224 protein-coding genes, 6 tRNA genes and 1 pseudogene (2 of these 231 only partly in view) are annotated in these 227,425 nt (G+C 73.5%); 100 read left to right on the forward strand and 131 right to left on the reverse strand.

Annotated features, from left to right (window positions below):
• From RHODO2019_RS15550 to RHODO2019_RS15560, 3 genes are all read left to right on the forward strand, one after another.
• Positions 1-1,103 carry the 3' portion of a M20 metallopeptidase family protein gene (locus RHODO2019_RS15550; RefSeq protein WP_265382632.1) on the forward strand. It extends 97 nt beyond the left edge of the window, so 1,103 of the gene's 1,200 nt are visible here — the last part of the coding sequence; its start codon lies beyond the left edge, outside the window; the stop codon is at positions 1,101-1,103.
• The gene (locus tag RHODO2019_RS15555) at positions 1,100-2,011 is read left to right on the forward strand and encodes a prephenate dehydrogenase (protein WP_265382633.1); all 912 of its coding nucleotides are present in this window, start codon (positions 1,100-1,102) and stop codon (positions 2,009-2,011) included. The genes RHODO2019_RS15550 and RHODO2019_RS15555 overlap by 4 nt, the downstream gene beginning before the upstream one ends.
• 171 nt (positions 2,012-2,182) lie before the next feature.
• A complete protein-coding gene (locus tag RHODO2019_RS15560; RefSeq protein ID WP_265382634.1) occupies positions 2,183-3,508 on the forward strand; it encodes an amidase in 1,326 nt (441 codons plus the stop codon).
• Between the two features lie 26 nt (positions 3,509-3,534).
• On the opposite strand, the gene RHODO2019_RS15565 is transcribed toward RHODO2019_RS15560, so the two are convergent.
• The 5 genes from RHODO2019_RS15565 to RHODO2019_RS15585 all read right to left on the reverse strand — a co-directional run bounded on the left by RHODO2019_RS15565 (position 3,535) and on the right by RHODO2019_RS15585 (position 7,007).
• The gene (locus RHODO2019_RS15565; protein WP_265384817.1) at positions 3,535-4,050 is read right to left on the reverse strand and encodes a putative glycolipid-binding domain-containing protein; all 516 of its coding nucleotides are present in this window, start codon (positions 4,048-4,050) and stop codon (positions 3,535-3,537) included.
• A 202-nt stretch (positions 4,051-4,252) separates the two neighbouring features.
• Positions 4,253-4,328 (reverse strand) — tRNA-Arg (locus RHODO2019_RS15570).
• 34 nt (positions 4,329-4,362) lie between these two features.
• Positions 4,363-4,453 (reverse strand) — tRNA-Ser (locus RHODO2019_RS15575).
• A 92-nt stretch (positions 4,454-4,545) separates the two neighbouring features.
• Entirely contained in the window at positions 4,546-6,294 is a 1,749-nt protein-coding gene (locus RHODO2019_RS15580) for a phosphatidylglycerol lysyltransferase domain-containing protein (RefSeq protein ID WP_265382635.1), read from the reverse strand.
• Positions 6,291-7,007, reverse strand: coding sequence for a dienelactone hydrolase family protein (locus RHODO2019_RS15585; RefSeq protein ID WP_265382636.1), 717 nt, complete (start codon positions 7,005-7,007; stop codon positions 6,291-6,293). Before RHODO2019_RS15585 ends, RHODO2019_RS15580 begins: the two co-directional genes overlap by 4 nt.
• A 108-nt stretch (positions 7,008-7,115) precedes the next feature.
• On the opposite strand from RHODO2019_RS15585, the gene hisC reads away from it, so the two are divergent.
• The gene (gene hisC, locus RHODO2019_RS15590; RefSeq protein WP_265382637.1) at positions 7,116-8,156 is read left to right on the forward strand and encodes a histidinol-phosphate transaminase; all 1,041 of its coding nucleotides are present in this window, start codon (positions 7,116-7,118) and stop codon (positions 8,154-8,156) included.
• A 53-nt stretch (positions 8,157-8,209) separates the two neighbouring features.
• On the opposite strand, the gene RHODO2019_RS15595 is transcribed toward hisC, so the two are convergent.
• The 3 genes from RHODO2019_RS15595 to RHODO2019_RS15605 form a co-directional block, all read right to left on the reverse strand.
• Positions 8,210-8,294, reverse strand: a tRNA-Ser gene (locus RHODO2019_RS15595).
• A gap of 63 nt (positions 8,295-8,357) precedes the next feature.
• Positions 8,358-8,864: a MarR family winged helix-turn-helix transcriptional regulator gene (locus RHODO2019_RS15600; protein WP_265382638.1), complete on the reverse strand. Its 507-nt coding sequence runs from the start codon at positions 8,862-8,864 to the stop codon at positions 8,358-8,360.
• 43 nt (positions 8,865-8,907) lie between these two features.
• Positions 8,908-10,095: an alpha-hydroxy-acid oxidizing protein gene (locus RHODO2019_RS15605; RefSeq protein ID WP_265382639.1), complete on the reverse strand. Its 1,188-nt coding sequence runs from the start codon at positions 10,093-10,095 to the stop codon at positions 8,908-8,910.
• Between the two features lie 53 nt (positions 10,096-10,148).
• Between RHODO2019_RS15605 and ypfJ the strand changes: the two genes are divergently transcribed.
• Positions 10,149-11,063 carry a KPN_02809 family neutral zinc metallopeptidase gene (gene ypfJ / locus RHODO2019_RS15610; RefSeq protein ID WP_265382640.1) on the forward strand — a complete coding sequence of 305 codons (915 nt, stop codon included), beginning with the start codon at positions 10,149-10,151 and terminating at the stop codon, positions 11,061-11,063.
• Between the two features lie 15 nt (positions 11,064-11,078).
• Here ypfJ and RHODO2019_RS15615 read toward each other — a convergent pair whose 3' ends face one another.
• Positions 11,079-11,339: a hypothetical protein gene (locus tag RHODO2019_RS15615; RefSeq protein ID WP_265382641.1), complete on the reverse strand. Its 261-nt coding sequence runs from the start codon at positions 11,337-11,339 to the stop codon at positions 11,079-11,081.
• 272 nt (positions 11,340-11,611) lie between these two features.
• Between RHODO2019_RS15615 and RHODO2019_RS15620 the strand changes: the two genes are divergently transcribed.
• The 3 genes from RHODO2019_RS15620 (at position 11,612) to RHODO2019_RS15630 (ending at position 13,694) form a co-directional block, all read left to right on the forward strand.
• Positions 11,612-11,746, forward strand: a complete 135-nt coding sequence (locus RHODO2019_RS15620) for a hypothetical protein (protein ID WP_265382642.1) — start codon at positions 11,612-11,614, stop codon at positions 11,744-11,746.
• Between the two features lie 375 nt (positions 11,747-12,121).
• A complete protein-coding gene (locus RHODO2019_RS15625) occupies positions 12,122-12,727 on the forward strand; it encodes a helix-turn-helix domain-containing protein (RefSeq protein WP_265382643.1) in 606 nt (201 codons plus the stop codon).
• Positions 12,705-13,694 (forward strand): NAD(P)H-quinone oxidoreductase, encoded by a 990-nt coding sequence (locus tag RHODO2019_RS15630; protein WP_265382644.1) that lies wholly within the window; start codon positions 12,705-12,707, stop codon positions 13,692-13,694. Before RHODO2019_RS15625 ends, RHODO2019_RS15630 begins: the two co-directional genes overlap by 23 nt.
• Positions 13,695-13,707: 13 nt before the next feature.
• Here the strand turns inward: RHODO2019_RS15630 and RHODO2019_RS15635 are convergent, their stop codons facing one another.
• On the reverse strand, positions 13,708-14,907 hold the full coding sequence (locus tag RHODO2019_RS15635; protein ID WP_265382645.1) for a cysteine desulfurase-like protein: 1,200 nt from the start codon (positions 14,905-14,907) through the stop codon (positions 13,708-13,710).
• A 102-nt stretch (positions 14,908-15,009) separates the two neighbouring features.
• On the opposite strand from RHODO2019_RS15635, the gene RHODO2019_RS15640 reads away from it, so the two are divergent.
• The 5 genes from RHODO2019_RS15640 (at position 15,010) to glfT1 (ending at position 19,055) form a co-directional block, all read left to right on the forward strand.
• Positions 15,010-15,486, forward strand: coding sequence for a bacterial proteasome activator family protein (locus tag RHODO2019_RS15640; protein WP_265382646.1), 477 nt, complete (start codon positions 15,010-15,012; stop codon positions 15,484-15,486).
• Positions 15,487-15,552: 66 nt separating this feature from the next.
• Positions 15,553-16,422, forward strand: coding sequence for a glucose-1-phosphate thymidylyltransferase RfbA (rfbA, locus tag RHODO2019_RS15645; RefSeq protein ID WP_265382647.1), 870 nt, complete (start codon positions 15,553-15,555; stop codon positions 16,420-16,422).
• Positions 16,423-16,476: 54 nt separating this feature from the next.
• On the forward strand, positions 16,477-17,349 hold the full coding sequence (wzm, locus tag RHODO2019_RS15650; RefSeq protein ID WP_265382648.1) for a galactan export ABC transporter permease subunit Wzm/RfbD: 873 nt from the start codon (positions 16,477-16,479) through the stop codon (positions 17,347-17,349).
• A gap of 6 nt (positions 17,350-17,355) precedes the next feature.
• Positions 17,356-18,150: a galactan export ABC transporter ATP-binding subunit Wzt/RfbE gene (wzt, locus tag RHODO2019_RS15655; RefSeq protein WP_265382649.1), complete on the forward strand. Its 795-nt coding sequence runs from the start codon at positions 17,356-17,358 to the stop codon at positions 18,148-18,150.
• Positions 18,151-18,194: 44 nt separating this feature from the next.
• Complete coding sequence (gene glfT1 / locus RHODO2019_RS15660) at positions 18,195-19,055, forward strand: galactofuranosyltransferase GlfT1 (RefSeq protein ID WP_265384818.1); 861 nt, start codon at positions 18,195-18,197, stop codon at positions 19,053-19,055.
• Positions 19,056-19,163: 108 nt separating this feature from the next.
• Here glfT1 and RHODO2019_RS15665 read toward each other — a convergent pair whose 3' ends face one another.
• Both RHODO2019_RS15665 and RHODO2019_RS15670 read right to left on the reverse strand, forming a co-directional pair.
• Complete coding sequence (locus tag RHODO2019_RS15665) at positions 19,164-19,997, reverse strand: glycosyltransferase family 2 protein (RefSeq protein WP_265382650.1); 834 nt, start codon at positions 19,995-19,997, stop codon at positions 19,164-19,166.
• Complete coding sequence (locus RHODO2019_RS15670) at positions 19,994-20,557, reverse strand: GtrA family protein (protein WP_265382651.1); 564 nt, start codon at positions 20,555-20,557, stop codon at positions 19,994-19,996. Before RHODO2019_RS15670 ends, RHODO2019_RS15665 begins: the two co-directional genes overlap by 4 nt.
• 315 nt (positions 20,558-20,872) lie before the next feature.
• Here RHODO2019_RS15670 and RHODO2019_RS15675 point away from each other — a divergent pair, with 315 nt between their 5' ends.
• The gene (locus tag RHODO2019_RS15675; RefSeq protein ID WP_265382652.1) at positions 20,873-23,053 is read left to right on the forward strand and encodes a hypothetical protein; all 2,181 of its coding nucleotides are present in this window, start codon (positions 20,873-20,875) and stop codon (positions 23,051-23,053) included.
• A gap of 29 nt (positions 23,054-23,082) precedes the next feature.
• Here RHODO2019_RS15675 and RHODO2019_RS15680 read toward each other — a convergent pair whose 3' ends face one another.
• The gene (locus RHODO2019_RS15680; protein ID WP_265382653.1) at positions 23,083-24,021 is read right to left on the reverse strand and encodes an NAD-dependent epimerase/dehydratase family protein; all 939 of its coding nucleotides are present in this window, start codon (positions 24,019-24,021) and stop codon (positions 23,083-23,085) included.
• On the reverse strand, positions 24,018-25,058 hold the full coding sequence (locus RHODO2019_RS15685; RefSeq protein ID WP_265384819.1) for a glycosyltransferase: 1,041 nt from the start codon (positions 25,056-25,058) through the stop codon (positions 24,018-24,020). The genes RHODO2019_RS15680 and RHODO2019_RS15685 overlap by 4 nt, the downstream gene beginning before the upstream one ends.
• Positions 25,059-25,224: 166 nt before the next feature.
• Between RHODO2019_RS15685 and RHODO2019_RS15690 the strand changes: the two genes are divergently transcribed.
• The 3 genes from RHODO2019_RS15690 to RHODO2019_RS15700 all read left to right on the forward strand — a co-directional run bounded on the left by RHODO2019_RS15690 (position 25,225) and on the right by RHODO2019_RS15700 (position 29,031).
• Positions 25,225-25,824 carry a hypothetical protein gene (locus RHODO2019_RS15690; RefSeq protein ID WP_265382654.1) on the forward strand — a complete coding sequence of 200 codons (600 nt, stop codon included), beginning with the start codon at positions 25,225-25,227 and terminating at the stop codon, positions 25,822-25,824.
• Positions 25,821-28,139, forward strand: a complete 2,319-nt coding sequence (locus RHODO2019_RS15695) for a hypothetical protein (protein ID WP_265382655.1) — start codon at positions 25,821-25,823, stop codon at positions 28,137-28,139. The genes RHODO2019_RS15690 and RHODO2019_RS15695 overlap by 4 nt, the downstream gene beginning before the upstream one ends.
• 133 nt (positions 28,140-28,272) lie before the next feature.
• Positions 28,273-29,031, forward strand: a complete 759-nt coding sequence (locus RHODO2019_RS15700) for a class I SAM-dependent methyltransferase (protein ID WP_265382656.1) — start codon at positions 28,273-28,275, stop codon at positions 29,029-29,031.
• A 6-nt stretch (positions 29,032-29,037) separates the two neighbouring features.
• Here the strand turns inward: RHODO2019_RS15700 and RHODO2019_RS15705 are convergent, their stop codons facing one another.
• The gene (locus tag RHODO2019_RS15705; RefSeq protein ID WP_265382657.1) at positions 29,038-29,427 is read right to left on the reverse strand and encodes a GtrA family protein; all 390 of its coding nucleotides are present in this window, start codon (positions 29,425-29,427) and stop codon (positions 29,038-29,040) included.
• A 158-nt stretch (positions 29,428-29,585) separates the two neighbouring features.
• Positions 29,586-31,559, reverse strand: coding sequence for a DUF6541 family protein (locus RHODO2019_RS15710; protein ID WP_265382658.1), 1,974 nt, complete (start codon positions 31,557-31,559; stop codon positions 29,586-29,588).
• A 340-nt stretch (positions 31,560-31,899) separates the two neighbouring features.
• Between RHODO2019_RS15710 and RHODO2019_RS15715 the strand changes: the two genes are divergently transcribed.
• From RHODO2019_RS15715 to RHODO2019_RS15725, 3 genes are read left to right on the forward strand one after another with little or no spacing between them, the layout of a single operon-like run.
• Positions 31,900-32,871, forward strand: a complete 972-nt coding sequence (locus RHODO2019_RS15715; RefSeq protein ID WP_265382659.1) for a CAP domain-containing protein — start codon at positions 31,900-31,902, stop codon at positions 32,869-32,871.
• Positions 32,872-32,924: 53 nt separating this feature from the next.
• Positions 32,925-34,121, forward strand: a complete 1,197-nt coding sequence (glf, locus tag RHODO2019_RS15720; RefSeq protein ID WP_265382660.1) for a UDP-galactopyranose mutase — start codon at positions 32,925-32,927, stop codon at positions 34,119-34,121.
• Positions 34,122-34,127: 6 nt separating this feature from the next.
• The gene (locus tag RHODO2019_RS15725) at positions 34,128-35,948 is read left to right on the forward strand and encodes a glycosyltransferase (RefSeq protein WP_265382661.1); all 1,821 of its coding nucleotides are present in this window, start codon (positions 34,128-34,130) and stop codon (positions 35,946-35,948) included.
• Between the two features lie 15 nt (positions 35,949-35,963).
• On the opposite strand, the gene RHODO2019_RS15730 is transcribed toward RHODO2019_RS15725, so the two are convergent.
• Entirely contained in the window at positions 35,964-36,800 is an 837-nt protein-coding gene (locus tag RHODO2019_RS15730; protein WP_265382662.1) for a class I SAM-dependent methyltransferase, read from the reverse strand.
• 107 nt (positions 36,801-36,907) lie between these two features.
• Positions 36,908-37,732, reverse strand: a complete 825-nt coding sequence (locus tag RHODO2019_RS15735) for an HAD family hydrolase (protein ID WP_435532132.1) — start codon at positions 37,730-37,732, stop codon at positions 36,908-36,910.
• Between the two features lie 23 nt (positions 37,733-37,755).
• Here RHODO2019_RS15735 and RHODO2019_RS15740 point away from each other — a divergent pair, with 23 nt between their 5' ends.
• The gene (locus RHODO2019_RS15740; RefSeq protein WP_265382664.1) at positions 37,756-38,613 is read left to right on the forward strand and encodes an LLM class flavin-dependent oxidoreductase; all 858 of its coding nucleotides are present in this window, start codon (positions 37,756-37,758) and stop codon (positions 38,611-38,613) included.
• 90 nt (positions 38,614-38,703) lie between these two features.
• Here the strand turns inward: RHODO2019_RS15740 and RHODO2019_RS15745 are convergent, their stop codons facing one another.
• Positions 38,704-39,474, reverse strand: coding sequence for a lysophospholipid acyltransferase family protein (locus RHODO2019_RS15745; RefSeq protein WP_265382665.1), 771 nt, complete (start codon positions 39,472-39,474; stop codon positions 38,704-38,706).
• Positions 39,475-39,558: 84 nt separating this feature from the next.
• Between RHODO2019_RS15745 and RHODO2019_RS15750 the strand changes: the two genes are divergently transcribed.
• Positions 39,559-41,115 (forward strand): MBL fold metallo-hydrolase, encoded by a 1,557-nt coding sequence (locus tag RHODO2019_RS15750; RefSeq protein ID WP_265382666.1) that lies wholly within the window; start codon positions 39,559-39,561, stop codon positions 41,113-41,115.
• A gap of 11 nt (positions 41,116-41,126) precedes the next feature.
• On the opposite strand, the gene RHODO2019_RS15755 is transcribed toward RHODO2019_RS15750, so the two are convergent.
• From RHODO2019_RS15755 to RHODO2019_RS15795, 9 genes are all read right to left on the reverse strand, one after another.
• The gene (locus tag RHODO2019_RS15755; protein ID WP_265382667.1) at positions 41,127-42,143 is read right to left on the reverse strand and encodes a D-alanine--D-alanine ligase family protein; all 1,017 of its coding nucleotides are present in this window, start codon (positions 42,141-42,143) and stop codon (positions 41,127-41,129) included.
• A complete protein-coding gene (locus RHODO2019_RS15760) occupies positions 42,143-43,447 on the reverse strand; it encodes an ATP-grasp domain-containing protein (protein ID WP_265382668.1) in 1,305 nt (434 codons plus the stop codon). Before RHODO2019_RS15760 ends, RHODO2019_RS15755 begins: the two co-directional genes overlap by 1 nt.
• Positions 43,448-43,449: 2 nt before the next feature.
• Positions 43,450-44,253: an O-methyltransferase gene (locus RHODO2019_RS15765; protein WP_265382669.1), complete on the reverse strand. Its 804-nt coding sequence runs from the start codon at positions 44,251-44,253 to the stop codon at positions 43,450-43,452.
• Positions 44,250-45,479, reverse strand: coding sequence for a sedoheptulose 7-phosphate cyclase (locus RHODO2019_RS15770; protein ID WP_265382670.1), 1,230 nt, complete (start codon positions 45,477-45,479; stop codon positions 44,250-44,252). Before RHODO2019_RS15770 ends, RHODO2019_RS15765 begins: the two co-directional genes overlap by 4 nt.
• 42 nt (positions 45,480-45,521) lie before the next feature.
• Positions 45,522-46,181 (reverse strand): HAD family hydrolase, encoded by a 660-nt coding sequence (locus tag RHODO2019_RS15775; RefSeq protein WP_265382671.1) that lies wholly within the window; start codon positions 46,179-46,181, stop codon positions 45,522-45,524.
• Between the two features lie 221 nt (positions 46,182-46,402).
• The gene (locus RHODO2019_RS15780; protein WP_265382672.1) at positions 46,403-47,197 is read right to left on the reverse strand and encodes a TauD/TfdA dioxygenase family protein; all 795 of its coding nucleotides are present in this window, start codon (positions 47,195-47,197) and stop codon (positions 46,403-46,405) included.
• A 224-nt stretch (positions 47,198-47,421) separates the two neighbouring features.
• Positions 47,422-47,745, reverse strand: coding sequence for a DUF4190 domain-containing protein (locus RHODO2019_RS15785; protein ID WP_265382673.1), 324 nt, complete (start codon positions 47,743-47,745; stop codon positions 47,422-47,424).
• Positions 47,746-48,072: 327 nt separating this feature from the next.
• On the reverse strand, positions 48,073-48,852 hold the full coding sequence (locus tag RHODO2019_RS15790; protein WP_265382674.1) for an SGNH hydrolase domain-containing protein: 780 nt from the start codon (positions 48,850-48,852) through the stop codon (positions 48,073-48,075).
• The gene (locus RHODO2019_RS15795) at positions 48,810-50,153 is read right to left on the reverse strand and encodes an acyltransferase family protein (RefSeq protein ID WP_265382675.1); all 1,344 of its coding nucleotides are present in this window, start codon (positions 50,151-50,153) and stop codon (positions 48,810-48,812) included. The genes RHODO2019_RS15790 and RHODO2019_RS15795 overlap by 43 nt, the downstream gene beginning before the upstream one ends.
• A 272-nt stretch (positions 50,154-50,425) precedes the next feature.
• Between RHODO2019_RS15795 and RHODO2019_RS15800 the strand changes: the two genes are divergently transcribed.
• Positions 50,426-51,703, forward strand: a complete 1,278-nt coding sequence (locus RHODO2019_RS15800) for an IS1380 family transposase (RefSeq protein ID WP_265382676.1) — start codon at positions 50,426-50,428, stop codon at positions 51,701-51,703.
• A gap of 196 nt (positions 51,704-51,899) precedes the next feature.
• On the opposite strand, the gene RHODO2019_RS15805 is transcribed toward RHODO2019_RS15800, so the two are convergent.
• The 7 genes from RHODO2019_RS15805 to RHODO2019_RS15835 all read right to left on the reverse strand — a co-directional run bounded on the left by RHODO2019_RS15805 (position 51,900) and on the right by RHODO2019_RS15835 (position 60,220).
• Positions 51,900-52,310 (reverse strand): DUF2304 domain-containing protein, encoded by a 411-nt coding sequence (locus RHODO2019_RS15805; protein ID WP_265382677.1) that lies wholly within the window; start codon positions 52,308-52,310, stop codon positions 51,900-51,902.
• Entirely contained in the window at positions 52,307-53,062 is a 756-nt protein-coding gene (locus RHODO2019_RS15810) for a glycosyltransferase family 2 protein (protein WP_265382678.1), read from the reverse strand. Before RHODO2019_RS15810 ends, RHODO2019_RS15805 begins: the two co-directional genes overlap by 4 nt.
• A 49-nt stretch (positions 53,063-53,111) precedes the next feature.
• Positions 53,112-54,686, reverse strand: a complete 1,575-nt coding sequence (locus RHODO2019_RS15815; RefSeq protein ID WP_265382679.1) for a DUF2142 domain-containing protein — start codon at positions 54,684-54,686, stop codon at positions 53,112-53,114.
• Between the two features lie 121 nt (positions 54,687-54,807).
• Entirely contained in the window at positions 54,808-56,112 is a 1,305-nt protein-coding gene (serS, locus tag RHODO2019_RS15820) for a serine--tRNA ligase (RefSeq protein ID WP_265382680.1), read from the reverse strand.
• A 146-nt stretch (positions 56,113-56,258) separates the two neighbouring features.
• A complete protein-coding gene (locus RHODO2019_RS15825) occupies positions 56,259-57,548 on the reverse strand; it encodes a class I adenylate-forming enzyme family protein (protein ID WP_265382681.1) in 1,290 nt (429 codons plus the stop codon).
• A complete protein-coding gene (locus tag RHODO2019_RS15830; protein ID WP_265382682.1) occupies positions 57,545-58,291 on the reverse strand; it encodes a dienelactone hydrolase family protein in 747 nt (248 codons plus the stop codon). Before RHODO2019_RS15830 ends, RHODO2019_RS15825 begins: the two co-directional genes overlap by 4 nt.
• Positions 58,292-58,366: 75 nt before the next feature.
• Entirely contained in the window at positions 58,367-60,220 is a 1,854-nt protein-coding gene (locus RHODO2019_RS15835) for a glycoside hydrolase family 15 protein (RefSeq protein WP_265382683.1), read from the reverse strand.
• Positions 60,221-60,291: 71 nt separating this feature from the next.
• Here RHODO2019_RS15835 and RHODO2019_RS15840 point away from each other — a divergent pair, with 71 nt between their 5' ends.
• On the forward strand, positions 60,292-61,386 hold the full coding sequence (locus tag RHODO2019_RS15840; RefSeq protein ID WP_265382684.1) for a septum formation family protein: 1,095 nt from the start codon (positions 60,292-60,294) through the stop codon (positions 61,384-61,386).
• Positions 61,387-61,391: 5 nt separating this feature from the next.
• On the forward strand, positions 61,392-61,742 hold the full coding sequence (locus RHODO2019_RS15845) for a metallopeptidase family protein (protein ID WP_265382685.1): 351 nt from the start codon (positions 61,392-61,394) through the stop codon (positions 61,740-61,742).
• A gap of 75 nt (positions 61,743-61,817) precedes the next feature.
• Here the strand turns inward: RHODO2019_RS15845 and RHODO2019_RS19435 are convergent, their stop codons facing one another.
• The 3 genes from RHODO2019_RS19435 to pheA are packed head-to-tail and all read right to left on the reverse strand — an operon-like array spanning position 61,818 to position 63,087.
• Positions 61,818-62,021, reverse strand: a complete 204-nt coding sequence (locus tag RHODO2019_RS19435) for a hypothetical protein (protein ID WP_435532133.1) — start codon at positions 62,019-62,021, stop codon at positions 61,818-61,820.
• Positions 62,018-62,194 (reverse strand): histidine phosphatase family protein, encoded by a 177-nt coding sequence (locus tag RHODO2019_RS19440; RefSeq protein ID WP_435532134.1) that lies wholly within the window; start codon positions 62,192-62,194, stop codon positions 62,018-62,020. Before RHODO2019_RS19440 ends, RHODO2019_RS19435 begins: the two co-directional genes overlap by 4 nt.
• Positions 62,191-63,087, reverse strand: coding sequence for a prephenate dehydratase (gene pheA / locus RHODO2019_RS15855; protein ID WP_265382686.1), 897 nt, complete (start codon positions 63,085-63,087; stop codon positions 62,191-62,193). The genes RHODO2019_RS19440 and pheA overlap by 4 nt, the downstream gene beginning before the upstream one ends.
• 147 nt (positions 63,088-63,234) lie before the next feature.
• Here pheA and RHODO2019_RS15860 point away from each other — a divergent pair, with 147 nt between their 5' ends.
• Together RHODO2019_RS15860 and RHODO2019_RS15865 are read left to right on the forward strand one after the other, a co-directional pair.
• Positions 63,235-63,837: a TMEM165/GDT1 family protein gene (locus tag RHODO2019_RS15860; RefSeq protein WP_265382687.1), complete on the forward strand. Its 603-nt coding sequence runs from the start codon at positions 63,235-63,237 to the stop codon at positions 63,835-63,837.
• 90 nt (positions 63,838-63,927) lie between these two features.
• Entirely contained in the window at positions 63,928-65,052 is a 1,125-nt protein-coding gene (locus tag RHODO2019_RS15865; RefSeq protein ID WP_265382688.1) for an NDMA-dependent alcohol dehydrogenase, read from the forward strand.
• Positions 65,053-65,142: 90 nt separating this feature from the next.
• Here the strand turns inward: RHODO2019_RS15865 and RHODO2019_RS15870 are convergent, their stop codons facing one another.
• Positions 65,143-65,535 (reverse strand): hypothetical protein, encoded by a 393-nt coding sequence (locus tag RHODO2019_RS15870; RefSeq protein WP_265382689.1) that lies wholly within the window; start codon positions 65,533-65,535, stop codon positions 65,143-65,145.
• Positions 65,536-65,581: 46 nt separating this feature from the next.
• Here RHODO2019_RS15870 and RHODO2019_RS15875 point away from each other — a divergent pair, with 46 nt between their 5' ends.
• From RHODO2019_RS15875 to RHODO2019_RS15890, 4 genes are all read left to right on the forward strand, one after another.
• Entirely contained in the window at positions 65,582-66,382 is an 801-nt protein-coding gene (locus tag RHODO2019_RS15875) for a CPBP family intramembrane glutamic endopeptidase (protein ID WP_435532236.1), read from the forward strand.
• Positions 66,383-66,459: 77 nt separating this feature from the next.
• Positions 66,460-67,656 carry an arginine deiminase gene (arcA, locus tag RHODO2019_RS15880; RefSeq protein ID WP_265382691.1) on the forward strand — a complete coding sequence of 399 codons (1,197 nt, stop codon included), beginning with the start codon at positions 66,460-66,462 and terminating at the stop codon, positions 67,654-67,656.
• 372 nt (positions 67,657-68,028) lie between these two features.
• Complete coding sequence (locus RHODO2019_RS15885) at positions 68,029-69,000, forward strand: LCP family protein (protein WP_265382692.1); 972 nt, start codon at positions 68,029-68,031, stop codon at positions 68,998-69,000.
• Positions 69,001-69,041: 41 nt separating this feature from the next.
• The gene (locus RHODO2019_RS15890) at positions 69,042-69,602 is read left to right on the forward strand and encodes a ferritin (RefSeq protein WP_265382693.1); all 561 of its coding nucleotides are present in this window, start codon (positions 69,042-69,044) and stop codon (positions 69,600-69,602) included.
• 25 nt (positions 69,603-69,627) lie between these two features.
• Here the strand turns inward: RHODO2019_RS15890 and RHODO2019_RS15895 are convergent, their stop codons facing one another.
• From RHODO2019_RS15895 to RHODO2019_RS15955, 13 genes are all read right to left on the reverse strand, one after another.
• Positions 69,628-70,530 (reverse strand): DUF5926 family protein, encoded by a 903-nt coding sequence (locus RHODO2019_RS15895; protein ID WP_265382694.1) that lies wholly within the window; start codon positions 70,528-70,530, stop codon positions 69,628-69,630.
• 11 nt (positions 70,531-70,541) lie between these two features.
• On the reverse strand, positions 70,542-71,354 hold the full coding sequence (locus tag RHODO2019_RS15900; RefSeq protein ID WP_265382695.1) for a glycerophosphodiester phosphodiesterase family protein: 813 nt from the start codon (positions 71,352-71,354) through the stop codon (positions 70,542-70,544).
• A complete protein-coding gene (locus tag RHODO2019_RS15905; protein ID WP_265382696.1) occupies positions 71,351-72,055 on the reverse strand; it encodes a DUF4328 domain-containing protein in 705 nt (234 codons plus the stop codon). The genes RHODO2019_RS15900 and RHODO2019_RS15905 overlap by 4 nt, the downstream gene beginning before the upstream one ends.
• A 242-nt stretch (positions 72,056-72,297) precedes the next feature.
• The gene (locus RHODO2019_RS15910) at positions 72,298-72,636 is read right to left on the reverse strand and encodes a rhodanese-like domain-containing protein (RefSeq protein WP_265382697.1); all 339 of its coding nucleotides are present in this window, start codon (positions 72,634-72,636) and stop codon (positions 72,298-72,300) included.
• A 121-nt stretch (positions 72,637-72,757) separates the two neighbouring features.
• Entirely contained in the window at positions 72,758-74,383 is a 1,626-nt protein-coding gene (locus tag RHODO2019_RS15915; RefSeq protein ID WP_265382698.1) for a monocarboxylic acid transporter, read from the reverse strand.
• Positions 74,380-74,742, reverse strand: a complete 363-nt coding sequence (locus RHODO2019_RS15920; RefSeq protein ID WP_265382699.1) for a DUF485 domain-containing protein — start codon at positions 74,740-74,742, stop codon at positions 74,380-74,382. The genes RHODO2019_RS15915 and RHODO2019_RS15920 overlap by 4 nt, the downstream gene beginning before the upstream one ends.
• Positions 74,743-75,197: 455 nt before the next feature.
• Positions 75,198-76,058: a type IV toxin-antitoxin system AbiEi family antitoxin domain-containing protein gene (locus RHODO2019_RS15925; RefSeq protein WP_265382700.1), complete on the reverse strand. Its 861-nt coding sequence runs from the start codon at positions 76,056-76,058 to the stop codon at positions 75,198-75,200.
• 369 nt (positions 76,059-76,427) lie between these two features.
• Positions 76,428-78,137, reverse strand: coding sequence for a sodium/solute symporter (locus RHODO2019_RS15930; RefSeq protein WP_265382701.1), 1,710 nt, complete (start codon positions 78,135-78,137; stop codon positions 76,428-76,430).
• A 30-nt stretch (positions 78,138-78,167) separates the two neighbouring features.
• Complete coding sequence (locus RHODO2019_RS15935; protein WP_435532135.1) at positions 78,168-78,542, reverse strand: hypothetical protein; 375 nt, start codon at positions 78,540-78,542, stop codon at positions 78,168-78,170.
• On the reverse strand, positions 78,539-79,351 hold the full coding sequence (locus RHODO2019_RS15940; RefSeq protein ID WP_265382702.1) for a LytR/AlgR family response regulator transcription factor: 813 nt from the start codon (positions 79,349-79,351) through the stop codon (positions 78,539-78,541). The genes RHODO2019_RS15935 and RHODO2019_RS15940 overlap by 4 nt, the downstream gene beginning before the upstream one ends.
• 171 nt (positions 79,352-79,522) lie before the next feature.
• A complete protein-coding gene (locus RHODO2019_RS15945; protein ID WP_265382703.1) occupies positions 79,523-80,068 on the reverse strand; it encodes an ESX secretion-associated protein EspG in 546 nt (181 codons plus the stop codon).
• The gene (locus RHODO2019_RS15950; protein ID WP_265382704.1) at positions 80,065-80,202 is read right to left on the reverse strand and encodes a hypothetical protein; all 138 of its coding nucleotides are present in this window, start codon (positions 80,200-80,202) and stop codon (positions 80,065-80,067) included. The genes RHODO2019_RS15945 and RHODO2019_RS15950 overlap by 4 nt, the downstream gene beginning before the upstream one ends.
• A gap of 94 nt (positions 80,203-80,296) precedes the next feature.
• Complete coding sequence (locus RHODO2019_RS15955) at positions 80,297-81,151, reverse strand: S49 family peptidase (protein WP_265382705.1); 855 nt, start codon at positions 81,149-81,151, stop codon at positions 80,297-80,299.
• 91 nt (positions 81,152-81,242) lie between these two features.
• Here RHODO2019_RS15955 and RHODO2019_RS15960 point away from each other — a divergent pair, with 91 nt between their 5' ends.
• Positions 81,243-81,464, forward strand: coding sequence for a hypothetical protein (locus tag RHODO2019_RS15960; protein WP_265382706.1), 222 nt, complete (start codon positions 81,243-81,245; stop codon positions 81,462-81,464).
• Between the two features lie 18 nt (positions 81,465-81,482).
• Here RHODO2019_RS15960 and RHODO2019_RS15965 read toward each other — a convergent pair whose 3' ends face one another.
• Genes RHODO2019_RS15965 through msrA form a run of 5 tightly spaced genes read right to left on the reverse strand, consistent with a single transcriptional unit; the run spans position 81,483 to position 85,172 of the window.
• Positions 81,483-82,682 (reverse strand): sensor histidine kinase, encoded by a 1,200-nt coding sequence (locus RHODO2019_RS15965; protein WP_435532136.1) that lies wholly within the window; start codon positions 82,680-82,682, stop codon positions 81,483-81,485.
• 14 nt (positions 82,683-82,696) lie between these two features.
• Positions 82,697-83,050 carry a hypothetical protein gene (locus RHODO2019_RS15970; RefSeq protein WP_265382707.1) on the reverse strand — a complete coding sequence of 118 codons (354 nt, stop codon included), beginning with the start codon at positions 83,048-83,050 and terminating at the stop codon, positions 82,697-82,699.
• A gap of 48 nt (positions 83,051-83,098) precedes the next feature.
• Positions 83,099-83,977: a DNA-formamidopyrimidine glycosylase family protein gene (locus tag RHODO2019_RS15975; RefSeq protein WP_265382708.1), complete on the reverse strand. Its 879-nt coding sequence runs from the start codon at positions 83,975-83,977 to the stop codon at positions 83,099-83,101.
• An 18-nt stretch (positions 83,978-83,995) separates the two neighbouring features.
• A complete protein-coding gene (locus tag RHODO2019_RS15980; protein ID WP_265382709.1) occupies positions 83,996-84,436 on the reverse strand; it encodes a hypothetical protein in 441 nt (146 codons plus the stop codon).
• A 7-nt stretch (positions 84,437-84,443) separates the two neighbouring features.
• Complete coding sequence (gene msrA, locus RHODO2019_RS15985) at positions 84,444-85,172, reverse strand: peptide-methionine (S)-S-oxide reductase MsrA (protein ID WP_265382710.1); 729 nt, start codon at positions 85,170-85,172, stop codon at positions 84,444-84,446.
• A gap of 114 nt (positions 85,173-85,286) precedes the next feature.
• Between msrA and RHODO2019_RS15990 the strand changes: the two genes are divergently transcribed.
• From RHODO2019_RS15990 to RHODO2019_RS16015, 6 genes are all read left to right on the forward strand, one after another.
• Positions 85,287-86,282, forward strand: a complete 996-nt coding sequence (locus RHODO2019_RS15990; RefSeq protein WP_265382711.1) for a hypothetical protein — start codon at positions 85,287-85,289, stop codon at positions 86,280-86,282.
• A 273-nt stretch (positions 86,283-86,555) separates the two neighbouring features.
• Positions 86,556-87,245, forward strand: coding sequence for an alpha/beta hydrolase (locus RHODO2019_RS15995; protein ID WP_265382712.1), 690 nt, complete (start codon positions 86,556-86,558; stop codon positions 87,243-87,245).
• A 130-nt stretch (positions 87,246-87,375) separates the two neighbouring features.
• On the forward strand, positions 87,376-88,662 hold the full coding sequence (locus tag RHODO2019_RS16000; RefSeq protein WP_354005543.1) for an NAD(P)/FAD-dependent oxidoreductase: 1,287 nt from the start codon (positions 87,376-87,378) through the stop codon (positions 88,660-88,662).
• On the forward strand, positions 88,659-89,510 hold the full coding sequence (locus RHODO2019_RS16005; protein ID WP_265382714.1) for a DUF1365 domain-containing protein: 852 nt from the start codon (positions 88,659-88,661) through the stop codon (positions 89,508-89,510). The genes RHODO2019_RS16000 and RHODO2019_RS16005 overlap by 4 nt, the downstream gene beginning before the upstream one ends.
• Positions 89,510-90,820 (forward strand): SAM-dependent methyltransferase, encoded by a 1,311-nt coding sequence (locus RHODO2019_RS16010; protein ID WP_265382715.1) that lies wholly within the window; start codon positions 89,510-89,512, stop codon positions 90,818-90,820. The genes RHODO2019_RS16005 and RHODO2019_RS16010 overlap by 1 nt, the downstream gene beginning before the upstream one ends.
• Positions 90,821-90,828: 8 nt before the next feature.
• Positions 90,829-91,902 carry a YncE family protein gene (locus tag RHODO2019_RS16015; RefSeq protein ID WP_265382716.1) on the forward strand — a complete coding sequence of 358 codons (1,074 nt, stop codon included), beginning with the start codon at positions 90,829-90,831 and terminating at the stop codon, positions 91,900-91,902.
• Between the two features lie 39 nt (positions 91,903-91,941).
• On the opposite strand, the gene RHODO2019_RS16020 is transcribed toward RHODO2019_RS16015, so the two are convergent.
• Together RHODO2019_RS16020 and RHODO2019_RS16025 are read right to left on the reverse strand one after the other, a co-directional pair.
• Complete coding sequence (locus tag RHODO2019_RS16020) at positions 91,942-92,943, reverse strand: acetamidase/formamidase family protein (RefSeq protein WP_265382717.1); 1,002 nt, start codon at positions 92,941-92,943, stop codon at positions 91,942-91,944.
• Positions 92,940-93,722: a PIG-L family deacetylase gene (locus RHODO2019_RS16025; RefSeq protein ID WP_265382718.1), complete on the reverse strand. Its 783-nt coding sequence runs from the start codon at positions 93,720-93,722 to the stop codon at positions 92,940-92,942. The genes RHODO2019_RS16020 and RHODO2019_RS16025 overlap by 4 nt, the downstream gene beginning before the upstream one ends.
• A 130-nt stretch (positions 93,723-93,852) precedes the next feature.
• Here RHODO2019_RS16025 and RHODO2019_RS16030 point away from each other — a divergent pair, with 130 nt between their 5' ends.
• Both RHODO2019_RS16030 and RHODO2019_RS16035 read left to right on the forward strand, forming a co-directional pair.
• Complete coding sequence (locus RHODO2019_RS16030) at positions 93,853-95,337, forward strand: MFS transporter (protein ID WP_354005544.1); 1,485 nt, start codon at positions 93,853-93,855, stop codon at positions 95,335-95,337.
• A 29-nt stretch (positions 95,338-95,366) separates the two neighbouring features.
• Positions 95,367-95,729 carry a hypothetical protein gene (locus tag RHODO2019_RS16035; protein ID WP_265382719.1) on the forward strand — a complete coding sequence of 121 codons (363 nt, stop codon included), beginning with the start codon at positions 95,367-95,369 and terminating at the stop codon, positions 95,727-95,729.
• A gap of 16 nt (positions 95,730-95,745) precedes the next feature.
• On the opposite strand, the gene RHODO2019_RS19385 is transcribed toward RHODO2019_RS16035, so the two are convergent.
• The 3 genes from RHODO2019_RS19385 to RHODO2019_RS16050 all read right to left on the reverse strand — a co-directional run bounded on the left by RHODO2019_RS19385 (position 95,746) and on the right by RHODO2019_RS16050 (position 99,757).
• Entirely contained in the window at positions 95,746-97,110 is a 1,365-nt protein-coding gene (locus RHODO2019_RS19385) for a M23 family metallopeptidase (protein ID WP_354005545.1), read from the reverse strand.
• Positions 97,111-97,325: 215 nt separating this feature from the next.
• Positions 97,326-97,937 (reverse strand): SMP-30/gluconolactonase/LRE family protein, encoded by a 612-nt coding sequence (locus RHODO2019_RS16045; protein WP_265382720.1) that lies wholly within the window; start codon positions 97,935-97,937, stop codon positions 97,326-97,328.
• Positions 97,938-97,966: 29 nt separating this feature from the next.
• A complete protein-coding gene (locus tag RHODO2019_RS16050; RefSeq protein WP_265382721.1) occupies positions 97,967-99,757 on the reverse strand; it encodes a gamma-glutamyltransferase family protein in 1,791 nt (596 codons plus the stop codon).
• A 100-nt stretch (positions 99,758-99,857) separates the two neighbouring features.
• Between RHODO2019_RS16050 and RHODO2019_RS16055 the strand changes: the two genes are divergently transcribed.
• Positions 99,858-100,826: an aldo/keto reductase gene (locus tag RHODO2019_RS16055; RefSeq protein ID WP_265382722.1), complete on the forward strand. Its 969-nt coding sequence runs from the start codon at positions 99,858-99,860 to the stop codon at positions 100,824-100,826.
• On the opposite strand, the gene RHODO2019_RS19390 is transcribed toward RHODO2019_RS16055, so the two are convergent.
• Together RHODO2019_RS19390 and RHODO2019_RS16060 are read right to left on the reverse strand one after the other, a co-directional pair.
• Positions 100,823-101,026 (reverse strand): RGCVC family protein, encoded by a 204-nt coding sequence (locus RHODO2019_RS19390; RefSeq protein WP_354005546.1) that lies wholly within the window; start codon positions 101,024-101,026, stop codon positions 100,823-100,825. The two genes, RHODO2019_RS16055 and RHODO2019_RS19390, sit on opposite strands and share 4 nt — an antisense overlap.
• 120 nt (positions 101,027-101,146) lie before the next feature.
• On the reverse strand, positions 101,147-101,620 hold the full coding sequence (locus RHODO2019_RS16060; RefSeq protein WP_265382723.1) for an SRPBCC family protein: 474 nt from the start codon (positions 101,618-101,620) through the stop codon (positions 101,147-101,149).
• A 29-nt stretch (positions 101,621-101,649) separates the two neighbouring features.
• Between RHODO2019_RS16060 and RHODO2019_RS16065 the strand changes: the two genes are divergently transcribed.
• Entirely contained in the window at positions 101,650-102,318 is a 669-nt protein-coding gene (locus RHODO2019_RS16065; RefSeq protein WP_265382724.1) for an HAD-IA family hydrolase, read from the forward strand.
• Positions 102,319-102,431: 113 nt separating this feature from the next.
• Positions 102,432-103,196, forward strand: coding sequence for an SDR family NAD(P)-dependent oxidoreductase (locus RHODO2019_RS16070; protein ID WP_265382725.1), 765 nt, complete (start codon positions 102,432-102,434; stop codon positions 103,194-103,196).
• A 44-nt stretch (positions 103,197-103,240) separates the two neighbouring features.
• Here the strand turns inward: RHODO2019_RS16070 and RHODO2019_RS16075 are convergent, their stop codons facing one another.
• Positions 103,241-104,326, reverse strand: coding sequence for a DUF475 domain-containing protein (locus RHODO2019_RS16075; RefSeq protein ID WP_265382726.1), 1,086 nt, complete (start codon positions 104,324-104,326; stop codon positions 103,241-103,243).
• Between the two features lie 103 nt (positions 104,327-104,429).
• Positions 104,430-105,683, reverse strand: coding sequence for a hypothetical protein (locus RHODO2019_RS16080; protein ID WP_265382727.1), 1,254 nt, complete (start codon positions 105,681-105,683; stop codon positions 104,430-104,432).
• Between the two features lie 97 nt (positions 105,684-105,780).
• Between RHODO2019_RS16080 and RHODO2019_RS16085 the strand changes: the two genes are divergently transcribed.
• Positions 105,781-106,239, forward strand: a complete 459-nt coding sequence (locus tag RHODO2019_RS16085; protein WP_265382728.1) for a VOC family protein — start codon at positions 105,781-105,783, stop codon at positions 106,237-106,239.
• A 70-nt stretch (positions 106,240-106,309) separates the two neighbouring features.
• On the opposite strand, the gene RHODO2019_RS16090 is transcribed toward RHODO2019_RS16085, so the two are convergent.
• From RHODO2019_RS16090 to RHODO2019_RS16120, 7 genes are all read right to left on the reverse strand, one after another.
• Positions 106,310-106,513: a hypothetical protein gene (locus RHODO2019_RS16090; RefSeq protein ID WP_265382729.1), complete on the reverse strand. Its 204-nt coding sequence runs from the start codon at positions 106,511-106,513 to the stop codon at positions 106,310-106,312.
• A gap of 2 nt (positions 106,514-106,515) precedes the next feature.
• Positions 106,516-107,724 carry a GGDEF domain-containing protein gene (locus RHODO2019_RS16095; RefSeq protein ID WP_265382730.1) on the reverse strand — a complete coding sequence of 403 codons (1,209 nt, stop codon included), beginning with the start codon at positions 107,722-107,724 and terminating at the stop codon, positions 106,516-106,518.
• 97 nt (positions 107,725-107,821) lie between these two features.
• A complete protein-coding gene (locus RHODO2019_RS16100) occupies positions 107,822-108,649 on the reverse strand; it encodes an HAD family hydrolase (RefSeq protein WP_265382731.1) in 828 nt (275 codons plus the stop codon).
• Entirely contained in the window at positions 108,646-109,791 is a 1,146-nt protein-coding gene (locus RHODO2019_RS16105; protein ID WP_354005606.1) for a cysteine protease StiP family protein, read from the reverse strand. Before RHODO2019_RS16105 ends, RHODO2019_RS16100 begins: the two co-directional genes overlap by 4 nt.
• A 32-nt stretch (positions 109,792-109,823) precedes the next feature.
• On the reverse strand, positions 109,824-111,284 hold the full coding sequence (locus RHODO2019_RS16110; protein ID WP_435532137.1) for a phosphoribosyltransferase family protein: 1,461 nt from the start codon (positions 111,282-111,284) through the stop codon (positions 109,824-109,826).
• Positions 111,281-112,453, reverse strand: a complete 1,173-nt coding sequence (locus RHODO2019_RS16115; RefSeq protein WP_265382733.1) for an HpcH/HpaI aldolase/citrate lyase family protein — start codon at positions 112,451-112,453, stop codon at positions 111,281-111,283. The genes RHODO2019_RS16110 and RHODO2019_RS16115 overlap by 4 nt, the downstream gene beginning before the upstream one ends.
• A 251-nt stretch (positions 112,454-112,704) precedes the next feature.
• Positions 112,705-113,739, reverse strand: coding sequence for a LacI family DNA-binding transcriptional regulator (locus RHODO2019_RS16120; protein WP_265382734.1), 1,035 nt, complete (start codon positions 113,737-113,739; stop codon positions 112,705-112,707).
• A gap of 144 nt (positions 113,740-113,883) precedes the next feature.
• On the opposite strand from RHODO2019_RS16120, the gene RHODO2019_RS16125 reads away from it, so the two are divergent.
• The 7 genes from RHODO2019_RS16125 (at position 113,884) to RHODO2019_RS16155 (ending at position 119,656) form a co-directional block, all read left to right on the forward strand.
• Positions 113,884-115,116, forward strand: coding sequence for an MFS transporter (locus RHODO2019_RS16125; protein ID WP_265382735.1), 1,233 nt, complete (start codon positions 113,884-113,886; stop codon positions 115,114-115,116).
• A 229-nt stretch (positions 115,117-115,345) separates the two neighbouring features.
• A complete protein-coding gene (locus tag RHODO2019_RS16130) occupies positions 115,346-115,669 on the forward strand; it encodes a hypothetical protein (RefSeq protein ID WP_265382736.1) in 324 nt (107 codons plus the stop codon).
• Between the two features lie 31 nt (positions 115,670-115,700).
• Entirely contained in the window at positions 115,701-116,591 is an 891-nt protein-coding gene (locus RHODO2019_RS16135; RefSeq protein ID WP_265382737.1) for a mechanosensitive ion channel family protein, read from the forward strand.
• A complete protein-coding gene (locus tag RHODO2019_RS16140) occupies positions 116,591-116,992 on the forward strand; it encodes an Rv3103c transmembrane domain-containing protein (RefSeq protein ID WP_265382738.1) in 402 nt (133 codons plus the stop codon). The genes RHODO2019_RS16135 and RHODO2019_RS16140 overlap by 1 nt, the downstream gene beginning before the upstream one ends.
• A gap of 39 nt (positions 116,993-117,031) precedes the next feature.
• Positions 117,032-117,775 carry a TerD family protein gene (locus RHODO2019_RS16145; protein ID WP_265382739.1) on the forward strand — a complete coding sequence of 248 codons (744 nt, stop codon included), beginning with the start codon at positions 117,032-117,034 and terminating at the stop codon, positions 117,773-117,775.
• A 103-nt stretch (positions 117,776-117,878) separates the two neighbouring features.
• On the forward strand, positions 117,879-118,136 hold the full coding sequence (locus RHODO2019_RS16150; RefSeq protein WP_265382740.1) for a DUF6458 family protein: 258 nt from the start codon (positions 117,879-117,881) through the stop codon (positions 118,134-118,136).
• An 86-nt stretch (positions 118,137-118,222) separates the two neighbouring features.
• A complete protein-coding gene (locus tag RHODO2019_RS16155; protein ID WP_265382741.1) occupies positions 118,223-119,656 on the forward strand; it encodes a VWA domain-containing protein in 1,434 nt (477 codons plus the stop codon).
• Positions 119,657-119,662: 6 nt separating this feature from the next.
• On the opposite strand, the gene RHODO2019_RS16160 is transcribed toward RHODO2019_RS16155, so the two are convergent.
• Genes RHODO2019_RS16160 through RHODO2019_RS16170 form a run of 3 tightly spaced genes read right to left on the reverse strand, consistent with a single transcriptional unit; the run spans position 119,663 to position 122,530 of the window.
• Positions 119,663-120,562, reverse strand: a complete 900-nt coding sequence (locus RHODO2019_RS16160) for an ABC transporter permease (RefSeq protein ID WP_265382742.1) — start codon at positions 120,560-120,562, stop codon at positions 119,663-119,665.
• On the reverse strand, positions 120,549-121,460 hold the full coding sequence (locus RHODO2019_RS16165) for an ABC transporter ATP-binding protein (protein WP_265382743.1): 912 nt from the start codon (positions 121,458-121,460) through the stop codon (positions 120,549-120,551). Before RHODO2019_RS16165 ends, RHODO2019_RS16160 begins: the two co-directional genes overlap by 14 nt.
• Before the next feature lie 26 nt (positions 121,461-121,486).
• Positions 121,487-122,530, reverse strand: coding sequence for a LolA family protein (locus RHODO2019_RS16170; RefSeq protein WP_265382744.1), 1,044 nt, complete (start codon positions 122,528-122,530; stop codon positions 121,487-121,489).
• A 114-nt stretch (positions 122,531-122,644) separates the two neighbouring features.
• On the opposite strand from RHODO2019_RS16170, the gene RHODO2019_RS16175 reads away from it, so the two are divergent.
• Complete coding sequence (locus tag RHODO2019_RS16175) at positions 122,645-124,108, forward strand: amino acid permease (RefSeq protein ID WP_265382745.1); 1,464 nt, start codon at positions 122,645-122,647, stop codon at positions 124,106-124,108.
• 79 nt (positions 124,109-124,187) lie between these two features.
• Entirely contained in the window at positions 124,188-125,561 is a 1,374-nt protein-coding gene (locus RHODO2019_RS16180) for a uracil-xanthine permease family protein (protein ID WP_265384824.1), read from the forward strand.
• Positions 125,562-125,584: 23 nt separating this feature from the next.
• On the opposite strand, the gene RHODO2019_RS16185 is transcribed toward RHODO2019_RS16180, so the two are convergent.
• From RHODO2019_RS16185 to RHODO2019_RS16210, 6 genes are all read right to left on the reverse strand, one after another.
• Positions 125,585-126,328: an AIM24 family protein gene (locus RHODO2019_RS16185; protein WP_265382746.1), complete on the reverse strand. Its 744-nt coding sequence runs from the start codon at positions 126,326-126,328 to the stop codon at positions 125,585-125,587.
• A gap of 10 nt (positions 126,329-126,338) precedes the next feature.
• A complete protein-coding gene (locus RHODO2019_RS16190; protein ID WP_265382747.1) occupies positions 126,339-127,037 on the reverse strand; it encodes an AIM24 family protein in 699 nt (232 codons plus the stop codon).
• A gap of 24 nt (positions 127,038-127,061) precedes the next feature.
• Entirely contained in the window at positions 127,062-127,604 is a 543-nt protein-coding gene (locus tag RHODO2019_RS16195) for an AIM24 family protein (protein ID WP_354005607.1), read from the reverse strand.
• Between the two features lie 182 nt (positions 127,605-127,786).
• On the reverse strand, positions 127,787-128,974 hold the full coding sequence (locus RHODO2019_RS16200) for a glycoside hydrolase family 3 N-terminal domain-containing protein (protein ID WP_265382749.1): 1,188 nt from the start codon (positions 128,972-128,974) through the stop codon (positions 127,787-127,789).
• Positions 128,975-129,054: 80 nt separating this feature from the next.
• On the reverse strand, positions 129,055-129,636 hold the full coding sequence (locus tag RHODO2019_RS16205) for a TerD family protein (RefSeq protein ID WP_265382750.1): 582 nt from the start codon (positions 129,634-129,636) through the stop codon (positions 129,055-129,057).
• Positions 129,637-129,852: 216 nt separating this feature from the next.
• A complete protein-coding gene (locus tag RHODO2019_RS16210) occupies positions 129,853-131,475 on the reverse strand; it encodes a TM0106 family RecB-like putative nuclease (RefSeq protein ID WP_265382751.1) in 1,623 nt (540 codons plus the stop codon).
• A 74-nt stretch (positions 131,476-131,549) separates the two neighbouring features.
• Between RHODO2019_RS16210 and RHODO2019_RS16215 the strand changes: the two genes are divergently transcribed.
• The 3 genes from RHODO2019_RS16215 (at position 131,550) to RHODO2019_RS16225 (ending at position 133,724) form a co-directional block, all read left to right on the forward strand.
• Complete coding sequence (locus RHODO2019_RS16215) at positions 131,550-132,224, forward strand: DUF6474 family protein (protein WP_265382752.1); 675 nt, start codon at positions 131,550-131,552, stop codon at positions 132,222-132,224.
• An 11-nt stretch (positions 132,225-132,235) separates the two neighbouring features.
• Positions 132,236-133,045, forward strand: coding sequence for a GAF and ANTAR domain-containing protein (locus RHODO2019_RS16220; protein ID WP_265382753.1), 810 nt, complete (start codon positions 132,236-132,238; stop codon positions 133,043-133,045).
• Between the two features lie 136 nt (positions 133,046-133,181).
• Positions 133,182-133,724 (forward strand): copper resistance CopC family protein, encoded by a 543-nt coding sequence (locus RHODO2019_RS16225; RefSeq protein WP_265384825.1) that lies wholly within the window; start codon positions 133,182-133,184, stop codon positions 133,722-133,724.
• Positions 133,725-133,753: 29 nt separating this feature from the next.
• Here the strand turns inward: RHODO2019_RS16225 and RHODO2019_RS16230 are convergent, their stop codons facing one another.
• Together RHODO2019_RS16230 and RHODO2019_RS16235 are read right to left on the reverse strand one after the other, a co-directional pair.
• Positions 133,754-134,200 (reverse strand): SRPBCC family protein, encoded by a 447-nt coding sequence (locus RHODO2019_RS16230; protein WP_265382754.1) that lies wholly within the window; start codon positions 134,198-134,200, stop codon positions 133,754-133,756.
• Positions 134,201-134,225: 25 nt separating this feature from the next.
• On the reverse strand, positions 134,226-134,888 hold the full coding sequence (locus tag RHODO2019_RS16235; protein WP_265382755.1) for an SDR family oxidoreductase: 663 nt from the start codon (positions 134,886-134,888) through the stop codon (positions 134,226-134,228).
• Positions 134,889-134,989: 101 nt separating this feature from the next.
• Here RHODO2019_RS16235 and RHODO2019_RS16240 point away from each other — a divergent pair, with 101 nt between their 5' ends.
• From RHODO2019_RS16240 to RHODO2019_RS16250, 3 genes are all read left to right on the forward strand, one after another.
• Positions 134,990-135,970, forward strand: coding sequence for an NAD-dependent epimerase/dehydratase family protein (locus RHODO2019_RS16240; protein WP_265382756.1), 981 nt, complete (start codon positions 134,990-134,992; stop codon positions 135,968-135,970).
• A 48-nt stretch (positions 135,971-136,018) separates the two neighbouring features.
• A complete protein-coding gene (locus RHODO2019_RS16245) occupies positions 136,019-136,684 on the forward strand; it encodes a maleylpyruvate isomerase family mycothiol-dependent enzyme (protein ID WP_265382757.1) in 666 nt (221 codons plus the stop codon).
• A gap of 70 nt (positions 136,685-136,754) precedes the next feature.
• Complete coding sequence (locus RHODO2019_RS16250) at positions 136,755-137,039, forward strand: hypothetical protein (RefSeq protein ID WP_265382758.1); 285 nt, start codon at positions 136,755-136,757, stop codon at positions 137,037-137,039.
• Positions 137,040-137,073: 34 nt separating this feature from the next.
• On the opposite strand, the gene RHODO2019_RS16255 is transcribed toward RHODO2019_RS16250, so the two are convergent.
• The 5 genes from RHODO2019_RS16255 to RHODO2019_RS16275 all read right to left on the reverse strand — a co-directional run bounded on the left by RHODO2019_RS16255 (position 137,074) and on the right by RHODO2019_RS16275 (position 140,771).
• Positions 137,074-137,775, reverse strand: a complete 702-nt coding sequence (locus tag RHODO2019_RS16255) for a TetR family transcriptional regulator (protein ID WP_265382759.1) — start codon at positions 137,773-137,775, stop codon at positions 137,074-137,076.
• A gap of 25 nt (positions 137,776-137,800) precedes the next feature.
• Positions 137,801-138,934: a hypothetical protein gene (locus RHODO2019_RS16260; RefSeq protein WP_265382760.1), complete on the reverse strand. Its 1,134-nt coding sequence runs from the start codon at positions 138,932-138,934 to the stop codon at positions 137,801-137,803.
• Positions 138,931-139,911 (reverse strand): WXG100 family type VII secretion target, encoded by a 981-nt coding sequence (locus RHODO2019_RS16265; RefSeq protein ID WP_265382761.1) that lies wholly within the window; start codon positions 139,909-139,911, stop codon positions 138,931-138,933. The genes RHODO2019_RS16260 and RHODO2019_RS16265 overlap by 4 nt, the downstream gene beginning before the upstream one ends.
• Positions 139,908-140,258, reverse strand: coding sequence for a type VII secretion target (locus RHODO2019_RS16270; RefSeq protein ID WP_265382762.1), 351 nt, complete (start codon positions 140,256-140,258; stop codon positions 139,908-139,910). Before RHODO2019_RS16270 ends, RHODO2019_RS16265 begins: the two co-directional genes overlap by 4 nt.
• 75 nt (positions 140,259-140,333) lie before the next feature.
• On the reverse strand, positions 140,334-140,771 hold the full coding sequence (locus tag RHODO2019_RS16275) for a YbaB/EbfC family nucleoid-associated protein (RefSeq protein ID WP_265382763.1): 438 nt from the start codon (positions 140,769-140,771) through the stop codon (positions 140,334-140,336).
• A 121-nt stretch (positions 140,772-140,892) separates the two neighbouring features.
• On the opposite strand from RHODO2019_RS16275, the gene RHODO2019_RS16280 reads away from it, so the two are divergent.
• Positions 140,893-141,669 carry an enoyl-CoA hydratase/isomerase family protein gene (locus RHODO2019_RS16280; protein WP_265382764.1) on the forward strand — a complete coding sequence of 259 codons (777 nt, stop codon included), beginning with the start codon at positions 140,893-140,895 and terminating at the stop codon, positions 141,667-141,669.
• Here RHODO2019_RS16280 and paaI read toward each other — a convergent pair.
• Entirely contained in the window at positions 141,654-142,040 is a 387-nt protein-coding gene (gene paaI, locus RHODO2019_RS16285; protein WP_265384826.1) for a hydroxyphenylacetyl-CoA thioesterase PaaI, read from the reverse strand. The two genes, RHODO2019_RS16280 and paaI, sit on opposite strands and share 16 nt — an antisense overlap.
• Positions 142,041-142,054: 14 nt before the next feature.
• Positions 142,055-142,282, reverse strand: coding sequence for an RNA-binding S4 domain-containing protein (locus RHODO2019_RS16290; protein ID WP_265382765.1), 228 nt, complete (start codon positions 142,280-142,282; stop codon positions 142,055-142,057).
• 45 nt (positions 142,283-142,327) lie between these two features.
• On the opposite strand from RHODO2019_RS16290, the gene RHODO2019_RS16295 reads away from it, so the two are divergent.
• From RHODO2019_RS16295 to RHODO2019_RS16300, 3 genes and pseudogenes are all read left to right on the forward strand, one after another.
• Complete coding sequence (locus RHODO2019_RS16295) at positions 142,328-143,770, forward strand: glucose-6-phosphate dehydrogenase (RefSeq protein WP_435532138.1); 1,443 nt, start codon at positions 142,328-142,330, stop codon at positions 143,768-143,770.
• A 116-nt stretch (positions 143,771-143,886) separates the two neighbouring features.
• Positions 143,887-144,114, forward strand: a pseudogene (locus tag RHODO2019_RS19395) (hypothetical protein); the annotation flags it as partial.
• A 61-nt stretch (positions 144,115-144,175) separates the two neighbouring features.
• Positions 144,176-144,499, forward strand: a complete 324-nt coding sequence (locus RHODO2019_RS16300) for a hypothetical protein (protein WP_265382766.1) — start codon at positions 144,176-144,178, stop codon at positions 144,497-144,499.
• 59 nt (positions 144,500-144,558) lie between these two features.
• Here RHODO2019_RS16300 and RHODO2019_RS16305 read toward each other — a convergent pair.
• Positions 144,559-144,643, reverse strand: a tRNA-Leu gene (locus tag RHODO2019_RS16305).
• Positions 144,644-144,793: 150 nt separating this feature from the next.
• On the opposite strand from RHODO2019_RS16305, the gene RHODO2019_RS16310 reads away from it, so the two are divergent.
• The 7 genes from RHODO2019_RS16310 (at position 144,794) to pknB (ending at position 154,537) form a co-directional block, all read left to right on the forward strand.
• Positions 144,794-146,116 carry an FHA domain-containing protein gene (locus RHODO2019_RS16310; RefSeq protein WP_435532139.1) on the forward strand — a complete coding sequence of 441 codons (1,323 nt, stop codon included), beginning with the start codon at positions 144,794-144,796 and terminating at the stop codon, positions 146,114-146,116.
• A 117-nt stretch (positions 146,117-146,233) separates the two neighbouring features.
• Positions 146,234-146,701 (forward strand): FHA domain-containing protein FhaB/FipA, encoded by a 468-nt coding sequence (locus RHODO2019_RS16315; RefSeq protein WP_265382767.1) that lies wholly within the window; start codon positions 146,234-146,236, stop codon positions 146,699-146,701.
• Complete coding sequence (locus tag RHODO2019_RS16320) at positions 146,698-148,170, forward strand: PP2C family protein-serine/threonine phosphatase (protein WP_265382768.1); 1,473 nt, start codon at positions 146,698-146,700, stop codon at positions 148,168-148,170. Before RHODO2019_RS16315 ends, RHODO2019_RS16320 begins: the two co-directional genes overlap by 4 nt.
• On the forward strand, positions 148,170-149,636 hold the full coding sequence (locus tag RHODO2019_RS16325; RefSeq protein ID WP_265382769.1) for an FtsW/RodA/SpoVE family cell cycle protein: 1,467 nt from the start codon (positions 148,170-148,172) through the stop codon (positions 149,634-149,636). Before RHODO2019_RS16320 ends, RHODO2019_RS16325 begins: the two co-directional genes overlap by 1 nt.
• A 10-nt stretch (positions 149,637-149,646) precedes the next feature.
• Entirely contained in the window at positions 149,647-151,122 is a 1,476-nt protein-coding gene (locus RHODO2019_RS16330; protein WP_265382770.1) for a peptidoglycan D,D-transpeptidase FtsI family protein, read from the forward strand.
• Positions 151,122-152,537 carry a serine/threonine-protein kinase gene (locus tag RHODO2019_RS16335; protein WP_290428877.1) on the forward strand — a complete coding sequence of 472 codons (1,416 nt, stop codon included), beginning with the start codon at positions 151,122-151,124 and terminating at the stop codon, positions 152,535-152,537. The genes RHODO2019_RS16330 and RHODO2019_RS16335 overlap by 1 nt, the downstream gene beginning before the upstream one ends.
• On the forward strand, positions 152,534-154,537 hold the full coding sequence (gene pknB / locus RHODO2019_RS16340; protein ID WP_290428878.1) for a Stk1 family PASTA domain-containing Ser/Thr kinase: 2,004 nt from the start codon (positions 152,534-152,536) through the stop codon (positions 154,535-154,537). The genes RHODO2019_RS16335 and pknB overlap by 4 nt, the downstream gene beginning before the upstream one ends.
• Positions 154,538-154,549: 12 nt before the next feature.
• Here the strand turns inward: pknB and RHODO2019_RS16345 are convergent, their stop codons facing one another.
• Genes RHODO2019_RS16345 through RHODO2019_RS16360 form a run of 4 tightly spaced genes read right to left on the reverse strand, consistent with a single transcriptional unit; the run spans position 154,550 to position 157,015 of the window.
• Positions 154,550-155,209 carry an aminodeoxychorismate/anthranilate synthase component II gene (locus RHODO2019_RS16345; protein ID WP_265382771.1) on the reverse strand — a complete coding sequence of 220 codons (660 nt, stop codon included), beginning with the start codon at positions 155,207-155,209 and terminating at the stop codon, positions 154,550-154,552.
• A 36-nt stretch (positions 155,210-155,245) separates the two neighbouring features.
• Positions 155,246-155,407, reverse strand: a complete 162-nt coding sequence (locus RHODO2019_RS16350; protein ID WP_265382772.1) for a hypothetical protein — start codon at positions 155,405-155,407, stop codon at positions 155,246-155,248.
• Between the two features lies 1 nt (position 155,408).
• Positions 155,409-156,308, reverse strand: coding sequence for a class E sortase (locus RHODO2019_RS16355; protein ID WP_265382773.1), 900 nt, complete (start codon positions 156,306-156,308; stop codon positions 155,409-155,411).
• Complete coding sequence (locus RHODO2019_RS16360; RefSeq protein ID WP_265382774.1) at positions 156,305-157,015, reverse strand: DUF881 domain-containing protein; 711 nt, start codon at positions 157,013-157,015, stop codon at positions 156,305-156,307. The genes RHODO2019_RS16355 and RHODO2019_RS16360 overlap by 4 nt, the downstream gene beginning before the upstream one ends.
• Positions 157,016-157,176: 161 nt before the next feature.
• Between RHODO2019_RS16360 and crgA the strand changes: the two genes are divergently transcribed.
• Positions 157,177-157,440 carry a cell division protein CrgA gene (gene crgA / locus RHODO2019_RS16365; protein ID WP_265382775.1) on the forward strand — a complete coding sequence of 88 codons (264 nt, stop codon included), beginning with the start codon at positions 157,177-157,179 and terminating at the stop codon, positions 157,438-157,440.
• Positions 157,441-157,566: 126 nt separating this feature from the next.
• Positions 157,567-158,010, forward strand: a complete 444-nt coding sequence (locus RHODO2019_RS16370; protein WP_265382776.1) for a PH domain-containing protein — start codon at positions 157,567-157,569, stop codon at positions 158,008-158,010.
• 20 nt (positions 158,011-158,030) lie between these two features.
• Here RHODO2019_RS16370 and RHODO2019_RS16375 read toward each other — a convergent pair whose 3' ends face one another.
• Entirely contained in the window at positions 158,031-158,990 is a 960-nt protein-coding gene (locus RHODO2019_RS16375; RefSeq protein WP_354005547.1) for a rhomboid family intramembrane serine protease, read from the reverse strand.
• 31 nt (positions 158,991-159,021) lie between these two features.
• Positions 159,022-159,573 (reverse strand): peptidylprolyl isomerase, encoded by a 552-nt coding sequence (locus RHODO2019_RS16380; protein WP_265382777.1) that lies wholly within the window; start codon positions 159,571-159,573, stop codon positions 159,022-159,024.
• 135 nt (positions 159,574-159,708) lie between these two features.
• Between RHODO2019_RS16380 and RHODO2019_RS16385 the strand changes: the two genes are divergently transcribed.
• Entirely contained in the window at positions 159,709-160,224 is a 516-nt protein-coding gene (locus tag RHODO2019_RS16385; protein WP_265382778.1) for a hypothetical protein, read from the forward strand.
• On the opposite strand, the gene RHODO2019_RS16390 is transcribed toward RHODO2019_RS16385, so the two are convergent.
• From RHODO2019_RS16390 to dnaA, 12 genes are all read right to left on the reverse strand, one after another.
• Positions 160,205-160,786 (reverse strand): DUF2020 domain-containing protein, encoded by a 582-nt coding sequence (locus RHODO2019_RS16390; protein WP_265382779.1) that lies wholly within the window; start codon positions 160,784-160,786, stop codon positions 160,205-160,207. The two genes, RHODO2019_RS16385 and RHODO2019_RS16390, sit on opposite strands and share 20 nt — an antisense overlap.
• A 110-nt stretch (positions 160,787-160,896) precedes the next feature.
• Positions 160,897-160,969, reverse strand: a tRNA-Ala gene (locus RHODO2019_RS16395).
• Positions 160,970-160,981: 12 nt separating this feature from the next.
• Entirely contained in the window at positions 160,982-161,125 is a 144-nt protein-coding gene (locus RHODO2019_RS16400) for a DLW-39 family protein (protein ID WP_265382780.1), read from the reverse strand.
• A 33-nt stretch (positions 161,126-161,158) separates the two neighbouring features.
• A tRNA-Ile gene (locus RHODO2019_RS16405) sits at positions 161,159-161,232 on the reverse strand.
• Positions 161,233-161,295: 63 nt separating this feature from the next.
• The gene (locus tag RHODO2019_RS16410) at positions 161,296-162,072 is read right to left on the reverse strand and encodes a DUF3566 domain-containing protein (protein WP_265382781.1); all 777 of its coding nucleotides are present in this window, start codon (positions 162,070-162,072) and stop codon (positions 161,296-161,298) included.
• Entirely contained in the window at positions 162,069-164,651 is a 2,583-nt protein-coding gene (gene gyrA, locus RHODO2019_RS16415) for a DNA gyrase subunit A (RefSeq protein WP_265382782.1), read from the reverse strand. The genes RHODO2019_RS16410 and gyrA overlap by 4 nt, the downstream gene beginning before the upstream one ends.
• A 74-nt stretch (positions 164,652-164,725) precedes the next feature.
• Positions 164,726-166,693: a DNA topoisomerase (ATP-hydrolyzing) subunit B gene (gene gyrB / locus RHODO2019_RS16420; protein WP_265382783.1), complete on the reverse strand. Its 1,968-nt coding sequence runs from the start codon at positions 166,691-166,693 to the stop codon at positions 164,726-164,728.
• Positions 166,694-166,922: 229 nt separating this feature from the next.
• The gene (locus tag RHODO2019_RS16425) at positions 166,923-167,483 is read right to left on the reverse strand and encodes a DciA family protein (protein WP_265382784.1); all 561 of its coding nucleotides are present in this window, start codon (positions 167,481-167,483) and stop codon (positions 166,923-166,925) included.
• Between the two features lie 139 nt (positions 167,484-167,622).
• Complete coding sequence (gene recF / locus RHODO2019_RS16430) at positions 167,623-168,810, reverse strand: DNA replication/repair protein RecF (protein ID WP_265382785.1); 1,188 nt, start codon at positions 168,808-168,810, stop codon at positions 167,623-167,625.
• A 5-nt stretch (positions 168,811-168,815) separates the two neighbouring features.
• A complete protein-coding gene (gene gnd, locus RHODO2019_RS16435) occupies positions 168,816-169,727 on the reverse strand; it encodes a phosphogluconate dehydrogenase (NAD(+)-dependent, decarboxylating) (protein ID WP_265382786.1) in 912 nt (303 codons plus the stop codon).
• 62 nt (positions 169,728-169,789) lie between these two features.
• Positions 169,790-170,983: a DNA polymerase III subunit beta gene (dnaN, locus tag RHODO2019_RS16440; protein ID WP_265382787.1), complete on the reverse strand. Its 1,194-nt coding sequence runs from the start codon at positions 170,981-170,983 to the stop codon at positions 169,790-169,792.
• Between the two features lie 638 nt (positions 170,984-171,621).
• The gene (dnaA, locus tag RHODO2019_RS16445) at positions 171,622-173,136 is read right to left on the reverse strand and encodes a chromosomal replication initiator protein DnaA (protein ID WP_265382788.1); all 1,515 of its coding nucleotides are present in this window, start codon (positions 173,134-173,136) and stop codon (positions 171,622-171,624) included.
• A 527-nt stretch (positions 173,137-173,663) separates the two neighbouring features.
• Between dnaA and rpmH the strand changes: the two genes are divergently transcribed.
• The 9 genes from rpmH to RHODO2019_RS16490 all read left to right on the forward strand — a co-directional run bounded on the left by rpmH (position 173,664) and on the right by RHODO2019_RS16490 (position 180,211).
• Positions 173,664-173,807 (forward strand): 50S ribosomal protein L34, encoded by a 144-nt coding sequence (gene rpmH, locus RHODO2019_RS16450; RefSeq protein ID WP_127784541.1) that lies wholly within the window; start codon positions 173,664-173,666, stop codon positions 173,805-173,807.
• Between the two features lie 10 nt (positions 173,808-173,817).
• Positions 173,818-174,243 (forward strand): ribonuclease P protein component, encoded by a 426-nt coding sequence (rnpA, locus tag RHODO2019_RS16455; RefSeq protein WP_265382789.1) that lies wholly within the window; start codon positions 173,818-173,820, stop codon positions 174,241-174,243.
• A complete protein-coding gene (gene yidD / locus RHODO2019_RS16460) occupies positions 174,240-174,512 on the forward strand; it encodes a membrane protein insertion efficiency factor YidD (RefSeq protein WP_265382790.1) in 273 nt (90 codons plus the stop codon). The genes rnpA and yidD overlap by 4 nt, the downstream gene beginning before the upstream one ends.
• Positions 174,513-174,516: 4 nt before the next feature.
• Positions 174,517-175,668, forward strand: coding sequence for a membrane protein insertase YidC (gene yidC / locus RHODO2019_RS16465; protein WP_265382791.1), 1,152 nt, complete (start codon positions 174,517-174,519; stop codon positions 175,666-175,668).
• A 9-nt stretch (positions 175,669-175,677) separates the two neighbouring features.
• Complete coding sequence (locus tag RHODO2019_RS16470; protein WP_435532140.1) at positions 175,678-176,340, forward strand: Jag family protein; 663 nt, start codon at positions 175,678-175,680, stop codon at positions 176,338-176,340.
• A 248-nt stretch (positions 176,341-176,588) separates the two neighbouring features.
• Positions 176,589-177,242 carry a 16S rRNA (guanine(527)-N(7))-methyltransferase RsmG gene (gene rsmG, locus RHODO2019_RS16475; RefSeq protein WP_265382793.1) on the forward strand — a complete coding sequence of 218 codons (654 nt, stop codon included), beginning with the start codon at positions 176,589-176,591 and terminating at the stop codon, positions 177,240-177,242.
• A 124-nt stretch (positions 177,243-177,366) separates the two neighbouring features.
• On the forward strand, positions 177,367-178,293 hold the full coding sequence (locus RHODO2019_RS16480; protein ID WP_265384831.1) for a ParA family protein: 927 nt from the start codon (positions 177,367-177,369) through the stop codon (positions 178,291-178,293).
• Entirely contained in the window at positions 178,290-179,258 is a 969-nt protein-coding gene (locus RHODO2019_RS16485; protein ID WP_265382794.1) for a ParB/RepB/Spo0J family partition protein, read from the forward strand. The genes RHODO2019_RS16480 and RHODO2019_RS16485 overlap by 4 nt, the downstream gene beginning before the upstream one ends.
• Before the next feature lie 284 nt (positions 179,259-179,542).
• Positions 179,543-180,211, forward strand: coding sequence for a GNAT family N-acetyltransferase (locus RHODO2019_RS16490; protein WP_435532141.1), 669 nt, complete (start codon positions 179,543-179,545; stop codon positions 180,209-180,211).
• 13 nt (positions 180,212-180,224) lie between these two features.
• On the opposite strand, the gene RHODO2019_RS16495 is transcribed toward RHODO2019_RS16490, so the two are convergent.
• From RHODO2019_RS16495 to RHODO2019_RS16530, 8 genes are all read right to left on the reverse strand, one after another.
• A complete protein-coding gene (locus RHODO2019_RS16495) occupies positions 180,225-181,370 on the reverse strand; it encodes an N-acetylmuramoyl-L-alanine amidase (RefSeq protein WP_265382796.1) in 1,146 nt (381 codons plus the stop codon).
• 173 nt (positions 181,371-181,543) lie between these two features.
• On the reverse strand, positions 181,544-181,867 hold the full coding sequence (gene trxA / locus RHODO2019_RS16500) for a thioredoxin (protein WP_265382797.1): 324 nt from the start codon (positions 181,865-181,867) through the stop codon (positions 181,544-181,546).
• 68 nt (positions 181,868-181,935) lie between these two features.
• A complete protein-coding gene (gene trxB, locus RHODO2019_RS16505) occupies positions 181,936-182,949 on the reverse strand; it encodes a thioredoxin-disulfide reductase (RefSeq protein ID WP_265382798.1) in 1,014 nt (337 codons plus the stop codon).
• A gap of 86 nt (positions 182,950-183,035) precedes the next feature.
• On the reverse strand, positions 183,036-183,824 hold the full coding sequence (locus tag RHODO2019_RS16510) for an RsmA family anti-sigma factor (protein WP_265382799.1): 789 nt from the start codon (positions 183,822-183,824) through the stop codon (positions 183,036-183,038).
• The gene (gene sigM, locus RHODO2019_RS16515; RefSeq protein ID WP_265382800.1) at positions 183,821-184,501 is read right to left on the reverse strand and encodes an RNA polymerase sigma factor SigM; all 681 of its coding nucleotides are present in this window, start codon (positions 184,499-184,501) and stop codon (positions 183,821-183,823) included. The genes RHODO2019_RS16510 and sigM overlap by 4 nt, the downstream gene beginning before the upstream one ends.
• Positions 184,502-184,547: 46 nt before the next feature.
• Positions 184,548-188,228, reverse strand: a complete 3,681-nt coding sequence (locus RHODO2019_RS16520; protein WP_265382801.1) for a murein biosynthesis integral membrane protein MurJ — start codon at positions 188,226-188,228, stop codon at positions 184,548-184,550.
• Positions 188,225-190,528 carry a DUF6049 family protein gene (locus tag RHODO2019_RS16525; protein WP_265382802.1) on the reverse strand — a complete coding sequence of 768 codons (2,304 nt, stop codon included), beginning with the start codon at positions 190,526-190,528 and terminating at the stop codon, positions 188,225-188,227. The genes RHODO2019_RS16520 and RHODO2019_RS16525 overlap by 4 nt, the downstream gene beginning before the upstream one ends.
• Positions 190,525-191,199: an NUDIX hydrolase gene (locus RHODO2019_RS16530; protein WP_290428879.1), complete on the reverse strand. Its 675-nt coding sequence runs from the start codon at positions 191,197-191,199 to the stop codon at positions 190,525-190,527. The genes RHODO2019_RS16525 and RHODO2019_RS16530 overlap by 4 nt, the downstream gene beginning before the upstream one ends.
• A 208-nt stretch (positions 191,200-191,407) precedes the next feature.
• Here RHODO2019_RS16530 and RHODO2019_RS16535 point away from each other — a divergent pair, with 208 nt between their 5' ends.
• From RHODO2019_RS16535 to RHODO2019_RS16550, 4 genes are all read left to right on the forward strand, one after another.
• On the forward strand, positions 191,408-191,557 hold the full coding sequence (locus tag RHODO2019_RS16535) for a hypothetical protein (RefSeq protein ID WP_265382803.1): 150 nt from the start codon (positions 191,408-191,410) through the stop codon (positions 191,555-191,557).
• A gap of 31 nt (positions 191,558-191,588) precedes the next feature.
• Positions 191,589-193,061 (forward strand): CCA tRNA nucleotidyltransferase, encoded by a 1,473-nt coding sequence (locus RHODO2019_RS16540; protein ID WP_265382804.1) that lies wholly within the window; start codon positions 191,589-191,591, stop codon positions 193,059-193,061.
• 189 nt (positions 193,062-193,250) lie between these two features.
• A complete protein-coding gene (locus tag RHODO2019_RS16545) occupies positions 193,251-193,898 on the forward strand; it encodes a hypothetical protein (protein WP_265382805.1) in 648 nt (215 codons plus the stop codon).
• 313 nt (positions 193,899-194,211) lie between these two features.
• Entirely contained in the window at positions 194,212-195,753 is a 1,542-nt protein-coding gene (locus tag RHODO2019_RS16550) for a malate:quinone oxidoreductase (protein WP_265382806.1), read from the forward strand.
• Positions 195,754-195,814: 61 nt separating this feature from the next.
• Here RHODO2019_RS16550 and RHODO2019_RS16555 read toward each other — a convergent pair whose 3' ends face one another.
• The 3 genes from RHODO2019_RS16555 to gad form a co-directional block, all read right to left on the reverse strand.
• Positions 195,815-196,729, reverse strand: coding sequence for an alpha/beta hydrolase (locus RHODO2019_RS16555; RefSeq protein ID WP_265382807.1), 915 nt, complete (start codon positions 196,727-196,729; stop codon positions 195,815-195,817).
• A gap of 144 nt (positions 196,730-196,873) precedes the next feature.
• The gene (locus tag RHODO2019_RS16560) at positions 196,874-198,172 is read right to left on the reverse strand and encodes an MFS transporter (protein WP_435532237.1); all 1,299 of its coding nucleotides are present in this window, start codon (positions 198,170-198,172) and stop codon (positions 196,874-196,876) included.
• Between the two features lie 32 nt (positions 198,173-198,204).
• The gene (gene gad / locus RHODO2019_RS16565) at positions 198,205-199,569 is read right to left on the reverse strand and encodes a glutamate decarboxylase (RefSeq protein ID WP_265382809.1); all 1,365 of its coding nucleotides are present in this window, start codon (positions 199,567-199,569) and stop codon (positions 198,205-198,207) included.
• A gap of 53 nt (positions 199,570-199,622) precedes the next feature.
• On the opposite strand from gad, the gene RHODO2019_RS16570 reads away from it, so the two are divergent.
• The 3 genes from RHODO2019_RS16570 (at position 199,623) to RHODO2019_RS16580 (ending at position 202,769) form a co-directional block, all read left to right on the forward strand.
• Positions 199,623-200,201 carry a YqgE/AlgH family protein gene (locus RHODO2019_RS16570; protein WP_265382810.1) on the forward strand — a complete coding sequence of 193 codons (579 nt, stop codon included), beginning with the start codon at positions 199,623-199,625 and terminating at the stop codon, positions 200,199-200,201.
• Between the two features lie 139 nt (positions 200,202-200,340).
• Positions 200,341-201,708, forward strand: a complete 1,368-nt coding sequence (locus RHODO2019_RS16575; RefSeq protein WP_265382811.1) for a DUF6421 family protein — start codon at positions 200,341-200,343, stop codon at positions 201,706-201,708.
• On the forward strand, positions 201,705-202,769 hold the full coding sequence (locus tag RHODO2019_RS16580; protein WP_265382812.1) for a threonine aldolase family protein: 1,065 nt from the start codon (positions 201,705-201,707) through the stop codon (positions 202,767-202,769). The genes RHODO2019_RS16575 and RHODO2019_RS16580 overlap by 4 nt, the downstream gene beginning before the upstream one ends.
• Positions 202,770-203,279: 510 nt before the next feature.
• Here RHODO2019_RS16580 and RHODO2019_RS16585 read toward each other — a convergent pair.
• Complete coding sequence (locus tag RHODO2019_RS16585; protein ID WP_265382813.1) at positions 203,280-203,753, reverse strand: group I truncated hemoglobin; 474 nt, start codon at positions 203,751-203,753, stop codon at positions 203,280-203,282.
• Positions 203,754-203,963: 210 nt separating this feature from the next.
• Positions 203,964-204,860: an NAD(P)-dependent oxidoreductase gene (locus tag RHODO2019_RS16590; RefSeq protein WP_265382814.1), complete on the reverse strand. Its 897-nt coding sequence runs from the start codon at positions 204,858-204,860 to the stop codon at positions 203,964-203,966.
• Between the two features lie 51 nt (positions 204,861-204,911).
• Between RHODO2019_RS16590 and RHODO2019_RS16595 the strand changes: the two genes are divergently transcribed.
• Positions 204,912-205,391, forward strand: coding sequence for a DUF427 domain-containing protein (locus RHODO2019_RS16595; RefSeq protein WP_265382815.1), 480 nt, complete (start codon positions 204,912-204,914; stop codon positions 205,389-205,391).
• A gap of 1 nt (position 205,392) precedes the next feature.
• Here the strand turns inward: RHODO2019_RS16595 and RHODO2019_RS16600 are convergent, their stop codons facing one another.
• Positions 205,393-205,797, reverse strand: a complete 405-nt coding sequence (locus RHODO2019_RS16600; RefSeq protein ID WP_265382816.1) for an SdpI family protein — start codon at positions 205,795-205,797, stop codon at positions 205,393-205,395.
• Between the two features lie 175 nt (positions 205,798-205,972).
• On the opposite strand from RHODO2019_RS16600, the gene leuS reads away from it, so the two are divergent.
• The gene (gene leuS, locus RHODO2019_RS16605; protein ID WP_265382817.1) at positions 205,973-208,819 is read left to right on the forward strand and encodes a leucine--tRNA ligase; all 2,847 of its coding nucleotides are present in this window, start codon (positions 205,973-205,975) and stop codon (positions 208,817-208,819) included.
• Between the two features lie 57 nt (positions 208,820-208,876).
• Here the strand turns inward: leuS and RHODO2019_RS16610 are convergent, their stop codons facing one another.
• A complete protein-coding gene (locus tag RHODO2019_RS16610; RefSeq protein ID WP_265382818.1) occupies positions 208,877-209,554 on the reverse strand; it encodes an SDR family oxidoreductase in 678 nt (225 codons plus the stop codon).
• Positions 209,555-209,775: 221 nt separating this feature from the next.
• On the opposite strand from RHODO2019_RS16610, the gene RHODO2019_RS16615 reads away from it, so the two are divergent.
• The gene (locus RHODO2019_RS16615) at positions 209,776-211,776 is read left to right on the forward strand and encodes a S53 family peptidase (RefSeq protein WP_265382819.1); all 2,001 of its coding nucleotides are present in this window, start codon (positions 209,776-209,778) and stop codon (positions 211,774-211,776) included.
• Positions 211,777-211,839: 63 nt separating this feature from the next.
• Here the strand turns inward: RHODO2019_RS16615 and RHODO2019_RS16620 are convergent, their stop codons facing one another.
• Entirely contained in the window at positions 211,840-213,174 is a 1,335-nt protein-coding gene (locus tag RHODO2019_RS16620) for a serine hydrolase domain-containing protein (protein WP_265382820.1), read from the reverse strand.
• 92 nt (positions 213,175-213,266) lie between these two features.
• Between RHODO2019_RS16620 and RHODO2019_RS16625 the strand changes: the two genes are divergently transcribed.
• Positions 213,267-214,061: an alpha/beta fold hydrolase gene (locus tag RHODO2019_RS16625; RefSeq protein ID WP_265382821.1), complete on the forward strand. Its 795-nt coding sequence runs from the start codon at positions 213,267-213,269 to the stop codon at positions 214,059-214,061.
• An 18-nt stretch (positions 214,062-214,079) separates the two neighbouring features.
• Here the strand turns inward: RHODO2019_RS16625 and RHODO2019_RS16630 are convergent, their stop codons facing one another.
• The 3 genes from RHODO2019_RS16630 to RHODO2019_RS16640 form a co-directional block, all read right to left on the reverse strand.
• Positions 214,080-215,582 carry a CoA-acylating methylmalonate-semialdehyde dehydrogenase gene (locus RHODO2019_RS16630; RefSeq protein ID WP_265382822.1) on the reverse strand — a complete coding sequence of 501 codons (1,503 nt, stop codon included), beginning with the start codon at positions 215,580-215,582 and terminating at the stop codon, positions 214,080-214,082.
• Positions 215,583-215,831: 249 nt separating this feature from the next.
• Entirely contained in the window at positions 215,832-216,914 is a 1,083-nt protein-coding gene (locus RHODO2019_RS16635) for an inositol-3-phosphate synthase (RefSeq protein WP_265382823.1), read from the reverse strand.
• Positions 216,915-216,937: 23 nt separating this feature from the next.
• On the reverse strand, positions 216,938-217,540 hold the full coding sequence (locus RHODO2019_RS16640; RefSeq protein WP_265382824.1) for a PadR family transcriptional regulator: 603 nt from the start codon (positions 217,538-217,540) through the stop codon (positions 216,938-216,940).
• 223 nt (positions 217,541-217,763) lie between these two features.
• Here RHODO2019_RS16640 and RHODO2019_RS16645 point away from each other — a divergent pair, with 223 nt between their 5' ends.
• From RHODO2019_RS16645 to RHODO2019_RS16655, 3 genes are read left to right on the forward strand one after another with little or no spacing between them, the layout of a single operon-like run.
• Positions 217,764-218,171 (forward strand): DUF5318 family protein, encoded by a 408-nt coding sequence (locus RHODO2019_RS16645; RefSeq protein WP_265384833.1) that lies wholly within the window; start codon positions 217,764-217,766, stop codon positions 218,169-218,171.
• A gap of 52 nt (positions 218,172-218,223) precedes the next feature.
• Positions 218,224-220,545, forward strand: a complete 2,322-nt coding sequence (locus RHODO2019_RS16650) for a transglycosylase domain-containing protein (RefSeq protein ID WP_265382825.1) — start codon at positions 218,224-218,226, stop codon at positions 220,543-220,545.
• Between the two features lie 37 nt (positions 220,546-220,582).
• The gene (locus tag RHODO2019_RS16655) at positions 220,583-222,217 is read left to right on the forward strand and encodes a glycosyltransferase family 87 protein (protein ID WP_265382826.1); all 1,635 of its coding nucleotides are present in this window, start codon (positions 220,583-220,585) and stop codon (positions 222,215-222,217) included.
• On the opposite strand, the gene RHODO2019_RS16660 is transcribed toward RHODO2019_RS16655, so the two are convergent.
• Entirely contained in the window at positions 222,198-223,586 is a 1,389-nt protein-coding gene (locus RHODO2019_RS16660) for a hypothetical protein (protein ID WP_435532142.1), read from the reverse strand. The two genes, RHODO2019_RS16655 and RHODO2019_RS16660, sit on opposite strands and share 20 nt — an antisense overlap.
• Before the next feature lie 8 nt (positions 223,587-223,594).
• Complete coding sequence (locus RHODO2019_RS16665; protein ID WP_265382828.1) at positions 223,595-224,365, reverse strand: deoxyribonuclease IV; 771 nt, start codon at positions 224,363-224,365, stop codon at positions 223,595-223,597.
• A gap of 167 nt (positions 224,366-224,532) precedes the next feature.
• Between RHODO2019_RS16665 and RHODO2019_RS16670 the strand changes: the two genes are divergently transcribed.
• The 4 genes from RHODO2019_RS16670 to RHODO2019_RS16685 form a co-directional block, all read left to right on the forward strand.
• The gene (locus tag RHODO2019_RS16670) at positions 224,533-225,531 is read left to right on the forward strand and encodes a hypothetical protein (RefSeq protein WP_265382829.1); all 999 of its coding nucleotides are present in this window, start codon (positions 224,533-224,535) and stop codon (positions 225,529-225,531) included.
• 64 nt (positions 225,532-225,595) lie between these two features.
• A complete protein-coding gene (locus tag RHODO2019_RS16675) occupies positions 225,596-226,561 on the forward strand; it encodes a hypothetical protein (RefSeq protein ID WP_265382830.1) in 966 nt (321 codons plus the stop codon).
• Between the two features lie 152 nt (positions 226,562-226,713).
• The gene (rpsF, locus tag RHODO2019_RS16680; RefSeq protein ID WP_265382831.1) at positions 226,714-227,001 is read left to right on the forward strand and encodes a 30S ribosomal protein S6; all 288 of its coding nucleotides are present in this window, start codon (positions 226,714-226,716) and stop codon (positions 226,999-227,001) included.
• Positions 227,002-227,041: 40 nt separating this feature from the next.
• Positions 227,042-227,425, forward strand: partial view of a single-stranded DNA-binding protein gene (locus RHODO2019_RS16685; RefSeq protein WP_265382832.1) — the 5' portion only. The gene runs 180 nt beyond the window's last position; 384 of the gene's 564 nt are visible here — the first part of the coding sequence; its start codon is at positions 227,042-227,044; its stop codon lies beyond the right edge, outside the window.

Consider the following 227,425-nt stretch of genomic DNA (forward strand, 5'->3'; position numbering starts at 1 on the left):
TCCTGCCGCGGACCCAGGCCGCGGTGCTGGCCGAGCTCGCTGACGTCCCCGGGCTCGAGGTCAGCACCGGGCGCAGCTGCTCGTCGGTGGTCGGGGTGCTGACGGGCGCACGGCCGGGACCCACGGTGCTGCTGCGCGGGGACATGGACGCGCTGCCCCTGCCGGAGGACACCGGCCTGCCCTTCGCCTCCGAGGTCGCCGGCTCCATGCACGCCTGCGGGCACGACGCGCACGTCGCGATGCTGGCGAGCGCGGCGCGGCTGCTCAGCGCCCGGCGCGACGAGCTCGCCGGACGGGTGGTGCTGATGTTCCAGCCCGGCGAGGAGGGCCACCACGGGGCGCGGACCATGATCGACGACGGGGTGCTCGACATCGCGGGGCGACCGGTCTCGGCCCTGGCCCTGCACGTCTCGGCCACCGTGGCGTGCGGCCAGGTGCAGGTGCGGCCGGGCCCGATGATGGCCAGCACGGACACCCTGCGGGTGACGGTCACCGGTCGCGGCGGGCACGCGAGCGCACCCGACCAGGCGTTGGACCCGGTTTCGGCCGCCGCCGCCACCATCGGCGCTCTGGCGACGATGGTGGGCCGGCGGATCAGCGTGTTCGACCCCGCGGTGGTGACCGTGGCGCACCTGTGGGCCGGGACGACGCACAACATCATCCCGGAGACCGCCCACCTCGAGGGCACCCTGCGCTGCCTGTCGGAGGACACCCGTGCGCTGCTCCGCGAGGAGGTCCGGCGGGTGTGTCTGCACACCGCGGCCGCCCACGGCTGCACCGCCGAGGTAGTGCTGGAGCCCGGCTACCCGGTGACGGTGAACGACCCGCGCGTGGTCGCGACGGTGCAGGCGCTCGCGAGGTCGCTGCTCGGCGCGGGCAGCGCGCCGCCGATGGAGAACCCGGTCATGGGCGCCGAGGACTTCGCCTACGTGCTGGCTCAGGTGCCCGGAGCGATGGCCTTCCTGGGCGCCAGCCCGCCGGGGGTGGACCCGGCGCACGCCGCGGCCAACCACAGCAACCGGGTGGTGTTCGACGAGGACGTGCTCGCCTCCGGCGTCGCCCTGCTCGCGGGCTTCGCGCTGGGCGAGCTGGCGCCGAGGTGAGCAGCCGGGTGTGCGTGCTGGGCACGGGTCTGATCGGCGGATCCGTCCTGCGGGCGGCCACCGCGGCCGGGTGGATCGGCTGGGGCTGGAACCGCACCCCCGTCGACGCCCAGGGCTTCGACGTGACGACGGACCTGGCCGCGGTGCTGGCCCGCGCCGCCACCGAGGACGCGCTCGTGGTGCTGGCCGTGCCGGTCACGGCCCTGGACGAGGTGCTGCGCGCCGTGGCCGAGCACGCCCCGGGGTGCGCGCTGACCGACGTGGTGAGCGTGAAGGCGCCGGTGGCGGGTGCGGTGGCGCGGCACGGGCTGGCGGCGCGGTTCGTCGGCGGGCACCCCATGGCCGGCACCTCCGAGTCGGGCTGGGACGCCGGGAGCGCGAGCCTGTTCGCCGGAGCCGCCTGGGTGGTGGCCGCCGACGACGGGCTCGACCCGGACACGTGGCTCCGGGTGGCGCGGCTCGCCCTGGACTGCGGCGCGCACGTGGTGCCGGCCGCGGCGGCCGAGCACGACGCCGCGGTGGCCCGGATCAGCCACCTGCCGCACCTGCTGGCCGCCGTGCTCGCCAGCGTCGGCGCCGAGGGCGGGGCGCTCGCCCTGGGTCTGGGCGCCGGCTCGTTCCGCGACGGCACCCGGGTGGCCGGCACTCGTCCCGAGCTCACCCGCGCGATGCTGGAGGCCAACCGGGCGGGTCTGCAGGAGGCTCTCGACGACGCGCTGGGCCGCCTGGGGGCCGCACGGGGAGCGCTCGCCTCGACGGGCACGGTGGCCGCGACGGTCGAGGACGGGCACGACGCCCGGCGGCTGTTCACCGAGCACGAGCGCTTCGACATCACCGACGTGGACCCGACCGACCTGCGGGCGCTGCGCGAGGCCGGGCGCGCGGGCGGGGTGCTGCGGGCCCTCTGACGCCCTGGTTCGCGCTTCTCCACCCCTCCGATTCGCGTTGTGCGCGCACAACGCACCAAGACCCCTCCCGGAACGACGTTGTGCGCGCACAACGCACCAAGACCCGCCCCGGAACCCCGGCCCGGGTGCTGCGCACGCTGGGCTGACCGGCGCGCACGGCAGGATGGGCCCATGGATCTGCGCGAGCTCGCCTTGGACCTGCGCTCCGGCGCCCTCACCCCGACGGAGCACGTCGAGCAGGCCCTGGCTGCGGTGGATGCCCTCGCCGGCACCCCGCACGCCAACCTGGTGGTGGGCCGGGACGATGCCCGAGCACGCACGGATGCACGCAGAGCAGAGCAGGAGATCGCCGCTGGTCGGTGGCTCGGCCCCCTGCACGGGGTGGCCGTGGCGGTGAAGGACAACATCGACGTCGAGGGCCTGCCCACCCGAGCCGGCAGCGGCATCTACGCCGAGGTCACCCCCGCCACCGCCGACGCCGAGGTGGTCGCCCGGCTGCGGGCCGCCGGCGCCGTCGTCGTCGCCAAGACCCACCTGCACGAGCTCGCCTACGGGCCCACCGGCGCCGTCAGCGTCGACGGTCCCGCCGTGCACCCGCACGACCCCACCCGGATCACCGGCGGCAGCTCCTCGGGCTCGGCCGCGCTCGTCGCGCTGGGGATCGTCGCGCTGGCCCTGGGCACCGACACCGGGTGCAGCGTGCGGACCCCGGCGGCGCTGTGCGGGGTGGTGGGGCTCAAGCCGACCCTGGGCGCGCTGCCGACCACCGGCACGGTGCCGCTGTCCACGACGCTCGACCACGTGGGGCTGCTCGCCTCCGACGTGCACGGCGCCTCGGTGGCCTGGGACGTGCTGGCCCGCGGCGCCGAGGGTACCGGCGGTGGCATCCAGCAGCCCGGGGTGCAGGGGCTGCGCATCGGCCTGCCGACGGGAAACCTGTTCCGCGTGCTGGACCCGGCGATCACCGCTGCCGTGGCGCGCGCGGCCCAGGCCCTGCAGCGGGCGGGCGCCGAGCTCGTGGAGGTGGAGCTGCCGCACGTCGAGGAGCTCAGCGCGACCTACCCGGTCATCGTCGGGGCCGAGGCGCACGCCACCCACGCCCGTGCCCTCGCGCAGCGCCCGGAGGACTTCCAGCCGCTGACGCGGGAGCGCCTGTCCGCCCAGTCGGGGACCAGCGCGCTCGACTACCTCATGGCGCTGCGGACCCGCGACCGGCTGCGGGCGCAGTCGCTGCACACGCTGCGGCGCACGTTCGGCCTGGACGCCCTGCTGCTGGCCACCACCCCGCTGCGGGCCACCCCGCTCGGCGAGGACACCCACGGTGGTGAGGACGTGCGTGCCGCGCTGCTGCGCCTGTGCATCCCGTTCAGCGTGCTCGGCGTCCCGGCGGTGAGCGTGCCCGCGCCCGGCGTCGAGGGCCTGCCCGTCGGGCTGCAGGTGGCAGGGATCAAGCTCGAGGAGCGCGGGGTGCTCCGGGTGGCCTCGGCGATCGCCTGACACCGGACCGCCCCGATCGCGAGGGCTCAGACCCGGACCGCGAGCCCCGGGTAGTCCAGCACGAAACCGTCCTCGTCGACCTCGAGGACCGCGCTGCCCAGCGGGGTGACGACCGAGATCACCCCCGCGCGCGCCGTGTAGTGGTGCACCTCGCCGCTGACGGTGAGCTCCGGCAGCGTCACGTAGACCACCGGCACGGTGATCTCCGCGTCCGCCGCGAGCAGCCCGAGCCGACGCACCACCAGCGTGTTGAACAGCGGGCTGAGCACCACGTCGACGTCGAGCGCACCGTCGAACTCCGCACGCTGCGGACCATGGCCGTGGTCGACCAGCCAGAACCCCTCGGCGTTGCGGGTGAGGGAGACCTGGCGCTCGCCCGCGGCCACCACGCTGCGCATGCTGAGCCGACGGGTGATCCCGTCACCGTCGAGCAGCAGGTCGTAGGACGCGCTGAACGCCGGGTGCTCGGGGCAGTCGCCGCCGACCACCCGCCCCGCCGCCTTGAGCCCGCGCTCGGTGACCTGGAGGCGGGCGGACTCCATCCGCGGCGCGCCGTGGGCCCGCCACGTCAGCACGGCCGGCCAGCGCGGGACGACGTCGTCGGGAGCGGTCACGGTCGTCACCGTAGGGGATCACCGTCATCGGCACAGTCCGCCGAACGGGCCCCGGCGACCGACCCAGGCGGACGGTGCGCCCCCGCACGCGAGACGGCAGGCCCGGACCGTGTGGTCCGGGCCTGCCGTGTGGTGCGCCCGAAGGGACTCGAACCCCTAACCTCCTGATCCGTAGTCAGGTGCTCTATCCGTTGAGCTACGGGCGCATGTTCAGTTGTGCCGGTGCGAGCACCGACCGAGCGGAGGCTCCGGGATTCGAACCCGGGATGGGGTTTAAGCCCCAAACCGCATTAGCAGTGCGGCGCCATAGACCAGACTAGGCGAAGCCTCCCGGGCTGTGGAGCACGACCCGAAAGCCGCAGAGCATGGCCTCGCAGCCACCGGCGAAAGGCTACACGGCCCGGTCTCCGTGCTCCAAAACGGTTACCGCCGCAGCAGTCTGAGCAGGGCCGGGGGGCGTCCGCCGAAGCCCTCGGCCTCGGCGGCGGCGAGCGCGACGCGGGGCAGCTCCCGGGCCGAGGAGTACACGAGGTAGCGCGGCACCCAGCGGGGCGCGAACTTCGCATTGAACCGGTACAGGCTCTCGATCTGCCACCAACGGGAGCCCGCGCGCAGCAACCACGCCCACCCCTTGGCCACCGGTCCCGCCCCGATCTTCTCCCCCCGCTCCAGGGCGGCCCGGAACACCGCGAAGTTCAGCGACACCCGCCGCACCCCGCCGGCCGCCGCGGTCCGCACGACCCCGACGATGAGCAGCTCGTTCACCCCGTTGTCGGACTCGCGGTCGCGCAGCATCGCGTCGAGCGAGAGGCCGTCGACCCCCCACGGCACGAAGTGCAGCAGCCCCCGCACCACCGGGCCGTCGTCGGTGGCCTGCGTGGCGGTGGCCAGGACGCACTCCGGATCCACCCCGAGCCGGCCCAGGGCCATGGAGAAGCCCCGCTCGGTCTCGGTGCCCCGCCAGCGCCGGGCGAGCTCCTGCAGCGTGACGAGCTCCTCGGCCGGGATGGCGGACACCCGACGCACGTCCACCGAGTACCCGGCCCGCTCGAGCTTGCCCACGGCCTGCCGCACGCCGCGCATGGCCCGCCCGTCGAGGGTGAAGGACTCGATGTCGACCACGGCCTCGTCGCCCAGCTCGAGCGCTCCCAGCCCGTGGCGCGACCACATCCGTGCGCCGGCCTCGGAGCACCCCAGCACCGCGGGCGACCAGCCGTTGGTCGCGCACCGGGCGAGGAACACCTCCGCCGCCCCGGGCCACGCCTCCGGGTCGCCGACCGGGTCGCCGGAGGCGAGCGCCACGCCGGCGATGGGCCGGTAGGCGACAGCGGCCTTGCCGGAGGGTGAGAACACCGCTGACTTGTCGCCGCGCAGGGCGAAGTAGCCCAGCGAGTCGGTGTCCTGGTGGCCGTCGAGCAGCGCGCGCAGGCCGAGCTCGTCGGTCGAGGTGAGGGCCCCGGGCGGCTCCTGCGTGCGCAGCAGGAAGTACAGGACGGCGCCCAGCGCGCTGAGCCCGAAGCCCAGCCCGGCCCCGGCCACCACGTCGTCGACCAGGTCCATCCGGAACCGCACGGGCCCCGCGATCCCGACGAGGGCCAGGCCCGCGTGCTGCACCCGCTCCCACAGCGTGGGCGAACCCAGCTGGGCGCGGCCGCTGAGCACCAGCACCGCCATCTCGAGCAGGAAGCCCAGCAGCAGCAGGCGCAGCCCGGTTCCCACGGCGAACGTGCGACCGGAGGGATCGGGGCGCGCGGTGAACCGCGTCCGGGTGGCGAGCAGCGCCACGAGCAGCGCCACCGCGGCCACCAGCCCGAGAACCCCCCGCGGGTGCACGGCGTGCGACACCACGAGCACCGCGGCCAGCAGCGTCGAGGTCCACCAGGCGTTGCGCTTGCGGCGCCGCAGGCCCGTCGCGAGCAGCAGCAGGGCGACCCCGGTGACGAGGGTGAGGGTGACGGCGATGGCCGTCACCTGCTCGGGCAGGCTCAACCAGTCGGTCAGCGGCTCCTGGACCCGGTCGCGAGCGCGGCCCACCGGCAGCAGCACCGAGACCACGGCGAGCAGCCCGGCCACGCGGGCCACGAGGGTCACCACGGACACCGCGCGCTCACCGTCGGGCACCCAGCGCGCGACCCGACCGAGGGCAGGGCCGACGTGGGTGCGCTCCTTCATCGGAGGTGGCTGTCGAACCACCCGAGCACCCGGGCGAGCGCATCGGTGGTGGAGGACTCGCTCCCCTCCGCCTCGAGCGCACCCTCGCCGACCCGGTGGCCGACCCCCGGGTAGGTCACGACGTCGGTGGCCACGTCGGAGGTGGCCGCGGCACGACGCAGCGCCTCGACGTGCTCGCTCGGGATGGCCGGATCGGCCTCGCCGTAGAGCCCGAGCCAGGGGCAGCCCAGGTCAGGGGCCACGTCGAGCAGCGCGGGCAGCCCGGCCGAGAGCGGCTCGCGGATGCCGGCCGCCGACACGCTGACCGCCGCCCCCAGGCTCCGGCTCGCCGCCACGACGAGGGCCGCGGTACCCCCGGTGTCGAAGCCGAAGACGCCCACCCGGTCGGCGCTGACGCCGCGGCGGGCGAGCCACGCCATGGCGGCGTCGCAGTCGGCGAGCACCGTGTCGCCGGTCAGGCTCGCCACCTGGGCGTCCGCGTCGTCCTGCTCGACGTCGGGCTCACCGGTCTCGCGGTGGTAGAGGTGCGGAGCGACGGCCAACCACCCGTCCTCGGCCAGCGTCCCGACCAGGCGCAGCACCAGCTCGGTGACCCCGCGGGCCTCGTGCAGCACCACGATCCCGCCCCGCGGCACGCCGTCGGCCTCGGCCACGGTCAGCGGCACCCCGTTCTCCGTCACGTCGTCGGTCGCTGCCACCTCGGTTCCCGCCATGCCCCGAGTGTGGCACCGGGGCCCGGGGTCCGACCACCGACCCGACGATCCCGGGCGGGCGGATCGGCACCGGGCACGACGGCCGGGACCGGGCTCTACCCTGCTGGGGTGACCGCGCGCACCCGCCCCGATCTCGACCTCCTGCCCGCCTACGTCCCGGGGCGCTCGACCCCCGGTGCGGTCAAGCTGGCCAGCAACGAGGTGGCCGACGGTCCGCTGCCCAGCGTGGTCGCCGCGATCACGGCCGCCGCCGCGGGGATCAACCGCTACCCCGACACGGGTTCGACGGTGCTGGCCACCGCGCTCGCGGCCCGGCTCGCGGTCGACGCGGCGCAGGTGGTCGTGGGCAACGGCTCGGTCAGCGTCTGCCAGCAGCTGGTCCAGGCCACCTGCGCGGACGGTGACGAGGTCGTGTTCGCGTGGCGGTCCTTCGAGGCCTACCCGATCCTCGTGCGCGTGGTGGGCGCGGTCCCGGTGACCGTCCCCCTGACGGCCGAGCACGGCCACGACCTGCCCGCCATGCTCGCCGCGATCACCCCGCGCACCCGCCTGGTGTTCGTGTGCAACCCCAACAACCCCACCGGGACGGTCGTCCGCCGCGCCGAGCTCGAGCGCTTCCTCGACGCCGTGCCGCCGGAGGTCCTGGTGGTGCTGGACGAGGCGTACACCGAGTTCGTCCGCGACCCCGAGGTGCCCGACGGCGTCGAGCTGGCCCGCGGACGCGCCAACGTGGCCGTGCTGCGGACGTTCTCCAAGGCCTACGGGCTCGCCGGGCTCCGGGTGGGCTACACGGTCGCCCCGGTCGCGGTGGCCACGGCCGTGCGCAAGGTCGGCGTCCCGTTCGGGGTCAGCGGCATCGCCCAGGCCGCGGCCGTCGCCTCCCTCGACGCGGCCGACGAGCTGATGGTCCGGTGCGCTGAGCTCGTGCTCGAGCGGGAGCGGGTCCGCGACGCGCTCGTCTCGGCCGGGTACGAGGTGCCGGTGAGCGAGGCGAACTTCGTCTGGCTGCCGGTCGGCGACGGCGCCCTCGCCCTCGCCCAGCGCTGCGCGGACGCCGGGGTGCTGGTGCGCGCCTTCGCCGGCGACGGGGTGCGGGTGTCCACCGGCACCCCCGCCGAGAACGACGCGTTCCTCGCCGCCGCCACCTGAGCAGGTTCACCCGTGACCGGGATGGGTGCGGAGCTCAGCGCCGTCCTGACCTGCGGAAGCGGAGGGATTTGAACCCCCGGACCCTTGCGGGTCTCTCGCTTTCAAGGCGAGTGCATTGGGCCGCTCTGCCACGCTTCCAGCGTCGCCGGACAGCGGTGCGCGCCCGGGACCCCGGCAGCCTACCGGCCGGGGCCGCGGGCCTCAGGCGCCGCTCAGCGCGGAGTCGATGCGGGTGAAGATCGTCGCGAGCAGCTCCTGCTCGGTGCGGTCGAGGTGGTCCACCAGGTGCGTGCGGACCCCGGCGACGTGCGTGGGGGCCACCACCGCAAGCAGCTCGCGCCCGGCCGGGGTGAGCACCGCCAGCACGCCGCGCCCGTCGGAGGGGCACTCCTCGCGCCGGACCACGCCCTGCTTCTCCAGCCGTCGCACCTGGTGGGTGAGTCGGCTCCGGGAGGACACGATGCCGTCGGCCAGCTCGCTCATCCGCAGCGCCCCGCGCTCGGACTCCGAGAGCAGCACGAGGATGCGGTAGTCGTCGATGCTGACCCCGTGCGCCTCGGTCAGCTCCCGGTTGAGCACCTCGGTCAGGCGCTGGCTGCCGTTGATGAACGCCCGCCAGGCCCGCGCCTCGGAGGCGTCGAGCCACGGGGCCGTCGCCGGATCGGGTTCCCGAGCCTTCTCGGGGGTCGTCACGGCACCTGTCGACATGGTCGAAGACTAAGCCAGCTCGACGCGCCGGGCAGCGAGGTGCTCAACCCCGCACGGAGAGCACGGAGCGGTCCACCTCGGCCACCGACGCGAGTCCGGCCATCGCCATGGTCAGGTCGAGGTCGGCGAGCAGGCAGCGCAGGGCGTGCACGACCCCGGCCCGCCCGGCGAGCCCGAGCCCGTACACCCACGGACGGCCGAGCAGCACGGCCTCGGCGCCGAGCGCGAGCGCGACGACCACGTCGGCTCCGCAGCGCACCCCCGAGTCCAGCAGCACCGTGGCCCCCCGGCTGCTGTCCCGGCCGATCGCGGCGACCACGCCGGGCAGTGCGTCCAGGGCCGCCACCGCACCGTCCACCTGCCGCCCGCCGTGGTTGCTCACCACCACCCCGTCGGCTCCGGCGTCGACGACGGCCCGGGCGTCGTCTGGGTGCAGCACGCCCTTGACCAGCACCGGGAGGCTCGTCCACTCCTTGAGCCGAGCGATGTCGGCCGGGCGCACGGTGTGGTTGCCGAACATGCCCAGCCACGTCAGCACGGCGGTCTGCATCGCCTGGTCGCCCTCCTCGGGCGGGGCGGCCAGGCGGCTGCGGAACACCGGGTCGGTCAGGTAGTTGGCGATGCCCTGGGCCTTGAGGAAGGGCAGGTGCCCGAGCTCGAGGTCACGTGGACGCCAGCCCATGCCCGGGGTGTCCGCGGTGACGACGACCGCGCCGGCCCCGGCCACCTCCGCCCGCTGGACGAACGAGCGCGCCACCTCCTCGTCGGCCGGCCAGTACAGCTGGTACCACCAGTCCCCGGCCGCGGCGGCGACCTCCTCCATCGGGGTGGACGCCGCGGTGGAGACCACGGCCGCGATGCCCAGCTCGGTCGCCGCGGAGGCCACGGCGGGCTCCGCGTCGGGGTGCACGAGGCCCAGCACCCCGATGGGCGCGGTGAGCACGGGGGCAGCCAGGTGGGTGCCGAGCACGGTGGTCGACAGGTCGCGGGCGCTGGCCTTCGCCGTGCCCCGCCACATGCGCGGGACGATGCGGTGCTCGCCGAACGCGGCGACGTTGGCCCGGGCCGTTCGCTCGGTGGACGCGCTCCCGGCGACGTAGCCGAACGCCTCGGGGCTCAGCTGCGCGCGGGCGGCGTCCTCCAGTCCCGCAGCGGTCATCGGGAGCTCCGGTCGCGCACCCCCCAGCCCGGCCAGGTAGATCTCGTTCTGCAGGTCGCCGAAGCTGCTCATGGGCCTGACGCTAGCCCTGGAGCCGGACCGCCCGCCTCCCCTACGCTCCGCGCGTGCGCTACAACGAGAACGCCCGTCTCGACGCCTCCCAGGTCCAGGACCGCCGCCGGGGTGGACTGCCCGCGAGCCGGGGCGGCCGGGCGGCCGTGGGGGGCGGTGGCCTCGGGATCGTCGGCGTCATCGTCGTGGTGCTGCTGACCCAGCTCGGCGGTGGCTCGGGGTCCTCCGCGCTGCTCGACGGGCTCGGCTCGCTGCAGCAGGGCCAGCAGGCGTCCCCCGGCGACCTGCAGGCGGAGTGCGACGCGGTCGCGAGCACCGCGGCCAACCAGGACTGCCGCCTGCTCGCCGACATCAACTCGGTCCAGGGCTACTGGGCGGGCCAGATGTCCTCCTACGTCCCGGCCGACACGGTCTTCTTCAGCGGGTCGGTGCGCACCGCGTGCGGCAGCGCGACCTCTGCCGCGGGACCGTTCTACTGCCCGGGCGACCAGCTGGTGTACCTCGACGCGGACTTCTTCCGCGAGCTCGAGACCCGGTTCGGCGCCCGGGGGGGACCGCTCGTCGAGGCCTACGTGCTGGCCCACGAGTACGGCCACCACGTGCAGGGCCTGCTGGGGACGAACGCCCGCGTGACCCGGGGCGAGACCGGTCCGGCGTCGGGCAGCGTGCGCCTGGAGCTGCAGGCCGACTGCTACGCCGGGGCGTGGGTGAACCACGCGACGACGGCTCCCGGTCCGGACGGGCAGCCGCTGATCCTCGAGGTGACCGACGCCGACGTCGCGAGCGCCCTGGACACGGCGGCCCGGATCGGCGACGACTACATCCAGACCCAGCTCGGCGGCGGCACCGTGGACCCGGAGTCGTTCAGCCACGGGACGTCCGCCCAGCGCCAGCGCTGGTTCGACGCCGGCTACCGCTCCGGCGACCCGAACCGGTGCGACACGTTCAGCACCGACGACCTGGGCTGAGCCGGACGCGGTTGCTCAGGCACCGAGCTGGTGCCGGCAGTCCGCGAGTCCCCCCACCCGCAGCTCCCAGCTCGGACGCAGAAGCGTCTCGGGCGTGAGCAGCAGCCGCTGCTCGACCACCGCCCGTGCGCGCCGCACCTGGGTGGCCGTGCCGTCGAGCCGGTAGCCGAGCTTCTCGCTCACCCGCAGGGAGGCGGCGTCGTCCACGAAGGGCTTCGGGCGGGCACTGCGGGTCCCGAGGTGGTCGACGGCCAGCAGGAGGACCGCCGCCCGCATCTCCGCCCCGATTCCCCGTCCCTGGTGGGCGCGTTCCCCGTCCCTGGTGGGCGCGCTCGAGCCAGGATCCGGAGTCCACCTCCCGGACGGTCGCGAACGGCTCGGCCGACAGCTCCTGCGTTCCCACCACCTCCCCGTCGACCGGCACGAGGAAGTTGACCGGTCGGGGTGAGGGCCGAGCGCAGCGCCCAGGAGTACCGCATCGTGGCGGGCCCGAGCTCGTCAGCCGGCACGTCGGTCCACGGGTGCAGGAAGGGCATGCGGTCGGGGTCGTGGATGCCGGCGTGCGCGAGGTCGACGAGCTCGAGCAGCCCGGCGTCGTCCTCGGGGCGCAGCGCGGGGCGGGGGGTGCGCAGCACGAGGTGCCGCAGGGACCAGGGGTCCGGGTGGTTGCTCGTCACCGCTGACCCTGTCCGGCCAGCACCTCGGGTCGACTGCACTCCCACCCACGACGGCACCCCGGACACACTGCTTTCCTCTGCACGCACGAACGCAGCACCCCAGGTCAGGATGCTGTCCGGTGCTCCACACGGCCGCCTGCGGAGCGCCGCCGGCCCGCCAGCTCCCTCCGTCCGGGCCAGGCCGACGGGACAGAGGAGTGCAGATCTGCACTCAGAGAAAAGCGTCGTGTGAACAGGTGCTCTCGGCGACGGATGCACGGCCCTCCGACAATTCCCTGGCGCACCCGACGAGGCTCGGCGTGTCGTCCACACCAGCTCGAGCTGTCCACAGGCGGACGGACCGCACCGCCAGCGCCCACCGCGGCGCGCCAGGGTCGGGGCATGAGACGAGAACCCCAGCTCGACGTCGGCGGCTACGTGCGCCAGGTCCGGCGCCGCACTCGGATGAGCCAGCGCGAGCTCGCAGCCGCCTGCGCCGTGAGTCCCAGCACGGTCAGCCGCACCGAGGCCGGCCGCACCGGGATCAGCGTCGCCCTCTTCACCCGGCTGCTGCGGGCTGCCGGGCTGCGGCTCGTGGTGGTCGACGCCGATCGCCGCCGAGTCCCCGCGCTCAAGGAGCCACCGGCCACGCGAGACCTGGCGTCCCGCCGGTTCCCCGCGCACCTCGACCTGATCCTCGACCCGGAGCCCGGCGAGTGGTGGGGCGACCACTTCGGGCTCGTGCGGCCACCCGAGACCTTCCACCGCGACCCCGCCACCCGGTTCGCTCACCGTCGGGTCTTCCACGCCCAGCGCGGCGTCCTCGTGCACGGGGAGACGGTCGACTGGCGCGACCGGGTGCAGCGGGACCGGGAGCGCTTCGAGCGGCAGGAGGCACGCCGGCGGGCCCGTTACGACGTGGGCGTCATCCCCTACCGCCGCTCGCCGAGCAGCCGCGGCAGGCGGCGGACTAGCGTCGACGACCGTGCACGCCATCGAGATCGCTGAGCCCGGAGGCCCCGACGTCCTGCGCTGGACCGAGGTGCCCGACCCCCGACCCGCCGCCGGGGAGGTCGTCCTCGACGTCACCGCGGCCGCCCTGAACCGGGCGGACGTGCAGCAGCGGCAGGGGAACTACCCGCCGCCGCCCGGCGCGAGCCCGATCCTGGGCCTGGAGTGCTCCGGCACCGTCCGCGAGCTCGGCGAGGGCGTCACCGGCTGGGCCGTGGGCGACGAGGTGTGCGCTCTGCTCGCCGGCGGGGGCTACGCCGAGCAGGTGGCCGTCCCGGCGCCGCAGCTCATGCCGGTCCCCAGCGGGCTCGACCTCTACGCCGCTGCCGCACTGCCCGAGGTCGCGTGCACGGTGTGGTCCAACCTCGTCATGACGGCGGACCTGCACGCCGGCGACGTGCTGCTCGTCCACGGCGGCGGTAGCGGGATCGGGACCCACGCCATCCAGGTGGCCAAGGCCCTCGGCGTCACGGTGGCGGTCACCGCCGGCAGCGCCGGCAAGCTCGAGCGGTGCGCGGCCCTGGGCGCGGACATCCTCGTGAACTACCGCGAGGAGGACTTCGTCGAGGCGGTGCGCGCGGCCACCGGCGGCCACGGTGCCGACGTGGTGCTGGACAACATGGGGGCCAAGTACCTCGCGCGCAACGTCGCCGTGCTCGCCAAGGACGGCCACCTCGTGGTCATCGGGATGCAGGGCGGGCGCACGGCGGAGCTCGACCTGGGTGCGCTGCTCGCCACGCGGGGCACCATCACCGCCGCGGGCCTGCGCGGGCGACCGGTGACCGGGGAGTCGAGCAAGGCCGAGGTGGTCGCTGCAGTGGTCGCCAACGTCTGGCCGATGGTGGCCGACGGTCGGGTGCGCCCGCTCGTGCACGAGCAGGTCCCGGTGGCCGAGGCCGCACGGGCCCACGAGCTCCTCGACTCCGCGGACGTGGTCGGCAAGATCGTCCTGCGCGTGCGCTGAGGGAGCGGGCCACTCAGCCCAGGGAGGCGACCGTGCGCACGACCTGGTCCACCTCGGCCGCCGTCGTGTAGTGCGCCAGCCCCAGCTGCACGGCCCCGCCGATCTCAGTGACGCCCAGGGCCTCGAACACCCGGTTGCCGGGGGCGGACGGGAACGCGCAGATACCGTTGTCCACCAGGCGCTGCACCACGTCGGCAGCGGGGACGTCGGCCACCGTGAAGCTCACCATCGGCACCCGCCGCATGGGGTCGCCGAGCACCATCACCTCGGGCAGCGCCCGCAGCGACGCCAGCAGGTGCGAGAGCAGACCCGCCTGGTAGGCCTTCACCGACGCCATCGACGTCAGCAGCCGGGCCCGGCGTGACCCGGTGGCCGTGTCGTCCAAGGTCGAGAGGTGCTCCACCGACGCGACGAGGCCTGCCAGCATCGCGTGCGCGTGCCGCCCCAGCTCGAGCCGCTCGGGTCCGCGCGCCTCCGGGTCCAACGAGCACGACGGCAGCTCCTCGAGCAGCGCGGGGTCCCGGAACACCAGCGCGCCCACCGGCGGTCCCCCCCAGGACGAGCCGCACAGCGCGACGACGTCCGCCCCCATCGCCTCCAGGTCCAGCGGGAGGAACGGTGCGGCCGAGGTCGCGTCGACGACGACCAGCCCGCCCACGGCGTGGGCCCGGTCGGCGATGGGGCGCACCTCCGGCCGGGTCCCGACGGAGCTGGCCGCCGCGGTGACGGCGACCACCCGGGTCGCCCCGGTGACGAGGTCGTCGTACTGCCAGTCCGGCAGCTCGCAGGTCTCGATGTCGATCTCGGCCCAGCGGACGGTGGCCCCGTTGCGGTCACCCACCCGCAGCCACGGGGCCACGTTCGCCTCGTCGTCCAGCCGCGAGAGAACCACCTCGGTGCCGAGGGTCAGCCGCGGAGCCAGCGCGTCGGCGAGCCGGGTCAGCAGCTCGGAGCGGCCGGGACCGAGCACCACGCCCGCCGGGTCCCCACCGACCACGTCGGCCGCCGCGCGCCGGGCGGCGTCGACGATCGCCGACCCGCGCTGCGACGAGGGGAACAGCCCCCGTGGACCCGAGACCGGCGCCCGCATCGCCGTCGACACCGTGGTGGCGACCGAGTCCGGCACCTGCATGCCCGCCTGCGCGTCGAGGTGCACCCACCCGTCACCGAGGGCCGGGAACAGGCCCCGGATCCGGGCGACGTCGAAACCCATGCCCCGCAGCCTACGGCCGGGCGACGTGCGGTCCGGGTGCCCTCCCCACCCGACCGACCCCACCGCGAGGCCCCCCTACCTGCAGCCGGGGATGATGGTTGCATGACACGACCAGACTCCGACCAGGTCCAGGTGCAGGAGGCCGCGTCCGACTTCTCCGGTGTGTCCGAGATGGTCGAGCAGCCCGCCAAGGTGATGCGCATCGGCACGATGATCAAGCAGCTCCTCGAGGAGGTCAGGGCCGCTCCGCTCGACGACGCCAGCCGCACGAGGCTCCGCGAGATCCATGCCAGCTCCATCCGCGAGCTCGAGCAGGGCCTGGCCCCGGCGCTCCGCGACGAGCTCGACCGGCTCGCGCTGCCCTTGAGCGAGGACGCCATTCCCTCCGACGCGGAGCTGCGGATCGCCCAGGCCCAGCTCGTCGGCTGGCTCGAGGGCCTGTTCCACGGCATGCAGACCGCCGTGATCGCCCATCAGCTGGCCGCGCGCTCCCAGCTCGAGCAGGTGCACCAGGGGGCCCTGCCCCCGGGCGCGACGCCGGTGCCACCGACCACCCCGGGCACCGGCCAGTACCTGTAGCCCCCCTGGACGTGCGGAGCAGCGCCACCTTGGGCCGGACGTCACGCACCGGGCAGGATGCCCCGCATGCGCGGAATCATCCTGGCCGGCGGCTCCGGCACCCGGCTCAACCCGATCACCCTCGGCGTGAGCAAGCAGCTGGTGCCCGTCTACGACAAGCCGATGATCTACTACCCGCTCTCCACCCTGATCCTGGCGGGGATCCAGGACGTGCTGGTCATCACCACCCCGCACGACGCGGAGCAGTTCCACCGCCTGCTCGGCGACGGCTCCCAGTTCGGCATCCACCTCACCTACACCGTCCAGGCGGAGCCCAACGGTCTCGCCCAGGCGTTCGTGCTCGGCGCGGACTTCGTGGGCTCCGACGCGAGCGCGCTCGTGCTGGGCGACAACATCTTCTACGGCCCCGGCATGGGCGCCACCCTGAGCCGCTTCGCCGACATCGACGGCGGCGCGGTGTTCGCCTACCGGGTGGCCGACCCCACGGCGTACGGCGTCGTGGAGTTCGACGAGAACTTCACCGCCCTGTCGCTGGAGGAGAAGCCCGCGAAGCCGCGCTCGAGCTACGCGGTCCCGGGGCTGTACTTCTACGACAACGACGTCGTGGCCATCGCCCGCGACCTGCAGCCCTCGGCCCGCGGGGAGTACGAGATCACCGACGTCAACCGCGCCTACCTCGAGCAGGGTCGGCTCAAGGTGGAGGTGCTGCCGCGGGGCACCGCGTGGCTGGACACCGGCACGTTCGACTCGCTGCTGGACGCCTCCAACTACGTGCGCACGATCGAGGACCGACAGGGACTCAAGGTGGGATCGCCGGAGGAGGTGGCGTGGCGCCGCGGCTTCCTCACCGACGACGACCTCCGGGTGCGCGCCGAGAAGCTGGTGAAGTCCGGATACGGCACCTACCTGCTGGGGCTGCTCGAGCAGGGCAGGTAGCGCCGCGCCGGTACCGGGCTCTCGTCACGCCCCCACCGGGTAGCCTCGGCCACCGTGTCCGCCACCACTGCCGTCGAGCAGCCCCGCGCCGAGGTCGTCGCCTCCGACTCGCGGACCCTGCACCGTGCGCTGCAGGACCTGCGGACCGGGTTCGCGCAGCGCGAGCTGTGGGCCCACCTGGGGTGGCAGGACATCAAGCAGCGCTACCGCCGCTCGTACCTCGGGCCCATCTGGATCACCATCGCCACCGGGGTCACCGCGCTGGCCATGGGGCTGCTCTACGCGCAGCTGTTCAAGATCGACCTGGCCACGTTCCTGCCCCACATCACCGTCGGCCTCATCGTGTGGACCATGCTCTCGGGCTTCATGCTCGAGGGTTCCGAGGTGTTCATCGTCAACGAGGGGCTGATCAAGCAGCTCCCGGCGCCGTTGAGCGTGCACGTGTACCGCATGGTGTGGCGCCAGATGCTGTTGTTCGCCCACAACTTGATCATCTACGTGATCCTCCTGGCCATCTACTTCCCGGCGCAGGGTCTGCACTGGACGTCGCTGCTGGCGGTGCCGGCCCTGGCGCTGCTGGGCCTCAACGGGGTGTGGCTGGCGATCGTTGTCGGCATCGTCGCCACCCGGTTCCGGGACGTCTCGCCGATCATCGGCAGCCTCGTCCAGCTCCTGTTCTTCATGACCCCCATCGTGTGGACGGCGGCGCAGCTGCCGAAGAACGCCGACGGCAGCCTCACCTCCCGAGCCCGTCTGGTGGAGGTCAACCCGCTGTTCCACTTCCTCGAGATCATCAGGGCGCCGATGCTGGGCGACAGCCAGTACCTCTACCACTGGCTCATCGTCATCGCCATCACCGTCGTGGGTTGGGCGCTGGCCCTGTTCTTCCTGCGCAACTACCGGGCCCGCGTGGCCTACTGGGTGTGAGCTGACATGAGTTCTGGACACGTCTCGATCGACACGCACGACGCCTGCGTCGACTTCCCCATCTTCGACGCCAAGAGCAGGTCGGTGAAGAAGGCCTTCCTCGGCAGGGCCGGCGGCAGCATCGGCCGGAACTCCTCGAACGTGGTGGTGGTGGAAGCCCTGCGCGACATCACCATCAGCCTCAAGGAGGGGGACAGGGTCGGGCTCGTGGGTCACAACGGCGCGGGCAAGTCCACCCTGCTGCGACTCCTCTCGGGCATCTACGAACCCACCCGTGGCCGTGCCTCCATCCAGGGTCGAGTCGCGCCGGTGTTCGACCTCGGTGTGGGCATGGACCCGGAGATCTCCGGGTTCGAGAACATCATCATCCGGGGCCTGTTCCTGGGCATGACGCGCAAGCAGATGCTCGCCAAGATGGACGAGATCGCGGAGTTCACCGAGCTCGGCGACTATCTCGCGATGCCCATGCGGACCTACTCGACCGGCATGCGGGTACGAGTCGCACTCGCGGTGGTCACCAGCATCGAGCCGGAGATCCTGCTGCTCGACGAGGGCATCGGGGCCGTGGACGCCGAGTTCATGAAGAAGGCCCGCGTCCGGCTGCAGGACCTGGTGGCCCGCGCCGGCATCCTCGTCTTCGCCAGCCACTCCGACGAGTTCCTGGTCCAGCTGTGCTCCAGCGCCATGTGGATCGACCACGGCACGGTGCGCCAGTCCGGCTCCATCCGGGACGTGCTCACCGCCTACAACGGCCCGGACTCGGCGGAGCGGGTCGACCGGATGATCGCTGCGCACGCGTGAGCCAGCCCGCCCCCCCGGCGACCGTCGTGGCCGTGGTGGTCACCATGCACCGCCGCGAGCTGCTCACCGAGTCGCTGCGGGTCCTGGCGGCCCAGTCCCGCCCGGTCGACCACCTGGTGGTGGTCGACAACGGTGCCCAGCCCGAGGTGCGCGCGGTCGTCGAGCAGTGCGGCCTGCCCGCCACCTACCTGCCCTCGCAGCGCAACCTCGGGGGAGCCGGCGGGTTCGCCCTGGGCATGCTCCACGCGCTGAGCCTGGGGGCCGACTGGCTGTGGCTCGCCGACGACGACGGTCGCCCCGAGGGCCCTGAGGTCCTGGCGACGCTGCTGGCGTGCGCCGAGCGGCACTCGCTGGTCGCGGTGTCGCCGGTGGTCGTCGACATCGCCGACCCCTCCCGACTGGCCTTCCCGCTGCGGCGCGGTGTGCAGTGGCGCCGGCTGCGCTCGGAGCTCGGCGACGACGGCGAGGACCTGCTGCCCGGGATCGCCTCGCTGTTCAACGGTGCCCTCTTCAGCGCCGACTGCGTGGACACCGTGGGCGTGCCCGACCACCGCCTGTTCTTCCGCGGGGACGAGGTGGAGGTGCACCGGAGGCTGGTGCGCTCCGGCGTCCGCTTCGGCACGTGCCTGCAGACCACGTACCTGCACCCGAACGGGTCCGACGAGTTCCGACCGATCCTGGGTGGCCGGTTGCACACGCAGTACCCCGACGACGACGTCAAGCGGTTCTACACCTACCGCAACCGCGGGTACCTCATGGCGCAACCCGGGATGCGCAGGCTGCTGCCGCAGGAGTGGCTCCGCTTCGGCTGGTACTTCCTGGTGAACCGGCGGGACCCGGCTGGCCTGCGTGAGTGGTTCCGGCTGCGCACCCTGGGGCGCAAGGAACGCTTCACCCGCCTGTAGGGGAAGGGCGGTGCAGGGAGCTGGTCGAGGCACCCGCCCGCCCCCCCGCCCCAGGCCGTGACTGCCGCCTGTCACGCCGTACCGACCGCGATCAACCGCGGTGGCCGGTCAGGATCCCATCCGGCGGCGCAGCCAGACGTACGTCATCCGCCGGAGGAAGGCCATGAGCACCACGCGGGCGTTTCCCACTCGGACGTCTCGGGCGGAGAGCAGGGCGGGGTCCTCGGCACGCAGCGCGCGGTGCATGCCGTGGACCTGGCTGGACTGCTCCTTGACCAGGGCGACGCTCCACTGGGTGGCGCTGATGCGGAAGCTCGCGAGCGACCGGGGCAGCGCCACCACGTCGCCGTGCAGCATGACCGCGATGTAGGTGGCCTCGTCGATGACGAACGGGTGGTCGTTGCACCACCAGCCCACCTCCGCCAGCACGTCACGGCGTAGCAGGACGCACGCCGGCTCGCCGAAGATGTTGCTGCCCACCACCACCGTGCGCCGAGCCGCCACCCGCCCGTCCACCAGTCCGCGCAGCCCCGCCAGGCCGCGCTTGCGCACGACGCGCACACCGTGGTGGTCGACGATGTCACGCTGGCTGGCCACCAGCACCGCACTCGGGTGGGCGTCGAACTCCGCCACCTGCTCGCTGACCGCCGTGGGCTCGAGCAGGTCGTCGCCACAGACCAGCTTGACGAGCTCACCACGGGCCTGCTGGGAGACCCGGTTCCAGTTCCGCACGGCACCCCCGCCGGCCTCCGTGGTGAGCAGGGTGACACGCGGGTCGTCGGCGAAGCGCGCGAGCAGCGCGGCGGTCCCGTCGGCGGAGGAGTGATCGGCCACGATCACCTCCAGGTCCTCGTAGTCCTGGGCCAGCACCGACTCCATCGTCTCCACGATGTACTCGGCGTTGTTGTAGGCCGGGATGACGACGGACACGCGCGGAGTCATGCTCCACCCCTCTCGGACGCCGCGTCGGGGCCCGGTGCTGCTGTCGGTGCGCCGTGGCGCTTGAACGAGAAGTCGCGGTATCCGAAGAACTGGGCGACGGCGAGGACCGCGGTGATGACGAGCTGCGACGGGATCCGGGGGAGGTCGAACCCCGAGACCGCGACGGTCATCAGCAGGAGGTTGACCAGGAACGCGCCGAAGTTCACGACGGCGAAGCGACCCAGGTCGCGGACGAAGTTCCCGCGGACCTTGAACACGAGGAAGCGGTACATGAGGAACGCCGTGACCACGCTGCAGAAGTAGGCCGCGGCCAGGCTGAACTGGTACCCGAGCCGGTCGCCGGTGAGCAGCTCCCACACGACGAACCACCCGCTGCCGATGGCGGTGTTGACCCCACCCACGGCCAGGAACGCCAGCTTCTGGTTCGAGATCAGCCGCATGAGCGGACCCAGCTCGCCCGTCATCCCGGCCGGTGGGGCCGGGGTGCTGGGCGAGTCGCCCGCGGGCGCCGCCGTCCCCGGAACGTCCCGAGACCGGGGTGGGGTGGCCGGCGAGGTCATGCTCCTCCTCGATGCACGCACGGAGGACAACCTTGCCGTCAGACGTACGACGTGCGCGGCTGTGTCTACGATGAGCGACAGTACGCGGTGGTTGGACAGCCCGAATTCTTCCGTCCCGCGGAGCCGGGCTGAACCGTGGCGCCCGGTAGGTATCCTGGGCACGATCCCCCGGAACGGACGAGGTGCTGAATGCTGATCTCTGAACGCCCCGCGGCGCGTTCGAGGCGCGCGGACGGCGTTTGCGCGGGCCCTTCGAGACCCACCCGCTACGAGCCCGTCGCACCGTCGCGCCGCTCCCGGTGGACCTGGGGGGCGGTGACCGTCCTGGGCGTGCTCGGCGGTTACCTGGTGATCCTGGTGGAGAACAGGCGCTTCTTCTACTCCGACGACACCGAGTCAGGAGCAATACCCAACTGGATCGAGCTCGGACGACTGCTGCGCTCGGGTGAGCTGCCGACGCTAAGTCCCGACCAGTGGATGGGCGGCAACTGGGCGGTCGAGGGCCAAGGCGGGCTCTGGAACCCCGTGCAGGTCCTCATCAACGCCATCGCTCCGTCCATCAACGACTTGTCCCTCTTCTCCGCCGCCGTCAAGTGTGTGTTCGCGCTCGTGCTGGCCCTGGGCGCCTACCGGACCGCTCTCGAGTACAGCGCCCGCCCGCACTGGGCGGCGGTCGCGGGCGCCGCGGTGCCGCTCACCGGATTCTCCCTGTTCTACGACCAGGCCTCCTGGGTGACGGCCCTGACCAGCATGGCGTGGATCGCCCAGGCCTGGGCGAGCTCGCTGCGCTACGCGCGCGGCAACTCCGGCCCCGTTCCCGCCTTCGTGTTCCTGTACCTCGCAATCAGCGTCGGCTACCCACACGCCGCGATCGCCGCGGGTCTGCTCACCGGTTGCCTGGTCGTCGGGGAACGGTTGCACCAGGGGCGCTGGGCGCCCGGCCTCAAGCTCGCCGCGGCCGCGGCCGCGGCCGCGGCCTGCGGTGCGCTCACGTTCCTCCCCGGGCTGCTCTCCTCGTCGGTGACGTGGCGCAGCGGGCAGGGCAACCTCTACAACGACAACTTTCTCACCGCGCCGTGGTCGGAGACCCTCACCGCGAGCCTGCCGTCGAGCGTTCCGTCGATCCAGGCGTGGTTCGGCGAGGTGCAGCCCTGGCCGGTGACCTACGTAGCCTGGTTCCTGATACCCGCGCTCGCGTTCATCGACTGGGCGGCGGCCCGCCGGTCGCTGCGTGCGCTGTCCTCGGCAATCATATTCGGGGCCGTCATGCTCGTCATCACCGACGGTCCGAGCAGCCTCGGCGCCTTGCGCTGGCCGGCGCGTTGGCTCCCCTTCGTCGCGCTGACGATGCTGCTGGTCGTCTGTACCCTGCTGAGCCGGCACGGCCTGTCGCGCCCCTCCCGGACCCGAGTGGGCATGGCACTCCTGCTCGTCGGTGTCCAGGTCGCCCGCGGCTTCTCCTCGAATCCAGGACTGTTCAGTCGCCACGTCCTGGTCGGCCTTGCGATCGTGCTGGCCGGGGCGGTCGTGCTGCTGGCCGCCCGCTGGGGTCGGCCCCGACTCGTGGCAGTCCTGCTGATCCTCTCCTCGCTGCCCGTGCTCTGGTTCCAGATCTCGCGCTACCCGTACACCTCCGCCTGGAACCTTCCGACGAGCAAGGACGCAGCGCAGGCGGCGTTCCCCGCGCAGCCCGGTCTGACGCTGCAGCTGGGGGACCGCAACCTCGTCCCGCCCTCGGACCGCACCCTCGACGGCGCCTGGGACTCGCTGATCTTCGGCAACTACGCGAAGACGCTGAACAGGGACTACGTCAACAGCTACACCTCGATCGGGTACGCGGCGTTCTCCGACCTGCTGTGCATGACCTACGACGGTTCGACCTGCCCCGCGGCGTACCAGAAGCTGTTCACCACCGAGCCCAGCACCGGCCGCACCTACGCCGACCTCATGATGCTGGACCGCGTCGTGCTGCAGAGAGCGCAGTACCCCTTGGTGATCGGACAGGACGCCCCGGCCGGTTGGCAGTGGCAGGGCGGAGACTCCGACTCGCTGGTGCTCGTGCGTGCCGGCGGACTGCTCTCGCGGGCCGACGGTCGCGTGGTGTCGGCCCAGGGTGTCGAGACGAGCCTCGCCTCCGAGTCCGACGCCGTCGGCAGCTACCGCGTCCAGTCCGGCTCGGGGGGGGCGGTCGTACTGTCCCGGCTCGCATGGCCGGGCTACACGGCGACGATCGACGGGAGGCCCGTCCCGGTGACGGCCACGGGTGGCATCTTCGTGACGGTGGACGTCCCGGCTGGGACGCGGGGCACCCTGACCGTGACCTTCCGGCCGCCGGGCACCACCCTCGGCCTCGCTGCGCTGGTCGTCGGCCTCGTGGGCATCGCGCTCCTCACCGTTGCGGACGTCCGGCGGCGGCGTCGACTCCGCTTCGGGGCAGATGGGCAAGGTGCCGGCCCTGGCCCCGATCTGCGAACGCAGGAACGCGTTCGGGTCTGAACCCGTCGGATGGCGCCCGCGCGGACCCTTCAGCCCAGCAGGGCTCGACGCGTCGAGTCCAGGGTCGAGGCGATGCCCACCGCCAGCGGGGTCTGCGGTCGAGCGTCGAGCTCGGTCCACACAACCGAGCGCAGCCGGAGGTCCCGGGCCTGGGCCGAGGCGAGCTCGGAGGCGGCGAGAACTACCCGAGGACGGCGGCGGAACACCGAGCGGCACTCAGCCAGTACCGCGCCTATGGTCGTGCCCCGACCGGCGCTGTAGATCTTGGTGGTGGACCTCTCACCCCGCGCGGCCGCACCGTCCAGGGTGTCGGCCACCATCGCGGCCGCGTCGGTGACGAAGAGGTAGTCGCGGATGGTGTCCAGCGAGACGTAGATGGAGACGGGCTGCGCGACGAGGAAGGCCCGACAGAGGTGCGAGATCAGGCCCTGCGCCTTGGCCAGGTTCTGCCCTGGCCCGTAGAGGTTGGAGAGGCGGCCCACCACCACGGTCGCCCCGGTCCGCGAGCCGAAGTCGAGGACGACCTGCTCGGCCGCCAGCTTGGCTCGCCCGTACGGGGCCAGCGGACGCACCGCGCTGAGCTCGGTGTGGGGGGCGCCGGCCACCCCGGCGTACACGGCGCCGGCCGAAGACGCGTGGAAGACAGTGCCTCGAGCGGCGCCCGGCCCGGCCGACTCGGCCAGCTCGTCGAGCACCCGTGTGAGCACGCCGTTCTCCGCGTCGAGGACGCCCTGCGGGGTGCCGGTCACCCCGGACCCTGCGCACCAGGCCAGCCGCCACGGACCACCGTCGGCCCGCTCGACGAGGGTGCGCGCCCCGTGGCGCAGCGCGGCGACGGCCGCCTCTGGATCACTCCACGGGACCGCGGACGTGAGCACCTCGTCACCTCGTCGGGCCAGCTCGGTCCGCACGCTGCTGCCCAGCAGCCCACCGCTGCCGACCACCCAGGTGGTCGGTCGAGCGGTCATCGGACGTCGGGGACGGGCCCGCGACCGGCCCCGCCGCGACCCGCACGGCCCAGCGGTCCGGCGTGGGGGTCGCTGACGATGAGGTAGGGCGGCTTGCCCATCGCCATGTTGACGTTCACGCCGACGTACTCCGCGATGATGCCGAGGGAGAACAGGATCGCCCCGGTGCTGAGCAGCACGATCACCACCGTCGAGGTCCATCCCTGTGCTCCCGATCCTGTGTTGGCGTCGAAGAACAGGCGCGCCGCCAGGATGTAGAAGGCCAGCAGGACCCCGAACACGGCGAAGACCGCCCCCAGGACGCTCACCAGTCGCAGGCCCTTCGTGCCGCTCGAGAGCACCATCCGCCAGAAGTGCGAGAGCAACGTGCGGTAGCTGTAGCCCGATCGTCGCCCGCCCTCCTCGCGCAGGGCCACCGGGCACGTCGCCACCTCCCCGGCGATCCAGCCGAGCGCCACGTCGAGGTAGACGCCGTTGCCCGCGTAGGCGGCGACGGAGCGCCCGACCTCGCCGAGCACCAGGCGGTAGCTCTGGTAGGAGGGTGCCGCGTCCCCGGCCAGCGCCTTGGCGACCAGCCACTTCGCGCCGCGGGAGGCGGTGTTGCGGGCCAGGCCGTGGGGAGCGGGGTTGGACGGCTGGGCGTAGACGACCGACGCACCCCGCTCGAGCGCGGTGTCCAGCAGGTCGCCGATCGCGGCCGGGTCGTGCTGGCCGTCCTCGTCGAGGGTGACGATCCACTCGCCACCGGTCGAGGCCATGCCCGCGAGCGTCGCCGGGTGCTGGCCGAAGTTTCGGCTGAGCCACACGGCGCGGACCACCGGGTGGGCCGCCACGAGCTCACGGATGACCTGCGCCGAACCGTCGGGACCGTGGTCGAAGACCAGCAGCACCTCCTCCACGACGAAGGGGTGGCCGGCGGGGCTGGTGCTGGGCCGCGTCCACGGGAGCAGCTCGTCGACCAGCGGTCGGAGCGTGCGCTCACCCTGGTAGACCGGGACCACCACGGAGATCCGGTGGGGCCTGTCGGCCTCGGTCATCGGGTCAACGGTCACGGACGGCGAGTGTAGTCGTGGCGCACCGGCGGTCCCGCGGTTCGCCCCGCGCGGTGTCGCACACCGACTCTTCACCCCCGCCCGGTCAAGGTTGACCGGACACGGGCCGATGTCCTCGTGTCGATGGTGACGTGGAACCAGGGAGCTCGTGATGGTGCGCAGGACGGCAGCCGTGGTGGCGGCAGTGGTGGTGGTGGTGGCGGGTGTGGCCGTGGCGCTCACGGTCGGCCGCGGAGACCCGGTGGGCGGCGGAGACCCGGTGGCGAGCGGGCGCACACCGTCGCCGACGTCGTCCCCTGCCAGGACCACGACCACGACCGCGACCGGTCCGCCGCCGCCCGCGACCTCGACGAGGGCCCCCACTAGCGCCGCGACCACCACCCCTGACCCGCGCGGCGCGGACGGGGCCGGGCCGGGCGAGCCCGGGACGTCCACCCCGCCCGGCGCGAACGCAGAGGTGACCGTGTCCTACGCCGGCTGGGACCCCACGACCCAGCGGGTCCAGGTCAACGCCTTCGCCGCCGTGCTCGAGGACGGCGGAACCTGCACCCTGACCCTGAGCGACGCCGCCGGGGCCGATCCCCGCACGGCGACCGCCCCCGCCTCGGCCGACGCGACCACCACGATCTGCGACCAGCTCACGATCGACTCCACCACGATGGCCCCCGGCACCTGGACGGCAACAGTGACCTACTCCTCACCCACCCACCAGGGCCGATCCGCGGGCTCCGACGTGGTCGTGACCCGGTGAGGGCCGCACGACGCGTCCTCGCCGCCCTGCTGTCGGCCGTCACCGCGGGGGGGGTGGTGGTCGTGGTCGGGCTCACCACGGCCCCCGCGGCGACCGCCCTGACCGGGAGCCAGTGGAACGCCGGCAGCATCATCTCCGACAGCGTCTTCTACGACTTCGGCACGATGAACGCCGATCAGGTCCAGGGTTTCCTGAACGACAAGGGCAGCGGGTGTCGCGCCGCCAACGGTCTCGCATGCCTCAAGGACTACGTCCAGGTCCCGCCCAGCCGCACGGCCGAGAACGGGCTGTGTGCCGGGTACACCGCATCGGCGGCCGAGAGCGCCGCGTCGATGGTGGTCAACGTCGCACGGAGCTGCCGGATCAACCCTCGCTCGCTGCTCGTGCTGCTGGAGAAGGAGTCCTCGCTCGTCACGCGGACCACACCGTCGACGACCGCCTACCGCTCGGCCACCGGGTACGGCTGCCCCGACACCGCTGCGTGCGACGCCACCTACTACGGGTTCTTCAACCAGGTCTACATGGCCGCGCGCCAGTTCAAGGTCTACGCGACCAACCCCACCCGGTACGGCTACCAGGCGGGCCGCGTCAACTCGATCCTCTACAACCCCAACACCGGCTGCGGCAGCGGCAGCGTCTACATCGCCAACCAGGCGACCGCCGGGCTTTACACCTACACGCCGTACCAGCCGAACGGGGCCGCCCTGGCCGACCTGTACGGGCCCGGGGACAGCTGCTCGGCGTACGGCAACCGCAACTTCTGGCGCATCTTCTCCGACTGGTTCGGCGACACGCAGACCGGCAGCTACCTGCTCCGGACGGCCGAGGACGCCACCGTCTACCTCGTCAGCGGGCAGAAGCGCTACTCCGTGCCGGACCTCGCGACGCTCAGCACGCTCGCTCCACTGGGCAGCGTCGGCGTCGTGTCGGTGGACTACCTGGCCGGATTCGAGCAGGGGCGGACGCTGGGTCGGTTCGTCAGGGGCCCCGACGGCACCGTGTTCTTCCTGGACGGGTCGGTGCTGCACCCCGTCCAGACCTGCGGGCTGGTGGCCGACTTCGGGGACGACTGCGCCGCGTCCGTGCCGCTCACCAGCACCCAGGTCGCACTGTTCTCCCAGACCAGCGTGCTGACCGGGCTGGTCAGCACGACCTCGGGGAAGACCTTCGTCGTGGGCAGCGGCCGGAAGCGGGAGTCGCTCGACGACGCGGCCCTGACCGCGGCGGGGATGGGCGGCCCCCGGGTGGTGCTGAGCGAGGCGTCGATCGCGACGCTCCCCTACGGTCCGCCCGTCGTACGCGACGACGTCCTGGTCGTGTCCCGCAGCACTGCGGCGGTGTGGCTGACCCACGCGGGTCGGCTGACCCCGGTGCCTGCCTCGATCAACGTCCAGAACGTCTGGTCGCGGTCGCTTGCCGCGGAGCTCCTGGACGCGCAGTCGGTCGCTGCGCTCCCGCAGGACCTTCCGTACACCGGATTCGTCCGCGGCTCGGACCCCTTCACAAGCTACCTCCTGACGCCGACCGGTCGACGCCAGGTCGCCGATCCGGCGGCCTGGTCGGCCACCTTCACCGCGGTCTCGGACACCCTCCTGGCACGGCTCGGGGACGAGGGGGCGCTGACGAGCCCCGGATACCTCCGCGGCGCCTCCGACCCCACCATCGTGCGGATCGCTGGTGCGGTGGCCCGGCCAGTCATTAGCTGGGTGGCGCTCGTCGCGCTCAACGGAGGCACGTTGCCGACGGTCGTCGTCGTCGCGGACGCCGTTGCCGACTCACTGCCGAAGGGCACCCCGTTGCTGCAGCCCGGCGGACTCGTGCTCGACGGGACGGACGGAACGGTGTCCCTGGTCGACGGAACGTCACAGCTCGTCCCTCTGAGCTCCTTCCGTGCAGCTGCCCGGCTCGGCATCGCGACGACCTTCACCGAACCGCCAAGGTCCACGGTGTCGGGCTACCCCCGTGCAGGGGGGCTGTCCAGCCTCGTTCGGTGCGGTACGCAGACCTTCCTCGGGCGTACCGGACCGCTGGACCTCGTCACCAGCCTGGGATCGTCGGCCCTGCCCGTCACCCCGCTTTCCCCGGTGTCCTGCACGCTCCTCGCGCTGCCTCGTGCGAGCGCAGCCGCCATCACCTCGGAGGTCTTCGCCGTGTCCGACGGCGACGCCACCGTGTACCGCGTGACAGCCACCGACAAGCGTCCCGTCACCAGCTGGGCCCGGCTCATCGAGCTGAACAACGGCAGCCCGTCGCCGGTCATCGCCGCACTCGGCCCCGCCCTGCTGGCCACCGTCCCGACGGGGCCGCCGGCCTGAGCCCGATCACCCGATAGCGTCTGCCCCCATGGAGCAGATGACGTGCTGTGTGTGCGACGCCACGATGGACCAGTGCGGCCCGGGGTGGAGGTTCCGCTGTGCCGGCTGCGGAACCTGGGCCTCCCGCTTGAGCGTGGACATCAACGGTGACACCCACAGCGGCCTCGACGAGTCGCTGCGGGAGACCGGCCTTTCCGCGTTGCGGGCGGCGAACAACGCCCGCGTGCTCGACCGCCTGGCCCAGCTCGGCCTGCGAGACGGAGCTCGGGTGCTCGACGTCGGATCTGCCCACGGGTGGTTCGTCAGGGCTGCGGTTGAGCGGGGGTGGCGGGCCGAGGGGCTCGAACCGGACGACGCCATCGCCGCACGGTCCGCCGGGGCGGGCGCGACGGTCCGGCACGGGTTCTTCCCCGATGCGCTCTCCGACGACGAGACCTTCGACGCCATCTGCTTCAACGACGTCCTGGAGCACCTCCCCGACGTCCGGGGGGCCGTCGCGGCCTGCCGACGACACCTGCGCCCCGACGGACTGGTGAGCATCAACATCCCGAGCACCCGTGGGGTCGTGTTCACCCTCGGGCGTTGGATGGACAGGGCAGGCTCCCACCGCCTGTCCGACCGCCTGTGGCAGGTTGGTTTCCCCTCCCCCCACCTGTGGTACTTCGACCCCGTAGGACTGGCGCAGCTGTGTGAGGTCGAGGATCTCGAGCCCGTGCTCGTCGAGAGCCTGCCCAGCGTCGTCCGACGCGGCTTGTGGGAGCGCGCGCACGAGGGCGGTCGGCCCACGCCCCTGACGGTGACCGGCGTGGCCGCCGCGTGGCTGGCGGCACCGCTGCTCAACCACGACCGGACCAGCGACATCATGCACGTGGTGGCCCGCAAGCGGGCGTGACCGTCCTCAGGACTCCGTGGTCACCGGAAACACCCACCGCGCATAGGCGAGGTAGTTCCCAGTGGTCAGGAACGCCACCGCCACCACCTTGCCGAGCAGGTAGCCGACGCCCACGACATCGGCGAGATCCAGCACGGCGAGCGTTGTCACCCAGTTGAACCCCAGCAGCGCTGTGTACCGCAGCACCGAGGTCCTCGTCGCCACCCTGTCGCGAAACGCGAGAGTGCGGTTGAGCCCGTAGTTGACCGTGACACTCGCCCCGTAGCCCACGGTGCCCGCGATCCAGACCGGCGTGCCGAAGCCCTCCCGGAGGAGCAGGAGAAGCCCGAGGTCGGTACCGACGCTGGCCGCGCCCACGACCAGGTACACGGAAAATCGACGAGGAAGGATCGGCACGAGCCCTCCTCGTGACCGAGAGACGACACCCATCGTGATCTCCTCCCGCTCGGCGACTGGACTTCAGCGTGTCATGCCGGCTCGCGGCCCAAGGTTCTCGCGGCTTCGTGGGCTGTTCGTCAGCTGCGTCCTCGACGCCCCTGCTTGCACTCTCGTCCTCAGCGGCACCCGCTGATGAGGAAGAGCTGGCCGACGTCGTTCACCAGGACGGGGGTGAATCCCGGTCCGTTGCCTGCGCCGTAGGTGCCGGTGTACCCCCGCGGGGACGAGGTGAACAATGACGGGTTCAGGCGCAGCACGTGCGTCACTCCTGTTTCTCGCACCGCGCGGCACACCTCGGGGTCAGTGTCGAGGTTGTTGAGGTGGTCGGCCAGGTACTGCGCCGCCGGGGTCCGGGTCCCGGCGAAGTAGGGGAAAAGAACTGCGCGGTCGCCCACCGCCCAGGCCAGGGAGCTCCCGTCCCACGGGTTACCGATGATCAACGCGTCCGTGGGCGTGACCTGGTCCAGCTGCTGCATGAACTCTTGCTCCTGGACGGTCACCAGGTTCGACGCCGACGAGTTCGTGGAGGCCAGAACGAAAGCGTTGCCGGAGATTCCCAGTACGCCAGCGCTGACCGCGAGCACCAGCGCCACCATGGTCGGGGCCGAGGCTCGGGCCGTGCGGCCCGCTCTACCGACGGGTCCGCCGCGGGACCGGCCCAGGCACACGACCAGGGAGTGCAGCCCCTCCACCCCCACCACTGCCAGCACGACCCCCGTCACAGGCACGACCGCGAGCAACCGGTGTCGGTCGTCGTACCAGAAGGCGGCGACCGCGTGGGCAAACGCGCCGTTGCTGCTCGCGGTGAGGACGTCCAGCCCGACGCTGACCAGATGCGCCGCAAGCAGCCAGCGCAGCTCCGGGCGGCACGCGCACCGGAACGCACCGACCAGCACCAGCGCGGAGACCAGGTAGGCCGGTCGAGCACCGTCGGACGTTCCGACCAGGTGCTGCGCCACCCCCTCGGGCGCGCTCACCGTTGCGTCCCAGCGTTGCTGGAGCTGGCGGATCCCTGGCGTCGCGAGCAGCACCGCCCATCCCACCGTGACCACGCCCAGCGTCGCGGCCAGCCCGGCGAGTCCCCGTCGTCGCGCCGCGGTCGACCAGGAGCCTCGGGCGCGCTGGACCCCCTGGACGACCAGCAGGACCGAACCCAGGACGATCCCCGAGATGAGGGCCCCAGGGTGCGCAGAGCCGCACGCCAGTGCAGCGGCACCGGTCGCCAGCCACCCCGTGCGCCGTCCACCCAGCAGGTCGTTCCGGGCGGTGCCCACCGCACTCGTCAGGCAGGCGATCACAGCAGGCAGGAGCGCGACGCCCATGGCGTTCGGCCACAGCACGCCCCAGCTGAGCACGACCCACGGGAAACCGGTGAAGGCCGCGGAGAGGATGGCCGCCAGCCCTAGCAGCACCGGCCGTGGCCCCAGGACCTGCCGGGCCAGGAAGACGCAGCCGAGCGGCCACACGACCACCGCGACCCCCAGGGAGGTGAGGTTGGCCGCAGCAGGAACCGAATCTGCCGACGCAGGGACCACGAGCGACGCGAGTGCGTGCCACAGCGACGGGTAGTACGTCCCCCCGATCATCCCCTGGACGTCGAGCGGGGAGGACGACCCCGTCGTCTGGATGTACCGCAGGACGTTGAGGTGGAACACCCCGTCGTACGTCTGGGAGATCTCGTCGGGCCTGCCCACCCCGAGCCGAAACGTCGTCGTGACCAGGAGAGCCGCGACCGCCCAGCCGCCGAGGACGAACACCCACGTCGAGCGACCGGCAGGAACTCCACCGTGCGGGCGCTCGAGCCGCGCGTCCGCCCGAATCCCGCCGTGGTGCGGTGTGTGGCCACGGAGAGCCAGCACCGCCGCGGCCACTACCGCCGTCGTGGCGGCAAGGGCAGGGAACCCCCACCGCAGGCCGACGACCGGAGCACATAGGGAAGCCACGGCCACCACGGCCAGGCTGATCGGCGGTGCGACGAGCAGCACGGCAAGACCCCTCAGCCGCCACGCCATGCCGATGGCCGCCCCGGGCAGCAGGAGCAGGACCGCGGCGAGCAGCAGGGCGGGGGAGCCCTGGAGCCACGTGATCACAGGGACCGGGGAGGGAGCGAGAACATCCCGGAGAGGCTACGGACCACACGGGCGGGGCGAGCACCGGCCACGCCGGCAGAAGCTCGGCGGTACCTCACGTCCTGGACGAGAGTTCATCTCGTCGTGGGGTGCTGACGGGACAGCCTCACGTGCGGGTCAACGGTGGCCGACACCTGCAGGGAATGCCACCACAGCGCCACCAGCGCCTTCGGCCCAGCGTCGTCGGCAACGGCCCGGGCGGACCTGGTGGCACGACGCAAGGGAGCGGCATATCGGCACCCGGATCTTCGACCACGTCCGCGTCGAGGGGGCGTCGCCCGCTCCTCGCGCTCACCCTCTCGTGCTCACTGGGCTGCTCGGTCTGACGGCCGGCGCCCCCGCCCTGCGCAACCCCCCCTTCCGCCTATCCGGTGGGGCGACGGACGTCGCGTGGCGCTGGTCCGCCGCGCTGGCTGCGGCAGGGACGCTCAGCCGCGACCCGTCGCTCGGCGCGGACATGGATGCCGACGGGCCCTCGGGATGGTCCACGGTCGGGGAGAGCGTGGCCAACGGTGGAACAGCAGACGTGGTCGTGGACGCCTGGATGGCGAGCCCTCCCCACCGGGCGAACATCCTAAACCTCCGGTTCACCGTCATCGGGGTCGGCTCGGTCACCGGTGCGGGCAAGACCTGGAGCATCACGGAGTTCGCGGACGTGGCCGACGCCAGAGCTCCCACCACGACACCCGAGGGAGCTGGACCGGTCACCACGACACCGCTGACGAGTGCCGGCCGGCTGGGCACCGTGTCCCCGTCCGGGGTGCTCGCGGTCAAGCATGGCAGGCTGTTGAGCAGCTGGACAACTGTCGGCACGGGCGTGACGGGCTACGCGCTGGACGGTCTTAGGCTGGGCGTGATCAACAGCGCTGGCGTCGCCGCCGTTAAGGAGGGTGACGTGAGCGCGCCGTGGGTCCTGGTGCCGTCTGGGGTCAGCCAGCTGGCCATGGCGGCCACCCGGCTCGCCGTGGTGACGAACGGCACCGTGATCGCAAAGGACGGTCCGCTGACGGTCCCATGGGTCGTCCTCACCTCAGCGGACTCCGTCACGATGTGGGGCAACCGCATCGGGGTGCTGAGCGGCAGGCAGGTGCTGCTCACGGAAGGCTTCTCCGGGCGCCGGGCCGTCCTGGCGACGCCGGGCGTTCAAGCGCTCGCACTGTCCGACAACCGGGTCGGCATCGTCGCGGGGTCGACGATCAGCGTGAAGGAAGGGGGCCTGGACGCCGGCTGGGTCGGGGTTTTCGACGGCGTTCAGCTGACCCTCTCGTCCTGAGGCCACCACGGAGCGAAGGGCCCTGCACCGGGACGTTGGTATCCTTCGTCGTCGTGACCTCTGCACCGTGGGACCTCGTCGTCGTCGGCTCCGGCTTCTTCGGCCTCACCATCGCCGAGCGGACCGCGACGCAGCTGGGCAAGAAGGTGCTGGTGCTCGACCGCCGCCACCACATCGGCGGCAACGCCTACTCCGAGCCGGAGCCCGAGACGGGCATCGAGATCCACAAGTACGGCGCGCACCTGTTCCACACGTCGAACGAGCGGGTCTGGGAGTACGTCAACCAGTTCACCTCGTTCACGGGCTACCAGCACCGGGTGTTCACCGTCCACGACGACAAGACCTACTCGATGCCGGTGAACCTGGCCACGATGTGCGCCTACTTCGGTCGCGCCCTCACCCCGGACCAGGCCCGCGGGCTCGTGGCGGAGCAGGCCGCGGAGATCGACGGCAAGGAGGCCGCGAACTTCGAGGAGAAGGCGGTCTCGCTCGTCGGCCGCCCGCTCTACGAGGCCTTCTTCAAGGGCTACACCGCCAAGCAGTGGCAGACCGACCCCACCGAGCTGCCCGCGGCCATCATCAGTCGTCTGCCGGTCCGGTACACCTTCGACAACCGCTACTTCAACGACACCCACGAGGGCCTGCCCACCCACGGCTACACGGCCTGGATCGAGGCGATGGCCGACCAGCCCGGCATCGAGGTGCGTCTGGACACCGACTGGTTCGACGTGCGCGACGAGGTGCTCGCCGCCAACCCCGGCGTCCCCGTTGTCTACACCGGACCGCTGGACGCCTACTTCGGCAACGTCGAGGGCGAGCTGGGGTGGCGCACGCTGGACTTCGAGCAGGAGGTGCTGGCCACCGGCGACCACCAGGGGACCCCGGTGATGAACTACGCCGACGCCGACGTCCCGTTCACCCGCATCCACGAGTTCCGGCACTTCCACCCGGAGCGGGACTACCCGACTGACAAGACGGTCATCATGCGGGAGTTCAGCCGCTTCGCGGAGCCGGGCGACGAGCCGTACTACCCGATCAACACCGCCGAGGACCGGGCGAAGGTGACCGCGTACCGCGAGCTGGCCAAGCGGGAGACCGCCGACCGCAACGTCCTGTTCGGTGGTCGGCTCGGCACCTACCAGTACCTGGACATGCACATGGCGATCAGCAGCGCGCTGTCGATGTACGACAACAGGATCGCCCCCTACTTCACCGAGGGTCGGCCACTTGCCGGCTCGCTGGAGGACTGAACACCGATGACCGCCACGACGAGCACGATGGTTGCCCAGCGAGGCCTCTTCGGGGGGCCCTCCCCGCTGGTCTCCGACGACATGTACTGCCTGGTCGAGCGCGGGATCGCGCACCGCAGCCGGACCCGGGTGCAGCTCGAGCCGGATGCACGGGTCAGCACCAACACCTACTTCGGCCGCCTGCCCGCGAGTTACTGGCAACGCTGGACCGCGGTCACCGAGGTCACCGTCTCGGCCACCGTCGCCGGGCGGGGCCGCGTGGCCGTCGTGGCCTCCGACGTCGAGGGCGAGACCCGCACGGTGAGCAGTGCAGCCGTCGACGGCGACGGGACGCTCCGCCTCGCGGCGAGCATTGATCACTTCGTGGACGGTGGCGCCCTGTGGGTGGAGGTCACCAGCACCACCGAGCGCCTCGTCCTGGAGGACCTCACGTGGTCGGTCGACGCGCCCGCCGAGCACCGGCCCGCCTCCGTCGTCATCTGCACCTTCAACCGGGCCGACGACTGCGTGGCCACGCTCGCCGCGATGGCCGAGGACGGAACCGCGCTGGCCGGCGTGGAGACGGTGTACGTGGTCGACCAGGGCACCGACCGGGTGGAGTCCCGCGAGGGCTTCGCGCGCGTCTCCGCCCTGCTCGGGGACAAGCTCCGCTACATCACCCAGCCCAACCTCGGTGGCGCGGGTGGCTTCACCCGTGGACTGTTCGAGGTGACCGACCAGACCGGCTCCGAGCACGCAAACGTCATCTTCATGGACGATGACGTGCTCTGCGAGCCCGAGACGGTGCTGCGCCTCAACGCCTTCGCCAACAAGACGGTCGAGCCCGCGATCATCGGCGGGCAGATGCTGTACCTCCTGCACCCCGAGCAGCTGCACGTCGGTGCCGAGCGCGCGGACCTGCCGACGCTGGCTGCGGGGATCGCCACCCCCCGGGCGCTGCACGACATCGACGTGACCGAGAACCACCAGGACGAGCGGGTCGACGGCGCGTACAACGGTTGGTGGACCTGCCTCATACCCGCCGAGATCGTGCAGAAGATCGGCTTCCCGCTGCCTCTGTTCTTCCAGTGGGACGACATCGAGTACGGCTACCGCGCCCGTGCAGCCGGCCACGCGACGGTGACCCTGCCCGGCGCCGGGGTCTGGCACGCCGACTTCGCCTGGAAGGACTGGGACGACTGGCACCGGTACTTCAACATCCGCAACGCCATGGTCACCGCGGCCCTGCACAGCGACTTCAACGGCAAGCAGGTCGCCAAGGGTCTCCGAGCGCAGCTCACCCGCTACCTGCTTTCCATGCAGTACGGGTTGGCGGCGACGATGATCCGCGCCGTGGAGGACTTCCTCGAGGGCCCGGAGCTCCTGCACGACGGCGGACAGGCCGCCGCCGGCGCTATCCGCAAGGAGCGCGCCGGCTACCCGGAGACCGTCCGGCACCCGGCCTCGGCGGTGCCGGGTCTGCGGGCGGCCGACATGTCCATCGTCGTCGCACCCCCGGCGCCGAGCCTCAAGCGCGTGATCCTCGTCAAGCGGATCCTGGACCAGGCCCTAGGCCGCACCCAGGCGACCACCGTCGCCATCCCCGCGGCTGAGGCCCACTGGTGGCACGTCTCGAAGTTCGACCAGGCCGTGGTGACCGACGCCTCCCAGGAGGGCGTACGGCTACGCCGTCGCGACCCCGGGGTGGCGAAGGAGCTGCTGGTTCGCGGGATCAAGGTGTGCCGTCGGCTCAGCGTCGAGGCGCCGCAGCTGCAGGCGAGGTACCAGGCGGCCATGCCGCAGCTCACCAGCCGGGAGAACTGGGCCCGCCTCTACGGCAGGTCCTGAGGACGTCCCCCGCGCTCAGGCCCGGGGGACGCTGGTGATCTCCACGACGAGCTGCTCGTTGTCGAAGGTGTACCCGAGGTAGGCGAACTCGACCCCGGTCCGCTCGACGAACTCGGTCCACGCCCTGTGCTCGCCGCCCTGCCAACCCGGGTAGTTGAAGTACTCGTCGAAGACCACGATCGAGCCAGCCACCAGTCGGGGGCCCACGTGCTCGAACACGGTGACCGCCGCGCTGTAGAGGTCAGCGTCGACGTGCAGCAGGGCGACGGGCCCGGGGTGCGCCGCGAGGAACTCGGGCAGCGTGTCCTCGAACAGGCCCACCACGAGCTCAGCGCCCGGCACGTCCGGCAGCGACTCCTGGGAGAAGGCACCCGTCGGGAACCCTGTGCGCCAGTCCTCGGGCAGACCGGTGAAGACGTCGAACCCGTGGACACCGCGACCCGGCAGGCTCTCGACGATGATCCGCAGCGTCGCCCCGGTGGCCACGCCGAACTCGAGCGCAAGCCCGTCGACGGCCACCCGGCCGGCGCCGAACCGCAACGTGTCGTACGGGTGCGGGAACGACGGCGCCGTGGGCATCCGGTGGAGGATGAACGCCTCGCTCTCAGCCGCTGCGCGGACCTCGGCGGCGAAGAAGAGGTCCCTGCGCTGCCGCCACTCGAGATCGACGATGGCCTTGGCCAGGAGATCCCTCGCGGCGGCCGCCTCCTCGCGGCAGCGGACGACCTCGGCGACCAGCTGGTCGCGCACCCCGAGCAGCTCTGCGCGATCAGCGTCACGACGCTCGTCGAGCACTTCACGCACGGCGTTCTGAACCTTGGTGTGCGCGGATTCGCGCAGGCGCCGCAGCATCGGTGTCTCCTCGATCGGGTGACAGGGTCGGGGACCGCCACCCCGTGTTCACGGGCGGGGTCACGGTGTGGTCGTGGAGCAGTGTGACACCACCCCGCACCGGGCCCTCAGGACCACCAGCGCTCGAGAACCTGCGCCACGCCGTCCTGGGTGTTCGGGGGGGCCACCTCGTCGGCCACGGCCAGCGCGTCAGGGTGCGCGTTGCCCATGGCCACCCCGAGCCCGGCCCAGCGCAGCATGGGGACGTCGTTGGGCATGTCCCCGAAGGCCACCACGTGCGACGCGGGCACGGCGAGGGTGTGAGCCACCGCCGAGAGGCCGCTGGCCTTGGTGACGCCGGGCGCGGCCAGCTCGACGAGCCCGTTGTCGGTGGACCAGGTGAGGTCCACCAGCCCGTCCAGCTCGACCCGCAGCGCCGCGGCCATCGAGCCGCTCGTCATCTCCGGGTGCCGGACGAGGAGCTTGACCGCGGGCTCGGCCAGCACCAGGTGGTCCTCCACCTCCACGTCGTCGGGGTTGAGCCAGGCGTGCACGTACCCCGGCGCAGCGACGAACTGCGGGGTGGCGTCGTCGTGCGCGCTGCGCCCGACCCGCTCGGCGGCCAGCCCGCAGCCCGGCAGCAGGCGCTCGGCCACGTCGGCCACCTCGCGGAGCAGCTCGACGGGGAGCAGCTGGGCGCTGACCACCTCGTCGGTGGCCGGGTCGTAGAGCACCGCGCCGTTGGCGCACACCGCCATCGGCGCGAACCCGAGCTGGTCCACCACCGGCGCGATCCACCGGGGCGGGCGGCCGGTGACCAGCACGAACGGCACGCCCCGGGCGCGCACGGCCTCGATCGCGGCGCGGGTCCGGGGGCTCACCCGGTCGGTGCCGTCGAGCAGCGTTCCGTCGACGTCGCTGGCCACGAGCTGGGGGGGCTGCACGCCCGACATCCTGCCCGCTACCGTCGGTTCCCATGCGAGTGGGAGTGGTGCTGCTGCCCCAGGCCCGGTGGGCGCTGGCCCGGGAGCAGTGGCAGCGGGTCGAGGCCCTGGGCTTCGACCACGCCTGGACCTACGACCACCTGGCCTGGCGCTCGCTGGCCGACGAGGCGTGGTTCGGCACCGTGCCGCTGCTGGCCGCTGCCGCGGTGGCCACGGAGCGGGTGCGCCTGGGCACCTGGGTGGCCTCGCCGAACTTCCGGCACCCGGTGACGTTCGCCAAGGAGCTGATGACCCTGGACGACCTCTCCGACGGCCGCTTCACCCTGGGCGTGGGCGCGGGCGGCACGGGGTTCGACGCCACGGTGCTCGGGGGTGCGGTGTTGTCTCCGCGCGAGCGGGTGGACCGGCTGGCGGAGTTCGTGGGCCTGCTCGACGAGCTGCTGCGCGAGCCGGTGACCACCGTGCACGGGGCGCGGTACTCCGCCGTGGACGCCCGGATGCTCCCCGGGTGCCTCCAGCGGCCCCGGCTGCCCTTCGTGGTCGCCGCCAACGGACCGCGCGCGATGCGGGTGGCCGTCGCGCACGGGGCCGGCTGGGCCACCACGGGCCCGGAGGGCGTCACCGGCGAGCAGTGGTGGAGCGCGGTGGCCGGGCTGGTGGGGCGGCTGGAGGACACCGAGGTCGACGGTCGGAGCGGCACGGGGCTCGAGCGGTACCTCAACCTGGACTCCGGCGGGGTGTACGCGCTGAGCTCGGTGGAGGCCTTCCGCGACCAGGTGGGGCGGGCGGACGAGCTCGGGTTCACCGACGTGGTGGTCCACCACCCGCGGACCGAGGGCGTCTACGCCGGACGCGTCGAGGTCCTCGAGGCCGTGGCCGCCGAGCTCTAGCCCGCCGCGCCGCGGCCACGTGGAACCTCGTGGCCGTCCGAGCCGTGCCTGGGCGGCCACGTGGAACCTCGTGGCCGCGAGCCGTACCGGTCAGCCGTGCTTGCGCCCGTCCATCTTCGCCCGGCGGGCGGCCACCTTGCCGCGGGTGTCGGCGCGGTCCAGGGTCACCACCTCGTCGGGCGTCGGCGCGCTGCCGCCCATCGACGCCGGCACCCACGGCGCACCCGCGGGGTGACCATCGGGGTAGTCCGCCCGCACCCGGTCGAGCTGGGTCTGCATCCGGTCCTTGACCAGGTTCGTCAGCTCCAGCGCCGAGCCCGTCGCCTCGATCGGGGCGCCGATGTCCACCGAGATCGGGGTGCCGGTACGTCCGAGGTGCTTGGGCGCCCGCTTGGTCCACACCCGCTGCGAGCCCCAGATGACCGTGGGCAGGATCGGCACCCCGGCCTCCAGGGCCATCCGTGCGGCCCCGGACTTGAACGCCTTGAGCTCGAAGCTGGAGCTGATGGTGGCCTCGGGGAACACGCCCACCACCTCGCCGTCGCGCAGCGCCTGCACGGCCACGTCGAACGCGCCGGCGCCGGCGGCGCGGTCCACCGGGATGTGGTGCATGCCACGCATGAGCGGGCCGCCCACCGGGTGGGCGAACACCTCGGCCTTGGCCATGAACCGGACGTACCGGCCCCGGGGCTTCGCCGCGAAGCCGGCGTAGGTGAAGTCGAAGAAGCCGATGTGGTTCATCACCACCAGCGCGCCCCCGCTGCGCGGGACGTTCTCGGTGCCCGTGAGCCGGAACTTCAGCCCCTGGACCCGGAACATGGTGCGGGCGATCGCGATGACGGTTGAGTACACGGGCTCCACGCAGGTGAGGCTAGTGGTTGGGTGCCCCGGGCCGGGCCCGCCTACCCTGGACCGGTACAGGCGGGTCTTCAGGAGGGTGTCGGAGTGCAGGTCACGAGCATCGGTCACGCGGGGTTCCACGTGCGGACGGCGGCGGGGAGCGTGCTGTGCGACCCGTGGGTGAACCCGGCGTACTTCGCCTCCTGGTTCCCGTTCCCGGACAACACGACCCTGGACTGGGACGCGCTCGGGGCCTGCGACTACCTCTACGTCTCCCACCTCCACAAGGACCACTTCGACCCGGCGCTGCTGGCCGCGCACGTCAACAAGGACGCCACCGTCCTGCTGCCGGACTACCCCGTGCCGGACCTGCGTCGCGAGCTCGAGGCGCTGGGCTTCCACGACTTCCTCGAGACCACCACCGAGACCAAGCACCGCGTCACCGGGCGCGACGGCAACGTGCTCGACCTCATGATCATCGCGCTGCGCTCCCCCGCCGACGGGCCGATCGGCGACTCCGCGCTGGTGCTCGACGACGGCGAGACCGTCCTGTTCAACATGAACGACGCCCGCCCCGTGGACCTGGACCTGCTGGAGCGCGAGTTCGGCCGCGTCGACGTGCACGCCCTGCAGTTCTCCGGCGCCATCTGGTACCCGATGGTCTACGACCTGCCCGAGCGGGCCAAGGTCGCCTTCGGCACCCAGAAGCGGCAGCGGCAGATGGACCGGGCCCGGCGCTACGTGGAGCAGGTCGGCGCGACGTGGGTGATCCCGTCCGCGGGCCCGCCGGCGTTCCTCGACGACGAGCTGCGCTACCTCAACGACGACCGTGGCGATCCCTCGAACATCTTCCCGGACCAGACGGTGTTCCTGGACCAGATGCGACGCAACGGGGCCGAGCAGGGCCTGCTGATGCTGCCCGGCTCGACCGCCGACTGTCACGGGTCCGCCGAGCCCGTGCTGACCCACGCGATCGACCCCGCGTCGGTGTTCGGGAACGGGGACGACGGGGTCAAGGCCGCCTACGTCGAGGCCTTCGCCCAGCGCCAGCGTCCGGTGGTCGCCGCGGCCAAGGCGTCCTGGGCGCCGGCGGAGGGGGAGCCCCTGCTGGCCCCGCTGAAGGCCCTGTTCGAGCCCCTCATGGCCCAGGCGGACGCGATCAGCACGGGCATCGGTGGCCCGGTGGTCCTCGAGCTCGGGGCGGAGATGGTGGTGCTGGACTTCGCCACGCGCACGGTGCGCGCCGGGGTCGAGGGCGAGAAGTCCCGCTACGGGTTCGCGATCCCGCCGGAGCTCGTCCGCACGGTGCTCCGCGACGGCGAGCACGACTGGGTCAACTCGATCTTCCTGTCCACCCGGTTCCGCGCCTGGCGGGTGGGGGGATACAACGAGTTCCTCTACACGTTCTTCAAGTGCCTCACCGACGAGCGGATGGCCTACGCGGACGGCTGGTTCGCCGAGCAGCACGACGACGGCGCCGAGATCGTGCTCGAGGGCTGGAGGGTCCAGAAACGCTGCCCGCACCTCAAGGCGGACCTCTCCCGGTTCGGGGTGGTCGAGGGCACGACGATGACCTGCCAGCTGCACGGCTGGCAGTGGAACCTGGAGGACGGGACCTGCCTCACCAGCGCCGGGCACGAGCTGCGGGTCGAGAAGGCGTAGCCGGGGGTCGGTCAGCCGCGGGCCAGCGCTCCGGCCAGCACCGTCGCGAACAGCTCGTCCACCTCGGTCCCGGCGGCCCGGGCCATCACCGCGACCACGCTGGTGCGGGCGAAGGAGCAGTACAGCCCGGCCTCCAGGAACCACGGCTGCCCGTCCGGGTCGATGCGGAAGTCGAACAGGCTGTAGTCCCGGCAGCCCAGGGCCCGGTGGCAGGCCTTCGCTGCGGCCCACACCGCCTCGGTGATCGGGTCGGACGGGTCGACGACCCAGGCGTGCGCGGCGTCCTTGGCCACCAGCCCCAGCCCCGCGGACCCCGAGCTGATCTTGTCCTCGTGCAGGCGCACCGGCTTGTGCTCGCCCACGGCGTACTCCTCCAGCGGCAGGCCGACGAGCTCGCCGTCGCGGTCCACGATGCCGCAGCGGACCTCACGGCCGAGCTCGACGTAGCGCTCCACGAGCACCTCGTCGGACTCGGCGAACGCCGCCTCGAGCGCGGCCGGGTACTCCTCGGCGCTGCGCACCAGGGCCAGGCCGAGCGAGTTGTCGGTGTCCACCGGCTTGACGACGACGGGCGGGGCGAGGGCGGGCCGGTCGCCGCGACGCAGCAGCTGCCCCTCGGGCACCCGGACCCCCGCCGACGCGACCACCGCCCGGGCCCGCGCCTTGTGCGCCCCCAGGGCCATGACGTCCGCGGGGTTGCCCAGCAGCGGGATGCCCAGCAGCTCGACCAGGGAGCGGTACGTCGTCATGCCGGGGATGCAGAACATCTGCGGCACAACGGCGTCGACACCCAGGGCCACGATCCGCTCGACGGCCTCGGACAGCGGTAGGGCCGGAGCCGCCGCGAGGGCCGTCGGGGTGAGCCCGTCCGGGAAGCACCACCGACCGTCGGGGCTGACGTGGGCGACGAGGTGGACGTACCGCGCGGGGTCGTCGAGCGCGGCGAGCGCGTCCGCGGCGTAGAGCCGGGAGAGGTCGGCGTAGAACTCGCTGGCGGCGGAACCCACCAGGTGCAGGATGCGCTGCATCAATCCCCCCCGGGCTCGACCAGCTTGCCGATGTTGACGTCGATCTTGAGCCAGCTCCCCCCGCGGCGCAGGTTCTGCACCAGCAGCCAGGGGATGTGCACGTGGTGGACCATGAGGAACGGCAGCGGGTCGTCGAGGGAGAAGATGGCGTCCTTGCCGGCCAGGATGGTCCGCAGGCGCGCGCGGCGGGTGCCCGGCTGCGTCGCCAGCCGCCACACCTCCTGGTAGAGCCAGTAGGTGGGCAGGCTGCCCGGCAGCGGGGTGATCGGCCCCACCCCGTCCTCCAGGTACGCCCGGGCGAGGTCCGGGTGGTCGTGGAACATCGTGATCGCCGAGTGGGTCCGTGGGTTGCACTCGATGGCGACGACCTCCCCGGAGGCCTCCTCGATGACGTCGAACGAGAGCTGCCCCGTCACCCCCGTCGCGCGGCAGAACGTCCGCACCCACTCCTCGATCGCAGGCTTGTCCACCTCGGCGTAGTTCAGCTGGGAGGCCGAGGACTCGCAGCACGCCCACACCTGGACCTCGCCGCCCCGGACGGTGCCGTGGGTGCAGTACTCCTGCCCGGTGACGAGCTCCTGCAGGATCCAGGGGTTGTCCTCGGAGATGGGCAGCGAGGCGGCGAAGGCCAGGGTCTGCGCCGGGGTCGGACGGGGCAGCGGCGTGAGGTCGAGGCGGCGCACCGGGTCGTAGGCGATGCTCTTGAGGATGTAGGTGAGCCCCGTGGCGGCGAAGTCGAAGGCGGCGACCTGGGCGGGGGCGGTGACCCGGTGCGTCTCGGGCACGCGCAGACCGAGCGAGGCGGCCAGCGCGGCGAACCGGTCCTTGTCGTCCACGTCCCGCAGCTCGTCCGGGTCGAGGTGGACGACCTCGCAGAACGGGCTCAGCGCCGCCTTGGCCACGGCGTCGTGGTAGCTGGCCACCGGGCTGCAGACCGGGACGTAGACGTCCACACCCTCGGCCCGCACGATGTCCAGCAGCGCCTGCGTGTACCCCGCTGCGTCCGGCGCGGGCACCACGTGGAAGCGGTCGACCGCCCGGGAGAAGCGGTGCCCGGTGAGCCGGTAGGTGCCCTGCTCGACCAGCACCACCCGGTGCCCGGCGGCGTGGAAGGACCGCGCCAGCTGCAGGGCCTTGGTCATCTTCCCACCGCTGACCAGGACGGTGCGCGGCTCGGCGGCCACCTGCCGGGCGGGCGGGCGCACGGCCGAGCGCAGCAGGGCGGCCCCGGTGACCAGCAGGTTCACTGGGGCCACCGCGGTCAGCAGCCCCAGCATCCCCACGGTGCGGGCCGCGTCGCGCACGGTCACACCCGGCGCAGGATCGTGAGCCCGTCCCGCACCGGCAGCAGCGCCTGCTCCACGCGCGGATCGTCGGCGACGGCGCGGTTGAACGCCGCGACCGCGTCCCCGTTGGGGGTGGACCCGCACCAGGGCTGGCCCTGCATCAGCGTGTTGTCCACGCAGACCACCCCGTGCTCGGTGAGCAGGTCACCGTCCAGCACCTGCTGCAGGTAGCCGAGGTAGCCGCCCTTGTCCGCGTCGAGGAACACCAGGTCGAAGCGCTCACCCGCCGCCGCGAGCTCGGCCAGGGTGTCCGCCGCCGGGGCCACCCGGACAGTGATCTTGTGACCGTCCGGGGAGGCGTCGAAGCACTCACGGGCGATGCCCGCCACGTGCGCGTCCACCTCGCAGGCCACGACCGTGCCGTCCGCGGGCAGCGCCTCGGCCATCGCCAGCGAGGAGTACCCGGTGAACATCCCGACGTCCAGCACGCGTCGGGCCCGCCCCAGGTGCACGAGCAGCTTCAGCGCCTGGCCCTCCACGTGGCCCGAGAGCATCTCCTGCTCGAGCTGCGGGGCGGATCCGTGGTCGCCCCAGTCCTCGGCCGCGGTACGGGCGGCCAGTGCCCGCAGGGCCGGGGACTCCGGGGTGGTGCACGCGCTGACGTAGGGGTCCAGCCCGCCGGCGAGGGCGCTCGCCCGCCGCAGGCGCGCCCGCAGGTCCTCGCCCACCCCGTCCGTCGCGTCGAGGCGGGCGCTGATCTCGGCCAGCTCCGCCGCCAGGATCCCCACCGGGGTCACCGGACGGGTGGTGGTGGAGACCGTCACGCGGGGACCGGATCGACGGCGTGCTCGGGGGTCATGAACATGTCCACGCCATCACCCCCGCGCGGGTACGAGCGGCAGATCTCCTTGTGCGCCGCCAGGGTCTGCTCCAGCTCGTCCCTGGTCAGGTCGTTGAGGAAGTCGCAGCTGCCGATCGGGTGCGGCACCGCGCAGCGCTGCTGGCCGTCCCGGGTGCGGATGATCGACTCGGTGGCCCGCCAGACGAGCTCCGGGGTGAAGTACGGGCTGTCCATCGACAGGCCCAGGCCGCTCATGAGCGTGTGGATGCGGTCGCGGTCCGCGGCGGAGATCAGTCCCCGGCGCTCCGCCAGCGTGGCCGAGAACGCCATGTCGATGGTGATGCCGTGGCCGTGGAACATCGGCACGTCCGGGGTGAGCTCCAGGGTGGGGCTCCAGGTGTGGCCGTAGGCGATGACGCGGTCCAGCATCAGCTCGTGCAGGTTGGGCACCTCGAGCTCGAGCATGGTGTCGATGGCCTGCCAGGTGATGGTGTTGCCCGCCGCGACCAGCTCCGGGGTCCCGTCGAGGTGACCGAAGCGGGTGCGAAGCAGGTCCTGACCGTGCTCCTCGAGCAGCTCGAAGACCTGCTGGTTAGCGACGACGGCGATCTTGATGAGCTCCGCCATGCCGTTGCGGACCTGGTCCTCGGGCAGCGTGGCCAGGAACCCGAAGTCCAGGATGACCTTCTGCGACGCGTGGTAGGCGCCGAGGCGGTTCTTCAGCTTGCCGTGGTTGGCCCCGACCTTGATCGACACGCTCGCGTCGATGAGCCCGATCAGCGTGGTGGGGACCCGGATGTAGTTGGTCTTGCGCTTGTAGGTGGAGCAGGCGAAGCCCGCGACGTCGGTGACGAGCCCCCCGCCGACCACCAGCACCGGCTCCTTGCGGACCAGCCCGAAGTCGGAGAAGGCGTCGACGATCTGCTCGAGGGTCCGCAGCGTCTTGCCGGTCTCCTTGATGGTGACCAGGGAGACGGTCAGCTCGATCTCGTGGTGGGCGAAGTACGCCTGGATCTGGTCGCCGTAGAGGCGGTACACGGCGTCGTCGATCACCATCAGGCAACGACCCCAGGACCGGTAGCTGTCGGCGATCTCAGTGCTCCCGAGGGCGAAGGCGCCCGTCGAGTACAGCAGGTCGAACTCGATCTTCTCGTAGCCCTCGACGTGGAACGAGGTCTCCGTCGCGGTGTAGGTCGCCTGCACGCTCATGGGGTTCTCCTGGGGTCTGGGGGACGGGGTTGCCGGACGAGCTCAGAGCAGGGGGGAGAGCTCGCTGAGGTCGATCCGGTCGACGACGTGGTGCGCGCGGGCGAAGTCGTGCCCGGCGGTGTTCTCGTTGGGGAAGGCGACGCAGTCCACGCCGGCGGCCACCGCGGACGCGACACCGCCCACGTTGTCCTCGATGGCGACGCAGTGCTCGGCCTGCTCGCCCAGCTGCTCCAGCGCGAAGGCGTAGACGGCACCGTCCGGCTTCGGTGTGCTGACCTGCGAGGAGGTGACCACCAGGTCGAAGTCGGCGACACCGAGCGCGTCACCCAGGCCGGTCAGCAGCGCGGCCACGTTCTCCGGCGACGTCGTGGTGACCAGCGCGACGGACACACCCTGCTCGCGGGCGGCGCGGACGGTCTCCGCCACTCCCGGACGGGGCTCGATGCCGTTGTCCACCAGCGACTTCTGGAACAGTGCGGACTTGCTCGCGTGGACCGCGGCGGCGTCGACGGTCTGACCGGTGGACCGGGCCTGCTCGGCGATGCGCCGCTCGCCGCCGTTGCTGGTGAGCAGCTCCCGGTAGTCCTCGCGGCTCCAGGTCCAGTCCAGCCCGTGCTCGGCGAAGGCCTGGTTGAACGCCTGGCGCTGCAGCTCGGAGGTGTCCGCGAGCGTGCTGATCGAGCCGAACAGGAGGGCTGGCACAGGAGGGTTCCGTCCGTCGGTGGGGTGGTGCCGGACCAGGGGCCCGGGCCGGGCGGCACGCGGCGCTGGGCCGCACTGAACCGCGGAGCTGGCGATCGTCGGACACGGCACGTCCACACCGGACAGTCCATGGTGGACGGTCCGGCAGGGCTCGTGGTGTGCTCGGTGGAAGTGTGCGGGACACCCGCGGAGCCCGCACGTCGAGAAGGGGTCCAGCGAGGTCAGGATCGGGCAGCGGCCGCCCGGGTGGGTCCGCCGGCGACCATGCCGCGGTGCATGACCCGGTCCCCGACCACCCCGGAGTGGTCGGCCTTGTGCAGCACGCAGGCGTTGTCCCACATCACCACGTCGCCCGGCGACCAGGCGTGCCGGACGGTGTTGTCCTCGCGGGTGGAGTGGTCGAACAGCTCGCGGACCACCTCCGCCGACTCCGCCGCCGACATCCCACTCACGGCCACGCAGCGGGCTGGGGTCGACAGGAACAGGGTCGTGCGCCCCGACACGGGGTGGGCCCGGAACACGGGGTGCTCCGCGGAGGTCTCGTCGTCCTCGGTCAGGTCCAGGCCCGTCACCACGTGTGTGATCGTGCGACCCTCGAGCCGTTCACGGAGCTCCGGCCGCAGCGTCTCGTAGGCCCGGTACTGGTCGGTGAACACCGTCTCGCCGCCCTCGGCCGGGACCGTGACGGCCCGCAGCGCGGTGTAGGCGGGTGGGCGGCCGAGGTAGCTGGAGTCCACGTGGAACGTGCTGCGCGGCGGGGTGGTGCGGCCGACGTTGCTGACGACGTTGAGGTCGGGGAAGCCGTCGACCGGGGTCTCCCCCGTCGTGAAGGTCAGCTCGCCGAACCGCTGCAGGAGCTCGACGAACTGGCCGTCGTCGAGGGTCTGGTCGGGCAGGACGACGACACCGTGGGTGGCCATCAGGTCCGTCAGCCCGGCCACCTCGGCGGGACCGACGTCCTCGAGCCGGACGTCGGTGACGGTGACACCCAGGGGGTGCGAGGCACTCGTGCGCATCGCCGGAGGCTAGCGCCGGGCGGACCCGTCGGCTCGGCGAGATCGGGGGTGCCGTGGCCGGGAGGAACCCCCTCGTGGTCGGCCCGCCGGGCGGACCTCACGTCGTACCGCTCGGCGTGGGGCGTGGGTGAGGTGGCCCTCCTCGTGGCCGCGTGCGCGGCTCCGGCTGCTGCGCTGAGACCGACGGGCCCGACCACGACGTGCGGTCGGGCTGGTCGGTGAGGTCAGCGGCCGTTGCCGACGCCCTGCTGGAAGTCGTTGTTGCACTGGTCGATCGCGGTCTGGTTCCCGTTCGCGTCGTTCACGCAGCTGATCAGGTTGCCGCCACCGCTGCCGAAGAAGGCCGCCGCGCCCAGCGCGACCAGCAGGATCGAGAGCAGGGCACCGATGACACCGGTGATGATCCCCGCGAGGGCGACGCCGCCGTTGGTCGCCTCCCCCCGCGTGGCCCGCTTGCGCCCGACGATGCCCAGCACCAGCGCCACGATGCCCAGGACCACACCGCCCACGACCGTGATGCTCGTGACGATGGCCAGGATCCCCAGCACCAGAGCCGCGACGCCCAGCCCGTTGCGGGCGGGCCCGGTCGGCTGGCCGTAGCCCTGCTGGCCCCCGCCGAGGGCTGCTGCTGGCCACCGTAGGGCTGCTGCTGACCGTAGCCGGGTTGGGCGCTGGGGTCGTTGTTCGAGTCGTACGAGGGCATCGACACGGGGGTTCTCCGTCCAAGGGCGCTGCAACCCGCAGCACGTCGCCGCGGGCTGCCGACCGTACTGATCGGGCGAACCGGGCACGGCACGAATGGTCCGGCGGTGTCCGAACCGTGACCTCGGTCGTCGTGCTGGCGAGCCAAGCGGGCCTGGCCGGCGGCGCTCGCGTCAGCTGATGCCCACGGTCTCGGCGAGGAACCCGGTCAGGCTGCGCGCGTAGGTGTCGGTGAGGTGGTTGTCCCGGTACACCAGGACGTTGCCGACCACGGCCGGGCAGGTGTCCCCCGTGCACACGCGATCGGTCGGGTCGACCACCCGCACGCCCTCCATGCCTCGCGCCGCGAGAACTAGCGGATCGGGTCCGTCACCGGTCCCGTCCAGCCGACTCGTAGTGCAGCGGTCCGAGCTGGGGCCGTTCTGCTCGACGCACTCAGGCACCGAGGCGGGGGCGGGCAGCGGAGTGTCAGCGACGACCACCAGCGGGATCCCGGCGTCCACGAGCGGCTGCCACATCTGCTGGTAGCCGCGCGCCATCTCCTCCGGCGAGCTCCAGGTCCAGCCGAGGTCGCGGGCGTACCCGCGCTCGGACAGTGCCGAGGTCACCACCAGGGCGGGCCGCTCAGCGAGGATGAGGTCGCGCAGGCGCAGGTTCTGGTCCGAGCACGAGGCGACCGGGCCGCCCCCGTCGTTCGGGCCGATCGCCGTGAACGGACACCCGTTGCGCACCATGACCTGCATCGACCACGCCGCCCGGTCAGCCGCACCGATGAGCGGGGTGCTGTACTGCGCCGCGTGCGAGTCGCCCACCAGGACAGCCCGACGGGCGGCGCCGGCTGCTCCGTACACACAGGCAGACATCGGGTCGTCCGCCGCGCTCACGTCCTTCTCGATGCAGCCGTCGGCGTTCACGACCGGCAGGTCCGAGGTCGCCACTGCCGGGTCGGGCACGACGGCCACGCCCGTCGGCACCGGCCGTGGGTCCACGGGGTCCAGGGCCAGCGCACCCGGGTGGTCGGCGTCGAGCACGCCGCTGGCCGCGAGGTTGCCGATCCGGTGCTGGGCGTAGACCCACGGCCCGGACGCCGCGAGCAGTGACACCGCCACCATGAGGATGCCCAGCCGGAACGCAGGCAGCTGGAACCGCAGGGAGCTCGGCACCGGTCCGTCGGGCACGGTGGGGGGCGCGGGCGTACGTGACGGAAACGGTTCTCCACCGTCCGGGCCGACCACGCCGCCGCCACGAGGCTCAGCGCCAGCACCATCACCACGCCGAGGTCATCAGGACTCTCACGGTCGCTCGCGGCCAGGTAGAAGACCAGCACCGGCCAGTGCCACAGGTACAGGCTGTAGGAGATGTCGCCGATCCAGGTGGCGGGGCGGACCGAGAGCAGCGCCCCCACCGAGCCGGGTGCTGACGCGCCCGTCGCCGCCGAGCCCGAGAACAGCACCATCGCCGTCCCCATCGTGGGCAGCAGAGCGATCCACCCCGGGAAGGCCGAGGACGTCGTGAAGGTCAGCGCCGCGCCCAGCACCAGGGCCAGGCCTGCCCAGCCGAGGACGATCCGCGCGACACCCGGCACCCACGGCCGCACCGGGGCCATCGCGAGCGCACCGCCGAGCACCAGCTCCCACATGCGCGTGGTGGTGACGAAGTAGGCCTGCGCGGGGTCGGACCACGAGTGCAGCACGGAGTAGACGAAGGAGGTCGCCCCGAGCAGCAGCACGGCCCCCACCGCCGCCCGTGGGGCCGGGACCCGCTTGTTCCTCGCCGCAAGAGCTACCGCCAGGACCATGACCACCGGGGTGACGAGGTAGAACTGCTCCTCCACGGCGAGCGACCAGTAGTGCTGAAGGGGCGAGACCGCCTGAGTTGCCGCTGCGTAGTCGGTCGAGCCGTAGGCCAGCGCCCAGTTCTGCACCTGCAGCGCCGACGCGGCGACGTCGAGCGCGACCGGCCGCCAGCGGGACACCGGCAGCAGCAGGACGGTGAGGACGACGGTCGCGACGAGGACCACGGTCGCCGCGGGCACCAGCCGACGCACCCGCCGCGCGTAGAACGCAGGCAGGTCGATCCGACCGGTGCGCACGACCTCGCGGTGCAGCGTGCCGATGATGAGGTACCCGGAGATGACGAAGAAGACGTCGACCCCGACGAAGCCGCCGGAGAGCCGGTCCGGCAGGAGGTGGTAGACGATCACCAGTCCCACCGCGAGGGCGCGCAGGCCCTGGATGTCGGTGCGCTGGGGCACCGCGGGAGAGGCAGGGCCGGAGGGGCGCCCGACCTCGACGGCGCGCCCGTCGTGCCGATGCCGTCCGGTCAGCGCAGCCATGGCCCTCGTCTACCCCGGATCCACCGTTGGAGTTTGAGTAGCTGACGGCCTGCCGGCAGCGCAAATGCCCTTCTACCTGGGACGATGACCTTGCTGAGGGATCATTCGTCGCCGAGTGGAAGGGCACCTGCTGAGTGCGAGCCAACCACGATCTGAGTCGCGTTTCCACGACTTTCGATGAGCGGAATCTGGTGCCGGACGCGGGCCTGCTGCCGGCGGCGGTGCTGGCCCAGCGGGTGGACCTTGGTGGGGTCGTCGATCGCCGGCTTCGCCTGGCCCGTCACGGCGCGAACAGCGGCGCGAAGGCGCTGACGGTGATCGGTGCGATGCTCGCAGGCGGTGACAGCATCGACGACACGGCGTTGTTGCGGGCGGGGGCGGCGGGGTCGCTGTTCGACGGGACGCGGGCACCGTCGACGGTCGGGTCGTGGCTGCGGGCCCACAAGTGGTCCAACGTCCGCCAGCTCGACGCGATCAGCCGTGAGCTGCTGGCCCGGTTGTGGGGCTGCGGGGCCGGTCCGGCGGACCTGACGGCGCCGCTGACGATCGACATCGACTCCACCATCGTGGCTGTGCACGGCCGGGCCAAGCAGGGTGCCGCGTTCGGCTACACCAAGGTTCGTTGCTACCACCCGCAGCTGGCGACCTGCGCCGAGACCGGGCAGGTGCTGATGTGCCGGCTGCGCGGGGGCAGTGCCGGCGCCGCCCGCGGTGCGGCGTCGTTGGTGACCGAGACCATCAGCCGAGTCCGAAACGCAGGGGCCACCGGGGCACTGACCGTGCGCGCCGACTCCGCGTTCTACTCCAAGTCGATGCTGAGCACCGCCGCGAAGTTCGACGTCCGGTTCTCGATCACCGCCCGGCAGGACCCGCGGGTCCGCGCCGCGATCGAGGCCATAGACGAAGGCGCCTGGCAGCAGATCCCGTACTGGCTATCCACCCCCGAGGTCTCCGGCGCCGACATCGCCGAGACCCCGTTCACCGTCTTCGCCAGCGACAAGACCCACGCCCGAGGGGTCCGCCTCGTCGTCCGTCGGGTCCGCCCCACCCCCGGCAGCCAGCTGGCCCTGTTCACCACCTGGGACCACCACGCGTTCGTCACCGACCGGGACCTGCCCCTGGCCGAGGTCGAGGCCGACCACCGCCGTCACGCCGTCGTCGAGCAGAACATCGCCGAGCTCACATCCGCCGGCCTGGCCCACCTGCCCTCGGGGCGGTTCATGGCCAACGCCGCTTGGCTCGCTCTGGCGGTGATGGCCCACAACCTCGGCAGAGCCATCGCCCTGCTCGCCGGACCCGCACTGGCCCGGGCCACCGCAGCAACACTGCGCCGCACCGTGTTCACCATGCCCGGCCGCCTCATCCACACCGGCCGACGCCGACACCTGCGACTACCCCAATCCTGGCCGTGGGCAGCCCCGATCCTGCTAGCCCTGACCCGCATCCACGCGATCCCCCTGCGCCGCTGACCACCCACACCCCACGACACCGACCAGGACCCGGAGAAGCCGGCAGACCGGCAGCCCCGCCACGCCGTCACACCCGCCCACCACGTCCCTGGACACAACTTCCCCGAGAAACCAGCGCCACCACGAACAACGGTGGATCCGGGTTTACTCCTACTGCGATGCTCAGGACGACCGCGAACCAGGACGGCACCACCAGCTAGAGCGACGCCTGCCCCGGCGCCTCGTCCACGTCTTCGGGGGCCTCTCCATTGCCAGCCCGACGCCCGTTGCGCTCCAGCTCGTCGACCCTGACTTGGAGCAAAGCCACCGACTCGGCGACCGTCCTCATCTCCTCCTCGAGCTGGGACAGCTCGGCGCTGAGCTGGACGGCCACGAGCAGGAGCACGACGATCGCACCGGAGAACAGGACGTTTACCGGCGTCTCCACCCCGGAGAACACGGCGACGGCGAACAAGGCACGAGGAAAGGCTCCGAGGGCGCAGATACCGACGGCGAGCGCCAGCCAAAGGAACGCGTACTTCTCACGCAGACGGCGCGTCCGCAACAGCCAACCGATGAGCAGGACCGTAGCCACGGCCAGGATCAGGGCGAACGGGTAGCCGCTCACGACAGGTCATCCCCGTCGATGGCAGGTACCGTTGACCGCGGTCTCGTCACCGCGACGGCCAGGGCAGCGAACGCTCGGAACAGGAAGATCGTCGCCTTCACCGGGCTGTGGGACGGGGTGCCGGCGGAGCGTGGCCTCATCGCGACTGGGTGTTGGGACACAACGAGTCCGGCGCGAGCGGCAATGACGAGCGACTCCACCGTGTCACCCAGATACTCCGCGGGATAGTCCCGGGCGAAAAGCGCTACGGCCTTCGGTCCCGAAGCTTTGAAGCCCGATGTCGTGTCGGTCAGCCTGGTGCCGACGAGCCGGGAGAGCACGACCGACAACACCTTCATGGCGGCTCGACGCGGTCCTCGCGCTTCGTACGAGCCCGCACCGGCGAATCGCGCCCCGATCACGACGTCCGAGCCGGTGGCGGCGAGCTCGGCGAGCAGATCGCGCACCGAGAGCGGATCGTGCTGCCCGTCCCCGTCCAGCTGGACGACCACCTGGTGGCCCCGGGTCCGTGCGTAGCGGAACCCCGCCCGCATCGCTCCGCCCACGCCGAGGTTGATGGGGAGGTCGATCACGACCACACCGGCCTCACGGGCCACCGCAGAGGTCCTGTCGGTGGATCCGTCGTTGACCACGAGGACGTCCACCTCGGGCAGCGCAGCTGCCACCTCGGCGAGCACGGCGGGGAGCGCGAGCTCCTCGTTCCACGCAGGAATGACGACGAGGACGGTTGATGTTCTCCTCACCCCGTGCACCCCACGACCATACTGCCCAGCCTGCCGGGGACCCGCCGGCACGCCCGGGTCACACTGTGGCTGCGAACCAAGCATCCTCGTCGTCCGGATCCATAGTCCCTTCGGCGGACGGGGCAGCCCGCCATAGGACGAGGCCCAGGACCGCGGCAACTCCAAGGACCCACGCCGAGTAGGTCAATACCGACGTGACGGCACCCAACCGCGGCTGCCAGGGACCATCGAGGGTGAAGGGGGTCGTGGTGCCGCTGCCGTCGAACAGCCCGTCGGTGTTGCGGTGAAGGGCGAAGGCGAAGCCAAAGACATTGATGCCCAGGGCGACAACGGCAGCCACCAGCGCGGCTACCGCGCTCTCCACCGAGAGGCGTCGCGACGACCGCCCGAGCGCCACTGCCGCGAGGATCGGCACCCCGACGTACAACGGCAGCGTGTACCGGCCCTGCCAGATCACCCCGGTCACGTCGAGGCTCTGAGCCTCGAGGACGACCGGCAAGATGTAGGACGCCACGCCTACGGCCACGATCGCCACCCGCATCCCGGCGGTCGCGCGCACCAGCGCGAGCGCGGCGACGGCAAGACCGACGTACAACCAGGCGGAGGTGAAGAACTCCGGCAGCGGCGCGTCGAGCCAGCCGAAGTTGCCCACTGCCATCCGCCACTTGCCCTCCTGCGTCGAGCTCGCGATGTGGAGCCGGTCGAGGAGCCAGTGCGACACCGGGCTACCCACGGACCCGGCCTTCAGCGACTGCGAGACGACGATCCAGACGAGCGAAAGCAAGGCGACCACTGCCGTGAAGGCCACCCATCGCAGCGCTGGGCGGGTCAGCATCAACCGAAGGGACTGACGCGTGCCGGTCAGCAGGCAGCACGAAACGATGACTACCAGCCACACCGGCGACAGCCCGCGGGTGACGACCATCGCCGAGGCTGCGAGTGCCGCCCGCCGCAGCAGGCGGCCGCGAGCGGACGCGGTCATCCTGGGGCCATCGTGCAAGAACATGCCCAGATTCGCCCATAGCGCGGCCGATGCGGCGATCTCCAGGCCGTTCGGGTTGACCACACCGCCAAGGAACACGGCCATCGGGGTGAACGCCAGCATTCCGGCTCCCACCGCGACCCCCGGCCTCGCCGACTGAGCGAGCGCGGAGACGGCCCAGCTCGCGAAGAACGCAAAGAGGGCCGCGCTGGCGAGACGCATGGCCAGCGGGGCGTGCTGGAGGTCGGTGACCAGGGAGGGCAGGCCGACGACGAAGTAGTAGACGGGGTTGTACCGTCCGGCGGCATTGGCCGACCGGACGATGGTCTCGTCCTCGGTTGGGATGGCGACGCAGCTGCCGTTCGCCTGCGGCGTGAAGGCCAGGCAGGTGATTGACGCGGCGCTGTCCACCAGACCCTGAGGCACGGATACAAACCCGCCGGTCCCGGAGCTCGCCGCCTCGGGTGTGACGTAGAACTGCCCGTGCGCCACCGACCAGGCCTTGAGGGTGTGAAAGTTCTCGTCGGGGGAGGCCCACAGTGGTGTGCTCGCCGACCAGAGCGCCGTTGGGACGAAGAAGGCAACAAAAATTATTACGGCTATCCACCGTGGTCCCGTAGGGCGAGGTTCCAGCGCTTGCGCGGTCAGCACCGATGACGACGGGGGGCGGTCCGGGACACCTGACACGGATGTGTGCACGCGCGGGCACGATACCCACCGAGCTCGGCGGAGGCCGGCAGGCACCGTCCGACGAAGGCTCTGGACCCCGCGCTCAGGGGCGGAGGACGTCGGTGCCGACGAAGGGCTGCAGCGCCACCGGCACGCGCACCGATCCGTCGGGCTCCTGGTGGTTCTCCAGGATCGCCACGATCCAGCGCGTGGTCGCGAGCGTGCCGTTCAGGGTGGCGGCCACCTGCGTGCGGCCGGCCTCGTCGCGGTAGCGAACGTTCAGCCGCCGCGCCTGGAACGTCGTGCAGTTCGACGTCGACGTCAGCTCGCGGTAGGCCTCCTGGCTGGGCACCCACGCCTCGCAGTCGTACTTGCGGGCCGCCGACGACCCGAGGTCCCCGCCCGCGGTGTCGATGATCCGGTACGGCACGTCGACGGCCGCGAGCATCTCCTGCTCCCAGCCCAGCAGCCGCTGGTGCTCGGCGTCGGCGTCCTCGGGCCGGCACCAGCTGAACATCTCCACCTTGTCGAACTGGTGCACGCGCATGATGCCGCGGGTGTCCTTGCCGTAGCTGCCGGCCTCGCGCCGGAAGCAGGTGCTCCAGCCGGCGTACCGCTTCGGTCCCGCGGACAGGTCGAGGATCTCGTCGGCGTGGAACCCGGCCATCGGCACCTCGGAGGTGCCCACCAGGTAGAGGTCGTCGTCGGCCAGCTTGTAGACCTCCGCGGCGTGCGCGCCGAGGAACCCGGTGCCGGCCATGATCTCCGGACGCACCAGCACGGGCGGGATGGTGAGGGTGAAGCCGTTGGCCACGGCCTTCTGCGCGGCGAGCTGGAGCAGGCCGAGCTGCAGCAGCGCCCCGACACCGGTGAGAAAGTAGAAGCGGGCGCCGGAGACCTTGACCCCGCGCTCCACGTCCAGCAGCCGCAGGCCCTCCGCGAGCTCCAGGTGGTCCCTGGGCGTGGGGATCTCCGGGATCTGGCCGTGGTGGGAGAGCACCACGTAGTCGTCCTCGCCACCGGCGGGCGCGCCGGGCTGCACGACGTTGGAGATGGCCCGGTGCGCGGTGTCCAGGGCGCTGTCCGCGGCAGCCTGCACGAGCTCGGCGGCCTTGACCCGCTCGCTGAGCTCGCCGGCCTGCGCCCGGGCGGTGTCGGCGGTGGCCTTGAGCTCAGCGGCGTCGGGGGCGTCCGACTTCTGCGCCTTCTGCCAGGCACCCATGAGCCTGCCGACCTGTCCGCTGACGGTCTTCTGCTCTGCACGCAGCGTGTCGGCGGCGAGGACGGCGGCACGGCGGGCGGCGTCTGCGGTGAGCAGGGCGTCGACCAGGGATGGGTCCTCGCCCCGGGTGCGCTGGGAGGTGCGGACGGCGTCGGGGTCCTCGCGGACGAGCTTGAGGTCGATCACGGGGGGTCAGCCTACGGGGCGGCCGACGGTGGCCGAGCGGCCTGCCGCTGCACCGTCCGGCTCCGCTCCGTGCCAGCAGCAGAGCGCCCGGCCAGCCAGACCGACCGTACGACTGTGAAGGAAAGCTCGTGCCCTGGGTCCAGAAATCACGCACGGGCGCGGAGCGCCCTCCGCAGCACCTTGCCGGTCGAGGTCCGGGGGAGCTCGTCGAGGACGTGCACGACCTTGGGCCGCTGCGCGGGCGCGAGGTGCTCACGGGCCCAGCCGTCCACCGCGCCGGCGTCGCCGACCACGGCCACCTCCACCCGTTGCCCCCAGCGCTCGTCGTCCACGCCGTACACGGCCACCTCGCGCACCCCGGGGCACTCCTGGAGCACCCGCTCGACCTCGACCGGGTAGACGTTGACGCCCCCGGTGATGACGAGGTCGTCGCGCCGGCCGTCGAGGTACAACCACCCGTCGGCGTCCAGGCGGCCGAGGTCGCCCACGGTGAACGCGTCCCCGCGCCAGGCCGCAGCCGTCTTGTCGGGGGCGTTCCAGTAGGTGAACCGGGCGTAGGTGGGCACCGTGCACCAGATCGTCCCGTCGGGGTCCGTGCTCAGGGTGCGCCCGGGGCGGGCCCGCCCCACCGAGCCCGGGTGCGCCGCCCAGTCCGCGGCCGAGCACACCGTGAACTGGCCCTCGGTGGAGCCGTAGAACTCCCACACCGCGTCCCCGGCCGCGTCCACCAGCCAGCGCTTCACCGGCTCCGGGCAGGGTGCGCCCGCATGGGCGATCAGCCGGAAGCCCGCCAGTGCGGCCTCGGCACCCCCGTGCTCGCGGAGGCGCTGCAGCTGGGCCGGCGCGGTGAACACGGTGGTGGGGCGGTGGTCGGCGCAGAGCTCGAGGAACCCGGCGGGCGAGAAGCTGCCCGGGACCAGCACCGAGCCACCGGCGAGCAGCGTCCCGATCGCGAACCGCAGCGGCGCCGAGTGGTGCAGCGGGGACACGACGACGTGGACGTCGGACGGGCCGAAGTCCCAGAGATCCGCCTCCTCCGCCCACAGCGCGCGGGCGGCGTCCACGGCCAGCACGCCGGACCACACGCCCTTGCGGCGGCCGGTGGTGCCGGAGGTGACGTGCACCGGCCGGCCCAGGGGCACCGGCGCCAGCTCGGCCGGGGCGTGGTGGTGCAGGGCCTCGAGCTCGTCGGCGCCGCGCACCACCCGCGCCGGGTCGACGTCGGTCAGCAGCGCCTCGAGCTCGGCCCGCGGCGTCGCCGGGTCCAGCACCACCGGCACCACCCCCGCGCGCAGCGCCCCCATGACGGCGGTGACCAGTCGGGGCGAGCCCGGCACAACGAGCGCGAGACGGTCACCGCGCGCCAGGTCCCCGAGCGCCCCGGCCACCCCGGCCTGGTCGATCTCGGCCTGCGCCGCGGTGAGCGGGCCGGTCACAGGTTCCGGGCGCACAGGGCGAGAAGCTCCGTCCAGTGCCGCTCCTCGGCCTCGGCGGAGTACGCCGCGGTGTCGGCCATGGTGAACCCGTGGGTGGTGCCCTCGTACAGCTCGGTGCGGTGGAGGACACCGGCGTCGGTGAGCGCGGCCTCCAGCCGCTCCTGCTGCTCCGGCGGCGCGGACCCGTCGGCGTCGGCGTGCGCGACGTACACCTCGGCGGTGGTGGTGGCGGCCCCGAGGTGCGGGCTGTCCGGCGCCTCGGTCGCGAGGTTGCCACCGTGGAAGCTGGCGGCCGCGGCCACCCGGCCCGGGTGCGCCGCGGCCGTGCGCAGCGCGAGCGCACCTCCCATGCAGTACCCGGTGGTGCCCACGGGCCCGTCAGCCACCGCGGGGTGCGCGGCCAGGAAGTCGAGGTAGGCACCGGCATCGGCCACGGCCCGCTCCGGGGTGAGGGCCTGCATGAGCGGACCCAGGGTGGCCATCATCGACGGCCGGTTCTCCGGCTTCATCAGGTCCTCGAGATCGACGACCGGCGCACGCCCAGCCCGGTGGAACACGTTCGGCACGAGCACCACGTAGCCCTGCGCGGCGATCCGCTCCGCCATCTGCTGCAGCCGGGGCCGAACGCCGAACGCGTCCATGTACAGCAGCACGGCGGGGTGCGGGCCGTCACCGTCCGGGGTCACGAGCAGGGCGTCGGCCGTGCCGTCGGGCGTCGCGACGTCGACGGTGGTGGTGCTCATGCCAGGGTGCTCCTCACACGCGCGGCCGGCGGACGCTGCGATCGTGGCACCGGCCGGAGCGGTGCGCGCGCCCGGTCACGCACCGGCCGCCGAGACCCTCGCCCGGGGGCCGGGACCGTCGAGCAGCAGCGCGGAGTTCACCAGCGCCAGGTGGCTGAACGCCTGCGGGAAGTTGCCGAGCAGCCGGCGGGCCACCGGGTCGTACTCCTCGGCGAGCAGCCCCACGTCGTTGGCCAGCAGCAGCAGGTTCTCGAACATCGCCCGCCCCTCGTCCGCCCGCCCGGTCAGCACCAGCGCGTCCACGAACCAGAACGAGCAGGCCAGGAAGGCGCCCTCCTTGCCGGAGAGGCCGTCGCCGCCCTGCGTCTCCCCGGTGGTGTAGCGGTCCACCACGTCCCCGTGCCGCAGGCTGCGGCCAATTGCGTCGACCGTGGACACCACCCGCTCGTCGTCCCCGGACAGGAAACCCACGCTGGGGATGAGCAGCACCGCCGCATCGAGCTCGGTGCCGCCGTAGTACTGGGTGAACGCGCCCACCTCGGAGTTCCAGCCCTGGTCGCACACCTCCGCGTGCACGGCGTCGCGGATCTCGCGCCAGCGGTCGACCGGGCCCTCGACCCCGAACTCCTCCACCGTGCGCACGGCCCGGTCGAAGGCCACCCACACCATCACCCGGGAGTGGGTGAAGTGCCGGGCCGGGCCGCGCACCTCCCAGATGCCCTGGTCCTCGCTCTGCCAGATCCCGGCCAGGTGCTCGATCAGCGCGCGCTGCAGGCTCCAGGCCAGCTCGGAGTCGTCCAGGCCCTTCACCCGCGCCAGGTACAGCGCCTCCATCACCTCGCCGTAGACGTCGAGCTGCAGCTGGCCGGCGGCCGCGTTGCCGATGCGCACCGGGCTGGAGGCGCCGTAGCCGGGCAACCAGGTGGCCTCCCACTCCGGGTGCTGCCGCTCGCCCATCACGCCGTAGAGGATCTGCAGGTTGGTGGGCGAGCCGGCGATGGCGCGCAGCAGCCACTCCCGCCAGGCCGCGGCCTCCTCCAGGTAGCCGTCGCCGGCCAGCGCCGTGAGGGTGAGGGTGGCGTCCCGCAGCCAGCAGTACCGGTAGTCCCAGTTGCGCTCCCCCCCGAGGACCTCCGGCAGCGAGGTGGTGGGCGCCGCGACGATGCCCCCGCTCGGCGCGTAGGTCAGCGCCTTCAGGGTGAGCAGCGAGCGGTGCACGGCGTCGCGGTACGGCCCGGAGTACGAGCCGTGGGCCGACCACCCCTCCCAGAAGTCCAGCGTGTCGCGGATCCGGGCCGCCACGTCCACGGCGGGCGGGCGCTCGTCGACGGAGGAGAACCACTGCATCGACCAGCTCATCCGCTCGCCGGCCCGCAGCGTGAACGTGACGGCGTGCACCTGCTCGGAGTCCACCGGCGCCGGCAGCACCGAACCGCGCAGCACCACCGCGTCCGGCCCCGCGATGGCTTCGATGCGCTCGTCACCGTCGTCGCCCGGCCCGTGCAGGCCGAGGTGGCGCACCCAGGGGACCACCGAGCCGTAGTCGTAGCGCACGGTCCAGCGCAGCTCGAGCTCCACCTCGCCGTCGAGCACCTCCACCATGCGCACGAGGTCCACGCAGACGTCCCGCGGGGGCATGGCGTCGGTGAGGCGGACCGTCCCCGTCGACGTGGTCATCTCGGTGTCGAGCACCAGGGTCTCGCCACGGTAGGAGCGCGTGCAGGAGAGGACCTCGGCCGTGGGCGCGATCTGCCAGTGCCCGTGCTGCTCGCCGCCGAGCAGCGCCGCGAAGCACGCCCCGGAGTCGAAGCGCGGCAGGCACAACCAGTCGACGGACCCGCGGCGGCTGACCAGCGCGACGGTGTGCAGGTCCCCCACCAGGGCGTAGTCCTCGATCAACGACTGCTCCTGCTGCTCCCGCACGGTCACGCACCTCTCCCACTGCCCGCCCTGACCGGCCGGGAGCGCCGAGGCTACCGGGGCGGGCATCATGGGTTCCGATGTCCACGTCCAGGCGCTCCCCCGCGCCGAGCGCACCGCGGTCCTCCGCGCAGACCACGCGCTCGGTGCTGGTGATGCTCGCGGTGGGAGCGTTGCTGGCTGCCGGCGCCGCGGTGCTCTCCGGCGCCACGGCACCGGTCGCGGCAGCCGGCCCCGCTCTCGCGGCCGAGCAGGGGATCGCGCGCGACGGCACGCCGGCGGAGAAGGCGTTCGCGGGGGCTCGGGCGGGGAGCTGCCTGACCTGGACCGCCGCCGACGCCAGCGACATCACGGCCACGAGCTGCGCCGATCCGCACCTGTTCGAGGTGGCCGCCGACGTCGACCTCAGCGTCTACCCGGGGGCCGAGTTCGGGCCGGACGCGCCTCTGCCCGGAGCGTTGCGGCTGGCGGCGCTGCGCGCGGAGATCTGCACTCCCGCGGTGCAGACGTACCTCGACCAGAAGTTCGACCCCTACGGCGCGTTCACCGTAGGACTGATCAACCCGGGCCAGGCCGCCTGGCGAGCCGGGGAGCGCACCTTGGCCTGCGGGCTGCAGAACGTGGGTCGCTCCACCACGCCGTTCCCCGTCACGGGCAGGGTCGCCGACACCGACCAGTCCGACGTCACGCAGGTGGGCACCTGCCTGGGCATCGACGCGACGCTGCCGACCGACCCGGTGGACTGCGCTCGACCGCACGCCTCGGAGACCATCGCCGTGGTCGACCTCGCCGCCCAGTTCCCCGGTGGCTTCCCCAGCACCGCCGACCAGGACGCCTACCTCACCACGACGTGCGCGGTGGCCTCGGACGCCTTCACCGGTGCTGCCGACGGAGCCGCGGCCAAGGGGCTCGCCGTGTTCTGGGACAACGTCCGCTACGAGAGCTGGACGGCCGGCAGCACGCGGGTGAACTGCTCGGTGGGCCAGGAGCTGGCCGCGGGCGGGTTCGCCCCCGTGACCGGTGACTCGCGGGGCAAGGTGGTGGTGGGCCAGCAGGCCGCGCCGCCGGCCACCGCCCCGGCCCCCGGCCCGGCGAGCACCCCAGCACTCCCCGCCGCGCCGACGGCGGCACCGCTGGACGGCGGCCGCACCCCGGTCGCACCCGGCGGGGGCTGAGCGCCGTGCCGGTGGTCATGGACGAGCAGCGCTTCGACGAGCTCGTCTCCGACGCCCTGGACCTCGTGCCGGCCCGGCTGGCCGCGGCCATGGACAACGTGGTGGTGCTGGTCGCCGAGCGGCACCCCGAGGAACCGGACCTGCTCGGGCTGTACGAGGGGATCGCGCTGACCGACCGCGACTCCACCTACGGCGGGGTGCTGCCCGACACGATCACGGTGTTCCGGGGGGCCCTGCTCGACCACTGCGGCGACGAGGCCGAGGTGGTGCGCGAGGTGGCGATCACCGTGGTGCACGAGATCGCCCACCACTTCGGGATCGCCGAGGAGCGGCTGCACGAGCTCGGCTGGGGCTGAGCGGGCCGGGGGGCGAGCAGTGCCCGGGTCACCTCGCAGCCGCTCGGTCCGCGAGCAGGTCCGCCCGCACGCTCCTCAGGCCCCGTCGTCGACGCCGGAGCCCACGGGGGCGGTGAACGGCGGCAGGTGCGGGCCCCACGCGACGCAGCGCCAGCCGTCGGCCCCCACCGGTTCGAGCACCACGGTCTCGGTGTTCTCCAGCCGGGTGGACGCCGCGAACCGCCCGTCCACCCCGCCGAGCACCGCGCCCACCAGCCGGATCGCCGCCCCGTGGCTCACCACCACCACCGTGCCGTCGAGCAGGAGCCGTGCCCGCGCTCGGTCAGCGGCGCGCCCGGGGGCCGCGAGTCCAGCCTCTGCGCCACGTTCGAGGCGGTCTCGCCGTGCCGGGCGAGGACGAGCCGCCCGCTCATCCCCGCCCCCGGCGTCATCCCCGCCCCCGGCGGCGTCATCCCCGCCCCCCGCCGAGCCCGGCCACCCAGCCGCGGGAGCCCGCGGGATCGGGTGGCACGGTGCCGGCGTCCGGGCTCGCCGCGGGCCAGGACCCGAGGAAGCGCACGTCCTCGCACCGCCGGTGCAGCGCGGCCAGGGCCTCGGCGACGAGGGGGTCGGACACGTGCCCGGTGCAGTCGAGGAAGAAGCGGTAGGTGCCCAGGCCGGTCCGGGTGGGCCGGCTCTCGATGCGGGTGAGGTCGATGCCCCGCAGGGCGAGCTCCGCCATCGCCGTGACGAGGGCCCCCGGGGTGTTGGCCAGCTGCAGCACCACCGACGTCCGGTCGTGCCCGGTCGGTTCCGGGGGGGCGCACGGGGTCGTGAGCAGCACGAACCGCGTCTCGGCGTCTCGGACGTCGGCCACGTCCACCGCCAGGGCGACCAGGCCCAGCCGCTCGCCGACCAGCGCGGTGGACACGGCCGCGTCGGCCCGCCCGGCCGCCACGTCCTCAGCAGCCGCCGCGGTCGACGACGTCAGGGTGAGCACCGCCCCTCCCAGCTCGGCGGCGAGCCACTGCTGCACCTGCGCGGCGGCGTGCGGATGGGTGTGGACCGTCCGCACGGCCGTGGTCCCGGGGCGGACGAGCACCGAGAACCGCACCGGCAGGACGGCCTCGGCGACGATCTGCAGCCGGGTCCCGGTGGCCAGGGCGTCGATCGTGGTGGGTACCGGCCCCTCCACCGAGCTCTCGATGGGAACGCACGCGGCGTCGACCCGCCCCTGGCGCACCAGCTCCATCGCCGCGGGCGGGGTGGCGGCGGGCACCAGCTCCACCGCGTCCGGGTCCACCAGCGTGCGGACCGCGGCCTCGGTGAACGTCCCGGCCGGGCCCAGGTAGGCGATGCGCTGCACGACTGCCGACCTTACGGCGGTGCCGGGTAGGCTGCCCCGGCCGGCGGGGACCGGCCCCCGCCGGGGCGAGGGTCGCGGCGGCGAGGCGGTCGACGCGCCGGCCCGCGGTCGTGGCGGACCCGTCGCCCCACCCGAGGAGCCCTCTCCGTGATCACCCTCTCCGTCCTGCTCACGACGTTCGTCGTGGTCTTCCCGGTCGAGCTGCCCGACAAGACGCTCGTGGCCACGCTCGTGCTCACCACCCGCTACCGCCGCCCCCGGGCCGTGCTGGCGGGGGTGGTGCTCGCCTTCGCTGTGCAGGTGGTCATCGCGGTGGCCTTCGGCAGCGCGCTGGGCCTGCTGCCCGCCCGGGTGGTCGCCGGTGTCGTCGCCCTGCTGTTCGCCGTCGGGGCGTTCCTGCTGCTGCGCGAGGGCTTCGGCGCGGCCGACGACGACGAGGCCGAGCAGGCCGCCGCCGGGAGGGAGCAGCTGCCCTGGTGGCGGATCTCGCTGACCAGCTTCGGCGTGCTGTTCGCCGCGGAGTGGGGCGACGCGTCCCAGCTCGCCGTGGCGGCGCTCGCGGCGAGCTACCGCAACCCGCTCTCGGTGGGGCTCGGGGCGTGGTTCGCGCTGGCGCTGGTCGCGACGATCGCCGTCGTCGTCGGGACCAGGGTCGCCGGCCGGCTGCCCGTGCAGCTCATCCAGCGGGTCGCCGGGGCGGTGTTCGCGGTGTTCGCCGTGGTCGCGCTGGTCGAGCTCGTCCGCCGGTGAGCCGCCCCGCTGCGCCACGTGCGCACGTGACTATGGTCACGGGCACTGGGGCGACGTGCTCCGGCCGCGCGAGCAGAGGAGTGGACGACGATGAAGACCAAAGGCGCGATCCTGTGGGGCACCAACCAGCCGTGGTCGGTCGAGGAGATCGAGGTCGGCGACCCCCAGGCCGGTGAGGTGATGGTCCAGCTGGCCGCCTCCGGGCTGTGCCACTCCGACGAGCACCTCGTCACCGGCGGCACGCCGATCGAGATGCCTGTGCTCGGCGGGCACGAGGGCTCCGGCGTGGTCATCAAGGTGGGTGCCGGCGTCACCGGCCTGAAGGAGGGCGACCACGTCGTCACCGCCTTCATCCCCGCGTGCGGGCAGTGTCCGCCGTGCTCCAACGGCCACCAGAACCTGTGCGACCTCGGTGCGGCGCTGCTGAGCGGCAAGGCCATCTCCGACGGCACCAACCGCGTCACGGCCAAGGGCCAGGGCGTCCAGACGATGTGCCTGCTGGGCACGTTCTCCCCGTACATCACCGTGCACCAGGCGTCCGTGGTGAAGATCGAGCCGGACATCCCGCTCGAGGTCGCCGCGCTGGTCGGCTGCGGCGTCACCACCGGCTGGGGCTCGGCCACCAAGGTCGCCGACGTCCGTCCCGGCGAGAACGTAGTGATCATGGGCGCCGGCGGTGTCGGCATGAACGCCGTGCAGGGTGCGGCCGCGGCCGGGGCCAAGCGGGTCATGGTCATCGACCCGGTGGAGGCCAAGCGCGAGTGGGCCATGGAGTTCGGTGCCACCCACACCTACGCCAGCGCCGAGGAGGCCTTGGTCGGCGTCAACGAGCTCACCTGGGGCCGGATGGCGGAGAAGGTCATCATCACCGTCGGCGACATCCAGGGCGAGAACGTCCAGGAGGCCCTCAGCCTCACCGGCAAGGGCGGTCGCACCGTCGTCACCGGCATGGGGCAGGCCGCGAACATGGACGTCAAGCTCAGCCTGTTCGAGCTCACCCTGCTGCAGAAGGACCTGCAGGGCGCCATCTTCGGCGGCTCCAACCCCCGCGCAGAGATCCCCGCGCTGCTCTCGCTGTACCAGGAGGGCCAGCTCAAGCTGGACGGGCTCGTGACCAAGACCTACAAGCTCGAGGACATCAACGACGGCTACCAGGACATGCGCGACGGAAAGAACATCCGCGGCATGGTGCTCTACAGCGACGCCGACCGCTGACCGCTCCCGCCTGACCCTCGCCAAGTGCGGGCTCTTCGTCGTCATCCCTCCTCGGATGACCGCCAGAAGCCCGCACTTGGCGGTTCGGGATCACGTCAGCCCCAGCTCCGCCAGCTCGGCCGCGACCCGCGCGACGTCCGGCACCACCACGTGCACCAGCACCTCGCGCAGCGCCTCCGCCGCGGGGTCGGGGACGAGTGCCACCCAGGCCGGGTCCGGCACGGACCACGCCGCGCGCACGTCGTCCCCGCGCAGCGCCGCGACGGTGGCCGCCAGGACCCGCAGCACCCCCGTGCCGTCGTCGGCGCAGGCCGCGAAGCCCCGCCCGGAGTGCACCAGGAACGCCAGCGCGTCCGCGGCCTCCGACGGCCCCACGTCGGCCGACAGCTCCACGGGCAGCTCGCCCGCCTCGACGAGCAGGCCGGCGAGCAGCGGGCGGTGCCCCTCGGGCTTCGGCATCCCCAGCGTCAGGAAGGTGGCCACGACCCTGACGCTAGCTCGTGGGCCGGAAGCCCCCGCGCTACCGTCGATCGTGCTCGCCGCCTGGCTCCAACCACCCCGCTCGGACGTGGCCGTGGTCACCGACCCCCGGGAGCGGCGCGGGCTCTGGATCGAGGTGACCCTCGTCCTGCTCGTCACGCTGGGCATGTCCGGGCTGCGCAGCCTCGTCTCGCTGCTGGACTCCCTGGCCTCCACCGTCCCGCTCGCGCAGCAGACGGTCGCGATCAACGTGCCGCAGGCCCGGGCGGGCTACCTCGACCTCGTGGGCCAGCTGCTCTCCGTCACCCGGCTCGTGGCCTGGGGCGCGCTCGGCATCTTCCTGCTGTGGCGGAGCCGGTTCACCCTGGCCTCGCTGGGCCTCGACCGCACCCGGCCGGGTCGCGACGGCGCGTGGGGCGCCGGGCTCGCCGCGCTCGTCGGGATCCCCGGGCTCGGGCTCTACCTGGTGGCCCGGGCGCTCGACCTCAACCTGAACGTCGCCCCGAGCACGCTGAACAGCGCCTGGTGGACGGTCCCGGTCCTCGTGCTGTCGGCCGCGGCGAACGCGTGGGCGGAGGAGGCGCTCATCGTCGCCTACCTGCTCACCCGGCTGCGGCAGCTCGGGGCCGGGGGGAACGGCTCGCTGCTCGCCTCGGCGGTGCTGCGCGGCAGCTACCACCTCTACCAGGGCTTCGGCGGGTTCGTGGGCAACGTGGTGCTGGGGCTGGTGTTCGGCCGCCTCTGGCAGCGCACCGGGCGGCTGTGGCCGCTGGTGGTGGGTCACACCATCATCGACGTGGTGGCCTTCGTGGGGTACGCGCTGCTCGCACCCCACGTCAGCTGGCTGTAGCCGGGCCGGCCGAACGCGGGGAGGACCTCGCGCCCCGGGTCCGGAAGTCACGCACGGGCACGCGCTAGCGTGCACCCATGGTCGACTCCGAGGTGGGCGCTCTGCGCACGGTGATGCTCCACCGGCCCGGGGCGGAGCTGCAGCGGCTCACCCCCCGCAACAACGACCAGCTGCTCTTCGACGGGGTCCCGTGGGTCTCGCGCGCCCAGGAGGAGCACGACGCCTTCGCCGAGGTGCTGCGCGGCCGCGGGGTCGAGGTGCTGCTGCTGGCGGAGGTGCTGACCGAGGCCCTCGCCGTGGACGCGGCCCGGGCCGTGGGTGTCGCTGCCGCCGTCGACGCGCTCCGGCTCGGTCACGGCCTCGCCGATGCGCTCTCCGCCCACCTGCTCGACGTCTCCCCGGCCGAGCTCGCCGACGTGCTCACCGCGGGCATGACCTTCGACGAGCTCCCGGTCGCGGAGCGCACGGCCGGGGTGTCGCTGGTGCGGCGGATGCACCACGGCAGCGACTTCGTGGTCGACCCGCTGCCCAACCTGATGTTCACCCGCGACAGCTCGGTGTGGGTGGGCGACCGGGTGGCGATCACCTCCCTGGCCCTGCCCGCCCGCCGGCGGGAGACCTCGCTGACCGACCTCATCTACGCCCACCACCCGCGCTTCGCCGGCACCGCCCGCGCGTACGGCCACGCCCAGGCCCCGGTCGAGGGTGGCGACGTGCTGCTGCTCGCCCCCGGGGTCCTGGCCATCGGGGTCGGCGAGCGCACCACCCCGGCCGGGGCCGAGTCCTTCGCGCGCAGCGCCTTCGCCGACGGTCTCGCGCACACGGTGCTCGCGGTCCCCATCGCGCAGGAGCGGGCCTCGATGCACCTGGACACCGTGTGCACCATGGTCGACCGCGATGCCGTGGTCATGTACCCGGCCATCCAGGACACCTTGTCCGCCTTCACCATCCGCGCGGACGGCGACCACGTCACCGTCGCAGGTCCGGCCCCCTTCGTCGAGGCCGCGGCGGACGCCATGGGCATCGACAAGCTCAGGGTCATCGACACCGGGCTCGATCCGGTCACCGCCGAGCGCGAGCAGTGGGACGACGGCAACAACACCCTCGCGGTCGCGCCCGGAGTGGTCGTCGCCTACGAGCGCAACGTGCGCACCAACGCCCGGCTGGAGGACGCCGGCATCGAGGTGCTGCCCATCGCCGGGTCCGAGCTGGGCTCCGGCCGGGGCGGTCCGCGCTGCATGTCCTGCCCGGTCTCCCGCGACCCGCTCGACTGACCTGCCGCGGCGCCTTCAGCCTCACCTCAGCCCTGGCGCCGTACCCTCGGGAGCGTGGCAGACGGGTGGAACGGCGGACGCAGACCGGCGCGGGGTCAGCAGCAGCCGGACGCCGACCCCACCCGGGCGGTCCCCCGGTCGGAACCACCCCGCCCGCGTGCGTGGTCGCAGGTTCCCCCCGGCGGCCGGACCCAGCAGGACCCCCGCGGTCCGGGGCAGCCGGCTCGCCAGTGGGACCGCAACGGCGTCGACACCACCCAGTACGCCCCCCGCCAGGTTCCCCAGCCCTACCGCGACCAGCCCTACCGTGACCAGTCCCAGCGTCAGCAGCCACCGGGCCCACCCCGCCGCGGCGGACAGCCCGCGGCGGTCGTGCCCCCTGCGCGGCCGCGGAGGAAGCGGCGCTGGGGCCGTCGCCTGGGCGTCGTCGCCCTGGTGCTGCTGCTCGCCCTCGGTGGGTTCACCTGGTTCCTCGACGCCAAGCTGAACCGGGTCGCCGCCCTGGTGGACTACGCCGGCCGGCCGGCCGCCACCTCGGGCACGAACTGGCTGCTCGTCGGCTCCGACAGCCGCGCCGACCTGTCCCCCGAGCAGCAGGCGGCGTTGTCCACCGGGGACACCGGGGGCAGCCGGACCGACACGATCATGCTGCTGCACAAGCCGAGCAGCGGGGCGTCGACCCTGGTCAGCATCCCGCGCGACTCCTACCTCGACATCCCCGGCCACGGCAGGAACAAGGTCAACGCCGCGTTCTCCATCGGTGGGCCGCAGCTGCTGGTGCAGACCGTGGAGCGGGCCACGGGGCTGCGCATCCAGCACTACGCCGAGGTGGGCTTCGGCGGGTTCGCCGGGGTGGTCGACGCCGTGGGCGGGGTGACCATGTGCCTGCCCAACGCCATCGACGACCCCGCGGCCGGCATCAACCTCGCCGCCGGGTGCCAGCAGCTCACCGGCGCGCAGGCCCTGGGCTACGTCCGCACCCGACACACCTTCGCCAACCAGGACCTCACCCGCATCGCCAACCAGCGCGCGTTCCTCACCGCGCTGTTCGCCAAGGCCAGCAGCCCCAGCACCTTCCTCAACCCGTTCCGGTTCCTGCCGCTGGCCACCCAGGGCGTCGGCTCGCTGACCGTCGACTCCGGTGACCACGTGTGGAACCTCGCCGGGCTCGGGCTCTCCATCAGCAGCGGCGACCTCGTGAACACCACCGTGCCCGTGGGCGGCACCCCCAACGTGCCCGGCGCCGGATCGGTGGTGGAGTGGGACCGAGCGAAGGCTCAGCAGTTCTTCGGCGCGCTCGCGGCCGACCGCCCGCTGCCGGCCGACCTGGTGTCCGGGGGCTGAGGCCCCCGCGGCCGCATCCCAGGGAAGGCTATCCTCATCCCATGACGGCGACCAACGTGACGGCGATCGACCCGGGCACCCGGTTCCACGAGCTCCTGCGCGAGCAGGTCCGCAACGAGTTCACCGCCTCGCAGCAGTACGTGGCGGTCGCCGTGTACTTCGACGACGCCGACCTCCCGCAGCTGGCCGCGCACTTCTACGCGCAGGCCCTCGAGGAGCGCAACCACGCGATGATGATGATCCAGTACCTGCTGGACAACGACGTGCCGGCCCGCGTGCCCGGCGTCGGGGACGTGCAGAGCGAGTTCACCGACGTCCGCGAGCCGGTCGCTCTCGCCCTGGCCCAGGAGAAGACCGTCACCGCGCAGATCACCCGCCTGGCCCGGTGCGCCCGCGACGACGGCGACTACCTCGGCGAGCAGTTCGTGCAGTGGTTCCTCAAGGAGCAGGTGGAGGAGGTGGCCTCGATGACCACGCTGCTGACCATCGTCGACCGCGCCGGGGACAACCTGTTCCACGTCGAGGACTACGTCGCCCGCGAGATGGCCGGCGGCGAGGCCGTGGACTCCGGCGCCCCCCGGGCCGCGGGCGGCGCGGTCTAGCTGAGCCCGCCCCCCGGGGCCGAGCTCAACGGATGGTCACCTGGCGGGCGCGCAGCCCGTCCCGAGATCGGCGCTGGGCGGGGGTGAGGGGACCGTCCACGGCGAGCGCCTCGTCCAGGGCGGAACCGAGCACGGCCGTCGCCGCGGCCCACTCCTGCGCGTGCATCTCGCGGTCGAGGTCGAACACCGGCACGAGCAGCCCGTGCGCGCGGAAGGACCCGGCGAAGCGGGAACCCTCGCCCAGCGTCAGCGCCCCGGACGCGTGCACCCGGGCCAGGGCCATCATGAGGGCGTCCTCGTCCTCGGGGCGGACCCAGCGCAGGTGGGCCTTCTCCCCCGCGTCCACCCACCACGCGCTGCGCACACCGTCGGCCCGCACCAGCGCGGTCGGCATGATCGCCTCGTTCGCCCGCTCGAGGCTCAGCGCCACCTCACCCATCGGCGGCTCGTCGCCGGGCACCCACCAGCCGAAGTCGTCGTGCACGGTGACCTCGAGCGGCACGTCCAGCACGAGCAGGTCCTGCAGCCGCGGGGCCTCGACCGTGCCGCCGACCGACTCCAGGGACTCCCCGGGGTTGGCCGTGCGGGCGAACTGCAGGGCCGCACCGAGGTCGCGGCTGAGGTCCGCACCGGGCACCTGCTGCACCTGCAGGCCCACCATCCCGAGGCCCTCGCCGGCGTCGTCACGGACCAGGGCGGCCGAGGCCATCGGGAGGACGGTGCCGAGCAGCACGGGCCGCCCGTCGCCGGCCAGGGTCAGCGTGGCGGTGGCCGAGGGGACGAACTCGCGCAGCGCGACGAGGTCGCACTCCGCGGCCAGGCCCTCGAACGGCCGGCTCACGGGGTCGGGGGTGACCGGCCGCGCACGGCGGGGCTCCTTCACCGATCCGGGTCGGGGTCCAGCCTTGCGTCCACTCTTCTTCGCCACGAGGAGCGAACCTACCCGGCCGGGCCCAACCAGCCCCGCACGGCCAGCGGGTGGTTGGTCGCCACCCACCGGACCCCGAGCTCGCGGCACAGCGCCACGTCCTCCGCGGAGTCGACCGTCCACGTGTAGGTGTCGCGCCCCTGGGCGGTGGCCCGGCGGACGATGTCGGGGTCCTCGCGGATCACGTCGATCTTCGGGCCGATCGCCGTGCTGCCCGGGACCACCACCAGGGCCGCGGCGGACCGGCCCAGCAGCACGGTCGGCAGCTTCGGGGCCGAGCGCCGCACCCGCCACACCGCGCTCGCGGAGAAGCTCATGACCAGGGCGGTGGCCTCCACCGGGTCCGCCGGGCGCGCGAGACCGAAGCGGTGCAGCTCGGCCAGCACCTTCGCCTCCACGAGCCCGCCGTAGCGCACGGGGTGCTTGGTCTCCACGAACAGCCGCGCACCGGGGTGGGCGGTGACCAGGTCCAGCAGCAGGGTCAGGGTGAGCAGCCTCTGCACCCCGGCCGGCTCCTCCGGGTCGGGGAGGCCGCGGTCCCGCTCGGCGACGAGGGCGTCCGCCGTCTCGGGGAACGGATCGTGCCAGCTGCCGTAGTCCAGCTCCGCCAGCCGCTGCAGGGTCATGCCGCTGACCACGCCGTGCCCGGTCGAGGTCCGGTCGACCCGACGGTCATGCACGCACACCAGGTGCCCGTCGCGGGTCAGCCGCACGTCGCACTCCAGCGCGTCGGCCCCCTGCAGCAGCGCGCGCTCGTAGGCGGCCAGGGTGTGCTCGGGGAGCTCGGCGGACGAGCCCCGGTGGGCCACGACCCCGATGCTCACGCCGACTCCCGCGCCGCCGCCGGGACCGAGGCCACCCACCGACGCCGAGGCGGTCGGGCCGCACCACCGAGCCGCTCGGTGCACCGCAGCACCACCAGCAGCGTGAGCACGGCCGTCACCGCCGCGGTGAGGTCGCTCAGGCCTGCGAGCACCACCGCATCGGCCTGGGCCTGCGCGGTGCCCAGCAGCCGCCAGCCCCAGGTCAGCGCAGCGAGCAGGCCGCTGAGCACGAACACGGCCCACCACCGGCGCACCAGCCGGGACGGCCCCGCACCGCCGCCCAGGGACCGCTCCAGCTCGGTCACCAGGACACCGGCCTGGCCCAGGTTGACCACGGGCAGCAGGGCACCGAGCAGGACGGCACGGGTCGAGCGGGAGTCCCGCCGCCCCGCGTGCTCGGCGGCGGCGTGCCGGGCCCGGACCAGCCACAGCGCCACCACCAGGGCGGAGATGACGGCGAGCACCGGCGCGAGCACTCCGGCGGCCACCACCACCGAGTCCGACAGCGCCACCGTCCGCGCGCCGAGCAGCTCCGTGCGACCGCGCAGCAGCAGCCCGTAGCGCCACGCCTCGGCCCCGGCCGCCGCCACGAACGCGACGGCGGCGCCGACCAGCAGAGGCCGGGCGCTGGCCGCGAGCGCGCGGGCGCGGACGGTGTCGCTGGGCGCAGCAACCCCCTCGGCCAGCGTCAGCGGGTGCACCCACGGACGGGACGGCAGCCCCCAGCGCGGAGTCGCGTGGTAGCGGGGGGTGGGTCCCAGCGGCGCCGGGGCCGACGCAGCCACCGGGGCGCCGGGGGGGACGTGGGCCACCCAGCGCGTGGTCCAGGGCGCGGTGGCGACCGGGGCGGAGAGGGCACCACCGCAGCGGGGGCACCACGGCAGCGGGTATCCCTGCACGGGCACCCGTGCGGCGCACCGGTGGCAGTGCTGGACGGGCACGGCTACAGGACGGTGGGAGCGGCCGACCCGGTGGCCTCCATGGGCTTGCCGGCCTGGGCCCAGGCGGTGGTGCCGCCCTCGACGTTGACGGCGTCCACACCGTTCTGGTTCAGCCAGGCCACGGCCTGGGCGGAGCGGCCGCCGCTCTTGCACACCACGTGCACCGTGCCCTCGCCCAGCTCGGCGAGACGCGCCGGCACCTCGGCGAGCGGGATGTGCAGGGCACCGGTGGCGTGGCCGGCGGCCCACTCGTCGTCCTCCCGGACGTCGAGCAGGACGACGTCGTCGGGCAGGGCGGAGACGGGGGCGCTGGGCACGGTGGGCTGGGTCACGGGATCCATCGTCCCACGGCCGGGTGTCCTGGCGGTGAACCGCACGCAACCCCGTCACGACGGCGGAACGGGAAGCACCCGTGGTCTCGGCGACCACGGGTGCTTCCCGATCGGGGTGGGGCGGGTGGGTCTAGTGGGAGATCGCCTTCTCGACCCCCACCCCGGTCAGCGAGCGCACCTCCATCTCGGCGTTCTTGGCGGCGCTGCCCTTGTCCGAGCTGATCAGCGTGCCGATGATGCCGAGGACGAACGCCAGCGGAATGCTGACGATGCCGGGGTTCGCAAGGGGGAAGTACGCGAAGTCCGACCCCTTGATCATCGACGTCGCGGAGCCGGAGACGGCCGGGGAGAAGATGATCAGACCGATGGTGCTGATGAGCCCGCCGTAGATGCTCCACAGGGCGCCGGAGGTGTTGAAGCGCCTCCAGAACAGCGAGTACACGATGGTCGGCAGGTTCGCCGACGCCGCGATCGCGAAGGCCAGGGCGACGAGGAAGGCCACGTTCTGGCCGTTCGCGAGGATGCCCAGGGCGATGGCCACGATCCCGATGACCACGGCGGTGATCCGCGAGACGGCGATCTGCTTGCGCTCGTCGACCTTCCCCTTCTTGATCACGTTGGCGTAGATGTCGTGCGCGAACGACGCCGACGCCGTGATCGTGAGCCCGGCGACCACGGCGAGGATGGTCGCGAACGCGACGGCGGCGATGACGCCGAGGAAGATCGTCCCGCCCAGCTCGAAGGCCAGCAGCGGCGCTGCGGAGTTCACGCCACCGGGGGCGGCCAGGATCTTGTCCGGCCCCAGCAGGGCGGCCGCGCCGTATCCGAGCACCAGCGTGAACAGGTAGAACAGCCCGATCAGGCCGATCGACCAGACCACCGAGCGCCGGGCCTCCTTGGCCGTGGGCACGGTGTAGAAGCGCATGAGCACGTGCGGCAGCCCGGCGGTGCCCAGCACCAGCGCGATGGCCAGCGACAGGAAGTTCAGCTTGGAGGTGCCCGTGGCGCCGTACTGCGCGCCGGGAGCGAGGATGTCCTTCGGCTTGGCCGCGGCGCTTGCCATCGTCTGGGCGTTGCCCAGCAGCTCGGAGAGGTTGAAGCCGACCTTGGCCAGCACGAGGACCGTCATGACCGCCGCGCCGACGATGAGCAGCGCAGCCTTGATGATCTGGACGTAGGTGGTGCCCTTCATCCCGCCGATGAGGACGTAGGCGATCATGATCAGCCCGACGACGGCGATGACGACGGACTGCCCGCCGCGGTCGCTGATGCCCAGCAGCAGCGCCACGAGGCCACCGGCCCCGGCCATCTGGGCGAGCAGGTAGAACAGCGAGACCGCCAGGGTGGAGATCGCGGCCGCGGTGCGCACCGGGCCCTGCTTGAGCCGGAAGCTCAGCACGTCGGCCATGGTGAAGCGGCCGGTGTTGCGCAGCAGCTCGGCCACCAGCAGCAGGGCCACCAGCCACGCGACGAGGAAGCCGATGGAGTAGAGGAAGCCGTCGTAGCCGTAGACCGCGATGGCGCCCGCGATGCCGAGGAAGCTCGCCGCCGAGAGGTAGTCACCGGAGATGGCGACACCGTTCTGCGCACCCGAGAACGAGCTCCCGCCGGTGTAGTAGTCGGCCGCGGTCTTGTTGTTGTGGCTGGCCCGGAACACGATGACCAGCGTGAACACCACGAACCCGGCGAAGATGAGGATGTTGACCAGCGGGCTGCCGAGGTCCGCGGCCGCCGCCTGGGCGAGCACCGCGCTCATCGCCGCACCCCCTCGAGCTGCTCACGGATGGCGGTGGCGCGCGGGTCGATGTCGCGGTTGGCGAAGCGCACGTAGAGACCGGTGATGACGAAGGTCGACACGAACTGCAGCAGACCGAGGACGAGGCCGACGTTGATGTTGCCGACGAGCTTGGTCGCCATGAAGTCGTGCGCGTAGTCGGCGAGCAGGACGTAGAGCAGGTACCAGGCGAGGAACAGGCCGGTCATCGGGAAGACGAACTTCCGCAGCCGGCTGCGCAGCTCCTGGAACTCCGGGCTGGCCTGCATGTCCAGGAACGCCTGGTCGTCCGGGGTCCTCGGGCCGGGGCCCTGGTCCGGCTTCTCGTCGACGGTGCTCACGCTGTCCTCCTCGTCGTACCTGCTGCGTGACGGTCGTCACGGCGTGCGGCTGCGCTGAACGTAGGGAGGCGGGCGCCCTCGGGGCAGGTCCACGACGATGCTGGTCGGCGGGCTGCACGAGCCGTCGGCAGGCGGTCGGCGGGCCGCGCTGAGTGGTCCCCGTCACAGCTCGCCACGCGCGCCGCCGCCACCGCCGCGCCTGGCCGTGCCCCGCCGTGCCCGTGGTTTCGGTCCGCCGTGCCCGTCGTCTCGGTCCGCCGTGCCCGTCGTCTCGGTCCGCCGTGCCCGTCGTCTCGGTCCGCCGAGCACCCGTACCCGCCCGTCCGGCCGGCCGAGCACCCGTACCCGTACCCGCCCGTCCGGCCGGCCGCCCGTCGTTCCGGCCGCCCACCCGTCGTTTCCGCACCTTCATCTGCCCTCGACGCTCGCCTGCGCGGCGGTTGCCGTTCGGTGTGTCAGAACGACGACCACCGCCGACGTGGACGCTCGCCCAGCGCTGCCACGACGTCCTCGGCGACCCCGTCCACGTCCGCGAGGACCGAGGCAGCGGCGTAGCGCAGCACCAACAACCCGCCTCGCTGGATCGTGTTCTGCCGCCACCGGTCCCGGACGAACGTGGTCGGATCACTGTGGAACTCCCTCCCGTCCACCTCGACCGCGGTGCTCGTGGGCCGGTGCAGGAAGTCGACCCGGTACCCGCCGAGCACCCGGGCTCCCGTCTCGAGGCGCCACCCTCGGGCCCTGAGGGCACGGCCCAGGCGCCGCTCGGGTTTGGAGTCGACGATGCCCGGCCACTGCGCGAGCTGACGACGAGCCGCCGGCCGCCCCCGCCGCTTCCCGTCCCGCTCCATCCGCTCCGCCACCACGTGCGGGTTCAGCTCGTGACCGAGGGCCCGATCGACCAGGAGGTCCGCATCGGTGCCGTGCACCACGGCCAGCCCGTCGAGCAGGGCTCGCTCGACGGTCACGACCGGGAGTCCCCAGGCCGAGCTGCGGGCGTCGGCGGGCAGGTCCCGCCGGTACAGCACCACCCCGCGGGGCGTACGGACACTTGTCCGACGCGGAACGGTGGCCTCCACCCACTCGGGTTCGGGGTGCAGGCCCCACAGCCAGAGGGCCGTGCGGTGGCTGAGGACGGCGTCCGGACGCCACAGCGTCACCGCCCGCGCCATCCCGCGACCATCGAGCTCACCCGAGGCGAACACACCCGGAAGCACGCGCACGAGGCTGCCCCGGCGGACCCGGTCCCGGACGGTGCTCCGCGGCACCCCGGCCGCGTCGAGCTCGGCGTGCGTCCACAGCCCCCACCTGTCCACGGGTCGACCCTGCTCCGGCACAGGGTCGGTGCGGCTCACCCGATGCCGACCTGTGGACAACCACGCGGGCTGTGGACAGCTCAACCCGTCACTCCGCCACACTCATCGGCTCACAACCACCGTGCGCACCCCGCACCGCGTTGGGTGTGGCAGAACGACGGCGGGCCAGCGGGGGCGCGGGCAGAACGACGGCGGGCGGGACGGGCGGGACGGGCGGGACGGGGCGGGACGGGGCGGGCGGACCGATCGGCGGCGGGCGGGGCGGCGGGCGGACCAGCGGGGGCGCGGGCAGAAGGACGGCGGACCAGCGGGGCGCGACCGCGTTGGGTGTGGCAGAACGACGGCGGGACGGGCGGACCGATCGGCGGCCTACTCCCCCCAGCGCTCGACGTCGCGGTCCACGCCCATCCCGAGGCGCTCGGGGGCGTGCATCCGCAACAGCCGCCGGCCGACGTCGGGGGGAGCGGAGCCCCGGGTGGCCAGCGAGACGCCGATCATGACGAGGAACGCGGCGGGCACGCTGAGCGCCGCCGGCTGGCTCACCACCGAGCCCAGCCAGCCCTGCGCCCCGCCGTCGACCACCGAGGCCACCACGGCCGCGACCGCCAGCGCCCCACCCACCACCAGGCCCGCCGCCGCCCCGGCGGCCGTGAGCTCGCGCCACCAGATGCCGAGCACCAGCAGCGGGCAGAAGGTCGAGGCCGCGACGGCGAACGCCAGGCCGACGGTCTGCGAGAGGTCCAGCCGCACCAGCGCCAGCGTCAGTGCCACCGGCACGGTCCCGGCCAGCAGCGCGGCCACCCGGAAGTCGCGCACCCGCCCGCGGAGGACGTCCGTCGAGAGCACCCCCGCCACGCTGACGACCAGGCCCGACGACGTCGAGAGGAACGCGGCCACCGCGCCGGCCGCGACGAGGGCCGCGAGCAGCTGCCCGCCGATACCGGAGAGCAGCGCGCCCGGCAGCAGCAGGACGGCCGCGTCCGTGGTCCCGGTGACGAGCAGCTGCGGCACGTACAGCCGGGACAGCACCCCCAGCACCGTCGGGAACAGGTAGAACACGCCGAGCAGGGCCAGCACCACCAAGGTCGTCCGGCGCGCGGCCCGTCCGTCGGCGTTCGTGTAGAAGCGGACGAGCACGTGCGGCAGACCCATGGTTCCGAGGAACGTGGCCAGGATCAGCGAGTAGGTCTCGTACAGCGGGTGGTCGCCGCCGAGCCCGCCCGAGGGCAGCAGCCAGGCCGCGTCCGTGGTGGGCACCCCGTCCACCACGGGCACGTCGGAGCCGGCGGCCAGGGTCAGCACCGTGCCGGCCCGAACCTCGTGCTGGCCGACGTCGAACCGGGTCGGCACGCCGTCCAGCTGCACCACCACCGGCCGGGCCACGTCGAGCACCACGTCCGTGGTCACGTCGACCCGGGTCTCGGCGGACACCGTGGGCGGGACCGGCGCGCCGACGGGGCGGGAGTCAGCCCCGTGGTGCAGCAGCAGGACGATCGCCGGCACCCCGATGGCCGTGAGCTTGAGCCAGTACTGGAAAGCCTGGACGAAGGTGATGGAGCGCATGCCGCCCCCGGCCACGTTGGCCACCACCACGACCCCGACCGCCAGCGCGCCCACCCAGCTCGGTGCCCCGGTGAGGATTCGCAGGGTCAGTCCGGCGCCCTGCAGCTGGGGCACCAGGTACAGCCACCCGATGAGCACCACCACGAGCGTCGCCAACCGGCGCAGCCGCGTGGAGCCGAGCCGGAACTCCGCGAAGTCGGGGATCGTGTACGCACCCGATCGGCGCAGCGGGGCGGCGACGAACAGCAGCAGCGCGAGGTAGCCGGCGGTGAACCCGACCGGGTACCAGAGCGCGTCGGCCCCGTACTTGGCGACGAGCCCGGCCACCCCCAGGAAGGACGCCGCCGAGAGGTACTCCCCGGAGATGGCGGCGGCGTTGGTGCGCGGCCCCACGCTGCGCGAGGCGACGAGGAAGTCCGAGGTGGTGCGGGCCATCCGCACCCCGTAGGCACCCACGCCGACGGTCAGCACCGCGACGAGCGCGATCGCGGCCAGGGTGATCGGCGGCGCGGTCACCGGGCGCGGCCGGGCATCACTCGTCCACCCTCAGTCGTCCACGAGATCGGCGAAGTCCTGCTCGACCCGCTCGGCGAGCGCCGTGTGGGCCCAGCCGACGAGGCCCAGGAACGGGTAGGCGAGCAGTCCGAGCAGCAGCCACGGCAGCCGCACCCCCAGCACCTGCACCGATCCCAGGGCCGGGACCAGGGCGAACAGCAGGGGCAGCACGCCGAGCAGCACCACCACCAGCCCGGCCAGCCGCAGCGAGAGCCCCAGCTGGGTGCGCACCAGGCCGCGGAGCAGGACGTCGCCCACCTCGGTCTGGTCCTCCACCTCGGCCCGGGTGCGCACCAGCCGACGCGAGCCACGCCGCTCGGCCAGGACCACCCGCACGCGTCGGGGAGCGGGGTCCGGGCCGGTCACCGGGCGCTCCAGCTCTGCTTCACCGTGCGCACGAGCACGTCCTTGAGCTCGCGGGTGTGCCGACGGCTGACCGGGAGCTCCACGGCTCCCGGGGCGTGCGGCGGCCCGAGCCGGACGACGTACCCGCTACCGACCATCCGCAGCTCGGTGACCAGCGGCAGGGACACCAGGTAGGACCGGTGCACCCGGGCGAAGCCGGCGTCGCCCCAGCGCTCCTCGAGGACCGCGAGCGGGATGCGGACGAGGTGGCTCCCGGTGGCGGTGTGCAGCCGTGCGTAGTCGCCCTGCGCCTCGACCCACCGGACGGCCGAGCGCGGCACGAGCGTGGTGGTGCCCCCCAGCTCGACGGCAACCACGTCGTCGGCGGGGGTCTCCGCGGGGCTGCCCGGGGCGCGCAGCCGCTCGATCCGGCGCAGCGACTCCGCCAGGCGCTCGGCGCGGATCGGCTTGAGCAGGTAGTCCACCGCCCCGATGTCGTACGCCTCCACGGCTCGGTCGTCGTGGGCGGTGACGAAGACGACGGACGGGGGGTCGGCGAAGGCGGCGAGGACGCGCGCCAGCTCAAGGCCGTCCAGCCCGGGCATGCGGATGTCGAGGAACACCACGTCGACGGCGGGCAGCTCGCCGGAGTTGAGCAGTCGAAGCGCGGTGGTGGAGTCGGCCGCTGTCCGGACCAGCCCGACCCGTCCGTCGGCGCGCAGCAGGTAGGCGAGCTCGTCCAGGGCGGGGGGCTCGTCGTCGACCGCGAGCACGGTGAGCGCCCCGGGCTCGCGCTCGGGGGGCGGGCTGGTCGCAGCGAGGTCGGTCACGGGGTCGTCATGGTGCGCGCCGGGTGCCCGAGTTGTCCACGTGAGCAACCCGCCCTGCGTGCACGTGTGCACCCGTGAACGCGGTCCGCGCTGGTCATACCGTGCGCAGGAGACCCTCGAGCTGCTGTCGGGCGGCCTCGACGATCTCCGTGCTGCTCGCGGGCTGGGCGGTCACGTCGGCGTCGTGGCGCAGCAGGTATCGGCCGTCGCCCGGCCGGTCGAACCAGCGCACGCGGCACTCGCGCCGGTCGGCCCCACCCGCACGGCACCGCTGCGGCCAGGTGGTGCCGGCGGCAGCGCCCGGACGGGCGCGGCGGGGAGCCCAGCGGCGGGCACCGTCTGTCCCAGCAGGTCGCCCCCGGCGTCCTCGGCGAGGCCGGGGAGCTGGACGGCGAGCACGCCTGAGGTGCCGGAGCGCGCCGCCAGGATCCGCACCAGGTCCGACGGCCGATCACCCAAGAAGCCGACGGCGTCCAGCGCTGCACGGGGCCGGACCAGGACGAGCAGCGCGCTGTGCAGGTCGGGGTCGAGCCGGCCGCCGGCGAGCACGTGGCCGGTCGCAAGCCGTGCGCGTGCCGCAGCGTCCACTGCACGCTGCTCGTCCACCGTCGCGGCCGTGGGACGGACGTCGAAGGGGAACGGCAGGCGGCTGACCCCCGTCAGTGGCCAGACGACCTGGACCTCCTCGGGGGTGAGGCGCCACCGCTGGCCGTTCACTCGCCGATGACCGCTGGGGCGACCTTGGGGAGCTCGCCCACCAGCTCCGAGCCGTTCTCCTCGGTGATGAGGTAGCTGAGCGTGTCGTGCTCGAAGTCCTCCTGGCCCTTGGCGCCCCGGCCACCGGCACCCATGCCGCCCCCGGACGCACCCCGGGCACCCGCCGCTCCGCCACCGACCGCCGCACCGGCTCCGGCCCCACTGCCTGCACCGGTTCCGCCGGACCGCTCAGAGGCCCCAGCGCGCCCAGGCCGCCCGGTCCTCCACCGCCGCGACCACCGAGCCCACCGCCGAGGCCGCCGCACCGGGCAGACCCAGCCTCGCGGCCAACGACTTCGTGCGCGAGGTCATCCGGACCTCCGCGTCCGGGAAGCGCTCGGCGAGCACCCCCCGCAGGGTGCCCAGGGCATCGGCCAGACCCAGCTCCACGGCCCGCCGACCGGTCCACACCTCGCCCGTGAACAGCTCGTCGTCGGTGCCGACGAGCGCGGCGCCCCGCCGCTGGCGCACCCAGGCCTTGAACTCGGTGTGGATGGACTCCTGCATCCCCAGCAGCCAGTCGACGTCCTCGATCTTCTCCGGCGAGAAGGGGTCCAGCCGGGCCTTGTTGGCGCCCTGGGTGTGCAGGCGCCGCTCCACGCCGAGCTTGTCGATCAGCCCGGTGAGCCCGAACCCCGAGCTGACCACACCCACGGAGCCGAGCATCGACGTGGGCGTCGCGAAGATCTCGTCGGCGGCGCAGGCCAGCCAGTATCCCCCCGACGCGGCGACGTCCTCGCAGAACGCGAGCACCGGCACCTCGTGCTCGGCGGCGAGCTGGCGGACCCGGTCGCCGATGAGCGCGCTCTGCGTCGGCGACCCGCCCGGTGAGTTGACGGCCAGCGCCACGGCCTGCAGCCCGTCGGCCGCGAACGCGCGCTTCAGCGGCCCCTCGACGGAGTCGATGTTGAGCTGTGTCCGTCCGAGACCCGCTGCGCCGGAGGCGATCACACCGTGCAGCCGCACCACGGTGACGACGGGGCCCGCCGTCCCGGACAACCGCGCGGGCAAGTTCGACGACAGCGACGAGGGCAGCTTGACCATTCGTCGAGCGTACGGACGCCCGTGCGAACCGGCTGCCCACCGCGGGCCGAACCACCAGCGACCACCACCCCCGACCCCGCAGGACGTGCCCGTGCGACCCCCCGTGCTCGACCCCGTCCTGGCTGTCCACCTGCTGGCCTGCCCGCCCTGCCGGGACGCCCGCCCCGTCCTGGTGGGCGCCCCGCTGCTCCGCGACGCGGCCCCGCCACCACGCGTGTGGGAGGGGATCCTCGTCGAGGTCCACCGCCACCGGAGGGTGGAGCGGCACCGGCAGGTCCGGCGTCACACGACCCTGCGGCGACCGCACCGCTGAGCGCGGACCGCGCTTGCCCTACGACCGCACGCCGGCGCGGAACTTGGGCACCCGCAGGCTGACCTTCGTTCCCGCACCCAGCGCGGTCTCGACCACCAGCCCGTAGTCGTCGCCGAACGCGGCCCGGAGCCGGTCGTCGACGTTGCCCAGTCCGACGTGCGTGCCGGACGAGTGGGCCTCGGCGGTGCTCAGGTCGCCGCCCGGCTGCAGCCGCGCGGGGTCCATCCCCACCCCGTCGTCCTCGACGCTGATGACGCACTCCGTGCCGGCGTCCTCGGCGACGACCGTGACGGTGCCGCCGTTCGCGCTGCCCGAGAGCCCGTGCCGCACCGCGTTCTCCACCAGCGGCTGCAGCGCCAGGAACGGCAGCACCACCCCCAGCACCTCCGGGGCCACCTGCAGACGGACCTGCAGCCGCGAGCCGAAGCGGGCGCGCTCGAGGGTCAGGTAGCGGTCGATGTTGCGCAGCTCGTCGGCCAGGGTGGTGAACTCCCCGGCCGTGCGGAACGAGTAGCGGGTGAAGTCCGCGAACTCCAGGACCAGCTCCCGGGCCCGCTCGGGGTCGGTGCGGACGAAGGAGGCGATGGTGGTCAGGGCGTTGTAGAGGAAGTGCGGGCTGATCTGCGCGCGCAGGGCCCGGACCTCGGCGCTCGCGAGGGCGTTGCGGGAGTCGTCCAGCTCGGCCAGCTCGATCTGGGTGGCGGCGTAGCGGGCCACCTCGTCGGCCGTGCGCAGCAGCCCCGGTCCGGCTTCGGAGGTGCTCACCGCGCCGAGCACCCCCACCACGCCGGTGTCCTCCAGGACCAGCGGGACGACGACCAGTGCGCGGACCGCGCAGCCGAGCCGGCCGCAGTCGACGTCCGCGTGCGGGACCAGTGCCCGGCGGGAGGTCTCGAGCGCCCGCCGGGCGGCGGTCAGCAGGTCCTCGGCGTGCTGCTCGCCGCCCCCGTGCCACGCGAGCAGCTCGCCGCGGGCGTCGGTGAGCGCGGTGGCCGCCGTGCCGAGCAGGGCCCGCAGGTGCGGCGCGGCCACGGTGGCGGACTCGGCCGACAGCCCGCGCCGCAGCGCCGTCGCGGCCTGCGAGGCAGTGTGCAGGGTGTCGTGCACCACCCGCTCCAGCGGGCTCGAGAACCCCCGCCGGTCCCGCAGCCGACGGATGAGCAGGACGACCACCACGGCAGCGACGACGAGCGCGGCGACGCTGACGGCGGTGAGCACGGGACCGGTGCGGGTCAGGCCTCGGGGACCAGGTCGGTCGTGTCCTCGACGTCGGCGGCCTCGTCGTCGACCACCTCGTCGACGCTCTCGTCGAGCTCGGACTCCGGGCGCGCCGCCACGGGCACGGCCGGCTGCTCCTCGAGGGGGGTGTCCGGGCGCTCCTCGGCGAGCTTCTCGTCCAGGCTCTCGCCCTCGAGCTCCTCGTTCTCCGTCGTGCCGGTGCGGTTCGCGCCCGACCACCCGTCGGGGGCGTCGTAGCCGTCGTCGCCGACACGCTCACCGAGCTCGTCGGAGTCGGAGGCCTCGCTGGCGTCCAGCGTCTCCTCGTTCAGGTCCTGGTTCAGGTCGTTGTCCTCGTCGTCAGCCATGGCACCAGCCTGTCGAGCGGGGCCCCCGTGCGCCACCCGGAGCGGCGCTCAGCGCAGCAGGCGGCTCATCCGCCGATCGGCCAGCGGCTTTCCACCGGTCTGGCAGGTGGGGCAGTACTGGAAGCTCTTGCTGGCGTAGGACACCTCGCGAACGGTGTCCCCGCACACCGGGCACGGCAGCCCGGTGCGGGCGTGCACCCGCAAGCCGGAGCGCTTCTCACCCTTGAGGCTGGCCGCTCCCTGGCCCACCGACCGGTCCACCGCCGAGGCGAGCACGTCGACCAGCGCGGTGTGCAGCCGCTCGAGCTGGTCGGCGTCCAGCTTGCCGGTGGTGGCGAACGGCGACAGCCTCGCGGTGTGCAGGATCTCGTCGGAGTAGGCGTTGCCCACCCCGGCCAGCACCGACTGGTCGGTCAGCACGGTCTTCACCCGCTCCGCGCGCCCGCCGAGCAGCGCGGCCAGCTCGGCCAGACCCAGGGAGAGCGCGTCCGGACCGAGCTTGGCCACCCCGGGCACGTCGGCCGGGTCGCGGACCACCCACACCCCCAGCCGGCGCTGCGTGCCCGCCTCGGTCAGGTCGAAGCCGGGGGCGCCGGGCGGTGTGCCGAGGTGCACCCGCAGGGCGAGCGGTCCCTTCCCGGGCCTGGGGGGCACGGCGGACAGCGACTCCGACCAGCGCAGCCACCCCGCCCGCATGAGGTGCACCACCAGGTGCAGCACGGTCCCGTCGGGGGCGGTGCACTCGAGGTCGAGGTGCTTGCCGAGCCGGCGCGAGCCGGTGACGGTGGTCCCCACCAGCGCCGTCACCGGGGGGTCGAAGGTCTTCAGCGCCGTGAGCGTCGCGACGTCGACGCGGCCGACCGGCAGACCCACCGCGTGCTCGCGCAGGTGGTGGGCGAGGGCTTCGACCTCGGGGAGCTCGGGCACGGGGGGAGTCTGCCCCGCTCAGGCGCGGAAGGGGAGGTCCCCGGCCAGGTCGCGCCCGGGGTGCGTGCTCCAGGCCTCGAGCTCCGCGGACAGCGCCCGCACCTCGCGCCGTGCCGACCACGGGCCCGTGACCCAGCGGACGTCCTCGGCGGCCGCGTCGTTCTCGACCGTGCCCGCGGTGGCGGCGTTGACGCTGAAGGGGCGGCCGAGCGCCCAGGTCGCCACCACGGCACCTGCCGCGAGGAGCACCGGACCCACGACCCAGCCCGGGAGCCACAGGGACGCCGGGGTGCTCAGCAGGACGACGACCACCAGCAGGGCGGACGTCCCCAGCAGCACGGTGCGCAGCACCGCGTCGGACCGCTCGACAGGCGCCTGGGAGGCACCGGGGCCGACGAGGTGCGCCCGCGAGGACACGGTCCAGGCTCGGCCGTCACGGTCGTGCACCAGGCGGGCCACCGTGACCTCAGCTCGAGCGCACCGAGGTGGGCGGCACCACGTCGGTCTGCGCGACGGTGGGGCCGTTCTCGTCGGCCGGCACGCCGAGCCCGATGGGGCAGCTCACCCCCGTGGAGTTCACGGGGCAGTAGCCGTGCGGGTTCTTGGCCAGGTACTGCTGGTGGTAGTCCTCGGCGTAGTAGAACGTGTCGAGCGGGGCGATCTCGGTGGTGATCTGGCCGTGGCCCGCCGCGGTCAGCGCCTGCTGGTACGCGTCGCGGGACGCCGTCGCGACCTCGAGCTGGTGCGCGTCCGTCGCGAAGACCGCCGAGCGGTACTGGGTCCCGCGGTCCGCGCCCTGGCGGTTCAGCTGGGTGGGGTCGTGCTCCTCCCAGAACGCCTTGAGCACGTGCTCGTAGTCGATGACGGCGGGGTCGAAGACCACGAGGACCGCCTCGGTGTGCCCGGTGCGCCCGGTGCACGTCTCCTCGTAGGTGGGGTTCTCGGTGAAGCCCCCGGCGTAGCCCGCGGCGGTGGAGTACACGCCCTCGTGCTGCCACAGCTCCTTCTCGACGCCCCAGAAGCACCCCGCCGCCACGACGGCGGTCTGCATGCCCTCCGGGAAGGGCGGCTGGATGCGGTGGCCGGTGACGACGTGCGTCTCCGGCACGCTGAGCGGGGTCGAGCGGCCGGGCAGCGCGGACTCCGCGGTCACCGTGCTCGAGGGTCCACCGAAGATGTTCTCCAACCAGGTCATGGGTGAATTCTACGCCCGGACCTGGTTCGGAACCGGTGGAGCTCGTCCACGGCGGTGACGACCGTGTGACAATCAACGCCGATCGCCGAGACGACAGCTCGAGGGGGACCCGGGGTGGCCTGGCAGGACGAGATGAACGCGCTGGACGCCGACGTGGCGGCCGGGCGCATCTCGGCGCCGGAGTACCGCACCCAGCGCGACGAGCTCCTCGCCGGCTCCGGCAGCGGCTCGGCCGCGGGCGGGTCCAACCCGTTCCCGCCCCCGTTCCGCTGGGGCGAGCACCCCCAGGACGGCCCCCAGGGGCCGGGCGCAGCCGACCGCACCCAGGTGGTGCGCGGCGTCCCGCCCGTGGACTCCGACCGCACCCAGGTGGTGCGCGGCGCCCCGCCCGCGGACTCCGACCGCACCCAGGTGGTCAACCCCGACTCCGACCGCACCCAAGTCGTGCGCGGCGTCCCGCCCGCGGACTCCGACCGCACCCAGGTGGTCAACCCCGACTCCGACCGCACGCAGGTGGTCCGCGCCGGGGCGCTGCCGCCGGTCCAGGACTTCGCCCCCGGCAGCCCGCCGTGGCAGGCCTCCCCGGGGCCGTCGGGCCCACCGCCCCCGTGGCGGCCGGGCGGCACCGCCCCGCCGTGGAACACGGGCGAGGGCTTCAGCCCGCGCCAGGGTCCCGACAGCTTCCAGGACTTCCGCGCCAAGCCCAGGGGCCGCAAGTGGCTAGCGCTCGTCGCCGCCGTTGTCGCTGCGGTCGTCGTGATCGTGGCCATCACGTACTTCGCGCTGCGCGGCGGGGGCGACACCGCCACCGCCGGGCTCGCGCTGACCGTCGAAGCCGGTGCACCCGGGCCCGGTGGCCGCTGGGTCGCGTGTGACGCCGGCGTGCTCTCCGTCCCGGGAGACGACGTGTTCCTGCCCTGGTTGCAGACCTACCGCTCGGGGGAGCGGGAGGAGGCCGCCCTCATCGCCGAGCTGCTCGAGGACAACACCACCTTCCTCGACGACGAGGCGGTCTCGGGAGCGGTCCGGACCTCGGGCACCGGTTGCGCGACGCTGCGGGTGAGACCCCTCGAGCCGGACAAGGGGGGGAGGTCCGCCGCACCGGTGTAGCCCACACCCGGTGCGGTCCGCCACGACCTGGTCGCGCCCTGGTCGACGAGCTGGCCCAGCACCTGCGTCAGCAGGAGCCCGCCGCGGAGCGTCCAGTACGAGTCCTGCGGGAAGTACACCGCCTCCGGCCCGAACGTCCGGCCCGACGCTTCGACCGCGGTCTTGAGCCGGCGTGCTCCGGTCGGCCGCGCGGGCACGGGTCCGTGCGCGGGTGGGGCACGGGTCACTCCCCGCGCACGAGCGCTGCGCCCAGCACTCGGTGATGATGGAAACGTGAACGACCTCCCCCACGTCACGTGGTTGCGCCAGCTGTCGCCGTCCGCCCCCGTCGCGCTCGTGCTGCCCGGGGGCAAGGCCCGCTCGCAGACCCGGCCGTCGGCCCTGAGCTTCGGCCAGCTGCGGATGCGACCGTTCGCGACCGCGCTCGCCGACGGCCTGCCGAGCGTGTCCGTCGGCACGGTGCAGTACCGCCACCGCGGCTGGAACGCCCCGGACCAGGACCCGGCGCAGGACGTCCGCACCGTGCTGGACGCGATGCCCGGCGACGCCCCGGTGGTGCTGGTCGGGCACTCCATGGGTGGCCGGGCCGCGATCGCCGCTGCCGACCACCCGCGCGTCACCGGCGTGGTGGGCATGGCGCCGTGGCTGCCCGAGGAGGACGGCGTGCAGGCGGTGACCGGGCGCACCGTGGTCCTCGCCCACGGCACGCAGGACCGCTGGGTGCACACGGACCTCTCGGCCGACTGGGCCCGTCGCGCCCGCGGCGTGCCCGAGCGGCTGGCCCGCTTCGTGGTGGAGGGCGACAACCACACGATGTTCCGGCACGCGCGGCGCTGGCACCGCCTGGCCGTGCTGGCCGGGGCGGCCGTGCTCGGGCTGGGGGTGGACCCGTTGCTCGTGGAGGCGTTCGCCGCGGGGGCGCGGGGCGAGCTCGCGGTGCCCCTGCCCGAGCTGCCGGCCTGAGCGCTGGTCCCTGCCGGACCCTCAGCCACTTCCCAGGTTCCGGCCGAACCGTCGACCCCTGGTGCGCGAACGACCCTCCAGAGCCGGGATGATCTTCCGAACCGGCCGCCGAGCCCCCAGGAGGACCCCCGTGAGTGCGCAGCGAGAGACGGTCGCCGTCGTCGGTTCCGGGGTGGCCGGGCTGACCGCGGCGTACTCGCTCAGCCGCACCCACGACGTCACCCTGTTCGAGTCCGACGACCGCTTCGGCGGCCACGCCCACACCCACGACGTCCTGGACTCCTCCGGCCGCACCATCGCCGTGGACTCCGGGTTCATCGTCCACAACCGCCGCACCTACCCGACGCTGCTGAAGCTGTTCGCCGAGCTCGACGTGCCGACGCAGGAGTCGGAGATGACGATGTCGGTGCACTGCGACGGCTGCGGCCTCGAGTACGCCGGCGGCGGCGGCCTGCGCAAGATCTTCGGCTCGCCCTCCACCGCGAACCCGCGCTACCTGAGGATGCTGCTCGAGGTGAAGCGGTTCCACCGCCAGGCCCACCGGGTGCTCGCCTCCGACCAGCTCGACGGGCTGACCCTGGGCGGGTTCCTCGAGCTCGGCGGCTACTCCGACTACTTCGTCCGGCACTTCATGCTGCCGTTCGTCTCCGCGGTGTGGTCGGCCGGACCCGCGACCTCGCTGCAGTACCCGGCGAAGTACCTGTTCACGTTCCTCGCGAACCACGGTCTGCTCTCGGTCGGCGGGTCGCCGGCCTGGCGCACGGTCACCGGTGGGTCGCGGACCTACGTCGAGAAGGTGACCGCCGCGCTGCCCGCCACCCGCCTGTCCACCGCGGTGCGCAGCATCCGTCGGCACCCCGATGGCGTCGAGGTCACCGACGTCACCGGTGCCACGCACGCCGTCGACAAGGTCGTGGTGGCCACGCACGCCGACACCGCGCTGGGGCTGCTCACGGACCCGACCCCCGCGGAGCAGGAGGTGCTCGGCGCGTTCGGCTACTCGCACAACGAGACGCTGCTGCACCGCGACACCTCCCTGCTGCCGACCCATCTCGCCGCCCGGGCCGCGTGGAACTACCGCATGCCCAGCTGCACCTCCGGCGAGAATGGCGAGCGCACCGCGCTGAGCTACGACATGAACGTCCTCGAGCGCCTGCACGCCGACGACACCTACGTGGTGACGCTGAACCAGACCGCCGACGTCGACCCGGCCTCGGTGATCGCCCGGATGGACTACACCCACCCGATCTACACCCTGGAGTCGGTGGCGGCGCAGAGCCGGCTGCCCGGGCTCAACGACGGGCGCACGGCGTTCGCCGGGGCGTACCACGGGTGGGGCTTCCACGAGGACGGCTGCCTGGCCGGGGCCCGCGCCGCGGCGTCGCTGGGATCGAGCTGGTCGGAGGAGCAGTGGTGACCGTGCACCCGGCGCGCACCAGCGGGCGCACCGGCACCGGACCGTGGATGTACGAGGCGGTCGTGGGCCACGCGCGGCGCGCTCCGTTCGACCACGTCTTCTCCACCCCGGTGCGGCCCTGGCTGGTGGACCTCGACCAGCTCGACCCCGGTGGCCGTCCGCTCGCCCTGCCCCGCGTGCTGCGGGTGCTCGCGGAGTTCCGCGCGGCCGACCACTTCGACGGCTCCGCCCCCACCCTGCGCGCCGCCGTGGACCGCTGGTGCGCCGAGCACGACCAGCCGCGCCCGCACCGGGTGCTGACCCTGGCCCAGCCGCGCACCCTGGGCCACGTGTTCAACCCGATCTCGGTGCACTGGCTGCAGGACGCGACCGGCACCACCAGCCTGGTGCTGGCCGAGGTGCACAACACCTACGGCGGGCGCCACGTCTACGCCGTGCACCGCGACGCCGACGGCCGGGCGCAGGTGGACAAGACGTTCCCCGTGTCGCCGTTCTTCACCACGGCCGGGCACTACGAGATGCGGATCAGCGACCCGGCGGACACCCTCGAGGTGTCGATCGTGCTCAACCTGCCGGCCGCAGCCGCCGATCCCACCACCGAGCGGGCCGAACCGGCCGCAGACCCGGACCGGGCCACCCGCCCCTTCTCGGCCACCCTGCGCGGGCACCTGCTGCCCGCCACCACCGCCACGGTGCTGAGCACGCTCGTCCGCCACACGTGGCCGAGCCTCCGCGTCAGCACGCTCATCCGCCGCCAGGGGATCCACCTCTGGCTGCGGGGTCGCCGCACGGGCTCCCTGCCCGTGCAGCCGCACCCACGTCGATCCAGCTGGGAAGGAGTCCGGTGATGAGCACCTCCACCCCGGATCGCACGGAGAAGTCCACATCCTCGACCAAGAGCACGAAGGCACCGGCCGCGCACGTCATCCCGCGTCCGGCCGAGGGGCACTGGCCCGGCCTGGCCACCCCGCCGGCCAACACCGTGCGCGCCCGCGTCGCGAAGTCGCTGTTCCTGCGCGCCGTCGACCCGCTGAACCTGCGCGTCACCTTCCCGGACGGCACCCGACGGGGTGCGGGCGGCGCGGACTCGCCGGTGCTGCGCCTCATCCGTCCCGACGAGTTCTTCCAGCGGCTGGGCTCCGACGGGCTCATCGGGCTGGGCGAGGCGTGGATGGTGGGCGACTGGGACTCCGACGACCTCCCCGGCGTGCTCGGCCCCATGGCCGCCCGGATGGGGGCCCTCATCCCCGCCCCGCTGCAGCGCTTCCGGCGCGTGGTCGACCGGCGCACCCCGTCCACCGAGGTCAACGACCTGGAGGGTTCGCGGGAGAACATCCACCGCCACTACGACCTCTCCAACGACCTGTTCCAGACCTTCCTCGACGAGACGATGAGCTACTCGTCGGCGTGGTTCGCCGCCCAGGGCCAGCCCGACGACGGCGAGGACATGCAGGTCGCCCAGGAGCGCAAGATCGACGGCATCCTCGACCTGGCCCGGGTGGGCGAGGGCAGCTCGGTGCTGGAGATCGGCAGCGGCTGGGGTGGCCTGGCCATCCGCGCCGCCCAGCGCGGTGCCACGGTGCTCACCGTGACCCTCTCGGCGGAGCAGAAGAGCCTGGCCGACGCGCGGATCGCCGCCGCCGGGCTCGGCGAGAAGATCGAGGTGCGGCTGCAGGACTACCGCGAGGTCACCGGCACCTTCGACGCCGTGGTCAGCGTCGAGATGATCGAGGCCGTGGGCAAGGAGTTCTGGCCGGAGTACTTCCGGACGGTCGACTCGCTGCTCAAGCCGGGCGGCCGCTTCGGCCTGCAGACCATCACCATGCCGCACGACCGCATGCTTGCCACCGCGGGCAGCTACAGCTGGATCCACAAGTACGTCTTCCCGGGCGGCATCATCCCGAGCCTGCAGGCCATCGACGAGGTGAACGACGCCCACACCACGCTCAAGGTGGTGGAGTCCCGCCGCCTCGGGCTGAGCTACGCCCGCACCCTGGCCCGCTGGCGCGAGACGTTCCTGGCCCAGCAGGCCGAGGTCGAGGCCCTGGGCTTCGACGAGACGTTCGTGCGCATGTGGGACTTCTACCTCGGGTACTGCGAGGCGGGCTTCGCCACCCGCTACCTCGACGTGTGGCAGCTCAGCCTCGGTCGTGAATGATCGGGCCGGTGACCCCACGCACCCGGCTGGCCGCCCTCGCCCTGACCGGCACGCTCGCGCTCACCGGCTGCAGCGGCTCCGGTAGCTCAGCGGCGCCGGGGCCCGTGGCGGCCGAGCCGGGCAGCTCCCCCGAGCTCACCGCTCAGCCCGTCGGCACCGTGGTCAGCGCGGGTGGCAACCAGCCGGAGGGTGTCGTCGTGGTCGACGGCACCCTCGTCGTCGCCGTCCGGGAGACCAGCGGGCTGGTGTTCCTCGACCTGGCCGCCGACGGTTCCGGTGCCCGCGTCATCGAGAAGCTCACCACCGACCAGTCCTCGCGCCACCTCGACCTGGCCACCCCCGCCGGACCGGTGCTGGTCCCGCTGGAGGGCACCAACGAGCTGCTCACCGTCGACGTGCCCACCCGCACCGTCGCCACCGACGCGAAGGACGTGGGCGACGGTCCGCACAACGCGGCCCGCACCGCCGACGGGACCGACGTGGTCACCAACGAGCACGGCGGCGGGGTGCTCTTCGTCCGCGGCGGGGAGGTCGTCGGGTCGCTGCCGGCCGGTCCCCCGCAGCCGGGCGGCCTCGCCGTCGTCGGTGACTACGCAGCGGTCGCCGACGTGCAGGGCGGCGGGGTGTGGGTCTACGACGCCCGGACCATGACCCAGGTGGCCCAGAAGCCGGTGGGTGCGCTGCTCACCCACGCGATCACGCTGGCCGAGCCGGGCCGCGTCGACGGCACGGACGCCGCCCGCGCAGTGGTGGCCATCGCCGACACCTCCGGCGGTGCCGTCGAGCTGGAGCGCATCACCCCCCAGGTCGAGGACGTCGGCCGGATCGACGCCCCGGGCAGCCCCTACGGCCTGGCCTACGACGCCGCGCGGGCCGTGCTCTACGTGACCCTGACCGACACCAACCTGCTGCGCGTGGTCGACCTCGCCGACCCGGCGAACCCCCGGGTTCTCGGCGACCTGCCGACCGTGCGCCAGCCGAACTCGGTGACCGTCGACGAGCGCAGCGGCACCGTGGTCGTCGCCGGCAACCACGACGGAAACCTGCAGCTCATCCCCCGCGCGCTGCTGCCCGGCGGCTGACCCGCCCGGCCCGTGGTCGTCGTGGCCCGTGCCAGCGGCTCAGGAGCCGCCCACGGTGAGGCGGCCCGGCGGGAGCACCGCGTGCACCCCGTGCACGCGGTTGACCACCTGGGTCACCCGCAGGTCCACGGCCACCGAGCACAGGGCCAGGGCCCGCGGCCGGCTGAGCCCGTGCCGGGCCACTAGCAGGTCCACCATGGCGTTGAGCGCCTGCAGGGTGGCGGCGTTCAGGTCGGCGTCCAGGCCGAACGTGATCTCCCCGGCCGGGGTGGTGGCACGCGGCAGCCCGGGCACGGCCGCCGTCTCCGAACCCGCCCGGTGCAGCACCACCTGCAGCCGGACCGCCTCCACGGGGCACTCCAGGGCCACCCCGGACACCTCGCCGTCCCCCTGCGCAGCGTGGCCGTCGCCGACCGAGAGCAGGGCGCCGGGCACCTCCACCGGCAGGAACAGGCTGGACCCGGCGACGAGCTCGCGGCAGTCGAGGTTGCCGCCCACCCGGCGCGGGGGAACCGTGGAGTGCGCGAGCCCGTCGGGGCCGACGCCCTCGCCGTCCGGGGCCGGGCCCGCCGGGCACAGGCCCACGACCCCCAGGAACGGCCGCAGCCGCACGCGGTCGCCGTGCTGGTCGACCCCGTGCTCGCCGTCCAGGCGCCAGCGCAGCAGCTCCGTGCCGACCTCGGACACCCCGCAGCCGTCGTTGGCCCAGCTCGACCAGCCACCGGCACGGGTCCAGCCGAAGGACCCGGGCACCACCTCGAGCAGCCGCACCTCCACGACGTCACCGGGCTCCGCCCCGACGATCGCGACGGGCCCGCTCAGCGCGTGCCCGGGATCGCGCAGCCGGTCCAGCTCGGCCCACGGCACGAGCTCGGCGTCCGGGTCGGCGGCCAGGGCCGGCTGGTGGGGCTCGTACCAGTGCGCGTCCAGGGTGGACAGCTCCACGACGTCGCCGCTGTGCACGGCCAGCACCGGTGGGGTGCGCTCGTCGAAGGTCCCGTGCAGGGTGCGCCGCTCGCGGGCCAGGTGGTGGGTGGTCACGGCTGCAGCGGGAGCGCGGTCTCGAGGTGCTCCGGGCGGGGGCCCCGGCGCCGGAACACCTCGGAGCCGAACGCGGCCGCCAGCTGCTCGGGGGCCATGGCCAGGAACGGGCCGAAGTCGCCGACCTGGGTGGCGTGCGCCGCCATCGCGGCCCGCTTGGCCGCCATCACCGTGGTGACGTCCACCCGGGTGGTGATCTCCTCGGCCGGCAGCCCGAAGGTCTCCACGTCCGGTGTCGACGCCCCCTCCTCGACCCAGGTGGGGTTGGCCGTCACCAGCTCCCGCATCTGGTCCCGGTCGGTGGTGGCCTCGTAGACGGCGTGCACGCCCGCAAGCTCGGCGGCGCGCACGCCCACCGCGTGCACCTGGACGTGGTCGGGGTGGCCGTAGTTCCCGTGGGGGTCGTAGACGGTCAGCACGTCGGCCTGCTCCTGCTCCAGCACCTGGGCCAGCTGGGCCGCAGCCACCTCGACGTCGACGTTGCAGAACGCGTCGGCCCGGGTGTTGTCCGGCGTGCCGACCATCCCGGAGTCGGGGTGGCCGAGCAGCACCACCCGGTGCACCCCGAGGGCGTCGGCGGAGGTCTGCAGCTCGGCTCGGCGGCGCTCGACCAGGGTCTCCCCCTCGGCCAGGAGACCGTCCGGCACCTCGCCGAGGGCGCCGTCGGTGGCGGTGACCAGCACCACGCGGTGCCCCGCGTCGGCGGCCATCCGCATCACTCCACCGGTGGTGAACACCTCGTCGTCGGGATGGGCGTGGAAGCAGACGAGAACACTCATGCCCGCACTGTGGCACAGCCCTGCGCGTCGTCGACGTCGTGCGCCGGGAATGAATGTGCACCGCGCAACGATCTTCCTGGTGACGGTCCGCTCCCCGGCGCCGCACCCGCACGACCCGAGGAGTCCGCTCGTGTCCAGCCCGGTCCACACGTCCTCCACCACGGCGACGTCCCGCCTGCTCCTGCCCGCCCTCAGCTTCGTGGTGATGGTGGTGGCCGTGCTGCAGACGCTCGTGGTGCCGGTGCTGGCGGACATCGGCGCCCAGCTCGGCGCGTCGACCTCGGCCGTCGGCTGGGTGGTCACCGCGAACCTGCTGGCCGCCGCCGTGATGACCCCGGTGCTCGGCCGTCTCGGCGACGTGCACGGCAAGCGTCCCGTCCTCGTCGGGATCCTCGTGGTCGTCGCGCTCGGCTCGCTGCTGGCGGCCACCACCTCCTCCCTGGTGCTGCTGGTGCTGGGCCGGGTGCTGCAGGGTGCCTCGTTCGGGCTTTTCCCGCTGGGCATCTCGGTGCTGCGTGACGAGCTGCCCGCCGAGAAGCTCACCGGGGGCATGGCCGTCGTGTCGGGGACCCTCGGCGTGGGCGGTGGTTTCGGGCTGGTCCTGACCGGCCTGCTCACCGACGGCGGGGCCGACTACCACCGCATCTTCTGGCTCTCGCTCGGCGTGGCGCTGGCCGCCCTGGTCCTGACCCTCGCCGTGGTGCCCAAGCGGCGGGGCGTCGGCGGTCGGATGGACTGGCTGGGTGGCCTGGTGCTCGGGGCCAGCCTCGTCCTGCTGCTCCTGCCGCTCTCCCAGGGCCACACCTGGGGCTGGGCGTCGGTGCGGACCGTCGGCAGCCTCGTCCTCGCCGTGGCGCTGTTCGTCGGCTGGCTCGCCCTCGAGCGCCGGACGGCCGAGCCGCTGGTCTCGCCCCGGATGTTCAGCCACCGCCCGGTGCTGGTGACCAACCTGGCCGCGGTGTGCATCGGGATGGCGCTGTTCATCTCCTTCCTCGGGGTGTCCACCCTGGTCCAGGTGCCCACCGCCGTGGCCGGCTACGGGTTCACCGCGAGCGTGCTGCAGGCCAGCGTCGTCTACCTGCTGCCCGGTGCCCTCGTCGGAGTGGTCGTCGCCCCGCTGGGCGGCCGCCTCGTGCGCCGCACCGGGGCCCGGGTCGCCCTCGCGCTCGCCGCCGCCATCGCCGCCGTGGGCTACCTGTCGCTCGCCCTGCTGCACTCGCTCACGTGGCAGGTCGTCGTCGGCGCCGTCATCGTCAACATCGGGGTGACCGTGGCCTACGGGGCCTTCCCCGCACTGCTCGTCGCCGAGGTCTCACCCGGCGAGACGGGCTCGGCCAACAGCGTCAACTCCATCGCCCGCTCCGTCGGCAGCGCGGTGGCCAGCGCCGTCGTCGTCACGCTGCTGGCCAGCAACCTGACGAGCACCGGCGTGCCGCGGGAGTCGGTGTTCACCCTCGCGTTCGCCCTCGGCACCGTGGTCTGCCTGCTGGCTGCCGGTCTCGCGACGTTCGGGCTGCCGCGCGACCTGCGCCGGCCCACCGCCGCGGAGCAGGACGAGGAGGAGGCCACCGCGCTGGCCGGCGAGTGGGGCACGGTCAGCGGCCTCGCCCGCTGAGCGGTCAGCGCCGGGACCGGGAGGACCACGTGCCGACGACGGGTGGGCACCACCCCCGACAGGTCCGCGCCGCCACCGGGCTCGCGCTGCTGTGGGCGCGGGCGTGGGGCGCCCGGCCCGTGGAGGACCCCGCCACCGGGCTGCTGGTGTGCGCCGGCATGCGCGGGGGCCACGGCCGCGGCGGCACCACCATCGGGCGGGTGTTCCTCACCGGGCACCGTGGCGTGGGCCCGGAGCTGCTGCGCCACGAGGCCGTGCACGCCCGGCAGTGGGACCGCCACGGGCTGGGCTTCGCGGCCCGGTACCTGGTGGAGGAGTGCCGGCGTCCCCGGGAGCGCAACCGCTTCGAGCAGGAGGCGGGGCTGGCCGACGGCGGGTACCCCGAGGTCTGAGCCGCGGCCGGGCGCCTCAGACGATGACGCCGCGCTCGGCCAGCCACGCCCGCGGGTCAACCTGGCTGCTGCCGGGCGGGGTGATCTCGAAGTGCAGGTGCGGGCCGGTGGACTCCCCCCGGTTCCCGATCAGCGCGATCAGCTGGCCGGCCGAGACCTGCTGGCCCACCCGCACCACGAACCGGTCGATGTGGCCGTAGGTGCTCACCGTGCCGTCGACGTGTCGCACCCGCACCCACAGCCCGAAGCCCGAGGCCGGGCCGGCGTCGATGACCACCCCGTCCGCCGTCGAGACGATGGGGGTGCCGATGGCGTTGGCGATGTCGATGCCCTTGTGCAGCGAGCCGTCGCGGACACCGAAGCCGGAGGTGAACCTGCCCTCCGCGGGCACCACGACGAACGCCAGGCTCTGCGCCGCGGTGCGGCTCGCACGACGGGCGTAAGCGTCGGTGCTCAGCGCCAGCTGGACCAGCACCGCCGGGTCCGCGCCGCTCGTGTCCTGGGCCAGCAGCGTCGACAGCAGGCCGGTGGCCTGCGCGGTCTGCTCCTGGAGCTTGGTGCGCTGCTCGACCACGGCGGCCTGCGCGGCCACCGCCTGCTCCTCCGCCGCGGCGGCCACCGTCCTGGCCTCGCCGGCGGTGCTCTCGGCGGCGTCGGCCACCGACACGCCCGCCCGCGCCGCAGCGAGGGCGTCGGTGCTGTCGTGCTGGAGCAGGTCCAGCACGGTCATCCGGTCCAGCAGCTCCTGCGGGCTCCGGGCCACGAGGACGGCGGAGAGCCGGAACGTGCGCGCTCCGGAGTAGGCCGCCAGGACGAGCCCGTCCACCCCGGCCCGCAGGTCCTCGGCCTCGGAACGCCGGTCGGCAGCGGCGGTCGCGGCGGCGTCCGCGGCCGCGGCGGCCGTGGCGAGCTCGGCCCGGCGCGCGTTCAGCGCCACCTGCTGGGCGCTGATCTCGTCGCTGAGCACGAGGGTGGCCGCGTCCAGGGCGGAGAGCTGGGCGAGCGCGGCGACGATCTCGTCCGAGGTCAGCGGTGCGGCGGGCACCACCGGGGCGGGCGGCACCCTCAGGCCCGAGGTCGGCGCGGGGGCCGCGGGGGCGGCGGGGGCGGCGGGGGCTGCGGGGGCTGCGGGGGCGGCGGGGGCGGCGGGGGCTGTGGGAGCCGCAGGGGCCGTGGTGGTGGCGCTCTCCGTGGGCGCCACCGAGGAGGGGGCGGCCGGCGAGGTGGGCGCCGGGTCCGTGGTGGGGGCCACCCCGGTGGTCGACGTGAGGTCCGGCGGCGGCACGGGCAGGCTCGTCTGCGCCGCTGCGGCCGGGGCACCGAGCACGCCCACCACCAGCACGAGCGCGAGAGCGGTGCGCAGGAGCCGGGCCGAGGTCACGCCGAACCGTAGCCCCTCGCGGCGGCCCGTGGTCCGGCGACGACGACCCCCGAGCCGGGCCCTGGGCGACGTCCTCGGACGACGACGCCCCTCGCGGAGAGCCACGCGCGTGGATCCACGGTGCCGCTGCCGCCCGGGGACACCTCGACGTGCACGTGCGGACCGGACACTCCGCCAGAAAGTATTGAAGAGGCCACCCCGGCCGGGCGGTGGGTCTACGGCCGACCGGCGTGCGGGACCTCCACCCGCACCGAGAGCAGCCGGGCCTCGCGAGCCGCGGAACGGGCGTGCTCGTCGAAGTCCGGCGCTGCGCAGAGGAACAGGGTGCGCCCGTCCGCCCCGCCCAAGCCGCAGGCGAAGACCCCCAGGCCCGGGCTGACCTCGTCGACGATCTCGCCGCCCTCGCGGACCCGCACGGCCCGGCCGTGCGCGGCGTCGGCGATCCAGAGCGCGCCCTCGGCGTCCAGCCCGCAGCCGTCCGGGGCCACCACGAGCTCGGGCAGCGCCCCGGCCACCTCCCGGGTGAAGGGAAGCGCCCCGAACTCGGCCCACGTGCGGCGGTTCACCAGGGAGCCGTCCTCGGCGACGTCGACGGCGGTGACCCGGTTGCCGAACGTCTCGTCGACCAGCAGCACGCCGCCGTCGGTCAGCACGCTGCCGTTGGGGAACCACAGGTCCTCGGCGGCGGGGGTGACGCTGCCGTCGGGGTCCACCCGCACCAGGCGGGTCGGCACGATCGGCGCCCCGCCCATGAGGTCGAAGCCGAAGTTGCCGACGAAGGCACGGCCCCGCGCGTCGACCACCATGTCGTTGGGGTACCTACCCACGTGCCCGCCGAGCTCGGAAGTCACACCGGCTACCGGCCGACGGCGTAGCCCTGCGCGCCACGGGGGTTGGCACCGGCCCGGAGCAGGCCCGTGGCGGGGTCGCGCGACACGGCGGAGAGGCGGCCCAGCGCCCACGGCCCGGCGTCCACCACGGCGTGCCCGCGCTCCTTCAGGTCGGCGATCACGGGGTTGCCGATCCGGCTCTCCACCACCAGCCCGCCCGGGGTCCAGCCGCGCGGGGCGAAGCTGGACGGGAAGGCCGTGGAGTGCCAGGCAGGGGCGTCGATGGCGTCCTGCAGGTGCAGCCCGCCCACGGTGTGCGCCAGCCAGAAGCTCAGCTGCCACTGCTCCTGCTGGTCACCGCCCGGGGTGCCGAAGGCCAGCGTGGGCTCCCCGTCGCGCAGCGCCATCGACGGGGTGAGCGTCGTGCGCGGGCGCCGGCCCGGGGTCAGCGTGCTGGGCAGGCCGTCCTCCAGCCAGAACATCTGCGCGCGGGTGCCCAGGCAGAAGCCCAGCGCGGGGATGGTCGGCGAGCTCTGCAGCCAGCCGCCGGACGGGGTGGCCGAGACCATGTTGCCGGCGGCGTCGACCACGTCCACGTGGACCGTGTCGCCGCGGGCCCGGCCGAGCGGGCCCACGGTGGGCTCGCCCGTGCCCTCGCCGGCGGGCTCCACCCGCACCCCGGAGGTGACGAAGGCCGGCAGCACCCCGTCCAGCCCGGGACGCAGCTCCAGGGAGGCCTCCGACCCGACCAGGGTGCGGCGGGCGTCGGCGTAGTCCCGGGAGAGCAGCGTCCCCAGCGGCACCCCGGCCGCACCGTCCGGGCCGCAGTCACCGTAGAAGGCCTCCCGGTCGGCCATGGCGAGCTTCACGCACTCGGTGGCCAGGTGGACGGTCTCGGCGGTGGGCACGCCGTCGACGTAGGCCAGGTCGAACCCACGGAGCAGCTGCAGGGTCTGCAGCAGCGCCGGGCCCTGCGACCAGGCACCGCACTTGGCCAGGCTCCAGCCGCCGTCGAGCTCGGCGACCGCCGGCTGCTCGTAGGTGGCGGTCCACGCCGCGAGGTCGGCCCCGGTGAGCAGGCCGGCGTGGTCGGAGCCGGAGTCGTCGCGCACGGCGGTGCGGCTGAACACCTCGATCGCCTCGGCCACGAACCCGTGCGACCAGGCGCGGCGGCCGGCGTCGATCTGGGCCTCTCGGTCGCCCCCGGCGGACTCGGCCTCAGCGATCAGCCGCTCCCACGTGGCGGCCAGGGCGGGCAGCCGGAAGCGGGTGCCCTCGGCCGGCACCACGCCGTCGGGCAACCACTGGGCGGCCGAGGTGGGCCAGTGCTCCCGCATCTGCTGCTCGACGACGCCGATGGTGGCGCTGACCCGGCTGATCAGCGGGAACCCGTCCCGCGCGTACTCCAGCGCCGGGGTGAGGACCTCGCGCAGGGTGCGGGTGCCGTGGTCGCGGAGCAGGAGCAGCCAGGCGTCCCAGGCGCCGGGGACGGTGGCGGCCAGCAGGCCCGTGCCGGGGACGAGCTCGAGCCCGAGGTCGCGGTAGCGCGCGGCGGTGGCCGCGGCCGGGGCCACCCCCTGCCCGCACAGCACCTGCACCTCGCCGGAGCCGCCCCGGCTGAACAGGATCGGGGCCTCGCCGCCGGGACCGTTGAGGTGGGGCTCCACCACCTGCAGCACGAAGCCCGCGGTGACCGCGGCGTCGAACGCGTTGCCACCGGCCTCCAGCGCGCCCATCCCGGCCGCCGAGGCGAGCCAGTGCGTGGACGCGACCATGCCCCTGGTGCCGACGAGCTCCGGGCGGGTGGGGTGGGTCATGACACGGGGCGGGTGGGGTGGGTGGCGCTCCACTCAGGCATGAGCAGCACGGTACGCGGGTGATCGTTCGCACGACTCACGAGCGGGCTACGGTAAGTCCGTGGAGCTGCGACGCATGGGTGACTCGGGACTGACGGTCAGCACGGTCGGGCTGGGCTGCAACAACTTCGGCCGGCCCGGGACGGCCACGGAGGACCAGGCGGGCACCACGGCCGTGGTCGACGCCGCGATCGAGGCGGGTGTCACCCTGTTCGACGTCGCCGACGTCTACCCGGGGGCGGTGCGCGGCCGCAGCGAGGAGCTGCTCGGCGCCGCGCTGGCGGGGCGGCGCGACGAGGTCGTCCTGGCCACCAAGTTCGGCGCGGACATGCACGGCGCCAACGGCCCCGACTTCGGCGCCCGGGGCTCGCGCCGCTACATCCGCACCGCGGTGCACGCGAGCCTGCGGCGCCTGGGCACCGACTGGATCGACCTCTACCAGCTGCACACCCCGGACCCGCTCACCCCGGTCGAGGAGACCCTGTCCGCGCTCGACGACCTCGTCCGCGAGGGCACCGTCCGCTACCTGGGCAGCTCGAACTTCGCGGGCTGGCAGGTCGCGGACGCGGCGTGGACCGCCCGCACCGCGCACCTCACCCCGTTCGTCTCCGCCCAGAACCACTACTCGCTGCTGGAGCGCGGGGTCGAGGCCGACGTCGTGCCGGCGTGCGAGCGGTTCGGGGTCGGCCTGCTGCCGTACTTCCCCCTGGCCAGCGGCCTGCTCACCGGCAAGTACGCCCGGGGTGCGGCCGCGCCGGACGGCACCCGGCTCGCGGCGCTCCCGGCCCGGCTCGAGGGGGCCGACTGGGACACCGTCGAGGCCGTGCGCGCCTACGCCGACGGGCGCGGGGTGAGCATGCTCGACGTCGCGATCGGTGGGCTGGCCGCCCAGCCGGCGGTGTCCTCGGTCATCGCGGGAGCGACCAGCCCGGCGCAGGTGCGGGCCAACGTCGCCGCCGGCGCGTGGGAGCCCACCGGGACCGATCTCGCCGAGCTCGACGGGATCACCGGCGGGGGCCGCGCCGACTAGCGACAGATGCACCCTCGGGACAGCGCTGCAGACGTGGTCGCGGCGCAGAACCGCAGGCCGATCTCGTCGTGGGCGCCGAGGGGGTGCGCGCACGCCTGGCAGGCGGGCCCCTCTCGGACCTCCCCCTCGGTGGGAGCGGGTCCGCCGTCGACGGGCGGTGCGGTCTCGGTGGCGGCGGTGGGGAGGTTCGCAGTGGTCACAGGGACGTCCAGTGCTCGCGGTGTCCGCGGCGCTGCGGCCCAGGCCGGTGTCCGGGTGCGAACGGCGACGCGGTTCGGGCACGTCCGGCCCGTCCGACGGTACCCGCCGCCGGCCCCCGCTCAGGCGACGGCGTTCGCCAGCCGGTCGAGCGTGGCCTGCATCTGCGCGGCCGAGACCAGCGGGAAGCCCACCCGCTCCAGCACGGCCGGGTCCGTCACCTGCGACCAGTCGTAGGTGTGCACGACCTCGGTGGTCAGCTCGTCCTCCAACTGCAGCTCGAACTCCCAGAAGAAGCCGGACGGAGTGTCGTCGACCAGCGCCGTGGTCCACGCGATGCGGCGGTCGGGCTTCAGGCGGACGACGTGGTTGTCGGTGCGGTAGTCCGCTCCGGCCGCGCGCGCCTCGCGGTGCATCTCCATGACGAACACCTCGCCCACCGTCGTGATCGGCGTGGTGCCGACCGCCGCGCGGACGGTGCCGGACCCGTCGATCTCGGCGTGCCGCGCCGGGTCGGACAACAGGGTGAACACCTTCGACGCGGGGGCCTGGACGGTGCGGCGGACGACGATGCGGGGCGCTGTGTTCTCGGTCACCGCGCCACCGTAGCGCTAGCCTCGTGCCCGTGGACGAGCCCCTGCTGCTGCCGTGCCTGGGGGTGCTCCTGGACTGCGACGGGGTGCTCGTGGACTCCGACGCGAGCGTGCACTCGGCCTGGGGCCGCTGGGCCACCGAGCACGGGCTGGACCCCGCGACGGTGGTGGCGATGGTCTACGGACGCCGCTCCACCGACACCGTCGCCGCGCTCGTCGACCCGTCCGGGCACGCCGCGGCGCTGGCTCGGGTGGTGCAGCTGGAGGTCGAGCAGGCGCACACCGTGCCGCCGGTCCCGGGGGCGGTCGAGCTGGTGACCTCCATGGCCACGGGCACGTGGGCGGTGGTGACGTCGGCCGTGCGGGTGCTCGCCGTGGCGCGGCTGCGCGCAGCGGGGTTCCCCGACCCGGGGGTGCTGGTCACCGGGGACGACGTGGACGCCGGCAAGCCCCACCCGCAGGGCTACCTCGCGGGGGCGGCCGGGCTCGGGCTCGCGCCGGCCGACACCGTCGTGGTCGAGGACGCCGTGGCCGGGGTGCACGCGGCTCGGGCCGCCGGCGTCGGCGCCGTGGTGGGGGTGGGCGACCGGGCGCTGCAGACCGACGCGGACCTCGTCGTGACCGACCTGCGCGCACTGCGCTGGACCCGGGGTGGGCTCACCGCCGCCGGCCCCGGGGTGCTGCGGGCGCCCGGGGGCTGAGCCTCATGGCTCGCGGAACCAGCGGTTGCCGGTGCTCCTGCCTGCAGCAACGGCGCCTCCTCGTGGCACGGGGGTGCGCGCCGCTGGCGTGAGCGGCCGCTAACCTGCCCGGCATGGAGATCTCAGGAGCAGCAGCGGTGGTCACGGGCGGCGCGTCGGGGCTGGGAGCGGCCACGGCGGCCGCACTGGCCGAGCGGGGCGCGGTGGTGTTCGGGCTCGACCTGCCCGCGTCGATCGAGAAGGCCGGCGACGACGTGCCCGCCGGCGTCACCCTGATCGGTGCGGACGTCACCAGCGACGCGGACGTCCGCGCGGCCATGGAGCAGGTGAGCGCGGCCGGGGTCCCGCTGCGGGTGGTGGTGAGCTGCGCCGGCATCGGACCGTCGGCCCGCATCCTGGGGCGCAAGGGCCCCCACGACCTGGAGCTGTTCCGCACCGTCCTCACGGTCAACGTGCTCGGCACCTTCAACGTGCTCCGCCTGGCGGCCGAGGTCATGGCCGCGACCGAGGCCGGGCCCGACGGACAGCGCGGAGTGGTCGTGAACACCGCCTCGATCGCCGCCTTCGACGGGCAGGTCGGACAGGTCGCGTACGCCGCGTCCAAGGGTGCGGTGGCCGGGATGACGCTGCCTGCCGCGCGCGACCTGGCGCAGTTCGGGATCCGGGTCAACACCATCGCACCGGGGGTCGTCGACACCCCGATGCTCGCCACCGTCAGCGACGAGTTCCGCGCGGGGCTCAGCGCCGGGGTCCCCTTCCCGCAGCGCCTGGCGACGCCGGCGGAGTTCGCCCGGCTGGTGACGATGATCGTGGAGCACGACTACCTCAACGGCGAGACCATCCGGATGGACGGCGCGCTGCGCATGGCCCCCCGCTAGCGGCCGGCCGGCGGCCCGCGCCGTGGTGCCCGCGTGGTCGCGACTCAGACGTCGGCGTGCACGTGCGGGGTCTCGCCCGTCGTGGCGGCGACACGTCGGTTCCGCATGACGGAGTTGAGGAACGCGGCGCCGATGAAGCCGACCCCGATGAGGCCGGTGATCACCTCGGGCACCTTGTACTCGATGGTGACCAGCAGCAGCACCGCGAGTGCGCCGATGGCCCAGTGTGCGCCGTGCTCGAGGTAGACGTAGTCGTCCAGCGTGCCCTGGCGGACCAGGTAGACGGTGAGCGACCGGATCCAGAAGGCACCCACCCCGAGGCCCGTGGCGATGACGAAGATGTCCTGGCTGATCGCGAACGCACCGACCACCCCGTCGAAGGAGAAGGAGGCGTCGAGCACCTCGAGGTAGAGGAAGAGGAAGAAGGCCGCCTTGCCGCTCGCCCGGACGATCTCCCCGGTGCCGGACTCCTCGCCCTCGGTGGACCCGCCCTCCTCGAACAGCGAGCCCAGGCCGTTGACGAGCAGGTAGGTCACGATGCCCAGCAGCCCGGCGATCATCACCGTCGACTGCTTGCCGTCCGGGGCCAGGGTGAGGGCCGCGACCACCAGGGCGATGCCGGCGACGACCACGGACAGCTGGTCCAGCGACCCGATGCGCTGCAGCGGCCTCTCCAGCCAGGACAGCCAGGTGGTCTCACGCTCCTCGAACAGCCAGTCCAGGAACAGCATCCCGAGGAACATGCCGCCGAAGCCCGCGATGGCCGGGTGCGCGTCGGTGAGCAGGTTCGCGTAGGTGCCGGGCTGGTCGACCGAACCGCCGTCGATCGCCAGCCGCACCACCTCGACCGGGTTGATGCTCGCGGTGATGCTGACCAGCACCAGCGGGAACAGCAGACGCATCCCGAACACGGCGATGAGCACGCCGACGGTCAGGAAGATCTTCTGCCAGAACTCGTTCATCTTCTTCAGGATCGTGGCGTTGACCACGGCGTTGTCGAAGCTGAGCGAGATCTCCAGGACGATGAGGATGGCGACGATCGCCAGCGCCGTGGTGCCGCCGAGCAGCAACGAGCCGGCGAGCGCGACGACGGTGACGGCGAGCGACCAGCCGAAGGTCTTGAGGATCACGGAGCGAGTCTAGGGGCGGTCACGGCCACGTCGGGCCGGTCGGGGGGGTGTCGGCCTCGTCCCGATCGTCCCGTCGTGGTGGTCACCCCGCTCCGGCACGCCCTCACCCGGGGCGGCGACGCTCGCGCACCTCGGTGACGACGTCCCCGGCCCGGTCGGCCACGTCGGTCAGCTCGTGCAGGTAGGACCAGTGGTCCACGCGCGCGGTCGGGTCGCGCCGGGCCAGGGACTCCTTCGCCGCGTCCAGCCGCTCGGCGAGCCGGTCCAGCACACCGGCGAGGCGGGCGTCCAGCGTGGGTGCGCTGTCCAGCAGGAAGCGCTGGGCGTCGCGCACGGTCCGCCGGGTGGCGGACAGCAGCGGCTGCGGGTCCTTGGCCACCGCGTCCAGGGCCGAGAGCCGCTGCAGCGCGCGGGCTGCACCGTCCTCGGCCGCGGTGCACGCCGCCCGCGCGGCCCGCAGGGACACCTCGGCGTCGCCCCAGCGCTGGGTGTCCTCCCGGCCCAGCTGTGCGGCGCGGGCCAGGTGCTCCTCGGCGCGGCGCAGCGACCTGGTCACCGCATCGGGCACCTCCGACAGGTCGGCGCTCGCGGCCGCCGAGTAGCGCTTGCGGAGCTCGCTGAGGGTGCTGGGCAGTGTCGCGACCCGGTCCGCGGTGATCTGCAGCCGGGTGCGGGTGGAGGACTGCCTGCGGGCGACCTCCTCGCGCCGCGCGGGCAGACCCGCCGCGAGCTCGCGCGCCGCCTCGGCGTGCGCCGTGGCCACCCGTGCGGCGTCCGCGGCGGCGCGCAGCCCGTGCACGGCGTCCCCCTCCCGCGCGCGGGAGGCCGCGGTCTCGGCCGCAGCGAGCTCGACGTCGGGGTCGACGGTGAGCAGTCCGGCCGCACGGGCGTCGGCCACGGCCTGGCGGGCGGCGGCCAGCACGGGCTCCAGCTGCCGCACGAGCGTGGTGTGCTGCGCGACGGCGGCCCGCACCTGGGAGAAGCGCGGCTCGGCCTGCTCGCCGAAGGCGGTGACGCGCCGCGCCACCTCGCCCATGGCGCGGCCGACGCGCTCGAACTCCTGGCCGGCGGCCCGGGCCTGCTCGGTGGAGAGGTCGGCCTCGAGGTCGAAGCGCTGCTCCACCTCCAGGTAGGCGCCGGTGGCGGCGAAGGCCTCGTCCCGCAGGGGTGACCAGGTGGAGGTGAGACGGGGACCGTCCGCGGGGGCGAAGTCCGCGTACTCCTCGACCTGGTGCTCCACGTCGCGCTGCACGGTGTCGAGCTCGAGCAGGGTCACCGCGGCGCGACCCTTCACGTCCCGGGCGGCCGAGATCGCCTCGTCGGCCTCCCGCCGCCACCACCGCGGTGCCCCTGGCATGGAACCCACCGTACGAGATGACCGCGGCAGCGCCCGGCCCGGCGGCCCCGGGACGTCCTACTCTCAGGGCGGCACCACCCCGAGGAGAGGACACCCCATGCCAAAGCCCGTCCCGTTCCTGTGGTTCGACGGCCAGGCCGAGGCGGCCGCCGAGCTCTACACCAGCGTGTTCCCCCGCTCGGCGATCACCGAGATCAGCCGGACCGGACCGGGCGAGCCGGCGATGACGGTGTCCTTCACCCTGGACGGCGAGCCGTTCACCGCGCTCAACGGCGGACCCCAGTTCGCGTTCACCGAGGCCATCTCCTTCCAGGTGCCGTGCGCGGACCAGGAGGAGGTCGACCGCTACTGGTCGCTGCTCTCCGAGGGGGGCGAGGAAGGCCGGTGCGGGTGGCTCAAGGACCGCTTCGGTCTCTCCTGGCAGGTCGTGCCGACGGCACTGCCGGGGCTGCTGGGCGACCCCGACCCGGACCGCGCACAGCGCGCCATGACCGCGATGATGGGCATGGCCAAGCTGGACATCGCGGCGATGCGGGCAGCAGCCGACGCGGGCTGATCATCGTCCGCGGTGGTGGCTCCTCAGAGGTCGGACACGTCCAGGCTGAACCGCGTGGTCGGAGGCGAGGTCACGGGCTGCTGGTCGGCCTGCGTCCGGTCGGACGTGGTCCTGTCCGACCCACGGCCGGCTCGCTGACACCGGTGAGCAGGGCGAGGTGGAGCCTGGCCTCGTCCGCGCTCCCCACGGCGGCGGTGAGCACCACGATCTTGAGCTCGACGGGTCCGACGGTGCGGTGGTGGACGATCTCGTGGTCACTGCTCCAGCTGGGCACGGTCAGTCCCGGGACCTGCTCCCGTCCTGCGGGCTGCGCTTGCTGCGCTTGTCGGCGAACATCGCGTCGTCGGCGACGGCGAGCGTCTCCTCGAAGCTCGACCCCACCTCGAACACCGCGGTGCCCACGCTGGCCCCGACCTGGTGGCACCCGCGGTGGCTGGTCACCGGCTCGGAGCAGACCCGGCGCAACCGGTCGGCGAGCGCCGGGAGAACCTCCGGGCCCATCCCCCCGTGCAGCGGGACGACCACCGCGAACTCGTCACCCCCGGTCCGGGCGACCAGGTCCTGCGCCCGGGCGCAGGCCCGCATCCGGGCGGCCAGCACCCGGAGAACGTCGTCGCCGGCCCGGTGACCGAACGTGTCGTTGACCGCCTTGAACCCGTCGAGGTCCACGACCACCACCCCGACCCCGCTGCCTGCTGCGACGGCGTCGGCGCCCCGCTCCATGAGCAGGGCCCGGTTCGCGAGCCCGGTCAACGGGTCGTGCTGGGCGGCGTGGGTCATCTCGTCGCGGTGGGCCGCCACGGCAGCGGTCATCCTGGCGTGCTCGACGGCGATCGCCGCGTGCTCGGCGAACAGCGCGAGCAGACCGCACTGCTCACGCGAGGGGAGGCGGCCGTCGCGGGGCACGTCGACGCTCAGGGTGCCCAGCAGCAGGCCCGACGGTGACACCAGCGGGGCGAACAGCGCGTCCATCGGGTGCCACGCCTCGGGATCGTCGGACACCGCCATGTCCGGGACGAACCACGGCACCGCCACGACCTCGGGGGGCATGAACTGGTGACCGGAGAACAGCAGCGTCCCCCACCGCTCGTCCAGCTCCTGCTCCTCCAGCCGCGCCAGCATCTTCAGCAGGACGTCACCGGGTCTCACCTGGCCCAGCAGCGCGGCACGCGCGTCGTCCGAACCCTCGACGGACACGACCTCGAAATCACCCGACGGGCGACGCAGGTTGATCGTCACCACCGAGAAGATGGTGGCCTCGAGCACGCCCCGGGCCACCGCGTCCAACGTGTCGGTGAGGTCCAGGCTGGCGTGCACCCGCTGGGTCACCTGCTGCAGCACCCGCAGTGCCGCGACCTCCTCGGGCACGACGCGCCCCGCCGGCACGGTGACCTCCGCGCGCAGCGCGACCAGGGGCACCGGGCCCGCCACAGCAGCAGCGAAGCTCCGGATCAGCCCGCCCACCCGCGCTCGCAGCCCCCCCACGCGATGACCTTATGCGAGCAACCCACCACGGTGTGTGATCTTCTGGGTGAACCGAGCGGAGCGCAGGAGACGTGACGGTGGGCTGGCGTCGGCGCAGTCATGGCGCCGTCGGCCCCGCGGCGGCCCGAGCCAGCAGCCACGCCACCAGCTCCTCCCCGGCCAGGACGCCGGAGGAACGGGTGACCTGGAGGTGCGGGGCGGTGAACCCCGTCTCGTGCAGCTCGCCGTGGGCGGGGCGGATCGCGGCGTCGGCGGCCAGCAGCAGGTCGGTGTCCAGCAGGGAGTCGCCGGCCGCCAGCATCGTCGTGCACGCGGTGCGGCGGGTCACCTCCGCGGCGGCCGTCGACTTCCGGAGCCCCTGCGGCACGCAGTAGACCTTGCGCCCCTGCACGCTCACCCCCCACCCGCGCTCCGCGCACCAGGCCCCCAGCTCGTCCACCCAGGCCCCCGGCAGCGCCGACCGGTCCACCACGGCGTAGGCGAACAGGTCCTCCGCGGTGCGCAGCCGCAGCAGGAAGTCCCCGGCCCCGCCGAGCCGGGCGTGGACCTCCTCCAGCGGGGCGCTGGCGGTGAGCTGCTCGGCGACGTGGACGGACCAGTCGCCGTCCACCACCCCGTCGACCAGCAGGCGCCCGCCGTTCGCGGTGATCGCGAACCGCGGGGGCGCACCCGGCAGGTGCACCCGCAGGTACTGCTCCGGGGTGCGGGTGGTGGTGGGGACCAGGGTCGTGGCCGCGGCCAGGTCCACGAGGGTGCCGGCCGCGGTCTCGGTGACGTAGCTCAGCGGCGCCTGCTGGTAGACCTCGACGCAGAGCAGCCGGGGGGCGTCGCGGTCCGGTCCGGTCAGGGCCAGCGCCGCGGCGGAGTAGATGACGGTGCGGTCGAGGTCGGTGCAGACGAGCACCCGGGACCGGGGGACGCTCACACGCCCGTCCCGTCCGCGCCCGTCGCGCCCCGGGTGAACTGCGGGTGGATCAGGCCGACGCAGCTGTAGGCCAGGTCCTCGACCTGCTCCACCGGCACCCCGCGCTGCTCGGCGAGCAGGAGGACGTGGGCCAGCTCGCCCAGGGCGTCGGGACGCACGAGCACCTTCCAGGGCACCCGGCGCAGCAGCACCCGCGTGGTCTCCCCCACCCCGGGCTTGACCAGGTTCTCGCTGCCGATGCCGTGCTCGACACTGATCCGCCGCACCGCCTCCCAGCCCTGCCAGGTGGGCGTGCGGTCGGTGGCGGCGAGCACCGGGGCGTCGACCAGCACCGACTCGCGAACGCCGTCGAACTCCGCGGTCACGGCGTCCAGGAACGCGTTCGACACGTCGCTGGCGGCCAGCTCGGCGTAGAACTTCGCGCCGTGGAACTGCCCGGGCCCGATGTGCTCGGCGTTGAGCACGGTGCGGGAGACGAGCCCGCTCACGGTGGAGTTCAGGCACGCCGACGGGATGAGGTAGTCCTGCCGGGTTCCGAAGGTGCGCACGCAGTACCCGGGATCGGCGAGCACGGCGAGGGCGTCGTCGAAGCGCTGGCCCGTGGCGGCGTGGTGGGCGTCCAGGGCGGCGGTGAGCTCGGCGGTGATCGCACCCTTGCCCGTCCAGCCGTCGACGAAGACCACTGACGCCGGGTCGTACCGGTCGGCGAGCCAGCTCAGCGCCACCGGGTCGATGCCTCGACCGCGCACGATGGACACCGCGACGTGCGGCAGGTCGAGGCCGTGCACGTGGGCGGCCCAGCGCCGCACCAGGATCCCCACCGGGGTGCCCGCGCGGGCCAGGGAGGCGAGCACCAGGTGCGGCCCGCGCTCGGCCAGCAGGATCTCGGTCACGACGCCGACGGCGTGCGCCAGCCGGGACGCGTCGTGCCGCAGGGCGTCGTGGAACAGGTCGAGGTAGGCCGGGTCCGGCTGGTACTCCACCGGCAGGCTCTCCGCGTAGTGGGCGCCGCCGGACTGCACGGCCTCCTCACGCTCCTCCGTCGGTGCCTCCAGCTCGACGTCGGAGAGGTCGGTGAGCAGCCAGGACACCTCCTCGGCGGCGTACGAGCCGAACTGCGGTCCGTGCAGGGCGGGGGGCAGGGGCCCGGTGGTGGGCAGCGGGATCGGAGGGGTCACTGCGGGCCTTCCGGGAGGTACGACGGGAGCACGGCCAGGACCACCGACGCGGTCACGCCGGCCAGGGCCTGCAGCAGGACGGCCAGCTCGGGGGTGTCGCCCGGGGTGTCGACCACGAGCACCACCGCGTCGAACCGACCGGGGGCGATGTTGTAGGCGTAGCGCTCGCCGGGGCCGTCGGCCGGGTGGTCGTGGGCGGCGAAGACGAGCCGGTGGCGGATCGCGTAGCCCGCGGCGTCGACGGCGAGCACGGGCGAGCGGGTGGTGGTGGAGCTGCGGACCACGAGTCCGGGGTACGCGTCGGCGAGCGCCTCGGCCAGCCGCAGCGGGGCGTGCATGAGCTCCTCGAACCCGAGCACCAGGACCTCGCCGGTGCGGGGCAGGGTCGCGGCCAGCCGCGCGGCCATCGCGGGGAGCTCGACCTCGAGCCGGGCCCGGTGGGCGCGGAGCACCCCGTGCCGACCACCGTCGGGCAGCGCCACCGGCCACCCCAGGTCCACCCGCACGGGGTCAGCCAGGACGGGGAGCGTCAGGACGGGGTGCGTCAGGACGGGGGTGCCCGACCCGGCGCCCACGGCTGCACCCGGGGCGTGCGCGGCCACGAGAGCGGCCCCGGCGACCAGCACGTCCTCCGGCACCCGGACCGTGCCCGCAGCCAGCGCGACGACGTCCACCCGGGACCCGAGCTCGGCGGCCAGGCGCTGCAGCACGGCGTGGTCCTGGGGCGTCCGCAGGTCCACCAGCGCCGCCACCACGTAGTGCGACCGGGGCGCCAGCAGGTGCAGCGCCCGCAGGGTGTTGGCCACCGTGCGCCCGGTGGAGAGCTCGTCGTCGACCAGCACGAGCGGCCCGGAGCCGGTGAGCACCCCCGGGTCCGAGGGCAGCAGGAGGTGCTCGGTGGCGTGGCTGTGCTCCTCGGCGAACCCGCCGGCCGCGCTCGCACCCGGCACCGACCGCCGGGTGGAGTGCAGGTAGACGTCGGCGTCCAGGGCCTCCGCCACCAGGTGCCCGAGGGCGGTGGCCGTCTCGGCGTAGCCCAGCACGGTCACGCTGGACCCGCTCCCCGCGGGCACGGTCACGCTGGACCCGCTCCCCGCGGGCACGGTCACGCTGGACCCGCTCCCCGCGGACACGGTCACGCTGGCCGCGATCGCCACCGCGGCGTCCCGCGCGGCCGCGGCCGCACCGGGCTCGCCGTCCAGGGCCGGGCCCAGGTCCACCCTCGGGCGCACCCGCCCGTCGAGCACCTCCGCCACCAGCGCACCCAGCGCGAGCCCGGCCGCGCGGACCAGGCGCGGGTCGGTCGGGACGTGCTTGCCCAGCACCCGGCTGACCAGCAGGTGCGCCCGCCGGGGGTTGCGGCGAAGGGCCAGGCCCACGAGCTGCGCCACCCCGTCGCCGTCGACGTGCACCCCCAGCCGCTGCGCCACCCAGGCGCCCGTCCCGCCGGCCGTCACTGGTGGCTGCTGGCGACGAGGAAGTCAACGTAGGACACGTCCTCGCGGGCCACCCCGAACGCCTGGGCCCGCCGCAGGACCTTGGTGGCCCAGCCGCGGTGCGGGTTCACCTCGTTCATCTTGTTGCCGTAGCCGCTGGGCAGCACGCCGCCCGCGCCGCTGCGGCCCAGCACGTCCTGGGCGTCGCCGTGCTCCTCGTGGCTCACCACCGACAGGGCGTGCACGGCAGCCACGTGGGTGGGGTGGATGACGGTCTTGCCGGTGAGCCCGTTCGCCTTGTCCAGCTCCACCTCCCGGATCAGCCCGTCGAGGTCCATGAGCATGATCTGGTGACGCAGCTCGCGCGCCCCGTGCTCGGCGAAGACCGACTCGCGCAGGCGCGGCTTGAAGATGCGCTCACCGCTGGTGAAGTACTCCCACACGGGCCCGGTGACGGCGAACCCCGTGCCGTCGGTGCGGCCCAGCACGTTCACGACGTCGGCGATGACGCCGGCCACCAGCCGCACGTCGTACACCGTCATGTCGCCCGATCGCCGCAGCCCGTACGTGCCGGAGAAGTCCGTCGCCCCCAGCCGCACCGCCAGCACCCGGTCGCGCGCGGACTGCAGCAGCGCGTGCAGCTCACCCAGCACGGCCGCCCGGCTCTCCAGGTGGATCACCTCGGGGCTCTCGACCACGGGCATGGCGAGCAGCGGCACCCCCGCCCGCTCGGAGGCTTCCCGCACCGCGTCGAGGAAGCCCGGTCCCGTCGTCGGGGTGAACTTGGGCAGCACGAACCCGCGCAGCGTGTCCACGGCCGGGCCCAGCCGACGCACGAGGTCGGTGACCTGCTCCGGCGTCCGCACCCGCACGAACAGCCACGGGGTGGGCGGCCGGTCGGCGTGCACGGTGCCCAGCTGGGCGACGAGGTTGTCCTCGGCGTCCGCGAGCCGGTCGTCGGGCACCGAGTCCTCCAGGCACAGCACGGAGCTGGTCACCCCGCGCTCGCGGCTGCGCACCACGTCCTTCGCCAGGTTCGGTCGGGTGGCCGGGCTGTAGAGGGTGGCCCCGAGCGCGACGGCCTGGAGCTCCAGCGGGCTGTCCGCCGTCAACGGCTCCGGCCGGACGTGGAACAGCCGGGCCCGCTCGTCCTCGGTGAGGAACTCGTAGTGGATCACGGTTGTGGACACCCCCCGACTCGTCACCGGCCCCGCTCGACGGGCGCACGCCCGGGAGTCTGCCCGCTGGAGAGGTGGATCATGCCCGTCGGCGGTGAACAGGGGGTGCCGAACGCGGGATCGTCACCGAGAGCAGCGACCCAGACCTCGTCGTGACGACGGATCGGGCCCGGGCCGACCGCTCCACGACATGACATGACATGACACGACATGACATGTCCACGAGGGACGGTGCGACCACGAGGGAGCGGATCCCTGTCCCCTCAGCTCGAGCCTCGGATGACCAGCCAGGTCGGCACGGTCACCGGGCCCGGGCGCCCCCCGTCGAGGCGCTGCAGCAGCAGGTCCACGAGCCCCTGCGCGACCAGGTCGTGGGGCAGGTGCACGGTGGTCAGCGGGGGCGCCGAGGTCCGCGCGAGGACCGAGTCGTCGAAGCCACCCACCGCGACGTCGCCCGGGACCGAGCGGCCCGCGTCGGCCAGCGCCACCAGCGCACCGCCCGCGAGCAGGTCCGACGCGACGAACACCGCGTCCAGGTCCGGCCGGCGCGCCAGCAGGACCGACATGGCCTCCCGGCCCGCCTCGTGGCTGTACTCCGCGGCGTGCTCGACCATGCACGGGTCCGGCTCACCGGGCAGGGCGTCGGCCCACCCGGCCACCCGCTCGTGGGCGCCGGCGGTGTCGGTGGGACCGGCGAGCACCGCCACCCGGGTGCGGCCGCGGGAGAGCAGGTGCCGGGTGAGCTCGCGTGCCCCGGTGCGGTTCTGCGCCCGGACCTGGGGCAGCTCCACCCCCCGCCCGAGCGCCGGACCGAGCACCACGGCGGCGGCCCCGGCGTCGAGCAGCTCGGCGAACAGAGGCTCGTCGCCGTGGGTGGAGACCAGCAGCACCCCGTCGAGCAGCCCGCTGCGCACCTGCCGCACGATCCCGGCCCGCGTCTCGGGCTCGGTGGCCAGCGCGAGGAACAGGGTGAACCCCTGCGCGGTGAGCCGGGTGGTCAGCTCGCGCAGCAGCACGCTGAACGTGGGGTCCTCGAACAGCCGCTCCTGGGACTCGGTCACCACCAGGGCCACCGCGCCCGAGCGGGCCCCGGCCAGGGTGCGGGCGGAGTGGTTCGCCACGTAGCCGGTGGCCGAGACGGCGGCGGTCACCGCGGTGGCGGCCGCGGGACTGGCCCCGTGCCCACCGTTGAGCACCCGGGACACCGTGCCGCGGGAGACCCCGGCGGCGGCGGCGACGTCGTCGATGGTGGGACCGGCACGGCGGGCGCGACGGCGCGGCTCGACCTCCACGGGCACCTCCGGTCACCACGGGGCGCGTTGACCCGCGCACGTCGGGGCGACCATACTGGGAGCGCTCCCAGTGCGACACACGAGCCCGGACCCGCGACGCTCCGGACACCCTCGCCGCGCTCCCGCCCGACACCCCGCGAAGGTGGTCCCGTGCGTCGTCCCGTCCGCCCCGCCGGCGCCCCTGCGCCGACCAACGGGGCCGCCATCGCCGCGATGGCCACGTCGTCCTTCGTGTTCGTGACCGCCGAGACGCTGCCGGTGGGCCTGCTCCCGGAGATCGCCGGCGGCCTCTCGGTCACCGAGGCGCAGGTGGGGCTGCTGCTCACCACGTACGCCGCCGTGGCGGCGGTCAGCACCATCCCGCTGACCTCGCTCAGCCTCCGGGTGCCGCGGCACACCCTGCTGGCGGGGCTCGTCGCCGTGTTCGCCGTGTCCCAGCTCGCCGCGTCGTTCGCTCCCACCTTCCTGCTGCTCACCCTCACCCGGCTGGTGTGCGCCCTGGCCCACGGGGTGTTCTGGTCCGCCCTCGCCCCGGCCGCAGCCCGGCTCGCACCACCGGGACAGGCCGGGCGGGCCACGTCCATGGTCTTCGTCGGCAACTCCCTGGCCCTCGTGCTCGGCGTGCCGCTGGGCACCGCGCTCGGCCAGCTCACCAGCTGGCGCGTCGCCGTGGCCTCCCTGGGCGTGGCCGGGGCGCTGAGCGCGCTCGCCCTGCTCCGCGTGCTGCCCGCCCTGCCCGCCCTGGTCCCGGCCCAGCGTGCCCGCGTCCGCGCGCAGGCCTCCTCGGCCTGGGCCACGGTGCGCTCGCGCGCGCTCACCCCGGTGTGCGCGGTGACGACGATCCTCGTCGTGGGGCACTTCGCGGCGTACACCTACATCGCCCCCCTGGTGCGACGCGACGGTGGGCTGGACGGTCTCGGGCTCAGCGCGCTGCTGCTCGGCTACGGCGCGGCCGGTCTGGTCGGGACCGTGCTGGTGGGTCGGGCGGTCGACCGGCGCCCCGGCACGGTGCTCGTCGGCACCATCGCCGTCTCGGTGGTGGGGCTCGCGGTGCTGACCTTCGCCCGCGCCGACGTGCTCACCTCCGTCGCGGTGCTGGCCTGGGGGGCCGGGTTCACGGCGGTGCCGGTGTGCCTGCAGGCCGCGGTGATGCGGGTGGCCCCCGACGCCCAGGACGCGGCGTCGGCCGTCTACGTCGTGGCGTTCCAGATCGGCATCGGCGGCGGTGCGCTGGTCGGGGAGCGGCTGGTCACCGGGGGGGCGCTGGACGCACTGCCGCCGCTCGCGGCCGTGCTGGCCGTGCTCGCCGCGGTGGTGGGCCTCAGCGCCCGTCGGGCCTTTCCGTTGCGCGCACCCGCACACGAGCCGGTTGCGGTGCGGTGACCGGGAGCATCCCCGACGCCACCATCACCAGCAGGACGCCCACCCCGCCCAGGGCCGTCGTCATCGTCACCACGTCGTGCAGCACGTCGTCCTCCTCGCTCCGGGTTCCTGGCTCCCAGGGTGCCCGCCGCACCTGGGAGCAGCCTGTGCGGACCGTGTGGATGGCCGGTGGACCGGGTCGGGCGGGCGACCCGGTCCGCGGGGGGTCCTCGTGCGCGACCATGGACCCATGAGCACTCCCGACGAGCCCACCTGGGACGACCGCTTCCTGGCCTCGCTGCGCCGCGACCTGCGGGTGGAGGCCAGGCGCGGGGCGTGGCTCGTCGAGCGCGCCGAGGTCGTGGACGGTGCGGTCGTCACCGTGCTCACCGAGGTGGCGACCGGTCACCGGTACGGCCGCACGGTGGACCTGCACACCCTGCGCGAGCAGTTCAGCCCGAGCTCCCCGGACGTCGTCTCCGCCGCCTGGTTCTTCACCCTGTTCCCCCCGAGCGGCTGGGACGAGGGCCACGTCACCGACGGGGTCTGCTGGTTCGCCGGTCAGCGCCCCTGAGCGCCCTCCCGCGCAGGGCACACTGGGGCGCGTGACCAGCCTCGCCGTCGCTCCGCTCACCGACGTGCGGCACTGGGCTGCCGGCACGGGCCTCGAGGTGCTGCTGTTCGTGCTGGGCGCCCTGCTGCTGGGCCGCGCCATCACCGCGACCGGTGCCGCGCTCACCCGTCGGATCGACGACGCCGCCACCAGCGGGGACGCCCTGGTGCGCTCCGAGCAGGCCAAGCACCGGCACTCGGTGACCCAGGTGCTCACCTGGATCGCGCTCGTGCTGCTCTACAGCGTCACCGCGGTCACCGTGATGGGGCTGCTGGGGGTGCCGGTCACGGGGCTCGTGGCCCCGGCGACGGTGCTGGGCGTGGCGCTGGGCTTCGGCGCGCAGCGCATCGTGCAGGACCTGCTGGCCGGGTTCTTCATCATCACCGAGCGGCAGTACGGCTTCGGCGACGTGGTCCGCATCTCCGCGCTCGGCTCACCCACCGGGGTCACGGGGGCGGTGGAGGACATCTCGCTGAGGATCACCCGGCTCCGGTCCTCCGACGGCGAGGTGATCATCGTGCCGAACGGGCAGATCGTGCAGGTCACCAACCTCTCCCGCGACTGGGCCCGCACCGTGATCGACGTGCCGCTGCCCCCGCTGACCGACATCGCGGCGACCAGCGACGTGCTGCGCCGGGTGGGCACCGACGCCTTCGCCGACCCGGACCTGCACGAGCTGCTGCTCGACGAGCCCACGGTCATGGGGGTGGAGAGCCTGGGGGTCGACGAGGTGAACGTGCGCATCGTGGCCCGCACCCTGCCCGGCAAGCAGTTCGAGGTCGGCCGCATGCTCCGCGCCCGCATCGCGGTGGCGCTGCAGGCCCACGACATCCAGGTGCGCGCCGCGGCCGTCACCACCGCCACCGCCCCGGTGCGGTCCTGATGGCGCAGCGCCTGCCCCGCACCCTGCTCGGCGGCCGGGTGCGCACCTCCACCGTGGGGCTGGCCGTGGCGTTCGCGGTCGTGCTCACGGTGTACCTGCTCGTGCGGCCGGCCCCGGTCGCCACCGTCAGCGTCACCAACCCCGACGGCAGCACGAGCCTGTACCTCTCCCCCAGCGTCACCCCGCCGCCGCCGGCGACCACCGCGGCGCCGAGCGACCCGCGCACCACCACGCCGGGCACCACCGCCACGTCGCGCCCGTCGAGCACCGCGCCCACCAGCGCCCCGACGGCCGCCACCACGACGCCCACCACCACGACGACCACCACCACGACCACCCCCGCGCCGGGCACCACCGCCGCCCCGACGACCGCGGCCGCACCCACCACCACCACGGGCTGAGTCTGGTCCGCCGCCACGCCGCCCGGCAGGATGAGGGCCATGACGCAGATGACCAAGGGGTCCAACGTCGCACTGGCCACCGCCGCGCTGCGCGTCGAGCTGCGCTGGACCCCGGGTCCGGGGGTGCCGGACGTGGACGCCTCCGCGCTGCTCGTCACCACCACCGGCACGGTCCGCTCCGACGACGACTTCATCTTCTACAACCAGCCCCGGCACGCCTCCGGGGCGGTGGCGCACCTGGGCAAGCACACCGGGGTGGACGCCGTCTCCGTGGGCACGGGGCGGCTGGAGCCGGGCATCGACAAGGTGGTGGTCGCAGCGTCCTCCGACGGGGGGACCTTCGGCCAGGTCCCGGGCCTGCACCTGCGCGTGGTGGACACCAGCGGCGGTCCGGACGGGCCGGAGGTGCTGCGCTTCGACATCACCGACGCCACGACCGAGACGGCGTTCGTGTTCGGCGAGGTCTACCGCCGCGGGACCGACTGGAAGTTCCGCGCCGTCGGCCAGGGCTACGACACCGGCCTGGCCGGGCTGGCCACCGAGTACGGCATCAGCGTCGACGACGAGCCCGCCCCGGCCGCCCAGCAGGCTCGACCGGCACAGGCCCCGTCGCCGCGCGAGCCCCGGCCGACGCAGGTGGGAACCGCCCCGGCGTACAGCCCGCCCGGCACCCCCGGGCACGCCACGGTCCCGGCGGCGCAGCTCCACGAGGCCCCCCGACCCGGTGAGCGCCCGGCCGCCGCCGCACCGGCACCGCGGATGTACGAGGCCCCCCGGTACTGAGGGGCGCCGGTTCGTTCGTCACCGGTGGCCGCGGCACGGTAGAAAGTCACCTGCGGCACACCGTCGTGCCCGTGCTCGACCACCGGAAGAACGAGGACCAGCCATGACCATCGGAGCCAGCCTCCTGCTCATCGCAGTGGGGGCCATCCTGAAGTTCGCCGTGACGACCTCCGTCAGCGGCGTCGACCTGCCGACCATCGGGGTCGTGCTCATGGTCATCGGTGCCGTCGGCCTCGTTCTCGGCCTCGTGCTCAGCACCCGCCGTCGCCGCACCGACGTGGTGCAGACCAACGACGTGCCCGGCGCCCCGGGGCGCCGCACCACCTACGTGCAGGACGACCCGCGCGACCCGCGGTACTGATCCCCACCACCCGGCAGGCCGGGACGGGCGCACCGGTTCCCCGGGCGCCCGTCCCGAATCGGACACCACTCAGGCACCATGGACCCATGACGCAGATGTCCAAGGGGTCCAACGTCGCGCTCACCGCCACCGGCCTGCGGGTCGAGCTCAGCTGGACGGCGGGTCCGTCCACGCCGGACGTCGACGCCTCCGCGCTGCTGGTGACCGGCACGGGCAAGGTCCGCTCCGACGCGGACTTCGTGTTCTACAACCAGCCCCGGCACTCCTCCGGTGCGGTGACCCACGGGGGCAAGAGCGGCACCACCGACGTCGTCACCGTGGACACCAGCCGCCTCGAGCCGGCCGTCGACAAGGTCGTGGTGGCCGCGTCCGCCGACGGTGGCACGTTCGGCCAGGTCCCGGGGCTGCACCTGCGCCTGACCGACACCTCCGGGGCCGAGCTCGCCCGCTTCGACATCACCGACGCCACGACCGAGACGGCGTTCGTGTTCGGCGAGGTCTACCGCCGCGGGACCGACTGGAAGTTCCGCGCCGTCGGCCAGGGCTACGCCACGGGCCTGGCCGGGCTGGCCACCGACTACGGCATCAGCGTGGACGACGACCCGGCCCCCGCCCCCGCTGCCCCCGCCGCAGGCCCCGCTGCCCCGGCCGCAGCTCCGGCGTCCGGGGTCAGCCTGAAGAAGCAGAAGCTCGTCGACATGGAGAAGAAGGTCGCCGCACGGGCCCCCGCGCTGCTCGACCTGACCAAGAAGGCCTCGATCAGCCTGGAGAAGCGCGGCCTCGGTGAGCACACCGCCAAGGTCGCGCTCTGCCTGGACATCTCCGGCTCGATGAACCGGCTCTACCGCAACGGCAGCATCCAGAAGCTCGTCGAGCGGGTCCTGGCGCTCGGCCTGCGCTTCGACGACGACGGCGAGGTGGACGTCTTCCTGTTCGGCAAGGAGGGCCACACCGCCGGGCCGCTGACCCTGGACAACCACGCCGCCTACGTCCAGGACGTCCTCAGCACCCACGGCCTCGAGCCCGCCACCTACTACGGCAAGGCCATGGCCTTGCTGCGCGAGCACTACTTCGGCGCGTCCACCCCCCGCCGGGAGCCGCTGCGCAACGACATCCCCGTCTACGTCATGTTCGTCACCGACGGTCAGACCTTCGACGAGGACGGGGCCCGCGAGCAGGTGGTCTCCTCCAGCTACGAGCCGCTGTTCTGGCAGTTCATGGCCATCGGGCAGAGCTCGCGCTCGGTCACCCCCGGCCGGCCGGCGGCACCCCCCGCGAAGTCCGGCGGGTTCATGGGCAAGCTGCGCCAGGCCGCCGCACCGCAGGCCCCCGCGGGCAGGGGTGGGGAGTTCCGCTTCCTCGAGGAGCTCGACGACATGGGCGGGCGGTACCTCGACAACGCCGACTTCTTCGCCGTCGAGAACCCCGCCGACATCCCCGACGACCAGCTCTTCGACCTGCTCATGACCGAGTACCCGGGCTGGCTGACCCAGGCCCGGGCGAAGGGGCTGCTGGGCTGAGCCCGGCTACGCCGTGATGTCGGCGGTGGTGAACCGGGCCCACGCGAGCGAGCCGGCCACCACCACCCACCCCACCTGCACGAGCAGGCCGCCGAGCAGCGAGGACACGTCCAGCTGGGTCCGCAGCAGCTCCCCGAAGTCCAGCCAGTGGTGCGTGAGCAGGTACGGGTGGATCACCGCGAGCTGGGGCAGCGAGTCGAGCACCTCGCTCGTGACGGTCAGCACGATGGTCGTGGCCATCGCCGCCACCGGCACCTCGGTGAGGGTCGACACGAACAGGCCCAGCGTCACCAGCCCGGTCAGCGACAGCGTCACGTACAGCCCCACCAGCAGCGCGCGGACGATGCCGTCGAGCAGGCTCACCGTGTCCCCGCTGAGCAGCGTCACGTCGCCCAGGCCGAACAGCAGCGCGCCCGCGACCAGCCCGGCGAGCGCGATCGCCAGCACCGCGGCGCCGGCGAAGACCAGCGAGCCCACGGCCTTGGCCACCAGCACCCGGGGCCGCGATACCGGCACCACCAGCAGGTAGCGCAGCGTCCCGGCCCCGGCCTCCCCGGCGATGGTGTCCCCGCTGACGACGCCCACGGCCAGCGGCAGGAACAGCGGCAGCGACACCGCGAGCGCGGTGAACACCAGGAAAAGACCGTTGCTGCTGACCTGGTTCAGGAACGCGGGGCCCGCGCCGCCACGGTGGGACAGCGCCACCGCGACACCGATGAGCACGGGCACCAGTCCCAGCGCGACCAGCAGCACCTGGTTGCGGCGACGGCCGAACACCAGCCGGAGCTCGCTGCGCCACAGCCGTGCGGTCGCTCCGCGGTAGCTGGCGGTCGGGGCGCGCGGTGTCCCCGCGACGGACGACCACGCGGGCGTCCCGTCGGGGTCCGACGCGTCAGCGGGCGACATCGAAGCCCTCCCCGGTCAGCGCGACGAAGGTGTCCTCCAGGTTCGGCCTGGTGACGGCGAGCCCGCGGACGGCCACCCCGGAGCGGACCAGGGCGGCCGTGACGTCCTCGGCCGCCGCGTCGCCCAGCTCGGCCGTCACGTCGGCACCGCCCACCAGCACGCCGGTGAGCCCCATCCGCTCCAGGACCTGGGCCGCGAGGACGACCGTCGACGGTGTCGCGCTGACGCGGACGGTGGACACCCCGCCGGCCCCCACCTCGGCGATCGGGCCCTGCCGCAGCAACCGGCCGCGGCTCATGATCCCGACGTGGCTGCACGCCTGCTCGATCTCGGCCAGCAGGTGCGAGCTGAGCAGCACCGTGGTGCCGTCGGAGGCGAGCTCGCGCACGAGGGTGCGCACCTCTCGGGTCCCCTGCGGGTCGAGCCCGTTGGTCGGCTCGTCGAGGACCAGCAGCTCCCGGGGCTGCAGCAGCGCGGCGGCGAGACCGAGCCGTTGCTTCATCCCGAGCGAGTACTGGCGGAACCGCTTGTCCGCCGCCGCGCCGAGACCCACCCGCTCCAGCGCGGTGTCGGCCCGCGCCCTCGCGGTGCGCGGGTCGGCCGTGGCGTCGACGGAGTCCAGCCGGGCCAGGTTCGCCCGCCCCGACAGGTACGGGTGGAACGCGGGACCCTCCACGAGCGCGCCGACGCGGGGCAGCACGTCTGCGGCCCGCCCGGGCATGGCGTCCCCCAGCAGCTCGACCGCACCGGAGGTGGGGGCGACGAGGCCCAGCAGCATCCGGATGGTGGTGGTCTTGCCGGAGCCGTTGGGCCCCAGGAACCCGAACACCGCACCGCGCGGCACCAGCAGCTCCACGCCGTCCACGGCCACCTGCCCGGAGCGGAACCGCTTGGTCAACCCCTCGGTGCGGACGGCCGGGGAGCTCAGGCGGCGGCCTCGAGCGCCGCGGGCGGGACGGCGCCGGCCAGCACCCGGCCGTCGTCGGTCAGCAGCACCGACACGAGCGCGGTGCTCAGCACCCGGCCCTTCGCCACGCGGGTGGTGAGCTGGTCCAGCAGCTGCGGCCGGCCCTGGGTGAGGGCGGCGACGTCCACCCCGGACAGCTCGACCACCGAGGTCCACCCCGTGCCCGTGACGGTGGGCCGCGGTCCGCGGGGGCCGGAGGTGGGCCCGGGGGGCGCGGCGGGCGCGGCGATCTCGGTGACGGTGGAGCCCGCGGGCGGGGTGAAGGTGAACAGGGCAGCGTCCGGGGTGCTGTAGCTGATGTCGGAGAACCCGACCTCCAGCGCGGGCGTCGTGGTGTCCGCGGCGGCGAAGACCTGCACGCGCAGCGGCACGTTCGTCGACGCGTCCACCGCGATGCGGACGCTGCCCACCAGCGAGCCGGAGCCCCTGGGGGTCAGCACCAGCTGGCGGGCCGCGCGTCCGGCCACCGTCACGGCGTCGTCGACGGTCACGGCGGTGCTGGGGTCGACGGCGGCGAGCGCGGCGGCAGCGGCCTGCGCCGGGGTGCCGAGCACGTCCACGGGCAGCGGCGGCGCGGTGGTCCGCTCCGGCAGCACCAGGTGCGCGGCCCCGGACTTCTCGCTGCTCCACGTCCAGACGTCGCGACCCGAGCGGACGACGTCGTACTCGGCCAGCTGGCCCTGCAGCGCGACCCGGCTGCGGGACGGACCGTCCGCCCACACCCGCAGCGTGTGCGTCCCCGAGATCAGGGTGAGCGGGCCGAGGCTGCCGGCCGCGGAGCCTGGGAGCTCGGGCAGACCCAGGTCGGCGGTCTCGGTCACCGTTCCCGAGAGCGCGTCGGTGGTGGGGGCGGCGAGGTCGGCGAGCAGCTCGGCAGCCGTGCGCGGGGCGAGCCCGGCGGGAGTCGGGTCCGCGGCCGCGCTGGTGGCGAGGACGGCACCGGCGACGGTGACCGCGACGACGGCGGGCACCGCCCACCGCAGGCGGCGGGACTGGGTCATGGGACCAGTGTGCGCCCGGGCCGGCCGGAGCGCCCGCGTCCACGGGTGCTGGTCCCCCTCCCTCGTCCACCGATAGCGTGTGACGCCGCACACCACCGCGACGAGGGGATCGGCATGGGCGCGTTCCGCACCAAGACCGTCGAGCAGTCGATCGAGGACACCGACGAGCCCGGGCACCAGCTGAAGAAGTCGCTGGGCACCCTCCAGCTGATCGTGTTCGGGGTGGGCGTGGTCATCGGCACGGGCATCTTCGTGCTCACCGGTGAGGCGGCCGGCGTCAAGGCCGGACCGGCGATCGCGCTGTCCTTCGTCTTCGCCGGTGTCGGCTGCGCGCTGGCCGCCCTCTGCTACGCCGAGTTCGCCTCGACCGTGCCCGTCGCGGGCTCGGCCTACACGTTCTCCTACGCCAGCCTCGGCGAGCTGGTGGCCTGGATCATCGGCTGGGACCTCATCCTCGAGCTCGCCCTGGGCGCGAGCACGGTCGCCGTGGGGTGGTCGACCTACTTCGCGGACGTGCTCTCGCAGGCCGGCATCACGCTGCCGACCTCCGTCTACGGCAACGGGCACAACCTCGTGGCCGCGGTCGTCGTGCTGGTCCTGACCGGCGTGCTGTGCTTCGGCATCAACGTCTCGGCCAAGGTCAACCTCGTCGCCGTCATCGTCAAGGTCGCCATCGTGCTGCTCGTCATCGTCGCCGGCCTGTTCTACGTCAAGGCGTCGAACTACTCGCCGTTCATCCCCCCGTCGGGCTCGGCGGGCGCCAGCGCGGAGCCGTCCCCGCCGTCCCTGCTGCAGGACCTCGGCCTCGGCGAGGGCTCCTTCGGCATCGGCGGGATCTTCACCGGCGCGGCGCTGGTCTTCTTCGCCTTCATCGGCTTCGACATCGTCGCCACCGCCGCGGAGGAGACCAAGAACCCGCAGCGCGACATGCCCCGCGGCATCTTCGGCTCGCTCGCCATCTGCACCACGCTCTACGTCGCGGTCTCCCTCGTCATCACCGGCATGGTGAAGTACACCGACATCAGCGTGAAGGCACCGCTCGCCGAGGCGTTCCGCTCGGTGGGGCAGCCGGCCATCGCCACGCTGGTCTCGGTCGGCGCCCTGATCGGGCTCACCACCGTGATGATGGTGCTCATGCTCGGCCAGAGCCGGGTGTTCTTCGCCATGAGCCGCGACCACCTGCTGCCGCCGGTGTTCTCCGCGGTGTCCGAGCGCACCGGGGCCCCCGTGCGGACGACGCTGGTCACCGGCGGCGTCGTGGCCGTCATCTCGTTCTTCGTGCCGCTGTCCACGCTGGCCGAGCTGGTGAACATCGGGACGCTGTTCGCGTTCGTCGTCGTCGCCCTGGGGGTGATCGTCCTGCGCCGCACCCGGCCGGACCTCGAGCGCGCCTTCCGGACGCCCCTGGTGCCGTTCGTGCCGATCGTGTCGGTGCTCGTGTCCGTCTACCTGATGCTCAACCTGCCCGCGGCGACGTGGCTGCGGTTCGCGCTCTGGATGCTCGTCGGGTTCGTCGTCTACGCCTCCTACGGCTACCGGAGGTCCAAGATGCGCACCGGGGCCACGACGCCGGGCTGACCGGTCCGCGTGGTGGGACCACGACACCGGCTGTGGGCAGAATGTGCCCGACGCGCGCACCCGGGAGGTCCTCATGGCGATGTTCAGCTGGACGCTGGTCCACGACGGCGGGACCCCGCCGCCGGGGGAGGTGGTGCGGCCCGACGAGCGGCTGTCCACCCCCCGGATGGTCGGCCTGGGGGCGCAGCACGTGGTGGCCATGTTCGGGGCCACGTTCGTCTTCCCCGCCCTGATGGGCATCAACCCGAACCTCGCGGTCCTCATGTCCGGCGTGGCGACGGTGCTGTTCCTGCTCATCGTCAAGAACAAGATCCCCAGCTACGTCGGCACGTCCGCCTCGTTCGTCGCCGGGGTGGCGGCCATCCGGGCCCAGGGCGGTGGTTCGGCCGACGTCACCGGAGCGATCCTGGTCGCCGGGCTCGTGCTGGTGGCCGTCGGGCTGGTCGTGCACCTCGGCGGGGCGCACCTGGTGAACGCGGTGCTGCCGCCCGTGGTCACCGGGGCCGTGGTCATGCTCATCGGCTTCAACCTGGCCACCGTCGCCACCACCACCTACTTCCCGGCCGGCCAGTGGATCGGCCTGGCCACCGCGGCGTTCGTCATCGGCGTGTCCGTGGTGGCCCGCGGGTTCGTCAGCCGGATGGCGATCTTCCTCGGGCTGCTGTTCGGCTACGGGCTCTCCTGGGTGGCCGACCAGGTGAACCAGGTGCCCGGCGCGGCCGGCGGGATGGTCGACCGGCTGGACTTCGCGGGCGTGTCCAGCGCCGCGTGGGTCGGGCTGCCGGACACCATCACCAGCCCCACGTTCGGCGAGCTCAGCGGCCCGCACCTGCCGGCCTTCAACGCGACGTTCATCCTGCTGGTGCTGCCCTCGGTGATCGCGCTCGTCGCGGAGAACGCCGGGCACGTCAAGGCCGTCTCGGAGATGACCGGCCAGGACCTCGACCCCTACCTCGGGCGGGCGTTCATCGGCGACGGGGTGGGCACCGTGGTCGCGTCGTTCGTCGGCGGGGCACCCACCACGACCTACGCCGAGAACATCGGTGTCATGGCCGCCACGCGCATCTACTCGACGCTCGCGTACTACGTCGCCGCAGCGGTGGCGATCCTGTTCGGCTTCTGCCCCAAGTTCGGGGCCGTGGTCGCGGCCACGCCGGGCGGGGTGCTCGGCGGGATCACGCTGGTGCTCTACGGGATGGTTGGTCTGCTCGGGGCCAAGATCTGGATCGAGAACCGGGTGGACCTCGGCAACCCGGTGAACCTGGTGCCGCTCGCCGCCGGGCTCATCGCGGGCATCGGGAACCTCGCCGTCCACGTCACCGACTCGTTCTCCGTCACCGGGATCGCGGCGGGCACGATCATCGTCGTCCTCGGCTACCACCTGTGCCACCGGTTCGCGCCGGCCCACCTCCGCGAGGACTCGACGCGGGACGAGGCCGTGCCGACGGAGTAGCGCCCGCTGCGCGGCCCGGTGGGCTACTGCTGGGTGAGCCGGGCCCCGAGGCTGCGGTGCAGCTGCTGCAGCTGGGGGGTTCCCAGGCCCACGGTCTCGCTCTCGATGTGCTGCACCAGGTGCGGGTCCTCGCGCACGGCCTCGCTGGACTGGATGAGGACGGTGCCGGTGCCGGTGAAGTCGAACTGGCGCTCCTCCCCGGTCTGCGCGCCGAGGACGACGCGCTGCGCGGCACCGAGGAAGCCCTGCATCCACCCGGCGTCGTAGTGGTGGCACGGGGACGGACAGTCGGCCCAGCCCACCAGCGCCTCCGGATCCACCCGCAGCGGCGGCTCCGCGAACATGACCGGGCCGTTCGAGCTGGCCAGGAACTTCCCGGTGCCGAGCAGGGTGAGGAACCCGGGGACGATCGACTGCTTCAGCTGCAGCCCCGTCTCGAACGCCAGCAGGTTCGACGCCCGGATGGTGAGGTTGCCCTCCTCGAGGTCGTAGGAGTTGATGTCGAACCCGCGGTCGCCGAGCACGAGCTTGCCCCGGCCGTTGGCCACCACCCAGTCCCGCGCGTACAGCGGGGAGGAGAACCGGGCCGCCACGAGCGCACCCATGCTGGTGACGGCCAGCGGCTCGAAGGCCATCTGCCCGTAGTAGGCGATCATCGCGCCCTTGCTCATGAACCAGGGCTGGGCACCCACGTCCACCACGAAGGCGTAGCTGTTGCCGGGGACGTTGTCGTTGCTCGGCAGGGTGTTCGGGTTCCAGACGTCCACGGCGCTCTCCTCAGAACTTCTGCTCGGAGGCCTGCACGAACACCGTGCCCTGGCCGCTGATCTTGAGCTGGATGGCCTCGCCGGAGCCCTTGCCGACGGCCTCGCGCCAGCCCACCGAGGCCGAGACGTCCACCCGCAGGTTGCCGACGTGACCGACGTAGGCCTGCGGGTCCACCACCACCGGCCGGCCCTGCCCCACGGCGATCTCGAACGAGCCGCCGTGGCTGAGCACCGCGACGCTGCCCTGCCCGGAGACCTGGGTGGTGAACAGCCCCTGGCCGGTCACGGCGCCGCGCACCGCACCCCGGATGCCGCCCTGCTGGCCGAGGAACACGATCGACGTCTGCAGGTGCGCGTCGTGCGCGAGCAGCCGGTCGGCCTCCACGCTGAGGTTCATCGACCCGTCGAGCTGGATCACCTGCACGTGCAGCCCGGCGTGGCCGTAGTGCACCTCGCCACCCCCTCCCGCCCCGGAGCCGCCGACCTGCGCCACCATCATGGGCACGTTCTCGCCGGCCATCGCGCGCCCGGCCATGCCGGCCATCCCCGCCATGCCGCCCATGCCCATCCCCGGTGCACCGCCCGCGCTGTGCGGCTGGAACTGCACGTCACCGGTGTAGAACAGCATCGCCCCACGCCGGGCGAGCACGGCCCGGCCCGGGGTGAGCACGGCCTTGACGACCTTGCTGTTGACCTTCTCGATCGGCACGTCAGCGCTCCCCGTCCTGGCCGCTCATCGCTCTTCGGGCTGGATGTAGACCACGCCGGTGCCGTCGAAGCGCAGCGAGAACGCCTCGCCGCTGCCCTCGCCGATCACCGACTTCCACGACACGTCCGTCACGAAGGTCTGGTTGAGCTGGCCGCGGCTGGCCACGTAGGCATCCGGGTCCACCACCAGGGGGTGCTGCGGGCTGACCTCCAGGGCGATGGGTGGGCCGCCGGCCGAGAGCAGCGCGGCCTGGCCGACGCCGGTCACCGTGGTGGTGAACAGCCCCTGGCCGGAGGTGGCCCCGCGCAGTCCGGAGAACATCACGTCCGTCCTCAGGTTGCCGTCCAGGGCGAGCAGCTGCTGGCTCTCCACCTGCATCGTCTCGTTGTCCAGCTCCACCACGGTGACGTCCTGGGCGTCCACGGCGAAGTACACGAGCCCGCGGCCGGTGCACTCCATCAGCGCGAGCGACTCGCCGGTCATCTTGCGCTTCACCGCGGCCTTGAACCCCCCGCCCCCGCCCATGCCGGCGTGCTTGAAGGTCACCTCGCCCTCGTAGGCGACCATGGCGCCGGTGATGGCCCGGATGGTCTCGCCGTCCAGCTGCGCCTGCAGCACCTTCGAGCCCTTGAGGCTGAGCTGGGCCACGGATCCTCCCCTGCTGTCACGAACCGCCGTCGGCAGCGATCATGGCAGAGGGGGTGCGGGCCGGTTCGGGGAACGAAGCGGGCTGGGCCCCCGCCCGTGGTCTACCCGCAGCTCAGCAGGCCCGCGTCGACCTTGGCCTGCAGCACGCGGGTGACCGCCGCGTCCACCTGCGCGGCGAACACCGGGTCGGCAGCCGCCGTCGCGACGAGGGCGGCCGTCATGGGGGCGGCGTCGGAGCTGCGGACGGTGAGCACGACGTCCCCGCCGGCGGCGACGAACCGCACGGCCCGGTCCCCGACGGGCACCGCCTGCACGGCCACGGCCTGGCCCACGTCGTCGGTCACCACGAGCCCGCCGAACCCCAGCCGGTCGCGCAGCAGGTCGGTGACCACGGCCCGGGAGAACACCGCGAGGTTCCGCGGATCGAGCGCGGGGTAGCGGGCCGAGGAGATCATCACGGCGGTGGTGCCCGCGGCGATCCCGGCGGAGAACGGGCCCAGCGCCGCGTCGTCCACGGTGGTGGCCGGGTCCACCGCACCCGTGCCGGTGTCGGTGTTGACCGTGACGCGACCCAGGCCCGGGAAGTGCTTGAGGGTGGTGCCCACGCCCGCCGCGCGCGACGCCGTCACCACGGTGCTGACCGCGGACGCGACGACGTCGGGTGTCGAGCCGTACTGCCGGTCGACCGCCCCGATCGGCGGGTTGGCCGCCCCGGTCCCCGCCGGGACGACGTCGGCCACGGGCGCGAGGTTGAGGGTCACGCCCGCCTGGCGCAGCGCGGTGCTCCACGCAGTGGTCTGCGCGGCGAGAGTGGCGGGGTCGAGCCGTCCCTGCCGCAGGCCGGAGGGGATGGCCGGCATGCCGGGGCCGCTCAGCGTCTGCACCTGCCCGCCCTCCTGGTCGGCCGAGACCTGGAGCGGGAGCGTTCCCGCCGCGGCTGCAGCGGCCTGGAGCGCCGCCACGTCGGAGCCGATCTCCGTCACGGGCCGGGCGCTGCGGCCGCGGAGGAACACCCCACCCACGACGGCCGCGGTCACCAGCGTCCGGCCCGCGGTCGGGTTGTCGGCCGGGACGCCGACCATGAGCAGCTGGGCAGCCCGGTGGGCGGGGTCCAGCCCGGCGAGGGTCTGCTCCGCGCACGACGGCGGCGGCGGCGGGGTGGTGGTGGTGATGGTCGAGACCGGAGGGCTGGCGGTGGTCGAGACCGGGGGGCTGGCGGTGGTCGAGACCGGAGGAAGAGCGGGCGCGGGCGCGGGGGTGCTGCTGCAGCCGGCGAGCACCACGGCCACCGCTGCGACACCGAACCATCGCGGAGCACCCCCCGGCCACGGGGGTCGGGGGGTGCTCAGGGTCGTGCGCGAGGAGCTGATCAGACGTTGACGCCGTAGTCCTGCGCGATGCCCTTGAGGCCGCTGGCGTAGCCCTGGCCCACGGCGCGGAACTTCCACTCCGCACCGGCGCGGTAGAGCTCGCCGAACACCATGGCGGTCTCGGTGGAGGCGTCCTCGGAGAGGTCGTAGCGGGCGAGCTCGGTGCTGCCCGCGTCGTTGACGACGCGGATGAAGGCGTTGCGGACCTGGCCGAAGCTCTGGCTGCGGGTCTCGCCCTCGTAGATGGACACGGGGAAGACGATCTTGTCGACCTCGGGGGCCATCGCACCGAGGTTGACCTTGATGGCCTCGTCGTCGCCGTCGCCCTCACCCGTGAGGTTGTCCCCGGTGTGCTCGATGGTGCCGTCGGCCAGCTTGAGGTTGTTGAAGAAGATGAAGTGCTTGTCGGACAGCACCTTGCCGTCGGCACCACACGCGATGGCGGTGGCGTCGAGGTCGAAGTCGGTGCCGGTGGTGGAGCGAACGTCCCAGCCGAGTCCGACGGTGACGTTGTGGAGGCCGGCCGCGCCGGCTTCCTTGGTCAGGGAGACGTTGCCGCCCTTGCTGAGGCTGACACCCATGGGAGAGCTCCGCTCTGCTGGTGCGGAGGCTGTGGCCCCCGCGCTGAGGTGACCCGACCCCGGGTGGGGGCGGGAGTAGTGGACGAGCCTGCCCGGAACGGACCGCCCGCGCCACGATTTCGCGAACCCGCGCCAGGACGACGGCCGAACACCGACGAACCGGACGCTCACCCGGACAACGCGCCGGGGCACCGTCGGAGTTCCCCGGGTGCCCGCTCAGAGCTCGGCGGCGAGCGGGATGCCCAGCACCGCCGGTGACGACATCCACTCCCGCAGCGCCTTCGTCGCCCCCACGTCGTCGGCGTTGTAGTCGAGCAGCCGCTGGCGCTGCACCTCGTCCGGCTCGCCGTCGAGGCCCACGGCGCGGCGGTACCACCCCATGCTGGCCTCGCCCCCGGCCTCCGCGTCGCGCCAGCGGAACCCCGCCACCGGCGCCACCTTCTTCAGGCCCTTGCCGCGCGGGCACAGGAAGCTGGCCCCCACCGCCTCGTAGACGTCCACCCACTGCTCGCTGCGGATGAAGGCCCGCACCTCGTCGACGCCGGGGATCCCGGGCCGCCCCGCGAAGCGCACCGCCGAGGCCAGCAGCCAGCGGTTCTCCGCCGCCTCGGAGTAGCAGTAGGCCGCGAAGGTCCGCCCGCGCGCCGCGGCGTCGGCTCGCACGCCGGACAGCCAGGTCCAGAACTCCGCGAACGAGCGCCCCTCGTCCTCGGTGGGCAGCGGCTCCCAGGTGGCGAAGGGTCGGTAGTCCGCGGCCCGGCCGTCCTCGGTGAGCAGCGCCCCCCACAGGTACGCGCCGTGCTCGAGGTAGCTCTCCATGTCCACGTCGACCTCGACGTCGGCCCGGTGGATGCGCACCGGGCCGCGGCGCACCAGCGGGGCGTCCACCAGCCAGGCCCGTGCCAGCACCACCGCGTCGGCGAAGCTGGCGCCCCGCCACGTCAGCGGCGCAGGCCCGTCCCAGGCGGCGAGGGCGTCCACCGTGGTCACCCCCAGCGCGCGCAGGACGTCCACCTGACCACCGCGCACCACCAGGGACACGTCGTGGGCCTCGGTGAGCTCGAGCGAGCAGCGCGGCCACCAGGGACACGTCCGGCACTCGCCGATCCGACGCGCCACCGTGGGCAGCACCCCGTCGGCGACGGCCCGACGGTCGGTGAAGCGGGCGTCGTGCTCGTCCAGGGTGCTGCGACCGTGCGGGTCGGCCGGGGTGGGCGGCCAGCTGGGGGCGGCCAGGTCGTGCACCAGGACGCAGTCGGCGTCCAGGCCCACCACGCCGCCCACCTGCTCCGCGCTCGCGTGCCCGGCGTGCTCGAGCAGACGGGTCAGGTGCGCCAGCCGCAGCTGGTCGCGGGGGTGGCTGCGGGGGGTGCGGCCGGCGTCTAGGGCAGGTGCCCAGTCGTGCAGCCCCGTGGTGCGCGCACCGGAGCCCGGGTCGGTCACCCGGTGGTTGACCACGAGCACGGGCACCCAGCCCGACCCGCGGCGCACCAGCAGCTCCACCGAGCCCCGGCGTCCTGCGCCCAGGTCCCGCGGCAGCACCGCGCCCCAGACCCGCTCGGCTCCGGAGCGCAGCGCCTCGACGGTGCGCCGCTCGCGCTCCCCGGCCGGCAGCCCGGTGGGCACGTCCACCCACGGCGTCCCGCGCTCGGCGGCACCGGCCCGCAGCTGCACGGCGACCGCGACGCGGTGCGCAGCCGCCTCGGCCTGCCGCTGGAGCACCCCGGGATCCACCGGCCCGCCCGGACGGGACACGGTGCGGGCCGGGTCGTTCTCCAGCGCCACCCGGTGCCGGCAGCGCGTCAGCACGGCCGCATCCAGCAGCGCACGGGACTCCACGAGGACGAAGGGTAGGTGCTCACCTAAGGTGTTGATGTTCCACGACCGTCACCGGAGGGCCCACGACCATGGCGATGTTCGGCACGCGCACACGGCGCACGTCGCGCCGCGCGCTGCGCAAGGCCCACACGAAGACCTTGAGGGCGCAGGCCGCGGCGGAGAAGAAGTTCCACGCCAAGGCCGGCCGCAAGTCCGACAAGCTGGCCGACCGCGCCGCCAAGAAGGCGTCCTCGGGCGCCCGCTCCGTGCGCGCGAAGGCCACCACGGCCGCCGCCGAGCTGAGCACGAAGGCGCAGAAGAAGGCGCGCAAGGCCGAGCTGAAGGCCAAGCGCAAGGACGCCACCGCCACGGCGCGCAGCTACCTGGGCGTGACCAAGGTCCTCGCCCCCGTGCTGGCGCCCTTCGCGTACAAGGCCGCGACGGCGATCCGCGGTCAGGTCGACGCACGGCGGGCGCGGAGCATCGGGATCGGTGTCGAGCAGCTGGGCGAGTTCTCCGGGCACGGCGCGGCGCTCAGCGCGCGCATCGCCGGGCTCGAGCCCGCCCTGGCCCAGATGGAGCCGACGCACCTGGCACCTGGTGACGTCGAGTTCCGCGAGACCACCACCGCCCGCCTCGCCGAGCTCAGCACCGCCGTGCACGCCGCCGAGCGCATGCCAACCCCCCGCCGCAAGGCCGCCCACCGCTCCGTCGCCGTCGACCTCGACCGCATCGACGCCGAGCTGCTGCAGAAGCTGGGTGTGCGCTGAGCACCACCGCCGTGCCGACCCCGCCGGGCGGCACCCCCCGCCACCCGGCAGACGACCCCGCCGGGTTCCCGCCGCTCGGCATCGCCCCGGCACCGGCCCTGCACCCGGTGCACGAGGCCGTCGCCGACCGTCCGCACGACGTCGCGGAGGTCGTCGTCGAGCTGGGCCGCTCGATCCTCGACGAGCACGACCTCCTCGAGCTCCTGCAGCGCGTGGTCGACGTGGCCGCCCGGACCATCGCGGGGGTGGACAGCGCCGGGGTGACGGCGCACCTGCACGGCCGGCCGTTCACCGCGGTGCACACCGACCGCACGACCCTCGAGGTGGACGTCCACCAGTACGAGGCGGACGAGGGCCCGTGCCTGCAGGCGATGCGCACCGGCGAGGTCGTCCGCGTCGACGTGGCCACGAGCCGCCTGCTGTGGCCCGAGTTCACCGCCGACGCGGAGGCCGCCGGCATCCGCTCCTTCCTGGCCGCGCCGCTCGGCGCCGAGCACCGTCTGGGCGCGCTCAACCTCTACAGCCGCTCGCCCGACGGGTTCGGCACCCCGGACGCGGCGTTCCTGGCCGTGCTCACCGCTCACGCCACGCGCGCGATCGAGGACTACGCCCGGCTGAGCGCGGCCGACCTCCTCGCGGTGCAGCTGCGCGAGGCCCTGGCCAGCCGAGCCCCCATCGAGCAGGCCAAGGGGATCCTCATGGCCGTGCACGGCATCGACGACGGCGCCGCGTTCGAGCGGTTGCGCACCGAGTCCCAGCACCGCAACGTGCGGCTGCACGAGGTGGCCGTGGAGTTCGTCCGGGCGCACACCACGCGCTGAGGGCCGGCACTGCAGGTCTCCTCGTGCTGGCGGCGGCGACCGGGACGACGGAGGATGCGGGGATGGCCGTCACCGCCGTTCCCGCCTCCGCACCCGCCGCGACCTCCGACTCAGCCGCCCGGACGGGCTCGGCGTGATCCGGGCAGCGGCCGTCGCCGTCCTCGCCGGCCTGCTGCTGGTCCTCGGTGCGGGCCCGGCGGGAGCACACAGCTCCGTGGTCGGCAGCGACCCGGCCGACGGGAGCTCGATCGGAGCCGGACCGCCCGCCGTCACCGTGACGCTCGACGGGCCGCTCCAGGCGGGGTTCGGCACGGTGACGGTGGTCGGGCCGGACGGCAACCTGTGGTCCACCGGCGACACGCGCATCGACGGGTCGGCCGCGACCGTGGACGTCCGGCCGCTGGGGCCTGCGGGCGTGTACACCATCGGGTTCCGGGTGATCTCCGCGGACAGCCATCCCGTGTCCGGCTCGCGGACCTTCACCCTCACCACGGCGGGCTCGGGCACCCCCGGTCCACCGGCGGACGCCGCCGCGGCCTCCACCACCGGCGGGTCCGGTGGCGGGGTGCCGGCCTGGGCGTTCGTGGTCGGCGCCGTCATCGTGTTCGGCGGCGGCCTGGTCCTCGCGCTGCGCTCCGGCCGACGCGCCGTGCCCCGCGGGCCGACGCCCGGCGGCTGAGCAGCACGCTGGCCGTCACCGGCCGACCCTCAGGACTCCGCGGCCGCCCGCACCCGCTCCAGGGTGGCCCGCATGCCCGCCACCATCTGGCCCTCGCGGTCGGACCCGCCCAGGCCCAGACCGGTGAACAACCGCGTCACCAGCGGCTTCGGCCCGATGGTCTCCCGGTACTCGGTGAGCAGGGTGCCGCCGTCGGCCTCCTCGAGCCGGTAGCCCCAGCGCATGGCCGACTCGCGCACCTCGAACGAGAAGTGCACCGGCTCCTCGGCCGAGACCACCCGGCAGTGCGTGCTCCACCGCACCCAGCCGTGCCGGTTGGCCCCGGTGAAGTGGGCCCCGATGACGGGCCCGGAGGCATCACCGGTCCAGCGCCCGCCCGTGCACTCGGGGCTCCACCGACCCATCTGGGTGACGTCGGTGACGAGCTCCCAGACGCGCTCGACCGGGGCGGAGACGTGCACGCTGACCTCGTCCATGGCCGGTGATGCTACGACCTGCGAGCTAGGAGGCGTGGGCCGCCACCGCGTCGGCGACCGGGGTGGTGCCCTTGGTCAGCATCAACGTGCTGCCCGCGGTGCCCGGTGCGTCCAGCAGCGCCACGAGGACCGCAGCCACGTCGGCGCGCGAGACCTCGGAGGTCTCCAGCGGTGGTGTGCTCAGGGTGACCTGTCCGGTGCCGGGCTCGTCGGTGAGCGTGGTGGGTCGCAGGATCGTCCAGTCGAGCCCGGCACGCCCGCGCAGGTCGTCCTCGGCGGCGGTCTTGGCCCGCAGGTAGGCGGTGAACGTCTCGTCCGTGCCCTCGGGCACCTCCTCACCCGCCCCGAAGGAGCTGACCTGCAGGTACCGGCGCACGCCCTCGAGCTCGGCGGCCTCGGCGGTGAGCACGGCCGTCGCCCGGTCCACGGAGTCCTTGCGCTCGATCCCGCCCTTCGCTCCCGCTCCGGCGGCGAAGACGACGGCGTCGGCCCCGGCCACCACCGGCCGCACCTCGTCGGGGCTCGCGTGCTCCAGGTCGAGCACCACGGCCTCGGCGCCCAGCGCCGCCAGCTCGTCCACGTGGTCGGGGTTGCGCACCAGGCCCACGCCGGTGTCCCCTCGCTCCGCGAGCGCCCGCAGCAGCAGCTGACCGATCTTGCCGTGACCTCCGGCGACGATGACGCGCACGTCCGACCTCCTCGTGGTGGTGTGGTTGACCCCCTGTGCAGCGTCGTCGGGCCCCTTCGGTGTTCCCTCGAGCAGCGGTCGACCTGCCTAGGCTCCACCGGGTGAAGCTCCTGGTGCTCGGCGGCACGGTGTTCGTCTCGCGCGCGATCGGTGCGACGGCCGTGCGCCGCGGCCACGAGGTGACGTGCGCCCACCGGGGCAGGTCAGGGCTCGGGCCGGTCGGGGTCACCGACGTCTTCCTCGACCGCGACGTCGACGGGGACGGCGGGATCGCTGCGCTCGGTGACCACCGGTACGACGCCGTGGTGGACGTCGCTGCGCAGGACCCCCGCTGGGTCGCGGAGGCGATCGACGTCCTGGGCGCGGCCGCCGGCCACTGGACCTTCGTCTCGAGCGTCTCCGCCTACGCCGACGCGTCCACGCCCGGCCGGGACGCGAGCGCAGAGCGGGTGCCACCGCTGGACGGGGTGACCCCGGAGCAGGAGCGGTACGCCCGCGCGAAGCGCAGCAGCGAGGACGTCGTGCTCCAGGCCCTCGGCGAGAAGGCCTTCGTGGTGCGACCCGGGCTCGTGGTGGGCCCCGGTGATCCCACCGACCGCTACGGCTACTGGCCCGCCCGCTTCACCCGCGGCGGCCCCGTCGTGGTGCCGGACGTGCTCGACGCCCCGACCCAGGTGATCGACGTGGACGACCTCGCGGCCTGGGTCGTGACCGCCGCCGAGCACCGGCTGGTGGCGCAGCTCGACGCAGTCGCCCCGCCGCAGCCGCTGCGGGACGTGCTCGCCGGGAGCGGCGGTGGTGAGCACGAGCTGGTCGGTGTCAGCCAGGAGCGGCTCGGCGAGCTCGGGGTGCGGCCGTGGAGCGGGCCCCGGTCCCTCCCGCTGTGGGTGCCGCAGCCGGAGATGGCGGGGTTCGGGGCCAGGGACGTCACCGCCTCGCTCGCGGCCGGGCTGGTGCTGCGCCCCCTGGCGGAGACCGCGGAGCGCGCGCTGGACCACGAGCGCGACCTCGGTCTGGAGCGGGCCCGGCGCAGCGGGCTCTCCGTCGCCGAGGAGCGGGAGGTGCTGCGCGCGCTGGGCTGACCCGTGCGTCGTCTCGCACGGGGAGTTCCCGCACGACAGGATGGAGCCATGGACGCAGTCATGGAGTGGGTGCACGCGCAGGCGCGAGTGGTGGAGCTGGTCGACGGGCTCTCGACGGAGGCGCTCGAGGTGACGGTCCCGGCCTGTCCGGGCTGGACGGCCAGGCAGCTCGTCGCCCACATGATCGGGGTCGACGCCGACATCCTCGCCGGCAGGGGCGACGACGGCGACATGGACGGCTGGACCCAGTCCCAGGTGGACGCCCGCCAGGACCAGGACCTGGACACCCTGCTCGCCGAGTGGCGCGCGATGACCGTCCCGGTCGAGGAGTGGATGCGCGCCAACAACACCCGCCCGCTGGGCGACGTGATCATCCACGAGCAGGACCTGCGCGGCGCGCTCGACGTCCCCGGCGCCCGGGAGACCGACGGCCTGGCCGCCCTGCGGGACCGGATGGCCGAGGGGTTCGACCAGGCGGTGTCCGACGCCGGACTGGCACCGGTCCACCTCATCAGCGACGCGTGGACCCACGAGACCGGCACCGGCGAACCCGGGCTGGTGCTCACCGCCTCGGAGTTCGACCTGACCCGCGCGATGATGACCCGTCGCTCGGCCGCCCAGCTCGGCTCCTACGTCACCGCGGGCGAGCTCGAGCCCTACCTGCCCTGCTTCGCCGCCCTGGGTGAGCTCCCCACCGAGGACCTGCACCACTGAGGAGCGCGGCAGACGGCGGCGCCCACGGCGCCTGAGAGCGGGGGCGTCGGAGCGCGGATACCGTGTCGACGTGCCCCCGCAGAGCTACTCCTCCGGCGAGCGGGTGTTCGGCCCACCGCGCGGCACCTTCGACGCCGACTGGGCCGCCGTCGCCCTGCGCTCCCTGCGACCCGAGCTCGACCACCCCACGTCCGTGCGCCTGGTGACGCAGGCCTGGGACCTGCTGCGGACGCGGAACCTGCGCGGTGCGGAGCTCACGGCGGCGCTGGACCTCGAACCCGGGCTGGCCGCGGTGGTCTCGGCCGTCGCCACCGAGACCGCCGAGCTGTACCTGGACCGGCAGCAGGAGCCCTAGCGGCTCCGCCACGGCACCCGACCAGCGGCTCCGACTAGCGGCTCCGCCACTGGGCCGCGCCGACGAGCACCATGGTGAGCTGGCGCTCGGCTCGGGCGACCACGTCGACCTCCTCGTCCGGCGAGTCGAGGATGCGTTCGGCCACCACCACCATCTGGTTGACGATGAGCTCGGCCAGCAGCGTCCGGTCGGCGCCGCTCCACGCCTCGGTCACCGGGAAGGTCGCGAAGTCGTCGGCCAGCTCGGAGACGATGACGCCGAGCTCGTGGTGGATGGAGCGGCGCAGCGCGGCCACCCCGCCGGACCGCTCGCGCGCGATGAAACGGAAGTGCTCCCGGTGGGCGTGCACGTGGCTGACCAGCACCTCCGCCGAGCGGGTGATGACGGCGGCCGGATCGCTGCCGCCGGAGCGCACGGCCCTGATCATCTGGCGCAGCGAGTGGAACGACTCGACGACGAGGGTCTCCCCGAGCGCGTCCATGCTGTCGTAGTGCCGGTAGAACGCGGTCGGCACGATGCCCGCGGCCTTCGTCACCTGGCGCAGGCTGACGCTGGCGAAGCCCACCTCGTCGGTGAGCGCCAGGGCCGCATCGAGCAGGGCGCGGCGGGTGCGCTCCTTGCGCGCCTCGCGCAGCGGAACCGGCGCACCGACGAGGTCGTCGTGCACGGTCGTCTCCACCACACCTCCTCCCCAGCCGGGACGTTCGCCCCCACCCTCCCAGACGTCGGCGGTCACGCACCCCGTCCCCTCGGTCGCACCGTCAGGGTGTGCGCTCGATCCGCACCTCGGACGAGGTCCAGCGCCCGGTCCGCAGCGCCGTCGGTGCGGGTGCAGGACGGGGCCCGTCCGCCGTGGCCCAGGGCAGCGGACCGGAGCCGACGAGCAGCGCGACCACCTCGAGCACCCGCTCGGAGCACACGAGCCAGTCACGGTCGGGGAAGCACAGCCACAGGCCCTGACCGTCGCGCACGCCCACCCAGCCCGCCGGCCCCGCCCAGCCGTCCGACGGTGCGGAGCCGGACACCTCACCGAGCTCGGCGAGCACGATCTCGCCGGGCCGGCGCCACGGCGTCGAGGGTGCGCTCGGTGAGCGGCCGAGCGCGAGGCGACCGTCGGTGCCGACCAGCAGGTCCTCACCACCCGGCAGCGGCACCACGACCTCGGACCACTCAGTGCTGCCGACGGGAGCGGGCACCGGGGTGGGGCCGGCGGCCGGACCGGGTGGGGTGGCGGGACCCGGTGCGGACGCGGAGGACCACCGACCCTGCCGCAGCGCGGTCGGAGCGGCCACCGGCGGGCGGGAGCCCCACGGCACCGGGCCGAGCGTGCCGAGCAGCTGGGCCAGCTCGGCGGCGCGCGGGGTGCACACCAGCCAGTCACGGTCGGGGAAGCACAGCCACAGGGCCGGGCCGTCCACCGCCTGCGCCCAGAAGGACCCCGGGACCTTGCCGAGGTCGCCGGACATCGCGCCGAGCACCCCGTCGTAGGGAGCCCGCACGGGGAACCCGTCGCCCACACCGGTGCCCGTGACCGATCCCAGTGCCACGTGCACGAGCTCACCGGTGACGCGCAGGTCGCGCTGGCGGGACCCGGCGAAGCTGAAGCCGACCGTGTCGTCGGCCCGGACCAGGAAGGTGGGCGGGTCGTTCCAGAGCGCCCTGCGGTTGCTGCCGAGGCGGAGGTCGAGGACGTTCGACCAGATCAGGACGGGCACCAGCACCACGAGCACCAGGACGATGCCGACGACGCCCAGGCGCGACGTGCTGCCGGTGACGAGCAGGAGGAAGGCGACGGCCACCACCGCGGCCAGCACCCAGCCCTTGCGTCGCCGGATCGCGACGAAGCGCCGGTCGGCCGGCAGCACCGCCTCCAGGGTGGGGACCGGCCCCGTCATCGACCCACCTGGAGCCCGTCCTCGATCGCCCGGTCGCTCGCGGCCGGGGCGGGGCCCGTGCCGTTCGCCGTGTCGACCGCGCGGTGGACAGCACCATCGGCGGCCTTCGCGCCGAGGCCCTCCGCCGCCGCGGTCGCGGCGCTGCCGGCGGCCTTCAGCGCCTCCGCACCGATACCCGCCCGCGCCGCGCTCGCGAAGTTCTGGAACCGGCTCACCGTCTGCACCTGCACGGTGACCACCCGCTCGATGCGCACCACCACCTGCTCGACGCGGAGCACGATCCTGGACACCTCGGTGACCTTGCCGGTCACCCGGGTGGTGGTGACCCCCACCTCGACGACGGTCGCGCCCATCGCGGCCACCTCGGACGCACCCACGGTGATGATCGCGGTGGCCTGGGCGGCGAGCCAGGTCATGATCAACCAGCTGATGAGGTCGCTGATGATGGACTTCACGATGTCGAGAGCCGCCTCCATCAGGGCGGCGCTGCTGGCCAGCAGGTCGCTCATGGAGGTCGACTCGTCGCTCATGCCGTTGATGGCGACGATGAGCTGGGCGAACTCGCGCGAGGCCGCCTGCGCACCCTGACCGCTCCACCCGGTCAACCCGCTGCTCAGCGCACCGTCGAGATCGGTCGCCAGGCCCTGCAGGTCGGTGGCGATCTGGCTCCAGGTGTCCGACGCCGCGCCCACAGTGCCGGAATCACCCGTGACGAGCTCCATCCCGTGCTTGAGCGGGGCCAGGTGGTCGACGAGGAAGCCGAGCCCCGCGTTGACGAGCACCGACAACGGGTCCAGCCACGTCGCGCCACCCGACGCCGCCGAGGCGAAGCTTCCGATGTCGCCGACGACACCCTTCACCTCGGAGGCGACCTGGGCGACGTTGCCGTCGACGAGGTTCTTGCCGATCTGGTAGCCGTCGCCGAAGAACGGGATGCTGCTCAGGTCGTCGGAGCTCAGCGGCTCCACGACGCTCACGCGCGCACCGTCGGGGAAGCCTGGACCGCCGCCAGCTCGTCGGCCGCCTGCGTGATCACGTCGACGAAGCCCTTCTCGGCCTCCTCGTAGATCTCTGCGCACGCCGTGAGGGTGTCCGAGGCGTCACCGACGGCGGTGGCGAGCTTGCCGAGGTGCTCCGTCACGGTGGCCAGCGAGCCCACGTAGGCGGGGTAGAGCGTCACGAGGCCCACCAGACCCCACGACTTCGGGGTGACCTCGGCAGCCGCGGCCGTGCTCGCCAGGGTGGCCGCGGTGCCCTTGTGCCCCCCGACCTGGCTCGCGGTGTCCCGCAGTGCCCCCGTGTCGACGGTCATCTGCTCGGCCACGTCGTGCTCCCCTCGTCCTGCTGCTGTGTGTCCCGCTCCTGGCTCGGACGGGCCGAACAGGTCCCTGGTTCCCCGTCAGCGCGGGTCGTCGGACAACCAGTCCACGTCACCGGGCTCCTCGGTCGCACGGGGGCCGCCGGCGGCCTCCCGATCCTCGGCCAGCCCCACCGCCACGGGATCCCCGGCGAGGACCTGCGCGGCCAGCACCCGCTCGGTGATGTCCACCCCGGTGCGCTCCGCGAGCAGGGCTGCGCCCCGCCGGGCGACGTCGGCCGAGGCGGCGCTGATCGCCGAGACGAGTGCGGTGCCCAGCGAGGCGGCGTCGGCGTCGGCGCGCACGTCGATGGAGAGGACTGCACCACCGGCACCCACCACGACGGTGCCCGCGCCGTCGGGGGTGCGTGCGCTCGCGGTGAGGGCAGCGGCCTCCCGCGCGGCGTCCTGCATCCGCTCGAGCTGCCGCTCGGCGCGGGCCTGCTCCTGCTCGGGCGTGCTGACGGGCGGCTCGCTCACGGTGCTCCCTCGTGTCGTGCGGTGACCTGCCGCACGGACCATAGGCACTCCCGGTGCCGCGCGGGGGCGGAACGGCCGCTAGCGTCCGAGCGCCCGCCGAGACCCCCAGGAGACGCCCACCGTGAGCCCGCACCGCACCACCCTGGACACCAGCGGGGACGTCGCCGTCCTCACCCTCGACCACGCCCCGCTGAACCTGTTCGACCAGGCGATGTTCGACGCGCTGGTGGCCGACCTCGCCGCGCTCACCGCCGCACCCCCGCGTGCGCTGCTGGTGCGCGCCGAGGGCCGGGCCGTCTCGGCCGGGGTGGACGTGCACGTGTTCGCCGGGCTGTCCCCCACCGACGCCGGCGCGCTGTGGCAGCGCCTGTTCGACGGGATCATCGCGCCGATCGAGGCGCTGCCGTGCCCGGTGGTCTTCGCCGCGCACGCCCTCACCCTCACCGCCGCCTTCGAGGTCGCGCTGGCCTGCGACATCGTGCTGGCCGGGCCGCGGGCACGCTTCGGCCTGGTGGAGACCGTCGTCGGGCTCACCCCGTCCATGGGCGGGCCGCAGCGCCTGGCCGAGCGTGCCGGGTCCGGCCGGGCCCGGGAGCTGGTCATGACCGGGGACCTCTACGACGCGGCGACCCTCGCGCAGTGGGGGGTGGTGAACGCGGTGCACGACGACGTGGACACCGCCGCTCGTGCGCTCGCCGCCCGCCTGGCCGCCGGGCCCACCCGGGCGCACGCGGCCACCAAGGAGATCGTCGCCGCCTGGCGCTCGGGCGGGGTGGCCCACGCCGACGCGGTGGTGCCCACCGTCTCCGGGTCGCTGTTCGCCACCGAGGACCTGCAGGGCGCGGTGGCGAGCTTCCTGGCCGAGGGGCACGGGAAGGCCACCTACTCGGGCCGCTGAGCCCTCGGGTGGACCTCGCGGCTGTTCCCGCGGAACTCGGCGACCACGCGGTCGCCGCAGCGCACCGTCACGTCGCAGATCCCGCTGCGACCCTGCCGGACCCGCTCCACCGCCTCGGCGACCAGCTCGTCGCCGAGGCCGGTGGGCGCCAGGAAGGTGATGCTCGCGGCCGCGGCGACAGTGGGGCTGAAGGCAGCGTTGCAGGCGACGGCGAACGCGGTGTCCGCCAGCAGGAACACGTGACCTCCGTGGGTGCTGCCCTGACCGTTGAGCATCGTCTCCGTCACCACCACGGCCGCGGTGGCCGAACCGGGTCCGGAGGCCAGCAGGCGGATGCCCAGCGCCCGGGAGGCGGCGTCGGCGGCGAACATGTCCTCAGCAGCGCTCACGGCGCGTGCACCACCCGCACCGGCCCGGCCCCGTCCACCTGCACCACCTCCCCGCCGTGCAGCTGGCGCCCGCGGCGCAGCTCGACCTCGCCGTCCACCCGCACCAGCCCGTTCGCGATCACCTCCTTGGCCTCGGACCCGGACTCGAGCAGGTTGGCCAGCTGCAGGAGCTGACCGAGGCGGACGGGCACCGAGCGCACCGGGACGGCGGGGATTGAGGTCACCGGCCCAGTGTGGCGCGGAGGGCGCCGAACGGTAAGGCTGGGGCCGTGGCTGACACGACGACCCCCGGACCGACGATCTTCGTGCTCTACGGCTCCACCGGAGACCTGGCCAGGCGCATGGTGCTGCCTGCGTTCTACGAGCTGGCCATCGCGGGCCTGCTGCCGCAGGACTGGTACCTGGTCGGCAACGGCCGGGGCGAGAAGACCGACGAGGAGTTCGCCCAGCACGTGCACGACGCGCTCACCGAGTTCGGACCCGCACCGGGTGACGGGCCGTGGGAGTCCTTCCGCGACCGGCTCCGCTTCGCCGGCGGCGGCTTCACCACCGAGGACCCCGGCCAGCTCGTGGACGTCGTCGACGCGATCCGCGACGGCCGGGGCGGTGCCGGGAGCGCCGACGGCGGCACGGGCGGCGCCGTCGAGCACCAGCTCGTGCACTACGTCGCCCTGCCCCCCAGCACCTTCGGCGACTACACCCGGGCCATCGGGGAGCACGGGCTCGACGAGGGGGCGCGGGTGGTCTACGAGAAGCCGTTCGGCACCTCGCCGGCCGACTTCCGCGAGCTCGACGCCGTGGTCCACCAGGTGCTCGACGAGCAGCAGGTGTACCGGATCGACCACTTCCTGGGCAAGGAGGCGACCCAGAACCTGCACGTGCTGCGCTTCGCCAACACCCTGGTCTCCGGGGTGTGGAACAACCAGCACGTCGCCCAGGTGCAGATCGACGTGCCCGAGACCCTGGGGATCGCCGATCGGGCCGAGTTCTACGATGCCACCGGTGCGGTGCTCGACATGCTGGTCACGCACCTGTTCCAGGTGGCCGCGGAGGTCGCCATGGAGCCGCCGGTCAGCCTCGGCGCCGATGACCTGCAGGCCGCCCGCGAGTCGGTGATCGCCGCGTTCCGCCCGCTCGACCCCGCCGAGGTGGTGCTCGGGCAGTTCGAGGGCTACACCGACACCGAGGGCGTGGCGCAGGACTCCACGATGGACACCTTCGTCGCCGCCCGGCTGTGGGTGGACACCGACCGCTGGCACGGCGTGCCGTTCCTGCTGCGCACCGGCAAGGAGCTGGCCGTCAGCGAGCAGCGGGTGAGCCTGGTCTTCCGTGAGCCGGAGGGGCCCATGACCGGTGTGCCGTCCTCGGCCAACGTCCTCTCGTTCTCCCTGCAGGGCGACGGTGAGCTCGCGCTCTCGGTCGTGCTCAAGGAGCCCGGGCCCGAGCTGGACCTCTCCACGGGCACCGCCGCGCTGGCCCTGGACACCGTGCCCGGGGGGGAGCCCCTGCCGCCCTACGCACGGCTCATCCACGACGTCCTCCTCGGCGACCGCTCGCTGTTCACCCGGCCCGACGGGCTCGCACACGTGTGGGAGGTGGCCGAGACCCTGCTCGACTCCCGCCCGGAGCTCACCACCTACGAGAAGGGCTCGATGGGTCCGGCGGCGGCGGACGAGCTGGCGCGGCCCGGCCGCTGGCTGCTGCAGGGCTGACCGCAGCATTGATCCCCACCACCTGGCGGGGCCTGGTCGCCGTCGTGGCGCCGGTGGTGACGGGTACGACTTCACACCCATGCTGGCCGGGGTGGCGCCGCTGCTCTCCGACCACGATGGACAGCGCCGGGCTGGGGCACACCGGCAGCGCACGGTCCGCGGCCGAGGCCGCCACGGCCCGGATCTACGACGTCGACGGAGTGCGGGTCGGTCACCTCGCCCACACCTTCGGGCTCAACGGCCTCCCCCGACCGTCGCCGTGGTCGGTGAAGCTCATCGATCCGGCCACCATCCGGAGCGACGCGGCGGCGCTGCGGGCGGCCGGCGCGGACTTCGTGGTGGTCAGCCTGCACTTCGGGACGGAGAAGGACCCGGTGCCCTCGGCCTACCAGGAGCAGGTGGTGGGTGTTCTTCGGGCTGGGCAACTTCCTGGCCCAGCAGGACCTGGAGACCGACGACCCGGCCCCCCTGCACCGCGACGGGGTCATCATCGAGGTGACGGTGACCCGGGCGGCGGACGGCTACCGGGTGAGCCGAGCGGGATACGTCCCGACCTTCGTCGACGCGCCCTCGGACGTGGTGGTCCTGGCGCCGCCGTTCTCCGCGGCCCGGACGACCGCCACGTCACCTCGTCCGGAGCACCGCTGGTGGACCTCACCCCGCGCTGACCGGCACCGCCGGGGGTGGTCACCGAGGGCCGCTGATGGTGGTGGCACCCGCACCTGGTGACCGCGGGACCACGCACGACAGGCCCGGAACCGTGACGGTTCCGAGCCTGGTGCGGTGGTTGGTGGGCGAAGGGGGACTTGAACCCCCACGTCCGAAGACACACGGACCTGAACCGTGCGCGTCTGCCATTTCCGCCACTCGCCCGAGCAACGCCAAAAAGGTTAGCACGGTGCAGGGACCGCGGACCCGGTCCCGGTCGCCGGGGAACCCCCCGGGTCCGCCGCGACGGATACCATCGGTGACCGTGGTGTGCGTACAGGCGCGCGGAGCCGGGGCGACGAGGACGAAGGAGGTGTGACCGTGGGGATCGTGCAGCGCTTCGAGCGCAGGCTCGAGGGTGCCGTCGGAGACGCCTCCGCCCGCATCTTCGGCGGCGGTGTCGTCCCTCGCGAGGTCGAGCAGGCCCTGCAGCGCGAGGTGGCCGAGGGCGTCCGCGAGCTCGACGGCGGGCACCTGCTGGCGCCGAACAGCTACACGGTCACCCTGAGCTCGACCGATCACGCCCGGCTCGCCGAGGGCGTTGGTGACGACGCCACCGGGGACGACGAGCGGCACGCCTCGGACGTGCTCGTCCGCTGGCTGACCCAGCACATCGCCGAGCAGGGGTGGCAGACCTACGGCGACGTCGTCGTCCACCTCGCCAGCTCGACCGCCCTGCACACGGGCCAGTTCCGCACCAGCTCCACCGTCGACCCCGACGCCCGCCGAGACCCCGCCGCCCGCCCAGACCCCGCCGCGCACCGAGACCCTGACGTGCACCGCGTTCCGTCTGTCCACCCAGGAGCAGCACCCATGACCCACAGCAACGGCCACGACCAGAACCCCACCGAGGGCGCCCGCGACGAGGATGCCCCGGCCGGCTGGGAAGGTCAGCCGCAGCAGGGGTGGGACGGGCAGCCCCAGCAGAGGTGGGACGGCCGGCCCCAGCAGGGGTACCCGCAGCAGGGCTACGACCAGGGCTACGGCCAGCCCCAGCAGGGGTGGGACGGCCAGCCCCAGCAGGGCTACCCGCAGCAGGGCTACCCGCAACAGGGCTACCCGCAACAGGGCTACCCGCAGCAGGTCTACGGCCAGCAGGGATGGGACGGCCAGCAGGGGTGGGACGGCCAGCCCCAGGGCCAGCCGCAGCAGGGGTACGACCAGGGCTACGCCCAGCCCCAGCAGGGGTGGGACGCCCAGCAGGGGTACGACCAGGGCTACGCCCAGCCCCAGCAGGGGTGGGACGCCCAGCAGGGCTACTACGACCAGGGCTACGGCGCCCCCGGAACCCAGCCCGGCTACGGGCAGCCGGGCTACGGGCAGGGCGGCTGGGAGGGCGCCACCACCGAGCTCACCGGCTCGCTGCACCTGGACGACGGCTCGGGCCGCACCTACCAGCTCGCGCAGGGTGCGAACGTCATCGGCCGCGGCCAGGAGGCACAGTTCCGGCTGGCCGACACCGGCGTGTCCCGGCGGCACGTTGAGATCTCGTGGGACGGCCAGGTCGCCATGCTCACCGATCTCGGCTCGACCAACGGCACCACCGTCAACGGATCGCCCGTCCAGAGCTGGCAGCTGGCCGACGGCGACGTGGTGCGGGCGGGTCACTCGAGCATCGTGGTGCGCATCCACGGCTGAGCCGACGACCACGTCGCGACGGGCGCGGACCACACGGTCCGGGTGCCGTGCGGCAGTATCGTGCCCCCACACGGCGTTCCGCCGGGCGGAGGACTGACAGAGGGAGGTGCGCGGGCGGTGCAGGGACTGATCCTCCAGCTCACCCGTGGCGGCTTCCTCGTCCTGCTGTGGCTCTTCGTCTTCGCCGTGCTGCGCGTGCTGCGGACGGACCTCTACGCGGCGTCGGGCCTGCGCGTCACGCTGCCCAGCTCGGGCCGCCGCTCGGCCTCCCGCCCGCCGGCCCGGGGGACCAAGGTGGCGCGCCAGCTCGTCGTCACCCACGGTGCGCTGGCCGGCACCCGGATCACCCTGGGCACCCAGGCCGTCCTGCTGGGCCGCGCGGACGACTCCACGCTCGTGCTCACCGACGACTACGCCTCCACCCGGCACGCGCGCATCTCCCCGCGCGGCTCCGACTGGTACGTCGAGGACCTCGGCTCCACCAACGGCACCTACCTCGACCGAGACAAGGTCACCTCCCCGGTCAAGGTCCCCCTGGGCACGCCCGTCCGGGTGGGCAAGACGACGGTCGAGCTGCGCCCGTGAGCCTCGTGCTCCGCTACGCCGCACGCAGCGACCGCGGACTGGTGCGCTCCAACAACCAGGACTCGGTCTACGCGGGGCCCCGCCTGCTCGCGGTGGCCGACGGCATGGGTGGTCACGCCGGGGGCGAGGTCGCCTCCAAGGTCGTCATCGCCGCCGTCGCGCCCCTCGACGACGACGAGCCCGGCCACGACCTGCTGGGCCAGCTCGAGGACGCGCTGCTGGCCGGCAACGACGCGATCATCGAGCTGGTGGCCCAGGAGCCCGAGCTCACCGGGATGGGAACCACCCTCACGGCGATCCTGTTCGCGGGCACCCGGCTGGGCCTGGCCCACGTGGGCGACTCCCGGGCCTACCTGCTGCGCGACGGAAGCCTGAGCCAGATCACCAAGGACGACACGTTCGTCCAGTCGCTCATCGACGAAGGTCGGCTCACCGAGGACGAGGCGGCGCACCACCCGCAGCGGTCCCTCATCCTGCGGGCGCTCAACGGCGACGACGTGGAGCCCTCCCTCACGGTGCGCGAGGCCCGCGACGGCGACCGGTACCTGCTCTGCTCCGACGGGCTCTCCAGCGTGGTCAGCGCGGAGACCATCGCCGAGGCGCTGCGCATCGCGGACCCGCAGGACAGCGCCGACCGGCTCATCGAGCTCGCGCTGCGCAGCGGCGGGCCGGACAACATCACCGTGATCGTCGCGGACGTGATCGACGTCGAGTTCGGCGAGGACCTGCCCATCGTGGGCGGCGCGGTCTCCGGGGTGGAGGACGACGGCAGCACCCCGGACACTTCCGCCGGCAGGGCCGCCGCGGTGAACCCCTCGCGGGCGGCGCCACGACGGGTGGAGCCCACCGGGGTGGCCGAGCCGCCCGCGCGGCGCAGCCGCCGGCGCCTGCTGGTCATCGCCGGAACGGTGCTGCTCGTGCTCGTCGTCGCGGCGGTGGCCGGCCGCGCGTGGTTGAAGACCAACTACTACGTCGGGGAGAAGAACGGCACCGTCGCCGTGCTCCGGGGCCTGCCGGGCACGGTGCTCGGCGTGGCGCTGCAGGAGGTGGCGCTGCAGGGCTGCGTGTCCGACGACGGCACCGTCGAGCTCGTCGGGCCCGCCCTGCCGGCCACCTGCGACGTGCTCCAGGTGGACGACCTGCAGCCCGCCGAGCGCGCCCAGGTCAGCGCGGGCCTGCCCGGGGGCTCGCTGGAGGACGCCCGGGGACAGATCACCCGCCTCACCGACGCCTCCCTGCTGCCCGTGTGCGGCACCGCGAGCGCCGCCGCGTCCGCCACCCCCTCCCCCAGCTCCACGGCGCCCACCACGGCGCCCACCACGGCCACGCCGCTCACCACCACGCCCGTGGTGCCCCCCGTGCCCGGCTCAACCCCCACGACCACCACCCCCACCACGACCACCTCGCAGGGCACGGACCTGGCCGCGCCCACCGAGCGGCCCGGCCAGACCTGCCGGCCGGGCCGCTGATGGCGGCCTCAGCCGCTCCCCCCAACCCCGTCAGCCCCCCCGGGGGGATCGGGGTGCTGCCGGGCGGCGAGCGCCCGACCCGACGTGGTGCGGAGCTGGCGCTGCTCGCGTTCGCCGCCGTGGTGACCACCTCGGCGCTGGCGCTGGTGGAGGCCAACCAGGAGCAGTCGGTCACCACCGACCTGCTGAAGCTCGGGGCGGCCTACCTCGCGCTGTTCGCCCTGGCCCACCTGGCCGTCCGACGCCTCGCCCCGTACGCGGACCCGTTGATCCTGCCGTGCGTCGCGCTGCTCAACGGCCTGGGCCTGGTGCTCATCCACCGGGTGGACCTCGCCGAGCAGGACTCGGCCCGCCAGCTCGGCGAGGCAGCGCCGTCCGCGGACGCCAACCAGCAGGTGGTGTGGACGGCGGTCGGCGTGCTGCTGTTCATCGGCGTGCTGCACCTGCTCCGCGACCACCGCAGCCTCGCCCGCTACGGCTACACCCTCGGGCTGGTGGGACTCGTCGCGCTGGCGCTGCCGGGCGTGCTGCCCAGCCGGTTCAGCGAGGTCAACGGAGCCAAGATCTGGCTCCGGTTGCCGGGGTTCTCCATCCAGCCCGGCGAGTTCGCCAAGATCTTGCTCATCGTCTTCGTGGCCTCCTTCCTGGTGAGCAAGCGGGACCTGTTCACCACGGCGGGACGGCACGTGCTGGGCATGGACCTGCCGCGGCTGCGCGACCTCAGCCCGCTGCTGGCCGCCTGGGGGCTGTCGCTGGCGGTGCTCGTGGTCGAGGGGGACCTGGGTACCTCGCTGCTCATCTTCGGCACCGTGCTCGTCATGCTCTACATCGCCACCGAGCGGGTCGGCTGGCTGCTCGTGGGCGGCGTGTTCTTCGCCCTCGGCTGCGTGATCGCGTACAAGCTCATCGGCAAGGTGCAGGTTCGCGTGTCCACGTGGCTGGACCCCTTCGCCACCTACGACAGCACCGGCTACCAGATCTCGCAGTCGCTGTTCGGGCTGGGCACCGGCGGTCTCGGCGGCACGGGCCTGGGGGCGGGGCGGCCGGACACCGTGCCGTTCGCGAAGACCGACTTCATCATGACCACGGTGGGCGAGGAGCTCGGGCTCATCGGCGTCGCGGCCGTCCTGATGATCTACCTGCTGCTCGTGCTGCGCGGGTTCCGCAGCGCCGTGGCCGTGCGCGACACCTTCGGGAAGCTGCTGGCCAGCGGGCTGGCGTTCACCGTGGCGCTGCAGGTGTTCGTCGTCGTGGGGGGGGTCACCAAGCTCATCCCGCTCACCGGCCTCACCACGCCGTTCCTCTCCTACGGTGGGTCGTCGCTGGTGGCCAACTACGCCCTGGTCGCCATCCTGCTGCGGATCTCCGACGCCGCCCGCCGACCCGCCCCGGTGCGGCCGGCCAAGGTCGTTCCCGCCGCCCCCATCGCCGACGCGCCCACGCAGATGGTGCAGCGCCCGTCGTGAGGGGCACCTCGTGAACACCCCGCTGCGCCGCGTCGCCCTCGCCGTGATGGTGATGGTGACCCTGCTGCTGGCCAACTCCACCTACGTGCAGGTGATCAAGGCCGACGGCTTGCGGGCCGATCCGCGCAACCAGCGGGTGCTGCTCGACGAGTACTCCCGCCAGCGTGGCCAGATCTCGGCCGGCGGGCAGGTGCTCGCCTCCTCCACGGCCACCGACGACCGGATCGGCTACCTACGGGGCTACCCGACGAGCCCCGCGGCCTACGTGCCGGTCACCGGCTTCTACTCCCTGCAGTACGCGAGCTCGGGCATCGAGCGGGCCGAGGACCCGGTGCTCAACGGGTCCGACCAGCGGCTGTTCGGCCGGCGGCTGTTCGACCTGGTCGCCGGGCGCGACCCCCGCGGCGGGAACGTGGCGCTGACCCTCGTCCCCGCGGTGCAGCAGGCCGCCTACGACGCGATGACCAACGCCGGGTACACCGGGGCCGTGGTGGCCATCCGACCCAGCACCGGAGAGATCTTGGCCATGGTGAGCACGCCCAGCTACGACCCGAACCCGCTCGCCAGCCACGACGCCGCCACCCGCACCGCCGCCTGGGACGCCCTCACCGGGAACCCGCGCAGCCCGCTGACCAACCGTGCCGTCTCCGAGACCTACCCGCCCGGGTCGACCTTCAAGGTCGTCGTCACGGCGGCCGCGCTGGCCTCCGGCAACACCACCCCGGACACCCAGCTCACGGCGTCTCCGCGGATCACCCTGCCCGGGACGTCCACCACGCTGGAGAACTACAACGGCTCCACCTGCGGCGCCGGCACCACGGCCTCGCTCACCGAGGCGTTCGCACGGTCGTGCAACACCGCGTTCGCCCAGCTCGGGATCTCCACCGGCGCGGACGCCATCCGGTCGCAGGCGCAGGCGCTCGGGATCTCCGCCGGGACGCCGGACATCCCCCTCCCGGTGGCCGACTCGGCCCTCGGCGACATCCCGGACGACGCGGCCCTGGCCCAGAGCAGCATCGGTCAGCGCGACGTGCGGCTGACCCCCCTGGAGAACGCGGTCATCGCCGCCACCGTCGCCAACGGCGGGGTGCGGATGCAGCCGTTCCTGGTGAGCCAGCTGCAGGGCCCGGACCTCTCCACGCTGAACACCACCACGCCGGAGTCGCTGGGCCAGGCCATCGCCCCGGGCGTCAACTCCACCCTCACCCGGCTCATGATCGGCGCCGAGGACCGCGCGGGGAACGAGGGCAAGATCAACGGAGTGCAGATCGCCTCGAAGACCGGGACCGCCGAGCACGGGACAGATCCGAAGAACACCCCTCCGCACGCCTGGTACATCGCCTTCGCCCCCGCGAACGACCCCCAGGTGGCCGTGGCCGTCCTGGTCGAGAACGGTGGAAACCGTGCGCTCGCCGCCACCGGCGGCTCGGTGGCCGGACCCGTCGGGCGCGCGGTCATCGCCGCCGCCCTGCAGGGTGGTCAGTGATGCACCTGTCCCCCGGCGCGGTCCTCGCCGACCGGTACCGCCTGACCAGCCGCATCGCCACCGGTGGGATGGGTGAGGTCTGGGAGGCCCTCGACACCCGCCTGCACCGGCGCGTGGCGGTCAAGGTGCTCAAGCCGGAGATCTCCTCGGACCCCGAGTTCCTGGAGCGCTTCCGGGTCGAGGCCCGCACCGCTGCCGGGCTCAACCACCCGGGGGTCGCCGGGGTCTACGACTACGGCGAGACCTCCACGCTGGAGGACGCCGACCAGGAGACCGCCTACCTGGTCATGGAGCTGGTGGAGGGCGAGCCGCTCTCGGCCGTGCTCGCCCGGGAGGGGCGCATCGACGTCGGCCACAGCCTGGACATGCTCGAGCAGACCGGCCGTGCCCTGCAGGCCGCGCACGCACAGGGGGTGGTGCACCGGGACGTGAAGCCGGGCAACATCCTCATCACCCCGGACGGCCGGGTGAAGATCACCGACTTCGGGATCGCCAAGGCCGTGGACGCGGCGCCGGTCACCCGCACCGGCATGGTCATGGGCACCGCCCAGTACATCGCCCCCGAGCAGGCCCTCGGCCAGGAGGCCGGGCCGGCCAGCGACGTCTACTCGTTGGCCGTGGTGGGCTACGAAGCCGTCTCCGGGCTCCGCCCGTTCACCTCCGACAACGCCCTCACCGTCGCGATGATGCACATCCGGGACGTGCCCCCACCGCTGCCCGCCGACCTTCCCGCCCCGGTGCGCGAGCTGCTGCTGGCGGCCATGGTCAAGGACCCGACCCAGCGCTACCGCAACGGTGGCGAGCTGGCCGACGCGGTGGCGGCCGTGCGGGCGGGGCGGCCGCTGCCCCTGCCGGGGGGGTGGACGGGTGGGGGTCCGGCCACCGCCGACCCCACCGCGGTGCTGGGCCGGGCCACCGCGCCGCTGCGCGCGCCGGCCGCACCGCTGCGCGCCGTGCCCACCCCCGTCCCGGCCCCGCTGCCGGGGCGTGAGCACGACCGCAGCTCGCGGACCGCCGGCTGGCTGTGGTTCGGCGGCATCCTCGTGGTGGGACTGCTCGGGCTGGCGCTCTACCTGCTGCTGACCTTCACCGGAGGCCCGGGGTCGACCGGCACCACCCCCCCGGTGATCGTCACGACCACCGCCCCCACCACCCCGGCGCCGACCACCCCGCCCAGCCCCACCACGACCGCGGCGCCGACCACCCCGCCCAGCCCCACCACGACCGCGGCGCCGACCACCCCGGCGCCGACCACAACCACGCCGACCACAACCACGCTGACCACGACCGCGCCGCCGACCACCACGCCCACCTCGGCACCGGCGCCGACCACCACGCCCGCCGGGGTCACCCTCCCGTCCACCACGCCGCCCGTCACACCGGCTGCGTTCACCGGAACCCCGAGGAGTCCATGAGCACGCCACGCACCCTGTCGGACCGCTACGAGCTCGGCGAGACCCTGGGCTTCGGTGGGATGTCCGAGGTGCACTCAGGCCGTGACCTGCGCCTGGACCGCGACGTCGCCGTCAAGGTGCTCCGCGCGGACCTGGCCAGGGACCCGTCGTTCTACCTGCGCTTCCGGCGCGAGGCGCAGAACGCGGCGGCCCTGAACCACCCGGCGATCGTCGCCGTGTACGACACCGGCGAGGCGGACACGCCCGAGGGTCCGCTGCCCTACATCGTGATGGAGCAGGTCGACGGGGAGACCCTGCGGGACGTGCTGCGCCACGACGGTCCGCTCACCCCGCGCCGTGCCATGGAGGTCATGGGCGACGTGTGCGCCGCCCTCGACTTCAGCCACCGCCACGGCATCGTCCACCGCGACGTCAAGCCCGCGAACATCATGATCAACCGGGCCGGCGCGGTGAAGGTGATGGACTTCGGGATCGCCAGGGCCATCGCCGACGGCACCTCGACCATGACCCAGACCGCGGCGGTCATCGGCACCGCGCAGTACCTGTCGCCCGAGCAGGCCCGCGGCGAGCAGGTCGACGCCCGCTCCGACGTGTACGCCGCCGGGTGCGTGCTGTTCGAGCTCCTCACCGGTGAGCCACCGTTCACCGGTGACTCACCCGTGGCCGTGGCCTACCAGCACGTCCGCGAGGACCCCCGCCCCCCGTCCCAGCTCAACCCGGCCGTCCCGGGCACCCTGGACTCCGTGGTGCTCAAGGCCATGAGCAAGAACCCGGCCAACCGCTACCAGAGCGCCGGGGAGATGCGGACCGACCTCGTGCGGGTGCTCGCCGGACAGCGGCCCACGGCACCGTCGATCATGACCGACGACGACCGCACCGAGATCCTCGGCGCCGTCCCCGTGCCGGTCGGCAGTGGCCGCCACCGCGACGACGACCCCCTCGGTGGGCTCGGGGTGGACGCCGCCGAGCGCGAGCGCACCGGACGGCGGACCGGTCTCATCGTCCTGGCGAGCGTCGTGATGATCGCCCTCGTCGCCCTCATCGGGGTGTTCCTGTACCAGCTCAACGGGGGCGGGCGCCCCACCCAGGTCGCCGTGCCGCCGGTGGCGGGGCAGACGCTCAACGACGCCCAGGCCCAGATCAGCGCGGTCAAGCTCCAGTCACGCACCAACAACGTGCCGGACGCGACCGTGCCCGAGAACACCGTCATCCGCACGGACCCCACGGTCGGCAGTTCCGTCGACGAGAACAGCACCGTTCAGCTCTACGTGTCCACCGGTCCGGAACAGGTCCGGGTGCCCACGGTGGCGAACCTGCCCCTCCAGCAGGCCATCGACGCCCTCACCGTCGCGCGGCTGACCGCGGCCCCGAACCCGGCCATGCAGCCCTCGGACACGGTCCCCGCCGGCTCGGTCATCAGCTCCACCCCCGCGGCGGGCTCCTCTGCCGACGCGCAGTCGGCGGTGGTCCTGGTGGTCAGCAGCGGAGCGCAGCCCGTCCGGATCCCCTCGGTGGTCGGACAGGCCCAGCCCGACGCCCAGGCGAACCTGGAGGCCGCCGGGTTCGTCGTCAACCCTGCCCCCGTCGACTCCGCCAAGCCTGCCGGCGAGGTGGTGAGCCAGGGTCCCGAGGGCGGGACCCAGGCGCCCAAGGGCGCCACCGTCACCATCAACGTCTCCAGCGGCAACCGCGTCGTCGTGCCGGACCTGGCCGGTGTGCGGGCCACGGAGGTCCTGGCCCGGCTGCAGGGCAACAAGTACACCGGCGGCCAGGGCAACATCACCGCCACGATGGTCCCGGTGACCGATCCCGCCCAGGTCGGCCGGGTGGTCAGCCAGTCCGTCCCGGCGGGCACCGAGATCGAGCCGAGCGCCCCCCTGAGCATCGGCGTCGGGGTCTCCCCCGCCCCGCCCACCTCAGGACCGCTGTCCACGGTCCCGCTGCCGACCACCACCACCACGACCACCACCACCACCACGGCCAAGCCGCCCGGGGGCTGAGGGGCGGGCCGGTCAGCCGGCGGCGGGGCTGACCCGGGAGAGGTCGCCGAGCGTGGCGGCCATCTCGGTCTCGAGCCGGGCCACCAACGCCTCGTCGACGCTCCACCCGCACACCTCGAGCCAGTTCGCGAGCACGCGGTGACCGCCCTGGGTCAGCACCGACTCGGGATGGAACTGGACTCCGTGCAGGGGGAGCTCGCGGTGTCGCAGGGCCATGACGATCCCGCCCGCGGTGTGGGCGGTGGCCTCGAGCTCGGCGGGCACCGTGTCCGGGAGCACCGTCAGCGAGTGGTAGCGGGTGGCGGTGAAGGGCTGCGGCAGACCCGCCAGCACCCCTGAGCCGTCGTGGTCGACCAGGCTCGTCTTGCCGTGCATGAGCTCCGGGGCGCGGTCGACGGTGGCCCCCAGCGCCACCCCGATGGCCTGGTGACCGAGGCAGACCCCCAGCAGCGGGGTGCGATCGGCCACGGCGCGGTGCACGAGCTCGACGCTGCGCCCGGCCCGCTCGGGGGTCCCCGGGCCCGGGCTCAGCAGCACCCCGGCGTGGCCGGACGTGTCGTCCAGGGCCGGGTCGTCGTTGCGCACCACGTCGACGTCCACGCCCAGCTGCCCGAGGTACTGCACGAGGTTGTAGACGAAGCTGTCGTAGTTGTCGACGACGAGGATCCGCATGCGCGCACACGCTACGGGCCGCGACCAGGCGTCGGGCTACTGCCCGACCACGGAGACGTCGTTGAACGGCAGCAGCGGTCCCACGGCCGGGAACACCACCGTCATGAGCAGGGCCAGCACGGCGAGCAGCAGCACGAGGGCGAGTACTAGCCGCACCACCACCGGCCCGGGCAGGGTCCGCCAGATCCACGTGTACATCTCAGCCCTTCGCCATCTCGGGCGGCACCGCACCGGGTGCCGACGCGCTCTTGGGGTACTGCTTCACCATCACGGCGTGGATGATCATCCGCTGCCGGGCGGAGTACCGGGGGTGGCAGGTGGTGAGCGTCAGCAGCGACACCGCGTCCGCCCCGGTGGGGGCGGCGGCCGCGTCGCCGGGAACCGGGGAGATGACGTCGCCCTGCGAGGGATCCACGATCTGGCGGCCGACGACGCCGGTGTACGCGCCGCCGAGGGGGGCCACGGCGGCATCGTTGTCGGCCGTGCCGGTGCAGCTCGCGTCGGTGGCGCCCTTGCCCGCGCCCCACCCGTCCACCTCCTCCGACATCGGCAGCACCCGGTAGACGTACCAGGTGTCCGCGGTCTCGGTGATGATCGAGTCGCAGGACTGCAGCAGGTCGAGATCGTTGAACGGGGCCCCCTGGCCCACCCGGTGCCCGGCCACGGCGAAGTTGCCCGGCTGGCCGGGGAACGCGGTGCCCGCGTAGTGCCCGGGGCCGACGGCCAGGGCTTCCTGGGTGGTGCCCTCCACCACGGTGAACTGGTAGTCCGAGCCGAAGGACGGCACGTAGAGCTTCGCGAAGCCGGCTCCGAGGGCGACGGTGGACTGGCCGGTGCGTTCCTGGCCGACCACCGGGGTCGCGATGGTGGGGTTGTCGCCGTTCGCCCACTCCTGGTCCAGAGCTGTGGTGACGTCGCTCTGCTTGCCGGCAGAGACGAGATCGGTCCAGTACAGCTCGTAGACGACGAACAGCAGCAGCACCAGACCCACGGTGATGAGCAGCTCGCCGAGGCCGCGGACGCCGGTGCGCACCCGGTCCCCGCGGTGGCGGGACGGCCGGGGGCCGGGGGGTGGGGCGTCGTCGAGGGCGGTGCTCACCGGGGGACCTCCTGGGCCTGGCTCAACCTGATCGACCCCGTGTAGGCGGGGGCGGTGATGTCATCGGCAGCGTCGACCACGTACCCGAGGCCGAACCGTGCCACGTACTGCTTGTAGATGGCCACCCCGCGCTCCGCGTCGAGCGCGTCGCGCAGCCGCCCGGGGTCACCTATGGCTGCAACGACGTAGGGCGGGCTGTAGGTGCGCCCGTCGAGCAGCAGGGTGTTGCCGATGCACCGGGGGGCCGAGGTGGTCACCACGCGCTGGTCCTGGACCACCACGGCGTCCGCGCCGCCCGCCCAGAGCGCGTTGAGCACGCTCTGCAGGTCCTGCTGGTGCACCACGAGGTCGTCGGGGGCAGCGCCGGCCGGGTAGCGGCCGTCCGCGTCGCGCGCCGCGTCGGTGAGCGTGACGCTGATCCCAGGACCGGTGAGCGCCGTGAGCCCCGCGGCCTCGTCGAGCGCGTCCGCCCGGGCCAGGGTGGCGGCCACCTGCGCGTCGGACGAGCCGGACCCCCGCTGAGCCGCGTCCACGTCCGCGACGAGCTGGGTGCGCCGGGCCTGCACGGCGTCCACCTCGCCCTGCGCCGTGCGCACCAGGTCCGAGAGCCGGGTGCTGCTGCCGGCCCGCAGCTCACCGCCCTGCGCGGTCTCGCGCGTCGCGGACAGCAGCAGCCCCGCGAGCAGGAGCACCACGGGGACGGCCACCCGCCACCCCCGTCCAGAGGCACCGCCCACCGTCGAGGTCCCTCCGCTCGCGCACGCCTGTCGTGACGCCCACCACGGTAGCCTGTGGGCAGAAGACCACCGTGAGGTCGGGCGTGCGCGCGTGCACCCCGCCCACCACCTCCACCCCAGCAAGGGACGACATGCCCAAGTCGAAGGTCCGCAAGAAGCCCGCGTACGCCGGAGCGGGCAACCTCCGCACGCCGCAGAAGGTCCAGGCCGGGCCGTCCAACCCCGTCTACGTCGCCGTCATGCTCGGGCTGATGCTGCTCGGGCTCGCGTGGCTCGTCGTCAACTACCTGGCCGGGGACAAGATCCCCTTCATGGTGACGCTCGGCGCGTGGAACTTCCTCATCGGCTTCAGCCTGATGGTCGTCGGGCTGCTGATGACCATGCGGTGGCGCTGACCGCGGACCACCGACCGTCACCAGGGCACGGCCGACGCGTCGCAGCTGGGGCTCATGACACGGGTGTGATTCATCCCCAGTGTGGACAGGTCCTGCGGATGGGTCCGCCGCGCACGGGTCACCCCGGTGGATGAGCCCGGGCCCGCAGTCGCGAGCTGGTCCACGAAGCCTGCGGCGGTCGCGGCCGCCGGCGGCGGTGCGGTGGCGTTCCTCGCGCTCGCCCTGCTCTCCGGGGACGCCGCCGGGAGGTTGCTGCTCGGTCTCGCCGTGCTGGGGCTCGCGGTGGCGACCGTCCTCGGGGCACGGCTGCGTCCGCGGCTGTCCGTCGACGTCCACGGGTTGACCGTGCGAGGGGTCACCGGCACCCTGCGGCTGACCTGGTCCGAGGTGGAGCAGGTGGAGGTGGTGCGCACGCGGCGGCTCGGTCGGGAGGTTCCCGTGCTGGAGATCAGCCCGCGCGACACCGAGCAGCGGGTCGGCGCGCTCGTGGTGCTCACCCGCCTCGATCTCGGCGCGGAGCCGCAGGACGTCCACGACAGGCTGCTCGCCGTCCGGATGGGACAGCTCTAGCCGGCGCCTCCCGGGGCGTCCTACAGGCCGTACTCGGTCCGCAGCTGCACCACGCGCAGCACCACGGCCACCAGCAGCACCACGGCGAGGGCGACGAGCCCGGCCACCTGGATCCGCGTCCGCCCGGCCCCGGCGGGGGCGTACAGCAGCACCCCACCCGCCACGGCCCCGGCCACGAGACCGCCGAGGTGGCCGAACAGCGAGATCCCGGGGACGGTGACGCTGATGACGACGTTGATCCCGATGACCGTGAACACCGGGACCAGGCTCCGACGCAGCTTCAGCAGCACCACCGCCAGGCCACCCATCAGCCCGAAGACCGCACCCGAGGCACCCACCGTCGCGCTCACGGGGTTCTCGAACAGCATCACGCTGGTGGATCCGCCGAGCAGCGAGACGGCGTAGAGCGCCCCGTACCGCCAGCGGCCCAGGACCATCTCCAGCTCGCGGCCCAGCACGTACAGGGCGTACATGTTCAGGGCCAGGTGGAGCAGTCCGTAGTGCAGGAACGCGCTGACGACGAGCCGTCCGTAGCCGCCCTCGGCCACCCCCACCGGCCACAGCGAGAACAGGCCGAAGAAGTCGGAGTCGCTGTTGGTCATCACGCTGCGCGCGAGGACGGCGGTGAGCAGGTACAGGGCGACGCTGACGCCCAGCAGGGCGTAGGTGACCACCGGGGTGGACTGCTGCACCCGGGCACCGGCCACCGTGGCGGCCGAGCGCACCTCCTTCTGCCCCTCGGAGACGCACACCACGCACTGGAAGCCGACCGCGGCCTCGCGCAGGCACTCAGGACAGGCCGGGCGCCCGCAGCGGGCGCAGCGCAGCCCGGTGGACCGCTCCGGGTGCCGGAAGCAGGTGGTCGGCCCGGAGGAGAACCCCCCGGCCGGGGGGCCGTGGGGCGGCGGCGACCCCGGCCGGGGCGGCGCCCAGCCCTGGTCGTGCGGACCGGGGGGTGGGCCCCAACCGGGGGTGCTCATCGCTGCGGGGTGTCCTCGGGGTGGCGCGGGGTCAGGCCTGCTCGACGGAGATCCGCTCGATGACCACGGGCTCGACCGGACGGTCGGAGCGGTCCACCGAGGTGGTGCCGATGGCGTCCACGACGGCCTTCGACTCCGCGTCGGCCACCTCGCCGAAGATCGTGTGCTTGCGGTTGAGGTGCGGGGTCTTGGCGGTGGTGATGAAGAACTGCGACCCGTTGGTGCCGGGCCCGGCGTTGGCCATGGCCAGCAGGTACACCCGGTCGAACTGCAGCTCGGGGTGGAACTCGTCGGCGAAGCGGTAGCCGGGGCCGCCACGGCCGGTGCCCGTGGGGTCGCCGCCCTGGACCATGAATCCGTCGATGACGCGGTGGAAGACGGAACCGTCGTAGAACGGGCCCGACGTGCCGCCGGAGGCGTTGGTGTCCGAGTACTCCTTGGTGCCGTCGGCCAGGCCGACGAAGTTCGCGACCGTCTTGGGCGCGTGGTCGCCGAACAGCGCGATGCGGATGTCGCCACGGTTGGTGTGCAGCGTGGCGGTCGCGGTGGCCGGGGCTGAGGTGTCGCTCGCGGGTGAAGTCACGCACCCCATCCTGCCACTGCCCCCGGGTCGGTGCCGCGGGCCCGCCGTCCGGCACCCGGTGCTGCGGGTGGCGCCGACGGGCAGGATGGGGGCCGACGGGTGGTCGCCGGGCGCCCGCGGAGCACGGGGAGCGCGATGAACGAGGTGACGGTGCTGTCCACCGCCGGGGAGCTCACGGGGCGGGTGGTCGGCCACGGGGTGGTCCTGGCTCGGCGCGGGGTGGTGGCCGGCACGCGGACGGCCACCACGCTGGGGGTGCTGGCGGGGCGGGCGACCTCGCGGGCCGCCGCGGACGCGGTGCGCGCGCGGCACCGGGTGGTCGAGCGGGCTGGGGAGCTGTCCCTGCCGAGCCCGGACGCGGTGCGCCGCGACCTCGCCGCCACCATCGCGCCCCGCCGGCGGCGGCGCTGGCCGTGGGTGGTGCTGGTTCTCGGCGCGCTCGCCGGCGGCGCGGTGGTGGTGGCCTCCCGACGGTCGGTGGCACCGCCGCCCGCCCCCGCCCCGCCCCGGGTCGAGGACGTGGCTCCCGCCGAGCCCAGAACCGCCGAGCCCGGCACCACCGAGCCCGGCACCACCGAGCCCGCGGCGGCCGAGCCCGCGGCGGCCGAGCCCGCGGCGGCCGACCCGGCAGTCACAGACCCAGGGCGCTGATCACCTGCTCGGTGACGCGCCGGGCCTTGACCGACTGCTCCTGGTTGCTGGTGACCACCACGGCCACCGCACCCTTCGCCACGGCGTAGACGGCGCCGCCGGGACCACCGCTGCTGCCCCCGGTCCACCCGGCCGGCTGGTCGGCGGGATTGGTGGTGGCCACCGGCGCCGCCCGGTCCACGGCGGCGGTGGCGAGCTCGGCGCTGGGGGCGGCGTAGACCCACACGCTGAGCTGCGGGCTGCCGTCCCCGCGGGCGAAGAAGCAGGCGGGGGGGTCCTGCGTGGGGTCGAGCTTGACCCCGTAGACCTTCTCGCCGTTGAACGCCGAGACGTCGTCCGCGGAGAGGTAGGGACAGTTGCCCGCCGTCTGCGCGGTCGGCACCGCCGGCAGCGCAGCCGCGGGGGCGGGGGCCGGTGCCGCGGTGGACGGTTCCGTGGACGGCCTGGGCGCCGTCGTGGTGACCGGGGAGGTCGTGACCGCTGCGGCGGGCTGCCCGCCGCCGCTGCACCCCGCGAGCAGGACGGCGGTCGCGGCCAGTGCGGCAGCGGGGGCGGTGCGCATGCGCCCACGGTAGCGGCCAGACGTCCCCCGGACTCGTGGACGCCGGGGCGGGGTTCGTCCTGACGCCACGGCCGTCCTCGGGGCTGCGGGAGACCGCGCCGGTCGACCGGTGGAGACGAGGGGAATCGAACCCCTAACCCCTGCCTTGCAAAGGCAGTGCTCTGCCAATTGAGCTACGTCCCCTGGGGTGCTGACTCAGGAGGGTGGTGCCGCCGAGCGCGAGGGAGCGGCGGGGGCGGTGGCCTCGTGCCAGAGGTCGGCCTCGTCCCGGCCGCCCCGGCGCCGGGAGATGCTGAACGCTGCACCCGCTGCGGCGACGAGGACGAGGAGGATCTTCATGATCGAAGCTCCTCCTCGTCTCGCCGTTCGACGTGGGCCTAGGTGGACTTGAACCACCGGCCTCTTCCTTATCAGGGAAGCGCTCTAACCGTCTGAGCTATAGGCCCGGGTGCGATCGCTGAGGTTACCCGACCGCGGGGCGCAGACGAAAACGCGCGCCCCGCGGTCCGTCAGTCGCGCTCGGTCAGGGTGACCTCGACGCCACCGGCGAGGTCGGCCGAGAGGTTGTAGACGAACGAGCTGAGGGTCGCCAGCGCGGTGAACAGCACGACGTTGACGAGCCCGATCACCGCGGCCACGCCGAAGACCCGACCCGGTCCGATGAGGGCGCCCCCGCCGCCAGCGGGGTCGCTCACCGTCACGAAGTCGGTGAACGTCTTGTTGATGCTGCTCCACACGCCCATGCCGTCGAGGACGAGGTAGAGCACGCCCACTGCGATCATCCACACCAGGAACAGTGCCACCGAGAGCACCAGCGAGATCTTCAGCGCCGACCACGGGTCGATGTGCTTGACCTGCAGCGCCGCCCTGCGCGGGCCACGCCCCGACGTCCGGGGGGTCGGGGTGCTGGGACGGGCGTCGGTCCGCGGGCTCCGTGGGCCGTCCGTGCTGGTCCGGCGCGCGGCGGACAGGTCCGGCATGTCCGTCGGCACGTCTGCGCGGCGGATCTGGCTGGTGGGGGCGTCGACGACGGCGGTGGTCCGGAGCGGCCCGTCGCCCCGCTCCGGCCGGCTGCTGCCCGACCGGGTGCTGTCGGTCCGGGTGCTGTCGGTCCGGGTGCTGTCGGTCCGGGTGCTGTCGGTCCGGGTGCTGTCGGTGCCGGCCGAGCCCGCGGGCACCTGGGCGCCACCCTTGCCCTGGCTGCCGGCGGCACTGCCCCGCTGCCACGGGGGCGGACTGCCGGCCGAGCTGTCGTCGCGGCGGCCGGGCTCGGACGGAGTGGTCATGACTGCTCCTCAGGGGTGGGCTCGACATCGGTCGGTGCGCCCGGGTCCAGCTCGGTCGCGGGGTCGCCGGGCTCACCGGACTCGTCGGCGTTGCGGGCGATGGCGATGAGGGTGTCGCCCTCTCCGAGGTTCATCAGGCGCACCCCCTTCGTCTGCCGACCCGCCTTGCGCACCGACTTGGCGGTGGTGCGGATGACCCCACCACCGGACGTGATGGCGTACAGCTCGTCGTCGATGTCGGCGATCAGCGCTCCGACCAGCGTGCCACGGCGCCGGTCGTACTGGATGGTGAGCACGCCCTTGCCCCCACGGCCCTGCACCGGGTAGTCCTCCATGGCGGTGCGCTTGGCGAAGCCGCCGGCCGTCGCGACCAGCAGGAACATGCCGTCCTTGACGACGTTCAGGCTGAGCAGTGCGTCCTCGCCGTTGAAGCGCATGCCGAGCACGCCCGAGGTGGCCCGTCCCATCGGGCGCAGCACCTCGTCGGTGGCCGAGAACCGGATCGACTGGCCACCGGCGGAGACCAGCAGCAGGTCGTCGTCGGCCGAGCAGAGCACCGCGCCGATCAGCTCGTCCTCCTCGCGGAGGTTGATCGCGATGACACCGCCCTGGCGCGGGGAGTCGAAGTCCGTCAGCCGTGACTTCTTGACCAGGCCGCCCTTGGTCGCCAGCACCAGGTAGGGCATCACCTCGTAGTTCTTGATCTGGATGACCTGGGCGATGCGCTCGTCGGGCTGGAAGGCGAGCAGGTTCGCCACGTGCTGGCCGCGGGCGGTGCGGTTGGCCTCCGGCAGCTCGTAGGCCTTGGCGCGGTACACCCGTCCCTTGGTGGTGAAGAACAGGATCCAGTCGTGGGTGGAGCAGACGAAGAAGCGGCTGACGATGTCGTCCTGCTTCAGCCCGGCACCCTGCACACCCTTGCCGCCGCGCTTCTGCGACCGGTACAGGTCGGTGCGGGTGCGCTTGGCGTAGCCGGTCTCGGTGATGGTGACCACCACGTCCTCGCGGGCGATGAGGTCCTCCATGGACACGTCGCCGTCGGCGGGAATGATCCGGCTGCGGCGCTCGTCGCCGAACTTGTCCACGATCTCGGTGAGCTCGTCGCGGACGATGGCCCGCTGGCGCTCGGGCTTGGCCAGGATGTCCTCGAGGTCTGCGATCTCGACCTCGATCTCGGCCAGCTCGTCGATGATCCGCTGGCGCTCCAGCGCCGCCAGCCGGCGCAGCTGCATGTCCAGGATGGCCTGGGCCTGCAGCTCGTCGACCTCGAGCAGCTCCATCAGACCGGTGCGGGCAACCTCGGCCGAGGCGGAGGCCCGGATGAGGGCGATGACCTCGTCGAGCGCGTCGAGCGCCTTGACCAGCCCGCGCAGGATGTGGGCCCGCTCCTCGGCCTTGCGCAGCCGGTAGCGGGTGCGCCGGACGATGACGTCGAGCTGGTGGGTGATGTACAGCCGGATCATCTTGTCCAGCCGCAGGGTCCGCGGCACCCCGTCGACGATGGACAGGTTGTTCACCCCGAAGCTGGTCTGCAGCTGGGTGTGCTTGTAGAGGTTGGCCAGCACCACCTTGGCCACCGCGTCGCGCTTGAGCGTGAGCACGATCCGCATGCCGCCGCGGTCGGAGGACTCGTCGTGGATGTCGGAGATGCCGGCGATCTTGCCGTCGCGCAGCTGCTCGGCGATGCTCGTGACGAGGTTGTCGGGGTTCACCTGGTACGGCAGCTCGGTGCACACCAGCGTCGTGCGCCCGCGGGCGTCCTCCTCCACCTCGACCACCCCGCGCATGCGCACCGAGCCCCGACCGGTGGTGTACGCGTCGCGGATGCCCTCGGAGCCCACGATGAGGGCGCTCGTCGGGAAGTCCGGCCCGGTGACCCGCTCCATGCAGGCGGCCAGGGTGGCCTCGTCGTCGGCCTCGTGGTTGTCCAGCGCCCACACCACCGCTGCGCCCACCTCGCGGAGGTTGTGCGGGGGCATGTTGGTCGCCATGCCCACGGCGATGCCGCCGGAGCCGTTGACGAGCAGGTTCGGGAAGCGGCTGGGCAGGACGTTCGGCTCAGAGGTCTTGCCGTCGTAGTTCGGGGAGAAGTCGACGGTCTCCTCGGTGATCTCGCGGAGCATCTCCATCGCGAGCGGGGTGAGCCGGCTCTCGGTGTAGCGCATGGCGGCGGCCGGGTCGTTGCCCGGGGAGCCGAAGTTGCCCTGGCCGTCGATGAGCGGGTACCGCATGGACCACGGCTGGGCCAGGCGGACCAGGGTGTCGTAGATCGAGGTGTCGCCGTGCGGGTGGTAGTTGCCCATCACCTCGCCGACGACGCGGGCGCACTTGACGTAGCTGCGGTCCGGGCGGAAGCCGCTGTCGTACATGGCGTACAGCACGCGGCGGTGCACCGGCTTGAGGCCGTCCCGCACGTCCGGCAGGGCGCGGCCGACGATGACGCTCATCGCGTAGTCGATGTAGCTGCGCTGCATCTCCTGCTGGATGTCTACGGGCTCGACGCGGTCGCGGGCCGCCCCGGAGCCACCGTCGGTGAAGCCGGGCGGCGGACCCTCGGGGGGCAGCGTGGTGTCGGTCATGAGGGCCTCCGGCCGGGGTGTGAAGGAAAGCTCGCGTCCTGGGTCGAGAAATCACGCACGTGCGGCGTAGCCGCCTACACGTCGAGGAACCGGACGTCCTTGGCGTTGCGGGTGATGAAGCTGCGGCGGGCCTCGACGTCCTCACCCATCAGGACGCTGAACAGCTCGTCGGCGGTGGCGGCGTCGTCGAGGGTGACCTGGCGCAGGATGCGGTGCTCCGGGTCCATCGTGGTCTCCCACAGCTCCTTGGCGTTCATCTCGCCGAGGCCCTTGTACCGCTGGACGCCGTCGTCCTTGTTGATCTTGCGGTTGGACTCGAGGCCGGCCTTGAGCAGCACGTCGCGCTCGTGGTCGGAGTACACGAAGTCCGGCTCGCCCTTGCTCCACTTGATCTTGTACAGCGGCGGCGCGGCGAGGTAGACGTGACCGTGCTCCACGAGCGGGCGCATGAAGCGGAACAGCAGCGTCATGAGCAGCGTGGAGATGTGCTGGCCGTCCACGTCGGCGTCCGCCATCAGGATGATCTTGTGGTAGCGCAGCTTGGCCAGGTCGAACTCGTCGTGGATCCCGGTGCCCAGGGCGGTGATGATCGCCTGGACCTCGGTGTTCTTCAGCACCCGGTCGATGCGGGCCTTCTCGACGTTGATGATCTTCCCGCGCAGCGGCAGGATCGCCTGGAACATCGAGTCGCGGCCGGACTTCGCCGAGCCGCCGGCGGAGTCGCCCTCCACGACGTAGATCTCCGACAGGCTCGGGTCGTTGGAGCGGCAGTCGCTGAGCTTGCCCGGCAGGCCGCCGATGTCGGTGGCGCTCTTGCGGCGCACCAGCTCGCGAGCCTTGCGCGCGGCCACCCGGGCCTGGGACGAGGAGATCGCCTTGCTGACGATGGTCCTGGCGTCGGCGGGGTTGCGCTCGAACCAGTCGGAGAGCCACTCGTTGCAGGTCTTGATGACGAAGCTGCGCACCTCGGTGTTGCCGAGCTTGGTCTTGGTCTGGCCCTCGAACTGCGGCTCGCCCACCCGCACGCTGACGATGGCGACGAGGCCCTCGCGGATGTCCTCGCCGGTGAGCGAGTCATCCTTCTCCTTGAGCAGCTTCTTCTCCCGGGCGTACTTGTTGACCACGCCGGTGAGCGCGGAGCGGAAGCCCTCCTCGTGGGTGCCGCCCTCGATCGTGTTTATGGTGTTGGCGAAGGTGTGCACCGAGGCGGTGTAGCCGTTGTTCCACTGCATGGCCACCTCCACCTCCTGCCCCGTCCCGCTGGCGGTGAAGCCGACGACCGAGGTGTGCAGGGGGTTCTTGGACTTGTTGAGCCACCGGACGTAGTCCTCGAGCCCACCGGGGTAGTGGTAGCTGCGGGACTTCACCCGGGCACTGTTGCCGTCGGCGTCCTCCACGGCGTCCGCGTCGCTGACCCGCTCGTCGAGCAGGGTGATGGTCAGGCCCTTGTTCAGGAACGCCATCTCGCGCAGCCGGGTGGAGATGGTCTCGAAGCTGAAGACGGTGGTCTCGAAGATGGAGTCGTCCGGCCAGAACCGCACCGTGGTCCCCGTGCGCTCGGACGGCCCGACCTCGACCAGGGGGCCGGGCTTGGCGTAGAGGTACGTCTGGGTGAAGTTCTTGCCGTCGCGGAGGATGTCGACCTCGAGCCGGCGGGACAGCGCGTTGACGACGCTGATGCCCACGCCGTGCAGCCCGCCGGAGACGGCGTAGGAGTCGGAGTCGAACTTGCCGCCGGCGTGGAGCACGGTGAGCACGACCTCGACGGTGGGCTTCTTCTCGACCGGGTGCATCTCGGTGGGGATCCCGCGGCCGTCGTCGACGACCTGCAGACCGCCGTCGGCCAGCAGGGTCACCTCGACGCGGGTGGCGTAGCCGGCCATCGCCTCGTCGACCGAGTTGTCCACCACCTCCTGGACGAGGTGGTGCAGCCCCCGCTCACCGGTGGAGCCGATGTACATGCCGGGACGCTTGCGGACGGCGTCGAGGCCCTCGAGGACGGTGATCGAGGACGCGCCGTAGGACGGCTTCTTGTCAGCCACGAGCGGTCTGGGTCTCCTCAGCCTGGGGTGCGCGGGCGGTTCCCCCGAGCGGGGTCGCGCGCACCGTGCGGTGCAGTGCTCCACCACTCTACTGCCCCGGGCGCGCGCAGGTGGCCCTCCAGCACCCCTGAGAGCGCCGTGGCGGCCGCACCGGCGCTACAGATGGTCCGGGGCGCGGCCGGGTCGATCGGTGGGGCCGCCAGGACGGCTCAGCCCGACGACCCGGCTCCTAGCCGTAGGTGTCGCGGGGCCCACGACCGCGCACCGTGCGCTCGCCGTGCTTCCAGCTGGGCGCCGCGGGGCCGCGCACGGTCAGCTTCGTGACGACGCCGTGGCCCACCCCGGCCGCGATCTTGGCGAGGATCTGGCGCTGCAGGGTGCGCAGCTGGCTCGCCCAGGCCGTGGACTCCGCCCGCACCACCAGCTCGCCGCCCACCAGCGACTCGGGCTGGGCGTGGTCGGCGATGTCCGCACCCACCAGGCTGTTCCACCGGCCCAGCACGGCCCCGGCCGCGATCTCCTCCGACCAGCCCCGGCTGCGCACGAGACCGGCGGCCAGGCTCGCAAAGGTCTGCGGGTCCCGGTCGTCGGCGCCGGGGCCGGACCACCGCCGCCGGCTGCTGCGCGGGGTGCGCGGGGCACCCCGCCGCGGGGACGCGCCACCGCGACCGACCGCCACGCCCCGCTCCTTCGCCGCGGCCCGCGCCTGCTCCAGGGCCCGCCGCGCCAGGTCCACCCCGCGGGGGGCCTCGGCGTCGTCCGGGCTCCGGCGCCCGTCCCCACCATCCACAGGGTTGTGCACATCCTGTGGATCAGCGGTGGGGACAGCGGGGACCGGTGCGTCACGAGGTGGTTGCGGCCCGGCTCCGTCCGCGGGATCGGACCGGCCGTCGTCAGCGGGTCGGCTCTGGTCAGCGGGCCGGCCATCGTCAGCGAACACGGTGCACCTGCGACGTGCGGCCCTGCTCGGTGTCCACCGCCACCACCTCGAACCGGGCGCCGTCGAGCTCTGCGGGCACGTCCTCGGCCACGGCCGCGGTGATGAGCACCTGCTCCGCGGTGGCCGCCACCGTGGCCAGCGCGCTGCGCCGGCGCAGGTCGAGCTCGGCGAAGACGTCGTCGAGCACCAGCACGGGGTCGCTGCCCTCCGCGCGGAGCAGGGCGAAGCTGCCCAGGCGCAGGGCCAGCGCGTAGCTCCACGACTCGCCGTGGCTGGCGTAGCCCTTCGCCGGGTGGTCGCCGAGGGTGAGCTCCACGTCGTCGCGGTGGGGCCCCACCAGGCACACGCCGCGGTCGACCTCCTGGGTGCGCACCCGGGCGAGCTCGCTGAGCAGGCACGCCTCCAGCAGCTCGGGGTCGGCCCGCTCCGCGCCGGGCCGTCCGTACCCCTCGGGCAGCACCTCACCCAGGCTGCTGCGGTAGCGCAGCGCGGCGGGGCGGGACTCCGGGGCCAGCGCCGCGTAGGACCCGGTGACGTGCGGCGCGAGCTCGGCGAGCAGGTCGAGCCGGGCGGCCAGCAGCAGGGAGCCGTGCTCGGCGAGGTGGGTGTCCCACACGTCCAGCGTCGCCGTGGCGGAACCGTCCCGCGCGCCTCCCCGGCGCAGCGCCGCACCGGCGGACTTGAGCAGGGCCGAGCGCTGGCGCAGCACCTTCTCGTAGTCGGCCCGCACCCCGGCCAGCCGGGGACGTCGTGTCACGAGCAGGTCGTCGAGGAAGCGGCGGCGCTCGCCGGGGTCGCCGCGCACCAGGGCGAGGTCCTCGGGGGCGAAGAGCACCGTGCGCAGGATCCCGAGCACCTCCCGCGGCCGGCCGACCGGCGAGCGGTTGATCCGGGCCTTGTTGGCCCTGCCGGGGGTGATGGCCACCTCGACCAGCAGCTCGCGGCCGTCGTTGACCACCGCGGCGCGGGCCACGGCGCGCTCCGCCCCGCTGCGCACCAGGGGCGCGTCGGTGGAGACCCGGTGCGAGGAGAGGGTGGCCAGGTAGCCGACGGCCTCCACCAGGTTCGTCTTGCCCTGCCCGTTGCGACCGAGCAGCACGCTGACCCCGGGCGCCAGCGCGAGCTCCGCGCTCGGCCACGACCGGAAGTCGGTGACCCCCAGGTGTCGGACGTGCACGAGGGCTAGCTGGTGGCGCCGGAGCCCGAGGTGGGACCCGCCTTGTGCACGTCGTGCCCGCCGAACTGGTTGCGCAGCGCCGCCACGGCCTTCATGGTCGGCGAGGTGTCCTGCCGGGAGGCGAAGCGGGCGAACAGGGCCGCGGAGATCACCGGCACGGGCACCGAGTGGTTGATGGCCTCCTCCACCGTCCAGCGCCCCTCGCCGGAGTCGGCCGTCCAGCCGGAGATCTTGCTGAGGCCCGGGTCCTGCTCCACCGCCTTGACCAGCAGGTCGAGCAGCCAGGAGCGCACCACCGTCCCGCGGGTCCACGCCTTGAGCACCGCGGGGACGTCGGTGACGAGGTCCTCGGCCTCGAGCAGCTCGAAGCCCTCGGCGTAGGCGGCCATCAGGCCGTACTCGATGCCGTTGTGGACCATCTTGGAGTAGTGCCCGGCCCCCACCGGACCGGCGTGCGCGAAACCCTCCTCGCGCGGACCCTCCGGACGCAGCGCGTCGAAGACCGGCATGGCCCGCGCCACGTCCTCGGCGGACCCGCCGGCCATGAGGCCGTAGCCGTTGTCCAGGCCCCACACGCCGCCGGACACCCCGCAGTCGAGGTAGCCGATGCCCTTGGCGTCGAGCAGCGCGGCGTTCGGTCCGTCGTCGGTGAACCGGGAGTTCCCGCCGTCGATGACCAGGTCACCGGGGCTCAGCACGTCGGCCAGCTCGCTGACGGTGTCCCGGGTGATCGGACCCGAGGGCACCATCACCCAGATGATCCGAGGACCCTCGAGCGCCCCCGCGAGCTCGGCCAGCGAGGCGACGTCGGTGACCTCGGGCCGTGGGTCGTAGCCCACGACGTCGATGTCCGCACGGCGCAGGCGCTCGCGCATGTTGAAGCCCATCTTGCCCAGTCCGACCAGTCCGACCTTCATGGTTCTGGATCCTTCCAGAAGATCGGCGGTGGGCAGGACGCGAGGTGGGCGCGGGGGTCCGCTCAGCCCGGCAGGCGGACCGGCATGAGCAGGTAGGTGTACTCGCTCACCGGCGCCGGGAAGGGTCCGTCGCCCTCCAGGGGCACTGACTCGGCCGGCGCCGGACGCAGCACCGCGGGCCGGCTCGGGGTGGTGAACCCCATGAGCACGCGCTCGCTGTGCAGCACCGCCAGACCGTCGAGCAGGTAGCCGGGGTTGAACGCGATGGTGAGCGGCTCCCCGGTGAAGTCGGCCGGGAGCTCCTCCTCGGCCTTGCCCTCGTCGTCGCCCCCCGCGGAGAGCTTCAGCCCGTCGGCGGAGAACTCCAGGCGCACCTGCGCGCCGCGCTCGGACATCAGGGCCACCCGCTTGATCGACTCCACGAGCGGGGCCACGTCCACCTCCGCCACGGACGCGTGCTCGGCCGGGAGCAGCTGGCGGAACTTCGGGAACTCGGCGTCCAGCAGGCGGGTGGTGGTGCGGCGGCCGGCCCCGGCCAGGCCCATCAGACCGTCGCCGGCCCCCGGCGTGAGAGAACCCAGCGCCAGCTGCACGTCACCGGCGCCGCTGAGGGTCTTGGCCGACTCGCTGAGGGTGCGGGCCGGCACGAGCACGGCGGTCGACACGGCGGCACCGGTGGTCTCGTCCGGGTTCCAGGTGAACTCCCGGACGGCGAGGCGGAAGCGGTCGGTGGCGGCCAGCACCACGGTGGAGCCCTCGATCTCCACCCGGACCCCGGTGAGCATCGGCAGCGTGTCGTCGCGACCGGCGGCCACGGCGACCTGGGCCACGGCCTCGGCGAACGCGTCACCCGGCAGCGACCCGGTGCTCGACGGCATCGCGGGCAGCTGCGGGTAGTCCTCGACCGGCATGGTCGGCAGCGAGAAGCGGGCACTGCCGCAGACGATCTGGACCCGGGTGCCGTCCACCGTCACGTCGACCGGCTTGTTGGGCAGCGAGCGCGTGATGTCGGCGAGCAGCCGGCCCGAGACGAGCACGCGACCGGCCTCGGCGACCTCGGCCGCGACACCGACCTGGGCCGAGACCTCGTAGTCGAAACCGGACACCGTGAGGCCGTCGCCGGCATCGCCGCTGCCGGGAGCTCCCGTGGCGAGCAGGACACCACCGAGGACCGGGACCGGCGGGCGCGAGGGCAGGCTCCTGGCGACCCAGGCCACGGCCTCGGCGAGCTCCTCGCGAGCGACCCGGAACTTCATCGGCGGAACTCCATGCTCGGGCGCGTCCTCTCGGGTGCTGCGTGGGGGCGGGCCGTGGAACGGGGCCCGGACGCACCACCGTAGAGGCTGGACGGCGCCCGGGGAACCTCACCCGGGGGCAGGTCGGACGGTGCGTGCCCGCTCGTCCACACACCGGTTCTTCAAGTACTTCTCTCCAGGAAGAGAACAACAGAAGTAGTAACGCCTGTGGACCCTGGGGACGGTGGTCCTGCCGTGCTGGTGGACAGGCGTGGCGGGATGTGGACGGCCTGGGGACCGCACCAGGACGGCGGTCCCCAGGCGGGGGCACCGACCGTGGGTGCCGACGGTCGTCCCCAACCAGACCCAGGTTGTCCCCAGCCTTGTGCACAGGTGTGGGTGAACCACGCATCGAGGGTTTCCGGGACGGTGCCGAGGCTCCGACGGCAGCACTGCCGACCCCCGGCGCGGGTGTCCAGGCCTCCGGGGCAGCCCGCGTGCGGCCAGCACGTCCCCGGCGCACCCGGCGCACCCGGCGCACCACCGCGTGCGCCGGCCGCGCTCCGACCCCGGCACCTCCGGGAGGTGCCTGTGCCCCCCGCAGGCGCCGCGGTGCGGGTGGCGCCGCGGTGCGGGTGGTGGAGCGCCGACCTGGACGGTCAGCGGCGGGAGCGCTGCTTGATGCGCGCGGTGAGCTCCTGCACCTGGTCGTAGGTGGTGCGCCGCTCGGCCATCTCCTTGCGGATCTTCTTGTCGGCGTGCATCACCGTGGTGTGGTCGCGGCCGCCGAAGGTCTGCCCGATGCGCGGCAGGGACAGGTCGGTCAGCTCCCGGCAGAGGTACATCGCGATCTGGCGGGCGTTCGCCACGGCACGGGTCTTGCCCGGGCCGCACAGCTCGTCGAGGGAGTTGCCGAAGTACTCGGCGGTGACGGCCATGATCGTCGCGGCGTTGATCTCGAGGCTGGAGGCGTCGGGGATGAGGTCGCGCAGCACGATCTCGGCGAGCGCCTGGTCGACCGGCTGCTGGTTGAGCGAGGCGAACGCGGTCACGCGGATGAGGGCGCCCTCGAGCTCGCGGATGTTGCGCTCGATGCGGCTGGCGATGAACTCGAGCACGTCGGCGGGCACCGCGAGCCGGTCCATCTGCGCCTTCTTGCGCAGGATCGCGATGCGCGTCTCCAGCTCGGGCGGCTGCACGTCGGTGATCAGGCCCCACTCGAACCGGGTGCGCAACCGGTCCTCCAGGGTCGCGAGCTGCTTGGGCGGGCGGTCGGAGGACACCACGATCTGCTTGTTGGCGTTGTGGAGGGTGTTGAAGGTGTGGAAGAACTCCTCCTGGGTGCCCTCCTTGCCCTCCAGGAACTGGATGTCGTCCACGAGCAGCACGTCGATGTCGCGGTAGCGGCGCTGGAAGGCCACCTTGCGGTCGTCGCGCAGGCTGTTGATGAAGTCGTTGGTGAACTCCTCGGTGGACACGTACCGCACGCGCATCCCGGGGAACAGCCGCTGGGCGTAGTGGCCGGCGGCGTGCAGCAGGTGCGTCTTGCCGAGCCCCGACTCCCCCCAGATGAACAGGGGGTTGTAGGCCCTGGCGGGTGCCTCGGCCACCGCGACGGCCGCCGCGTGGGCGAACCGGTTGGAGGCACCGATGACGAAGGTGTCGAAGGTGTACTTGGCGTTGAGCCGGGTCTGGGACGGAGTCGGCGTGGGCGCCCGGCTGGTCGAGTAGCTCGGCCAGATCTCGTGCACGGTGGCGAGCGCGTCACGCTCCTCGTCCACCTCGTCGGCGTCGTCCTCCACCGCGTCGGCGGGCGCGGCGTCCTGGACCACCGTCTCGCCGTGCGACGCGGGACGGACGGCCCCGTCAGCGGGTGCGGCGTCCACGATCTTGGAGGCCTCGTCGACCTTGACGGCGAGGGAGACCTCGAACCCCAGGTGGCGGCTGAGGGCAGCGGTGATCGGCTCGCGGAGCCCGCGCTCGATCGCCTCCTTGGCGAAGGCGGTGGGCGCGGCCAGCAGCGCGAAGCCGTCGACGAGAGCCACCGGGCGGGTCAGGCGCAACCAGGCCCGCTGCTGGCCGGAGAGCACGGGCGCCCCGGGTGCGGCCGGGCTGCTCAGCTCACCCACGACGTCGTCCCAGACGGCGTGGAGCTCTCGTGGTTCGTCGACCACCTGGTGATCTCCTCCCGGGCAGGTCCCGGACGTGGTCGCGGGCGCGGTCCGTGGACGGCTCCCGGAGGTCGGATCGCGTCCACAGGGTTGTCCACAGCTGTGCAGAACCTACGGCCACGGGACCCGGAGCACCGTGGTGGTGCCGGGCTGGGTGCGCGTGAGGCTGACCTGCTCCTGGCCTCCCCTGCCGGAGCTCGCGGATCGCGATCGATCCTGTGCGGTGGTGCGTCGTGGTGCACCGGCAGCGGCCGGTGCACCCGGGGTGGATCTTCCGCGGGGACGCTAACAACACCGGGCCTCGGTCCACAAGGTGCCAGCACGGAGCGGGGCCAGGGGCAAGCACCGCCCCGGCTCGGCGTGTCGCCGCCGGTCCGGTGGTTTGACCGCCCCTGGGGCGCTGCGTACCCTCGGAAGGTCACTGGCAGCGCCCGTGGCGGTGCCGTGCTGTCCCGGTCCTCGTCGAGGCCCGCGCGGGTGGCACGCACAGCACAGACCGTCGATCCACCGATGTACAGGGAGTTCTCACCGTGGCCAAGGGCAAGCGGACGTTCCAGCCGAACAACCGGCGTCGTGCACGCGTGCACGGCTTCCGCCTGCGCATGCGGACCCGTGCCGGTCGCGCGATCGTGTCGGCGCGCCGCCGCAAGGGTCGCGACGAGCTGACCGCCTGATCTTCCCGCCGTGCTGCCGGCCGACCAGCGCCTGACGCGACCGGCGGAGTTCTCTGCGACGGTCCGACACGGGCGTCGGGCCGGGCGACCACGCGTCGTCGTCCACGTCCTGCCGCCCGGCCCAACGTCCTCGGCAGCCCGGTCCCACCTCGACCAGCGCCCGGAGCCGGTGACCCCGGCCCCGGGCATCGTCGTGCACCCACGGTCGGCGAGGGTGGGGCTGGTGGTGAGCAAGGCCGTCGGGAACGCCGTGGTGCGTCACCGGGTCTCCCGGCGGCTGCGGCACGTGGTGGGCCCGCTGGTGCCGAGGCTGGCCACGGGAACCGCCGTGGTGCTGCGAGCCCTTCCGGCGGCCGCCACGGCCACGTCGGCCGAGCTCGCGGCGGACGTGGGCTCGGCGCTTCGCCGCCTGGGTGTGCTGGACGACCAGCCGTGACCGCGACCGGCGCCGCGGCCCGGCTGTGGCACCTGCCCGCCGATCTGCTCGTGCGGCTGGTGCGGCTCTACCAGGTGTGGATCTCCCCCATGACCCCCCCGAGCTGCCGCTACAGCCCGGTCTGCAGCCAGTACGCGGTGGAGGCCCTGCGCGAGCGCGGTGCCGTGATCGGGGTCACCCTGACCCTCTGGCGCCTGCTTCGGTGCAACCCCTGGCAGTCTGGAGGGTGGGACCCCGTGCCCCACGGCAAGGACAAGAGGAGCGAGTAGGACAGTGCTGAACTTCATCTACTACCCGGTGTCGGCCATCTTGTGGTTCTGGCACAAGGTGTTCGGCTACGTGCTGGGTCCCTCCAGCGGGGTGGCCTGGGCCCTCTCGGTGATCTTCCTCGTGTTCACCCTCCGTGCGGTCCTGTTCAAGCCGGCCGCGAACCAGCTGAAGACGCAGCGCCAGATGCAGGAGTTCCAGCCGCAGATCAAGGCGCTGCAGAAGAAGTACGCCAAGGACCGCCAGAAGCTGGCCGTGGAGATGCAGAAGCTGCAGAAGGAGAACGGGTTCAACCCGCTCTCCAGCTGCTTGCCGATCCTGCTGCAGGCGCCGGTGTTCATCGGGCTGTTCCACGTGCTGCGCTCGTTCAACCGGACCACCGGTGGCTTCGGCCGTTCCGCCATGTCCGTGACGGACAACGCGAACACGGCCAACTACGTCTTCAGCGTCAGCGACGTGCAGTCCTTCCTCGACGCCAAGCTGTTCGGGGCCCCGCTGGCGGCCCAGATCAGCTCGACGCCCGAGCAGCTCCTGGTCTACGTGACGAAGGTCGGCGAGACCGTCACCCGGGTGGACATCGCCCTGGTGGCGGTGCCGCTGATGATCATCGCCGGCATCGCGACGCACTTCACCGCGCGCGCCTCGGTCGCCCGACAGGCGGCCAACGCCGCGACGGCCGCGGCCGCCACCCCGCAGACCGCGATGATGAACAAGCTCATCCTCTGGGTGTTCCCGCTGTTCGTGGTCGTCGGTGGACCGTTCTTCCCGGTCGCCATCCTGCTGTACTGGCTGAGCAACAACGGGTGGACGCTCGTCCAGCAGCACTACCTGTTCGCCAACATGGCCAAGCAGGAGGAGGCAAAGCGGGCCGACGTCGTGGAGCGGCGGGCGGCCACGGCACCCAAGCCCGGTGCCAAGCCGCTCAGCACGAAGAAGAAGGCCCCACCCACTGCTGCTGATCCGGCGGTGGACCTGGTGAAGCCCGCCGACGAGGGGCCGGCGTCCACCGTCGCGGAGCCTTTCGTGGATCCAGGGGCGAACCGGCCGTCGCGGCCGTCGGCGGCCTCCCGCAAGGGTGGGACGAACCGTGCGGCCCGGGCCACCTCGAGCACCGGTGCGACGTCGTCGTCCGCCCGTCCACCGCGCAAGAAGCGCTGAGCCGGTCTGATGCAGGAACGAGGAGTGGAGCACGTGGTGGACGAACGAGCCGTGGACGCAGCAGAGCAGGGTGAGGCGCCGCCGGTGGTCGCCGACGAGACCGAGGCACCGTCCGTGCCCGCGGTCGAGGGTGACGGAACCGAGCGCAGCACGAGCCTCTCCGGAGACGCCGGAGACGCCGGCGACGACGGGGACGACGACGAGGACGAGGACGATCCCCTCGTCGAGGAGGGCGAGATCGCCGGTGACTACCTCGAGCAGCTGCTCGACGTGCTGGACTTCGACGGTGACATCGACCTCGACGTGGAGGGCGATCGCGCGATGGTGAGCATCGACGGTGGCAGCGACCTGCAGAAGCTGGTGGGGGGTGGCGAGGTGCTCGACGCCCTGCAAGAGCTGACCCGGCTGGCCGTTCAGCAGGTGACCGGCGAGCGCAGCCGGTTGATGCTGGACATCGCGGGGTGGCGCGCCGCGCGACGGGAGAAGCTGACGGCGCTGGGCGTTGCCGTGGCCGCCCGTGTGCTGTCCTCGGGTGAGCGCGAGGAGCTCGACCCGATGACGCCCTTCGAGCGCAAGATCGTGCACGACGCGGTGGCGGGGATCGACGGCGTGGTCAGCGAGAGCGAGGGTGCGGAGCCGCAGCGCCGTGTGGTGGTCCTGGTCCCCAGCTGACCCTGCGTCGTGAGACGGCCCCCGGTGCGTGCACCGGGGGCCGTCCTGCGTCGCGGGCCCCTGGCCACAGCGCAGGTCGTCCGAACGCCCGGGTGCTCGTGGCGGTGGACTCCGGTCGAATGACACGGCTGTTGTTCGTGACCAAGATGTTTCACGTGAAACCGCGTCGACGCCCCGACGGTGTTCACCGCTCCGATCGTGCGGGAGGATGGTCGTGACATGACGATGATGAGCAGAGTGGTTCCGGCGTGACTTCCGACGACGTGCGGACGACGGTGTTCGGTGACAGACGCGAGCTCGCGGAGCGCTTCTGGGGCGTGCTGGCCACCACTGCGGTGGAGCGTGGCCTGATCGGCCCCCGCGAGGTGGACAGGCTCTGGGACCGCCACCTGCTGAACTGCGCCGTCGTGGCGGAGCTCGTGGCCGATGGTGCGAGCGTGGTGGACGTGGGTAGCGGTGCCGGGTTGCCCGGCGTGGTCCTGGCCATCGCGCGACCCGATCTCCGGGTGACCCTGGTCGAGCCGCTGCTGCGGCGGGCTACCTTCCTCAGCGAGACGGTGGCGGCGCTCGAGCTCAACGTCGCTGTCGTGCGTGGGCGGGCGGAGGATCGCCAGGTGGTGCTGGACATCGGCGGGGCCGACGTCGTGACCGCGAGGGCGGTCGCACCGCTGGCCAAGCTGATGGGGTGGTGTCTACCGCTCGCGGCCGAGGGTGGACAGGTTCTCGCCCTGAAGGGGGAGTCGGCCGGCGAGGAGCTGGAGCGTGACCGCACGTCGGTGGTCCACGCCGGGGGTGGGGAGCTGGCGGTGCTCGAGTGCGGCGTCGGTGTGCTGGAGACCCCCACGCGCGTGATCCGGGCGGTGCGGCAACCTCCGCGCAACCGGAAGGGCCGGCGCCGATGACCGCCTTCCGTCCGAGCGGGACGACGATGTTTCACGTGGAACATCAGGTGCGCACGGAAGCGGGTGCCCGGGCACGGTGTCCGCGGCGCGCAGTGGTGACGGACGTTCAGGAGTGGTCGTCGTGATGGAGTTCGAGGACACCCCGATCGGCGCTGCGGCGCAGCGGGCGACCAAGGTCCTGCATCCGGGAGGTGAGACGCTGCCGAAGCCGTCCAGCCGTCGCGTGCTCACGGTGGCGAACCAGAAGGGCGGTGTCGGCAAGACGACGAGCACCGTCAACCTGGCGGCTGCGCTCGCGCTGCACGGGCTGACGGTTCTCGTGGTGGACCTCGACCCGCAGGGCAACGCCAGCACCGCGCTGGGCGTCGAGCACCACTCCGGAGTGTCGTCGATCTACGAGGTCCTCCTCGGCGAGCTCCCGCTCGCTGACGCGGTGCAGACCAGCCCCGAGTCCGAGCGCCTGCTGTGCGTCCCCGCCACGATCGACCTGGCGGGCGCGGAGATCGAGCTGGTGTCCCTGGTGGCACGAGAGGCACGCCTGAAGAACGCCCTGGACGGTGCGACGATGGATCGGCTCGGAGTCGACTTCGTCCTCATCGACTGCCCACCGTCCCTGGGGCTGCTCACCGTGAACGCACTCGTCGCGGCGACGGAGGTGCTGATCCCCATCCAGTGCGAGTACTACGCCCTGGAGGGGGTGGGGCAGCTGTTGAAGAACCTGGAGCTCGTGCAGGCCCACCTCAACCCCGCCCTGCACGTGTCGACGATCCTGCTGACGATGTACGACGGGCGCACGAAGCTTTCCGACCAGGTGGCGAACGAGGTGCGACGCCACTTCGGAGAGGTGGTGCTCAGGACCGTGATCCCGCGGAGCGTGAAGATCTCCGAGGCCCCCGGCTACGGGCAGACGGTGCTGACCTACGACCCGGGTTCACGTGGAGCCATGAGCTATCTCGACGCCGGGCGCGAGGTGGCAGTGCGCGGTGATGTGACGTTGCGCCCGCAGGACACGACGACGGGCGGGGACTCGGCCCGGGAGGAGCCCGCATGAGCGAGCAGAAGCGGGGCGGGCTCGGGCGAGGTCTGGCCGCCCTGATCCCCAGCGGGCCGTCGGCGGGGCCACGTCTCGGCAGCGCCGCGGCCGACGTCATCATCGGCGGTGGCCGTCCCGTGGGTGCCGCAGCACCGAGCGGCGGGCCCGTGTACCGCGAGCTCGCGCTGTCCGACATCGTGCCCAACGCCCAGCAGCCGCGGACGGTGTTCGACGAGGAGGCCCTCGCCGAGCTCGTGCACTCCATCCGAGAGTTCGGCCTGCTCCAGCCGGTGGTGGTGCGCGAGACGACGCCGGGGAGCTACGAGCTGGTCATGGGTGAGCGGCGGTGGCGGGCCAGCGAGGCGGCAGGGCTGAGCACCATCCCCGCGATCGTTCGGTCGACCGCCGATCAGGACATGCTGCGCGACGCGCTGCTGGAGAACATCCACCGAGCGCAGCTCAACCCGTTGGAGGAGGCCGCGGCGTACCAGCAGCTGCTGCAGGAGTTCGACGTGACCCACGAGGAGCTCGCGTCCCGACTCGGCCGGTCACGTCCGGTGGTCAGCAACACCATCCGGCTGCTGCGCCTCCCGGTGGCGGTGCAGCGACGCGTGGCCGCCGGAGTGCTCTCGGCCGGGCACGCGCGGGCGCTGCTGTCGCTGGACGGGTCGAGCGCGGAACAGGAGGAGCTGGCGGCGCGCATCGTGGCCGAGGGGATGTCGGTGCGTGCCACGGAGGAGGCTGTGGTGCTGCTGCGATCACGGGCTGATCAGGGGAGCACCCCCGCTCCCCCCTCGGTCCGCCGGCCGATCCAGATGCCGGGGTTGCAGGACGTGGCCGAACGGCTGTCGGACAGCTTCGACACCCGGGTGACCGTCAGCCTGGGCAAGCGGAAGGGCAAGATCGTGGTCGAGTTCGGCTCGGTGGACGACCTCGAGAGGATCGTGCAGCTCATGAGCGGTGAGCAGTCGTCACGGCCCTGATCAACCGGCATCAGGCAGTACCGGGTCGTTCCGTCACTGTGTCGATACTAGGGTCGAGGAGTCGGTTGTTCGATGGAAGACGTTGCTAAGTAAAGTGTTTCACGTGAAACGTCGTCCGGATCCGCGTGGATCCCCACGTCTGCCGGGCCGGCCAGCATGATCGCCTATCCTGGGGCGTGATCGAGGCGGTCCACTCCCACGGGGATCGCCCACAGCCGCACGTGCGGCGGCACACGGCTCGGCGTCGGCGCCGGGACGTCCTGGAGAGGTAGGTCGAGGCAGCTGTGTCCCGTCGGATGGCGAACCTGACGCTCGACTCGCTCGGCCACCTGCCCGTGTCGTGCCGGCGGTGCGTGTTCTGGGAGCTGGCACCGCACGCTCTCGCGCAGGCGGAGGAGTACGGCCAGACCGACCTCGAGAAGGAGGCCTGGGTGTCCAGCGTCCTGCTCGAGTGGGGCTCGTGCGGGAAGACGATCACCGTCGACGGCATCCCGGCGGGACACGCGCTCTACGCACCACCCAGCGCGGTGCCCCGGTCGGCTGCCTTCCCGACCTCGCCGGTCAGTCCGGATGCCGTCCTGCTCACCTCGCTCAGGGTGGTGGAGGGCTTCGAGGGAGCCGGGATCGGGCGCGCCCTCGTCCAGGCCGTGGTCAAGGACCTCACCCGTCGCGGCGTGCGCGCGATCGAGGCCTTCGGTGACGCGGCCGCGACCGCGGAGGAGCCCAGCCGATCCTGCGTCATCCCGGCCGAGTTCCTGCTCGGTGTCGGCTTCAAGACGGTCCGTCCGCACCAGCGGTGGCCACGGCTGCGCCTCGAGCTGCGCTCGGCCATCACGTGGAAGGAGGACGTCGAGGCAGCGCTGGAGCGGCTGCTCAGCTCGGTGACCATTCCGGTGTCCGCCAGCCCAGCGCACGCCACCGGGCTGCGCACGCCCGGTGGGCGCACGGCCTGAGCCGGCGCGTCGATCAGCGGGTCAGCTCCTCCGCGAGCAGGTCGGCGTAGGTGAACGTCCCGGTTGGCCGGTCGTTCTCCCCGAGCAGGTACAGACGCTTCACGGCCACGAGCAGTGCGTCGGCGACGGTGCTGCGCACGCGGGGGTCGGCGAGCTGGGCCAGGTCCCCCGAGTTCGAGAGGTACCCCAGCTCCACCTGCACCGTGGGCATCCTTGTGCGGCGCAACAGCTCCCAGGTCCGAGCGTGCGTGCGGCCGTCCAGCATCCCCGTGCGGACCACCAGCTCGCGCTGCACGTAGGAGGCCAGCAGCTCGCCCATGCTCGAGCTGGTGCCCTCGGGGTTGCCGAAGTGGAAGGTGGCCACGCCCTCGGCGCGGGGGCTGCGGTGGGCGTCCGCGTGCAGCGAGAGCACCAGGTCGGCGCCCCAGCTGTTGGCCAGGGCCGCCCGCTCGACGTCCGCGGGGCTGGTGGACTGCGAGCGCGTCAGCAGCGTCTCCATCCCCGTGGCGGTCATCCTGCCCTCCAGCAGGGTCGCGATGTCCCACACGACGTCGGACTCCGCGACGTCCCCGGCGGGACCCGTCCCGACCGAGCCACGGTCGAGACCCCCGTGACCGGGGTCGATGACGATGCGCTTGCCGCGCAGGCGCGGGCCCGAGACCCGGAGGGTCTCCTCCTCGCGGATGCGGTGCAGCGAGCCACCGGTCACCTTGGTCAGGGGGGCGAGGGCACCGCGCGTGGCGGGCCCGCAGATCCCGTCCACGCCGAGCCCGTACTGGCCCTGGAAGTCGCGGAGCGCCGCGTCGGTCTGCTGTCCGAACACGCCGTCGTGCCGGCCGGCGTTGAAGCCGAGCTCGAGCAGGCGGGTCTGCAGCTCCGCGACGTCGTCACCGGCCATCGGCGCGGAGAGGGAGTAGATGAGGGTGCGCTGCCCGAACCGGTAGCCCGCCTCCTCGAGCCGGCGCCACGTCATGACCCCCACGAGGCCGTCGACGATGAGGCCCTTCTCCTGCTGGAACCTCCGCACGGCGTCGTGCACGGCGTCGTCGAAGTGGTTCTCCGAGCCGGCGGGGGCGGGAGCCAGGAGGTCCAGGGCGAGCAGCGAGGCGCGCACCGCAGCCACGGCGGGGCCGCGGTCGCCGGAACGGAGCAGCTGCATCGGGTGGGGGCCTTCCTCGTCCGTGCTCGGGTGTCGGGCGTCTGGCGTCGGTCGATCTTCGCACGACCGGGGCTGTGGACCGCACTTGACGGAGACGACGCAGGACCGGTCCCGAGTGTCCGGGACCGGTCCTGCCGAGATCGGTCAGGCCTGTGACCTGCAGCGCAGCTCGATCAGAGGACGTCGCTGAGGTCGGCCAGCAGAGCCGCCTTGGGCTTGGCGCCGACGATCTGCTTCACGGGCTTGCCGTCCTGGAACAGGATCATCGTGGGGATGGAGAGGATCTGGTAGTCGCGCGGGATGGACGGGTTCGCGTCGATGTCCATCTTGGCGATGGTGATCTTCTCGCCGTGCTCGTTGGCGATCTCCTCGAGCACCGGGGCGACCATCTTGCACGGGCCGCACCACGTCGCCCAGAAGTCGACCAGCACGGGCTTGCTGCTGCCGAGGACCTCTGCGGCGAACGTGGCGTCGGTGACGGTGATGGGGGTGCTCATGGTGTTCCTCCTGTGACGTGACGGGCCGGTGTGGTCGGTCGGGGGTGGTTCGGGGGTGGACGAGCGGGTCAGGACGCGGACGAGCCGTACCCGCCGCCCACGAGCTCGCTGGCGAGCTCGGCGTGGTCGTCGACCGCGTTCTCGGCGAGCCAGCGCTCGGCGTCGATGGCGGCGGCGCAACCGGTGCCGGCCGCGGTGATGGCCTGGCGGTAGGTGTGGTCCACGAGGTCGCCGGCTGCGAAGACGCCGTCGAGCGAGGTGGCCGTGCCGCGCGCAGCCACCTGGACGTAGCCGGCGTCGTCGACCTCCACCTGGTCCCGCACCAGAGCGCTGCGCGGGTCGTGGCCGACGGCGACGAACATGGCCGTGACGTCGAGGGTGGTCTCGGCTCCCGTGACGGTGTCCCGCAGGCGGAGCCCGCTCACGCTTCCTTCACCGAGCACCTCGGTGACCTCGGAGTTGGTCACGAAGCGGATCTTGTCGTTGCCCCGCGCCCGCTCCAGCATGATGCGGGAGGAGCGGAACTCCTCCCGGCGGTGGACCACGGTCACGGTGCGGGCGAAGCGGGTCAGGAACGTCGCCTCCTCCATCGCGGAGTCCCCGCCGCCGACGACGGCGATGTCCTGGTCGCGGAAGAAGAAGCCGTCACAGGTGGCGCAGGAGCTGACGCCGCGGCCCAGCAGGGTCTGCTCGCCGGGCACCCCGAGGTAGCGGGGTGCGGCGCCCATCGAGAGGATGACCGCACGCGCGGAGTAGGTGGTGCCGTTGGCGAGAACGGTCTTGACCGCACCGGAGAGGTCGACGGCCTCGACGTCCTCCGCACGCAGCTCGGCGCCGAAGCGGGTGGCCTGCTCGCGCATCTCGCCCATGAGGTCTGGGCCCATGATGCCGTCGCGGAAGCCGGGGAAGTTCTCGACCTCCGTGGTGGTCATCAAGGCCCCGCCGAACTGGGTCCCCTCGAACACCAGCGGCCTCAGCTGGGCGCGCGCGGTGTAGACGGCGGCGGTGTACCCGGCGGGCCCGGACCCGATGACGATGACGTCGCGGACCTCGTCGGGCCCCGCGGTGGTGCTGTCGGTCACTGTTCTGACCCTCCGTGGCGGCTGCGCCGAGGCGATCTCGGCTCCTGGTGGCTCCAACGCGACCCGGCGGGTGCTTGTTCCGGGTGCTAGCGGGCGCCGATCTGCTGGCGGACGAGCAGAGCGGGATCGCCCGCCGAGCAGGTCGGGCCCACCACCAGGGCGGTGAAGACCCCTGCGGTGCCGCTGGTCAGCAGGAGCAGGGTGCCCGGCTCACCCCGCAGCAGCACCTGCGAGCTGCCGAGCACGGGGGCGCCTGCGGGCACCCCGTTGGCGGCCAGGCAGCCGGCGAGCACGGTGGGATCGCGCAGCGGCCCGAGGTCGGTGGTGCCCAGCGACGCCAGCACGGTGGTGCCCAGTGCGCCGTCACCCAGGTCGAGCGGCACGGCGACGGCAGTGCCGGGCGTGGCTGCGGGCCCGCCGACGAGGCCACCGAGGACCACGACCGCGACGGCGGCGGCTGCCGCGGCCAGCACCCCGGCGCCGACCGCGCGACCGCGCCCCGCGCGCGCTCGGCGCGCGGTGGCGAGATCGGTCACGGGGGTGGGTCGGGGCTCACGGGCCAGGGGTTCCGGAACAGCTGTGGACGGCCGCAGACCCGCCAGGGCCGCGTCGAGGCGGGCGGAGACGTCGGGTGGCAGGGGCACGGCCACGGGCTCGGCGCCCAGGACGGCGAGGTCGGCCACCGTGGTGTCGAGGGCGCCGAGCACGGCCAGGGCGGCCGGGTCGAGGCGCGCCCGTACCTCGGCAGCGGCCTCCGGGGTCAGCGCGCCGGCGTGCAGCTCGGCCAGCACCCTGACGGCGTCCTTCCGGGCGGTGTCCGGTGTCACCGGTCCTCCGGGCGGGGGGCTCGCGGGCCGGTCACGGTGCTCGCTCACGAACCCTCCTCTCCCACGCGGACGTCTCCCGCTCCGACGCGCGGCAGCGCCGGTCGGTTCCGTGCCGCCTCGACGGGTCCGGTCCCGTCCGCGCCGCCGTCCTCCCGCAGGTGGCCGAGCAGCACCGCCAGCTTGACCCGGCCGCGGGCGCAGCGGCTCTTGATGGTCCCCTCGGCCACCCCCAGCGCCCGGGCGGCGTCGGCGACCGAGAACCCCTCGACGTCCACGGCCACGACGGCGGCGCGCTGGTCCGGGGGGATCTGCAGCAGGGCCTCGTGCACCGCCATGGCCGTCTCCCGCTCCGAGACCCGGTCCCGGGGCTCGGCCGGCTCGTCCCAGCCGTCCTCGGGCAGCGGGACCGTGGGGCGGGCAGCACGCTTGCGCAGGCGGTCCAGGCAAGCGTTGACCACGATGCGGTGCAGCCAGGTGGTGACCTTGGCGTCGGCCCGGAAGGCCGCGGCGGCCCGGTGCGCGGACAGGAAGGCGTCCTGCAGGGCGTCGGCGGCCTCGTCGGGGTCCCGCGTGGTGCGCAGGGCCACCGCCCACATCCGGTCCCGGTGGCGGCGGACGAGCTCGCCGAACGCGTGCGGGTCCCCGGCCACGTGCGCCGCCAGCAGCGCCTCGTCGCTGACGTGACCGGCGGGCCGGTCCTGGTCGGTCTGGCGGGCCGCGGGCACGGAGGACGAGCGATTCCTCCACCCCGGCCCCGTCACCGGCGTGAGGTTACCGTGAAGGCCCGGACGTGAGGGTGATCTCGGCCAGGTCGCTCTGGTTCTTCCCGCTCACCGTGGACAGCGTGGTGATCCAGACCAGGACGTGCTGGACGGGCGCAGCCGCCGTGACCGGGATCTCGGTGCGACCGGCGGTCAGCGTCGCGGTGGCGAGCACGGTGGTGTCGCCGAGCTGGGGGTCCGCGGTGGGCGAGGAGCGGATCTCCACGACGGTGCCCGCGCTCGGCGAGTCGATGGAGACGTTGGAGAGGGTGCTCGCCGCGCCCAGGTTGAGCAGCACGCCCACACCGTCCTTGAGCCGGGGGAAGGGCTGCTTGTACTGGTCGGTGGGCCACACGGTGGCGGGGTCGCCGTCCACGGCCAGGCCCACGTCCGCCGGGTGGTCGGCGGTGCCGCCCGGCGAGAAGACGGTCGCACCGGCCACGGCGACCGGTCCCGCCGCCGCTGGCGGGGTGGTGGCCGGGGCCGTGGTCGCGGCGGGTGCGGTGGTGGAGATGACCCCGCCGGTGGGGTCGAGCTTGAGGCTGGGCAGCGGGGTGTCCGACGATCCGCCCGAGAGCAGGTTGCTGACCCCGTAGGCGACGCCGCCGATGACGAGCACCACCACGACGCCGAGGGCGAGCAGCCCGGCGGTGAGCTTGCCGCGACGGCCGTCCGGGGGCGCCTGCTCCACGCTCCCGGACGGCCGTCGCGCGGCACCCGCAGCTCGAGGGCCCCGGGCACCCTCGGCGGCCAGCGGGGCCTCCTGGGTGATCGCGGGGAACATGTCGGTCTGCTGGTCCAGGACCGAGGCCTGGTCCAGCACCGTCTGCACCGCGGCGGCGGTGCGCAGGCCGCTGTCCGGCTCGAGCGCGCGGACGGTCACGGCGGAGATCTCGAACGGCACGGTCGGCCGGAGGGTGCGGGGCTCGACGGCAGCGCCGTTGCGCCCCAGCGGTGCGCGGGGCAGGCCACCGACGGGTCCGTCGTCCCCGCTGCGCCCGGGAGCCGGCAACGGCCAGTGCGCGGTGGTGAGTGCGTACAGCACGGCCCCGAGGCCACGGACGTCGTTGCGCTGGTCGGCGGTGGCGGCCACCCCGGGGAAGGCCAGGACGGCGTTGCCCGCGGAGCTGATCCGCACGCGGTCGGGGTGGTCGATGGCCAGCGCGGTGCCGGCCCGGTGCGCGGACTCCGCCGCCGAGGCCAGCGACCGCACGGCGCGGGCGGCACCCACCGGGGACGGCTCGGTCTCGGACACCTCGCGCAGCGAGCGGCCCGGGGTCCACTCCGACACGACGATCCCGCCCGAGCTCCCGCGCACGACGTCCAGCACGCGGGCGAGCCCGGGCGTCGTGATCCCGCCGAGGCGCCGGGTGCGGGAGAGCACGGCCTGCGGCCCCTCGAGCTCGGGGTCCTGCGCGGGAGAGGACTGCGCGGCGTCGACGAAGGTGAGCGCCACGTCGCGGTCCAGCGTCGTGTCGCGGGCCTGCCAGAAGCGCAGCTCGCCCGAGCCGCCGTGCTCCGCGAGGAGCCGGTAGCGCCCGCCGGCGACGGCCGCGCCCGGCACCAGTCGGGGACCTCGGACGGGCGGCCGGGGAGCGGACGACGGTGGCCCGCCGGCGACGGGCGGGGCGGGGACGGGCGGGGCGGGGACGGGCGGGGCGGGGACGGGCGGGGCGGGGACGGGCGGGGCGGGGACGGGCGGGGCGGGGACGACAGCAGGTGGGGTCTGCTCAGGGGCCGACCGGATCGCGCCTGGGCGCTCGTCGTCCCCGCTCACGGTTCCACCTCCACCTCGCTGGGCGCCGTCCTGCTGGAGCGGCCCCCGTGGGTGTCCAGGGTACGGGAGCGCGGGCACCGCCCCGGATGGTGCGCCCGCCGGCGGCTGCGGGTCCACCGGCTGCGCCGGGCCGCCACCCCGTCCGAGCCGTCGACCCAGCGATGCCAGCGCGGGGCGCAGCACGTCCAGCTCGGGCAGCCGCAGCCGCAGCAGGACCGCCACGGCCACCCCCAGCACCAGCACCGTGTGCACGGCCAGCTCGACCACCGCGCCCGGCCCGCCGAGGGCCCGGCTGAGGCCGTCGAGCCCGACCACGCTCGAGAACGTGAGGTCGACGGCGACCCCGGCCAGGCTCGCCGCCAGGACGAGCCCGGTGGTCCGCAGCAGCGCCCCGGTGCCCAGCGGTCCGAGCGCCCGGCGCAGCAGGAACCCGCCCAGCGCGGCCCCCACGGCGAAGCTGAGGGCGTTCGCCGCGGCCAGCCCCAGCACCACGTCCTCCGGGGCGAGCAGCTCCGGGAGCACGAGCACCACCGGGACCTTGACGACCGTCATCGCCACCATGACGAGCGTGGGGACCCAGGCCTCCTGCCGCGCGTAGAACACCCGAAGCTGCAGCAGCACCACCGCGAAGGGCAGGAGCCCGAACGCCGAGGCGGCCACGGCGCTGCCGATGCCGCTCGCACCCTCGGAGCTGGCCCGGCCGTAGGCGAACAGCGCGGTACCCAGGGTGGCGCCGTGCACGGTGAACAGGACGATGATCGGCAGCAGCGCCACGGTCGACAGCCGAGAGCCCAGCGCCAGGTCGGCCACCACCGAGCGGGAGTCCCCGGCGGCCGCCGCCCGGGACATCCGCGGCATGATCGCCGTGAGCAGCGAGACGCCGATGATCCCGTACGGCACCTGCAGCAGCAGCCAGGCGTTCGCGTAGGTGATGACGGCACCGTCCGCCGCGGCGTTGGCCACCCGGTTGGTGACGACGAGGCCCACCTGGGCGACGAGGACGTAGGCGATGACGGCCACCGCGAGACCGCCGAAGCGGCGCAGCCGGGCGTCCAGGCCCCAGCTGGGCCGCAGGTCCACCCCGGTGCGCCGCAGCGCGGGGACCACCACCGCCACCTGCGCGACGATGCCCAGCGTGGTGCCGATCCCCAGGACGAGCAGGTGCGGGTTGGTCGGCGAGACCTCGAGCTCGCCGGGCAGCAGCACGTACACCCCGAGGGTGACCAGGGTGACCACGTTGTTCAGCACCGGCGACCAGGCGACCAGGCCGAAGACCCCGCGGGTGTTGAGCACGGCGCCGAACAACGCGCTGAACCCGTAGAACACGATCTGCGGCAGCAGCAGGACCGCGAACAGCGTGGCCAGCCGCTCGTCCGCCGCGGAGTCGCCGCCGAGGTAGAGCCGGGTGAGCAGGGGGGCGGCCAGGACGGCGAGCACCGTCGCGACGAGCAGCACGACCCCGGCGACGGTGACGAGCTTGCGGGTGAACAGCGCACCACCGTCGGTGTCCTCCCGCTCGGCGCGCACGAGGACCGGGATGATGATGCTGGTCAGGACTGCGCCGAGGACGAGCTCCGCGACGATGTTGGGCAGCGTGTTGGCGATGGTGAAGGAGTCCGAGACCGCCCCGATGCCGAGCACGGCCGTGATGGCCAGGGCCTTGCCGAACCCGGTCACCCGGCTGACCAGCGTCGGCAGTGCGAGCGAGCCGGTGGTGCGCAGCAGCCTGGCGTCGGAGCGCTCGGCGGCGTCGGCGCGGGCCTGGGCCGGTCGCTCGGCGGCGGGGGCGACGGGCCCGGGGCCCACCACGGGCAGCGTGCCGGTGTCGGCGGGGGCACCGGCGGTGGCGTCGGCGAGGGCGTGGCGGGGACCGTCGCCGTCCACCCGTCGCCGCCGCGGGAGGGGTCTGCTCACGGCTGCCTGCCCTCGTCGGCGGGGTCGTCCTGCCCGCGGAAGCGGTGCCACAGCCGCCGACCCACCAGGACCAGAAGCAGCAGCGCTGCGGCCCCGGTCACCGCTGCGGTGGCCGTGCCGTAGGCGGTGGACAGGACCAGCACGCGGGTGGCCGGTCCCAGGCTCTGCCCGCCCGAGGTGGTCAGCGTGACGTCCACGGCGAACTGCCCGGTGCGGCCGACCGAGGTCGGCAGCATCAGCTGGCGTGAGGAGTTCGCGGGCAGCTGCTGCACCCCGGTGTCGGTGACCGTGAGCCCCGGTGGCCCGGTGACCGCGATCCGCACGTCCACCGTGACCGGGAGCCCGTTGCGCACCACCAGCAGCAGGGGGCTGGTCTCCGACGCCAGGGTGTAGGGCCCGCCCGGGGCCTGCAGCTGCACCTGGGCCTTGAGGTTGCTGAGCACGTCGGCGACGCCGGAGGCCGGGGGCGCGTCGGGCGCCCGGGACAGCGAGCGCACCAGGTCCAGCTGCAGCGGGTCGGTCAGGGTGATCGGGTCCACCTGGGCCTGCACGTCGGTGGTGGTGGCCGCGGCGAGGTCGGCGACGGCCCCGGCGGTCCCGGCCACCGCGTCGGTGGTGGTGGCGGCGAGCTCGGCGGCCGCGGCGCCCACGGGGTAGGCGAGCGCGGCGGTCGTGGTGGCCGTCTGCGTCCCGGCGACCAGGGACTCCAGCGGACGGGCGGTCGCGAGGCCGGCGGTGAGCAGACCGCCCACGGCCCCGATCACCGCCGTGGCCTCGGTGGCGTCCGCGGTCCACAGCTGGGGCGGGGCCACGACGACCGACGTCGGCGCGCCCGCCGCGGTCCCGTCGCCGCCGAGGCCGACCAGGGAGGGCCAGGACAGCGCCCCCAGCGCGTCCTGCAGCGCGCTCGCACGGTCGGTGGTCGAGGTGTCCGCGCCACCGGTGACCGGGTTGCTCCCGGTGGCCGCGAGGGCCGTGGCGGTGGGCGGGTCCAGCAGCGCGGCGCCGAGCGTGCCCGCGCCGGCCGGTACGCGGGCGGTGCGGGTGGTCGGGTCCAGCTGGGCGCCACCCGCCGCGGACACGGCGGCGGCGGACAGCAGCACCGAGGTCTGTCCCATCGCCTGCAGGTCGGCGGCTGCGGTGTCGGTCAGCACCCCGTCCACGGGCCAGGTGAGGGTGGGCAGGGAGTCGGCACCGGTGACCCGGGCGACCTGGGCCGCACCGCCGGTGACGGCGAGCCGCTCCTGGGTGGCGAGCCCGGCGCGGGCGCTGGCGTTGAGGTCGGCCCGGGCCCACGGGAGCGCGGTCACGCAGGTGTCAGCGGCAGCCGTCCTCAGGCGGTTCAGCCACCGGGCGGCCGCGTCGGTGCCGGTGCCGGCCGTGGTGCCGGTGCTGGTACGCACCTGGTACCCGCCCGGGGTGGTCATCGCCTCGGCGGTGGCCAGGAGATCCGGGTCCACGGCCAGGCAGAGGCTGGCGCCGAGCTGCCCGGTGGGGTCGGCCGTCGCCGAGGTGGCGGTGGTCGCCGCCCTGAGCAGGCCGTCCAGGCGCCCGCCCTCGGCGAGGGAGGTGGCCAGGTCGTCGTCGCTGAGCAGGGGTGCGGAGCCGGGTGTGACGGGCAGCAGGCGCGGGGTGTCGGCCAGCGGCCACAGCAGCGTCACCCCGGGCGGGGCCACGGGGGTGCTCGGCGGGGTGGTGCTCGGCGGGGTGGTGCTCGGCGGGGTGCTGCTCGGCGGGGTGGTGCTCGGCGGGGTGCTGCCGGGGACACCCTGCACGGGGAGCAGGAGGTGCGCTGCGTCCAGCCGGGCGGGGTTGCCGAAGTCGGGCGTGCCGTTGACGTTGACGAGCACGGGGTAGACACCGGGGCCGGCGAGGGCCAGCGAGCTCCCGGGGCCGCCCGTGGTGGGCAGCTCGAGGGCGAAGTCCACCGAGCCGCCGGGCTCGAGGCGGTCCGCCACCCGATGGAAGGGCCCGGTGGCGCTGAAGGTCTCGGGGACGGCGCGCAGCGCGGCGGTGAGTCCCGCGGCCGTGGTCACCGCGGGAGCTCGCTGCAGACGGACCTCCAGGTCGGAGACGCTGCGGTCCCCGGTGTTGCGCAGGCTTCCGGTGACGATCAGGGCGGTGGTCGCGGCGGTGACCACGCCGGGCGAGACCGTCCCGACGGTGAGCTCCACGAAACGGGGTCCGGCGAGCGCGGCCTGACCGGTCGACGGTGTCGCGGCCGCCGGCACCACCCCGCAGACCGCGCCGAGGAGGGTGAGCAGCAGGAGCAGGGCTGCGTGCCGACCGCCACCCCTCACGACCGGCTGGGTCCGCCCGGCGAGCCGGGCCCCGTCGCGTCCCCGTCCCGGGAGGACCCGAGCCGGGAGATGACGTCGTGGGCCGTCTGCACCAGTCGTCGCTCGTCGGCGTAGGCCAGCCGGGTGTCCATCTCCGCGAGCGGGACCCAGGCCACCTCGGTGACCTCGACGTCCTCGTCGCAGAGCTCGCCGCCGAGGTGGCGCAGCAGGAAGTGGTGCACCGTCTTGTGCACGCGACGGCCCTCGGTGACGAACCAGTAGTCGATGTCCCCGAGGGGGGTCAGCACGCGACCGAGGATCCCGGTCTCCTCCTGCACCTCGCGCTCGGCGGCCTGCACCGCGGTCTCCCCCTCCTCGAGGTGGCCCTTGGGCAGCGACCACAGCAGTCGACCCCGCCGGTCGGTGCGGCCGATGAGCGCGGCGGTGCGGTGCTCGGGCGGGCCGTCGAGCCCCCGCACGACGAGACCTCCGGCGGAGGTCTCGTCCACGGTGCGCATCCGCGCCCGGCCACCGTGGCGCGGATCGCGCCCGTCGGCGACCCGGCGGCCCTCGGCACGACGGCCGGGGCTCGGGACGGCGGTGTCCGGGCTGCTCGGTGCGGACGGGCGGGTGCGCCCCGTGGCCCCCGGCGCCGGACGGGGGACCCCGTCGTCGGGCTCGGTGGAAGGCACGCACCCGATGGTAGTGCGCGCCGTGCGGCAGCCCCGGCACCGCGGATCGAGCGCGCGGCGCCGAGCTCGCACGCCTCGTGCCGGCTGGGCGCGCCCCCACCACTCCCGCACCCCTCCTGCGCACGGTGCGGCCGGTGACCGATCGCGCACGTCCGTGCTCCGAGCGAGGGTGGAGGCATTCGTCAGACCCGTCCGTCGACGCGTCCTGGTGGCGGTCACCGCCGCCACCGCCCCCGACGTGTCCCGCGACGCCGCCCGGGCCGAGCTGCTGGCCGCGCTCGGGGAGTCGCAGCGCGGATCGCTGGGGGCGCTGGGCCGTGCCCAGGTGTGGCTGCGCAGCAACGGCGTGCGCGTCTGAGCACCGCGCGGCCTCGCTACGCTGGCCCCCCGTGAGCACCCCCGATCCCGCCGACGAGCGCCGCGCCCGCCTGCTGGCCGGGGCGCAGACCGCCCTGCGCACGCTCGAGCCCGTCCTCGACCCGCTGGCCGCCCGCTTCACCGCCGCCGGGCACAAGCTGCACCTGGTCGGCGGCAGCGTGCGTGACGCCGTGCTCGGGCGCCTGGGCACCGACCTCGACCTCACCACCGACGCCCGCCCCGGGCAGGTCCAGGTGCTGCTGCGCGGCTGGGCCGACGCCCAGTGGGACACCGGCATCGCCTTCGGCACGGTGAGCGCGGAGAAGGACGGCCAGCAGGTGGAGATCACCACCTACCGCGCCGACGCCTACGACCGGGTCGGCCGCAACCCCGAGGTGGTCTACGGCGACTCGTTGGCCGGGGACCTGGTGCGGCGCGACTTCGCGGTGAACGCCCTGGCCGTCCGCCTGGGCGGGGAGCCCGAGCTGGTGGACCTCTTCGGCGGGGTGGACGACCTCGTCGCCGGCGTCCTGGACACCCCGGGTGCGCCGGAGGACTCCTTCGCCGACGACCCGCTGCGGATGCTGCGCGCGGCCCGGTTCGTCTCCCAGCTGGGGTTCACCGTCGCCCCCCGGGTACAGGCGGCGATGACGGCCATGGCTGCCGAGATCGGTCGGATCACCGCCGAGCGGGTGCGCGCCGAGCTGGACAAGCTGCTCTGCGGGGAGCACCCCGGCGAGGGGATCGACCTGCTGGTGGGCACCGGGCTGGCCGAGCTCGTGCTGCCCGAGGTGCCGGCCATGCGGCTGGAGATCGACGAGCACCACCAGCACAAGGACGTCTACGCGCACTCGCTGACCGTGCTGCAGCAGGCCATCGACCTGGAGCTGGCCGATCCCGAGCACGAGAGCCCCGACCTGGTGCTGCGCTGGGCCGCCCTGCTGCACGACATCGGCAAGCCCGCCACGCGCAGGCACGAGGCCGCGGGCGGGGTGAGCTTCCACCACCACGAGGTGGTCGGGGCGAAGATGACCCGCAAGCGGCTCAAGGCGCTCAAGCACTCCAAGCAGGTGACCGAGGACGTGGCCCACCTGGTGTTCCTGCACCTGCGCTTCCACGGCTACGGCGGCGGGGAGTGGACCGACTCCGCGGTGCGCCGCTACGTCACCGACGCGGGCCCGCAGCTGCGGCAGCTGCACAAGCTGGTACGGGCGGACTCCACCACCCGCAACGCCCGCCGCGCCGCGGCGCTGCAGGCCACCTACGACGACCTCGAGGCACGCATCGACCGGATCGCGGCCGACGAGGACCTCGCGCGGGTGCGGCCGGACCTCGACGGCAACGCGATCATGGCGCTGCTGGGGGTACCGGCGGGGCCCGTCGTCGGGCGGGCGTGGAAGCACCTCAAGGAGCTCCGCCTGGACCGCGGGCCGCTCTCGCGCGACGACGCGGAAGCCGCTCTGCTGGCCTGGGCGCAGGAGCAGGGGATCGCCCCGCCGGCCTGAGCCCGCCGCGTCGCCCGTCCTCGTCCTCGCCCGTCCGCCCCCACCGCGTTCTGCGCGCACACCGTCGTTCCGGGGCTCTCCTTGGTGCGTTGTGCGCGCACAACGCGCCGAGGAGAACGCGCCAAGGAGAACGCGCCGAGGAGAGCGGGCGCTGGGGAACCGCGCGCCCGGGCGGGCCGTCGGAACGGTGTGGACTACTCCTTCGGCACCGGCGACGGCACCACCACCACGTGGACCTCGCCCGCCGACCTCGATCTGGACGGCGACGGCACCCCCGACGCGGTGGCCCTGGACTTCGACGGCGACGGCCGGGTGGACGACGCGATGTGGGACTCCGACGGCGACGGCGTGGCCGACCGCTCGGTGCTCGACCTGGACGATGACGGGGTGGGCGACCACGTCTACTCGGACTCCGGGGACCTGGGCACCTGGGCGCAGCGCGTGGAGCTCCCGGTGGCCGCACCCACACCGTCACCCCAGCCCACACCGTCACCCCAGCCCCCACCGGAGCCCGAGCCCGCCGCCCTCACCTGGACCGACACCGCCGGCCGCACCAGCACCACCGTCGCGGCCACCGACACCGACGGCGACGGCCACGCGGACACCGCCACCGTGGACGCCGACCGTGACGGCCGGGCCGACGACGTGGTGGGCGACGCGGACGGTGACGGCCGGGCGGACACCGTGGGGCTGGACACCGACGGCGACGGCCGGGTGGACACGACGGGGATCGACACCGACCTCGACGGCACCGTCGACACCCAGCTGGTCGACACCGACGGGGACGGCGCGGGTGACGTGGTCGTGCGCGGTGGGGACGACGGCTTCCTGTGGTGACGTCCCCCGCAGCGGCTCGCGTGACGCTCGTCGCACACCGGGGTACCCGCGGCCCTGACCAGCGGTGGACGTCCGGCCCGGGCGTGCGTGTGACGGGACTCATGCCCTCTCGGGCTGAGGCCTCGGGGCCGACGTCCTAGCCTCGAAGTCGGCGCACGACGTCGTGCTCGCCCGCAGGTCACCGGTGGTGGCCCGACGCACACGCAGGCTTCCCCGATGCTGGTGACCACGTCGTCCCTGCTCCCGACGCAGGGCCCGGACGGGCCACGCACCAACATCGACGCGGCCTCGGACACACCGGAGTTGGTACACCGTGACCACGGCACCGCAGCACACCGACGGCGATCCCGTCGACGTCCTCCTCATCGGCGGCGGCATCATGAGCGCCACCCTCGGAGCGCTGCTCACCCGCCTGCAGCCCGACTGGACCATCGCCGTGCACGAGCGGCTCGAGGCCGTCGCGCTGGAGAGCTCGGCCGCCTGGAACAACGCCGGGACCGGTCACTCCGCGCTCTGCGAGCTCAACTACACCCCCCAGAAGGCCGACGGCAGCATCGACATCAGCAAGGCCGTCTCGATCAACGAGGAGCTGCAGGTCTCCAAGCAGTTCTGGTCCACGCTGGTGGAGAACGGTCTCATCGAGTCGCCGCGGGAGTTCATCAACCCCGTGCCGCACGTCAGCTTCGTGCACGGCGCGGCCGACGTCGCCTTCCTGCGCCAGCGCTACGAGCTGCTCTCGGACCACCCGCTGTTCGCCGGCATGGAGTACACCGAGGACCCGGAGACCATCGCCCGCTGGGCGCCGCTGATGGCCGCCGAGCGCGACTTCGCGGCCTCCCCGGTGGCGATGACCCGCGCCGACGCCGGGACCGACGTCGACTTCGGCTCGCTGACCCGCCACCTGTTCGACTACGTCGAGCGGGGCGGGGCCCAGCTGCACTTCCGGCACGAGGTGCGCGACCTCACGCGGGGCCGTGACGGCCTGTGGGAGGCGTCGGTCAAGGACCTGGCCTCCGGGCGCCGGTCCACCGTGCGCGCGCGGTTCGTGTTCATCGGCTCCGGCGGAGGCGCCCTGACGCTGCTGCAGAAGTCGGGCATCTCCGAGGGCAGGGGCCTGGGCGGCTTCCCGGTCAGCGGTCAGTGGCTGCGCTGCACCAACCCCGAGGTCATCGCCCAGCACCAGGCCAAGGTGTACGGCAAGGAGGCCGTCGGTGCCCCGCCGATGTCGGTGCCGCACCTGGACACCCGCGTCATCGACGGCCAGCAGGACCTCCTGTTCGGCCCGTACGCGGGCTTCTCGCCCAAGTTCCTCAAGAACGGCAAGCTGACCGACCTGCTGAGCTCGGTCAAGCTGCACAACCTGCTGCCGCTGCTGTCGGTCGGCCTGCACAACACCGGCCTCGTGAAGTACCTCGTCGGACAGGTCCTGCAGTCGCGCAAGGCCCGGCTCAGGGCGCTGCAGCAGTTCGTGCCGACGGCGCGGCTGGAGGACTGGGAGCTCGTCACGGCCGGTCAGCGCGTGCAGGTGATCAAGCCGCGGGGCGAGGGGCAGACCGGCGCGCGCGGCACCCTGCAGTTCGGCACCGAGCTCGTCACCGCCGCCGACGGATCCGTGGCTGCGCTCCTCGGGGCCTCCCCGGGCGCCTCCACCGCCGTGCCCGTGATGCTCAAGCTGCTCGCACAGTGCTTCCCGGACAAGAAGGCGCAGTGGGCCCCGGTGCTCACCGAGCTCGTGCCCTCCTACGGCACGACGCTCGCGGACAACCCGGAGCTGCTCGCGACGGTGCACGAGACCACGGCGGCCGAGCTCGAGCTGACCTGGGTGGGCGGTCAGCCGGAGCGGGTCACCGCCTGATCCGTTCCCGGCCGGCCGGGCTCGTGGCTCCCTCCGGCGGGATGCTCGTGTCGGGGGGCGCCTACACCGGGGCGAGGGTGCGGGTCAGGAACTGCACCTGTGCGCGCACCGAACGCTCGAACGCCTCGCCGGTGTAGATGTCGAAGTGCCCGCTGGGCAGCTCCACCACCTCGACGGAGCCGCCCGCCGTGGCGGCCGCCTTCCGCACGGCGGACGGGTTGGCCACGTTGTCCCGCTCCGCGACGACGACGAGCAGCGGGCACCGCACCCGGGGCGCCGCGGTCACCGGTCGGTTGAGCGCGATCCGCAGGACACCCCGGGCGCACATCTCGTTGCGGAACGTGGGCCCCATGATCACCCGGTAGCCGGTGGCGGCGTCCGGAGCGGCGATCGCGGCCAGCGTTCCGGGCTCCCCGACGACCGGGATGTGGTGCGCGGGCCTGCCCAGCCGTGACCCGACGACGTCGCGCAGCGCGTGCCCGGTGATCCGGGCGACGTGGCGCACCCCGGACACCCGCAGCATGAGCAGCAGCGCGCCGAGGCCGTCCACCGCCGCACCCTGGGAGATCACGGCGGCGATCCGGCCGTCCGCCGCGGCCACCGGGAGCACGTGGCCGCCGGAGTAGGAGCTGCCCCACAGCACGAGCCGGTCCGGGTCCACACCGTCCAGCGCGCGCACGGCCGTGATCGCCGCGGCGTAGTCCTCCCGGTGGCGCCGGTGGTCGACGTCCTGGCGCGGGAACCCCGCCGCGGTGTCCGAGGTGCCGTAGCCGCGGTAGTCGAACAGCACGACGTCTGCACCCGCATCGGCGAACTGCTCCGCGAACGGCAGCAGCCCCGCGTCCCGGGTGGCCCCGAAGCCGTGGGCCATGACCACGCACGGGCGACCCCGGGGGCCGAGCAGGGCGTCCGACCGGGCCCGCAGCCGCCACGCGCCCATCCGGGTCCCGCTGCTGTCGATGTCCAGGTCCTCCACGGCGACCTCCTGCTGGTGTGGTGCAGGCCACAGTAGGCGGTGCCGGACCGGGAGCGGGTGGGCGCCCGCTCGGGCGAGGACGGCATTGCACCCGCGGGATGTGCTGGAGGGTGCGGCGGGCGCGGCCTCGGAGCCGGCGGGGGTTCAGGGGCGGCGGTGGCTGACCACGAGGTGGCCGAGCAGGCCCAGCGCGTAGACCCCGCCCCCCGCCACGGCCAGCCCCACCGAGCGCCCGTCCGCCGGCACGACCGTCGCGGCCCCGGCCACCGCGGCCACGTACGCCACGTTGAACAGCGCGTCCTGCAGCGCGAAGACCTGCCCCCGGTGCGCGTCGTCGACCTGTGTCTGCATGGCGGCGTCCGCGCTGAGCTTCACCACCTGCCCGGCCGTCCCGAGCACGAGCGCCGCGAGCAGCACCGGCCCCTGCGCCAGGGTCGGCACCAGCACGAGCTGGGCCACCACGGCCACGGCCAGCGCGCCCGTCACGGCCCGGCGCTGCCCCCACCGGCGCACCAGCAGCGGGGTCAGCACCGCCGCCAGCAGGAGCCCCACCGCCCCTGCGGCCACCACCTGGCCGAACCCCGCGATCCCGGACGGCAGCAGCGGGCTGCTCCCGGTGAACGCGTACCGCACGAGCAGCAGCGCGAGCAGGGTGTTGATGCCGAAGGCCACCCGGTGCGCACCGAGGGCCAGCAGCGCCGCGGCCACCCCGGGCGCCCGCCACGCCGCCCGGGCCCCGCGGCCCAGCCCGGCCGCCACCGCCCCCACCGTCGACCCGGTCCCGTCCGCCGGGCCCACCCCGGGTCCCAGCGCCTGCCGCGCGTATCCCGCCGCCACGAGCCCGGCCCCCACCGAGCCCACCGCAGCCACCGCCACCGTCACCCCCGAGCCGAGGTCCCCCGCTCCCACCGCGGCGCGCACCCCCAGCGCCGTGGCCGCCCCGAGCACGGCCACCACCGCGCCCGACGTGGCCAGGGCCGCGTTGACGCCGACGATCGCCTGCGTGCGCACCACGTGCGGCAGCGCGGCGGAGAGCCCGGCCAGCACGAAGCGGCTCACCCCCGTCACGGCCAGGGCCCCGACGAACAGCCCCGGTCCGCTCACCCCGAGGGCCACCACCACCGCGACCGCGCCGATTCCCGCGGCCCGCACCAGGTTCGCCCACAGCAGCACCCGGCGGCGGTCCCAGCGGTCCAGCAGCGCCCCGGCGAAGGGGCCCACCACCGAGTACGGCAGCAGCAGCACGGCGAGCCCGGCGACGATCGCCGCGGGGTCGGCCTGGCGCTCCGGGTTGAACAGCACTGCGCCCCCCAGCGCGGCCTGGAACAGCCCGTCGCCCCACTGCGCGCCGAAGCGCACGGCCACCAGGCGTCCGAGCCCCGGGTGGTCGGCCACGGCTGCGCGCAGCGCCGCCACCCGGCCCACCCGCGCCACCCGGCCCACCCGCGCCACCCGGCCCACCCGCGCCACGGGGCTCAGTGTGCGAAGTGGGCGGCGCTCGAGCCCCGGCCGCCCCGCGCCGTGAGCTCGTCGACCACGGTGCAGAGGTCGTCGCGCAGCGAGCGGGCCAGGTCGCCGCTGAACCCCTCCCGCACCACCACCCGGAGCACGGCGACCTCCGTGGCGTTCTCCGGCATGGTGTACGCGGGCACCTGCCAGCCACGGGCCCGCAGCTCGTGGGAGACGTCGAAGACGGTGAAGCCCGGCTCGCCGACCACCCGGAACGCGAACACCGGGATGGCGGAGCCGTCGGACAGCAGGTCGAAGCAGTCCAGCGCGGCGATCTCGCCGGAGAGCCACACCGCGGTGGTGCGCAGGCTCTGCATGACCCGGGTGTAGCCGTCGCGGCCCAGGCGCAGGAAGTTGTAGTACTGCCCGACGACCTGGTTGCCGGGCCGGGAGAAGTTCAGGGTGAAGGTGGGCATGTCCCCGCCCAGGTAGTTCACGTGGAAGACGAGGTCGTCGGGCAGGTCCTCCGGTGCGCGCCACACCACGAAGCCCAGGCCCGGGTAGGTGAGGCCGTACTTGTGGCCGGAGACGTTGATGCTGGCCACCCGCGGCAGCCGGAAGTCCCACGCCAGGTCCGGGTCGAGGAACGGCACCACGAAGCCGCCGCTGGCTGCGTCGACGTGCACGGGGACGTCCGGGCCGCCCTTCGCCGCGACCGCGTCGAGGGCCGCGCAGATCTCGGCGACCGGCTCGAGCTCGCCGGTGAAGGTGGTGCCGAGGATGGCCACGACACCGATCGTGTCCTCGTCGACCGCGGCGGCGACCTGCTCGGGGGTGATGACGTAGCGGCCGGGCTCGACGGGCAGGTAGCGCGCCTCGACGTCGAAGTAGCGGCAGAACTTCTCCCACACCACCTGGACGTTGGTGCCGAGCACGAGGTTCGGCGTCGGCCGCCCGGTTTGGTCGCGCCGCGCCCGCCAGCGCCACTTCAGGGCGAGCCCGGCGAGCATCACGGCCTCAGAGGAGCCGATCGTGGAGACCCCCGTGGGGTCGGCCCCCACGGCGACCTGCGCGTGGAACAGGTCCGCGACCACCGCGACGCAGCGGGCCTCGATCGCGGCCGTCGCCGGGTACTCGTCCTTGTCGATCATGTTCTTGTCGAAGGACTCGGCCATCAGGCGCTCGGCCTCGGGCTCCATCCAGGTGGTGACGAACGTGGCGAGGTTCAGCCGTGAGCTGCCGTCGAGCATCAGCTCGTCGTGGATGAACCGGTACGCCGCCCCGGGGGTCATCTCCCGCTCGGGCAGGGTGCGCGCCGGGACCGGTTCGAGGCCGAGGCGCCCGGTGTAGGCGGGCAGGAGGACGTCGTCGTCGGGCTCGGCTGCGGTCACGGTCGAGACGGTACGCACGCCGGTGGGCCGGCGGTGGGTGCCATGATCGAGGGGTGCCTCCTGCGAGCGCTCCCCCGGTGGAGCCCGGCAGCCTGCTCGTCTCCGCCACGGCGCTGACCGAGGCGACCTTCCGCCGGACCGTCGTCTACGTGGTGGACCACTCGGTCGAGGGCACGGTCGGCGTGGTCCTCAACCGGCCCAGCGACACCGCGGTGCACGACGTGCTGCCGGCCTGGTCCGAGCACGCCGTGCGGCCTCGGGCGCTGTTCGTCGGCGGGCCCGTCACCCGGGACTCGGCGCTGTGCCTGGGCACCGTCCGGGTGGGCTGCAGCGCCGAGGGCGTGCGCGGGTTGCGGCCGGTGCAGGGTCGGGTGGTGCTGGTGGACCTCGACGGCGACCCCTCCGAGCTCGCACCGCTGCTGGACGGGGTGCGGGTGTTCGTGGGCTACGCGGGGTGGTCGGCCGGGCAGCTCGACGGTGAGCTCGCCCGCGGCGACTGGCTCGTGCTGGCCTCGCTGCCCACCGACGTGCTCGAGCCCGGCCGGGTCGACCTGTGGGGGCGGGTGCTGCGCCGCCAGCCGATGCCCGTGGCCCTGCTGGCCAGCCACCCGCTGGAGACCGACCGCAACTGAGGCGGCCCCCGGCCACCGGGACGCCACCCCGGGTTGCTCGACGTCGGACCGGCGCGGGATCCTGTGGACCAGGGCACACCCGCCCGCACGGCACCGAGCCCCCCCGGCACACCGGGGGGCTGACGGGGAGGCATCGACCATGACCGACATCGCGGAGACCACCACCAGCACCGCGGGCGAGCAGGCCCTGCGGCACCCGGCGTGGGCCGCGCTGAAGGAGGCCGCGCACCGGCTGCAGACCCTGCAGCTCGCCGACGGCTCCGTGCCGCACGAGCACGCGGACGCGGCGGTGGCCGTCGACCACCTGGTCGCCGCGGTGGCGGAGCTGGCTCCGCTGTTCCCGCACGACGCCGGCTACCTCGACGCGGCGCAGACGGACTTCCGACGCTGGGCCGCCACCGGGTTCGGGGTGCCGGACTTCCTCGACTCGCTGCTGCTGTTCCACCCGGAGCTCACGCGCGCGGACGGGGTCTGCCACCTCGTGGTGTTCCCCACCTTCACCCAGAACGGCTCCACCGAGCGCAAGGTCGAGGCCGTGCTGCTGCAGGTGGTGTGGCCGGCCTGGGTGGCCGCGATCGAGGCGGACGGCTACGCCAACGAGAAGTTCGTCCCCATCGCCTTCCTCGACTTCACCGCCGGCTACGACACGAACGCCGCGGTGCTGTTCCCGGAGTCGGTGGCCGTGCGCGAGACGCCGCGGTTCGCCTGGGGCGGGATCTTCTGCGACCGGGAGTCCGCGCGCTTCCGGGCCGTCTCCGCGGCGGTGGTCGCGACCACGCACCTGGAGCTGCCGGCGCAGGCGCAGGCCCTGCTCACCGACCAGGCCCTGGCCCAGGAGACCTTCGTGCTGTGGGACCTCATCCACGACCGCACGCACAGCCACGGCGACCTGCCGTTCGACCCGTTCATGATCAAGCAGCGCATGCCGTTCTGGCTCTACAGCCTGGAGGAGCTGCGCTGCGACCTCACCGCGTTCCGGGCCGCGGTGGCGCTGGAGGCGGCCGGGGTCCACCAGGCGCGGCTGCTGCAGGTGGCGCTGCTGCTCGACCGCGGGATCCGCTTCCCGCTCACCGGGTCCCGGGTGCGCAACTACGACGGCGTGGCGGGGCAGCTGCTGTTCGCGCACCTGCACCAGGCACGGGTGCTGCACTGGACCGACAACGCCCTCACCGTGGACTGGGCGGCGCTGCCGGGTGCGGTGCTGGCCCTGCTGGAGCGCATCGAGGACCTGTACTGGCGCAGCATCGACCGGCCCAAGGTGGCGCACTGGATCGCCTCCTACGAGCTGGTCAGCAGCGTGCTCACCCCCAACCCGGCCTCGGTGTGGGCCCGCGGGGTCGACGCGCTGCCGCTGGACGGGCCGCCGAAGGGCCTGGTGGACGTGGTCCTGCCCGACGAGTTCCCGCTGAGCATGTTCTTCGAGGCGCTGGAGAAGAAGCTGCGACCGGTGGTGGCCGCCACGGCGGGGATCACCGGTGCCTCGAGCCCGGCTAGCGTGGTCGCGTGACCGTGGACCGCCTGCACGACCCCGCCGTCCGAGGCTTCGCCAGCGACAACTACTCCGGGGTGCACCCCGAGGTGCTGGCCGCCCTGGCCGTGGCCAACGAGGGCCACCAGTCCGCCTACGGCGCCGACGTCTACACGCAGCGGCTGCAGCAGGTCTTCCGCGGGCACTTCGGCGAGCAGGCGGAGACGTTCCCCGTCTTCAACGGCACCGGGGCCAACGTCACGGCCCTGCAGGCCCTGACCAGCCGCTGGGGCTCGGTGATCTGCGCCGGCACCGCGCACATCCACGTCGACGAGGGTGGGGCGCCGGAGAAGGTCGCCGGGCTGAAGCTGCTCACCGTGCCGACTCCGGACGGCAAGCTCACCCCCGAGCTGATCATGGGCGAGGCCCGGGACTTCGACGACGAGCACCGCAGCCAGGCCCAGGTCGTCTCCGTCACCCAGTCCACCGAGCTGGGCACGCTGTACACCCCGGACGAGCTCCGGGCGCTGTGCGACCGGGCTCACGAGCTGGGGCTCACGGTCCACCTGGACGGGGCCCGGATCGCCAACGCCGCCGCTGCGCTGGGCCTGCCGCTGCGGGCGTTCACCACCGACGTCGGGGTGGACGTGCTCAGCTTCGGCGGCACCAAGAACGGCGTGATGCTGGGCGAGGCCGTGGTGGTGCTCGACCCCTCGGCGGTGACCTCGCTGGTGCGGCTGCGCAAGACGTCGATGCAGCTCGGCTCGAAGATGCGGTTCCTGTCCGTGCAGCTGCTCGCCCTGATGACCGACGAGCTGTGGCTGCGCAACGCCCGGCACGCCAACGCCATGGCAACCCGGCTCGAGGCGGCGGTGCGCGCCATCCCGGGCGTCGAGGTGCAGCGTGCGGCGCAGGTGAACGCGGTGTTCGCGGTGCTCCCGGCGGCAGTGACCGAGAAGCTCCAGCAGCGCTTCCGCTTCTACACCTGGGACGCGAACACCGGCGAGGTGCGCTGGATGTGCAGCTTCGACACCACCGCCGCCGACGTCGACGCCTTCGCCGCCGCGATCGCGCAGGAGATGGTGGCCTACGCGGGATGACGTGGTCGGACCCGGTGACGCTCGTCGGGGAGCGCGTCACGCCGGCCCGGTTGTCGTTGGACCACGACCCGGGACTGCTGGTGGTCGCAGACGACGGCGCGGTGTTCACCCGGTGGCCCACGCTCTCCCGTCCGAGGACCCCCGCGGACGCGCTGGAGATGGTGCAGGGTTACCTGGGACGGGCACGCGTCCCGGGTGCAGCGGGTGGCCGAGCGGCCGGTCGGGGTCACGACGTGCTGCGACGTGGTACCCGCCCAGCGCACCGTGGCCGTCGGCTCCACCTGGCTGAGCGGGCGCCACCAGCGCACCGGCGTCAGCACCGAGGCCGAGCTGCTGCCCGGCCTCCCGCACGGGCCACCCTGCCCGCCCGCCTGCACCGCTGAGCGCCCTGCGCGAGTCCCGGCCCGCGTCCCGGCCGTGGGGACGTTGTGCGCGCACAACGCGCCGAGGACGGGGCGGGAACGACGTTGTGCGCGCAGAACGCGGGGTAGGTCGGGGTGGGGCAGGTGGTCAGGCCAGGGCCGGCACCGGGGTGCCGTCGATGACGGACGGTCGGTAGTGCTCGATGATCGCCATGAACTCCGCGTGCTCACCGGCGGGCACGCCGAGGAAGCTCAGGGTGGCCGCGATCTCGGTGGCCACGGCGTCGAACCCCGCGGTGTCGATGTGCAACGAGGTGTGCGCGGCGACCATGTCCAGGCCGGGGTAGCACTTCGGGCCGCCGGCGGCCTCGATCGACCAGGCTGTCACGAGGAACTTGTAGCCCGGGGCGTTGGCCGGGTTCCCGTGGTGGGCGTGCACGGCCTCGTTGGCGTTCACGGCGACGTTCGCGAACAGGCGGTCGACCAAGATGTCCACCGCACCGGAGATGCCGTACGTGCCGCCCAGGCGCTCGTACAGGGACACCTCGCCCGGACCGGCGTCGGTGGTCTCGTTGACCTGCTCCGCGATCAGCTTCGCCTCGGTCTGGGTCGCCTGGCTCATGGTGTGCCCTTCTCCGCTCCGGTGTGTGACAGCCATCACTGTGCAACTCGGCCGCGCGCTCGTCAATAGCGCACAACCGGGTAGGCCCAGGTTCCGGGTCGTGAATGGCGCCATCTCGTGAACGGCGCCGGAACGGCGTTGTGCGCGCACAACGCACCAAGAACGGCGCCGGAACGGCGTTGTGCGCGCACAACGCCGGGGAGCAGGGGCTCAGCGCACCAGGTTCGGCGGCTGCTCCCCGCGTCCCACGGCCGCCACGTTCGTCCGCGCCACGGCCCAGGCCCGGTCGTCGCGCCCGGAGGTGAACCCGCCGACGTGCGGGGTCAGCAGCAGCCCGGGCGCGCCCCAGAGCGGGTGGCCGTCCGGCAGGGGCTCGGGGTCGGTCACGTCGAGCACTGCGCGCAGCCGCCCGGACGTCAGCTCCGCGAGCAGCGCACCGGTGTCCACCACGCCACCGCGTGCGGCGTTCACCAGCAGTGCCCGGTCGGGCATGCGGGCGAGGAACGCAGCGTCGACGAGCCCGCGCGTGGAGTCGGTGAGGGGCACCACGAGCACCACCGCGTCGTGGGCGGGCAGCAGCTGCGCGAGCTCGTCGATCGCGTGCACCCCGTCCCGGGCCGTGCGGGCCACGAGGGTGCTCGACGCCCCGCAGGCGTGCAGGCGCACCACGAGCTCGGTGGCGAGGTCCCCGGCACCCAGGACGAGCACGCGCTTGCCGACCAGGGTCTCGGTGCGGTGGTCGGACCAGGTGCGGGCACCGGCGAAGGTCACCAGGTCCCGGTAGACGGCGAGCATCCCCGCCAGCACCCACTCCGCGGTCGACGCGCCGTGCGCGCCGCGGCCGTTGGAGAGCTCCACCTGCGCCGGCAGGCGGCCCACCCACGTCTCGGTCCCGGCGTTCGTCGTCTGCACCAGCCGCAGGGCCGGCAGCTGGGTTGCGAGCGCGGCCACCTCGTCCACGGTGCCGCCCTCGGCCACGAGCACCTGTGCGGTGCGGGCCTCGTCGGTCGGCTCGGCTCCGGGCACGTGGTGCAGCACGCGCACGCCGGGCAGGTCGGCGAGCTCGGTGAGGCCGCGGGGATCCAGGACGAGGACGGTGGTGGTCACGGGGACTGATCCTGCCCTGCCCCGTCGACCCCCCGGGCCTACGGTCGCAGGGTGAACGACCGAACCCGTGAGTCCGTCTGGGACTACCCCCGTCCGCCCCGCGCCGAGGCGGTCGACCTGCGGGTGGTGGTGCGCCACGGCGGGGTGACGGTGCTCGACACGACCGACGTCGTCCGGGTGCTGGAGACGAGCCACCCGCCGACGTACTACCTGCCGCGGGCGGCGTTCGCCGAGGGCCTGCTCACGGCCACCGACCGACGCACGATGTGCGAGTGGAAGGGCACCGCCCGCTACGTGGACCTGGTGGTGCCCGGGACGTCCCCGCTGCGCGAGATCGGCTGGTGGTACCCGACGCCGGACCGCCGGTACCCCGTGCTGACCGACCGCGTCGCGCTCTACGCCGGCCCGCTGGACGAGGTCACGGTGGACGGGGAGCGGGTCCAGCCGCAGCCGGGCGGGTTCTACGGCGGCTGGGTGACCTCCGAGCTGGACGGCCCCTTCAAGGGCGCCCCGGGCACGATGGGCTGGTAGCTCAGGCCCTGAGGGAGTCCATCAGGTCGCAGCCGGTGCAGTCGGCGCAGCGTTCGTGCGGACCGTCGGCAGCCCGGACGGCGGCGGCGCGGGCACCGAGCGCCCCGGCCGCCACCACGAGGGCACCGCCCCCGGTCGCGAGCACCACGGCGACCACGATCCGCGGGAGACCCTCCAGCCCCACCACGGCGGCCCCGGCCAGCACGAGCAGGAGTGCACCGACCACGACTCCGGGACCGGCGGCCCGGTTGGCGAGGGTGAACGACTCGTCGGAGGCCAGCGAGCCCGGGGTGCGCACACCGGCCCAGCGGTTGCGGGGCAGGCGGGCGGTCAGCCCGAGGATCCCGACGACCGCCAGGGCCACTCCCACCACCACGAGCACTGCACCACCGAGGACCGCGACCATGCCCACGATGGTAGGCGTGACCGACCGGGACCACCGTCTACCATGGCCCTCGTGCGCACCGGCCTCCCGCTCCACGGGCCGCGCTGACTGATCCCCGTCGGCGCGGCGACCCCTCACGCTCGGGCAGCGGAGGGGTTTCCTGCTGCCAGGGCCCCGACCGACCGAGGAGCACGCAGTGACCACCCCCACGCCGTCCAGCACCGAGACCCCCGCGTTCCGCTACACGGCGGCCACCGCCGGCGAGGTGGAGGCGCGCTGGCAGCGGCTCTGGGCCGAGCGCGGCACGTTCCACGCGCCGAACCCGGTGGGCGACCTGGCCGACGGGGAGGTCCCGGCGGACAAGCTGTTCGTCCAGGACATGTTCCCGTACCCCTCGGGCGAGGGGCTGCACGTCGGGCACCCGCTGGGCTTCATCGCCACCGACGTCTACGCGCGCTACCACCGGATGACCGGCCGCAACGTCCTGCACACCATGGGCTTCGACGCCTTCGGGCTGCCTGCGGAGCAGTACGCGGTGCAGACGGGCACGCACCCGCGCACCACCACCGAGACCAACGTCGGCCGCTACCTCGACCAGATCCGCCGCCTGGGCCTGGGTCACGACGAGCGTCGCCGGGTCAACACCACCGACACCGAGTTCTACCGCTGGACCCAGTGGATCTTCCTGCAGATCCACGGGGCGTTCTACGACACCGAGGCCGGCCGTGCCCGGCCGATCGGCGAGCTGGCGGCGGCCTTCGCCGACGGCACGCGCACGCCCGAGGGCGGGGTGTGGGCGGAGATGAGCGCCGCCGAGCAGGGTGCCGAGCTCGACCACCACCGCCTGGTGCACCTGAGCGAGTCGGTCGTGAACTGGTGCCCCGGCCTGGGCACGGTGCTGGCGAACGAGGAGGTCACCGCCGACGGCCGCAGCGACCGTGGCAACTTCCCGGTGTTCCGCAAGACCCTGCGCCAGTGGATGATGCGCATCACCGCCTACTCCGACCGGCTGATCGACGACCTGGACGGGCTCGACTGGCCGGACAGCGTGAAGGCCATGCAGCGCAACTGGATCGGCCGCAGCCGGGGGGCGGAGGTCTCCTTCGGCCCGGTGGACGTGTTCACCACCCGCCCGGACACCCTGTTCGGTGCGACGTACGTGGTGCTGGCGCCGGAGCACGAGCTGGTGCGGTCCCTGACGGCCGACGCCTGGCCCGACGGCACCGATGCGCGCTGGACCGGGGGCGCGGCCACCCCTGCCGAGGCCGTGGACGCCTACCGTGACGCGGTGGCGCGCAAGAGCGACCTGGAGCGGCAGGAGAACCGGGAGAAGACCGGCGTCTTCACCGGCTCCACCGTGCCGAACCCGGTCAACGGTGAGCCCGTGCCGGTGTTCCTCGCCGACTACGTGCTCACCGGCTACGGCACCGGCGCGATCATGGCCGTGCCGGCGCACGACCAGCGGGACCACGACTTCGCGACCGCGCTCGGCCTGCCGATCGTCGAGGTCGTCTCCGGCGGTGACGTCGCCGAGGCCGCCTGGACCGGGGACGGGGTCGCCGTGTCGTCGTGCGTACCTGGTGGTCTCAGCCTGGACGGGATGGCGGTGGACGAGGCGAAGGCGGCGGTCATCGCGCACCTGGAGGAGGTCGGCACCGGCCGCGGCACCATCACCTACAAGCTGCGCGACTGGCTGTTCGCCCGGCAGCGCTACTGGGGCGAGCCGTTCCCCATCGTCTACGGCGAGGACGGTGCGGCCCACGCCCTGCCCGACAGCGCCCTGCCCGTCGAGCTGCCCGAGGTGGAGGACTACGCACCCAACAGCTACGACCCCGAGGACCGGGACTCCCAGCCCTACGCGCCGCTGAACAAGGCGACCGACTGGGTGGACGTCGAGCTCGACCTGGGCGACGGTCTGCAGCACTACCGGCGCGACACCAACGTGATGCCGCAGTGGGCCGGCAGCTCCTGGTACCAGCTGCGCTACATCGACCCCACCAACACCGAGGCGTTCGTCGACCCGGTGAACGAGGCCTACTGGGTGGGCCCGCGCCCCGAGCTGCACGGGGCGGGCGACCCGGGGGGCGTCGACCTCTACGTCGGCGGGGTGGAGCACGCGGTGCTGCACCTGCTCTACAGCCGCTTCTGGCACAAGGTGCTGTTCGACCTGGGCCACGTCAGCTCCTCGGAGCCCTACCGACGACTGGTCAACCAGGGCTACATCCAGGCCTTCGCCTACACCGACGACCGGGGTGTGCACGTGCCCGCGGCCGAGGTCGTCGAGCGCGACGGCGGGTACTGGCTCGGGGACCAGCCCGTCAACCGCGAGTACGGGAAGATGGGCAAGAGCCTGAAGAACTCGGTCTCGCCGGACGAGATGGCGGCGCAGTACGGCGCGGACACCCTGCGCGTGTACGAGATGAGCATGGGTCCGCTCGACACCTCGCGCCCGTGGTCGACCAAGGACGTGGTGGGCGCGCACCGGTTCCTGCAGCGGTTGTGGCGCACGGTGGTCGACGAGGAGACCGGCGCCGTGCGGGTGACCGGTGTCGAGCCCGACGACGTGACGTTGCGGCTGCTGCACCGCACCATCGCCGGCGTGGCCGAGGACTACGCGGCCCTGCGCAACAACACCGCGGCGTCCAAGCTCATCGAGCTGACCAACCACCTGACCAAGGTGTTCCCGGACGGGGCGCCGCGGTCGGTCGTCGAGCCGCTGGTGCTCATGCTCGCCCCGCTGGCCCCGCACGCGGCCGAGGAGCTGTGGTCGCGCCTGGGCCACGGTGGCGTCGAGGGCGGGGGCTCGCTCGCGCACGGGCCGTTCCCGGTGGCGCAGCAGCAGTGGCTGACCGCGGACACCGTCGACTACCCGATCCAGGTCAACGGGAAGGTGCGGTCCAAGATCACGGTCGCCGCGGACGCCTCCCGGGAGGACGTGCAGGCGGCGGCGTTGGCCGACCCCAAGGTCGTGGAGCTGCTGGCCGGAGGTGCGCCGAAGAAGGTGATCGTGGTGCCCGGCCGCCTGGTGAACCTGGTGGTGTAGCCGCACCACCCCTCGCGCCGGGCGGAGATCACCAGCTCGGCGCGAGGGCCCGGTGCGTCAGCGGCCGGTCGGGCGCAGCACCAGCTCGGTGAGGTGCGCGTCCGGCCCGGCGAGCACCGCGGCGAGCACCGCTGCGGCGACGCTGTCCGCGGTGAGGAAGCGGCTGCCGTCGTACGCGCCGCCCTCGTGCGCGACCACGGCGCGCTGCATGTCGGTGTCCACCCGGCCCGGGTGCACCGAGGTCACCCGCAGCCCCGTCTCCTCGGCGCGCAGCGCGTCCGCCAGGGCCCGCAGCGCGAACTTGCTCGCCGCGTAGGAACCCCACCCCGCGTTGGCCGTGATCCCCGCCCCGGAGTTGACCAGCACGACGTGCCCGCCGACGGCACGCAGCGCGGGCAGCAGCAGCCGGGTCAGCTCGGCGACGGCCACGACGTTCACCTCGAGGGTCTCCCGCCACTGCTGTGCCGTGCTCTCCGCCAGCGTGCCGAGCCGGGCCACTCCCGCGGAGTGCACCAGCACGTCCAGCGAGCTGATCGTGGCGACGTCGGCGGCGGTCACCGCCGTCAGCTCGACCGGCCACGCGGTGGCCCCCGGGAGCTCGGCGGCCAGCGCGGCCAGCGCGTCGGCGTCCCGGCCGCCGAGCAGCACGTCGTGGGTGGCGGCGAGGGCGCGGGCCGTCGCGGCACCCACCCCGCGGGAGGCGCCGGTGACCAGTGCGGTGGGTCGGGTGCTCATGAGCGGGACGGTACCGACCGGAACCCCGCACCCGCGCCCACCACACGTCGCGCAGACACCGGACGAAAGGTGCACCAACCAACACACGGGGACGATGCACGCCATTCCTGAGATGTTCCTGGGCAACTTCTGGGAGAACTCTTCTCACCGTTCCGGGAGACTGGTAAGCCTTGCTAACTGCCTTGCAGGGCAGCCGCTCCGCCCACTCCAGGAGGCCGATAGTGTCCCGTCCCCCCCGCAGCCCACGCCGGACTGCCGCGCTGGTCGCCGTCACCACGGTGACCGCGCTCACCGCCCTCAGCACCGTCGCGGGCACCGCCTCCGCCGCGCCCAGCTCGCCCCGGGCGATCCCGGGGTCCGTCCCCAGCTGGGCCGTCTCCGCCAACGACGTCGGCACCACCGCCGCCGACACGTCCGTCGAGGGCGAGATCTACCTCCCGCTCCGCGACCAGGCCGGTGCCCAGGCGCTCGCCACCGCGGTCTCCACGCCGGGTGACGCGAAGTACGGCCAGTACCTCACCCCGGCCGGGTGGATCCGCACCTACGCCCCCACCAGGGCGGACCTGAGGACGATCACGGACTTCGTGACGTCGCAGGGCCTCACCATCACCGCCGTGCCGGCCAGCCGCCAGTACGTGGTGTTCCGCGGGTCGGCGTCGGTGATCAACGCGGCCTTCAGCACCACGCTGCACACCTACGACTACTCCGGCCAGCAGCTCGTCGCCCCGTCCTCGGACCCCAAGGCGCCCGCCGCGGTGGCCGCCAAGGTTGCGGGTGTGACCATCGACCAGGGCCGGCACGTCACCCGGCCGGACCTGGTCGCCCCCGGTGCCGGCACCGACATGGCCTCCCCCGAGGCCCAGCAGCGCTCGGCCCCCCCGGCTGCTCCGGCCCCCGCCACGACCCCGGCGCCGTGCTCGACGTACTTCGGCCAGCACACCGTGACCACCCCGAAGGCGTACGGCCAGAAGAGCTTCCCGACCAACATCTGCGGCTACACCCCGGGCCAGCTGCGCTCGGCCTACAACCTGGACAAGGGCATCAACGCCGGTAACGACGGCTCCGGCCAGACGGTGGCGATCATCGACGCCTACGCCTCGCCCTCCATCGTCTCCGACACCAACACCTACGCCCTCAAGACCGGCAGCCCGCCGTTGACGAGTGCGACGTACAAGCAGATCGTCCCCAAGGTGTCGGACTTCAGCGACACCGCGGCCTGCGGGACCACCGGAGGCTGGCAGGGCGAGCAGACCCTCGACGTGCAGTCCGCCCACGGCGTGGCGCCCGGGGCCCAGCTGCTCTACGTCGGTGGCTTCAACTGCGGTGGCGGGCTCGACATCGCCATGAGCACGATCCTCGACCAGAAGCTCGCCACCATCGTGAGCAACAGCTACGGCTACGCCGGCGAGGCGGTGCCGGACAGCGTCATCTCCGGCGAGCAGAACCAGCACGTCCAGGCGGCGGTGGAGGGCATCGGCCTCTACTTCTCCAGCGGCGACAGCGGTGACGAGGTCGCCAAGCTCGGGTACAAGTCCCCCGACTTCCCGGCCACCTCGCCCTACGTCACCTCCGTCGGTGGCACCAGCCTCGAGGTCGCGGCCAACGGCGGCTACACCACCGAGACCGGCTGGGGCAGCGCCACCGACCAGATCAAGGACGGTGCGCTCGTCTCCCCGCTGCCCGGCACGTTCCGTGGCGGCGCCGGCGGTGGCGTGAGCGACAAGTTCGCCCAGCCCGCCTACCAGAGGGGTGTGGTGCCGGACGCGCTGGCGAACAGCAAGGGCGGCGGCGCGGCCCGCGTCTCCCCGGACGTGGCCTCGCTGGCCGACCCGTACACCGGCTTCCTCATCGGCCTGAGCCCCATCACCGACGACGCCACCCAGAACACGGGTGCGTTCACCACCGAGACCTACGGCGGCACCAGCCTGGCGTCCCCGCTGACGGCGGCCCAGGTGGCCCTCGTGCAGCAGGCCACCGGCAGGACCGTGGGCTTCGCGAACCCGGCGCTGTACGCGGGCTACAAGCTCGACCCGACGATCACCCGGGACGTGCAGCCGCTCAAGCCCGCCGGGGCCGTGGTGTACACGAGCGCGAGCAGCGGGAACACGTTCCTGATCTCGCTGGACAAGGACTCCTCGCTGACGACGACCAAGGGCTACGACCAGACCACGGGGCTCGGCAGCATCGACGTGCCGAGGATGATCGCCTCCATGAAGGGCTAGCTCGACCGGATCTGCCGGGGCCGTCCACCGTTCGCAGGTGGGCGGCCCCGGCCGTCGTCCGGCTCAGCGCCACCCGGCGGGGTCCACACCACCCGGCACGTCCGCGTCGGTGTCGTACGGGGTGCGGGTGAGCACGAAGCTCGCGAGGTCCAGGTGCGAGACGGCGCCGTCGGGGTGCCGCACCACCCGAAGCGGCTCGTCGGCGTAGTAGCCGTCCAGCCCGCGCCAGCCGCCGACGGTGACCACGAACCGCGAGCCCCGTCCGGCGCCGGCGGCGGGGGCCAGCTCCAGCCCGTCCGGGGTCGCGCGCAGCAGCAGGTGGATCGGGCCCCAGAACCACGAGCCCGTCAGGGCCAGCACGTCCGGGGCCACCGCGGACGGCCTCCACGGCGCGACCGGACGCGGGCCCAGGATCGTCAGCAGCTCTGCACCGAGGCCGTGGGAGAGCCCGGACGTGCTGTTGCACAACGCGATCGCGGAGTCGCCGCTCTCAGCATCCACCCGCAGACCGGCCAGGAAGCCCGGCATGGACCCGCCGTGACCGTGGCTGCGCCTGCCGTCGTCGTTCCACACCTGCACCCCGAGGCCGTGCGCGGCCGTCCACGCCGCCCCCGGCCGGTCGTCGACCACCTGTGGCTCCAGCATCTCCTCGAGCGTCGCGGGGGCGAGGAGCTCGGGGTGGCGCCCGGCGAGCAGCCCGGCCCAGCGTGCGAGATCGGCGACCGTGGTCCAGAGCTGGCCGGCGGGGGCCATCGCGTCGTGGTCGTGCTCCGGCTCGGGCAGCAGCACGTCCGCGAAGGGGTGCACGGCGAAACCCGCTGCCGCCGGCTCCTGCGGGCGCAGGCTGGTGCGGGTCATGCCGAGCGGGGCGAGCAGCTCCTCGGCGAGGACCTCGTGCCACGGGCGGCCCTGCTGGCGCGCGACGAGCTCACCCAGGACGGCGTAGCCCACGTTGGAGTAGTGGAAGCGCCGGCCGGGCCGAGCGCGGGCAGCGTCGGGTCCGAGGCTGGCGCTGGCGAGCTCGCGGAAGCTCGTCCCCGGGGTGCGCTCCCACCACGGGCCGGCCGTCTCCGCCCGCAGCCCGGCGCTGTGGGCCAGGAGCTGCGCGACGGTCGACCGGCCGATGGACGTGCCCGGCACGTGCTGCTCGACGAGGTCGGTGAGCTGCAGCCGTCCGGCGTCCCGCAGCCGCAGCACCTGCACGGCCACGAACGTCTTGGTGATGGAGCCGCAGCGGTACTGGTGGTCGACCGTCCCGTCACCGGCCGCCCCGGACCACACGAGCTCCCCGTCGCGCACCAGCCCGGCGACGACCGACGGCAGCCGGTGGTCGGCCTGCTCAGCGGCAAGGTGGGCGTCCAGGGCGTCCAGGGCGGCGCGGGTGGTCTCGATCAGCACGTGCGGTGTCTACCAGGGGTGTGCGCTTCGCACCTGTGAACGAAACCTCGCCCCCTGGATAGAGAAATCACGCACAGGGGCAGGATGCCCCCATGGAGCTCGCGCACACCGTCCACGGCCACGGCCCCACGCTCGTCCTGGTGCACGGGCTGTCGCACCGCCAGCACGCCTGGGACCCGGTTCTCTCCGCGCTCGCGCCGCACCGCCGCGTGGTGACGATCGACCTGCCCGGGCACGGCGAGTCTCCCGCGCTGCCGCCGAGCGCCGACCCGGTGGGTGCGATCGTCGACGCCGTGGACGGGATGCTCGACCGGCTCGCCCCGGACGAGGGCCGCCCGCACGTGGCCGGCAACTCGCTCGGCGGGCTCGTGGCCCTGCAGCTCGCCGTCCGCGGGCGGGTGGCCAGCGCCACGGCCCTGAGCCCGGCCGGGTTCGCCAGCGGCGCGTGGGACACCGCGTACACCGCGCGGGTGTTCCGGGCCTCGCGGGCGATCACCGGGAAGCAGAAGGCACACATCCCCACCGCGCTGCGCAACCCCGTGGGGCGCACGGCCTCGCTGTTCCCGTTCTTCGGCCGCCCGTGGAAGGTCGACGCGGACGCCGCCATCGTCGACGCCCTGGGGCTGCTGGACAACGCCGTCATCGACCCGGTGCTCGACGCGGGACTGGGCAACGCCCCCGCCGTGGCCCGCACGTCCGTGCCGGTGACCATCGCCTGGGGCCGGCGCGACCTCATCCTGCCGGTGCACCAGGCACGCAACGCCCGACGACTGTTCCCCGACGCCACCCACGTGGTGCTGCCGGGGCTGGGCCACGTGCCCATGTCCGACGACCCGGCCCGGATCGGCCTCGTGCTGCTCGGCGGGAGCTCCACCGTCGCGGCCTGATCCGGGCCCGGCCCGCCGTCAGGCGTTCGTCGGGAAGCCCAGGTCCAGCGCGGCACGCCCGCTCGGCTCCGGCCAGCGGCTGGTGACCACCTTGCCGCGGGTGAAGAAGTGCACGCCCTCGGTGCCGTGCGCGTGCGTGTCGCCGAACAGCGAGCTCTTCCACCCGCCGAAGGAGTAGTAGGCCATCGGGACCGGGACCGGCACGTTGATGCCGATCATCCCCACCTGGACCTCGTTCTGGAACCGTCGGGCGGCCCCGCCGTCGCGGGTGAACAGGGCGGTGCCGTTGCCGTAGGGGTTCGCGTTGACCAGCGCCACCGCCTGCTCGTAGGTGTCCACCCGGAGGACGGCGAGCACCGGGCCGAAGATCTCGTCGGTGTAGACGCTCATGTCCGTGCTGACGTGGTCCAGCAGCGTCGGCCCGACGAAGAAGCCCTCCCCGTCCGCGTCGACCTCGACGCCGCGGCCGTCCACCACGACCGTGGCGCCCGCCTCCTGCCCGGCCGCGACGTACCCGGTGACCCGGTCGCGGGCCGCGGCGGACACCAGCGGACCCATGTCGCAGCCGCGTCGGCCGTCCCCGGTGCGCAGGCCCACCGTGCGCTCGGCGATCCGGGCCACGAGGTCCTCGGCCACCCCGCCCACCACCACCAGGGCGGAGATGGCCATGCAGCGCTCACCGGCGGAGCCGAACCCGGCGTTGACCGCGGCGTCCGCGGCCAGGTCCAGGTCGGCGTCCGGCAGCACCACCATGTGGTTCTTGGCCCCGCCCAGGGCCTGCACCCGCTTGCCGTGCGCGGTGCCGGTCTCGTACACGTGCCGCGCCACCGGGGTGGATCCCACGAAGGACACCGAGGCCACGTCGGGATGGGTCAGCAGGGTGTCGACGGCTTCCGCGGAACCGTTCAGGACGGTGAACACCCCGTCGGGCAGGCCCGCCTCCTGCCACAGCTCCGCCATCCACAGCGCGGCCGAGGGCACCTTCTCGCTCGGCTTCAGCACCACGCAGTTGCCGGCGGCGATCGCGACCGGGAAGAACCACATCGGCACCATCGCGGGGAAGTTGAACGGGCTGATCACCGCCACGACGCCCAGCGGCTGGCGCACCGAGTGCACGTCCACCCCGGTGGAGGCGTTCTCGGTGAAGGCGCCCTTGAGCAGGTGCGGCATCCCGCACGCGAGCTCGACGACCTCCTGGCCGCGGGCCACCTCGCCGGCGGCGTCGGAGAGCACCTTGCCGTGCTCGGCGGTGATGAGCGCGGCCAGCTCGGGGGCGCGGGCGTTGAGCAGCTGGCGGAAGGCGAAGAGCACCTGGGTGCGCCGGGCCAGCGAGGTGTCGCGCCACGCGGGGAAGGCGGCTGCGGCCGAGGCCACGGCGGTGCGCGCCTCCTCGGCGGTGGCCAGGCAGACCCGGGCGGTCACCTCACCGGTGGCCGGGTCCGTCACGGGAGCCGTGCCGCCGACGCCCTCGACGCGGGCACCGCCGATCCAGTGCGGGACGGTGGGGGGGTTCTCGGACATGCGGTGCTCCCTCGGGTCGTGCGCAGGGCGAACGGGCTCTCCCCATCCGACCACGTCGGAGTCCTCCACGGGCCGGTCCCGACCTGCGCGGGGCAGTGTCGTCACCGTGCAGCGGGTCACCAGGCGCTCGCCGGCATGGGCCCGCCCGTCCCCCGTCCGTCGCCAAGTGCGGGCTTCTGGCTGTCATCCAGGGTGGAATGGCGACCAAGAGCCCGCACTTGGCGGTGGCGGTGGCGGTGGAGCTGGCGGTCAGCCCGCGATGAACTCCTCGAGCTGGGTGCGGGCCACGTCGTCGGCCAGCTGGCGCGGCGGCGACTTCATCAGGTAGCTGGCCGCGGCGAACACGGGGCCACCGATGCCGCGGTCCTTGGCGATCTTCGCGGCCCGGACGGCGTCGATGATGATGCCGGCCGAGTTCGGGGAGTCCCAGACCTCGAGCTTGTACTCCAGGCTCAGCGGCACGTCACCGAACGCACGTCCCTCGAGGCGGACGTAGGCCCACTTGCGGTCGTCGAGCCACGCGACGTAGTCCGACGGTCCGATGTGGACGTTGTTGGCGCCCATCTCCCGCTGCAGGTTGGACGTGACGGCCTGGGTCTTGGAGATCTTCTTGGACTCCAGGCGCTCGCGCTCGAGCATGTTCTTGAAGTCCATGTTGCCGCCGACGTTGAGCTGCATGGTGCGGTCGAGCTGCACGCCGCGGTCCTCGAACAGCTTGGCGAGCACGCGGTGGGTGATGGTCGCGCCCACCTGGCTCTTGATGTCGTCGCCGACGATCGGCACGCCCGCGTCCTCGAACTTCTTGGCCCACACGGGGTCGGAGGCGATGAACACCGGCAGGGCGTTCACGAAGGCCACGCCCGCGTCGATGGCGCACTGCGCGTAGTGCTTGGCGGCGACCTCCGAGCCCACCGGGAGGTAGCAGACCAGGACGTCGACGTCGGCGTCCTTGAGCGCGGCGACCATGTCGACCGGCTCGGCGTCGGACTCGGTGATGGTCTCCAGGTAGTACTTGCCGAGACCGTCGTTGGTGGGGCCGCGCTGGACGATGACGCCCGTCGGGGGCACGTCGGCGATCTTGATGGTGTTGTTCTCGCTGGAGACGATCGCCTCGTTCAGGTCGAAGCCGACCTTCTTGGCGTCCACGTCGAACGCGGCGACGAACTCGACGTCGCGGACGTGGTAAGGGCCGAAGCGGACGTGCATGAGGCCGGGGACCGTCGCGTTCTCGTCGGCGTCCTGGTAGTACTGCACGCCCTGGACCAGGGACGAGGCACAGTTGCCCACGCCCACGATCGCGACGCGCACGCTCGTGCGGTTGGTGTCAGCCATTTCTCGGGTTCTCCTCGGTCGATTCAGGGTGTGACGGTGCGGTCGGTGTGGTTCGGGCCGGGCTCGGGTGCGGCCGCGGGCGGTGCGTCGGGATCGGGTGGCTCGGCCTCGGCCGCGATGAGCTCGTTGAGCCAGCGGACCTCGCGCTCGCTGGTCTCCAGGCCGAGGCGGTGCAGCTGGTCGGTGTAGCGGTCGAGCTTGCTGCCGGCCTTGGTGACCTGGCTGCGGAGCCCCTCGCGGCGCTCCTCGACCTGGCGGCGGCGGCCCTCGAGGATCCGCATGCGGCTGGCGGCAGGGGTGCGGCTGAAGAACGCCAGGTGCACCCCGAAGCCGTCGTCGCTGAAGGTCTGCGGACCCGTGTCGGCCACCAGCTCGGCGAAGCGCTCCTTGCCCGTGGCCGTGAGCTGGTACACCCGGCGTGCGCGCCGCTTGGCGTCGGTGCCCGTGCCCAGCGGATCGGCGTCCTCGACAATCAGCCCGTCGGCCTGCATGCGGCGCAGGGCGGGGTAGAGCGAGCCGTAGGAGAAGGCGCGGAACGCCCCGAGCATGCCCGTCAGCCGCTTGCGCAGCTCGTAGCCGTGCATGGGTGCCTCGTGCAGCAGACCGAGCACGGCGAGCTCGAGCACGGTCCACCTCCTGTTCACATCGTCGATGTTTCGGTTGACTGTATCGCAGCGATACATCTCGTCAACCTGGCGGCACGGCGCTCCTGCCCGGTCGGCCCGCCGGCGTGATGCACTCGAGAGGAGCCCCTGGGGGTATCGCGCCCGCAGGACGTCGTCCGCTCGGGTACCGCTACCGGTGCCAGGTCCTGCTCAGGAAGCCGCACGTACGCTGTTCGGCGTGCGCATGCAGAGGCAGGTGGTCGACTACGCGTTGCAGCGTCGAGCCCTGCTGGCCGAGGTCCACTCCGGGCGCACCGGGGTGAGCTCGGTCTGCGACGCCGGCCCGTACCTGCTCCGCGCGGCGAAGTTCCACGGGCGGCAGGCGAGCACCGACTGTCCCGTCTGCCGCAAGGAGAAGCTCACGCTCGTCTCGTGGGTGTTCGGCGACCGGCTGGGCCCCGTCTCGGGCTCCGCGCGCATGCCCGAGGAGCTCGTGCGCCTCGCGGCCACCCAGGACGAGTTCACCGTCCACGTCGTCGAGGTCTGCCGCACGTGCAGCTGGAACCACCTCGTGCAGAGCTACGTGCTGGGCGCTCCCGTGGCGCCGGGCACCCGTCGACGGGCCCCCCGTCGCCGGACCGCCAGCGAGTGACGCCTGCCCCCCCGAGCGCCACCCTGACCGAGAACCCCCTGGAGACCCCGTCGTGACACATCAGCCCCCACCCGGATCCCGCCGCGCCGAGCGCGCGCAGCAGGAGGGTCGGTCGCGACGCGCTCCGAAGACGCGCAAGCAGGCACGATCGCGCCGCACCGGCCAGCCGCTGTCCCCTCGCCAGCTGCAGTGGCGCCGGGCCCGTCGGACGCTGTACTCCCTGGTCGCGCTCGGCATCATCGGACCGATCGTGGCCTTCATGGTCGCCTACGTCCTGGTGTCGGTGCCCAACCCCGCCGACATCAAGAACGACCAGGTGGCCACGGTCTTCTACGACGACGGCAGCACCGCGCTGTCCACGATCGTGCCCCCGGAGGGCAACCGCACCAACGTGACCATCGACCAGATCCCGCTGCAGCTGCGCTACGCCGTGCTGGCGGCCGAGGACCGCACGTTCTACACCAACCCCGGCTTCTCGGTCACCGGCATCGGGCGCGCCGTGCTGAACAACGTCACCGGTGGCGACACCCAGGGCGGGTCCACGATCACCCAGCAGTACGTGAAGAACGCGCTGACCGGCAACGACCAGACGATCACCCGCAAGCTCAAGGAGCTGGTGATCAGCACGAAGATGGCGCGCCAGGTCTCCAAGGACGACATCCTCACCGCCTACCTCAACACCATCTACTTCGGCCGCGGCGCCTACGGCGTGGCCGCGGCCTCCCAGGCGTACTTCGGCACGTCGGTCGACAAGCTCACGGTGCCCCAGGCCGCGGTGCTCGCGAGCTCGATCCGCAGCCCCGCCGCCTACGACCCGGCGACCAACCCCGGTCCCGCGCAGGACCGCTGGGGCTTCGTGCTCGACGGCATGGTCGGCCAGGGCTGGATCAGCGCCTCCGACCGGGCCGCGCTCACCTACCCCGCCGTGCAGCCCCGGACCACGGCCGACACCGGCACGGCCACCGACGGGCCGGAGGGGCTCATCGTCAGCCAGGTGAAGCAGGAGCTCGCGGCCAACGGCATCACCGAGGACCAGCTGAACAAGGCGGGTCTGCAGATCGTCACCACGGTCAACCAGCAGGCTCAGCAGTCCACCGTCAGCGCCGTGCAGAAGACCCTGGCCGACCAGCCCGCGAACCTCCGGCCGGCCAGCGTCTCCGTCGACCCGCGCACCGGTGCGGTCCGGGCCTACTACGGCAACAGCCAGGGAAGCGGCACCGACTTCGCGGCCACCTGGGCCATCCAGCCCGGCTCGTCGTTCAAGGTCTTCGCCCTGGCCACGGCCCTGAAGCAGGGCGTTCCGCTGAGCAAGAAGTTCGACGGGTCCTCCCCGCAGACGATCGCCGGGCAGAAGGTGGCCAACTCCGACGGGGAGAACTGCGGCAGCTGCACGCTGGCCCAGGCGCTCGTCCTCTCGCTGAACACCGTCTACTACCAGCTGACCGACGACGTGGGGGCGAAGAACGTGGTGGACACCGCGCACGCCGCCGGCATCCCCGCGACCTACGTGGACGCCAAGGGGGCGACGGTGCCGTCCTTGGTGGAGCTGCCGGGCGGGAGAGCCACCGACGGTGTCGCGCTGGGCCAGTACGGCGTACCGCCGCTGGACATGGCGGCCGCCTACGGCACGCTGGCGAACGACGGGATGCAGCACGCCCCGTACTTCGTGCAGAAGGTCACCACGTCCGACGGGCGCGTCCTGCTCGACCGCACCGCCACGCCGAACCCCGGCACCCCGGCCATCGACCCCGCGGTGGCCCAGAACGTCATCTCCGCCATGGAGCCCATCGCGAAGTCCTCGCGCAACCACCAGCTGGCCGGCGGGCGGCAGTCCGCGGCCAAGACGGGCACCGCCCAGCTGAAGGACACCGGGGAGAACGCGAACGGCTGGATGATCGGCTGCACCCCCTCGCTGTGCACGGCCAGCGTGGTGACCACCACCGGGCTGGACGGACAGGCCTCGGCCAAGACGTCGACGGGGCAGATCATCTACGGCTCGGGCCTGCCCTCGGACATCTGGAAGGGGACCATGGACGGCGCGCTGGACGGCACCCCGAACGAGACGTTCCCGGACGCGCCCCCCCTCAACGGTGACGCGAGCGGTGGACAGCCGTCCACCAGGCAGGCACCGCGCCGCACCACCGAGGCCCCGCCGGCGGTGACGACCTCCGAGGCCCCGGCCCCGGCCCCGACGACCACCGCCCCCACGACCACCGCCCCGACGACGACCGCCCCGACGACGACCGCCCCGACGACGACCGCCCCGACGACGACCGCCCCACCGATCACCACCGCGCGGCCCGCGCCTGCGCCCCCCGTAGGCGCGCCGCCCGGCGGCTCGCTGCAGCCACCCCCGCCGCAGCCGGCCGGCTGACCTCCCGCTCACCGGCGCGTCGGTAGAGTCCTGCTCCGTGCAGGGTGATGCCGACGAGGCCGGAACGCTCGTCTCCCCCGTCCCGGCCGCCCGCCGGCGCCGGAGCCTCGTCGTCGGCACCGACCGGGTCGCCCCGACCCTGGCCGACCCCGTCGTCGCCCGGGTGAGCACCGTGGTCGGTGGTCCGGTGGGTCGGCACGCCCTGGTCGGGCGCAGCCGCTTCCTCACCCCCCTGCGGGTCGTGCTGCTGCTGGCCGTGGTGTTCCTCGCCCTGGGCTGGGGCAGCAAGGCCGCCTGCCTGCAGCAGACCCCGGGTGCCGACGGCGCGCCCGTGCTGGACTGGGGCGGCAGCCGCCAGTACGTCGCGATGTGCTACTCCGACACGGTGCCGCTGTACGGGGCCGAGCGCCTCGACACCGGCGCCTTCCCGTACGAGACGTCCTGGGTGGAGAACCCCGGCACGCCCCAGGAGATGACCCGGTACATGGAGTACCCGGTGCTCACCGGGCTCTACCAGTGGGGCTCGATGAAGGTCACCAAGGCGTGGGTGTCGGCGGCGCGCACGCTCCCGCTGCCGTCGGCGATCGAGGTGGTCGTCTACTTCACCGTGGTCGCGCTCGGGCTGGCGCTGGCGTGGCTGGTGACCGTGTGGGCCACGGTGCGGGTGACCGGTCGGCGGGTGTGGGACGCGGCGCTGGTGGCCGGCTCCCCGCTGGTGGCGGTGCACGCGTTCACCAACTTCGACCCGCTGGCCACCGCGTTCGCCGCCACCGGCCTGCTCGCCTGGTCGCGCAAGCGGCCGGTGCTCGCCGGGGTGCTGCTCGGGCTCGGGGGCGCGGCCAAGCTGTACCCGCTGCTGCTGCTCGGCCCGCTGCTCGTGCTCTGCGTGCGCACCGGGCGGATCCGTGAGTGGGTGAAGGCCGCGTCGGGCGCGGCGCTGGCCTGGGGCGTGGTGAACGCGCCGATCTACCTCCTCTACCCCCAGGGCTGGGGTGAGTTCTTCCGGCTGAACACCACCCGCGGGCCGGAGCCGGACTCGTTCTACAACGTGGTCACCTCGTTCACCGGCTGGCCGGGGTTCGACGGACCGCTGGCGCCGGGGCAGGCGCCGACCGTGCTCAACGAGGTGAGCCTGGCCCTGTTCGTGCTGGTCTGCGCGGCCGTCGCCGGGCTGGGGCTCACCGCGCAGCGGCGCCCGCGCGTGGCCCAGCTGTGCTTCCTGGTGGTGGCGGGGTTCCTGATCACCAACAAGGTGTGGAGTCCGCAGTACTCGCTGTGGCTGGTGCCGCTGGCCGCGCTGGCGCTGCCCCGCACCCGGCTGCTGCTCGCCTGGATGGTGCTGGACGCCCTGGTGTGGGTGCCCCTCATGTACTACTTCCTCGGCACGGCCAACAAGGGGTTGCCGGAGCAGTTCTTCACCGGGACGGTGGTGCTGCGGGACGTGGCCGTGCTCGTGCTGTGCGCCGTGGTCGTGCGGGAGGTGCTGCGCCCGGGCGAGGACCTGGTGCGCGCCGGTGGGGTGGACGACCCGGTGGGCGGGGTGCTGGACTGCGCCCCGGACGCACCCCCGGCGTGGCTGCCCGGGTTCCTGCGCCCGCGTCCGGCGCGTGCGGCGCGTCCGGCGCGTGCGGCGCGTCCGGCGCGTGCGGTGGTCACCGGGGTGAGCGGGTAAGCGCCGGCTCGACCGGACCCACCGGGGTGCTGCGCAGGAACACCACGAACAGCACCACCAGCAGCGCGGCCCGGCCCCACACCCCGAGCAGCACCGCGGCCGGGGTCAGCTGGTCGAGCAGGCCGGCGCCGGAGCCCGGCACCAGGGCGGTGGCCCCCGGCCGCACCTGCTCGCGCAGGCCGAGCTCGAAGTACCGGAAGATCCCGACCTCCATGGCGAGATCGGCCACCAGGTAGGCCACCACGAGCGGCCAGCGCACGCGCAGCAGCACCAGGAACGGCAACAGCCACAGCGTGTACTGCGGGGAGTGCACCTGGTGCAGCAGCAGGAACCCGCACAGCATCGCGGCGCTCACGGCCAGCCACGGGTACGTGCCCTCGCGGCGGTACCGCCGCCAGCCGAGCGCCGCTGCGGCCGCGAACGCCAGCAGCACCAGGGTCGGGGACGCCACCGACACCACGCGCTGGTAGGCGTCACTGCCGCTGGAGCTCCCACTGCTGTCCACGATCGGCCGCAATCCCCAGTACCAGATGGAGTTGGTGCTGAGGTCGGCCTTGCGCAGGCCCTGGAACCGGAACGACGCCCACCAGCCTTCGGGGCCGACCAGGGCGAACGGCAGGTTGACGGCCACGACGGTGGCGCCCGCCGCCCCGACCACCGCCAGCGCGCCCCGCACGTCGAACCGGCGGACGTGCCCGGGGAGCTCCCGCCCGCCCACCCCACCGGTGAGCACGAGCAGCGCCAGCGGCACCACGAACGCCCCCGGGTACAGCTTCAGGCAGAACCCGACGCCCAGGACCACCGAGGCCACCACGGCTCGTCGCCGCAGGGGCACCCGCCAGCACGAGACGAGCCACACGGCGAGCACGGAGGACGCCACCACCGGCAGCTCCCAGTTCTGCACCGCGTAGAGCACCAGCGGCGGGGTGGCGGTGAACAGCAGCGCCCGCCATCGGGTCATCCGGGCCAGCAGCCACGCCGTCAGCAGGCCGAACGGGGCCAGCAGCAGGGCGGTGGCGAGCAGGAACCCCGCATCGGTGTGCGCGCCCAGGGCGGCGACCCAGATGAGCAGCCCGGTGAGCACGGGGTACTCCAGGCTCCCCCCCACCAGGGTTCCGTTGGCGCTGAGCGCGCCGTGCACGTAGGGAAACACGTGCTGGTCCACCTCGCGGCCGAGCCACAGGGCCTGCACGTCGGAGTAGCAGACCTGTGCGTCCTGGCGCTCCGCGAAGGCGGTGCTGCGGCCGTCGCCGTCGAAGGTGGGCCCCGTGCAACGGGCCTTGTTGGCGTAGCCGAGCACCAGCACCGCGCAGCAGGTCAGCAGGACGACCACGAGGACGAGGCGTCCGGGCCGGGGCCCGGCCGCCACCGCAGCGGTCAGGAGCCCAGGGCGGTGCGGAGGAAGGCGAGGTCCTCCGCAACGCCCGCAGACGGCGTCTCGAGCACGACGGGGGCGTCGGCTGCGGCGCAGACGGCAGCCAGCACCTGGGGGTCGATGGTGCCGTCGGCGAGGTTGGCGTGCCGGTCACGGCCGGAGTCGAACGCGTCGCGGGAGCTGTTGAGGTGCACCAGGTCGATGCGTCCGGTGACGGCCCGCACCCGCTCCACGACGTCGACGAGCGCCTCCCCGCCGGCCCACGCGTGGCAGGTGTCCAGCACGAACCCGGCCCCGTGGTCACCGATGGCGTCCCACAGCCGGGCGATGACGTCGACTTGGCGTGCCATGGCGTTGTCCCCGCCCGCGGTGTTCTCCACCAGGATCGGCACCGCGAAGCCGCCCGCGTCGGCCTGGCGCTCGAACAGCTTGCGCCAGTTGGCGATGCCGTCCGCCTCGTCCTCCCCGGCCCGGACGTGCCCGCCGTGGACGACGAGGCCCACCGCCCCCAGCTCGGCCGCGGCCTCGGCCTGCTGCACCACGGCCTTGCGCGACGGGATGCGGATGCGGTTGTTCAGGCTGGCCACGTTGATGACGTAGGCGGAGTGGACGACCACCGTCAGGTCGCTCTCCCGCAGCTGCTGGGCCCGGGGGTGCGGGGTGGGCCTGGCCCAGGCCTGCGGATCGGTCACGAAGAGCTGGACGACCTCAGCACCCAGGGCGGCTGCGGCTGCGACGGGGTCGTCGTCCCGGACGTGGGCTCCGATGCGCATGGGCCACAGGGTAGGCGGTGGCCCCGACCCGTCCCGCCCGTCCGCGAGGGTGGCCACGGGCCCGGTGGTATTGCCCCAGACGGGTGACGGTTCGAACCTGTGGCCCGGGTCACTGCGTTCACAGATCAGGGTGACCCGTGCACGGGTCCTGGTCGCGGAGGTGTCGCATGAGGTCTGTCGTCGACGGTGGGATCGTCCGGAGCGTTGTCGCGGTGGGGCTGACCGGCCTGGTGCTCGCGCTGAGCTCCCCCGGCACGGCCTCGGCGGCCGCGCCGGTCGTGAACGTGGAGTGCGGGTCCTCGGCGACGGTGGCCAGCGGCACGAACATCCAGCTGACGCTGCTCGGGATCCCGCTGGGCGGCGCGATCTCGGCGGGGGGTGCGGGCACCAACGTGCTGACGGCCCCGATCAGCACGCTGCTGGGCACGGTGTGCCGGGTCGTGGTCACCGTCGTCGACCCGGTGGTCGCGGCCGTGCCCCCCGCGGTCACCGACCCGGTCGTCAGCGCCGTCGCCCCGGTCGCCTCCGCCGTGGCGGCGGCCCCGCCCGTCGCCGTCCCGGTCCCCGGGGGCGGCTCGGTGCAGGTCGGCGCGGGGGGTGGCGCTGCACCCGCGGCGACGCAGGCTCCCGCCCCGGCCGCCGGCGGGGCCTCCGGCGGGACGGGCACCGGGTCGACCGCACCCGGCGCCGGGACGATCCTGCCGGGCACCGGCACCGGCACCGGCGGCGGAGTCACCGGCTCGGTGGCGGGTGGGGCGCCCGGCACCACTCTGCTGCCGTCGGTGGCGCCCACCCCGGCCGCACCCGGGAGCGCGGTGACCGGCACGTCAGGCCCCGGCGTGCTCGGCTCCCCGGGCCTGCTCCCCGCCGGTGGCGGTCGACCCTCCATCTTCGGCTCGCCCATGCTGGCGGGCTTCTCCACCAGCGGCTCGGCGGCGCAGTTCGGCTCGCTGGGCTCCATCCCGGTCGCCACCGCGGCCTCGGAGTCCACGGTGCAGGCCCTGGACTCCCAGCTGGGCAGCCGGCCCGGTCTGGTGGTGTTCGTCGCGGTGCTCGCGCTGGCCGCCGTCGCGGGGGTCACGGTGCGCCAGTGGGTCCTGCGGACGGTCCCCGCCCTCGCGACCGCGACGGTGGCTCCCGTCACCAAGCACAGCCACCGTCGTTGAGCCTGTGACGGACCACTCCCCCGCGCACGTCTGCGCAGGGGGACGACGTGTGGGAAGAGGGATCATGCGGACAGGACAGCGCGCCCGCGCAGCAGTGGCTGGGGCAGTGGTGGCCTCGGTGGTCACCGGAGGAGCCCTGCTGGGCGGCGGTTCCGCAGCAGCGGCCACCCCGACCCCGATCACCTGCTCCATCGATGTGAACCGGCCGACCGCACCCGTCTCGGTTGCGCCGGGTAGCTCCGTCCAGCTCGTCATCGCGCTCCCGATCCTGGGGACGGTGAACGTCGGCGATCCGCAGACGGTGTCCGGCTCAGGGGCCCAGACGTTGCAGGGCACTCTGACGTCAGGCTTCGGCGGCGTGGTGAAGAACCTGTGCGAGGCCGCGGTCACCATCCAGTCGGCTGTCCCGCTGCCCCCGGTCACGGTGCCCGCGCTCCCGACCGTGCTGCCTCCCGTCAACCTCCAGGTCCCGGCTCTGCCCCAGCTGCCCGCCGCCGGCGGCGCCGCGGCACCCGCGGTCGGCAGCGGCGCGGGGGCCACCCCGCAGGGTGGGAGCAGCCCCCAGGCCGGCGGCACGCCGCAGGGTGGCAGCCCCGCGGCGGCCGGTTCCGTCCCCGGCGCGTCCCCCACCTACACCGGCAGCGTCGACCGTGCGCAGATGGGCGACCTGCTCTCCCAGGTCACCACGAGTACAGCCACGCAGTACAGCTTCGGTCGCGTCCCGCTCTACAGCTACGCCGGCACCCCGTACGCCGTTGCCGGCGGGGCCGGCCGCGGGCTATCGCCCAGCGCGCTGTACGGCAGCTCCGTGCCCGGCTACGCCCCCCAGTTCGGCATCCTCGGCTCGGACGGCACGGCCGGTCCCGCGGACGGGGTCGCGCGGGCCAGCCAGGTCGAGTCCCTCGGTGCTGCGAGCACCCCCGGCACCGTCGGCATCGCCACCCTGCTCGCCGTGCTGCTGCTCTCCGGCACCTCCGCCACGCTCGTCCGCACGGTCGTGCTCCGGCGCACCGCCCCGGTCGCCGCCTGACCGTCGCCACCACCCCGCCAGGCCCAGCCCCGCGACCCGCGATTTCGCAGGTCACGGGGCTGTCGGCTAGAGTGGGGCAGTTGCTGACGCAACGACCCTCCTGCTGCGGAGAGACCGCAGCCGACCAAGCCCACAGGAGGTGATGAGGTCCCATGCGTCATTACGAACTGATGATCATCCTCGATCCCAACCTCGACGAGCGCACCGTCGCTCCGTCGCTCGACACGTTCCTCAACGTGGTCCGCAAGGACGGCGGCTCGATCGAGAAGGTGGAGGTCTGGGGCAAGCGCAGGCTCGCCTTCGAGATCCTCAAGCACGCCGAGGGCATCTACGCGGTGATCGACATCGCGTGCGAGCCGGCCACCGTCAAGGAGCTGGACCGCCAGCTGTCCCTGAACGAGTCGGTGCTCCGTACCAAGGTGATGCGGCAGGACGCCTGAGCAGACCGCTCAGGTCCCCACCGAACTCGGAGGAGACACCATGGCAGGCGAGACCATCATGACCGTCGTCGGCAACCTCACGGCCGACCCGGAGCTGCGCTTCACCCCCTCGGGTGCGGCGGTGGCCACCTTCACGGTGGCCTCCACCCCGCGCAAGTACAACGCGCAGACGTCGCAGTGGGAGGACGGCAACGCGCTGTTCCTGCGCTGCAACATCTGGCGCCAGGCCGCGGAGAACGTGGCCGAGTCCCTCACCCGCGGCTCGCGGGTCATCGTCTCCGGACGGCTGCAGCAGCGGTCGTTCGAGACGAAGGAGGGAGAGAAGCGCACCGTCATCGAGCTCGAGGTCGACGAGGTCGGCCCGTCCCTGAAGTACGCCACGGCCAAGGTCAACAAGGCCAGCCGTGGTGACGGCGGCGGCGGC

This window comes from Rhodococcus antarcticus, from assembly GCF_026153295.1.
In the GTDB taxonomy this organism is placed as follows: domain Bacteria; phylum Actinomycetota; class Actinomycetes; order Mycobacteriales; family Mycobacteriaceae; genus Rhodococcus_D; species Rhodococcus_D antarcticus.

What these genes read in the sequence shown, in the direction of transcription:
- RHODO2019_RS16145 (WP_265382739.1), top strand. Translation starts at nt 117,032, where the DNA reads ATGACGCAGATGACCAAGGGGTCCAACGTCGCACTGGCCACCGCCGCG.
- RHODO2019_RS16025 (WP_265382718.1), bottom strand. Translation starts at nt 93,722, where the DNA reads ATGAGTGTTCTCGTCTGCTTCCACGCCCATCCCGACGACGAGGTGTTC.
- gnd (WP_265382786.1), bottom strand. Translation starts at nt 169,727, where the DNA reads ATGAAGGTCGGACTGGTCGGACTGGGCAAGATGGGCTTCAACATGCGC.
- glfT1 (WP_265384818.1), top strand. Translation starts at nt 18,195, where the DNA reads ATGCACCGCCGCGAGCTGCTCACCGAGTCGCTGCGGGTCCTGGCGGCC.
- RHODO2019_RS15680 (WP_265382653.1), bottom strand. Translation starts at nt 24,021, where the DNA reads ATGACCGCTCGACCGACCACCTGGGTGGTCGGCAGCGGTGGGCTGCTG.
- RHODO2019_RS16260 (WP_265382760.1), bottom strand. Translation starts at nt 138,934, where the DNA reads ATGACGGGGCCGGTCCCCACCCTGGAGGCGGTGCTGCCGGCCGACCGG.
- RHODO2019_RS16385 (WP_265382778.1), top strand. Translation starts at nt 159,709, where the DNA reads ATGAACGAGGTGACGGTGCTGTCCACCGCCGGGGAGCTCACGGGGCGG.
- RHODO2019_RS16410 (WP_265382781.1), bottom strand. Translation starts at nt 162,072, where the DNA reads ATGACCACTCCGTCCGAGCCCGGCCGCCGCGACGACAGCTCGGCCGGC.
- RHODO2019_RS15955 (WP_265382705.1), bottom strand. Translation starts at nt 81,151, where the DNA reads ATGGTCAAGCTGCCCTCGTCGCTGTCGTCGAACTTGCCCGCGCGGTTG.
- RHODO2019_RS15730 (WP_265382662.1), bottom strand. Translation starts at nt 36,800, where the DNA reads ATGCTGCGGCGCCTGCGCGAATCCGCGCACACCAAGGTTCAGAACGCC.
- RHODO2019_RS16150 (WP_265382740.1), top strand. Translation starts at nt 117,879, where the DNA reads ATGACCATCGGAGCCAGCCTCCTGCTCATCGCAGTGGGGGCCATCCTG.
- RHODO2019_RS15755 (WP_265382667.1), bottom strand. Translation starts at nt 42,143, where the DNA reads ATGCAGCGCATCCTGCACCTGGTGGGTTCCGCCGCCAGCGAGTTCTAC.
- rpsF (WP_265382831.1), top strand. Translation starts at nt 226,714, where the DNA reads ATGCGTCATTACGAACTGATGATCATCCTCGATCCCAACCTCGACGAG.
- RHODO2019_RS16205 (WP_265382750.1), bottom strand. Translation starts at nt 129,636, where the DNA reads ATGGGTGTCAGCCTCAGCAAGGGCGGCAACGTCTCCCTGACCAAGGAA.
- RHODO2019_RS15565 (WP_265384817.1), bottom strand. Translation starts at nt 4,050, where the DNA reads ATGGAGTCCGCCCGCCTCCAGGTCACCGAGCGCGGGCTCAAGGCGGCG.
- RHODO2019_RS15770 (WP_265382670.1), bottom strand. Translation starts at nt 45,479, where the DNA reads ATGAGCGTGCAGGCGACCTACACCGCGACGGAGACCTCGTTCCACGTC.
- RHODO2019_RS16085 (WP_265382728.1), top strand. Translation starts at nt 105,781, where the DNA reads ATGCCAAAGCCCGTCCCGTTCCTGTGGTTCGACGGCCAGGCCGAGGCG.
- RHODO2019_RS16215 (WP_265382752.1), top strand. Translation starts at nt 131,550, where the DNA reads ATGTTCGGCACGCGCACACGGCGCACGTCGCGCCGCGCGCTGCGCAAG.
- RHODO2019_RS15560 (WP_265382634.1), top strand. Translation starts at nt 2,183, where the DNA reads ATGGATCTGCGCGAGCTCGCCTTGGACCTGCGCTCCGGCGCCCTCACC.
- RHODO2019_RS16390 (WP_265382779.1), bottom strand. Translation starts at nt 160,786, where the DNA reads ATGCGCACCGCCCCCGCTGCCGCACTGGCCGCGACCGCCGTCCTGCTC.
- RHODO2019_RS16010 (WP_265382715.1), top strand. Translation starts at nt 89,510, where the DNA reads ATGAGCACCTCCACCCCGGATCGCACGGAGAAGTCCACATCCTCGACC.
- RHODO2019_RS16345 (WP_265382771.1), bottom strand. Translation starts at nt 155,209, where the DNA reads ATGCGGATCCTCGTCGTCGACAACTACGACAGCTTCGTCTACAACCTC.
- RHODO2019_RS16050 (WP_265382721.1), bottom strand. Translation starts at nt 99,757, where the DNA reads ATGACCCACCCCACCCGCCCGGAGCTCGTCGGCACCAGGGGCATGGTC.
- paaI (WP_265384826.1), bottom strand. Translation starts at nt 142,040, where the DNA reads ATGTTCGCCGCCGACGCCGCCTCCCGGGCGCTGGGCATCCGCCTGCTG.
- pknB (WP_290428878.1), top strand. Translation starts at nt 152,534, where the DNA reads ATGAGCACGCCACGCACCCTGTCGGACCGCTACGAGCTCGGCGAGACC.
- arcA (WP_265382691.1), top strand. Translation starts at nt 66,460, where the DNA reads ATGGTCGACTCCGAGGTGGGCGCTCTGCGCACGGTGATGCTCCACCGG.
- RHODO2019_RS15865 (WP_265382688.1), top strand. Translation starts at nt 63,928, where the DNA reads ATGAAGACCAAAGGCGCGATCCTGTGGGGCACCAACCAGCCGTGGTCG.
- RHODO2019_RS16130 (WP_265382736.1), top strand. Translation starts at nt 115,346, where the DNA reads ATGAGCACTCCCGACGAGCCCACCTGGGACGACCGCTTCCTGGCCTCG.
- RHODO2019_RS16375 (WP_354005547.1), bottom strand. Translation starts at nt 158,990, where the DNA reads ATGAGCACCCCCGGTTGGGGCCCACCCCCCGGTCCGCACGACCAGGGC.
- RHODO2019_RS15970 (WP_265382707.1), bottom strand. Translation starts at nt 83,050, where the DNA reads ATGGCTGACGACGAGGACAACGACCTGAACCAGGACCTGAACGAGGAG.
- RHODO2019_RS16645 (WP_265384833.1), top strand. Translation starts at nt 217,764, where the DNA reads ATGCAGAGGCAGGTGGTCGACTACGCGTTGCAGCGTCGAGCCCTGCTG.
- RHODO2019_RS16585 (WP_265382813.1), bottom strand. Translation starts at nt 203,753, where the DNA reads ATGAGCCAGGCGACCCAGACCGAGGCGAAGCTGATCGCGGAGCAGGTC.
- RHODO2019_RS15740 (WP_265382664.1), top strand. Translation starts at nt 37,756, where the DNA reads ATGCGAGTGGGAGTGGTGCTGCTGCCCCAGGCCCGGTGGGCGCTGGCC.
- gyrA (WP_265382782.1), bottom strand. Translation starts at nt 164,651, where the DNA reads ATGACCGACACCACGCTGCCCCCCGAGGGTCCGCCGCCCGGCTTCACC.
- RHODO2019_RS16495 (WP_265382796.1), bottom strand. Translation starts at nt 181,370, where the DNA reads ATGCAGCTGCTCCGTTCCGGCGACCGCGGCCCCGCCGTGGCTGCGGTG.
- RHODO2019_RS16175 (WP_265382745.1), top strand. Translation starts at nt 122,645, where the DNA reads ATGGGCGCGTTCCGCACCAAGACCGTCGAGCAGTCGATCGAGGACACC.
- RHODO2019_RS15830 (WP_265382682.1), bottom strand. Translation starts at nt 58,291, where the DNA reads ATGAGCACCACCACCGTCGACGTCGCGACGCCCGACGGCACGGCCGAC.
- RHODO2019_RS15840 (WP_265382684.1), top strand. Translation starts at nt 60,292, where the DNA reads ATGTCCACGTCCAGGCGCTCCCCCGCGCCGAGCGCACCGCGGTCCTCC.
- RHODO2019_RS15890 (WP_265382693.1), top strand. Translation starts at nt 69,042, where the DNA reads ATGACGGCGACCAACGTGACGGCGATCGACCCGGGCACCCGGTTCCAC.
- RHODO2019_RS15600 (WP_265382638.1), bottom strand. Translation starts at nt 8,864, where the DNA reads ATGTCGACAGGTGCCGTGACGACCCCCGAGAAGGCTCGGGAACCCGAT.
- dnaN (WP_265382787.1), bottom strand. Translation starts at nt 170,983, where the DNA reads ATGAAGTTCCGGGTCGCTCGCGAGGAGCTCGCCGAGGCCGTGGCCTGG.
- RHODO2019_RS16245 (WP_265382757.1), top strand. Translation starts at nt 136,019, where the DNA reads ATGGACGCAGTCATGGAGTGGGTGCACGCGCAGGCGCGAGTGGTGGAG.
- RHODO2019_RS16195 (WP_354005607.1), bottom strand. Translation starts at nt 127,604, where the DNA reads ATGGTCGCCTACGAGGGCGAGGTGACCTTCAAGCACGCCGGCATGGGC.
- RHODO2019_RS16670 (WP_265382829.1), top strand. Translation starts at nt 224,533, where the DNA reads ATGAGGTCTGTCGTCGACGGTGGGATCGTCCGGAGCGTTGTCGCGGTG.
- RHODO2019_RS16335 (WP_290428877.1), top strand. Translation starts at nt 151,122, where the DNA reads ATGCACCTGTCCCCCGGCGCGGTCCTCGCCGACCGGTACCGCCTGACC.
- wzt (WP_265382649.1), top strand. Translation starts at nt 17,356, where the DNA reads ATGAGTTCTGGACACGTCTCGATCGACACGCACGACGCCTGCGTCGAC.
- RHODO2019_RS16070 (WP_265382725.1), top strand. Translation starts at nt 102,432, where the DNA reads ATGGAGATCTCAGGAGCAGCAGCGGTGGTCACGGGCGGCGCGTCGGGG.
- RHODO2019_RS15670 (WP_265382651.1), bottom strand. Translation starts at nt 20,557, where the DNA reads ATGACCTCGCCGGCCACCCCACCCCGGTCTCGGGACGTTCCGGGGACG.
- RHODO2019_RS15585 (WP_265382636.1), bottom strand. Translation starts at nt 7,007, where the DNA reads ATGGCGGGAACCGAGGTGGCAGCGACCGACGACGTGACGGAGAACGGG.
- RHODO2019_RS15910 (WP_265382697.1), bottom strand. Translation starts at nt 72,636, where the DNA reads ATGGATCCCGTGACCCAGCCCACCGTGCCCAGCGCCCCCGTCTCCGCC.
- RHODO2019_RS15665 (WP_265382650.1), bottom strand. Translation starts at nt 19,997, where the DNA reads ATGACTCCGCGCGTGTCCGTCGTCATCCCGGCCTACAACAACGCCGAG.
- RHODO2019_RS16140 (WP_265382738.1), top strand. Translation starts at nt 116,591, where the DNA reads ATGGCGCAGCGCCTGCCCCGCACCCTGCTCGGCGGCCGGGTGCGCACC.
- RHODO2019_RS16470 (WP_435532140.1), top strand. Translation starts at nt 175,678, where the DNA reads ATGCAGGAACGAGGAGTGGAGCACGTGGTGGACGAACGAGCCGTGGAC.
- RHODO2019_RS15950 (WP_265382704.1), bottom strand. Translation starts at nt 80,202, where the DNA reads ATGGGTGCCGGTGGCCGGGGCGCCAAGGGCCAGGAGGACTTCGAGCAC.
- RHODO2019_RS16180 (WP_265384824.1), top strand. Translation starts at nt 124,188, where the DNA reads ATGTTCAGCTGGACGCTGGTCCACGACGGCGGGACCCCGCCGCCGGGG.
- RHODO2019_RS16400 (WP_265382780.1), bottom strand. Translation starts at nt 161,125, where the DNA reads ATGAAGATCCTCCTCGTCCTCGTCGCCGCAGCGGGTGCAGCGTTCAGC.
- trxA (WP_265382797.1), bottom strand. Translation starts at nt 181,867, where the DNA reads ATGAGCACCCCCATCACCGTCACCGACGCCACGTTCGCCGCAGAGGTC.
- RHODO2019_RS15685 (WP_265384819.1), bottom strand. Translation starts at nt 25,058, where the DNA reads ATGACCGAGGCCGACAGGCCCCACCGGATCTCCGTGGTGGTCCCGGTC.
- RHODO2019_RS15640 (WP_265382646.1), top strand. Translation starts at nt 15,010, where the DNA reads ATGACACGACCAGACTCCGACCAGGTCCAGGTGCAGGAGGCCGCGTCC.
- RHODO2019_RS16665 (WP_265382828.1), bottom strand. Translation starts at nt 224,365, where the DNA reads ATGCGCATCGGAGCCCACGTCCGGGACGACGACCCCGTCGCAGCCGCA.
- crgA (WP_265382775.1), top strand. Translation starts at nt 157,177, where the DNA reads ATGCCCAAGTCGAAGGTCCGCAAGAAGCCCGCGTACGCCGGAGCGGGC.
- RHODO2019_RS16635 (WP_265382823.1), bottom strand. Translation starts at nt 216,914, where the DNA reads ATGGCTGACACCAACCGCACGAGCGTGCGCGTCGCGATCGTGGGCGTG.
- RHODO2019_RS16325 (WP_265382769.1), top strand. Translation starts at nt 148,170, where the DNA reads ATGGCGGCCTCAGCCGCTCCCCCCAACCCCGTCAGCCCCCCCGGGGGG.
- RHODO2019_RS16155 (WP_265382741.1), top strand. Translation starts at nt 118,223, where the DNA reads ATGACGCAGATGTCCAAGGGGTCCAACGTCGCGCTCACCGCCACCGGC.
- RHODO2019_RS15735 (WP_435532132.1), bottom strand. Translation starts at nt 37,732, where the DNA reads ATGTCGGGCGTGCAGCCCCCCCAGCTCGTGGCCAGCGACGTCGACGGA.
- RHODO2019_RS15625 (WP_265382643.1), top strand. Translation starts at nt 12,122, where the DNA reads ATGAGACGAGAACCCCAGCTCGACGTCGGCGGCTACGTGCGCCAGGTC.
- RHODO2019_RS15725 (WP_265382661.1), top strand. Translation starts at nt 34,128, where the DNA reads ATGACCGCCACGACGAGCACGATGGTTGCCCAGCGAGGCCTCTTCGGG.
- RHODO2019_RS16675 (WP_265382830.1), top strand. Translation starts at nt 225,596, where the DNA reads ATGCGGACAGGACAGCGCGCCCGCGCAGCAGTGGCTGGGGCAGTGGTG.
- RHODO2019_RS16625 (WP_265382821.1), top strand. Translation starts at nt 213,267, where the DNA reads ATGGAGCTCGCGCACACCGTCCACGGCCACGGCCCCACGCTCGTCCTG.
- RHODO2019_RS15615 (WP_265382641.1), bottom strand. Translation starts at nt 11,339, where the DNA reads ATGCGGGCGGCGGTCCTCCTGCTGGCCGTCGACCACCTCGGGACCCGC.
- RHODO2019_RS19440 (WP_435532134.1), bottom strand. Translation starts at nt 62,194, where the DNA reads ATGACGCCGCCGGGGGCGGGGATGACGCCGGGGGCGGGGATGAGCGGG.
- RHODO2019_RS16480 (WP_265384831.1), top strand. Translation starts at nt 177,367, where the DNA reads ATGGAGTTCGAGGACACCCCGATCGGCGCTGCGGCGCAGCGGGCGACC.
- RHODO2019_RS16630 (WP_265382822.1), bottom strand. Translation starts at nt 215,582, where the DNA reads ATGTCCGAGAACCCCCCCACCGTCCCGCACTGGATCGGCGGTGCCCGC.
- RHODO2019_RS15915 (WP_265382698.1), bottom strand. Translation starts at nt 74,383, where the DNA reads ATGAGCGCGGTGCTCGCCCAGGCGGCGGCCGCGGACCTCGGCAGCCCG.
- RHODO2019_RS16610 (WP_265382818.1), bottom strand. Translation starts at nt 209,554, where the DNA reads ATGAGCACCCGACCCACCGCACTGGTCACCGGCGCCTCCCGCGGGGTG.
- RHODO2019_RS16350 (WP_265382772.1), bottom strand. Translation starts at nt 155,407, where the DNA reads ATGTACACGTGGATCTGGCGGACCCTGCCCGGGCCGGTGGTGGTGCGG.
- RHODO2019_RS16080 (WP_265382727.1), bottom strand. Translation starts at nt 105,683, where the DNA reads ATGCCAGGGGCACCGCGGTGGTGGCGGCGGGAGGCCGACGAGGCGATC.
- RHODO2019_RS15690 (WP_265382654.1), top strand. Translation starts at nt 25,225, where the DNA reads ATGGTGCGCAGGACGGCAGCCGTGGTGGCGGCAGTGGTGGTGGTGGTG.
- rfbA (WP_265382647.1), top strand. Translation starts at nt 15,553, where the DNA reads ATGCGCGGAATCATCCTGGCCGGCGGCTCCGGCACCCGGCTCAACCCG.
- RHODO2019_RS16575 (WP_265382811.1), top strand. Translation starts at nt 200,341, where the DNA reads ATGACCGACATCGCGGAGACCACCACCAGCACCGCGGGCGAGCAGGCC.
- RHODO2019_RS15605 (WP_265382639.1), bottom strand. Translation starts at nt 10,095, where the DNA reads ATGAGCAGCTTCGGCGACCTGCAGAACGAGATCTACCTGGCCGGGCTG.
- RHODO2019_RS16160 (WP_265382742.1), bottom strand. Translation starts at nt 120,562, where the DNA reads ATGTCGCCCGCTGACGCGTCGGACCCCGACGGGACGCCCGCGTGGTCG.
- msrA (WP_265382710.1), bottom strand. Translation starts at nt 85,172, where the DNA reads ATGACCTGGTTGGAGAACATCTTCGGTGGACCCTCGAGCACGGTGACC.
- RHODO2019_RS15580 (WP_265382635.1), bottom strand. Translation starts at nt 6,294, where the DNA reads ATGAAGGAGCGCACCCACGTCGGCCCTGCCCTCGGTCGGGTCGCGCGC.
- RHODO2019_RS16600 (WP_265382816.1), bottom strand. Translation starts at nt 205,797, where the DNA reads ATGGTCGCGGTCCTCGGTGGTGCAGTGCTCGTGGTGGTGGGAGTGGCC.
- RHODO2019_RS16230 (WP_265382754.1), bottom strand. Translation starts at nt 134,200, where the DNA reads ATGGACGAGGTCAGCGTGCACGTCTCCGCCCCGGTCGAGCGCGTCTGG.
- RHODO2019_RS16170 (WP_265382744.1), bottom strand. Translation starts at nt 122,530, where the DNA reads ATGACCCAGTCCCGCCGCCTGCGGTGGGCGGTGCCCGCCGTCGTCGCG.
- RHODO2019_RS15635 (WP_265382645.1), bottom strand. Translation starts at nt 14,907, where the DNA reads ATGGGTTTCGACGTCGCCCGGATCCGGGGCCTGTTCCCGGCCCTCGGT.
- RHODO2019_RS15780 (WP_265382672.1), bottom strand. Translation starts at nt 47,197, where the DNA reads ATGCGCACGAGTGCCTCGCACCCCCTGGGTGTCACCGTCACCGACGTC.
- RHODO2019_RS16485 (WP_265382794.1), top strand. Translation starts at nt 178,290, where the DNA reads ATGAGCGAGCAGAAGCGGGGCGGGCTCGGGCGAGGTCTGGCCGCCCTG.